General features: G+C 68.6%; 200 protein-coding genes, 5 tRNA genes, 1 other RNA gene and 2 pseudogenes (1 of these 208 cut by a window edge). 123 read left to right on the top strand and 85 right to left on the bottom strand.

Annotation, left to right across the window (positions count from 1 at the left end; all coding sequences use genetic code 11):
- The 3 genes from LL239_RS10945 to typA all read left to right on the top strand — a co-directional run.
- Positions 1–801: the final stretch of an ABC transporter ATP-binding protein gene (locus tag LL239_RS10945; RefSeq protein ID WP_228163471.1), read on the top strand. The gene continues 1383 nt to the left of window position 1, outside the view; only the last 801 of its 2184 coding nucleotides appear in the window; the start codon falls outside the window, past its left edge; its stop codon occupies positions 799–801.
- A gap of 13 nt (positions 802–814) precedes the next feature.
- Complete coding sequence (locus tag LL239_RS10940; protein WP_228163470.1) at positions 815–2494, top strand: ABC transporter family substrate-binding protein; 1680 nt, start codon at positions 815–817, stop codon at positions 2492–2494.
- 149 nt (positions 2495–2643) lie between these two features.
- On the top strand, positions 2644–4557 hold the full coding sequence (gene typA / locus LL239_RS10935; RefSeq protein WP_228163469.1) for a translational GTPase TypA: 1914 nt from the start codon (positions 2644–2646) through the stop codon (positions 4555–4557).
- 75 nt (positions 4558–4632) lie between these two features.
- On the opposite strand, the gene LL239_RS10930 is transcribed toward typA, so the two are convergent.
- A complete protein-coding gene (locus LL239_RS10930; RefSeq protein WP_228163468.1) occupies positions 4633–4986 on the bottom strand; it encodes a DUF2200 domain-containing protein in 354 nt (117 codons plus the stop codon).
- A gap of 166 nt (positions 4987–5152) precedes the next feature.
- Entirely contained in the window at positions 5153–5704 is a 552-nt protein-coding gene (locus LL239_RS10925; protein ID WP_228163467.1) for a helix-turn-helix domain-containing protein, read from the bottom strand.
- 64 nt (positions 5705–5768) lie between these two features.
- Between LL239_RS10925 and LL239_RS10920 the strand changes: the two genes are divergently transcribed.
- The 6 genes from LL239_RS10920 (at position 5769) to LL239_RS10895 (ending at position 10207) form a co-directional block, all read left to right on the top strand.
- Positions 5769–6482, top strand: a complete 714-nt coding sequence (locus LL239_RS10920) for an AzlC family ABC transporter permease (RefSeq protein ID WP_228163466.1) — start codon at positions 5769–5771, stop codon at positions 6480–6482.
- A complete protein-coding gene (locus LL239_RS10915) occupies positions 6479–6793 on the top strand; it encodes an AzlD domain-containing protein (RefSeq protein ID WP_228163465.1) in 315 nt (104 codons plus the stop codon). Before LL239_RS10920 ends, LL239_RS10915 begins: the two co-directional genes overlap by 4 nt.
- Positions 6794–6814: 21 nt before the next feature.
- The gene (locus LL239_RS10910) at positions 6815–7210 is read left to right on the top strand and encodes a histidinol dehydrogenase (RefSeq protein ID WP_228163464.1); all 396 of its coding nucleotides are present in this window, start codon (positions 6815–6817) and stop codon (positions 7208–7210) included.
- 51 nt (positions 7211–7261) lie between these two features.
- Complete coding sequence (gene fdxA, locus LL239_RS10905; RefSeq protein ID WP_134127594.1) at positions 7262–7582, top strand: ferredoxin; 321 nt, start codon at positions 7262–7264, stop codon at positions 7580–7582.
- Positions 7583–7585: 3 nt separating this feature from the next.
- Positions 7586–8689 (top strand): succinyldiaminopimelate transaminase, encoded by a 1104-nt coding sequence (gene dapC / locus LL239_RS10900; RefSeq protein ID WP_228163463.1) that lies wholly within the window; start codon positions 7586–7588, stop codon positions 8687–8689.
- 219 nt (positions 8690–8908) lie between these two features.
- Entirely contained in the window at positions 8909–10207 is a 1299-nt protein-coding gene (locus LL239_RS10895) for a citrate synthase (protein WP_228163462.1), read from the top strand.
- 344 nt (positions 10208–10551) lie between these two features.
- Here LL239_RS10895 and dapD read toward each other — a convergent pair whose 3' ends face one another.
- A complete protein-coding gene (gene dapD / locus LL239_RS10890; protein ID WP_228163461.1) occupies positions 10552–11466 on the bottom strand; it encodes a 2,3,4,5-tetrahydropyridine-2,6-dicarboxylate N-succinyltransferase in 915 nt (304 codons plus the stop codon).
- Between the two features lie 40 nt (positions 11467–11506).
- Here dapD and dapE point away from each other — a divergent pair, with 40 nt between their 5' ends.
- From dapE to LL239_RS10875, 3 genes are all read left to right on the top strand, one after another.
- On the top strand, positions 11507–12583 hold the full coding sequence (dapE, locus tag LL239_RS10885) for a succinyl-diaminopimelate desuccinylase (RefSeq protein WP_228163460.1): 1077 nt from the start codon (positions 11507–11509) through the stop codon (positions 12581–12583).
- The gene (locus LL239_RS10880; RefSeq protein ID WP_228163459.1) at positions 12580–13803 is read left to right on the top strand and encodes a hypothetical protein; all 1224 of its coding nucleotides are present in this window, start codon (positions 12580–12582) and stop codon (positions 13801–13803) included. Before dapE ends, LL239_RS10880 begins: the two co-directional genes overlap by 4 nt.
- Before the next feature lie 95 nt (positions 13804–13898).
- Positions 13899–14072, top strand: coding sequence for a DUF3117 domain-containing protein (locus tag LL239_RS10875; RefSeq protein ID WP_076490128.1), 174 nt, complete (start codon positions 13899–13901; stop codon positions 14070–14072).
- A 76-nt stretch (positions 14073–14148) separates the two neighbouring features.
- Here the strand turns inward: LL239_RS10875 and LL239_RS10870 are convergent, their stop codons facing one another.
- Positions 14149–14787: an O-methyltransferase gene (locus LL239_RS10870; protein ID WP_228163458.1), complete on the bottom strand. Its 639-nt coding sequence runs from the start codon at positions 14785–14787 to the stop codon at positions 14149–14151.
- Between the two features lie 71 nt (positions 14788–14858).
- Between LL239_RS10870 and LL239_RS10865 the strand changes: the two genes are divergently transcribed.
- Positions 14859–15230, top strand: a complete 372-nt coding sequence (locus LL239_RS10865; RefSeq protein WP_228163457.1) for a twin-arginine translocase TatA/TatE family subunit — start codon at positions 14859–14861, stop codon at positions 15228–15230.
- A gap of 2 nt (positions 15231–15232) precedes the next feature.
- Here the strand turns inward: LL239_RS10865 and LL239_RS10860 are convergent, their stop codons facing one another.
- The 3 genes from LL239_RS10860 to LL239_RS10850 are packed head-to-tail and all read right to left on the bottom strand — an operon-like array spanning position 15233 to position 18233.
- The gene (locus LL239_RS10860; RefSeq protein WP_228163456.1) at positions 15233–16384 is read right to left on the bottom strand and encodes an Mrp/NBP35 family ATP-binding protein; all 1152 of its coding nucleotides are present in this window, start codon (positions 16382–16384) and stop codon (positions 15233–15235) included.
- The gene (locus LL239_RS10855; protein WP_228163455.1) at positions 16381–16914 is read right to left on the bottom strand and encodes a DUF1003 domain-containing protein; all 534 of its coding nucleotides are present in this window, start codon (positions 16912–16914) and stop codon (positions 16381–16383) included. Before LL239_RS10855 ends, LL239_RS10860 begins: the two co-directional genes overlap by 4 nt.
- Complete coding sequence (locus tag LL239_RS10850) at positions 16914–18233, bottom strand: magnesium transporter MgtE N-terminal domain-containing protein (RefSeq protein ID WP_228163454.1); 1320 nt, start codon at positions 18231–18233, stop codon at positions 16914–16916. Before LL239_RS10850 ends, LL239_RS10855 begins: the two co-directional genes overlap by 1 nt.
- 71 nt (positions 18234–18304) lie before the next feature.
- Here LL239_RS10850 and LL239_RS10845 point away from each other — a divergent pair, with 71 nt between their 5' ends.
- Positions 18305–19129, top strand: a complete 825-nt coding sequence (locus tag LL239_RS10845) for a general stress protein (protein ID WP_228163453.1) — start codon at positions 18305–18307, stop codon at positions 19127–19129.
- Positions 19126–19794 carry an alpha/beta hydrolase family protein gene (locus LL239_RS10840; RefSeq protein ID WP_228163452.1) on the top strand — a complete coding sequence of 223 codons (669 nt, stop codon included), beginning with the start codon at positions 19126–19128 and terminating at the stop codon, positions 19792–19794. The genes LL239_RS10845 and LL239_RS10840 overlap by 4 nt, the downstream gene beginning before the upstream one ends.
- Here the strand turns inward: LL239_RS10840 and LL239_RS10835 are convergent.
- Genes LL239_RS10835 through LL239_RS10810 form a run of 6 tightly spaced genes read right to left on the bottom strand, consistent with a single transcriptional unit; the run spans position 19701 to position 26699 of the window.
- Positions 19701–20279, bottom strand: a complete 579-nt coding sequence (locus LL239_RS10835) for a hypothetical protein (RefSeq protein ID WP_228163451.1) — start codon at positions 20277–20279, stop codon at positions 19701–19703. The two genes, LL239_RS10840 and LL239_RS10835, sit on opposite strands and share 94 nt — an antisense overlap.
- A gap of 20 nt (positions 20280–20299) precedes the next feature.
- Positions 20300–22024 carry a hypothetical protein gene (locus LL239_RS10830; protein WP_228163450.1) on the bottom strand — a complete coding sequence of 575 codons (1725 nt, stop codon included), beginning with the start codon at positions 22022–22024 and terminating at the stop codon, positions 20300–20302.
- On the bottom strand, positions 22021–22377 hold the full coding sequence (locus tag LL239_RS10825) for a DUF6507 family protein (protein WP_228163449.1): 357 nt from the start codon (positions 22375–22377) through the stop codon (positions 22021–22023). Before LL239_RS10825 ends, LL239_RS10830 begins: the two co-directional genes overlap by 4 nt.
- Positions 22378–22433: 56 nt before the next feature.
- Positions 22434–24215, bottom strand: a complete 1782-nt coding sequence (locus LL239_RS10820) for a gamma-glutamyltransferase family protein (RefSeq protein ID WP_228163448.1) — start codon at positions 24213–24215, stop codon at positions 22434–22436.
- The gene (locus LL239_RS10815; RefSeq protein WP_228163447.1) at positions 24212–25630 is read right to left on the bottom strand and encodes an aminopeptidase P family protein; all 1419 of its coding nucleotides are present in this window, start codon (positions 25628–25630) and stop codon (positions 24212–24214) included. The genes LL239_RS10820 and LL239_RS10815 overlap by 4 nt, the downstream gene beginning before the upstream one ends.
- Positions 25631–25667: 37 nt before the next feature.
- Positions 25668–26699 (bottom strand): endonuclease/exonuclease/phosphatase family protein, encoded by a 1032-nt coding sequence (locus tag LL239_RS10810; RefSeq protein WP_228163446.1) that lies wholly within the window; start codon positions 26697–26699, stop codon positions 25668–25670.
- A 103-nt stretch (positions 26700–26802) separates the two neighbouring features.
- On the opposite strand from LL239_RS10810, the gene LL239_RS10805 reads away from it, so the two are divergent.
- The gene (locus tag LL239_RS10805) at positions 26803–27663 is read left to right on the top strand and encodes a PHP domain-containing protein (RefSeq protein WP_228163445.1); all 861 of its coding nucleotides are present in this window, start codon (positions 26803–26805) and stop codon (positions 27661–27663) included.
- Positions 27664–27767: 104 nt separating this feature from the next.
- Here LL239_RS10805 and LL239_RS10800 read toward each other — a convergent pair whose 3' ends face one another.
- Positions 27768–29225, bottom strand: coding sequence for a DEAD/DEAH box helicase (locus tag LL239_RS10800; protein WP_228163444.1), 1458 nt, complete (start codon positions 29223–29225; stop codon positions 27768–27770).
- Between the two features lie 150 nt (positions 29226–29375).
- On the opposite strand from LL239_RS10800, the gene LL239_RS10795 reads away from it, so the two are divergent.
- Complete coding sequence (locus LL239_RS10795) at positions 29376–30089, top strand: ferritin-like fold-containing protein (protein ID WP_228163443.1); 714 nt, start codon at positions 29376–29378, stop codon at positions 30087–30089.
- A gap of 33 nt (positions 30090–30122) precedes the next feature.
- On the opposite strand, the gene LL239_RS10790 is transcribed toward LL239_RS10795, so the two are convergent.
- Positions 30123–30410, bottom strand: coding sequence for a hypothetical protein (locus LL239_RS10790; RefSeq protein ID WP_228163442.1), 288 nt, complete (start codon positions 30408–30410; stop codon positions 30123–30125).
- A gap of 10 nt (positions 30411–30420) precedes the next feature.
- Positions 30421–30645 carry a DUF3107 domain-containing protein gene (locus LL239_RS18040; RefSeq protein WP_228163441.1) on the bottom strand — a complete coding sequence of 75 codons (225 nt, stop codon included), beginning with the start codon at positions 30643–30645 and terminating at the stop codon, positions 30421–30423.
- Positions 30646–30805: 160 nt separating this feature from the next.
- Between LL239_RS18040 and LL239_RS10780 the strand changes: the two genes are divergently transcribed.
- Positions 30806–34021, top strand: coding sequence for an ATP-dependent helicase (locus LL239_RS10780; RefSeq protein ID WP_228163440.1), 3216 nt, complete (start codon positions 30806–30808; stop codon positions 34019–34021).
- Entirely contained in the window at positions 34018–37305 is a 3288-nt protein-coding gene (locus tag LL239_RS10775) for an ATP-dependent DNA helicase (RefSeq protein WP_228163439.1), read from the top strand. Before LL239_RS10780 ends, LL239_RS10775 begins: the two co-directional genes overlap by 4 nt.
- Before the next feature lie 45 nt (positions 37306–37350).
- On the opposite strand, the gene LL239_RS10770 is transcribed toward LL239_RS10775, so the two are convergent.
- Complete coding sequence (locus LL239_RS10770) at positions 37351–38757, bottom strand: phosphotransferase (RefSeq protein WP_228163438.1); 1407 nt, start codon at positions 38755–38757, stop codon at positions 37351–37353.
- A 64-nt stretch (positions 38758–38821) separates the two neighbouring features.
- On the opposite strand from LL239_RS10770, the gene nudC reads away from it, so the two are divergent.
- Positions 38822–39733 (top strand): NAD(+) diphosphatase, encoded by a 912-nt coding sequence (nudC, locus tag LL239_RS10765; protein ID WP_228163437.1) that lies wholly within the window; start codon positions 38822–38824, stop codon positions 39731–39733.
- Positions 39730–41484, top strand: coding sequence for an ATP-dependent helicase (locus LL239_RS10760; protein WP_228163436.1), 1755 nt, complete (start codon positions 39730–39732; stop codon positions 41482–41484). Before nudC ends, LL239_RS10760 begins: the two co-directional genes overlap by 4 nt.
- Positions 41485–42224: 740 nt before the next feature.
- On the opposite strand, the gene LL239_RS10755 is transcribed toward LL239_RS10760, so the two are convergent.
- Positions 42225–43613, bottom strand: a complete 1389-nt coding sequence (locus tag LL239_RS10755) for a zinc-dependent metalloprotease (RefSeq protein ID WP_267189168.1) — start codon at positions 43611–43613, stop codon at positions 42225–42227.
- Between the two features lie 170 nt (positions 43614–43783).
- On the opposite strand from LL239_RS10755, the gene LL239_RS10750 reads away from it, so the two are divergent.
- Positions 43784–44923 carry a YlbL family protein gene (locus LL239_RS10750; protein WP_228163434.1) on the top strand — a complete coding sequence of 380 codons (1140 nt, stop codon included), beginning with the start codon at positions 43784–43786 and terminating at the stop codon, positions 44921–44923.
- 43 nt (positions 44924–44966) lie between these two features.
- Positions 44967–47888, top strand: a complete 2922-nt coding sequence (locus LL239_RS10745; protein WP_228163433.1) for a UPF0182 family membrane protein — start codon at positions 44967–44969, stop codon at positions 47886–47888.
- Between the two features lie 238 nt (positions 47889–48126).
- Here LL239_RS10745 and LL239_RS10740 read toward each other — a convergent pair whose 3' ends face one another.
- The 12 genes from LL239_RS10740 to LL239_RS10685 all read right to left on the bottom strand — a co-directional run bounded on the left by LL239_RS10740 (position 48127) and on the right by LL239_RS10685 (position 59815).
- Positions 48127–49017, bottom strand: a complete 891-nt coding sequence (locus LL239_RS10740; RefSeq protein ID WP_228163432.1) for a prenyltransferase — start codon at positions 49015–49017, stop codon at positions 48127–48129.
- On the bottom strand, positions 49014–49322 hold the full coding sequence (locus LL239_RS10735; RefSeq protein ID WP_228163431.1) for a lycopene cyclase domain-containing protein: 309 nt from the start codon (positions 49320–49322) through the stop codon (positions 49014–49016). The genes LL239_RS10740 and LL239_RS10735 overlap by 4 nt, the downstream gene beginning before the upstream one ends.
- Complete coding sequence (locus tag LL239_RS10730; protein ID WP_228163430.1) at positions 49319–49678, bottom strand: lycopene cyclase domain-containing protein; 360 nt, start codon at positions 49676–49678, stop codon at positions 49319–49321. The genes LL239_RS10735 and LL239_RS10730 overlap by 4 nt, the downstream gene beginning before the upstream one ends.
- 1 nt (position 49679) lies before the next feature.
- Entirely contained in the window at positions 49680–51236 is a 1557-nt protein-coding gene (gene crtI, locus LL239_RS10725; RefSeq protein WP_228163429.1) for a phytoene desaturase family protein, read from the bottom strand.
- Positions 51233–52102: a phytoene/squalene synthase family protein gene (locus LL239_RS10720; RefSeq protein ID WP_228163428.1), complete on the bottom strand. Its 870-nt coding sequence runs from the start codon at positions 52100–52102 to the stop codon at positions 51233–51235. The genes crtI and LL239_RS10720 overlap by 4 nt, the downstream gene beginning before the upstream one ends.
- Positions 52099–53166 (bottom strand): polyprenyl synthetase family protein, encoded by a 1068-nt coding sequence (locus LL239_RS10715; protein ID WP_228163427.1) that lies wholly within the window; start codon positions 53164–53166, stop codon positions 52099–52101. Before LL239_RS10715 ends, LL239_RS10720 begins: the two co-directional genes overlap by 4 nt.
- Complete coding sequence (gene idi, locus LL239_RS10710; RefSeq protein WP_228163426.1) at positions 53163–53714, bottom strand: isopentenyl-diphosphate Delta-isomerase; 552 nt, start codon at positions 53712–53714, stop codon at positions 53163–53165. The genes LL239_RS10715 and idi overlap by 4 nt, the downstream gene beginning before the upstream one ends.
- Positions 53715–53918: 204 nt before the next feature.
- Positions 53919–54575 (bottom strand): formylglycine-generating enzyme family protein, encoded by a 657-nt coding sequence (locus LL239_RS10705; protein WP_228163425.1) that lies wholly within the window; start codon positions 54573–54575, stop codon positions 53919–53921.
- Positions 54572–55495, bottom strand: coding sequence for an SMP-30/gluconolactonase/LRE family protein (locus tag LL239_RS10700; protein WP_228163424.1), 924 nt, complete (start codon positions 55493–55495; stop codon positions 54572–54574). Before LL239_RS10700 ends, LL239_RS10705 begins: the two co-directional genes overlap by 4 nt.
- Before the next feature lie 168 nt (positions 55496–55663).
- Positions 55664–56197 (bottom strand): LPXTG cell wall anchor domain-containing protein, encoded by a 534-nt coding sequence (locus LL239_RS10695; protein WP_228163423.1) that lies wholly within the window; start codon positions 56195–56197, stop codon positions 55664–55666.
- Between the two features lie 222 nt (positions 56198–56419).
- On the bottom strand, positions 56420–58195 hold the full coding sequence (locus LL239_RS10690) for a DUF4012 domain-containing protein (protein ID WP_228163422.1): 1776 nt from the start codon (positions 58193–58195) through the stop codon (positions 56420–56422).
- A 114-nt stretch (positions 58196–58309) separates the two neighbouring features.
- A complete protein-coding gene (locus LL239_RS10685) occupies positions 58310–59815 on the bottom strand; it encodes a polysaccharide biosynthesis tyrosine autokinase (RefSeq protein WP_228163421.1) in 1506 nt (501 codons plus the stop codon).
- Positions 59816–60152: 337 nt separating this feature from the next.
- On the opposite strand from LL239_RS10685, the gene LL239_RS10680 reads away from it, so the two are divergent.
- From LL239_RS10680 to LL239_RS10665, 5 genes are all read left to right on the top strand, one after another.
- Positions 60153–60788 (top strand): CPBP family intramembrane glutamic endopeptidase, encoded by a 636-nt coding sequence (locus LL239_RS10680; protein WP_228163420.1) that lies wholly within the window; start codon positions 60153–60155, stop codon positions 60786–60788.
- A 438-nt stretch (positions 60789–61226) separates the two neighbouring features.
- The gene (locus LL239_RS18200; RefSeq protein ID WP_445241963.1) at positions 61227–61505 is read left to right on the top strand and encodes a transposase; all 279 of its coding nucleotides are present in this window, start codon (positions 61227–61229) and stop codon (positions 61503–61505) included.
- A gap of 69 nt (positions 61506–61574) precedes the next feature.
- A complete protein-coding gene (locus tag LL239_RS18195) occupies positions 61575–62219 on the top strand; it encodes an IS3 family transposase (protein ID WP_445241962.1) in 645 nt (214 codons plus the stop codon).
- Positions 62220–63625: 1406 nt separating this feature from the next.
- Entirely contained in the window at positions 63626–64741 is a 1116-nt protein-coding gene (locus LL239_RS10670; RefSeq protein WP_228163419.1) for a polysaccharide pyruvyl transferase family protein, read from the top strand.
- Positions 64738–66174, top strand: a complete 1437-nt coding sequence (locus tag LL239_RS10665) for a Coenzyme F420 hydrogenase/dehydrogenase, beta subunit C-terminal domain (RefSeq protein ID WP_228163418.1) — start codon at positions 64738–64740, stop codon at positions 66172–66174. Before LL239_RS10670 ends, LL239_RS10665 begins: the two co-directional genes overlap by 4 nt.
- Positions 66175–67243: 1069 nt before the next feature.
- Here LL239_RS10665 and LL239_RS18140 read toward each other — a convergent pair.
- The 9 genes from LL239_RS18140 to LL239_RS10625 form a co-directional block, all read right to left on the bottom strand.
- Positions 67244–67705, bottom strand: coding sequence for a glycosyltransferase family 4 protein (locus LL239_RS18140; RefSeq protein WP_374197627.1), 462 nt, complete (start codon positions 67703–67705; stop codon positions 67244–67246).
- 521 nt (positions 67706–68226) lie between these two features.
- Entirely contained in the window at positions 68227–69717 is a 1491-nt protein-coding gene (locus LL239_RS10660) for an oligosaccharide flippase family protein (protein ID WP_228163417.1), read from the bottom strand.
- The gene (locus LL239_RS10655; protein ID WP_228163416.1) at positions 69695–70615 is read right to left on the bottom strand and encodes a glycosyltransferase; all 921 of its coding nucleotides are present in this window, start codon (positions 70613–70615) and stop codon (positions 69695–69697) included. The genes LL239_RS10660 and LL239_RS10655 overlap by 23 nt, the downstream gene beginning before the upstream one ends.
- The gene (locus LL239_RS10650) at positions 70612–71469 is read right to left on the bottom strand and encodes a glycosyltransferase family 4 protein (protein WP_228163415.1); all 858 of its coding nucleotides are present in this window, start codon (positions 71467–71469) and stop codon (positions 70612–70614) included. Before LL239_RS10650 ends, LL239_RS10655 begins: the two co-directional genes overlap by 4 nt.
- A gap of 378 nt (positions 71470–71847) precedes the next feature.
- Positions 71848–73074 (bottom strand): O-antigen polysaccharide polymerase Wzy, encoded by a 1227-nt coding sequence (wzy, locus tag LL239_RS10645; protein WP_228163414.1) that lies wholly within the window; start codon positions 73072–73074, stop codon positions 71848–71850.
- 1368 nt (positions 73075–74442) lie between these two features.
- A complete protein-coding gene (locus tag LL239_RS10640) occupies positions 74443–75624 on the bottom strand; it encodes a glycosyltransferase family 4 protein (RefSeq protein ID WP_228163413.1) in 1182 nt (393 codons plus the stop codon).
- 80 nt (positions 75625–75704) lie between these two features.
- On the bottom strand, positions 75705–76361 hold the full coding sequence (locus tag LL239_RS10635; RefSeq protein ID WP_228163412.1) for a glycosyltransferase: 657 nt from the start codon (positions 76359–76361) through the stop codon (positions 75705–75707).
- A 442-nt stretch (positions 76362–76803) separates the two neighbouring features.
- Positions 76804–78063 carry a glycosyltransferase gene (locus tag LL239_RS10630; RefSeq protein WP_228163411.1) on the bottom strand — a complete coding sequence of 420 codons (1260 nt, stop codon included), beginning with the start codon at positions 78061–78063 and terminating at the stop codon, positions 76804–76806.
- Entirely contained in the window at positions 78060–78629 is a 570-nt protein-coding gene (locus LL239_RS10625; RefSeq protein WP_228163410.1) for an acetyltransferase, read from the bottom strand. The genes LL239_RS10630 and LL239_RS10625 overlap by 4 nt, the downstream gene beginning before the upstream one ends.
- Before the next feature lie 41 nt (positions 78630–78670).
- Between LL239_RS10625 and LL239_RS10620 the strand changes: the two genes are divergently transcribed.
- Genes LL239_RS10620 through LL239_RS10605 form a run of 4 tightly spaced genes read left to right on the top strand, consistent with a single transcriptional unit; the run spans position 78671 to position 82283 of the window.
- Positions 78671–79969: a glycosyltransferase gene (locus LL239_RS10620; protein ID WP_228163409.1), complete on the top strand. Its 1299-nt coding sequence runs from the start codon at positions 78671–78673 to the stop codon at positions 79967–79969.
- Between the two features lie 2 nt (positions 79970–79971).
- Positions 79972–81021: a GDP-mannose 4,6-dehydratase gene (gene gmd / locus LL239_RS10615; protein WP_228163408.1), complete on the top strand. Its 1050-nt coding sequence runs from the start codon at positions 79972–79974 to the stop codon at positions 81019–81021.
- Positions 81018–82001, top strand: coding sequence for a GDP-L-fucose synthase family protein (locus LL239_RS10610; protein ID WP_228163407.1), 984 nt, complete (start codon positions 81018–81020; stop codon positions 81999–82001). The genes gmd and LL239_RS10610 overlap by 4 nt, the downstream gene beginning before the upstream one ends.
- The gene (locus tag LL239_RS10605; RefSeq protein WP_228163406.1) at positions 82002–82283 is read left to right on the top strand and encodes a Dabb family protein; all 282 of its coding nucleotides are present in this window, start codon (positions 82002–82004) and stop codon (positions 82281–82283) included. It begins immediately after the preceding gene.
- Between the two features lie 74 nt (positions 82284–82357).
- On the opposite strand, the gene LL239_RS10600 is transcribed toward LL239_RS10605, so the two are convergent.
- Together LL239_RS10600 and LL239_RS10595 are read right to left on the bottom strand one after the other, a co-directional pair.
- Positions 82358–82537 carry a hypothetical protein gene (locus LL239_RS10600; RefSeq protein WP_228163405.1) on the bottom strand — a complete coding sequence of 60 codons (180 nt, stop codon included), beginning with the start codon at positions 82535–82537 and terminating at the stop codon, positions 82358–82360.
- A gap of 307 nt (positions 82538–82844) precedes the next feature.
- Positions 82845–82918: transfer RNA gene (locus tag LL239_RS10595), tRNA-Met, on the bottom strand.
- Positions 82919–82999: 81 nt separating this feature from the next.
- Here LL239_RS10595 and LL239_RS10590 point away from each other — a divergent pair.
- Together LL239_RS10590 and LL239_RS10585 are read left to right on the top strand one after the other, a co-directional pair.
- The gene (locus tag LL239_RS10590) at positions 83000–83515 is read left to right on the top strand and encodes a DUF6328 family protein (RefSeq protein ID WP_374197626.1); all 516 of its coding nucleotides are present in this window, start codon (positions 83000–83002) and stop codon (positions 83513–83515) included.
- On the top strand, positions 83512–84318 hold the full coding sequence (locus tag LL239_RS10585; RefSeq protein ID WP_228163403.1) for a carbon-nitrogen hydrolase family protein: 807 nt from the start codon (positions 83512–83514) through the stop codon (positions 84316–84318). Before LL239_RS10590 ends, LL239_RS10585 begins: the two co-directional genes overlap by 4 nt.
- 175 nt (positions 84319–84493) lie before the next feature.
- Here LL239_RS10585 and LL239_RS10580 read toward each other — a convergent pair whose 3' ends face one another.
- Positions 84494–85699 (bottom strand): aminotransferase class I/II-fold pyridoxal phosphate-dependent enzyme, encoded by a 1206-nt coding sequence (locus tag LL239_RS10580; RefSeq protein WP_228163402.1) that lies wholly within the window; start codon positions 85697–85699, stop codon positions 84494–84496.
- Positions 85700–85898: 199 nt separating this feature from the next.
- Between LL239_RS10580 and LL239_RS10575 the strand changes: the two genes are divergently transcribed.
- Genes LL239_RS10575 through LL239_RS10565 form a run of 3 tightly spaced genes read left to right on the top strand, consistent with a single transcriptional unit; the run spans position 85899 to position 90296 of the window.
- Positions 85899–87530, top strand: a complete 1632-nt coding sequence (locus tag LL239_RS10575) for a S1C family serine protease (protein ID WP_267189141.1) — start codon at positions 85899–85901, stop codon at positions 87528–87530.
- A 40-nt stretch (positions 87531–87570) separates the two neighbouring features.
- Complete coding sequence (locus tag LL239_RS10570) at positions 87571–88842, top strand: CDP-glycerol glycerophosphotransferase family protein (protein ID WP_228163401.1); 1272 nt, start codon at positions 87571–87573, stop codon at positions 88840–88842.
- Positions 88839–90296, top strand: a complete 1458-nt coding sequence (locus LL239_RS10565) for a CDP-glycerol glycerophosphotransferase family protein (protein WP_228163400.1) — start codon at positions 88839–88841, stop codon at positions 90294–90296. The genes LL239_RS10570 and LL239_RS10565 overlap by 4 nt, the downstream gene beginning before the upstream one ends.
- A gap of 16 nt (positions 90297–90312) precedes the next feature.
- Here LL239_RS10565 and LL239_RS10560 read toward each other — a convergent pair whose 3' ends face one another.
- Positions 90313–91398 (bottom strand): glycosyltransferase family 2 protein, encoded by a 1086-nt coding sequence (locus tag LL239_RS10560; RefSeq protein ID WP_228163399.1) that lies wholly within the window; start codon positions 91396–91398, stop codon positions 90313–90315.
- A 42-nt stretch (positions 91399–91440) separates the two neighbouring features.
- Between LL239_RS10560 and LL239_RS10555 the strand changes: the two genes are divergently transcribed.
- A complete protein-coding gene (locus LL239_RS10555) occupies positions 91441–92670 on the top strand; it encodes a CDP-glycerol glycerophosphotransferase family protein (RefSeq protein ID WP_228163398.1) in 1230 nt (409 codons plus the stop codon).
- 36 nt (positions 92671–92706) lie between these two features.
- Here LL239_RS10555 and LL239_RS10550 read toward each other — a convergent pair whose 3' ends face one another.
- The 4 genes from LL239_RS10550 to LL239_RS10535 form a co-directional block, all read right to left on the bottom strand.
- The gene (locus tag LL239_RS10550) at positions 92707–94038 is read right to left on the bottom strand and encodes a maltokinase N-terminal cap-like domain-containing protein (protein ID WP_228163397.1); all 1332 of its coding nucleotides are present in this window, start codon (positions 94036–94038) and stop codon (positions 92707–92709) included.
- A gap of 70 nt (positions 94039–94108) precedes the next feature.
- On the bottom strand, positions 94109–95035 hold the full coding sequence (locus tag LL239_RS10545; RefSeq protein WP_228163396.1) for a hypothetical protein: 927 nt from the start codon (positions 95033–95035) through the stop codon (positions 94109–94111).
- A 56-nt stretch (positions 95036–95091) separates the two neighbouring features.
- A complete protein-coding gene (locus LL239_RS10540) occupies positions 95092–95784 on the bottom strand; it encodes a phosphocholine cytidylyltransferase family protein (RefSeq protein WP_228163395.1) in 693 nt (230 codons plus the stop codon).
- 65 nt (positions 95785–95849) lie between these two features.
- Positions 95850–96485 (bottom strand): hypothetical protein, encoded by a 636-nt coding sequence (locus LL239_RS10535; RefSeq protein ID WP_228163394.1) that lies wholly within the window; start codon positions 96483–96485, stop codon positions 95850–95852.
- 130 nt (positions 96486–96615) lie between these two features.
- Here LL239_RS10535 and LL239_RS10530 point away from each other — a divergent pair, with 130 nt between their 5' ends.
- The 3 genes from LL239_RS10530 to LL239_RS10520 all read left to right on the top strand — a co-directional run bounded on the left by LL239_RS10530 (position 96616) and on the right by LL239_RS10520 (position 99914).
- Positions 96616–98028, top strand: coding sequence for an ABC transporter ATP-binding protein (locus tag LL239_RS10530; protein WP_228163393.1), 1413 nt, complete (start codon positions 96616–96618; stop codon positions 98026–98028).
- Entirely contained in the window at positions 98004–99566 is a 1563-nt protein-coding gene (locus LL239_RS10525) for a hypothetical protein (RefSeq protein WP_228163392.1), read from the top strand. The genes LL239_RS10530 and LL239_RS10525 overlap by 25 nt, the downstream gene beginning before the upstream one ends.
- A gap of 81 nt (positions 99567–99647) precedes the next feature.
- Positions 99648–99914 (top strand): DUF3039 domain-containing protein, encoded by a 267-nt coding sequence (locus LL239_RS10520; RefSeq protein WP_026095843.1) that lies wholly within the window; start codon positions 99648–99650, stop codon positions 99912–99914.
- Between the two features lie 12 nt (positions 99915–99926).
- Here the strand turns inward: LL239_RS10520 and LL239_RS10515 are convergent, their stop codons facing one another.
- Both LL239_RS10515 and LL239_RS10510 read right to left on the bottom strand, forming a co-directional pair.
- Positions 99927–100430: a hypothetical protein gene (locus LL239_RS10515; RefSeq protein WP_228163391.1), complete on the bottom strand. Its 504-nt coding sequence runs from the start codon at positions 100428–100430 to the stop codon at positions 99927–99929.
- A gap of 186 nt (positions 100431–100616) precedes the next feature.
- Positions 100617–101939: a nicotinate phosphoribosyltransferase gene (locus LL239_RS10510; protein ID WP_228163390.1), complete on the bottom strand. Its 1323-nt coding sequence runs from the start codon at positions 101937–101939 to the stop codon at positions 100617–100619.
- Between the two features lie 88 nt (positions 101940–102027).
- Between LL239_RS10510 and murI the strand changes: the two genes are divergently transcribed.
- The 4 genes from murI to LL239_RS10490 all read left to right on the top strand — a co-directional run bounded on the left by murI (position 102028) and on the right by LL239_RS10490 (position 105212).
- A complete protein-coding gene (gene murI / locus LL239_RS10505) occupies positions 102028–102846 on the top strand; it encodes a glutamate racemase (RefSeq protein ID WP_228163389.1) in 819 nt (272 codons plus the stop codon).
- A gap of 32 nt (positions 102847–102878) precedes the next feature.
- A complete protein-coding gene (gene rph, locus LL239_RS10500; RefSeq protein WP_228163388.1) occupies positions 102879–103610 on the top strand; it encodes a ribonuclease PH in 732 nt (243 codons plus the stop codon).
- Between the two features lies 1 nt (position 103611).
- On the top strand, positions 103612–104208 hold the full coding sequence (rdgB, locus tag LL239_RS10495) for an RdgB/HAM1 family non-canonical purine NTP pyrophosphatase (protein WP_228163387.1): 597 nt from the start codon (positions 103612–103614) through the stop codon (positions 104206–104208).
- An 86-nt stretch (positions 104209–104294) separates the two neighbouring features.
- Positions 104295–105212, top strand: coding sequence for a cation diffusion facilitator family transporter (locus LL239_RS10490; RefSeq protein WP_228163386.1), 918 nt, complete (start codon positions 104295–104297; stop codon positions 105210–105212).
- A gap of 3 nt (positions 105213–105215) precedes the next feature.
- Here LL239_RS10490 and LL239_RS10485 read toward each other — a convergent pair whose 3' ends face one another.
- Positions 105216–107651 (bottom strand): ATP-dependent DNA ligase, encoded by a 2436-nt coding sequence (locus tag LL239_RS10485; protein WP_228163385.1) that lies wholly within the window; start codon positions 107649–107651, stop codon positions 105216–105218.
- Positions 107652–107860: 209 nt separating this feature from the next.
- On the opposite strand from LL239_RS10485, the gene ku reads away from it, so the two are divergent.
- Complete coding sequence (ku, locus tag LL239_RS10480) at positions 107861–108724, top strand: non-homologous end joining protein Ku (protein ID WP_228163384.1); 864 nt, start codon at positions 107861–107863, stop codon at positions 108722–108724.
- A 9-nt stretch (positions 108725–108733) separates the two neighbouring features.
- On the opposite strand, the gene LL239_RS10475 is transcribed toward ku, so the two are convergent.
- Complete coding sequence (locus LL239_RS10475; RefSeq protein WP_228163507.1) at positions 108734–109492, bottom strand: DedA family protein; 759 nt, start codon at positions 109490–109492, stop codon at positions 108734–108736.
- 49 nt (positions 109493–109541) lie between these two features.
- Positions 109542–109623 (bottom strand) — tRNA-Leu (locus tag LL239_RS10470).
- A gap of 127 nt (positions 109624–109750) precedes the next feature.
- On the opposite strand from LL239_RS10470, the gene LL239_RS10465 reads away from it, so the two are divergent.
- Together LL239_RS10465 and LL239_RS10460 are read left to right on the top strand one after the other, a co-directional pair.
- A complete protein-coding gene (locus LL239_RS10465) occupies positions 109751–110782 on the top strand; it encodes an NADPH:quinone reductase (RefSeq protein ID WP_228163383.1) in 1032 nt (343 codons plus the stop codon).
- A 156-nt stretch (positions 110783–110938) separates the two neighbouring features.
- Positions 110939–112099: a PP2C family protein-serine/threonine phosphatase gene (locus LL239_RS10460; RefSeq protein WP_228163382.1), complete on the top strand. Its 1161-nt coding sequence runs from the start codon at positions 110939–110941 to the stop codon at positions 112097–112099.
- 67 nt (positions 112100–112166) lie between these two features.
- On the opposite strand, the gene opgC is transcribed toward LL239_RS10460, so the two are convergent.
- From opgC to LL239_RS10430, 6 genes are all read right to left on the bottom strand, one after another.
- A complete protein-coding gene (opgC, locus tag LL239_RS18035) occupies positions 112167–114602 on the bottom strand; it encodes an OpgC domain-containing protein (protein ID WP_228163381.1) in 2436 nt (811 codons plus the stop codon).
- The gene (locus LL239_RS10450) at positions 114599–115015 is read right to left on the bottom strand and encodes an ATP-binding protein (protein WP_228163380.1); all 417 of its coding nucleotides are present in this window, start codon (positions 115013–115015) and stop codon (positions 114599–114601) included. Before LL239_RS10450 ends, opgC begins: the two co-directional genes overlap by 4 nt.
- On the bottom strand, positions 115008–115343 hold the full coding sequence (locus LL239_RS10445) for an STAS domain-containing protein (RefSeq protein WP_228163379.1): 336 nt from the start codon (positions 115341–115343) through the stop codon (positions 115008–115010). The genes LL239_RS10450 and LL239_RS10445 overlap by 8 nt, the downstream gene beginning before the upstream one ends.
- Before the next feature lies 1 nt (position 115344).
- A complete protein-coding gene (locus tag LL239_RS10440) occupies positions 115345–117351 on the bottom strand; it encodes a glycosyltransferase family 2 protein (RefSeq protein WP_228163378.1) in 2007 nt (668 codons plus the stop codon).
- 142 nt (positions 117352–117493) lie between these two features.
- On the bottom strand, positions 117494–118138 hold the full coding sequence (locus LL239_RS10435; RefSeq protein ID WP_228163377.1) for a YoaK family protein: 645 nt from the start codon (positions 118136–118138) through the stop codon (positions 117494–117496).
- A gap of 188 nt (positions 118139–118326) precedes the next feature.
- Complete coding sequence (locus LL239_RS10430) at positions 118327–119622, bottom strand: MFS transporter (protein ID WP_228163376.1); 1296 nt, start codon at positions 119620–119622, stop codon at positions 118327–118329.
- Here LL239_RS10430 and prfB point away from each other — a divergent pair.
- From prfB to smpB, 4 genes are all read left to right on the top strand, one after another.
- The gene (gene prfB, locus LL239_RS10425) at positions 119621–120733 is read left to right on the top strand and encodes a peptide chain release factor 2 (RefSeq protein WP_228163375.1); all 1113 of its coding nucleotides are present in this window, start codon (positions 119621–119623) and stop codon (positions 120731–120733) included. The genes LL239_RS10430 and prfB overlap by 2 nt on opposite strands.
- Positions 120734–120835: 102 nt before the next feature.
- On the top strand, positions 120836–121894 hold the full coding sequence (ftsE, locus tag LL239_RS10420; RefSeq protein WP_228163374.1) for a cell division ATP-binding protein FtsE: 1059 nt from the start codon (positions 120836–120838) through the stop codon (positions 121892–121894).
- On the top strand, positions 121891–122808 hold the full coding sequence (gene ftsX / locus LL239_RS10415) for a permease-like cell division protein FtsX (RefSeq protein WP_228163373.1): 918 nt from the start codon (positions 121891–121893) through the stop codon (positions 122806–122808). The genes ftsE and ftsX overlap by 4 nt, the downstream gene beginning before the upstream one ends.
- Before the next feature lie 51 nt (positions 122809–122859).
- A complete protein-coding gene (smpB, locus tag LL239_RS10410; RefSeq protein WP_228163372.1) occupies positions 122860–123336 on the top strand; it encodes an SsrA-binding protein SmpB in 477 nt (158 codons plus the stop codon).
- Positions 123337–123388: 52 nt separating this feature from the next.
- On the opposite strand, the gene LL239_RS10405 is transcribed toward smpB, so the two are convergent.
- Complete coding sequence (locus LL239_RS10405) at positions 123389–124036, bottom strand: SIMPL domain-containing protein (RefSeq protein WP_228163371.1); 648 nt, start codon at positions 124034–124036, stop codon at positions 123389–123391.
- Between the two features lie 132 nt (positions 124037–124168).
- Here LL239_RS10405 and ssrA point away from each other — a divergent pair.
- Positions 124169–124538: a transfer-messenger RNA gene (ssrA, locus tag LL239_RS10400) on the top strand.
- A gap of 51 nt (positions 124539–124589) precedes the next feature.
- Here ssrA and LL239_RS10395 read toward each other — a convergent pair.
- Entirely contained in the window at positions 124590–125129 is a 540-nt protein-coding gene (locus LL239_RS10395) for a YaeQ family protein (RefSeq protein ID WP_228163370.1), read from the bottom strand.
- Positions 125130–125189: 60 nt separating this feature from the next.
- On the opposite strand from LL239_RS10395, the gene LL239_RS10390 reads away from it, so the two are divergent.
- Positions 125190–125444: a hypothetical protein gene (locus tag LL239_RS10390; RefSeq protein ID WP_228163369.1), complete on the top strand. Its 255-nt coding sequence runs from the start codon at positions 125190–125192 to the stop codon at positions 125442–125444.
- On the opposite strand, the gene LL239_RS10385 is transcribed toward LL239_RS10390, so the two are convergent.
- Positions 125441–126013, bottom strand: coding sequence for a hypothetical protein (locus LL239_RS10385; RefSeq protein WP_228163368.1), 573 nt, complete (start codon positions 126011–126013; stop codon positions 125441–125443). The two genes, LL239_RS10390 and LL239_RS10385, sit on opposite strands and share 4 nt — an antisense overlap.
- A complete protein-coding gene (locus LL239_RS10380; protein ID WP_228163367.1) occupies positions 126010–126825 on the bottom strand; it encodes an inositol monophosphatase family protein in 816 nt (271 codons plus the stop codon). The genes LL239_RS10385 and LL239_RS10380 overlap by 4 nt, the downstream gene beginning before the upstream one ends.
- Positions 126826–126927: 102 nt before the next feature.
- Here LL239_RS10380 and LL239_RS10375 point away from each other — a divergent pair.
- From LL239_RS10375 to LL239_RS10350, 6 genes are all read left to right on the top strand, one after another.
- Positions 126928–127000, top strand: a tRNA-Lys gene (locus LL239_RS10375).
- A 389-nt stretch (positions 127001–127389) separates the two neighbouring features.
- Positions 127390–127728 (top strand): SH3 domain-containing protein, encoded by a 339-nt coding sequence (locus LL239_RS10370; RefSeq protein ID WP_228163366.1) that lies wholly within the window; start codon positions 127390–127392, stop codon positions 127726–127728.
- A 171-nt stretch (positions 127729–127899) separates the two neighbouring features.
- A complete protein-coding gene (locus LL239_RS10365) occupies positions 127900–128961 on the top strand; it encodes a YihY/virulence factor BrkB family protein (protein WP_228163365.1) in 1062 nt (353 codons plus the stop codon).
- 97 nt (positions 128962–129058) lie between these two features.
- Positions 129059–129580 (top strand): NUDIX hydrolase, encoded by a 522-nt coding sequence (locus LL239_RS10360; protein WP_228163364.1) that lies wholly within the window; start codon positions 129059–129061, stop codon positions 129578–129580.
- Positions 129577–130458 carry an alpha/beta fold hydrolase gene (locus LL239_RS10355; protein ID WP_228163363.1) on the top strand — a complete coding sequence of 294 codons (882 nt, stop codon included), beginning with the start codon at positions 129577–129579 and terminating at the stop codon, positions 130456–130458. Before LL239_RS10360 ends, LL239_RS10355 begins: the two co-directional genes overlap by 4 nt.
- A gap of 106 nt (positions 130459–130564) precedes the next feature.
- Positions 130565–132025 carry an SGNH/GDSL hydrolase family protein gene (locus tag LL239_RS10350; protein WP_228163362.1) on the top strand — a complete coding sequence of 487 codons (1461 nt, stop codon included), beginning with the start codon at positions 130565–130567 and terminating at the stop codon, positions 132023–132025.
- Between the two features lie 161 nt (positions 132026–132186).
- Here LL239_RS10350 and LL239_RS10345 read toward each other — a convergent pair whose 3' ends face one another.
- From LL239_RS10345 to LL239_RS10335, 3 genes are read right to left on the bottom strand one after another with little or no spacing between them, the layout of a single operon-like run.
- A complete protein-coding gene (locus LL239_RS10345) occupies positions 132187–133407 on the bottom strand; it encodes an MFS transporter (protein ID WP_228163361.1) in 1221 nt (406 codons plus the stop codon).
- Positions 133404–133838, bottom strand: coding sequence for a MarR family winged helix-turn-helix transcriptional regulator (locus LL239_RS10340; RefSeq protein WP_228163360.1), 435 nt, complete (start codon positions 133836–133838; stop codon positions 133404–133406). The genes LL239_RS10345 and LL239_RS10340 overlap by 4 nt, the downstream gene beginning before the upstream one ends.
- A 39-nt stretch (positions 133839–133877) precedes the next feature.
- Entirely contained in the window at positions 133878–134672 is a 795-nt protein-coding gene (locus LL239_RS10335; RefSeq protein WP_228163359.1) for an IclR family transcriptional regulator, read from the bottom strand.
- A 107-nt stretch (positions 134673–134779) separates the two neighbouring features.
- Here LL239_RS10335 and LL239_RS10330 point away from each other — a divergent pair, with 107 nt between their 5' ends.
- From LL239_RS10330 to LL239_RS10320, 3 genes are read left to right on the top strand one after another with little or no spacing between them, the layout of a single operon-like run.
- A complete protein-coding gene (locus tag LL239_RS10330; RefSeq protein WP_228163358.1) occupies positions 134780–135553 on the top strand; it encodes a CoA transferase subunit A in 774 nt (257 codons plus the stop codon).
- 1 nt (position 135554) lies between these two features.
- Positions 135555–136208, top strand: a complete 654-nt coding sequence (locus LL239_RS10325) for a CoA transferase subunit B (RefSeq protein ID WP_228163357.1) — start codon at positions 135555–135557, stop codon at positions 136206–136208.
- Complete coding sequence (locus LL239_RS10320; protein ID WP_228163356.1) at positions 136205–137392, top strand: acetyl-CoA C-acyltransferase; 1188 nt, start codon at positions 136205–136207, stop codon at positions 137390–137392. The genes LL239_RS10325 and LL239_RS10320 overlap by 4 nt, the downstream gene beginning before the upstream one ends.
- 40 nt (positions 137393–137432) lie before the next feature.
- Here the strand turns inward: LL239_RS10320 and LL239_RS10315 are convergent, their stop codons facing one another.
- Positions 137433–137687, bottom strand: a complete 255-nt coding sequence (locus LL239_RS10315) for a cytochrome c-type biogenesis protein CcmH (RefSeq protein WP_228163355.1) — start codon at positions 137685–137687, stop codon at positions 137433–137435.
- A gap of 191 nt (positions 137688–137878) precedes the next feature.
- On the opposite strand from LL239_RS10315, the gene otsA reads away from it, so the two are divergent.
- From otsA to serA, 9 genes are all read left to right on the top strand, one after another.
- The gene (gene otsA / locus LL239_RS10310; RefSeq protein WP_228163354.1) at positions 137879–139342 is read left to right on the top strand and encodes an alpha,alpha-trehalose-phosphate synthase (UDP-forming); all 1464 of its coding nucleotides are present in this window, start codon (positions 137879–137881) and stop codon (positions 139340–139342) included.
- On the top strand, positions 139339–140118 hold the full coding sequence (gene otsB, locus LL239_RS10305; protein WP_228163353.1) for a trehalose-phosphatase: 780 nt from the start codon (positions 139339–139341) through the stop codon (positions 140116–140118). The genes otsA and otsB overlap by 4 nt, the downstream gene beginning before the upstream one ends.
- Before the next feature lie 9 nt (positions 140119–140127).
- Positions 140128–141849, top strand: coding sequence for a dihydroxy-acid dehydratase (gene ilvD, locus LL239_RS10300; RefSeq protein WP_228163352.1), 1722 nt, complete (start codon positions 140128–140130; stop codon positions 141847–141849).
- Between the two features lie 44 nt (positions 141850–141893).
- Entirely contained in the window at positions 141894–143699 is a 1806-nt protein-coding gene (locus LL239_RS10295; protein WP_228163351.1) for an acetolactate synthase large subunit, read from the top strand.
- 1 nt (position 143700) lies between these two features.
- On the top strand, positions 143701–144210 hold the full coding sequence (gene ilvN / locus LL239_RS10290) for an acetolactate synthase small subunit (protein ID WP_228163350.1): 510 nt from the start codon (positions 143701–143703) through the stop codon (positions 144208–144210).
- Between the two features lie 65 nt (positions 144211–144275).
- A complete protein-coding gene (ilvC, locus tag LL239_RS10285; protein WP_228163349.1) occupies positions 144276–145301 on the top strand; it encodes a ketol-acid reductoisomerase in 1026 nt (341 codons plus the stop codon).
- A 98-nt stretch (positions 145302–145399) separates the two neighbouring features.
- Positions 145400–145954: a DNA polymerase III subunit gamma/tau gene (locus tag LL239_RS10280; protein ID WP_228163348.1), complete on the top strand. Its 555-nt coding sequence runs from the start codon at positions 145400–145402 to the stop codon at positions 145952–145954.
- On the top strand, positions 145951–146289 hold the full coding sequence (locus tag LL239_RS10275) for a bacitracin resistance protein (protein ID WP_228163347.1): 339 nt from the start codon (positions 145951–145953) through the stop codon (positions 146287–146289). Before LL239_RS10280 ends, LL239_RS10275 begins: the two co-directional genes overlap by 4 nt.
- Before the next feature lie 134 nt (positions 146290–146423).
- Positions 146424–148028 carry a phosphoglycerate dehydrogenase gene (serA, locus tag LL239_RS10270; RefSeq protein WP_228163346.1) on the top strand — a complete coding sequence of 535 codons (1605 nt, stop codon included), beginning with the start codon at positions 146424–146426 and terminating at the stop codon, positions 148026–148028.
- A 212-nt stretch (positions 148029–148240) separates the two neighbouring features.
- Here the strand turns inward: serA and LL239_RS10265 are convergent, their stop codons facing one another.
- Complete coding sequence (locus tag LL239_RS10265; RefSeq protein WP_228163345.1) at positions 148241–148783, bottom strand: TetR/AcrR family transcriptional regulator; 543 nt, start codon at positions 148781–148783, stop codon at positions 148241–148243.
- Positions 148784–148862: 79 nt separating this feature from the next.
- Between LL239_RS10265 and LL239_RS10260 the strand changes: the two genes are divergently transcribed.
- From LL239_RS10260 to LL239_RS10240, 5 genes are all read left to right on the top strand, one after another.
- On the top strand, positions 148863–150401 hold the full coding sequence (locus tag LL239_RS10260; RefSeq protein WP_228163344.1) for an MFS transporter: 1539 nt from the start codon (positions 148863–148865) through the stop codon (positions 150399–150401).
- A 25-nt stretch (positions 150402–150426) separates the two neighbouring features.
- Positions 150427–151479 (top strand): 3-isopropylmalate dehydrogenase, encoded by a 1053-nt coding sequence (locus LL239_RS10255; protein ID WP_228163343.1) that lies wholly within the window; start codon positions 150427–150429, stop codon positions 151477–151479.
- 57 nt (positions 151480–151536) lie between these two features.
- Positions 151537–152643 carry a branched-chain amino acid aminotransferase gene (locus LL239_RS10250; RefSeq protein WP_228163342.1) on the top strand — a complete coding sequence of 369 codons (1107 nt, stop codon included), beginning with the start codon at positions 151537–151539 and terminating at the stop codon, positions 152641–152643.
- A gap of 193 nt (positions 152644–152836) precedes the next feature.
- The gene (locus tag LL239_RS10245) at positions 152837–153604 is read left to right on the top strand and encodes a fumarylacetoacetate hydrolase family protein (protein ID WP_228163341.1); all 768 of its coding nucleotides are present in this window, start codon (positions 152837–152839) and stop codon (positions 153602–153604) included.
- The gene (locus LL239_RS10240; RefSeq protein ID WP_228163340.1) at positions 153597–154871 is read left to right on the top strand and encodes an MFS transporter; all 1275 of its coding nucleotides are present in this window, start codon (positions 153597–153599) and stop codon (positions 154869–154871) included. The genes LL239_RS10245 and LL239_RS10240 overlap by 8 nt, the downstream gene beginning before the upstream one ends.
- Here the strand turns inward: LL239_RS10240 and LL239_RS10235 are convergent.
- Positions 154855–155916 (bottom strand): aminotransferase class V-fold PLP-dependent enzyme, encoded by a 1062-nt coding sequence (locus LL239_RS10235; protein ID WP_228163339.1) that lies wholly within the window; start codon positions 155914–155916, stop codon positions 154855–154857. The genes LL239_RS10240 and LL239_RS10235 overlap by 17 nt on opposite strands.
- A gap of 80 nt (positions 155917–155996) precedes the next feature.
- On the opposite strand from LL239_RS10235, the gene LL239_RS10230 reads away from it, so the two are divergent.
- The 8 genes from LL239_RS10230 (at position 155997) to LL239_RS10195 (ending at position 171849) form a co-directional block, all read left to right on the top strand.
- Positions 155997–156977, top strand: a complete 981-nt coding sequence (locus LL239_RS10230; protein ID WP_228163338.1) for a LysR family transcriptional regulator — start codon at positions 155997–155999, stop codon at positions 156975–156977.
- Between the two features lie 10 nt (positions 156978–156987).
- Positions 156988–158502 carry a glutamate--tRNA ligase gene (gltX, locus tag LL239_RS10225; protein ID WP_228163337.1) on the top strand — a complete coding sequence of 505 codons (1515 nt, stop codon included), beginning with the start codon at positions 156988–156990 and terminating at the stop codon, positions 158500–158502.
- 171 nt (positions 158503–158673) lie between these two features.
- Positions 158674–158745, top strand: a tRNA-Gln gene (locus tag LL239_RS10220).
- Between the two features lie 190 nt (positions 158746–158935).
- Positions 158936–159136: a helix-turn-helix domain-containing protein gene (locus LL239_RS10215; RefSeq protein WP_228163336.1), complete on the top strand. Its 201-nt coding sequence runs from the start codon at positions 158936–158938 to the stop codon at positions 159134–159136.
- On the top strand, positions 159129–160334 hold the full coding sequence (locus LL239_RS10210; protein ID WP_228163335.1) for a tyrosine-type recombinase/integrase: 1206 nt from the start codon (positions 159129–159131) through the stop codon (positions 160332–160334). Before LL239_RS10215 ends, LL239_RS10210 begins: the two co-directional genes overlap by 8 nt.
- Positions 160335–161129: 795 nt before the next feature.
- A complete protein-coding gene (mobF, locus tag LL239_RS10205; protein ID WP_228163334.1) occupies positions 161130–164567 on the top strand; it encodes a MobF family relaxase in 3438 nt (1145 codons plus the stop codon).
- A 98-nt stretch (positions 164568–164665) separates the two neighbouring features.
- Entirely contained in the window at positions 164666–167791 is a 3126-nt protein-coding gene (drmD, locus tag LL239_RS10200) for a DISARM system SNF2-like helicase DrmD (RefSeq protein ID WP_228163333.1), read from the top strand.
- On the top strand, positions 167791–171849 hold the full coding sequence (locus LL239_RS10195) for an Eco57I restriction-modification methylase domain-containing protein (protein WP_228163332.1): 4059 nt from the start codon (positions 167791–167793) through the stop codon (positions 171847–171849). Before drmD ends, LL239_RS10195 begins: the two co-directional genes overlap by 1 nt.
- Positions 171850–171870: 21 nt before the next feature.
- Here the strand turns inward: LL239_RS10195 and LL239_RS10190 are convergent.
- A pseudogene (locus tag LL239_RS10190) lies at positions 171871–172776 on the bottom strand (type IIL restriction-modification enzyme MmeI); the annotation flags it as partial.
- Positions 172777–172863: 87 nt separating this feature from the next.
- Here LL239_RS10190 and LL239_RS10185 point away from each other — a divergent pair.
- The 6 genes from LL239_RS10185 (at position 172864) to LL239_RS10160 (ending at position 182334) form a co-directional block, all read left to right on the top strand.
- On the top strand, positions 172864–174135 hold the full coding sequence (locus tag LL239_RS10185; RefSeq protein WP_228163330.1) for a recombinase family protein: 1272 nt from the start codon (positions 172864–172866) through the stop codon (positions 174133–174135).
- A 51-nt stretch (positions 174136–174186) separates the two neighbouring features.
- The gene (gene drmA / locus LL239_RS10180; protein WP_228163329.1) at positions 174187–177900 is read left to right on the top strand and encodes a DISARM system helicase DrmA; all 3714 of its coding nucleotides are present in this window, start codon (positions 174187–174189) and stop codon (positions 177898–177900) included.
- The gene (gene drmB / locus LL239_RS10175; RefSeq protein ID WP_228163328.1) at positions 177900–179930 is read left to right on the top strand and encodes a DUF1998 domain-containing protein; all 2031 of its coding nucleotides are present in this window, start codon (positions 177900–177902) and stop codon (positions 179928–179930) included. Before drmA ends, drmB begins: the two co-directional genes overlap by 1 nt.
- Positions 179920–180627 carry a DISARM system phospholipase D-like protein DrmC gene (drmC, locus tag LL239_RS10170; RefSeq protein ID WP_228163327.1) on the top strand — a complete coding sequence of 236 codons (708 nt, stop codon included), beginning with the start codon at positions 179920–179922 and terminating at the stop codon, positions 180625–180627. Before drmB ends, drmC begins: the two co-directional genes overlap by 11 nt.
- A 160-nt stretch (positions 180628–180787) precedes the next feature.
- The gene (locus tag LL239_RS10165; RefSeq protein WP_228163326.1) at positions 180788–181378 is read left to right on the top strand and encodes a type IV toxin-antitoxin system AbiEi family antitoxin domain-containing protein; all 591 of its coding nucleotides are present in this window, start codon (positions 180788–180790) and stop codon (positions 181376–181378) included.
- Positions 181375–182334 carry a nucleotidyl transferase AbiEii/AbiGii toxin family protein gene (locus LL239_RS10160; RefSeq protein WP_228163325.1) on the top strand — a complete coding sequence of 320 codons (960 nt, stop codon included), beginning with the start codon at positions 181375–181377 and terminating at the stop codon, positions 182332–182334. The genes LL239_RS10165 and LL239_RS10160 overlap by 4 nt, the downstream gene beginning before the upstream one ends.
- Before the next feature lie 80 nt (positions 182335–182414).
- On the opposite strand, the gene LL239_RS10155 is transcribed toward LL239_RS10160, so the two are convergent.
- Positions 182415–183827 (bottom strand): plasmid pRiA4b ORF-3 family protein, encoded by a 1413-nt coding sequence (locus LL239_RS10155; protein ID WP_228163324.1) that lies wholly within the window; start codon positions 183825–183827, stop codon positions 182415–182417.
- Between the two features lie 186 nt (positions 183828–184013).
- Between LL239_RS10155 and LL239_RS10150 the strand changes: the two genes are divergently transcribed.
- The 5 genes from LL239_RS10150 (at position 184014) to LL239_RS10130 (ending at position 189776) form a co-directional block, all read left to right on the top strand.
- A complete protein-coding gene (locus LL239_RS10150) occupies positions 184014–184169 on the top strand; it encodes a hypothetical protein (protein ID WP_228163323.1) in 156 nt (51 codons plus the stop codon).
- 216 nt (positions 184170–184385) lie between these two features.
- Complete coding sequence (locus tag LL239_RS10145; protein WP_228163322.1) at positions 184386–184793, top strand: Fic family protein; 408 nt, start codon at positions 184386–184388, stop codon at positions 184791–184793.
- Between the two features lie 89 nt (positions 184794–184882).
- Entirely contained in the window at positions 184883–185578 is a 696-nt protein-coding gene (locus LL239_RS10140; RefSeq protein WP_228163321.1) for a hypothetical protein, read from the top strand.
- 480 nt (positions 185579–186058) lie between these two features.
- A complete protein-coding gene (locus LL239_RS10135) occupies positions 186059–189196 on the top strand; it encodes an LPXTG cell wall anchor domain-containing protein (RefSeq protein ID WP_228163320.1) in 3138 nt (1045 codons plus the stop codon).
- A 160-nt stretch (positions 189197–189356) separates the two neighbouring features.
- Complete coding sequence (locus tag LL239_RS10130) at positions 189357–189776, top strand: hypothetical protein (protein ID WP_228163319.1); 420 nt, start codon at positions 189357–189359, stop codon at positions 189774–189776.
- Positions 189777–189882: 106 nt separating this feature from the next.
- On the opposite strand, the gene LL239_RS10125 is transcribed toward LL239_RS10130, so the two are convergent.
- From LL239_RS10125 to LL239_RS10105, 5 genes are read right to left on the bottom strand one after another with little or no spacing between them, the layout of a single operon-like run.
- Positions 189883–191256, bottom strand: a complete 1374-nt coding sequence (locus LL239_RS10125) for an amidohydrolase family protein (protein ID WP_228163318.1) — start codon at positions 191254–191256, stop codon at positions 189883–189885.
- 22 nt (positions 191257–191278) lie between these two features.
- A complete protein-coding gene (locus LL239_RS10120; protein ID WP_228163317.1) occupies positions 191279–192886 on the bottom strand; it encodes an ABC transporter permease in 1608 nt (535 codons plus the stop codon).
- Entirely contained in the window at positions 192883–193671 is a 789-nt protein-coding gene (locus LL239_RS10115; protein ID WP_228163316.1) for an ABC transporter ATP-binding protein, read from the bottom strand. Before LL239_RS10115 ends, LL239_RS10120 begins: the two co-directional genes overlap by 4 nt.
- Positions 193671–194672 (bottom strand): ABC transporter substrate-binding protein, encoded by a 1002-nt coding sequence (locus LL239_RS10110; protein ID WP_228163315.1) that lies wholly within the window; start codon positions 194670–194672, stop codon positions 193671–193673. The genes LL239_RS10115 and LL239_RS10110 overlap by 1 nt, the downstream gene beginning before the upstream one ends.
- A gap of 32 nt (positions 194673–194704) precedes the next feature.
- Complete coding sequence (locus tag LL239_RS10105; RefSeq protein WP_228163314.1) at positions 194705–195613, bottom strand: nucleoside hydrolase; 909 nt, start codon at positions 195611–195613, stop codon at positions 194705–194707.
- Positions 195614–195714: 101 nt separating this feature from the next.
- Between LL239_RS10105 and LL239_RS18135 the strand changes: the two are divergent.
- The 3 genes and pseudogenes from LL239_RS18135 to LL239_RS10095 form a co-directional block, all read left to right on the top strand.
- Positions 195715–195894, top strand: a pseudogene (locus LL239_RS18135) (LacI family DNA-binding transcriptional regulator); the annotation flags it as partial.
- Between the two features lie 60 nt (positions 195895–195954).
- Positions 195955–196773 carry a substrate-binding domain-containing protein gene (locus LL239_RS10100; RefSeq protein WP_228163313.1) on the top strand — a complete coding sequence of 273 codons (819 nt, stop codon included), beginning with the start codon at positions 195955–195957 and terminating at the stop codon, positions 196771–196773.
- Entirely contained in the window at positions 196770–197348 is a 579-nt protein-coding gene (locus LL239_RS10095; RefSeq protein WP_228163312.1) for a nucleoside 2-deoxyribosyltransferase, read from the top strand. Before LL239_RS10100 ends, LL239_RS10095 begins: the two co-directional genes overlap by 4 nt.
- 105 nt (positions 197349–197453) lie before the next feature.
- Here LL239_RS10095 and LL239_RS10090 read toward each other — a convergent pair whose 3' ends face one another.
- Positions 197454–198821, bottom strand: coding sequence for an APC family permease (locus LL239_RS10090; protein WP_228163311.1), 1368 nt, complete (start codon positions 198819–198821; stop codon positions 197454–197456).
- A 205-nt stretch (positions 198822–199026) separates the two neighbouring features.
- Positions 199027–199728, bottom strand: coding sequence for a GntR family transcriptional regulator (locus LL239_RS10085; protein ID WP_228163310.1), 702 nt, complete (start codon positions 199726–199728; stop codon positions 199027–199029).
- A 137-nt stretch (positions 199729–199865) separates the two neighbouring features.
- Between LL239_RS10085 and LL239_RS10080 the strand changes: the two genes are divergently transcribed.
- From LL239_RS10080 to LL239_RS10050, 7 genes are all read left to right on the top strand, one after another.
- Positions 199866–200954 carry a DUF1989 domain-containing protein gene (locus LL239_RS10080; protein WP_228163309.1) on the top strand — a complete coding sequence of 363 codons (1089 nt, stop codon included), beginning with the start codon at positions 199866–199868 and terminating at the stop codon, positions 200952–200954.
- Positions 200947–201573, top strand: a complete 627-nt coding sequence (locus tag LL239_RS10075; protein WP_228163308.1) for a flavin reductase family protein — start codon at positions 200947–200949, stop codon at positions 201571–201573. The genes LL239_RS10080 and LL239_RS10075 overlap by 8 nt, the downstream gene beginning before the upstream one ends.
- Positions 201574–201606: 33 nt before the next feature.
- Positions 201607–202776: an ABC transporter substrate-binding protein gene (locus LL239_RS10070; protein ID WP_228163307.1), complete on the top strand. Its 1170-nt coding sequence runs from the start codon at positions 201607–201609 to the stop codon at positions 202774–202776.
- 125 nt (positions 202777–202901) lie between these two features.
- Complete coding sequence (locus LL239_RS10065; RefSeq protein ID WP_228163306.1) at positions 202902–203687, top strand: DeoR/GlpR family DNA-binding transcription regulator; 786 nt, start codon at positions 202902–202904, stop codon at positions 203685–203687.
- A complete protein-coding gene (locus LL239_RS10060; protein WP_228163305.1) occupies positions 203684–204649 on the top strand; it encodes a 1-phosphofructokinase family hexose kinase in 966 nt (321 codons plus the stop codon). The genes LL239_RS10065 and LL239_RS10060 overlap by 4 nt, the downstream gene beginning before the upstream one ends.
- A gap of 20 nt (positions 204650–204669) precedes the next feature.
- A complete protein-coding gene (locus tag LL239_RS10055; RefSeq protein ID WP_228163304.1) occupies positions 204670–206742 on the top strand; it encodes a PTS fructose transporter subunit IIABC in 2073 nt (690 codons plus the stop codon).
- Between the two features lie 27 nt (positions 206743–206769).
- A complete protein-coding gene (locus LL239_RS10050) occupies positions 206770–207039 on the top strand; it encodes an HPr family phosphocarrier protein (RefSeq protein ID WP_063257512.1) in 270 nt (89 codons plus the stop codon).
- Positions 207040–207215: 176 nt separating this feature from the next.
- On the opposite strand, the gene LL239_RS10045 is transcribed toward LL239_RS10050, so the two are convergent.
- Positions 207216–207854 carry an MBL fold metallo-hydrolase gene (locus tag LL239_RS10045; RefSeq protein WP_228163303.1) on the bottom strand — a complete coding sequence of 213 codons (639 nt, stop codon included), beginning with the start codon at positions 207852–207854 and terminating at the stop codon, positions 207216–207218.
- A 211-nt stretch (positions 207855–208065) separates the two neighbouring features.
- On the opposite strand from LL239_RS10045, the gene LL239_RS10040 reads away from it, so the two are divergent.
- Positions 208066–208141, top strand: a tRNA-Glu gene (locus LL239_RS10040).
- Positions 208142–208240: 99 nt separating this feature from the next.
- Here LL239_RS10040 and LL239_RS10035 read toward each other — a convergent pair.
- Together LL239_RS10035 and LL239_RS10030 are read right to left on the bottom strand one after the other, a co-directional pair.
- Positions 208241–209302, bottom strand: coding sequence for a DUF4349 domain-containing protein (locus LL239_RS10035; protein WP_228163302.1), 1062 nt, complete (start codon positions 209300–209302; stop codon positions 208241–208243).
- Positions 209299–209853 carry an RNA polymerase sigma factor gene (locus LL239_RS10030; protein WP_228163301.1) on the bottom strand — a complete coding sequence of 185 codons (555 nt, stop codon included), beginning with the start codon at positions 209851–209853 and terminating at the stop codon, positions 209299–209301. Before LL239_RS10030 ends, LL239_RS10035 begins: the two co-directional genes overlap by 4 nt.
- A 154-nt stretch (positions 209854–210007) precedes the next feature.
- On the opposite strand from LL239_RS10030, the gene LL239_RS10025 reads away from it, so the two are divergent.
- The gene (locus LL239_RS10025) at positions 210008–211072 is read left to right on the top strand and encodes a TerC family protein (RefSeq protein ID WP_228163300.1); all 1065 of its coding nucleotides are present in this window, start codon (positions 210008–210010) and stop codon (positions 211070–211072) included.
- Positions 211073–211079: 7 nt separating this feature from the next.
- Here LL239_RS10025 and LL239_RS10020 read toward each other — a convergent pair whose 3' ends face one another.
- Positions 211080–212393, bottom strand: coding sequence for an LLM class flavin-dependent oxidoreductase (locus LL239_RS10020; protein ID WP_228163299.1), 1314 nt, complete (start codon positions 212391–212393; stop codon positions 211080–211082).
- Positions 212390–213742 carry an O-acetylhomoserine aminocarboxypropyltransferase/cysteine synthase family protein gene (locus LL239_RS10015; protein ID WP_228163298.1) on the bottom strand — a complete coding sequence of 451 codons (1353 nt, stop codon included), beginning with the start codon at positions 213740–213742 and terminating at the stop codon, positions 212390–212392. The genes LL239_RS10020 and LL239_RS10015 overlap by 4 nt, the downstream gene beginning before the upstream one ends.
- Positions 213743–213972: 230 nt before the next feature.
- On the opposite strand from LL239_RS10015, the gene leuC reads away from it, so the two are divergent.
- The 6 genes from leuC (at position 213973) to LL239_RS09985 (ending at position 220344) form a co-directional block, all read left to right on the top strand.
- Positions 213973–215454: a 3-isopropylmalate dehydratase large subunit gene (leuC, locus tag LL239_RS10010; RefSeq protein WP_228163297.1), complete on the top strand. Its 1482-nt coding sequence runs from the start codon at positions 213973–213975 to the stop codon at positions 215452–215454.
- A gap of 1 nt (position 215455) precedes the next feature.
- Positions 215456–216052, top strand: a complete 597-nt coding sequence (gene leuD / locus LL239_RS10005; RefSeq protein WP_228163296.1) for a 3-isopropylmalate dehydratase small subunit — start codon at positions 215456–215458, stop codon at positions 216050–216052.
- A gap of 63 nt (positions 216053–216115) precedes the next feature.
- Positions 216116–217489 carry a UDP-N-acetylglucosamine 1-carboxyvinyltransferase gene (gene murA, locus LL239_RS10000; RefSeq protein ID WP_228163295.1) on the top strand — a complete coding sequence of 458 codons (1374 nt, stop codon included), beginning with the start codon at positions 216116–216118 and terminating at the stop codon, positions 217487–217489.
- A 3-nt stretch (positions 217490–217492) separates the two neighbouring features.
- On the top strand, positions 217493–218233 hold the full coding sequence (locus LL239_RS09995; protein WP_228163294.1) for a lysophospholipid acyltransferase family protein: 741 nt from the start codon (positions 217493–217495) through the stop codon (positions 218231–218233).
- The gene (locus tag LL239_RS09990; RefSeq protein ID WP_228163293.1) at positions 218223–219359 is read left to right on the top strand and encodes an NAD(P)H-dependent glycerol-3-phosphate dehydrogenase; all 1137 of its coding nucleotides are present in this window, start codon (positions 218223–218225) and stop codon (positions 219357–219359) included. The genes LL239_RS09995 and LL239_RS09990 overlap by 11 nt, the downstream gene beginning before the upstream one ends.
- The gene (locus LL239_RS09985; RefSeq protein WP_228163292.1) at positions 219259–220344 is read left to right on the top strand and encodes a D-alanine--D-alanine ligase family protein; all 1086 of its coding nucleotides are present in this window, start codon (positions 219259–219261) and stop codon (positions 220342–220344) included. The genes LL239_RS09990 and LL239_RS09985 overlap by 101 nt, the downstream gene beginning before the upstream one ends.
- Positions 220345–220377: 33 nt before the next feature.
- On the opposite strand, the gene LL239_RS09980 is transcribed toward LL239_RS09985, so the two are convergent.
- Entirely contained in the window at positions 220378–220881 is a 504-nt protein-coding gene (locus LL239_RS09980) for a DUF3515 family protein (protein WP_228163291.1), read from the bottom strand.
- Between the two features lie 25 nt (positions 220882–220906).
- Between LL239_RS09980 and thiL the strand changes: the two genes are divergently transcribed.
- The gene (gene thiL / locus LL239_RS09975; RefSeq protein WP_228163290.1) at positions 220907–221899 is read left to right on the top strand and encodes a thiamine-phosphate kinase; all 993 of its coding nucleotides are present in this window, start codon (positions 220907–220909) and stop codon (positions 221897–221899) included.
- Between the two features lie 4 nt (positions 221900–221903).
- On the opposite strand, the gene rsmD is transcribed toward thiL, so the two are convergent.
- Positions 221904–222476, bottom strand: coding sequence for a 16S rRNA (guanine(966)-N(2))-methyltransferase RsmD (gene rsmD, locus LL239_RS09970; protein ID WP_228163289.1), 573 nt, complete (start codon positions 222474–222476; stop codon positions 221904–221906).
- A gap of 50 nt (positions 222477–222526) precedes the next feature.
- Between rsmD and LL239_RS09965 the strand changes: the two genes are divergently transcribed.
- The 8 genes from LL239_RS09965 to LL239_RS09930 all read left to right on the top strand — a co-directional run bounded on the left by LL239_RS09965 (position 222527) and on the right by LL239_RS09930 (position 229141).
- Positions 222527–224689: an ATP-dependent DNA helicase RecG gene (locus LL239_RS09965; protein WP_228163288.1), complete on the top strand. Its 2163-nt coding sequence runs from the start codon at positions 222527–222529 to the stop codon at positions 224687–224689.
- Between the two features lie 16 nt (positions 224690–224705).
- Positions 224706–225203 (top strand): pantetheine-phosphate adenylyltransferase, encoded by a 498-nt coding sequence (coaD, locus tag LL239_RS09960; RefSeq protein WP_228163287.1) that lies wholly within the window; start codon positions 224706–224708, stop codon positions 225201–225203.
- 120 nt (positions 225204–225323) lie between these two features.
- Complete coding sequence (locus LL239_RS09955) at positions 225324–225818, top strand: YceD family protein (protein WP_228163506.1); 495 nt, start codon at positions 225324–225326, stop codon at positions 225816–225818.
- A gap of 2 nt (positions 225819–225820) precedes the next feature.
- Positions 225821–226030: a 50S ribosomal protein L32 gene (rpmF, locus tag LL239_RS09950; RefSeq protein WP_050721097.1), complete on the top strand. Its 210-nt coding sequence runs from the start codon at positions 225821–225823 to the stop codon at positions 226028–226030.
- Positions 226031–226040: 10 nt separating this feature from the next.
- Positions 226041–226721, top strand: coding sequence for a ribonuclease III (rnc, locus tag LL239_RS09945; RefSeq protein ID WP_228163286.1), 681 nt, complete (start codon positions 226041–226043; stop codon positions 226719–226721).
- Positions 226714–227604 carry a bifunctional DNA-formamidopyrimidine glycosylase/DNA-(apurinic or apyrimidinic site) lyase gene (gene mutM / locus LL239_RS09940; protein ID WP_228163285.1) on the top strand — a complete coding sequence of 297 codons (891 nt, stop codon included), beginning with the start codon at positions 226714–226716 and terminating at the stop codon, positions 227602–227604. The genes rnc and mutM overlap by 8 nt, the downstream gene beginning before the upstream one ends.
- Before the next feature lie 58 nt (positions 227605–227662).
- Positions 227663–228106: a MerR family transcriptional regulator gene (locus tag LL239_RS09935; RefSeq protein WP_228163284.1), complete on the top strand. Its 444-nt coding sequence runs from the start codon at positions 227663–227665 to the stop codon at positions 228104–228106.
- Positions 228107–228139: 33 nt separating this feature from the next.
- Positions 228140–229141, top strand: a complete 1002-nt coding sequence (locus tag LL239_RS09930; protein WP_228163283.1) for an NAD-dependent epimerase/dehydratase family protein — start codon at positions 228140–228142, stop codon at positions 229139–229141.
- Positions 229142–229195: 54 nt separating this feature from the next.
- Here LL239_RS09930 and LL239_RS09925 read toward each other — a convergent pair whose 3' ends face one another.
- A complete protein-coding gene (locus LL239_RS09925; RefSeq protein ID WP_228163281.1) occupies positions 229196–230278 on the bottom strand; it encodes a GNAT family N-acetyltransferase in 1083 nt (360 codons plus the stop codon).
- Between the last annotated feature and the right edge of the window lie 408 nt (positions 230279–230686).

Here is a 230686-nt window from a genome sequence, read left to right as displayed (position 1 = left end):
CAGATCGTGTTCCAAGACCCGATGGGCGCGATCGATCCGCGCCTCCCGGTCGGTGAGGTCATCACCGAGCCCCTTCTCGTGCAGGGCGTCTCGCGGGCGGAGCGAGACCGCAAGGTGACGGAGCTGCTCGAGCTCGTGGGGCTCGATCCCGCGATGTCCGACCGGTATCCGCACGAGTTCTCGGGTGGTCAGCGCCAACGCATCGGCATCGCCCGCGCGCTGGCGACCGACCCGGCCGTGGTCGTGCTGGACGAGCCGGTCTCGGCGCTGGACGTCTCGATCCAGGCCGGCGTCATCAACCTCCTGGAAGACCTGAAGGAGCGCCTCGGGCTGTCGTTCCTCTTCGTGGCGCACGACCTCGCTGTCGTACGTCAGATCGCGGACGACGTGTCGGTCATGTACCTCGGCCGCATCGTCGAGCAGGGCCCGGTCGACGCGGTCTTCGACGACCCGCGGCATCCGTACACGAAGGCGTTGATCTCGGCGGCGCCGATCCCCGATCCGCGCATCGAGCGATCGCGCACCCGCATCCTGCTCGACGGCGATCTGCCGAGCCCGACGCAGGAGATCTCGGGATGCCGTTTCCGCACGCGGTGCCCGCTGTACCGACTGCTGCCCGACGCCGACCGGCGCCGGTGCGACTCCGACGACCCGGGTCTGCGCCCCTCGGCGCGTTCTCGGGTGGCGTGTCACTACGCCGAACGGTCCGACCTCGTCCTGGTGACGGCGTCGGCCGAATTCCCCCCCAGGTCCCCGACCGATGGCACCACGTCGCCGGGGGCCCTCCCTGATCACCAATGAGAGGACTGATCACATGAAGATCCGCAAAGCGAAGGCTCTCGGCGCGCTCGCGCTGCTGAGCGCCGCCGCCCTGGCGATCGCGGGCTGCGCGCCGGGCAACACCGCCGCACCGTCGGCAGACCCCGAGGCGCAGAACTCCCTGCCCTCCACCGCGTGGACGCGCGCCGACGCCGCCGACGTGCAGGATGGCGGCGACCTCACGCTGGCCGTCAGCGCCATGCCCGTGAACTGGAACACCTTCCACATCGACGGCAATGAGTCGGACACCAACGACATCGCCGACACGATGCGCGGGGGCCCGATGAAGATCAACGAGACCGGTGAGCCCGTGCTCGACGAGAACTACGCCTCGTCGGTCGAACTCACCAGCGAGGATCCGCAGGTCGTCGACATCAAGCTGAACCCCGCCGCGGTCTGGGAGGACGGTACGCCGATCACCGTGGCCGACTACGTCGCGACCTGGCAGGCCAACAACGGCTCCAACGAGGAATACGTCCCCGTCTCGACGAGCGGATGGGACCAGATCTCCTCCATCGAGCAGGGTGAGGACGAGTTCAACGTCGTCATCACCTTCTCGTCGATCTACGCGGACTGGCAGTCGCTGCTTCTGTACATCCTTCCGGCCAGCGTCGCCAGCGACCCGACGACGTTCAACACCGGGTACACCTCGCAGGCGGTGCCGTCCTCGGGTCCCTTCCGTGTCGCGTCGCTCGACAACACGGCCGGCATCGTCACTCTGGAGCGCAACCCCAACTGGTGGGGCGAGACGCCCAAGCTCGACACCGTCGTCTTCCGGGCCGTGAGCCAGGACCAGCAGGGCTCGTCCTTCAGCAACGGCGAGATCGACGGACTCTACATCTCGGCGAACGCCGATCTGTACCAGACGGCTCAGAACGTCGAAGGTGCTCAGATCCAGGCGTCGAACGGTCTGACCTGGACCCACATCACGATGAACGCGGCCAACGGCCCGCTCGCCGACGTCAACGTGCGTAAGGCCGTGGCGTCCATCGTGAACCGTGAGCAGATCGCCAACACGGCGAACTCGCCTGTCGGTGTCCCTCCCATCACGCAGGGGAGCTACGTCTTCATGCCCGGTCAGGATGGCTACACCGACGAGGCGCTGCCCTACGACACCGAGGCCGGAGCGGCCTTCCTCGAGGACGCCGGGTACACCAAGGACGGCGACTCGTGGACGAAGGACGGAGAGGCTCTTTCGCTCACCGTCACGGTTCCCGCCGACACGGCGACGAACATCCAGCGCGCCGAGCAGATCCAGGCCGACCTCGGCGAGTTCGGCATCCCGGTCGAGCTCGTCTCGGTTCCCGTGGGCGGCTACTTCAGCGACTACATCATCCCGGGCGACTTCGAGATGGTGACCTTCTCGTGGGTCGGTACGGCGTTCCCGATCTCGTCGACCGAGTCGCTGTTCTCGCCGGTGGACTCGGCGCAGAACTTCACCGGCATCACCGATGACCGACTCGCCGATCTGTGGGAGCAGGCGAACAGCGAACTCGACCCCGAGGCGCGTCTGCAGACGGCGGAGGAGATCGACAAGGTGCTGTGGGAGTACGTCCCGATCATCCCGATCGCCCCGCTGCCCAACGTGTACGCCGTCAAGGAAGGTCTCGTGAACTGGGGTGCCACCCAGTTCGAGACCATCGACTGGACGATCGTGGGCTTCGCCAATAGCTGAGCCCAGGAGGGGCGGGATCCCGAGGGATCCCGCCCCTTTCGCGTGCCCGCGCGCTTCCTGAACGCCGCCTGCCGGGGGTGTCGCGTGCGCCCGGTAGACTGAACTGGCCCGATTCCGGGCGCCACCCCGAATTTTCCTGGAGACCCTCCATGGCGCACGCCCTTCGTCCTGACCTCCGAAACGTCGCGATCGTCGCGCACGTCGACCACGGCAAGACGACCCTCGTCGACGCCATGCTCCGCCAGACCAACTCGTTCGGCGACCACGCGCACGTCGAGGAGCGCGCGATGGACTCGAACGACCTCGAGCGCGAGAAGGGCATCACGATCCTCGCCAAGAACACGGCGATCACCTACAACGGTGCGCACACCGACGTGCCGGTGACGATCAACGTCATCGACACCCCCGGTCACGCCGACTTCGGTGGTGAGGTCGAGCGCGGTCTGTCGATGGTCGACGGCGTGGTGCTGCTCGTCGACGCGTCGGAGGGCCCGCTGCCGCAGACGCGCTTCGTGCTGCGCAAGGCGCTCGAGGCCAAGCTCCCCGTCATCCTGCTGGTCAACAAGACCGATCGTCCCGACGCGCGCATCGCCGAGGTCGAGGAAGAGGCGCACGACCTGCTGCTCGGTCTCGCCTCCGACCTCGTGGACGACGTGCCCGACCTCGACGTCGACGCGCTGCTGGACGTCCCGGTCGTGTACGCTTCCGGCCGTGCGGGCGCCGCGTCGCTGAACCGCCCTGACAACGGCTCCCTCCCCGACAACGACGACCTCGAGCCGCTGTTCGGCGCGATCCTCGAGCACGTCCCGGCTCCGTCGTACGACGACGAGGCGCCCCTGCAGGCGTGGGTCACCAACCTCGACTCCAGCCCCTTCCTCGGTCGTCTCGCGCTGCTGCGCATTTTCAACGGCACGCTGAAGAAGGGCCAGACGGTCGCCTGGGTGCGTCACGACGGCTCGCACTCGAACGCTCGCGTGACCGAACTGCTCATGACCAAGGCGCTGGAGCGCTTCCCCGCCGAGTCCGCCGGTCCCGGCGACATCGTCGCGATCGCCGGCTTCCCCGACATCACGATCGGCGAGACCATCGCCGACCCCGAGGACGTGCGTCCCCTGCCGGCCATCACGGTCGACGACCCCGCGATCTCGATGACCATCGGAACGAACACCTCGCCCCTCATGGGCAAGGTCAAGGGGCACAAGCTCACCGCCCGCATGGTCAAGGATCGCCTCGACCGCGAGCTCATCGGCAACGTCTCGCTCAAGGTCGTCGACATCGGACGCCCGGATGCCTGGGAGGTCCAGGGCCGCGGCGAGCTCGCCCTCGCCATTCTCGTCGAGAACATGCGCCGCGAGGGCTTCGAGCTCACCGTGGGCAAGCCCCAGGTCGTCACCAAGCGCGGCGAGGACGGCAAGCTCAAGGAGCCGTACGAGCACCTGACGATCGACGCGCCCGAGGAGCACCTCGGAGCGATCACGCAGCTCATGGCCGCCCGCAAGGGGCGCATGGACAACATGACCAACCACGGCACCGGCTGGGTCCGCATGGAGTTCGTCGTGCCCTCGCGCGGCCTCATCGGCTTCCGGAGCGAGTTCCTCACGATCACCCGCGGCACCGGTATCGCCAATGCCATCTCGCACGGCTACGACGACTGGGCCGGTTCGATCACGACCCGCCAGAACGGGTCGATCGTCGCCGACCGCCAGGGCGTCGTGACGCCGTTCGCGATGATCGCGCTGCAGGAGCGCATGAGCTTCTTCGTGCAGCCCACCGAGGAGGTCTACGAGGGCATGGTCATCGGCGAGAACTCGCGCGCCGACGACATGGACGTGAACATCACGAAGGAGAAGAAGCTGACGAACATGCGCTCGTCGACGTCGGACTCCTTCGAGTCGATGACCCCGCCGCGCTTCCTCACGCTCGAGGAGTCGCTGGAGTTCGCCCGCGACGACGAATGCGTCGAGGTCACGCCCGAGAAGGTGCGCATCCGCAAGGTCGTGCTAGACGCGACCGAGCGCGGCCGTGCCGCCTCGCGCGCCAAGCGCCAGGATGCCAACGCCTGAGGGCTCTCCCTCCACAACGGCCCCGTGCAGCTCACGCAGTGCGGGGCCGTTGCCGTGAACGGGAAGACCGTCGGGTCAGGCGCTCGACCCCTCCCGGAGCACTTTCGCGAGCGGACGACCCTTCGCCAGCTCGTCGACCATCTTGTCGAGCAGCCGGATGCGGTACATCAGCGGGTCGTCGATCTCCTCGACACGGATCCCGCAGACGACACCGGTCACATTCACCGACAGCGGGTTCAACCGGGCGGCCTCGAAGAACTCGCGGAACGTCACGGATGCCGCGATGTGGCGCGACAGTTCCTCGTCGTCGAACCCGGTGAGCCAGCGGATGACGGCATCCACTTCGTCACGCGTCCGGCCCTTGCGCTCGACCTTCTCCACGTAGAGCGGGTAGACCGCGGAGAACGCGGTGTCGAAGATTCGGCTCATGCGGGAACGCTACCCGTGCTCGCCCTCGTGGGCGAGCGCTGGGCGATTCGGCGCCGCGGATGATTCGGTGTCCAAGACACGCCGCCGACCCTGCCCCGCGAACGGCGTGTCCTGGACACCGGGAGCTGCGCGCCGCCCCGCTGCGGTGCGTGGACCCACGCCCCGGTCAGTGCGACTCGGACACCAGTACGGCGCTCGTCCCGGGGGTGAGCGCTTCGAAGATGTGCGGAGCGTCGCCGGGGTACGAGAGGTAGTCGCCGGGGTTCAGCTCGTACGGCGCATCGGCGGGGCCGACGCGGCCGCGTCCGCTCACGAGCACGCAGTGCTCGACGGTGCCGCGCGAGTGCGGATCCGAGACGCGCGCGCTTCCGGGCTCCACGCGCAGGAGGTAGATGTCGCGTCGGACGTGCGGCGGACTCGCCGAGAGCAGGATGGCGAGGTAGTCGGCGCCCGTGGCGGGCACGGCCGCCGTGCCCTCGCCCGCGCGGATGAGGGTGGGGGAGCGGACGCCTTCGTCCACCAGCACCGCGAACGGGACGTCCAGCGCCGTGGCCAGCGCCCACAACGTCTCCACGCTGGGATTGCCTCCGCCGTTCTCGAGTTGCGACACGGTCGCCTTGGCCACGCCCGCGCGGCGCGCCAGTTCGGAGACGCTGAGCTCGCGGCGCTCGCGTTCGCGCCGCAGGGTCGCCGCGATGCGGTCGCCGAGATCGGTCATGTGTTCATTATGCTCAGCGATCGTTCGATTTGACGAACGCACGCAATCGTTCGAGACTCTGTCCATGCGTTCGATAGATCGAACACCCCTCGATGCGGCGAGGCGCCAGGGACTCGCCGTCGCGCTGGCGACCAGCGCGTACGGCATCTCCTTCGGCGCACTCTCGGTGGCATCCGGTCTCGACGTGTGGCAGACGTGCGTGTTGAGTCTGCTGATGTTCACCGGCGGGTCGCAGTTCGCGTTCGTGGGCGTGATCGCCGCAGGGGGAGTGGCCGCGGCTCCCGCCGCCATCGCATCGGCGGGTCTCCTCGGCGTGCGGAACGCCGCCTACGCGATGCGCATGTCACCCGTGGTCGGCCCGGGCCGCGCGCGGCGCGCGCTCGCGACCCCGTTCACGATCGACGAGTCGGTCGCGGTGTCGCTCGCCCAGTCGACCCCGGACGGGCGGCGCGCGGGGTTCTGGGTCACCGGCGTCGCGATCTGGGTCGGATGGAACCTGACGACGCTCGCGGGCGCTCTGCTCGGCGACGTCCTGGGCGACCCCCGGGCATGGGGCCTGGATGCCGCGGCGGCGGCCGCTTTCCTCGCCCTGCTGTGGCCACGGCTTCGCGGTCGCCAGCCGCTCGCGGTCGCCGTCGGCGCAGCGGCGGTCGCTGCGCTGCTGACGCCGTGGGTCCTGCCCGGCATCCCGGTGATCGCGGCCGCCGGCGTCGCCCTCGCGCTCGGGTGGCTCGACCCCCGACCTGCAGCCGCCGACGACGAGGGAGGGATGCCATGAGCCTGTGGACCGCCGTGCTGGCGGCATCCGTTCTCTGCCTCGCGCTCAAGGCGATCGGGTACCTGCTGCCACAGCGCTGGGTGGACGCTCCCCGACCGGCGCGCATCGCCGATCTGCTGACGGTCGCCCTGCTCTCGGCGCTCGTCGTCGTGCAGGCCCTGGCCACGGGACCCGCGATCGTCGTCGATGCCCGCGTCCCTGCGGTCATCGTCGCGGCGCTGCTGCTGTGGATGCGGGCGCCGTTCCTCGTGGTGGTGGCGGCAGCCGCGGTCACGGCCGCGCTGCTGCGGGCGCTCGGCTGGGCCACATGAAGCCGTGCCTAGACTGACCGCGTGGGTTCAGGGATCGTTCGCGTCATCGGGTGGGTCGTCGCGTTCCTCGTCGGCGCCTTCTATGGAACGGCGGCGACCGTGGGGCACGCCTTCCGCCTGGGGGTGATCCCGGTCGGACTCATCCTGGCCACGGTCGGATGCGCCGCGCTGCTCATCGCGCTGCGCACGCTCACGCAGGACCGTGTCAACGCGATCGCCGGAGGACTGGGCATCATCGCCGCCACGTACCTGTTCTCCCAGGTCGGCCCCGGCGGTTCGGCCATCGTGGCGGCCGCCACGCCCGACACCGAGTGGATTGCGACCGCCTGGACGTTCGTCGGTCCGATCCTCCTCACGCTCGTGGCCTTCTGGCCGGACATGTCGAAGCTGCGCGCGCACACCGCCCCGGAAGCCTAGGACAGGGGTGTCCGGCCCGGGCCCCACCCCGGGCGCGCGTAGACTGACACGGTGACTTACGTGATCGCCCTCCCGTGTGTCGATGTCAAGGATCGCGCGTGCATCGATGAGTGTCCCGTCGACTGCATCTACGAGGGGGAGCGCTCGCTCTACATCCACCCCGACGAGTGCGTCGACTGCGGCGCGTGCGAGCCCGTGTGCCCCGTCGAGGCGATCTACTACGAGGACGACCTGCCGGAAGAGTGGTCGGACTACTACAAGGCCAACGTCGAGTTCTTCGACGACATCGGCTCGCCCGGTGGCGCCGCCAAGGTCGGCGTGATCGCGAAGGACCACCCGGTCGTCTCCGCGCTGCCCCCGCAGAGTCACTGACCCGTGGGCGTCGCCGACCTCGCCGACTACCCCTGGGACGCCGTCGCGCCGTATGCGGAGCGCGCCCGCCGTCACCCCGCGGGCATCGTCGACCTGTCGATCGGTTCGCCCGTCGACCCGACGCCCGGCGTCGTGGCCGATGCCCTGGCCGCGGCGACCGACGCGCACGCCTACCCGCAGACGATGGGGACGCCCGCGCTACGCGAGGCGATCGTCGACTGGTACGCCCGTCGTCGCGGCGTGCCCGGGCTCACGCCCGCCCACGTTCTCCCCACCGTCGGGTCGAAAGAACTCGTCGCGCTCCTTCCGTTGCTCCTCGGGTTGGGGGCCGGCGACGCGGTCGTGCACCCGCGCGCGGCCTACCCCACCTACGAGGTCGGGGCCAGACTCGTGGGCGCCGAGCCCGTGGCATCCGACGATCCGGCCGCATGGCCCGCGAACACCCGCCTGGTCTGGATCAATTCGCCAGGCAATCCCGACGGGCGCGTGCTGTCGACGCGGGAGCTGTCGGATGCCGTCGCGCGGGCGCGCGAAGTCGGTGCGGTGCTCGCCTCCGACGAGTGCTACGCCGAACTCGGGTGGGACGCGCCATGGGACGCCGTCGGCGTACCGAGCGTGCTGGATCCCACGGTCGTCGGTGACGACCTCAGCGGGGTGCTCTCGGTCTACTCGCTCAGCAAGCAATCGAACCTGGCCGGCTACCGCGCGGCGTTCCTCGCCGGGGATCCGGTTCTCGTGGACCGCCTGCTGACCGGTCGCAAGCACCTCGGGCTGATGCCGCCGGCACCGGTCCAGCGGGCGATGACGGTCGCGCTCGGGGACGACGAGCACGTGCGCGAACAGCGCGAGCGCTACGCTCGCCGCCGCGCCGTGCTCAAGCCCGCGGTCGAGGCCGCCGGCTTCCGCGTGGACCGCAGCGAGGGCGGCCTGTACCTCTGGGCCACGGAGGGGCGGGACGCATGGGAGAGCGTGGGGAGACTGGCCGATCTCGGCATCCTGGTCGGTCCGGGCCACTTCTATGGCGCCCATTTCCCGCAGCACGTCCGGTTCTCGCTCACCGCGGCCGACGAGCGGATAGCGGCGGCCGCGGAGCGCCTGACGCCCTGACCGGCACGGTCAGGAGGATCTCTCCATCGAGAAGGCCCATCCTTTGGCGATGTCGTCTGTACGCTCTCGCCCCTACTAGGCTGTAAAGGCACTGTGAGCGGGTGACCCTCCGCCGGGTGCCGAGTCGGGGGCCGTACGCGGACGCCGGCCGAAGGCCGCGGGCGCCGGGTGCTCCCACGGTTGATCCACACGGGCGACCAGAAATCGCAAGGAGGCGCGGTGAGCGACGCGGGCACGCAGCAGGACAAGGCCACCCTCTCGGTGGGGGGTACCACCGCCGAATTCCCGGTTCTGCGAGGTACCGACGGCGTTCCGAGCATCGACATCGCCTCGCTGACGAAGCAGACCGGTCACACCACGCTCGACTACGGTTTCGTCAACACCGCCTCGACCAAGTCGAACATCACCTACATCGATGGTGATCAAGGCATTCTGCGCTACCGCGGATACCCCATCGAGCAGTTGGCGAAGAACAGCACGTACCTCGAGGTCGCGTGGCTGCTCATCTACGGCGAGCTGCCCTCGGCATCCGAGCTGGCCGCCTTCGACGAGCGCATCCGCCGTCACACGCTTCTGCACGAAGACCTCAAGCGCTTCTTCTCGGCGCTTCCCCCGACCGCTCACCCCATGTCGGTGCTGTCGGCGGCCACCGCGGCCCTCTCCACCTACTACGAGTCCGAGTCCGACCCGCACAACCCCGAGCACGTCGAGCTCAACACGGTGCGCATGCTCGCGAAGCTCCCCGTCATCGCCGCCTACGCGCACAAGAAGAGCATCGGGCAGGCGTTCCTGTACCCCGACAACTCGCTGAGCTTCGTCGACAACTTCCTCAAGCTGAACTTCGGTGTGTTGAGCGAGATCTACGAGGTCAACCCCGTCATGACGAAGGCCCTCGATCTGCTGCTCATGCTGCACGCGGACCACGAGCAGAACGCCTCGACATCGACGGTGCGTTTGGTGGGCTCGACCGGAGCCAACCAGTTCGCCTCGATCTCGGCCGGCATCCAGGCTCTCTCGGGTCCGCTGCACGGCGGGGCGAACGAGGCGGTGCTGCAGATGCTCGGACGCATCCGCGACTCGGGCGAGAGCGTCGAGCGTTTCGTCGAGCGCGTGAAGAACAAGGAGCAGGGCGTCAAGCTCATGGGCTTCGGTCACCGGGTCTACAAGAACTACGACCCGCGCGCGAAGCTCGTCAAGGGCGCCGCCGACGAGGTGCTCGAGGCCCTGGGTGTGAGCGACCCGCTGCTCGACCTCGCCAAGGAGCTCGAGCAGATCGCGCTCGAGGACGACTACTTCAAGGAGCGTCGCCTCTACCCGAACGTCGACTTCTACACCGGCGTGATCTACAAGGCGATGGGCTTCCCGACCCGCATGTTCACGGTGCTGTTCGCCATCGGCCGCCTCCCCGGCTGGCTCGCCCAGTGGCGTGAGGCCATCACCGACCCGCAGACGAAGATCGGTCGCCCGCAGCAGCTGTACACGGGGGCCGCGCAGCGCGACTACCCCGGCGCGGTCTGACCCGACGCGACACGCCCCGCTCCTCTTCCGAGGGGCGGGGCGTTCCGGTGTGCGGCGCCGGCGCCGCTGTGGGGTTCCGCGGCGCCGGCGTTGCTGTGGGGTTCCGCGGCGCAGGCGTTGCTGTGGGGTTCCGCGGCGCAGGGCACGCATAAACGCGATTCCCGCGCAGAAACGCGCGGTGCTCGCGTTTCTGCGCGGGAGAAGCGTTTATGCCGGGGAAGGCGGGGCGCCGGCAGCCTCCGCGGCCGGGTCAGGCGTGCGCGGCCGGGTCAGCGTGCAGCGCCGCGTCAGGCGGGCAGCGCCGGGTCAGGCGTGCAGCGCCGCGTCAGGCGGGCAGCGCCGGATCAGGCGTGCAGCGCCGCGTTCAGCGTCACACCGACGCCGGCGCGGGCCGAGGCCTCGACGGCTCCCGTGAGGGAGTTGCGACGGAAGAGGATCCCGTCCCGACCCGACAGCTCGGCCGCCTTGACAGTCTCGTCGGAGCCGGCGATACGTACCTTCGTGCCCGCCGTGACGTAGAGCCCCGCCTCGACGACGCAGTCGTCGCCCAGAGAGATCCCGATGCCGGCGTTCGCCCCGAGGAGCGTGCGCGCGCCGATCGAGACGCGGTGGGTCCCCCCGCCCGACAGCGTGCCCATGATCGACGCGCCACCGCCGATGTCGGTGCCGTCGCCGATCACGACGCCCTGCGACACCCGGCCTTCGATCATGGAGGCGCCGAGTGTGCCTGCGTTGAAGTTCACGAACCCTTCGTGCATGACGGTGGTGCCGGGGGAGAGGTAGGCGCCCAGGCGCACGCGCGACGCGTCGGCGATGCGCACGCCGGCAGGCGTGACGTAGTCGAGGAGACGCGGGAACTTGTCCAGCCCCTGAACCTGGATGCCATGACGCAGCAGCGCGGGCCGCAGGCGCGTCGCGTCGTCGGGGTGCATCGGGCCCGCGTTGGTCCATGCGACGTTCGGGAGGTGCGCGAAGATGCCGTCGAGCGAGATCTCGTTGGGCCGAACGAGCCGGTGCGAGAGCGCGTGAAGGCGGAGGTAGGCATCGGTGGTCGAGGCCGGCGCGGCATCCGCATCGATGGTGAGGGTCACGACCTCGATCCGCACGGCACGGCGGTCGTCGGATCCGGCGAGGGACTCGAGATCGTGGCGGGTGTCGGCTGCGCCCATTGCGGGCGCGGGGAACCAGGCATCCAGAACCGTGCCATCGGCGGCGATCGTGGAGAGCCCTGTTCCGGTGATCAGTCGTTCATTCGTCACCCCGACAGGCTATCGGGGTGCCCTGGGTAGGATCGGACCCATGCCCCCGCTCGACCTGCACGCCTCCTCCGTCGAGATAACGCGCGCGATCTGCGACATCCCCAGCGTCTCCGACAGCGAGACCGCTCTGGCGGACGCGATCGAGGCTGCCGTCTCCGGCTACGCCCACCTCGAGGTCATCCGCGACGGCGACACCGTCGTCGCGCGCACATCGCTCGGTCGGTCCCGGCGCGTGGTCATCGCGGGCCACATCGACACGGTGCCGATCAACGACAACCTCCCCACGCGAGACACCGAGATCGACGGGGAGCCGTTCCTCTGGGGCCGTGGCACCGTCGACATGAAAGCCGGCGTAGCGGTCCAGCTCAAACTCGCGGTCGAACTGACCGAACCTCCGGTCGACATCACGTGGATGTGGTACGACCACGAAGAAGTCGACTCCGCGTTGAACGGCCTCGGCCGTCTCTCGCGCAACCGTCCCGACCTCTTCGCCGGCGACTTCGCCATCCTCGGCGAGCCGAGCAACGGCGAGGTCGAGGGCGGTTGCAACGGAACGCTCCGTGCCCTGGTCCGAACCACCGGTGTGCGCGCACACAGCGCCCGATCGTGGATCGGCGAGAACGCGATCCACAAGGCGGCCCCCGTCCTCGCCCGTCTGGCGGAGTACCGTGCGCGCGAGATCGAGGTGGAGGGGCTCGTCTACCGCGAGGGGTTGAACGCGGTGAAGATCACGGGCGGGGTCGCGGGCAACGTCATCCCCGACGCCTGCGAGGTCGAGGTCAACTACCGCTTCGCCCCGAGCCGCGACGCGGCCGCCGCCGAGCGGGTCGTGCGCGATGTGTTCGCCGGCTTCGACGTCGAGATCGTCGATGTCGCGGTGGGAGCGCGTCCGGGACTGGATGCCGCGCTGGCCCGGGAGTTCGTCGCCGCCGTGGGCGCAACGCCGAGGCCGAAGTACGGGTGGACGGACGTTGCGCGCTTCTCGGCCATGGGCATCCCGGCGGTCAACTACGGTCCCGGCGACCCCCACCTCGCCCACCATGACCAGGAGCGCGTCCCCCTCGCACAGATCGACGCCGTCGAGCGCGGCCTGCGGTCCTGGCTGACCGGGTCGTGAGCTCGGCGGCCGCGACCTCGACGCGGGCACGGTCCTGGCAGGGCTGGCCCGTCGTGGTGCGCATCGCGGTCGTCTACGTCGTGGCACGCCTGGTGACGACGACGTTCTTCCTGCTCGCCGCCGCCCTCTCCGGCCCGGCGTCGCGGTACGGGTTCGCCCCGTCGCTGAGCGAGCTGGCACTGGGCTGGGACGCGCAGTGGTACTGGCTGGTGGCGGTTTCGGGATACCCGGCCGATCTGCCGCTGACACCAGAGGGCGGCGTCGCCGAGAACGCCTGGGCTTTCCTGCCGGTCTACGCGTACCTGTCGGCCGGTCTCGGCACTGTGCTGGGGTCGTGGGGCGCCGGCGCGGTAGTGATCTCGCTGCTGTCCGGCTTCGGCGCGAGCGTCGCGCTGCACGCGGTGTTGCGGGACCGGATCGGAGACTCCGCGGCGCTGTGGGCGGTGACCTTCTTCGCCTGCGGTCCGCTGGCCGCGCTCTTCCAGGTCGGCTACGCGGAGTCGCTGTTCCTGTTCCTTCTCTTCCTCGCCCTGCGCTGCGTTCAGGTGCGCCGGTGGGGCTGGCTGTACGCGCTCGTCCCCGCCATGGGCTTCACTCGCCCCGGCATCCTGGCCTTCGCTCTCTTCCTCGGGCTCTACGGCGTGCATCGGTTCCTGCGGAGGCGTGTCGAGCCACTGCCCCTCACCGACGTCGCGCACGTGGTGGGCGTCGCCGCTGTGGCTGTCGTCGTGGGCTTCGCATGGCAGGTGATCGCTGGACTGGTGACGGGCGACCCTGGCGCCTACCTCGCGACCGAACTGGCGTGGCGACGCAACTGGATCGGTGATACGAGCGATCGCTTCGTCCCGGTCGAGGGGTGGATCCAGGCTGCGGGCTTCTGGTTCACACACTGGGGGCTCGGGGCGGTCGCCGGCTACGCGGCGCTCGTTCTGGTGGTGCTCGGAGCCGCCGCCGCGCTGTTGTTCGCCCCGCAGGTGAAGCGACTCGGCATCGAGGTGCGCCTGTGGTCGGCCAGCTACCTCATCTACCTGCTGTTGGTGTTCTTCCCGCAGTCGAGCCTGTTCCGGCTGCTCGTGCCGATTTCGCCGCTGTGGGGCGCACTCGCCGTGCCGTCCTCCCGCGGCTGGCGGTGGGCGGTCCTGGCGGCGGCGCTCCTCGGGCAGTGGTGGTGGATCTACAACATGTACGGCCTCGGCAACACGTTCTGGCAGATCCCGTGAGCGCGGGTGAGCGACGTTCGCGGGGCGCGGTACCTCGGTGCGCTGCGCGGACAGACTAAACTAGTGCGCAGACCAACGACGAAAAGGGGGCCGCGATGGCAGCCATGAAGCCGCGTACCGGTGACGGACCGATGGAGGCCGTGAAGGAGGGCCGGCTGATCATCGTGCGTGTTCCGCTCGAAGGCGGCGGTCGCCTGGTGGTGTCGGTCAACGACGCCGAGGCGAAGGAACTGTACGACGTTCTCGGCGGTGTCGTCGGCGCAGCCTGACGCATCTTGCACGAAGGCCGGTCCCCCTCGGGACCGGCCTTCGGTGCGTTCGGGGCGGGTGAGGCCCGCGCCGGGCTCAGGTGAGAGGGGTGACCGTCGTCAGCTGGAGCAGCCCCTCGCCGGTGGTGGAGAGGGCGCCGAAGACGGCGGGCGAGGTCTGCACTTCTTGAATGAGCGAGCGGTAGGCGGTTGTGACGACGTCGCGGCGCACGGGGTCGGCGACCGCGCCACCCGCGAGCACGCGAGGGACGAGCACGGTGCCGCCGGCGCGTACGAGCCGCAGGCCGTGCTCGACGTATTCGATGACGCCCTCGGCGTCCGCGTCGATGAGGACGATGTCGTAGGACGCCTCGTTCATGCGAGGCAGGACGTCGGCGGCGCGTCCGGTGATGAAGCGGGCGCGCGCCGCGGGAACACGCGCATCGGCGAACGCGGCTCGGGCGGCCCCCAGGTGCTCGGGCTCGCTGTCGATGGTCGTGAGCGTGGCGCGCGGCGAACCGTGCAGCAGCCACAGCCCGGAGACGCCACCGCCCGTGCCCACCTCGACGACGTTCAAGGCGCGTGAGGCTGCGGCCAGCACAGCGATCTGCGCGCCGACGGCCGGGCTGATCGGGGCCGCCCCGAGCTCGAGCGCGTGCGCGCGGGCGCGGGCGATGTGCTCCGGCTCGACCGTCGACTCCTGCACGAACCGCTCGTTCGCTTCGTAACCGCTCACCTGGACCTCCTCGCCCAGGCTAGACGTGACGCCGGTGCGGGCGGCCGAGGCGCGGCGGGTAATCTGAACTCATGTTCTTCGGCCTCACGATCGAGAAGCTTCTGCTGATCGGAGTGATCGCCGCGCTCATCATCGGACCGGAGCGTCTGCCGAGGTACGCCGAGAGTCTGGCACGGCTCACGAAGCGCGCCAAGGAGACGATGCAGGGCGCGAAGACCCGCATGCGCGACGAGATGGGCCCCGAGTTCGACGAGGTCGACTGGCGCAAGCTCGACCCGCGACAGTACGACCCTCGCCGCATCATCCGTGAGGCTCTCCTCGACGACACGCCCACCGCGACGATGCGCGCGGCCGGGGCGGCAGCTTTGGCGACGCAGGCGCCGGTCGACAAGCCGACGTTCGTCGCGGGCGAGAAGCCGCCGTTCGACGACGAAGCGACCTGACCTCAGCCGAGTTTCAGCGGCAGGGAGCGCCCCGACAGTCCGCGCGGGCGCGTCGCGAGGGCGGCCGCGGCCGCCTCGATGGCGAGGGACGCCGGGTCGTCCGGCTGTGCGATCACGACGGGACGCCCGTCGTCGCCTCCTGTCCGCAGCGCTGGGCTCAGCGGGACGGATGCCAGGAGCGGGACGTCGCGGCCGTCGCTCGAGAGCGCGTGTGCCACCGCTTCGCCGCCGCCCGAGCCGAACAGGTCGAGGACCGTTCCGTCCGGGAGCGCCATCGCGGACATGTTCTCGATGACGCCGATCGGTTTCTGGCCGGTCTGGCGGGCCACGAGGCCCGAGCGCACCGCGACATCGGCTGCGGCGGCCTGCGGGGTCGTGACGACAAGGACGTCGGCGTGCGGGAGCAGCTGGCCCACCGAGATCGCCACGTCACCCGTGCCCGGTGGCATGTCCAGCAGCAGCACGTCGAGGTCGCCGAAGTACACGTCGGTGAGGAATTGCTGCACGGTGCGGTGGAGCATGGGCCCGCGCCACGCGACGGCCCCGGCGGCAGCCTCGCCGGGACGGCGCAGGAACATGCCGATCGAGATGACCTTCACTCCGTAGGCGACCGGCGGGAGGATCAGGTCGTCCAGACGCGTCGGGGCAGGGGGCAGGCCGTCGTCGTCGACCAGGCCGAGCAGGCCCGGGATCGAGAAGCCGTGGACATCGGCATCCACCAGTCCCACGCGCAGGCCGCGCGCCGCGAGAGCCACCGCCAGGTTCGCCGTGAGGGTGGATTTGCCCACCCCGCCTTTGCCGCTGGTGACGGCGATGACGCGGGTCAGGGAGTCGGGACCGAACGGCATCTCGCGGGCCGCTCGTCCGCCGCGGAGGCGTTCGGTCAGCGCGCGGCGCTCGTCGGGCGACATGACGCCGACAGCGACGTCGACGCGGGAGACACCCTCGACGGATGCCGCCGCCGCCCGTACGTCGCGCTCGATGCGGTCGGCGGCGGGGCAGCCGACGATCGTGAGCGCGATGCCCACCTCGGCGACGCCGTCGGTGACGATGATGTCGCGCAGCATGTCGAGCTCACCCAGGGGGCGCCGCAGTTCCGGGTCTGTGACGGCGGCGACGGCGGCGCGCACGCGGTCGGCGAGCGCCGCGGTCACGGACCGATCGTCTTCGGCTCGGCGGTGTCGTGATCCTCCAGGCGCTCCAGCGCCGCCTTCAGCTCGGCGCGGAGGCTTTCCTTCGTGATCACCTCGTCGGTGAGGTCGCGCACCGCCATACGCAGGGCGACGATCTCGCGGGCGAGGTACTCGGTGTCGGCGAGGTTGCGCTCCGCGCGCTGACGATCTTGCTCGATCTGCACGCGGTCGCGGTCGTCCTGCCGGTTCTGCGCGAGCAGGATCAGGGGCGCCGCGTACGAGGCCTGCAGCGAGAGCACGAGGGTCAACGCCGTGAAGCCGATGGCGGCCGAATCGAAACGCCACTCGTCGGGTGCGATCGAGTTCCAGCCCATCCACAGCAGGCAGAACAGCGTGAGCGAGAGGAGGAACGTCGGGGTGCCCATGGCGCGCGCGACCCACTCGGTGAACCGGCCGAACCGGTCGCGCGAGGGCTGGGGCGCGCGGGGTGCGAGCATTCCCGAGCGGCCGCGGGGCGCATCGAGGGCGGTCTGTCGTTGTGCACGTGCCATCAGCGCCTCCTCGGTGTCTGGGTGGGAATCTGGGGGATGCTCGCGGTGGCGAGCGGTCTGATCGTCGTCTTCGGTCTCGGATCGTCGCTGTCGTGTGTTCGCCAGTCGTCGGGCAGCAGGTAGTCGAGCACGTCGTCGACGCTGACGCAGCCCACGAGACGGTGCGCCTGGTCGACCACCGGCAGCGACACGAGGTTGTAGCTCGCGAGCAGACGCGCCACCTCGGCCGCGGTGGCATCGGCGGGTACCGGCTCGAGGGTGTCGTCGATGATCGCGCCCAGCCGCTCGTGGGGCGGGTAGCGCAGCATGCGCTGGAAGTGCACCGTCCCCAGCAGACGCCCGGTCGGCGTCTCGTACGGCGGGAGGGTGATGAAGACGGATGCCGCGAGGGCGGGGTGCAGTTCGTGGCGACGGATGAGCGCGAGGGCCTCGGCGACGGTGGCATCCGCGGACAGGACGATCGGCTCGGGGGTCATGAGACCGCCGGCCGTGTCGGGACCGTACTGCAGCAGGGCGCGGACGTCGTCGGCCTCTTCCGGCTCCATGAGTTCGAGCAGCTGCTCGGAGCGGGACTCGGGCAGCTGACCCAGGAGGTCGGCCGCGTCGTCGGGCTCCATGGCATCCAGGATGTCGGCGGCACGCTCGTCGCCCAGTTGCTCGAGGATGTGGACCTGCTCGTCCTCGGGCATCTCTTCGAGGGCGTCGGCGAGGCGGTCGTCGCTGAGCTCTTCGGCGACCTCGATGAGACGTTCCTCGGGCAGGTCGAGGAGCGTGTTGGCAAGGTCGGCGGGCTTGAGGTCGGAGTATGTGGCCACCAGCTGCTCCGCCGACTGCGCCTGACCGGGGGTCTGCTGTTCGCGCACCTCGCTCCAGGCGGCGAAGGTCGTCGCGCCCTTGGCGAAGGGGGAGGCGCTCGTGCGGGGCCGGCGCAGGAAGAGCTGGCCCACGTGCCATTCCCCGAGGCGGTTGCGTTCGATCGCGACGTCTTCGATCACGGCATCGCCGGACCCGTCGACGAGGTGCACACGCCGGCCGAGCATCTCCGCCATGACGCGCACCTCGCCACCGCGCTGCTGGAAGCGGCGCACGTTGATGAGACCGGTGGTGATCACCTGGCCGGACTGGATGGAGGTGACGCGTCCGATCGACACGAACACATGTCGGCGACCAGGGATCTCGACCACGAGGCCCACGACGCGCGGTGCGCCCGTTGCGCGGTAGATCACCACGACGTCGCGCACCTTCCCCAGGCGGTCTCCCGCGGGATCGAACACCGTGCAGCCCGCCAAGCGGGCGACGAAAACCCTTTGCGTGCTCACCGTCCCAGCGTAGTCCGCGAACCCTCGGGGGAGCCGACCGCCCCGGCGGGGCCGCGTGACAAGATGGTGAAATGAGCATGTTCGCGGGACCTGTGGGCGCGGGTCGGGACGAGGTCGGCGAGAAGGTCGCTTCGTTCCCGACGTACGAGAAGGCGCAGAAAGCCGTGTCCTCGCTCATCGCGGGGGAGGTGCCCGCGCGCGACATCGCGATCGTGGGCAGCGGACTCCGCTCGATCGAGCGCATCACGGGGCGGTTGGGCTACGCCACGGCGGCGCGTTCCGGTGCGCTGAACGGCCTCATGCTGGGGCTGCTGTTCGCTTTCATCTTCGTCCTCGGGACACCCACCGTGCAGATCTCCGCCTTCATCGGCGTGCTGCTGGTGGGCATGGCGCTGGGCATGCTGCTGAGCCTGGGCACGTACTCGATCGTCCGCCGCCGTCGCGATTTCGCCTCGGTCATGCAGGTCACCGCCGACCACTACGACGTGTGCGTCGCCGCGCCGAGCCTGGCCAAGGCGCGCGGAGTGCTCGGGCCCGCGGGTGCGGCACGTACGGTGGTGGCGCGTCCTGCCGCACCGACTGATCCCACCCCGCCGCAGTACGGCGAGCGCGTACAGACGCCGGGCACGTCGTCGCCGGCTGTCCCGCCGCGTCCGCCGGTACCTCCTCGCCCCACCGACGACGAGCCTCCTCGTTACGGTGAGCGGATCGCGCCGCCCGCCGCTCCGGACGAGGACACGGTGCCGCCGGAAGCTCCCGGGCAGGGGCCGTCCGTGCCGGAGGGATCCGCGCCCGTGTCCGCTGCGCCGGATGCGGCGCAGCCGCGCGATGAGCACGGTTCGTCGACGTCGTCGGGTCCGGACTCGGAGTCCGACGCACCGCGCCAAGACCGGTGACACCTCTATCCGTCCGCATCCCGGTGGAGTTGCCGACGGGGGAGACCGAGGTGTCGGGCCTCTGGTCGAGCGTCCCGGGCGCCGAGGCAACCATCGCGCTGGCGCATGGCGCCGGCGCCGGCATGACCCACCCTTTTCTGGAGGGACTCGCCTCGGCGTTGTCCGAGTCAGGCTTCTCGGTGCTGAGGTTCGTCTTCCCGTATGTCGAGGACGGGCGAAGGATGCCGGGCCCCGCCGCCCACGCCGTCGCCACCTGGGCGGGTGTCCAGGCCTGGCTCGGGTCGCAGCGGAGCGGTGCGTTCGTCGCCGCGGGCAAGTCGTACGGTGGGCGCATGGCCTCGCTCGCCACCGCCGAGGGAGCGCTTTCGCCGCGGGCCCTGGTCTACCTCGGCTATCCGCTGCACGCGCCCGGCCGCCCCGACAAGCCGCGCGCCGAACACCTGCCGAGGATCACCGTCCCGCAGTTCTTCATCGAGGGCGAGAACGATCCGTTCATCGCCCCACGCGAACAATTCGACACCGTCGTCGCGACGTGTCACGACGCTCGCGTGCACTGGATCGAAGGGGCGAATCATTCGTTCGAGGTGAAGGGGAAGCGGAGACCGGCCGCGGAGATCGGCGCCGGGCTCGCGGGCGTCGTGGGGGAGTTCGTACGAGGGCTGTGAGTGAACGGCGCGTCACTCCGAGACAAACCGACCGGGGTGGGCGTGACGACGCCGCATCTCGACATGACCAGCAGATCGATACCTTTCTTGCCATTCCTTTCCCGCTCCTCCACGGTGAGGCTGAGCCTCGGGGACTCCTTCACGAGGTGGACCTGGGCGAACGGGACAGCGATTCCGAGATCCTCTGTTGTCCAGCCGTCGCCGAGCTTGTCGGGGAGCTCGGCGATGAAACCGGGTACGTCAAGCTCATTGCTGACCTCGACCTCCCAGTAGCCGGTATAGAAGGCGCTGTCGCTGCCCGCGCCGGATAGCGGGTCGGGGCCGCAACCGAAGGGCTTGAATTCCGGCCTCGGCCGTGCCGTCGTGACCCCCGGAATGAGAGACTCCACCTCCCTCAACGCTTCTATTCCTTCCGCGCGGACCTCGTCGTACCTCGGACGAGTGTTGCTGCAGCTGGCTAGCAGAGTTGCAAAGATGAGCAGCACGATGACGAGATGGCGGGCTCTCACTGGTCGTTGCCTCCCGACGCGAGGATGTCGCGCACGGTCCGAAGCACCGCGCCGTTGATGGATTCGTCGCTGCTCATCAGCGCCGTGTGGTGCTGGACGCTGTCGCGGACGATGCCGACGAGCGCGCCCGGATTCTGGGTGTACAGATACTCGAGCACGATCGGGACATCGGGACCGGGCAGGCCCGAGTCGACGATCTCCACGCCGGCGATGGTTTCCGGCGCGACGGTGAACCCGACCGGGCCGAGGCCGATGCCCGCGTAGTAGCGGTTGATGTCGTCCACGGCCTGTGTCGCGAAGTAGCGGGTCCCGGGGTGCGGTTCGTACGGTCCGATCGCCCCCACGCTCGCTGCCAGGAATCGCGCGTCCACGGTGCCTCCGTGCTTCTCGGCCTCGCTTCCGACCCCGCCGCCGTACGAGTGTTCGTAGCTCATCGTCCACAGACCGGGAGCGGAGGCATCCACGCCTTGGAGGAACCGGGCGTACTCGCCGCCGCGTTCCTCGGCGAACCGATTCCATTCCGGCCCGGCCGTGACGAAGTCGTCGAGCTGGGGCATCGGTCCGGTCAGGACGGTGAAAGCGACGACCGCCCCGCCACCGGACCCCACCTGCCACTGTGCGAAGTCCGTGACGGGACGATCCGACATGAACGCGTCCGGGTTCGCGTTCGTCCCCGGAAGCACGAACAGGGCCGCCTTCGCCGTGGAGGGGTCGCCGGCCATCTCGATCAGCGATCCGTGACCCGGGTCCCATGCGTACAGCTGCTTCGTGCCGTCCGTCACCTTCTCGAAGAAGGCGATCTCGCGGTCGAGCCGCGCACGTTCCGTCCTCCGGTCGAGGACCTCGAGGGCGTTGGCTCGCGAGCGGGGCGCGCGGAGCATCTCGAGCGCCTGACGTGCGCGACGCATATCCCGCAGGTGGATGCTCGCGCGACGGCGATTGGCGGCCACGCGGTCCGCGATGGGCACACCGTCGAGATTCCCGATGAGGGCCGGGACAGCCGTCGCGAGAGCCCCAGCGACCGTCGGGTCGAGACCCGCCCACCACCGCGCGACCTCGGCGGGTGCCGTGCGACCGAGGATCAGGGACCACTCGGGATGCGCCGCCAGCAGGGCAGCGGCATCCGCTGCGGCGGCGAGACGATCGAGGATCGCCCGCCCTGCCGTGTCGGTGGGCGACGCGGTCGAGTCCGCCGCCCGCGGACCGGCCCCATCGACGAGCGTGGTCCACTCCACGTCCGGGATGTCGCTCAGGGCTTCCGCGCAGCGTCGCGTCGCCTCGTCGTAACTCTCCGCGAGCGCTGCCGCGTCGCGCCTCATGTCGTCTTCCCACGCGCGATTAGCGAGGTCGTTCATCGCCTCCGCGCTGCCACCGGCGCTGTCATCCCACACGGGCGCGGGTGCGCCGCCGGCCCGCGCGTCCAGAAGCTGACGGCGGTCGAACGCGAGACCGTCGAGGTCGTCGGCGTACCGTTCGAGCGCGCGGCACGCGGCTTCCATCCCCGCCGCGATCTCTCGCCCGGCCGGTCGCGTGTCGCTCAGCGACCTGTGGAGGACGTCGGCCTCGGGTGCGCGGTAGAGCTGCGGAAGCAGGTTCCAGGTGAGGAGGGCTTCGTGCAGCGTGAACTCGAACCGGTCCGCGTGTCGTCGCAACGCCCGCGAGGCCGCGCGCAGCCGTTCGGCGTTCGCGGGTGGATCGGGCACCATCGTCGCGGCGGTCACCGTCGCCGCTCTCCGAAGACGGTCGGGTCGTACGGATTCACGTCGCCGACTGCCTCGGCCCCCGCGGCACTCACGGCGGCCATCTCCTCGTCGGCGGTCACATACGCGAGGACCGCGGACTGCAGGGCGGCGATCGCCGCGCGTCCGCGCCCCACGAGGCGATGAGCGAGGTCGGCGCGGGGGCCGGCAGCGTCGGCGAACCGGGCACGAGCCGGCATCGCTCGCGCGAGCGCGTGGGCCACGGCATCCATCGACCGGCGCAAGGACGTCGCGACCTCGTCGAGATCGTCGATGCAGCCGCGGAGACGTTCGGCCACGCTGAGGAGTTGCGGGGGATCCACCGAGTACGACATGCGCGGGATCGTAGGGAACCCGTGGGTGCCGTGATTTCACCCTGTGGACAGCGGTGTCAGCGTCCGGCGGCGTAGCCCTGCATTCCCCGGGGGTTCGCGGCAGCCCACAGCAGACCGTCGGCGGAACACCCCACGGCACTCACGCGGCCGAGCGCCCAGTCGCCCGCGCGGCGGACGAGGTGTCCGCGGCGTTCGAGCTGCTCGATCACGGCGGTGCCGATGCGATCCTCGACGACCGCGCCCGCCGGCATCCACGTGCGCGGCCAGAACGAGTCGAGCACCGCGGTCGTGTGCAACGACGGCGCATCGATGGCCTGCTGCGGCTCGTAGTCTCCGACGAGCATGCGCAGAAGGACCGGCAGTTGCCAGGCATCCTGCTGATCGCCGCCGGGAGACCCCATCGCGATGACTTCCTCGCCGCGCGTCAGCATCGTCGGCGTGAGCGTCGTGCGCGGCCGGCGGCCGGGGGTGAGGGATGCCGGGTGCCCGGGGATCAGCCACGTCGCCTGCAGGCGCGTCCCGAGGCAGAATCCCAGGTCGGGGACCGCGGGGGAGGATTGCAACCATCCGCCCGACGGGGTCGCCGACACGACGTTGCCCCAACGGTCCACGACGTCGAGGTGGCACGTGTCGCCGCGGGTCTGTCCGCGACGGTCCACCGTGGGCTCGCCCGTTCCGGCGGCAGCGATCCCGGCATCCGTCCGCAAAGGCGGCAGGACGGGAGGGCGACCGTCGGGAGAGCCGGGGCGCAGGACGGTGCTGGCCGCGTCGTCGATCAGCCCGAAACGCTCCGCCAGGTAGGAGTCGGCGAGCAGCGCGTCGATGTCGACCGCGGAGTCCGCATCGCCGAACCACGCGTCGCGATCGGCGTACGCCAGCTTCTGCACCTCCAGAATCGTGTGGGCGCCGAGCGCGCTCGACGGGTCCAGGCGGTCGTCGTCGAGAGGATCGAGCACTCGCAGTGTCTGCAGCAGCGCGGGACCCTGGGTCCACACACCGGCCTTGAACACGCGCCAGCCGCGGAACGTCGCCGACACCGCGGGCTCGAACGAGGCGCTCCACCCGGCGAGATCCGCGTCGTCGAGCACCCCCGGGTGCTCGCCGCCGTCGGAATGCCGGTGCGGGGTGCGCGCGAAGGCCGCGGCCCCGGGCAGCACCCCCGTCATCCACTCGCGTCGAGCCGCGTCGATTCGTGCCTCTCGTCCATCCGCGCTCGCGCCCGCGGCCACGAGACGCCCGAGCACGGCGGCATACGCCGGGTTCCGCACGATCGTGTTCGGCGCGGGCGGTAATCCCGCCGGCATCCACAGCTCGGCCGAAGTCGGCCAGTGATCGCGGAAGAGATCGGCCACGCGCCCGATGGTCATCGCGGCTCCGGCGACCAGCCGGTGCCCGTCGCGCGCGTAGCCGATGGCGTAGTCCAGGACGTCGGCGAGTTCCCACGTGCCGTGGTCGCGCAGCAGCAGCAGCCAGGCGTCGACCGCGCCCGGCACGGCAGCCGCGAGTCCGCCCGCGCCGGGGACGAGGTCGAGGCCCCGCGCCCGGAACGCGGCGATCGATGCGCCCGCCGGTGCCGGGCCCTGCCCCATCAGCACGAGGGGATCGTCCGTTCCCGCCGGGCGCACGAGGGCGACCAGATCGCCGCCCGGGCCGTTGAGGTGCGGCTCGACGACGTGCAGCACGAAGGCGGCGGCCACAGCGGCGTCGAACGCGTTACCGCCTCGCTCGAGCACCGACTGTGCGGTGGCTGTAGCGGTCCAGTGCGTGGATGCCGACATGCCGAACGTTCCGCGCAGCGTCGGACGCGTCGCGAACGGCGCCGGAGGGGTGAAGCTCACGTCGTGAGCCGCGCGATCCACTCCTCCACCTCGTCGGCCGTGCGGGGGATGCCCGCCGACAGATTCACGGGTCCGTCGGAGGTCATCACGATGTCGTCCTCGATGCGCACGCCGATCCCGCGGTACTCCTCGGGAACGGTGAGGTCATCGATCTGGAAGTACAGGCCCGGCTCGATCGTGAAGACCATGCCCGGCTCCAGCAGCCCGTCGTAGTACATCTCTCGACGCGCCTGCGCGCAGTCGTGGACGTCGATGCCCAGGTGGTGGCTGGTGCCGTGCACCATGTAGCGACGGTGCTGGCCGCCGCGGTCGGCATCCAGGGCATCCTCGGCCGTAACCGGCAGCAGGCCCCACTCGGCCACGCGCGCGGCGATGACCTCCATCGCGGCCTCGTGAACGCGGCGGAACGGCACGCCCGGCCGCGCCGCGGCGAACGCGGCGTCGGCGGCCTCGCGCACCGCCTCGTAGACGCGGCGCTGCACCTCGGTGAAACGCCCGGAGACCGGCAGCGTCCGGGTGATGTCGGCCGTGTACAGGCTGTCGACCTCGACACCGGCGTCGACGAGGATGAGGTCCCCTGGAACGACGGCGCCGTCGTTGCGTGTCCAGTGCAGATAACACGCGTGCGGCCCCGACGCGGCGATGGTGTCGTAGCCCACGGTGTTGCCGTCCGCGCGCGCCCGGCGGTGGAAGACACCCTCGACCACGCGCTCGCCGCGCGGGTGCTCGACGATGCGCGGAAGCTCGGCCACGATGTCGTCGAATCCGGATGCCGTGACCTCCACGGCCAGCGCGAGCTGGGCGAGCTCGTACTCATCCTTCACCAGACGCAGTTCGGACACGAAGCGCGTGAGCTCGTCGTCGACGCCCACGACGCGGTCGCCGTCGGTCGCCACGAAGTCGTCCACGTGGGCCGTGGAGAGCCCGAGGTCGGCGGCGACACCGGCGAGGGCGGGGCGGGGTCCGATCCAGAACTCGCCGATCGTGGCATCCGCGTAGAACTCCGCGGTGGTGCGGTCAGCGCGCTCCCGGAAGTAGAGCACCGCCTCGTGACCGCCGTCGCGCGGCTCGAACACCAGCACCGAGTCCGGCTCGGCGTCCGCCGCCCACGCCGTGAGGTGCGCGAAGGCGGAGTGGGCGCGGAACGGGTAGTCGGTGTCGTTGCTGCGCTGCTTGAGCGACCCCGCGGGCACCACGAGGCGGTCACCGGGAAACGCCGCCGACACGCGGTCGCGACGGCGGGCCGCCCACACGGACTGCTCTCGTGGCGACGGGAGCGTCTCGGGACGCTCGGCCCAGCCGGTAGAGATCGTGTCGAGGAACCCGCGGGGGAACGGTGCCTTGCGGTTCGTCGTGGTCTCGACGGGCTTCTGCTCTTCGTGCGCGATCGTGTCGCGGTCGGCGGGGGAGTCCATTCCTCCAGTCTCGCACCGTGAGCCGCCTCACGCACCGTCAGCCCGCGGTGCGCTCCAACTGCACCACGATGGGCCGGTGGTCGCTGCCCGAGCCGTCGAGCGTGCGCATGACCACGGAGCCGGTCACCGTCCAGTCCGGGGTCACCATGACGTGATCGATGGGCGCGCCCAGGAGCGCGGGGAAGTCGGTCGGCCACGTGCCGACCCCGCCGTTCCCGCTCGCCGACGCGGCATCACGGCAGCGGCCGAGCGTCCCGCCGTCGATGCCGAGTCCCGTCATGTGGTCGAGCGTCGCGTTGAAGTCGCCCGCCAGGATGACGTTGTCGGTCGCACACTGATCGGCCAGCCACTGCAGGTCGGAGCGCCACTGCGTCATGTATTCCTGGCGCGGTGCGACGGCGTGAGCTGCGACGATGATCGGGCCGTTCCCCGACACCGGCATCGCGACGGCGCTCGGCACGGTCGAGGTGTTGCTGGAGCCGTCGAGCGAGGACTGGATGACGCTGTAATCGCCGAGCTCCGGCCGGATCAGCACCGTCGTGGAGGTGGCATCCCACCCTGTGATGCCGTACTCGCCGTACTCGGCGTGATGCGCCCACATCGGTTGCCCCAGATCGCGCATCAGCTCGGCCACGCGCTCCCCGGTCTCGATCGTCGTCTCGGGCAGGGTGACGATGTCGGCCTTCATACCGACGGCGAATTGCGCGATCGACTCGGCCGACGTGGCCTCGCCCGCGGTGTTCCACGTCATGACCCGCACGCTCGTATCGGTCTTCTCCGGCAGGGCATCCGTGCCCACGCCCCGCTGCAGCACCAGGGCGCCGTTCACACCGGCCGCCGCGATGAAGATCACGGCAAGGGCGAGGGCGAGCGCGCGCACCGGACGGATGAAAGCGCACAGAAGAGCCAGTGCGGCAGCAGCCAGAAAGGCCGCCGCGAGCGGGACGCGGAACGAGATGACCTGGGCGAGCGGAAACGTCCGCTCGATCCCGAACGCGGTCGGCCAGGTCAGCGCCACGACCGCCGCAGCGCACGCGAGCGCGAACACGATCCCGATGAGCCGACGCACGCACCCGACCCTAGGCGAGGCGCCTGGGAGATCGGCGGATGCCGCCTCTCCGGGGCCTCCACGTGCGCCCCGGCCGATCGCGGGTGAACGGTACGCTCGACGGGTGGAGCGCGATCGACGATTCGAGGGACCGAGTGACCTTCACCTCCACTCGACGCACTCGGACGGCACCGAGTCTCCGGCCCTCGTGATGGCGGCGGCGCATCGCCACGGCGTGCGCACGGCAGCGCTCACCGACCATGACACGACGTCGGGCTGGGCGGAGGCGGCGGAGGCCGCCTCGTCGCTCGGGATGACCTTCGTCCCGGGCATGGAACTGTCGGCCCGGCACCAGTGGCGCAGTGTGCACCTGCTGGCGTATCTCATCGATCCCGACGACGACGGCCTGCGGGCCATGACCGATCGCATCCGATCGTCGCGCCTGGATCGGGCCCAGATGATGGCCGAGCGCATCTCGCGCGACTTCGACATCGGCTGGGACGACATCCTCGCCCAGACGACCGACGGAGCGACCGTCGGCCGCCCGCACATCGCGGACGCGCTCGTCGCGCGCGGCATCGTGGCCGATCGCACCGAGGCGTTCGCCGGCATCCTGCACCCGAGTAACGAGTACTACGTCGCGCTGTACGCCCCCGACCCCGTCACCGCCGTCGAGCTCGTCGTGGCGGCGGGCGGCGTGCCGATCATCGCGCATCCTGCCGGTCGAGCGCTGCTGCCTCGCCCGGTGCTGGAGGCCATGCTCGCGGCCGGCCTCGCCGGATTCGAGCTGCGTCACCGCGAGAATCTCCCGGATGCCACGGCGACGCTGGCGCGGCTGGCTGCGGAGCGCGATCTCATCGTCACCGGCTCCAGCGACTATCACGGCCTCGGAAAGCCGAACCTCCCGGGCGAGAACACCACGGATGACGAAATGGTCGCCCGGCTGCTCGCCGCCGGTACGGGATCAGCGCCCGTCTCGCCCTAGACCGGCGGCGATGCGCCGCACCGGGGAGAGCGGTGCGGTGTCGGGGCCGACGACGACGGCGCCGCCCCTGGATCGAGGGGCGGCGCCGGAAGAACGCTGTCGGATCAGGCGACCGGAGCGGTCGAGCCGCCACCCGATCCGCTGCTGCGGCGACGGCGACGGCGACGGGGGGCCGCGTTGCCGTCGTGGTGCTCGCTGCCCCCGCCGTCGTGCGTGCCTGCGCCCTCGCCGCGCGGCGCGGCGGTCGAGCCCTGCTCACCGCCGGACGCCGCGGCCGAGCCGCCGCGACGACGGCGGCGACGCCGCGCAGCGCCCTCGCCGCCGGCATCCGTGCCTTCGGACTTCTCCGCCTTGGGGGCCTGCGCCGCCTTGGGGGCGGTGACCAGGCGGCCCTTCGTGCCCTCGGGGATGTCGAGGTCGGTGTACAGGTGCGGGCTCGACGAGTACGTCTCGATCGGCTCGGGCTGGCCGAACTCCAGGGCGCGGTTGATGAGCGCCCACTTGTGCAGGTCGTCCCAGTCCACGAACGTCACCGCGATGCCCGTCTTGCCCGCGCGGCCGGTACGCCCGGCGCGGTGCAGGTAGGTCTTCTCGTCGTCGGGGATCGTGTGGTTGATGACGTGCGTGACGTCATTGACGTCGATGCCGCGCGCGGCGACATCGGTGGCGATCAGCACGTCGCGCTTGCCCGCCTTGAACGCGGCCATCGAGCGCTCGCGGGACTCCTGGCTCATATCGCCGTGCACGGCGGCGGCGTTGAAGCCGCGGTCGTTCAGCTCGTCGACGAGCTTCTGCGCGGCCCGCTTGGTGCGGGTGAAGATGACGGTCTTGCCGCGGCCCTCGGCCTGCAGGATGCGGGCGATGACCTCGTCCTTGTCGAGCGAGTGCGCGCGGTAGACGAGGTGCTTGATGTTGGCCTGCGTGAGGCCCTCGTCGGGGTCGTTCGCCCGCATGTGGATGGGGTTGGACATGAAGCGTCGGGCCAGCGCGACGATGGGCCCCGGCATGGTCGCCGAGAACAGCTGCGTATGGCGGATGGCGGGGACCTTCTGGAAGATCTTCTCGATGTCGGCGAGGAAGCCGAGGTCGAGCATCTTGTCCGCTTCGTCGAGCACGACCTCGACCGCGCCCGACAGATCGAGCAGTCGCTGGTTGTTCAGGTCGATCAGGCGTCCGGGCGTGCCGACGACGATCTGCGCGCCGGCCTTGAGCTGATCGATCTGGCCCTCATAGGCCTTGCCGCCGTAGATCGCCACGACGCTCGTCGCGCGGTTCTGGGTCAGCATGTCCATGTCCTCGTAGACCTGGACGGCCAGCTCGCGCGTGGGCACCACGATGAGCGCCTTCACACCCGGCTCGGGGGTGGGTCCGAGGCGCTGGACCACGGGGATGCCGAAGCCGAACGTCTTGCCCGTTCCGGTCTTGGCCTGGCCGATGATGTCCTGACCGGGCAGGCCCAGCGGGATGGTCTGCTCCTGGATCGGGAAGGCATCGACGATGCCCTTGGATGCCAGGGCATCGACGATGTCCTGATCGACGCCGAGCTCGGCGAAAGTCGTCATGAGCGTGCCTGTTCCGGCGGTGAGAGACCGCCTGGGGAGTCGGATCCACGCCCTCCACTCGTCCACAGGCGCGGGGCCCCGATCCGTCGCCGGGGCGAGTCCACTCTACCCGGCACGTGTTTCGGGGGTCCGACGCCTAGGCTGTACAGCGTGTTCGAGTGGTTCCGTCGTCGCAGGCCGGTCGGTCGCACGCTGCAGTTGCGTTCGCGCGGAGACCTCGGTGACGCGATGCGCGTGGACTTCGCCGAACTCGCCCCGGATATCGAGACGTTCCTCGGGCAGGCGGCGTATCTGCAGCTCGGATTCTTCGAGACGCTCAGCGAGCTGATCGCGTCCACGCCCGAACTCGCCGAGAAGGAGTCGCTCTCGCGCGCCGCGGGTGCCGCGCTCATCAAGCACCAGGAGATCGTGGCGGTCATCCGCGAGCGGGGGGCCGACCCGACGCAGCTCATGCTTCCGTTCCGCGAGTCGCTCGACGCGTTCCGCCGCAACACCCACGGTGTGCGGCCGCAGGAGACGATGCTGTCCGTGCACATCACGGCGGGCATGCTGGACGACTTCTACCTGGCGCTGTCGTCGAGCTACGGCGACACCGGTCGCCGTGTGGCGCGGATCCTCCAGGCCGACGACGATCGTCAAGCCATCGTCGAGATCCTCGGCGCCACGATCGCGAGCGACGAGGAGTGGCGATGGCTGCTCGCCCTGTGGGGCCGGCGGCTCGTCGGCGACACCCTGCTGGTGGCTCGGGCGGCGTTGGCGCACCCTCGCCTCGACCGCGACGAAGAGGCCAAGGTCGAGCCCGTGTTCACCGAGCTCATGGGCGCTCACGCGCGCCGAATGGATGCCATGGGGCTCGCGGCCTGACGCGAAGCCCTACGGCCCGTGAGGCGGCGTCGGTCAGATGCCCCGGCGGGCGCGCTCTTCGGCGTCGGCGCGCTGGCGTACGCGCGAGAGCAGCGGCACCAGAGCGAACGTGGTGGCAGCGGGCGCCAGAACGGCCACGATCCACAGGATCGGCGAGTCGACGCCGAGTCCGGCCCACGTCGCTGCCGTCCAGACGACCGCGGATGCCGCGGCCCCGGCCAACGGCGCGAGCGCGGCGCCGCGGAGGTCGCGGTGGCCGAGCGCGAAGTGCGCCGCGAGTCCGACGACCGCGCCGAGGATCAGTCCGAGGAGGATCTGCACGGCCGTGCCGTCAGGCGACGAAGCCGACGCGGCGGGCTTCCTCGGTGCCCAGCTCGACGAAGGCGAGGTTCGCCGTGGGGACGATGTAGGAGTTGCCCTTGACGTCGGTGAAGGTGACGTGACTGGCGGACTGGTCGAGCGCAGCGGCGATCGACGACTTCACGGCATCCGAGGCCTCGTTGGTCTCGAAGTTCAGCTCGCGGCCGGTGTTGGTGATGCCGATGCGGATCTCCACGATGCGTCCTTTCCGCCCGGGCTTCTCGGTCCACCCGGCGCGATGTTCCGACTCTACGACACCTCCGGAGGGGGGCTCCGCGCCCGCAGCCCCGCTTCGCGCACGGCGAACGGGGCGGGTCGTCGAGCCCGTGTCGGAGGCCGCGGCTAGCGTGGTGGGCATGGGAATTCCGGATGCCGTCACCGTCCCCCGCGGGGGCGGCTCGGTGCCGGGCATCGGCGCAGAATCCGTCCGTCCGGGCGTTGCCGACCGGTGGGCGGCGCGGCCCCTCGAGTCGGTCGAACTCGATGCCGAGCAGCGCATCGTGGTCGAGTGGGCCGCCGAGACCAGCGGGACCGTCGTGGGAGCGCCCGGGTCGGGGAAGACATCGACGTTGCTCGCGCGCGCGCGAGCGCTCGTCGCGGGTGGCGTCGACCCCGACCACGTTCTGGTGCTGACGCCGACGCGGCCGGCGGCGACCGCGTTGCGCGATCCCCTCGCGCTCGCGGTCGGTCGCGCCACGGCAGGGGCGTTGGCGCGGTCCGTGGCATCGTTCGCGTTCCAGATCGTTCGTGGTGCCGAGGTGCGGCGCGGCGCCGAGCCGCCGCAGCTGCTCACCGGGGGCGATGAAGACCAGATCATCCGGGAGCTCCTCGAGGGCGATGCGCTCGACGAGGTCGAGGGGCGGTCCCGGTGGCCCGAGTGGCTCGGGCCGTCCATCCGGGCGACGCGCGGCTTCCGGGGCGACCTCCGCGCCTTCCTCGCCGAGTGCACCGACCTCGGGATCGCGCCCGACGACCTCGCCGCTCTGGCGGAGCGGCACGGTGTCCCGGTCTGGGCCGCGGTCGGCTCGTTCGCCGCCGAGTACCGCGCCGTTCGCGCCGAGATGCGCGGCGCCCACCGCGACGCGGCCGACCTCGTGCGCGAGGCCGTGGCGGTGCTCGACGAGGCGGCGGTCGATCGCGAACTGCTCGGCCGCTTCGCCTCGATCCGTTGCATCCTCGTGGACGACGCGCAAGAGCTCACGTCGGGCGGAATCGATCTGCTGCGCGCGTGTCGGGAGCGGGGGATCGGCGTGGTCGCGTTCGGCGATCCCGACGTGGGCTCGGGTGCGTTCCGCGGCGCCACCCCCGAGAACTTCGCGCGCCTCGCCGCCGAACTCGGCGGCCCGGTGGCGCTCGGCGATCCGCATCGGGGGACGGCCGAGCAGATCGATCTCGTGCGCTCCGTCGCGGCGAGGATCGGCGCTGCCGGCGTCGTGGCGCACCGCCGCGCCCCGGTCGGCGCCGCTCCCGAAGGGTCGGTGCGTACGTTCCTTCTGCGTTCCCCCGCCGAAGAGGCCGACGCCATCGCCCGCCTGCTGCGCGAGCGCCACGTGCTCGACGGCGTGCCGTGGAGCTCCTGCGCCGTGATCGCACACGATTCCCGCCAGGTGGCCTCGCTCGAGGCCGAGCTGGCGGCCCGCGAGGTGCCGGCGCGCGCCAGCGGCCCCGGCCTTGCGCTCGGTGTACAGCGCCCCGTCCGCGATCTCGTCGCCCTGGTCGAACTCGGCATGCGCGATCCCGACACCTGGACGCCGGATGCCGTCCTCGATGCACTCCTCGGCACCTACGGCGGACTCGACCCCATCGAGTTGCGACGCCTGCGCGCGGCGCTGCGTCAGGAGGAGCTCGCCGCGGGCGGGACCCGATCGGCCGCCGAGCTGCTGGCCTCGGGCCTGCGGCATCCGCTCGAATTCGAGACGATCGACACGCGCGAGGCCCGGCGGGCGACGCGGCTGGGTGAGACCCTCGCGGCGCTGCGGGCGCAGGCCGATCGGCGCGCGACGGCCCACGAACTGCTGTGGACCGCATGGGAACGCAGCGGGCTGTCCCGGCCGTGGCGTGAGGCTTCGCGCGGACACGGTCCGCTGGCGGAGCAGGCCGACCGCGACCTCGACGCGATCGTGGCGCTGTTCCAGGCCGCGAAACGGTTCACCGAGCGCGAGCCCGACGGCGAGGCCGCCGTCTTCCTTCGGTCGGTCGTCGACAGCGATGTCGCCGAAGACCGCATCGAGCAGCCCGCCGTCGTCGACACCGTTCGGGTGTTGACCCCGGCGGCCGCGGCCGGTACGGCTTTCGACACCGTGGTCGTGGCCGGCGTGCAAGAGGGGGTCTGGCCGAACACGCGTCTGCGCGGAGGGCTCCTCGAGACGTGGCGACTCGCCGATGCGCTGCAGTTCCCCGACCTTCCCGCCGCGGGCACGCTCGACCGGCGTCGCGCCGCGATGCACGACGAGCTGCGGCTCTTCGTGCGGGCCGTCTCGCGCGCGCATGCGCGGCTGATCGTCACGGCCGTCGATGACGACGACACCGGACCGAGCGTCCTCTTCGAGATGCTGCCCACACCCGAGCCGGCGTCGTCGGTGCCCGAGCACCCGCTGTCGTTGCGCGGTCTCGTGGCGCGTCACCGCCGAACGCTCACGTCGCCCCGCACCCCGGCCCGAGAGCGTCGCCACGCCGCCGGACAGCTCGCTCTGCTCGCGGCCGCCGACGTCGCCGGTGCCGCGCCCGAGCAGTGGTACGGCGTGGCAGCGCCGAGCTCCACAGCGCCGCTGCGCGACCTCGAGCGCGAAGACGTCCGGGTGTCCCCCTCGCGTCTGCACGCGCTCGAGCAGTGCGAACTGGACTGGGTCATCGGCGACCTGGGCGGTGATCGCAGCGGGACCACGGCGGGTATCGGGACGATCATCCACGCAGCGCTCGAGACAGCCTCCACCGGGACCGAGGACGCCCTGTGGGCGGTCGTCGAGGAGCGCTGGGGCGAGCTCGTCTTCGACGCCGCCTGGCGTGAGCGCGCAGAACGCGTGCGTGCGCGGGAGCTGGTCCGTCGACTCGCCGCCTATCTGCGCCGTTTCGACGACGCCGGCGGGCGACTCGTGGGGGCCGAGCGGCACTTCGAGGTCGCGATCGCCGTCGACGACGCGGTGGAGCACGGTGCCGTCCTGAGCGGCGACATCGACCGGGTCGAGGTCACCGCGAGCGGCGAGGTGGTCATCGTCGACCTCAAGACGGGGAAGAACGAGCCGCAGACCGACGCCAAGGTCGCCGACAATCCGCAGCTCGCGGCCTACCAGCTGGCTTTCGCCTCCGGCGCGATCGAGCAGGTCGCCGGGATGCCGCCGGGTGGGGCGAAACTGCTGGTCCTGCGCCCGACCGCCGCGACCAAAGACTACGCCGAGCCGCACCAGGCGCCGTTCGACGACGAGGCGCGTGCGCTGTTCGTCGAGCGTGTGCAGCGCGCCGTCGGCGTGATGCGAGGGCACCGGTTCGCGGCGCCCTACGAAGTGCACTGCCGCGACGAGTTCTCGTTCGGGCTCTGCCGGATCCACACGATCTCGGCGGTGAGCGCGTCGTGACGGCGACGCTGTCGGCCGCCACGATCGCGGCCGCCCTCGGCCAGTTCCCGCCCACGCCCGAACAGACGGCGGTCATCGAGGCCCCGCTCTCGCCCGCTCTCGTCGTGGCCGGGGCCGGGAGCGGCAAGACCGAGACGATGGCAGGCCGCGTCGTGTGGCTCGTGGGAAATGGGATCGTCCGTCGCGACGAGGTCCTCGGGCTCACCTTCACGCGGAAGGCCGCGGGGGAGTTGGCCGAACGCATCCACCGCCGCCTGCACCGGCTGTCGGAGTTCGAGGTCCGCGGTCTGCTCCCGGTGCTCCCCGAGCTGCACGCGGCGGGGCGTCTCGCCGTGTTCGCCGACCTCGCGCAGCTCGAGGCAGCCCGCAGCGACGCGGAGCGTCGACGGGTCCTGGACGCCCTGGCCCTCGAATACGCGGTCTCACCCGACGGGGCGGGCGACGACGATCAGCTTCTGCACCGCCCCACGGTGTCGACCTACAACAGCTTCGCCGACGCCATCGTGCGCGAGCATGGTCTGCGCATCGGGCGGGACTCGGAGTCCGCCGTGCTGTCGGAGTCAGCGGCATGGCTGCTCATGCGACGCGTCGTGTTCACCTCCGACGACCCGCGCTTGGAGGAGCGGCAGGAATCGCCGCGGACGCTGATCGACGCGGCGCTGCGCATCGCTCGCGACAGCGTCGACAACCTCGTCGACCTCGATCGTCTCGCCGCGTTCCCCGACGAGTTCGGCCGCATCGTGGAGCGCCCGTCGACCTCGGCGCGCGTGAGCGTCTACAAGGACGTGTCCGAGGCGGCATCCCGCGTCTCGGCCCTCGGAATGCTCGCCGCGCTGGCGGCGGACTATGACCGCGAGAAGGCGCGGCTGGGGGTGATGGACTTCGCCGACCAGGTCGCCGGGGCCCTGCGGATCGTGCGTGAGCATCCCGCGGTGGTCGAGGAACTGCGGTCGCGCTATCGCGTCGTGCTGCTCGACGAGTACCAGGACACCTCCGTCGTGCAGACCGATCTGCTCTCGACACTGTTCGCCCGGACCGGCGTCATGGCCGTCGGCGACCCGCACCAGGCGATCTACGCCTGGCGCGGTGCGAGCGCCGGCAATCTCGGCGGGTTCCCGGCTGCCTTCGCGCCCGACGGCGGATGCCAGAGGTTCTCGCTCCTGACGAGCTGGCGCAACAGTGGGAGCGTGCTGGCGGCCGCGAACGCGGTGCTCGCGCCGCTCGCACCTCGCTCGCCCGTCGCGGTGGAGGAACTGCGATCACGCCCCGGCGCGCCCGCGGGGGTCGTCGAGGCGTTCTTCGAGCGCGACCTCGACACGGAGGCCGACCGCGTCGCCGCGTGGTTCGCCGGTGTGCGGGCGACCCGCGCGGCGGAGGGTAAGGCAACGACCGGTGCGGTGCTCTTCCGCAGCAAGAAGCACATGGTGCGGTTCGGCGACGCGCTCGGACGCCGTGGCATCCCGCACCGCATCCTCGGACTCGGTGGGCTGCTGACCACCCCCGAGGTGGTCGACGTCGTGTCCGCCCTGCGTGTGATCAGCGATCCGGAGGCGGGATCGGCGCTCATCCGTCTGCTCTCGGGACCGCGGTGGTCGATCGGGCTCGCGGATCTGCGCGCCCTCGCCCAGCTCGCCCGACGGCTCGCCACCCACGACGCAGCGCTGCAGCCGCTCGCGCCGGACGTCGTCGACCGGCTGCGGTCCACCCCCGGTGCCGACCGGGCGTCCCTCGTCGACGCGCTCGACTTCGTCGCGCGCCAGACGGACGGACACGGCTGGCTCACCGACATCACCCCCGAGGGACGTGCGCGTCTGCGCGAGGCGGGGGCCGTCTTCGCCGGGCTGCGACGCAACATCGGTGCGCCGATCCCCGAACTCATCCGGCTCATCGAGACCGAGCTGCGGCTCGACATCGAGCTCGCCGCGAACGAATCGCGCGGACCGGCTCGCATCGCCTCTGCGCAGTTGCGTGCGTTCGTCGACGAGATCCGAGGGTTCCTCGCCGCGGACGAGTCGGGTTCGGTGACGAGCCTGCTCGCGTGGCTCGATCACGCGGAGCAGGCCGACGAGTTCGCCCCGCGCACGGAACCGCCCGAAGACGACGTCGTCCAGCTGCTGACGATCCACGGGTCGAAGGGTCTCGAATGGGATGCCGTGGCGGTCGTGCGTCTCGTCACCGACGAGCTGCCCTCGATCGCCCGGGACACCAAGGGGTGGCTCGGTTTCGGCATCCTCCCGTCCGACTTCCGCGGGGACTCGGCGTGGTTGCCGGTCTTCGGCTGGCGCGGCGCGGAGACGCAGCAAGAGCTCAAGGCCGCGATCGACGCGTTCGTCGAGGCGAACCGAGCTCGGCAGCTCGACGAGGATCGTCGCCTGGCGTACGTCGCCTTCACCCGGGCGCGCGACCACCTGTTGTTGTCGGGCTCGAGCTGGTCGGGGACGAAGCGTCCGCGGCGTCCGAGCGTCTTCCTCGACGAGGCGACCGAGGCGCTCGGCATCGACCTCGGCATCGACGATCCCGGCGACGATCCGTACGACGGCGAGCGACGCGTGCTGCACTGGCCGCTCGACCCGCTCGGCGCCCGCCGCACGGCCGTGAGCGCCGCTGCCGACGAGGTCGCCGAGGCACGACGGCTGCCGCCCGCCGATCCGGATGCCGATCTCGACCTGCTGCTGGCCGAGCGCGCGGCGCGCCTGCGCCCGACGCACACGCCCGCCCCGACCCGCATCCCCGCCTCGAAGTTCAAGGACTTCGTCGCCGACTACGGCGGGGCGGTGGAAGAGTTGCGGCGGCCGCTTCCGGAACGCCCGTACCGGCAGACCCGGCTGGGAACGTTGTTCCACGCGTGGGTCGAGAAGCGGTCGGGCATCGTCGGCTCGGGAACAGGGCTCGACGATGCGGGGCTGTGGGACGACGAGGACGACGGCGCCTCGGCTGCGGACTCGGCCGAACTCGCGCGGCTGCGCGAGATCTTCGAGCGGTCCGAGTGGGCAGGTCTGCAGCCGCTCGAGGTCGAGACCGAGATCGACTTCGTCACCACCCGCCTGGACGGTCGCCCGCACGTCGTCATCTGCAAGCTGGATGCCGTCTACCGCCGCGGCGACCGGTACGAGATCGTCGACTGGAAGACCGGTCGTCCGCCGACGACGGATGCCGAGCGCCGCTCACGGATGCTGCAGCTCGAGCTCTATCGCGACGCATACCACGCCAAGCACGGGATACCGTTCGACCTCATCGACGTGACGTTGTTCTACGTCGGCGACGAGGTCGTTGTCCGGGGGTGAGGTCCGGTCCAGACGCGGCGGGCGAGAGCCGGCGACCCGCGCAGATCAGGCGCCGTCGCGCGCGACACCCCACCGACGGAGCGCCGCGCGGGTGGCGCGTGCGGCGTCCTCTTCGTCGTCGATCGCCTCATGGAGCGTCGCGGCGTCGATGACCTCGCCGGTCTGAGACGCGTCTCTGCGCGCGGGGCCGTCGCCCGTTCCATCGGTCGCGGCCTCGGCCGCTTCGCGCGAGGCTGTTGCGGGCGTCCAGCCCTCCAGGTCGATGGGAGCGGTGGGGCCGGGTTCGGCGTCGTCGACGTCGCTCACGCCGAAGTCGGTGGTCGCGCCCTGCGCAGTGTTCGCCTGCGCCTCGGCGAGGGCGGCGGCGGCCGCCTCGCGGTCCCGCTCGACCGAAAGGTAGAGCGACAGGGCCTCGGGGTCGTAGGCGTCGGTCTGCATCGACGTGTCGATCGTCGACGCCGCGGCGGGAGGCACGCGCTCGACCAGTGCCAGGGCGTCGTCGATGTCGGAACGCGTCGTCGGGACGATGTGGTCTCCCCGCACACCCTCGGCGAGAGCCTCTAGGAGCGCGACGGCGTCCGCGACGACCTCGGATTCCCCCGCGTCGTGACCGTGCACGAGCCACTTGGCGAACTCCAGCTCGGCGTACAGGCGCGCCCGCTCGCGCAGGAGCGGATCGGGGGAGCGCTCACCGGATGCCGCGTACCCCTCGTAGACATCGTCGATCGCGGTCGGCGCGGACGCGAGCCACCGCAGGTCGACGGCCGGGTCCCCGACACTGAGTCCCGCCCAGTCCAGGATGCCGCTGACCCGAGGAACACCGTCCGCGTCGTCGACGAGCAGGATCGAGGCGCTGGTCGCACCGCCGAGCACGACCGCCGACTCGAACCGCCACAGGTCCGCCTCGTGCAGGGCGCGTCGCCAGCGCATCATCAGGCCGTCGGGCACGCGTCCGGTGGCATCGGCGCGGTCGAGAAGGCGGGCGACGTCGTCGCGCACCTGTTCCGGTGCACGGACCGGCAGCCCATCGGTGCGCACGATCGAGACCGGGAGGGCGTGGACGGCGGCGAGGGCTCCACCGATGGCCGGTGCGTACCCCGGCCCCTTGGGCAGCTCGGCCGGATCGATGCGGTAGCCGTCGATGACGTCGACCACGAGCACACGATTCGCGCCGCTGCCGCTCTCGCCCACCACCTGCGGCGCGGCGAACGGCAACAGGGCGCGCACCCCGGACGTCAAGGCGTGCAGAGCGCGAGACTCGGCGGCGAGGTCGGCAGCGGTGTCCTCGCTCGTCGGCATCCGGACGACCACCGTGCGTCCGTCCTCGAGCGAGATGAGCGCGGAGTCGAATCGCCCGCCGGCGTTCTCGGTGAGCGGGGCGGCGCTCGTCACACCGATGCGGGGCAGGGCCGCTGTCGCGGACGCGGCTAGAGTGAGGGGCGAGCGTGCCATGCCCCCAGGGTAGGTCGGTCGCTCGCCCGATCCCCCCGCGCCACGCCCTTGAGAGAGGTGTTCGATGCCGCTGTCCGTTCCCACGGTCCCCGGTTCCTGGCCGGGCGGAGCGCTCGATCGAGCCGGGGCGGAGCGTGACGTCGACGGACTGCTCGACGCACTGAGGGAAGTCTCTGACACGGCCGTCCTGGTGATCCACGGCGACGCTGCTCCGGTGGTGGACGCGCGTCTCGTCCTGGTTCCGGTGTCTGCCGTCACCGACGCCCGCGAATGGGCCTTCCTCGGCCGGGCCTCGAACGGGTCGGCACTGCTTCTCGCGGTGGTCGACGAGGGGGCGGCCGTCGAGGTGCCCGGCGGGGCCCGGTGGGCACCGCTGCGCGCCGTGGGAGGCGACCTCTCGGCGGATGAAGCCGAGATCCTCGGGACGGCGGTCGCGCTCGCGGGCTGGTTACGTGATGCGGCTTTCTGCCCGGCGTGCGGGACGGCTACGGTCCTTCGCCAGGGCGGATGGTCGCGACACTGCCCGCGGTGCGGACGGGAACACTTCCCGCGCACGGATCCCGCGGTCATCGTGCTCGTGTCGTCGGCGGACGATCCTGATCGCATCCTCCTCGGCGCGAACGCGGCCTGGGGCGGCAGCCGGTACTCGTGCTTCGCGGGATTCGCCGAGGCCGGGGAGTCGCTCGAGGACACCGTCGCGCGTGAGATCTGCGAAGAGGCCGGTGTGCGCCTGGGCGACATCCGGTACCGCGGGTCGCAGGTGTGGCCGTACCCGCGATCGTTGATGCTGGGCTTCCGGGCGACGGCGCTCAGCGACGACGAGGCCCGCGCCGACGGCGAGGAGATCGTCGAGGTGCGCTGGTTCGACAGAGCCGAGATCGGGGCCGCACTGCGCGGCGAGAGTGCGATACAGCTTCCCGGTACGGCATCCATCGCCCACCGGTTGATCGACGACTGGTACCGGGGCCTGATGTGAGCGCGGATCCACTGAGCGGTCTCGACGAGCATCAGCTCGAGGCGGCCCGGGCGCTCCGCGGTCCGGTGTGCGTGCTCGCGGGCGCGGGGACCGGGAAGACCCGCGTCATCACTCGGCGAATTGCCCACGGTGTCGACACGGGGGCGTACTCGCCCCAGCGGGTGATGGCGGTGACGTTCACGGCGAAGGCGGCCGGGGAGATGCGCGGTCGACTGCGGGCCCTTGGGGTCACGGGGGTGTCGGCGCGGACGTTCCATGCCGCGGCGCTGGCGCAGGTGAACTTCTTCTGGCCGACCCTCGCGGGCGACCAGGCGCCGACGATCATCGACAACAAGGTGCGGATGCTCGCCCACGCCGCCGACGGCGTGGGCCTCGCCCCGGACACGGCGACCCTGCGGGACGTGGCGGGCGAGATCGAGTGGCGGAAGGTCACGATGCGCTCGATCGAGCAATACGCGTCCGATCGCCCCGGCGGCATCGGGCGCTTGAACGTCGATCAGGTCGTCGCCCTGCAGCACGCGTACGAGAAGCTCAAGGACGAGCGCCGGCAGATGGACTTCGAGGACGTCCTGCTCACGTGCGCGGGCATGATCGAGGCGGAGCCCCGCGTGGCCGCAGCGGTGCGCGAGCAGTATCGGCACTTCACGGTGGACGAGTACCAGGATGTCTCGCCGTTGCAGAACCGCCTGCTGGAGCTGTGGCTGGGGGACCGTCGCGATCTGTGCGTCGTCGGCGACGCGAGCCAAACGATCTACTCGTTCACCGGTGCGGACTCTCGGTACCTGCTCGAATTCGACCACGTCCACGAAGACGCGCGGGTCGTGCGTCTCGAGCGAAACTATCGCTCCTCCGCCGCCGTTCTCGCCGTCGCCAACGACCTCATGCGCGGGCGCGCGGGTGCCCTGGAGCTCGTCGCCGCGGCGCCGGAGGACGCTCCGATCCCGACCGTGCGCGCCTACGACGACGAGGAAGCCGAGGCCGAGGGCGTCGCCGCGGCGATCGCTGAGGCCGTCCGCGCGGGGACCGACCCACGGGCGATCGCCGTCCTCTATCGCTCGCACGCGCAGTCCGCCGTCCTGCTGAGCGCTCTGGCGAAGCAGTCGATCGCCGCGACGGTGCTCGGCGGCCGGAAGTTCTTCGACCTCCCCGAGGTGCGGCAGGCGCTCATGGCGCTGCGCGCCGCGTCGGTGGCGCCCGTCGAGACCGGATTCCTCGCCACCGTCCGCGATGTGCTTCGCAGCGTCGGTCTCACCGACGAACCGCCCGCCGCGGGCGGAGCGCTGCGCGACGCGTGGGAAGCCCGCGCCGCTCTTCTCCGGCTCGCCGAGGAAGCTCCGGCGGGCACCGACCTGCGCTCGTTCACCGACGATCTGCAGGCCCGCGCGAAGGATCAGCACGAGCCGGCGACCCGCACGGTCACGCTCGCGACACTGCACGCGGCGAAGGGCCTGGAGTGGGATCACGTCCACCTCATCGGGGTGAGCGAGGGCCTGCTGCCGATCTCGTACGCCCAGACGTTCGAGGCGGTGGACGAGGAGCGACGGCTCGCGTACGTCGGCATCACGCGGGCCGCGCGAACGCTGTCGGTGAGCTGGTCACGCGGGCGAGGTCGAACGGAGCGGATCCCGTCGCGTTTTCTTCGAGAGATCGGCAGCGGCAGTCTGCGCTCGGCCGATGCGTTCGCCAGACCCGCTGGAGCGAGTCGACGCGCAGGTGCAGGGAGCGGGTCACGGAGTCGATCCGACCGCTGAGGAGGTGCCGGGCCGCGCGTGCCGCTTCCACGGACAGCGCGACATCGACGTCGGGTTTGGGCCGTGCGAGCAGCTGCGCGGCGATGAGCGGCCAGGCCGGATCTTCCCGTCGGCGACCGGCATCCAAGCAGCTGAGGCACGCCGTCAGCCCGGGAGCGATGACCGGGCCGACGGTCGCTGTCGAGCCGCTGAGCACGAGCGGCAGGTGGACCACGTCGTGGCGCGCCAGATCGACCGCCCGCCTCGGATCGAGACGGTGGGCGGCCAACAGCACCACCCGGCTGCCCTCGGGTGCGGCGTGCGTCGCTGGACCCGCCCAGTCGATGACGGGGGTGCGGGCGGGCAGGGTGGCGAGCACGACACGGACCGCCGCGGACGGCAGATCGTCGGAGACCTGCAGCACGAGGGGAGAGGTGCGCCGTCTTCGCAGCAGCGCCGGAGAGAGCTGTCCGATCAGGTCGTCGGCGTCGCGGTCGGCGCCGCCGTGCACGCGGACGAGGGCGCGGAGGGCGGCGCGCGACGTCCCGGCCTCGAGCGCGCTCAGCGCGGCGTCGGTCCAGGGGAACCGGTGCGAGAGGTGGGCCCGTGACGGGGAACCGAACTGCACGGTTCCGTCGTGCCGCCAGAGGGGTGGAGCGGAGGGGTCGAGTCGGAGCATGCCCCGATGATGACGCGCCCGGTGGCGTCGGCCCCGGTTCTCCCCAGGGCCCGATCGGGGAAGGGCCCCTGGGGAGGAGCGATCAGACCGGCCGCTGGTCGCCGGGCGTCGGGTCGTCGTCGTCGCGCGGTGCGTCGTCCGCCGAGCGATCCGGCCCCGCCGGGGACGCGTCGCCGGGGGCGGACCCTCCCGCCGTCTCCTCGGCGATCAGCTGTGCGAGAGCGTCGTCCATGGCATCCGACGGCGCCGCCTCTCCGCGCGAGGCGGCGGTGAGCCGGGCGACCAGGCCCGCGTGGTCGTCGATGTCCTCGGCCGAGGGCATGAGGTCGGGGTAGTCCCACAGCCCGTCGCGCCCGCTGACGCCGACGGCGTCGGTGACCGCGCGCCACATCGCCGCGGCCTCGCGCATGCGCCGCGGTCGCAACTCCAGGCCGACGAGCGAGCCGAGCGCCTGTTCGGCGGGTCCGCCGACGGCGCGGCGGCGCCGCACGGCCTCGGCGATACGTGCGGCCGACGGGAGCCGTGAGGTGGCGTCCTCGGTGACGACGTCGACCCAGCCCTCGATGGTGGCGAGCAGATTCTCCAGGCGCGTGAGCGCCGCCGTCTGCTCTTCGGACCGCTGGGGCAGGAGCGCACCGCTTTCGAGGGCGCTGCGCAATTCGTCGGGCTGGGAGGGGTCGAAGCGCGAGGCGAGCTCCTCGAGGGCGTCGGTGTCGACGCGGATGCCGTGCGCGAACTCCCGTACCTGCGAGATCACGTGCAGTCGCAGCCAGCGGGCGTGCCGGAACAGTCGCGCGTGCGCCAGCTCCCGCGTTGCGAGGTAGAGCGCCAGCTGATCGTCGGGGATCTCGAGGTCGCGGCCGAAGTCGGCGAAGTTCTGCGGAAGGATGGCGGCGTCGCCGTCGGGCATCACGGGGATGCCGACGTCGCCTCCGCCGACCACCTCGGTCGATAGCCGTCCGACGACGTGGCCGAGCTGGGTTGCGAAGAGCGAGCCGCCGACGGTGCGCATGAGCCGACCCGCGCCGGCGATCATCTCCTGCATGTCCTCAGGGGCCTGCTGTCCGAGCGCGTCGGTGAGAGCGTCCGCGATGCTCGTGGCGACGGGCTCGGCCAGCTCCTGCCACACGGGCAGGGTCGCGCTGACCCAGGCGCCGCGCGTCACGGCTTTCGCCGGTCGGGGGAGGTCGCTGATCGTCGTCGCCTCGCCGAGCCACAGGGCGGCGAGCGCGAACGCCTGATCGATGTCGGTGCGCTGCCCCGCGGAGACGCCGAGTCCGTCCTGGTTGGCGATATGCAGGGCCTGACGTTCGGCGAGGCTCCAGTCGATACCGTCCTGCGCGCCGGAGAAAGCGCCTTGCAACTGATTCATGACCGCCTGCATCATGGCCGGGTCGATCTGCATCCCGGACAGGCGCGAGAGCTGCTCGGGGTCGAGACCCGACATGTCGCCCGACATCAGGCGCCGCATGAGCTCCTGGAACTCCTCCTCGGGGTTCCGGTCGTCGTCTGCCACTTCAGCCGCCTTTCAGCCGGGTCAAGGGGAACGGCATCTACGCTAGTCGCACGTTTCCCCGCTTCCCTCGGCTCGGCCCCTCGCCGCTTACGCCGCGCGCGAACGACCCGGCAAAGGTAGGACCCGTGACCCTCTTCGACGAGAACGTCTCCGTCGTGCCCGCCCCGCGGCGCCGTTGGAGCCGGTCGACCGTCTTCGGAGCGTGGTCGCTGGTGGTGGCCACGCTGATCCTGTTCGTGTTCACGTTCGTGCCGTCGCCGTACGTCATCCAGCAGCCGGGGCCCGTTCTCAACACGCTCGGCACGTCCCCGGACGCCGACGGCAACGAGGTGCCGCTGATCACGGTCCCGGGTGAGCAGGACACCCCTTCGGAGGGACAGCTCGATCTGCTCACCGTGCAGGTCAACGGCAATCGCGAGCGCACGCCGAGCTGGATCGAACTCGCGCAGGCGTGGTTCGATCCGTCGCGCGCCGTGGTGCCGCTGGAACGCATCTTCCCCTCGGGGCAGTCGACGGAGCAGCGCAACACCGAGAACGCCGCGCTGATGAGCGACTCTCAGCTGGAGGCCTCCGCCGCGGCGCTGCGCGAGCTGGGCTATGACGTTCCCCAGGACATTGTGGTCGGGACGGTCGACGACGCCGGCGCCTCGGCCGGCGTGCTCGATCTCGGCGACGTGATCACTTCGCTCAACGGCGCACCGGTCGCCAACGTGGAGGAGATGCGCGCGGCCGTCCAGACCGGGGCGGGTGCTCCCGTGACGCTGGGCATCGATCGCGACGGCACCGAGAGCTCCGTCTCCGTCACGCCGCGGCTGACCGACGTGAACGGTGAGCAGCAGTGGTTGCTCGGCGTGGGTCTCACCCTGGGTTTCGACCTTCCGGTCGACGTGCAGATCCGGCTCAACAACGTCGGGGGCCCGAGCGCCGGCATGATGTTCGCGCTGGGCATCATCGACAAGATGTCGCCCGGCGACCTGACCGGCGGCGAGCACATCGCTGGTACGGGAACCATCGATGCGGACGGCAACGTCGGCGGCATCGGCGGCATCCGTCAGAAGTTGTACGGAGCGCGGGATGCCGGTGCCGACTGGTTCCTCGCACCTCAGGCGAACTGCAACGAGGTCGTGGGCCATGTGCCCGATGGCATCCGGGTCTTCTCCGTCTCGACCCTGCAGGACTCCCTGACGGTGCTGGAGACGATCCGCGACGGGGGCGACCTCGATGCCCTCCCGACCTGCGTCGGGACCAGTGCTGCGGGATCGTAGTATCCACGGCGTTCCCCCAGAGGGCGACGCCTAGGATGGACGCGTGACCACGACCTCAGCGCCGAACCAGGCCACGCCCCCGAACCGTTCACGACGGATCATCTCGATCTCGCTGGCGGTCATCGCCGCCCTGGTCGTGGCGTTCTTCGTCTTCGCGAACCTCTACGCCGATTGGATGTGGTTCTCGCAGCTCGGCTTCACCGAGGTGCTGACCACGCAGTGGATCGCGCGGACCGTGATGTTCGTCATCGGGTTCCTCGCGATGGCCGTGCCGGTGTGGGGCGTCATCCAGCTCGCGTACCGGCTCCGCCCGGTGTACGCACGGCTGAGCTCGCAGCTCGACCGCTACCAGGAGGTCGTCGAGCCCCTTCGCCGCCTCGCGATGTGGGGCATCCCGATCTTCTTCGGCTTCTTCGCCGGGTTCGCCGCCTCCGCACAGTGGGAGACCACGTGGCTGTGGTTCAACGGAGTCGCCACCGCGACGACCGACCCGCAGTTCGGTCTCGACACGGGCTTCTACCTGTTCGCCCTGCCGTTCTACACGACCGTCCTCGGGTTCGCCTCGGCCGTGGTCCTGGTCTGCCTGCTGCTCACCGCCGTGGTCTCCTACCTCTACGGCTCCGTGCGGGTCGGTCAGCGCGAGCTGCGCATCTCCAAGGCCGCGCGCATCCAGCTCGCGGTGCTCGCCGGCCTGTACCTGCTGCTGCAGGGCGGCAGCCTGTGGCTCGACCGCTACTCGACCCTGATCACTCAGGAAGACCGCATCACCGGTCCCGGATATGTCGGGGTCAACGCCGTCATCCCCGGCCAGACGATCCTCGCGATCGCGGCGGTCATCGTGGCGGTCGCCTTCTTCGTGACGGCCGTCATCGGTCGCTGGCGCTACCCCCTGATCGCGACCGCCCTGCTCGTGGTGTCGGCGGTCGTGGTCGGAGCGGCGATCCCGTGGGCGGTCACGACCTTCCAGGTGCGCCCGAACCAGCTGGCCCTCGAGAGCCAGTACTACCAGCGCAACATCGACAGCACGAAGGCCGCGTACGGCATCGACGACGTCGAGAAGGAGAACTTCGAGGCGACGACCACGGCGCAGGCCGGCCAGCTCCGCAACGACGCCGCCTCGACGGCCCAGCTGCGCATCATGGACCCGGCCATCATCGGCCCCACCGTGCGTCAGCTCGAGCAGTATCGCGCCTACTACCAGTTCGGCAACCCGCTCGATGTCGACCGTTACCAGATCAACGGGCAGACTCAGGATGCCGTCGTGGCCCTGCGCGAGCTGAACATCGGCCAGCTCGGCGACGCCGCCACGTGGCAGAACACCACGCTGGTCTACACCCACGGATACGGAATGGTCGCCGCGGCCGGTAACGAGCGGACCGACGACGGCGATCCCGTCTTCCTCGAGCAGGCGATCCCGGGCACCGGGTTCCTGACCGACCTGAACTACGAGCCGCGGATCTATTTCGGCGAGCAGTCGCCGCCGTACTCGATCGTCGGCGGACCCGAGGGCGGCGAGGACATCGAGCTGGACTACCCGATCGGCGCCGACGGCGGCACCGAGACCCGCACTACCTTCCGCGGCGATGGTGGCCCGAGCGTGGGCAACGTCTTCAGCCGCCTCATCTACGCGCTGAAGTTCCAGTCCGAGCAGATCCTCTTCTCTGACTACGTCAACGCCGACTCGCAGATCCTGTACGACCGCAATCCCAAGGACCGCGTCCAGAAGGTCGCCCCGTACCTGACGCTCGACAGCGACCCCTACCCGACGGTGGTGGACGGACGCATCAAGTGGGTCATCGACGGCTACACGACGAGTGCGAACTACCCCTACTCGTCGAGCGTGTCGCTCTCGCGGGCGATCGCGGACTCCAACACCCCGTCGCCGACCTACTCGCTCGACAACATCAACTACATCCGCAACTCGGTGAAGGCGACCGTCGACGCCTACGACGGCAGCGTCACGCTCTACGCCTGGGACGGTGAGGACCCGATCCTCCAGGCGTGGCAGAAGATCTACCCGTCGAGTCTTCAGCCGTGGAGCGAGATGTCGGCCGACCTGATGAGCCACGTTCGCTACCCGACCGACCTGATGAAGGTGCAGCGTTCCATGCTCGGCGTCTACCACGTCGACGATGCCCGTTCGTTCTTCCAGCAGGACAACCGCTGGACCACCCCGAACGATCCGCAGGACCCGAACACCCTGCAGCCCCCGTACTACCTGACGATGAAGATGCCCAGTCAGGAAGCCCCGACCTATTCGATGTTCACGAGCTTCATCCCGGCATCCCAGGGGGGCCAGGCGCGCAACGTGCTGACGGGCTATCTCGCGGTCGATTCGAATGCGGGCGATCAGCAGGGCGCCAAACGCGAGGACTACGGTCGCTTGCGCATGCTCGTGATCGATGCGGCCACGACGGTGCCGGGGCCCGGCCAGGTCCAGAACACCTTCGACTCCGACACGGCTGTGTCGTCGCAGATCAACATCCTGCAGCAGGGGCAGTCACAGGTGCTCAACGGAAACCTGCTGACCCTGCCGGTCGGAGGTGGCCTGCTGTACGTCCAGCCGGTGTTCGTGCAGTCGTCGGGCGGCACGCAGCTGCCGCAGCTGCGGCGTGTGCTGGTGGCCTTCGGCGACAAGATCGCGTTCGAGAACACCCTGAGCGAGGCGTTGGACAGCCTGTTCGGCGGTGATTCGGGTGCCGACACCGGTGACGAAGCGGTGACGCCGACCGACCCGGCGGACGAGGGCGGCGAGGGGACCACGCCCGAGGTTCCCGCCGGCGATTACGCTGCGGCCCTCGCCGAGGCGCAGGCCGCGCTGACCGCCCGCCAGGCGGCGCTCACCGCGGGTGACCTCGCCGAGTTCGCGACGCAGGACGCGCGCCTGACGGCCGCGGTGCAGCGTCTGATCGACCTGCAGGCGGAAGGCCAGGGCTCGACCTCCACCGAGACACCGGCGGGCTGACCCCCGTTCCCCGCCGAGACGCCGGCGTCCGCCGGGACGCCGGCGTCTCGCCGTTCCCCACGTCTTCACGGGTACCGACGAGGTCGAGTGTCCAAGACACGCCGATGGCACGGTCCAGGGATCGGCGTGTCCTGGACACTCGACGTTCGTGCGGCGCTCGCGCCGCGCCCGCGCCCGCGCCGCGCCCGCGCCGCGCGCGTGCGGCACCGGCGCGCGCCCGCCGCGCCCGACCGTGCGGCTACGCGCTCAGGAACCACCACCAGATCAGCAGCATGGTCGTGCCGAAGCCGGCGATCTGGTTCAGCCACAGGAAGCGGTTCCAGCCGACCGTGGCGGTGTCCGAGGTGGCATCCGTCACGTTCCGGTACGGCCAGCACACGACGAGGTAGGGGATGACCAGGAGCGCCGCGAGCGGGCCGGGCCACGCTGTGACGAGCATGGCGACGCCGGCGAGGGCATAGGCGACGAGGGCGAAGCGCACCGTCCAACGCGCACCGCGGGCTGTGGCGATGGAGGAGATGTCGGCGGCGCGGTCGGCTTCGACGTCCTGGACGGCGCCGAAGGCGTGAGACGCGATGCCCCACAGTGCGAACGCGACGAGGACGGCGACGAGCTGCCAGGTCCAGGTCGCACCTGCGAGCACCAGGCCGTACACCGCGGGGGAGAAGAAGTGGATGCTGCTGGTGACCGAGTCCGCGAACGGCCGCTCCTTCAGCCGCAGCGGCGGTGCGGAGTAGAACACGACGAAGAACAGGCTCAGAGCGAGCACGAGCCAGGATAGCGGTGAGCCGACGACGACCAGGAACACCACGAACGGCAGACACGACAACGCCGACGCCCACAGGGTGATCGGGTGCATCCGCTTGGCGAGCACGGCACCGTGGGTGCCGCCTTTGCGGGGGTTCCGCAGATCGGACTCGTAGTCGAAGACGTCGTTCACGCCGTACATCGCGAGGTTGTACGGCACGAGGAAGAACAGGATGCCGACGATCAGCGCGGCATCGATCTGGCGCGCGGTGAGCAGGTAGGCGGCGGCGAAGGGGAACGCCGTGTTGATCCAGCTCACGGGACGCGATGAGACGAACAGCTCGCGCAGCACGTGTCCGGGGGTGAGGGCGGGGGTGCTCATGCGGTGTCCCTCCGAGCGGCGACGAGTGAGAAGATCGCGGGGACGAGGAACGCCGCGCAGACCGGGTAGGCGAAGTCCTCGAGCGGTGCGAGTCCGACCTTGATCCCGCTGAGGTGGGCCGCGGGGTACGAGAACAGGTCGACGGCGATCATGATGTTGTCGAACACGGCGGTCAACACGACCAGTACCAGGGCGGTCCACGCCGAGGCGCGCATGCGGCGTGCGAAACCGGGCCGCCGGGCACTCGACAGTGTGACGGCCACGGTCAGGGCGACGAACGGCAGAACGATGAGCGGGTACGTCACGGTGCCGACTCCTCGACGTCCTCGCGGGCGGGATCACCGGCATCCCGCGATCCGCGCGTCCGCTCGAAGACGCTCCACAGCACGAGCGCGAGGTAGCTGAGGAAGAGGAGGAAGAACACCTCTTCCAGAGGCAGGTGCGGGGCCAGGTCGATGCCGACGAAGAGCGGGCTGTCGCCCTTGACGAAGATCCCCGTGACGATGCCGACCGCGTCCCACGCTAGAAAGAACGCGGTGCCCAGACCCACCGCGAGCGCGGCGCGTCCCGGAGCCCTGCGCAGAGCGAGGCCGAACTTCAGATCGATCGCGATCATGCCGGCCAGGGAGAACAGGATCGCGCCCAGGTAGACCCCGGGCACCTCAGACCGCCGCGCGAGCAGGCTCGTTCAGGGGCCCGGCGGTTCGGTCGCCGGTCAGGCGCTTGACCACGAGCTCGGCCGAGATCAGACACATCGGAAGCCCGATGCCCGGTAGCACGGAGGTGCCGGCGTAGTAGAGGTTCGACACCTTGCGCGAGCGGTTCTTCGGACGGAAGATCGCGCTCTGGCCGAGCGTGTGCGCGAGACCGAGCGAGTTCCCGTGCCACGCGTGCAGGTCGTGAGCGAAGTCCTCTGGCGCGATGGTCTTACGCACCACGATGCGGTCGGCGAAGTCCGGGATGCCGGCCCACTCGCCGATCTGCGCGATGACGCGGTCGGCCGCGGCCTCGATGCGTGGGTCGCCGGCGCCGTCGACACCGCCACGACCGCTGACGGGATCGGCGGGGACGGGGACGAGGACGAACAGGTTCTCGTACCCCTCCGGGGCGACGGTGTCGTCCGAGGCGCTGGGACGGCAGACGTAGATGGATGCCGGATCGGGGATGCGCTTGTTCTCCCCGAAGATGGCCTCGAAGTTCGTGTGCCAGTCGTCGGTGAAGAGCAGCGTGTGATGGGTGAGCTGCGGCAACTCCCCCTTCACGCCGAGCAGCAGCAGCAGCGCGCCGGGGCTCGGAACGCGGTCCTTCCACCACTTCTCGGGGTACTGGCGGTCGTCCTCTTCCAGCAACTGCGTCTCGGTGTGGTGCAGATCGGCGCCCGAGACCACGGCATCCGCTGAGACCACCCGGCCGTCGGCCAGCCGGATGCCACGGGCGATCCCGCCGTCGGTGATGATCGCCTCGACCGGGACGCCCGTCTCGATTTGGACGCCGCGCTTGAGGGCGAGGCGTTCGATGGCGCGGATGATCTCGGTGAAACCGCCCCGCGGGTAGAGCACCCCGTCGCCGAGGTCGAGGTGGCTCATGAGGTGGTAGAGGCTCGGAACCTCGAACGGGGAGCCCCCCAGGAACACGGAGGGGTAGGCGAGGATCTGCTGTAGCCGCGGGTTGGCGAAGTCCCGGGTGACGCGCTTCCACAGGGTCTGCGTGAGCAACGGGATGAGCGTCGGGAGCCGCTTGATGAGAGCGGGGTCGCGCAGACCCTGCGTGGAGGAGTACGTGTCGTAGAGGAACTTCGAGGTCGACAGCTCGTAAGCGTCTTTCGCCGAGTCCAGGTAGGCCTCGACCTTGTCGCCCGAACCCGGCTCGTGCGCCTCGAACAGCGCGCGCACCGCTTCACGGCCAGATACGACGTCGATCGGCTCTCCCTTGCCGGGAGGGCCGTAGACCCGGTACGCCGGGTCGAGGCGGACGAGGTCGAGCTGCTCGGCGGCGCTGGTGCCGAGCAGTCGGAAGAAGTGGTCGAACACCTCCGGCATGAGATACCAGCTGGGGCCGGTGTCGAACCGGAATCCGTCGCTCTCCCACGAGCCGGCGCGGCCGCCCAGCTGGTCGCGGCCCTCGAACAGCTGCACCTCGTGCCCCTGGTCAGCCAGAAGGGCGGCGGTGCCGAGACCGGCGATCCCTCCTCCGACGACGACGATGCGCTGGGAGGTCATACGTGGGCCCCTTTCGGTGGGCGTCCGAGGAAAGCACGTGCGGCGAGCGTCGCCTTCACGCGGTCGGGGACGCGGACGCGGGGCGCGCCCGCTCGGGTGCGGCGCAGGCGCCGCGACAGTTCGGCGAACAGGTCGTGCGCGGCGGTCACGGCACGACGGCAATCCGGTGGCAGCAGGGGCACGGTGGCCGCCGCGGCGGCGAGGTCGGCGTCGATCCGGTCGAGCACCGCCGTGCGGCGTTCGTCTCCCGCGGCGCCGTCGAGGTAGTCCCGGCCCAGGCGCACGGCATCGTCGTCGAGGTCGCGGAGGAAGTTGACGTCCTGGAACGCCGCGCCCAAGCGGCGCGCGCCGTTCACGAGATCCGCGGCGGGTTGCGCCGGGGCCGTCATCCCGGCGTTCAGAAAGACCTGGAGGCACATCAGGCCGACGACCTCGGCGGACCCGTAGACATAAGCGTCGTGCGACGCGTCGTCGTGGGCGGCCGTGTCCAGGTCGGTCCGCATCGATGCGAAGAACGGGGCGATGAGGTCGTCGCCGATGCCGCACTCACGCGCGGTGCGCGCGAAGGCGTGCACGACGAGGTTCGCGCTGAAGCCCGAGGCGATGGCATCCCGCACCTCGTTCTCGAGCGCGTCGAGCGCCGACCGTTCCTGCGCGGGGGAGAGACCGGCGTCGTGCGCAGGTCCGTCGACGATCTCGTCGGCCACGCGCACGAGGGCGTAGATGTTCCGTACGTGCGGTCGCGGTCGCGGACCCAGCAGCCGGCACGCCAGCGCGAACGAGGTCGAGTATCTGTTGATGACGGCGGCGGCGGCGTCCTCGGCCGTTCGCGAGTACAGCGCGAGACCCGTGGCCTGTGCGCTCACGGCACGCGTCCCTGCACGGCGTCGACCAGATCGTGCAGCATGGTGCGGCAGTCCTCGGGCAGCGTGGATGCCGTCACGATCGCGCGTGCCTCCTCGAGCGTCTCCCGGACGAGGTCTTCGAGCCGTGCTCGTGCCCCTGAGTCGCTCAGCGCACGCTGTGCGGCGCGGATGGCGACGGGACCGGTGTGCGCCTGTGCCAGCGCCTCGCTGACCTCCGGCCATGCCTCCGTCTCGCGCGCGAGGACGATGAGGTGCGTCTTCTTCGCCTCGCGGAGGTCGCAGCCCTCGTCCTTGCCCGACACCTCGGACGAGCCGAAGGCGCCGATGAGGTCGTCGACGAGCTGGTAGGCCAGTCCGAGCCGCTGACCGAAGCGCTCGAGCGCGGCGCGTGCGGGTCGGTCCGCCCCGGCGAGCACCGCGCCCGCCTCCAGGGGGGCCGAGAACGAGTACACGGCCGTCTTGTCGTGCGTGGTGCGCAGGATCGTCTCGGCGTCGACCTCGTGGGCCGACACCGCGTTCTCGACGTCGGCGAGCTCGCCCGCGGCCGAGACGAGGACGGCGTCCTCGACGAGGCGCAGCAGTTCGCCGCGGACACCCGTCGGTAGGTCGGCGAGGGCGACGAGACGCCCGGCCTCGTGCAGCAGGAGGTCGCCGGCGAGGATTCCGGCCGCATCTCCGAGGAGCGCCGCGCCGGTGTCATCCGCCCCGCGCTCGCGACCGCGGGCGCGGAACTCCCCGCCCACGTTCGCCACGCCGCGGCGCTCGATGTCATGGTCGATGACGTCGTCGTGCACGACGAAAGCGGTGTGCAACAGCTCGAACGCGGCGGCGACCTGGTAGAGCGCGTCACGGTCTGCGTCCTTGCCGCGCAGCGTGTCGAACGCGGCGACGACGAGCAGCGGGCGGAACCGTTTGCCTCCCTCGGTGGAGCGGGCGACGGCGGATGCCAGGGCCCGGGCGCCTTCGCCGTGCCCGCGCAGGCGTCGGGCGAGGCGTGCGACGACCACCTCGATCGCGTCATCGATCGCGGCCCGTGCCGTGGGGGTGGTCGAGAGGGCGATCATGAGGCCGCCCGGATGGCCGGTGAGCGCGAGAACAGGTGAAGCTGTTGGGCTTGGAGAACGAGCCACGGGCTGAATGCCCACGGGGTCGACTCCAGCGCCGCGGCGAGATCCGCCGGATCGACCCACCGCGATTCGGCCACTTCGGCGGGGTTCAGCCGCGGCTCCTCATCGGTGCGGGCGACGTACACGGGGCAGATCTCGTGCTCGACGATGCCGCTGGAGTCGACGGCCCGGTAGCGGAAGAGGGGGAGGGCGAGCTCGACGTCGCGGATCGTGAGTCCGACCTCGAACGCGGCGCGCCGGTGGACAGCCTGCAGGACCGGTTCGGCGGGAGAGGGGTGGCCGCAGAACGAATTCGTCCAGACGCCGGGCCAGGTCTTCTTCTCCAGCGCACGTCGGGTCACGAGGACCTGGCCGTCCGCGTTGACGACGTGGCAGGAGAAAGCGAGGTGCAACGCGGTATCCGTGCCGTGGACGCTGGACTTGGGCGCGGTGCCGATCTCGTTGCCCCAGTCGTCCAGGAGGACGACATACTCGGTCTCGCTCACCGTTCCTCCTTTTTGCTAGTTTAACTAGCTATGTGGCCCGACTATACCTAGGGCGCAACCGGGGTGTCCACCGGGCCAGCCAGCGTTTCGTTCCGTGCTACACGGCCGGGGGCGTGACCGACCGCCCATCGTCGCCGTGGCCGAAACGTGTGTCCACTGCCGGGCGACGACCATCACGATCTCTTCCAGGGGCGGGTGACGGCCTCAGCGCTGCCGGTCGGGGGAGGTGCGCGCCACGCGTAGGCCGACGTCGTCGAAGGCGGCACGCGGGTTTCCGCCGCGGCGTGCCGACGCACGGACGACGGCTCGGGCATCGCTCCACCCGCCGCCGCGGAAGACCCGGGCGTCGCTGGTCTCGGGGGCGAAGAGGTCCCAGCACCACTGCGAAACGTTTCCGAGCGTGTCGAACAGCCCGTGCAGATTGGGCAGGCGTCCGCCGACCTCCACCGGTCCCCTCAGACCGTCGGCGGCGGTCCACGCGATCTCCGCGATCGGGCCGTAGGTCGACCCCGTAGAGCCGGCCCGGCACGCGTACTCCCATTCGTCCTCTGTCGGGAGCCGGAAGCCGTCGGCCTCGATGTCCCAGTCGACGTGCTCGCCGTCGTAGGCGTAGACGGGGTCGAGCCCCTCCCATTCGGAGAGGGCGTTGCAGAACCGCACGGCGCGCAGCCAGCTGACCTGGACCGCGGGTCGTCGGGGATTCTGCGCGGTGATGCCGAGGATCTCGGCCATCTGCTCCTCCGTCACGGGATAGACGCCGAGGTCGAATCCTTGGACGGTGATCTCGCGCCGGTCCGCGCCGCGCTGGTCGCCACGAAGGACGCTGCCCGCGGGGATCCGGGCCATCTCGACGTCGGTCATCGCAGCTCCAGCATCCAGAGGTCGGCGTCGCCGGTGAGGAAGAGGCGCCGCTGCCCGCTGTCGAACGCGAGATTGCTCACGACGTGCGGGGTGGGAATGACCCCCATTCGCGCGCCGGTGTCGTCGACGATCACGACACCGGCATCGCTGCTGATCCACAGCCACCCTCGGCGGTCGACGGCGAGTCCGTCCGGGATGCCGGCATCCACGGTCACGAACGTACGTGGGGCGCCGAGGGTCTCGCCGTCCCAGCGGCACGCGACGACGCGGGGGAGACCGTTGGGGTTGGATTCCGCGATGTAGAGGGTCGTCTCGTCGGGGCTGAAGCCCAGGCCGTTGGGCGCGTCGAGGTCGATCATGCGCTCGAGGGGGTGTCCTTCGCGCCAGCGGTACACGCTCTGGTGGCCAAGCGCCGATTCGGCGGGATAGCCTTCGCGCGGGTCGGTGATGCCGTACGTCGGGTCGGTGAACCATACGGCGCCTGTCGAGTCGATGACGAGGTCGTTCGGCGAGTTCAGCGGTGTGCCGTCGAACGCGTCCACCAGGAGACGCGTGCCGGTTTCGTCGGTGCGGCTGATGGCGCGTCGGCCCTGCTCGGCGTGAACGAGCCGACCGTCGGCATCCACGGCATTCCCGTTCGCGAACGCCGACGGGTCGATGATCGCGATGACGCTGCCGTCCTCTCGCCATCCCAAGGTGCGACGCCCGACGACATCACTGAACACGAGCATCCGCTCACGCTCCCACCACACCGGGCCTTCGGCCCAGGATGCGCCGGAGTACAGCGAGCGCAGCCTGGCTTCGGAGGCGATGACGGCTCGCAGGCGGTCGTCGTAGACGCGCGGCGGGGCGACGTCGACGGCGGAGGAGTCCCGGGGCGGCTGGAGGATGCGGCCGTCGATCATCGGGGGAGTGGGCATACCTTCAGTGAATCGATCGGCGTGGTCCGCCGCAGCCGGGTTGACGCATGCGGCGGAGATTCCATATGGATGCCGGGTCCTGCGCCCAAGGGGCGGCGGCATACAGTGCGGATCGAAAAGGAAGGGCGTCGCCGACCGTAGTCGACGACGCCCTCCTCTGTAGTGGGGTTACGAGTTGGTCTCGGCGCGGTTGCGACGCACCTTCGCCGCGACGGCGACGGTTGCACCGGCGGCCAGAAGGGCGCCGCCGCCGATCCAGATGCCCATCATCGACTGGCTGTCGACACCGGTGGCGGGGAGCGCCGTGCCGCCCGCACCGCCCGCGTTGACGCCCGAGCCGCCGCCGGCCGAGGCGCGGGGGCCCGTGGCGGACACCGTGTAGCTGCCGCTCGGGTTGGCGGGCAGGGTGACGACGGCGGTCGCTACGCCCGAGGAATCGGCGGTCTTGATCACCGAAGCCGAGGTGACGGGCAGGTTCGCGGTGGCGATGTTGGCTCCCGTGACTCCGCGGCCGACGAGCGTGAACGTCACGCTCGCGCCGGGAGTGAAGCCGTCGATCGGAACGGGACCGTTAGCTGTAACGGTGACGGTGACGGTGTCGGGGCTGGTCGGCACATACGCCTGCGCGACCGCCGGGGCTGCCAAGAGCAGCGCGCCCGCGATGGTCGCCGAGGCCGCCGCCTTGGTGAGCTTGTGCTTCATGACTGCCTGCTTTCGAATCCGGGCTGCGGTGCTGTGGTGGTCCGCTCTTTCCTGTATCTGTTTGCTGCTCAGATTGGGATGAGAATGAAGCGGGTTTACGTGTTGAGAGACACTCTGAGTATCCCTTAGGTATCTCCCCTGTTGCAAACCGACGCGGTTTCCTTTTCGTAAACACTCGCTGAGGTCGCTGTGGCGGTCTTCCTTGGAATCTTTGAAGGGGTGTCAGTTCACACTGCCACCCAGCGCAGGTGACGGTACGCTGCAAGTCGTGCGGATGACCGGATTCACGGCACTGTCGGCCGTGGGTGTCACCAGGGCTTCCGCAGTGGTGGCGCTGGACGTCCCCTTCACCACAATGGTCACGTTCACGGCCGTCTGCGGAGGCAAATCGGCACCATAAGTTAGCACTGACCGTCCCGCGAGTTCCGTTGCGGTGAAGGTCGCGCCATTTGACGCTTGCGCGGACACAAGCTCGAATCCCTCCGGGAGATAAACGTTCGTCACGACCCTTGCGGTGCCCGGAGCCACGCCATAGACACCTCCCCCAGTGATGTACCAGGGGAGGCTCGTCCCGGCATCTTCGGGCGCGGTGTTCCCGAGGTTCGCGCGAAGGGTCAGTTGACGGAAACCCCTCTCGCCCGAGGCCTGGCAAGAGTCCCACACCAAACTGACGTCGGGTTTCACGTAGTAGCTCATCTTCGAACCGGTGCCGTCGTTGAGGAACACCCCGAAGCGTGGCATTTGAGCGTCCGTCGAGGGGAGCTGGCCCGCCATCGACGAACCCTCAACGATGATTTGCTCTTCGGTACGAGCGTTCCATAACGAGACTCTGCGCTCGTCGACCGCCCGAGCGAAAGCCGCGATCAGCCCCGCGCTTGAGCCCCGGCCATCTAGGAAGGCGTTGAAGATCGCCGCCGAGGATGCGGCGAAGAAGGCATCCTGTTCGGCGGGGTCGGAGTATCGCTTGTAAACATCGCTGAGGAAGAGGGAAACGGCGTTGTCGGCGTCGACAGCAGTACCGTCTGGCAGCAAAACTCCTCCCGTTGCTTCGAGGAGATACGAAAGCATGACGGGATCGATTGCAATCACGCCGTCGACCTCGCGGCCCGTTTGCCTGCGGTACATTTCGCGAGCGAGCGGCCCGTCGACGGTGAAATCAGGGATCTGCGTCAGGTTGTGGAAATAACGCGCCGGTCGCGTGCCGTAAATGGATTGCACGTCTTCTGGGAGGGCGACTACCGGGTCGGAGATGCCGCGCGACAGTGCCGTGGCCGATTCGGAGCCCGCGAGGGTCACTCGGCCATTCTCGGTCTGGAGGAGCAGGGCGGTGCCAGTGATTCCCCCGAGGGAGCGGAACTCGGCGTTGTTCTGAACCAGAATCAAATATGAGCGCGCTCCGGCCCCCCCCAACATGTCGGGCAGCAGTTGGCTCGCGCGGGACACCGCATCGAAGGCGCCGACGGACTGCGCGAAGACTTGCTCGACCTGATCTGTGAGATAGGCGAGTCGGCCCATGAGCGGCGTTCGGTCGATGGACCGGACGTGCGTCAGTGCCTTAGTCGCTTGCGCCGCCGCGTCGGTCGCGGGCCCCTCGAGTATGGTCAGCGAGCTCACGTCGATTCTGCCGTCCACTGGCTTCAATGCATCGAGTGCACCGGCCGGTATCGCTTCGACGAGCGGCAGCGCGCTGAGTCGTACCAGGTCGTCGGAGGAGGCCGTCACCACGCGGACGGCTTCCAACTGTGGTCCGATCCAGGGAGCACGCTCGAGGAGCCTCCACACGGCATCGGATGTGAGACTCCGAGCGGCTCCGGTGTCATCGGCGAGTAGGCGAAGCTGTTCCGTCGCCTCGGACGGATCGCTCGTGAAGGATGAGACCAGCTCGGGAGCGCTCATGCGAACGTCGTTCAGGTGCCCGACGGCAAGAGCTCCGCGAATTCCGACCCATGCCAGAGCGAACACGGTGAAAGCGATGAAGGCTCCCAGGGTGTAGAACACGATCGTTCCGGCCAGATGCGGCGCATCGCGGCGCGCCTTCGCCCTCATCCTTTGCGGGCCTCATTCCAAGAGGTCGATGAGGACAAACGAAAGCGCGGCGCAGTGCTGCAGAGGTCAGCTATCACGTCGTGTCTCGCGTGAGTTCCGCCGGGCGCCGAGACCGGACTCTTCGAAACCTCTGACATCGGTCGAGACCGTAACCGCGGTTTTCCGCGACCGCTGGCGGCGCTGCGCGCCTCGGGTCCCCTTGACAGGCGCTTCGCGATAGCCGTGGCCGTAGCCACAACCGTAGCCTGCGTGATACGAGTCGGGACCCCGCGTCGGCACCATACACATGATGAACCCCGCGAGCTTGGCGCCGGCGGTCGCCAGCGCCTCCGAGGCGCCGGTCAGCTGGTGCTTCGTGGTACGTCCCGCGGCGACGACCATGAGGGCCCCGCTGGTGGTTCGCGCGAGAACCGCTGCGTCGGTGACCGGGAGCAATGGAGGGGCGTCGCAGAGCACGACATCGAAATCACGCTCGAGCATCTCGAGCAGAGCATTCATGCGGGCTGATCCCAGCAATTCGCTCGGGTTGGGCGGAATCTTGCCTGCGGGGAGCACGTAGAAGCTGCGTCCGCCCCACGGCAACATCACCTCGTTGACCTGAGCCCGGCCGATGAGGACGTCGGTCAGTCCTGCTCCACCCTCAATGCCGAGGTATTCGGCGACCTTGGGTTTGCGCAGATCCGTATCCACGAGGGCAACGCGCTTGCCGGCATCGGCGAGCGCGATTGCCAGATTGATGGCGGTTGTGGACTTGCCTTCGGTCGGGATAGAGCTGGTTACGACAAAACTGGAGCGTTCGCCGACATCGAGGAACTGAAGATTGGTTCGCAGCGCTCTAAACGACTCGGCGCGCGTACTCAGTGGGTCCGCGTGCACGATGAGAGGGCGTTCCTTCGCTCTTTTGTCGAAGGCGATGGCTCCGATTCCGGGTGCCCCGGTGACTCGTTCGACGTCACGAGGAGTTCGAACCCGGTTGTCTAGGGCCGTGCGGAGGACAGCGGTGCCGATCCCCGCGGCTAGGCCGATCAGCGTGCCGAGAGTGAGGTTCAGAGGCATGTTCGGACTGGAAGGGCGATCCGCTGCTTGAGCGTCGCGGACGCGGCTCAGGCGGACGGGGCTGGAGCCGTCGTCAGCTTCCGGCTCGAGTTGGGGGACGACCGCGGCCAGGCTCTGAGCTACTGCGTTCGCGATTTCGGCTGCTAGCGCGGCGTCTGCATCTTCGACGACGATCGTGATCAGTGTGGAGTTCAGCGCGGCGGAAGCCTTCACCCTGCTGGAAAGCTGTGCACCCGTCTCCTGAAGTCCCAGCTCCCTGGCCACGGGATCGAGCACGACCGGGGTGTTCACGAGCCCGACGTAGGTATTGATCCGCGCTTGCGTGAAACTCGAACCCTGTTGCAACTCGGCGGTCGTGCTCCCGCCCTGGGTAGAGACGAAGACTGTGCTGGAGGATTGGTAGATGGGGGTCCTAGTCGAGGTGTAGGCGAGCATGCCACCTATACCCAGGATGGTCAAAGCGACTATAACAAGCCAATTTTTCCGCAGGATACGGATGTTGTCGCTGAGCTCCATGGTGCCTCTCGAAGGTGCGCGGGCCGAAGGCCGTTGCGCTCGGAAATCCTGACTAGTCTGTCACATGAAATGTTTCCATTCGGTTTTCATCAGGCAACCGATTCGCTCTCGTCCGGGGAGACGGACCTGAGCGGCAGCAGTGCGCGTTGAGAGACGACGTTGCCGTAATGTTCTTACCGTGCGAAGCGACTCGTCGATGCCTCTGACTCGTCGCGCACTGCGGGCGGCGGAAGAAGCGCCTGATTTCTCCCTGTCGCCTACGGGTTCGCCACCTTCCCGGCGACGGGTCGACTTGTGCGCGTCAGAAGCCGGCGGCCGACCTCATACGGGCACGCCCTTGTTTGTTCCGCTGCTCATCGGCGGAGTAGGCACGTTCCTCTCGGCCGCACTGGGCCAGACGTTCGTGCAGCCCGGGGGAGTGCTTGCGCTTATGACTTTGTGGACGTTTCTACTCGCTGGCTTCGTCTATTTCGCCCGCAGGGTGCCGATCCGCTCGCTCTTCGCCTTCCGCGCTTCGGACGTTGTTTGGGGCGTCGGGCTAGCCGCGGTTCTCCGGCAGTTCGAAGGCATACTCAACGGGGTAGCCTCCGCTCCATTCCCTGTCGCAACCTCGCCGAGTGTCGTCGCATGGTTTGGGGAGGTTGTTGTTCCAATCGGCGTGATCGGTCCTGTCGTTGAAGAGCTCTATTTCCGGGCGTTTCTTACTGTGGCCGTCTTCAGGCTGCTGGCACCGCGGATGGGGAGGGTGATCGCCGGTGTGGCGGCTACGGGATTCTCCGCGGGAGCGTTCGTGCTTCTTCACACATGCTTCGCGCCGCTGGGGCTGATCGATGCCATCGTTCTCCTCGCCGTGGGCGCGACCTGCGCGGTTCTCGTTACCCTCACCGGGAGAATCTGGGGCGCAGTGCTCTTGCATGCGAGCTATAACATCCTCTATGTCACGGTGGCGGCGCTGGGTGCGATCGCCGCATGACGGTCTCGGCCCGACTTCGCTTTCGTTCTTCAATCAAGGATGAAACTCGACGAACGGGAAGTATTCGCCAAAGATGCGCGAGCTGGCGCACCGGATGCTCGAGTCCCCGGGCGTTGCGGTGGGGGGCGGCGGCAGGCGGAGGTCGGCGGGGGCTCCAGGCCCCGGCGTTACGACCGATGCGGCGCAGCGGATCAGACAGCTAGAGACGGAGGACACCGGGCTTCGCAGGCGAACAGAATTCCGCGGCCGCGAGTGCGTTCTGCGAAGTGGGTCGACTCGGCCTGATGGTGACGACCCGGTTCATCAACGAGTACAGAGATCGTCACGGGGTCGCGCTCATCTGTCGGGTCCCCAGACCGGCAGTGCGGGGGCCGTGCCGAACGGCTTGGTGACAACTGTTCGTTAGCGCCGGGAGGTGCTGGCGGGGCGGACGTCATCATGCCTGGCCCCTATCCCAGAGCGTTTCGTGAGGACGTGATCGCGGTCCCTCGTCGCGGCGAGAGCGGCGTCACCATCAAGCAGATGGCGACTGATTTCGGTGTCAGCGAAGCGGCGCTACAGAACTGGCTCCACCAAGCCGATATCGAGGAAGGTAACCGTCCCGGTCAGACCGCGGCGGATGCGGCCGAAGCGCGGGAGTTGAAGAAGCGGATGGAGAGGCGACCCAGTCCGGGACGCCGACGTGCTCCGCGCGTATCAGATCAACGCGCTGCGTGACGCTCACCACGACGACCCGACGTTTGGGTACAGCTACCTCGCTGACGAGGCGCGGGGGCGGGGTGGCGGATGAGTCGGCGCACGGCGTGGAAGCTGTGTTCGCAAGCCGGGATTCTCTCGTCCGCTCAACGTCGGCGACGCGCTAAGGGCAAAAAGGCTGGGCCATTCGTGTTCGACGATCATGTCCAGCGCGTGTTCCGTGCCTATGCGCCGAACCGGCTCTGGCTCACCGATACCACGAAGCATTGGACGCGCGAAGGCAAGCTGTATTGTTGCGCGACCAAGGACGTGTGCTCGAACCGCATCGTCGGGTACTCCATCAGCGATCGAATGACCGCGAACCTCACGGTCGACGCTGTCCACAACCCCGTCGCTCGCCGGGACGAGGTCGCCGGGTGCATTCTGCATGCCGAGCTCGGCAGTCAATTTCGCAGCAGAGCGGTGGCTGGGGAGCTGCGCCGTCATGACATGGTCGGCTCGATGGACAGAGTCGGCGCCGTCGGCGACAACGCGGCCATGGAATCGTTCTGCTCGCTGCTGCAGACCAACGTGCCCAACCAGCAACGGTGGGCGACGCGTCAGGAGCCGCGGATGGCCGGCGTGGCGTGGATCGAGCGGAAGTATCACCGCCAACGCGCGCAAGACGCCCTCGGGTGGTTGACGCCCATCGAGTCCGAAGCGAAGCTAACCGAGCCGCTCACACTCGCGGCCTAAACCGAAACAGTCACCAGTTCGTTCCTCACGCCCCGGCGTGCTGGAACGAGTCTCGCCCCACGGTTAACTCGACATGAGTACCCCCACCGAACTTGAGCAGGCCTACTACGCTGACCTCCAATCAGCTAACGCGGCAGCTGCCGGACAAGGTCCCCTATAGGAACGAAAATCGGGCCGATTTACTTGAACCGATACGAACCAGATACCAGCGTGAAATATCGCGTGTGCGAGGATGGTCTTCGGAACCCCAACCGAGAGGCGCCATGGAGCTTCGTGACGACATGCACATTCTGCGCATGAACCGGCTCATCATCTCATCGATGTTACAAACCCGCTTTGCATCGGCCTGGCTGTTGCTTTCTAACTCACACTCGACTCCACAGTGACCATATTCTCGCCGGTCAAGACCAAAGCGATCAACCGCTCCGGCATCGCCGCCACTCCTGACTCGGGGGATGATTGCTCATGCCGCGCCAGCTACCCTCGGCGATGCGTTCGAAGACGTCGAAGTGCGCGAGGCCTCCGCATCCGTTGCGTCAAGATCTACGTAGTTCGCTCGGCGCTCTCCTCTACAACGTCCGATAGCTAGGATGTGCCCCAAGCCCACGCTCGGAGGTCTCGTTGGTAATGCCCCGGGGCGTCTTCGCCGACACCAAAGTGCGGGGCCCTTCGCGATGTCGCCCAGATCACCCCCAACCACTCATCGGCATCATTCAGTTCGATCCAAAGGCAGTCGGCCAGCCCGTCATTCTTGAATGCGATCCTTACGAATGAGTGCGCCGATATTTTAGAGCACTACCCGCCGGTCCGCGGCTTATAAGAATGAGTGGCGGCACAAGCTTCATGATCGCCGTGAGCATCTCCAGCGAAGGTAAGCCAAGCGGGACGGCAAACCTCGCGATCACGCCAGACGGTGCCAGGGAGGGGACAGTCATGTAGCACCTGCTGCCGAGGATAGAGAGTCGGATACGAATGCCGTCTATGTCGTCAGTGCCGGCAGGGCATTCAGGCCTCGCCCCAGTGGCTGCGCATCCATCGCAGCAACCTGGTGTCCCTCGCACCGAGTTGACGACAGCGCGTTCCGGCGAGAGCCAGAACTTTGACAAATATGCAGGCAGGAGAGATCCTGCCCGTTCTTGCGTACCTACCACCTGGGGGAAGTTCGAGAGGAACCGTTCATGCGAGTAGGCAGTCGACTGTGGCCTTCAGAGCCGCGAGCGACACTGTCATCCGGTTTGTCAGGCGAGGGTTCCAGAGAGGCGCTCTGCTTCAAGTCGAAGACCTGGGCCCGAGGGAGGACCGATGTTGCGTCGCAACCCGACCATGGCTGGATATTTCATCGAACAGCAACGCGTTATGCAGTAGTCTAGAAACCTGCGCAGAGAGTGCCCACTAAGGAACCAGTAATGAACTTCAGCCATCTCTTGGCAGTGATTCGCCACAAACGCGATCGGCTCTCTTTCTATCTCGCTGCACTCACCTCCATGCGGCGCAAGAGGGGGAGATCGCTCGCTTTTGTAGTAGGGTCCCCGTTTCACGAAAACCTCGGCGACCACGCCCAAAGTCTGTGCGCCGCCGAGTGGATACGGTCGAGCTATCCCCAGCATGACGTCGTCTTAATCGACACCATGTCCGCTCTAGTATATAACGCCTGGCTCATTCGGTGGGTTCAGCGGATATTCCTCGAGGGCGATCTGCTGTTCGCGCATAGCGGCTACCACATGACCGATCTCTACCCGCGGGAGATCGAATTACAGCGACTGCTATTGCGTCAGTTCTCCGGAATTCCAATAGTGTTCCTCCCGCAGACCGTAAACTTTGCGAACGACGCAGACCTTGCGGATTTCTCCGCAGAGATTGAGAATCACGGTGCTGTAACCATAGTGAGTCGCGACGTTCGATCACATGAAGTGGCTCGAGAAAATTTCCCCTCCGCGCAACATCTGCTCTTCCCTGATATTGTGACCCGCGAAATTGGCCGTCGTAGTTATGGAGCATGGTCCGAACGTGCAGGCATACAACTTTGTCTTCGACGCGATCGGGAGTCAGTCTATGTTGCTTCCGGGGAAGCAGACCGCCTCGAGCGATATCTCTCCGCGATTGCGCCAACAACATTGTCGGATACTGAGTCGGAACTCCGTCCCACCTATATCCGCAAGAATCTGAAGAGCGTTTTGGAGCGGACCTGGCGGGTATTCTCCCGATACAAAGTCACTGTGACCGACCGCTACCACGGTGTCATCTTCTCGCTCATTGCGGGAACCCCCGTTGTGGTCCTGGGCACGACTGATCACAAGCTACGTTCCGGTGTCGCATGGTTCCCAAGCCACATCTTCGAGCGTTATGTGTTTTTTGCAGAGACGGTCGACCAAGCGGTGGAGCTAGCGGCGAAGGCGTACGGAACTCCTCCGGTCAAAGCGCTGCCTCCGTACTTCGAGACTGAGTACTACTCACAGTTGCGCGCAAAGATTGAGGTATTGCGACGAGACCACGCCACAGACACGGAGTCGAGGTCTCTATGACAAAGTCTCCAAACCGTAACGACGGCGAGTATCTGGCTTCCTTGCGTGCTCTGATTGCTGCGGATCTCGAAGTAGGTAGTGGTGTCCTCGCCGCCCGCTCCGAGCGCGTAACAATGGAGCTGGACGATCGCGGCTTCTACCGCTCGGTGCTCGCTGAGGATATTACGGACGAGGACGCGCGGCAAATTCTTGATGTGTGCGCAATGTCGGATTTCAAGGTCGCCGACGAGTCGCAGTTAGCCAAAAAACTGTACGGCGGTCGAGCCGACGCACACTTCGATCCAATTCTCGGGTATTTCCATTCGCTTCATGTAGGTTACGTCGAAGAGGGATCATTCCGATCAGCTGGTAGTTCCGGCGGAATGGCCTCTTGGTTACTGTCGGAGCTCCTGCGCCTCGATCTGGTCGATTACGTGGTTCATGTGGCAGAGTCTATCGACGAAGGGCGCCTGTTCACCTATCGAGTCTCGTCCACTCCAGACGAAGTGCTCGCGGGTTCGAAGTCTCGGTATTATCCGGTCGAGCTCTCGAGGGTCCTCGCGATCATGCGGCGTAAGCCGGGACGCTATGCCGTGGTCGGTATCCCGACCGTAATTTTCGAGTTGCGCCTGCTCGCTGAAGTGGACGATGAGATTGGCAGATGTGTCGCATACACCATTGGACTCATTTGCGGTCACCAGAAATCAACTCGTTATGCGGAGAGTTTCGCCTGGCAGTCCGGGATAGCTCCATCTAGCTTGGATAGTTTCGACTTCCGCGTAAAGAATGGTGAGGGAAAGTCTTGGGACTACCGCATGTCCATGACTGGGGAAATCGATGGCCGGCGACAGACTTTAATGCGTCGGCAGTCGGACCTGTTCGGGAGCGACTGGGCTTGGTGCTTCTTCAAAGCGAAATTCTCCGACTACACTGATGATGCATTCAATGAGACTGCGGACATTGTTGTGGGAGACGCGTGGCTCCCGGGTCACGAGGACGACCCATTCGGTTCCAATGTCGTGATTACGCGGCGGCCGGATCTTGCGCGTTTGATCCAGGCAGGGATTGGCGAGCGCCGACTTCGCTTTTCCGAAGCAGAAGTGGATGAGGTACTTCGCTCGCAACGGGGGCTGGTGCGTCATACCCGAGACGAGATCGGCTACCGTCTTGCCCAGGATGATCGCGCTCGGCGTGTACGCCCGCAGAAGCGGTTTGGCGCTGACCCGACACTTCCGTATCTAAGGAGGCTCGTCCAGAGGCAGCGAGTTCTCATAGCCCAGGCTAGCCATGTCCACTACCTGCGCGCCGTGGAGCTCGGAGATTGGAATCACTTCTATCGACGCATGCGTCCTCATATTTGGCGCTATAGGCTGCTCTATCGTGTTATCGACCTCACCTCTGCGCTTCAACGCAACGGGCTAATAGGCTCCGTAAAGAAGCTGTTTCGTCTATGAGTTTCGTTTATGAGTAGTCCGGTACGTTCGGCTAGGGGTGCTGCAAGAGTTAATAGTTCAGTCTTAATGAAGGCTAAGCAACGGAGGCTCAAGTTTAAGCTATTAGCTGCGACTTCTTTCGTGTGGATATTGGTGCTCGTATTAGTCGACATCGGCCTTGTCGCCTTTCCGTGGGCGGAATCGTTGCCGAAAAGTGATGTGATATTTGTACTCGGCCCCCCGACGCCAAATCGCATCGCGTATGCAGAAGAGCTTTACTCGCGCGGCCAAGCTTCGCGAATCCTCATATCCGTGTCGCCGTCGGGTGAACCTCTGTCAGCGGCTAAGATCGAAGCTTGCGGTCATTCCTACGTCGATTGCGTCACGCCCGTTCCGTTTACGACTAAGGGTGAAGCGAGAATGCTCAATGCGTATCTCTCAAAACGCGCGGTAAGCTCCGCTATCGTAATCACAATCGTGCCCCACGTTTCCAGGAGTCGTTTCATATTCGCCAAGTGTTCTGGTGTATCCACAGCATTATTCGGCGTTAGAGAGGGTTGGCAGCTTTCGGATTGGCTTCATCATCTTGCCTACCAGTCTGCAGCCTTCGTGAAGGCGGCGATAACTGAGTGCTAGCTGCGGCGCGTATCGGCTCCTCGGACATCTGGCGTGGGTCACAGGGCGAGTTGTCCGGTGCGGGGAGGGCGAGGAGCCGGTTGTTCGATGACGTGCACGCTTGTATCTGAGCTCGCCGGTGGCGGGATCTTTGGGAAGGTGTCGTGCCTGTGTCTGCGCGATCAAGGACGTGTTCTCGAACCGCATCATCGTTTGGTTCCTGACCGCGAACTCAAGAACGCTCACGGCGGCTGACGCGGATCGAGTTCGGTGCGCAGATGACCGACCCGCTCATTCCTCGCAGCCTATACCGAACCTATCAGCCGTTCGGTCCTCACACCGGGCGAATCGATTCAATGCCCACGCTCTCCTGGTGGCGAATCAAGTTGTAAGCATGTCTCAGGACGCATGAACGATGACCGCTGCCGCGGAAACACCGTTCATCCGGCAGGCACTTCTGAAAACTGGAGGCGAATCATTGTCCGTTTACGTCGACCTCACTAGCCAGAATTATCGGCCTATCGAAGGCGGGGAGCGGCTCACGTACGAAAGCGAGAATTGCTTCTTTCAGGCTTCGCGCATCGTGGTACCAGCGCACAAGTGGGTGAGCACTCAACGACGTCCGGAAGCTTTCATGCACGATGATTGGACGCTGTGCGGCTACGGCCTCCACGATCTTATTGGGAACGCCGCTTTTTGCGCGGTTCAGCACAACAACCACTGTATTACCGCGGTATAGATCTCCGATATCATCGACAAAACCGTGGACTCGGGAGCCCGGTATGTCGGAAAGTAGACACGCGTTCGGCCCATAGATGTCTATACGGGCATCGCCTTCGACCCGGCGTACATGTGGCCAACATTCTCTCAAGCACTGGATGCCCTCCCGTAAGTGCGAGGACGCAAAGTCACCGCTCACGGTGAGCCGCTCAGCCATTCCGGGATACACGGCGGCGAGAGTGAGTAGGCTAGCAGGTGCGCTCGGCGGAACAATCAGCGCTCGCCGCGTACGATTGATCGGTAAGTCAGCCTGGCTGTCCCTTTGGCTAATGTACGAGACGGCGACCCTTCTCGGAAGAGTCCGAGTGTAGCGGACGCCGTCCTCAATCGTGCGTCTTTGTCGGGCTTCGGTTGCTTCTTCGGCGAGAAGGAGCCAGCTGTCGCATACGTCAACGACTACATCCAGGCCACAGCGAGTCAGATAGCCGCCGATTCGCACCATGTTGGGCTGGAAGAACGCTGCTACGTGCACGATCGAGCCACGACGCAATAGCTCGCCGAGCAAGTACAACGTATGACCGACGGTATTTCTCGCACGACTAGGGCGAATCGCTGTAACCACGACCGTGGCGCCGCGCTTCGAATAGTAGTCGCGAAGGTGGTCCACTCGACGTCTGACTCCGCTTGGAAGCTCCTTCTGATCGCGACTTGTCAACACTACTATTCGGTCGGCACTGCTCACAAGCTACCCTCCCTAGGCCTCAATTTCATCGCTAGCGAGACTGAATCGAGAATCGCTCTACGTGTGAGGGGAATAGCAAGAAGCGCGATCAGGTAAACGCATACCGCGATGAGTAGGCCGCTAAGAAGGCCGCCCCAGAGGCTGGCGTCGCTATAAACGGAAAACCATAGACGTACGATTGCGTAGGCGAAGCAGCCTGACACTATTGTCGCCGAGCCATGCCAAAAGAACGGCCAAGATGAAGTCCGCGTAACCCGCGAAATCCAGACGAGAGCCAACGGCCAGCTCAACAACATCCCTATTGAGTAGGCCCAAGCCACGGCAGTTGGGCTATAAAGTGAGCATGTGACAATTGCGACCACCACGACTGGTTTCGAAATCATGTTATAGCGGAGCAACGCTCGCGTCTGGCCGCTGAGAACAAATCTCCAGTAATTCACCTGAGATAGTGCTTGAACGGCGCCGGCTATTGACAAGATCTGGAAGAACGGAACCGACGCCTGCCACTGGTTACCGATGAGGACCGGTATAAGGTGCTCCGCGGTACTGGCGGCAATTACAAAATAGCCTACAGTAAGCGTCGCAAGCGCGTACTGGATTCGAAGAAGCATAGCCGCGATAGCATCACCAGAATCCCCTCTCACTACCGAGACAACCACATTCGAAAGCGGGCCGAGTACCGCATTGGTCGGTAAGGTTAGGAGTTGAAAGGCGCGACTATAATACCCTGTAACCGTCGGCCCGTACTGAACGCCAAGCGTCACAGTATCTGCGTTGCCTTGCAAGAAGGCGAGAACGTTGGCCAGACCCAGATGCGCTCCTATGCGAAAAAGCAGAGAGGAGCCGTGGCCGCGGCGCGGGCGCTGCGGCAGCCAACGCGCACACAAAACCCGGAGGAGTGTCAGGCTTATTGCGCCGACCACTGACTGAGCAATGAGGGCCCAGTACCCGCCTCCCGCGTACGCAACCGCCAGTGCGCTCCCTAGCCCGAGTACAGCTGAGGCGATCTCTGTCGAAGCAAGCGAGCGGTACTTTTGGTCGCGTGTGAGTTGAACCTGGAACTGAGTCTGCAGACCCCCGAGCAGAAGCGCAAGCCCGGTCGTTGGGAGAATGACCCACATCCTCTGCTCGTCATAGACCAGCGCCGCGAGGGGAGTTAGAACGACGACGACCACGTAGAGAGCTAGACCCAGGCCCGCATTAGCCCAGAAAAGGTTTGACGCCTGTTGCGACGACAACGAGCGGGCTTGAAGGCCGGCAGTTGAGAGACCAAAGTCGCGCACGAGGTCCGCGAAAATCAGCAGAACTGTGGCCATAGCCATAAGGCCAAAGTCCGCCGGGGTGAGTAGGCGAGAGAGCAGCAGCGCGCCGAGCAGTTGAACGACTGTTCGAACAAGCTGGCTGGCGATGACTACACCTCCGCCGCGAACGCCGCGAGTACCTCTTGAGTGATTGTCAACCATCTCAGTCCCCACCAGCATACGCATGCGTGCGCATCTCGCCGGTTTTACCGTACGAGAACGAAGCAGCTAGTGCGCCCACAGCAAAGGCGCCTCGCTCAACGTAAATGCGCCTCTCCATACCCCGCACGCGAAAGAAGCAGCATGCGAGAGCCGCGAGGGCATCCTTCACTTGCCCAATTCTAAATTGCACGTTGATTTCTTTATTTCGATGTCGGTGCTTGCGGAGAAGTCGCACAAATCCTCGACCGTACCGCCAGTGCTGTTTGGCCACCCGCGAGAGATCGTCGCGCTGGAAATAGGTTATCACCGCGTCGGGCACGCACACCAGCGTGTATCCCTGGTCGGATGCACGCCAGAAGAAATCGATCTCATCGCTTCCCCCAAAAATTAATTCGTCGAAACCACCAATCCGGTCGAAGACGTCCCTGCGAAAACCACAGTTGGCACCTATCGCATACGGAGGCAGATCGTTTTCAACTTGATACAGGCGGCGTTCTCGCGCGACGACTCCGCTGCCCTCAATGAAACGGTTGATCCCGCCCCCCACGCAGGCAGCTCCACGTTGGAACGCGCGCCAGTAGGACTCGATCCAGTCAGCATGTGTAAGGTCGTCGGCGTCGCAGAGTAGAACTAGATCACCGACCGACGCGCGTATTCCCTCGTTTCTCGCGACATTGATACCCGCAGCTCTCGAGGCGTCGACTGCCCGAATAGGAAGACCCCGGCTCACATACTCTTTTACGACCATCACGGTACTGTCCGTCGATCCGTTGTCCGCTACCACGACCTCAAAGCCGACGGTCGTTTGTTGCTCGAAAATCGAGTCCAGCTGGCGGCGCAGGGTCGCTGCGCCGTTCCGACACGGTATAACTATGCTTAACCGCACGTCTCCGATCGGACCCTCGTCGCGGAGCGGGATCACCGTACGACTCCAATAGCTGACATAGCGCGGCTACCGTACTCATCCCATGAGAAACGATGCGAAGTAGCTACAGCTGCATCGGAGACGCGAGCTAGCTGCTCCCGATCCGACGCCACACTTGCCAGGAGTCTGGCCAAATCCTCCGACTGACCGACCGGTGTGGTCCATCCATCGATTCCGTCAGTGATGACGTCGCCGCCGAACGTGTGAGGTGTCACGATGGCGGGGGTTCCCACTGACATTGCTTCAAGCGCCACCAAGCCGAATCCTTCAGCAAGACTCGGCATCACAAGCACATCAGCCTCTGCCATAGCGAGCTTCAATTTCCATCGCGGCCGGGTACCCTGTATGTCAACGTGTGGATAGTTGCGACGTATGTGGGTTCGGATATCCTCACCGGCTCCGCCGATGAGGACGAGCCGAGCTTCTGGGATTTGGGCCCTATCGAACGCGTCCAGCAAGTAGCTGATGCCTTTTCTTTGATTAAGCTGGCCGGCAAACATTACCGTGAACCTGTCAGTTCGAGTCGCTTGAGGGATCGTCGAGATATCAGTGCCGAGTGGTACCACCCTGATCCGAGAACCAGCCACCCCTGCCTGGATGAAGGTGTCTCGAGCAAAAGAGCTCGGAACAATAATCAAGTCCGCGAGTTCGATCTCAGAATCTAGATCGGCTTCATCCTCACCGAGGATATCGTGGCCTTGGAGGAATGGTGCCCAATCTGGGTTCCGCTCGGCCTCCTGCCCTAGAAAATCGCGCATCCAACGGTGATGCGCGATTGGGTATAGCAGGACCCGCTTCGCCGCCCCCGCCGATCGGAAAGCATCGAGGGCTGAGGTGTACTGTGCGATCACGAACTCAAGCTCCCCTTTGTGCTCGGCTACGAAATGACCTGCCGCGCGACGGAAGCTCAGGGTGCGTGCCCGCACCATCTCCCGAGTACGCTTAGGCGACAATCGCATACCAGACTGAAGAAGGAGTTCACCGAACGCTGCGCGCCGACGTGTGTTCGACATCTCAAGTCCCAGAGGTAGTTCGCGACGAAGAATTTCGTGCTTGAATCGCTGGGGCACCAATGACGATCCACGGACCAAGTTCATCAGCGGGTGATCACTTGGCCACAGCGCCGATGACACGAACATCGTCGAAAACCCTGCGCGTGATGCCCCCGCAGCAAGGAATGCTGGCTCTGGGTGGGTTCCAGCGCTAAGGACGACTATGCGAGACATCCGCTATGAGCCTTTCCTGGGCTGCCCGCCTGAGTATTTGGTTCGGCTGGCGACGCGTAATGCGAAGAACATAACGAGCATCGCTGGAAGTGCCGCAATTAGAAGTCTCTGAATGTCGAAAGAGAGACTTCCGCGCATTATCGGGAATATGAAGGCTGTCGCCATGATAAAGACGAACGCGGTGAAGGGGGAGCGGCGTACCCAAGAAGCCTTGGTTATCGCACCCAAGAACAGCCCGAACATACTAGCGACGATCAGGACGCCAACCACGCCAAAGTTGAAGTATGGCTCGCTGTAGAACCCGAAGGAGAACCCGATTCCTTGAGCGTCCAGAGCCGGAAACAGTGCTGCATTAAGGACCTGATCAACCGAATCGGGCTTTCCAGCCCATAAATCACGCGGAATTGCCGCGCCGGCCGCGCCCACGTACGTCATGCCGTACTGCATTTCCAATGCGCCAGACTGCTGCGCCGCGAGTTGAACCTCGAAGCTGTCGACCATAGCCGTATCGAGGCCCCCGACGAATCCTTCTATCGCAACCGATGGGTTGAACGCAGCGATCAACGAAGCTTCCAGTGATCCACCTTGCGCCAGCTGATCTCGCCATAGACGCGGAGCGACGATACCGAGGAAAAAGAGCGCGGGACCGCCGAGGGCGACTCGCAAAGGCGACAGTACGCGGGGATTCGTGGTATAAAGCGCCAAAACTAGAGCGACGAGTATCGGTATGAACACTGACCTATTTCCGCCAGCGATCTCGGGGTACATAGCGACGATAAGGACAGTCAGGCAGAGCCATCCAGCCGTGTAGTTTGCTCGCAATCGAAATCCGAGAATCAACATTAGTAGTGCACCCGTCGAGAATTGCAACCCTGAAGTCAGGTATCCAGATGCGGCCACCACCGACCTGCGTGAGAGTTCCGAGCGTCCAGCGTTGATTCCTGTGAAAAAGCTTCCGACTCCATTTTGGAGTATGTACATCGAGTAGAGGAGGAAACCGACTGCCACGACGATGATTAGTGCGCGTCGGACTGACGGCCAGGTCAGCTCGTCAAAAGGTGAGATTCGTTCCAAAGGCATCGTTGACGGAGCCCGCCCCTTTCCGATTGCATAGCCGACGCAAATAGAGACAAAACCCAATCCGCAAATCATAGAAGCCGTCAAGAATGCGTCTCCGTATGCAGACCCGGTGAAGGCATTCATGCTCTCGGCTTCCAGCAGCTGATACATGGGACGCGCCATGAAAAGGAGGAACTGGCAATACATGACGACCGCCAAAGAGGAAAGCGCGTGTATTGGCCCTCCAAGTAGGCGCGCGAGGAGAAGCCCCACGAGAATGAAGACGCCGGAAACAAGCACGCCAGTACGACTCGGCGCATTTGTTGCGGTCTCAGGGACAACCCGCACAGTCAGGATAAGTACACCAATAACCGACGAGACGAGAGCGAACCAGCCATCTGAGACCCGCCGTTCACCGCCGAGAGTTTCCGCGCGGTATGCCGCGTGTGCCGTTGCTGTATTCATGCGCTATTGACCAAAAGTCGAGCGAATGAAGTATCACTGTGCTCGAACCCAGACGTTCTTCCCTGGCGAATTGCGGCATCTATTGCCGCACCAATCGAGTCGGCTTCTAAAGGCACCCAATTTACGCGCTCTGGCATTCTCGACGCGTCGGCGCGAAGGGAGAGGGCTCCGGCTGTGACCGCTCTCGCGCCGCTAATCAGCGCTCTTGCAAGGATTCCACTCGGGCCTTCATTAGAATGTGCGAGCACGACGCAGTCAAGCGCGAGGATCACGGAGTCTAGCTCACCATCAGTCATGTGCCGCGCGATTCGAACCACTCGACGCGATTTCCGGAGCGGCAGGATCCAGTCCTCGACCTCGCTCTCGTTCAGCTCTGGTGGCCCAGCCAGGACCAACCCCACACGGCCATCAAGGTTGGAAATTGCACGGGCAACAAGTTCGACATTCTTTCGCTTGCCGATGGCGCCGAGAATCCCCGCCCATGACTCAACCCCCGGAGCAGCCGAAGCAGTCCACTCCTTACGCAGCTCGCAAGCTTGAGCGGGGTCACCCGCAAACGATACAGGGTCGCGGATCTCAAAGGGTCTCAGTGAGCCAGTCGTGAAGCTCATCAGCTTCCACGGGCGATGATCGGTGAAAGTGCGAGCCCATAAGCGGAGCGCAGGCTTCAACGCACCCGTAATCCTGGCGGTGATGCTGGTTCCGGATGCCCCTGGCCGCATGATCACGAGATTGGTACCGCCGGGCCACCGAGGTGCCCCCAGTATGAGCGGGAGCAACCAGGTGTCTGCCTCGATGAAGACCGTTGGAAACGCAGAGTCATCTGGAACTCGCGACCTCAGCTTAGCAACGGAGAACTCGGGCACTTCCTCGACTAGGATGGATGTACCGAATCGCGCAATGTGTAGGCGAAACTCATCGGACTCTACTGCGCCATGAGGCAGGAGAAGCACGGGGCTCCGCCCAAGTTGCAATGACTCATCTACCGCCAGCGCCGCATACATGAGTCTATGTCCATGGTAGCCGGGTGAGACTATGAACTGTACGTGCGCTCGAAACCCATCAGTGGCGCACTCACTGCTGGACATAGTATTCCTCCAGGCCGGTCTTGACTCGTTCGACATACTCGGGCCAACTTAGGATGGCGCTGTTCTCTCCACGGGCACGTTCAGCGCGTTCGGCACGTTCGTGCAAGGACTGCGGATGAACACTTTCCATCGCCGCACGGAGGCTTGAAGCGTCGCCAGCAGGGACAATCGTGACGTCCTGCATCGGAATGACTTCCACGGCACCAATGTCGGCGGTAGCGATGACGGGTAGCCCAGAGGCAACGGCCTCGGCAACGGCCAGTCCGAAGTTGTCCTCAATACTTGGGAATACGAAAGCATCTGCAGCGGCGAGGCGATCGCGCAGGGCATCATGCGGAAGCGTCCCAAGATAGCGTGCTTCTGACGGCAAACGAGCCAGCAGTCCCGGTTCCACAATCGGGCCGACGAGATCCAGCTTCAGACCAGTCCCCTCGATGGCGTCGAGGAGGAACGGGATCCCCTTCCTTCGGCTAATCTGTCCCACATATATCAACGTCGGACGGCTGCGCTCGGCAGCCGTGGGCGAATCTTTCACCCGGACAGGACGGAACTTGTCGAAGTCCACTCCGTATGGCACCTGGAGTACCCGCACGTTCGCGTGAAATTCCCTGAGCTGCGCCGTCACCAGACTGGAGGGAGAGAGCACAACATCGGACTCCGCAATTTCTTGCTCAATGTACTTCGCAACGCGCTCGGGAAGCAGCTCTCGTGACAGGTCTGCGGCGCGATAGTGCTGCAGAAGTGCCCGGTTGTGTGCGTGTGGCGGAGCATCGACCTCGTGCAACACCCGAAGAGTTCCTGGTGCAGTCGCGCGGAACGACTGGAGCGATGCGCCCGGCATTCCTATGAAGATCCCAGAGGCAGCGCTGTGTGAAGCGGCGACGCGACGATCAAATTCTTGCTTCAAGAGGTCGAATGAAATGGCCTGACCCCAACCTTGACGAGTGGCGACGAGACCCACGAGGCGACGCGCCTCCAGCGCTCCGGTGACCGGTACGACTTCAACGCCGGTGGGCGCCTTTCCACGGGACAGGCGCGTCGCAACGCTCTTCGCTCTCTTGCCAGGAGAGTCTCTCAGCAGGCGCGCAATAGCGTCATTCAGCTTCCGCGATGGCGCAAACAATGCGACATCAGAGCCCGCGGCGCCCAAGTGCTCAACTATCTTCATGATCGCACCCTCCGCATAGGGTGCGGAAACAGTGTAGCTGACTGGCACCGAGCTCCCGCGAGTCTTATGCGTGGAACTCATCAGTCGCAGATGGCCTTCTGAAACACTGACGCAAATGCCTCCGGTGAATGACGAAGTATCTCGGGTTTTGGGACTCGCCCTATGTATCGCGATCGAGCGAGTCCAATTCCTTTGATAATCCCATCGACGGTCGGGCTCACAATGTACACGCCCCGCATTCCCTGAACCGACGGAGCAACCCCTGCACGCTCACTAACGATAACCTGGCACCCAGACGCCAGCGCCTCGTTTACCACGAGCCCCCACACCTCTTCCAAGGACGGCAAGATAAGTGTGTCAACGGTAACGAGCACTGAGGGAAGTTCCTCATTGGCGACCTGCCCCACAAACCGGACTCTTTCCTCAAGTCCCAACGCCAGGGTGAGGTCCTTGAGCATCGGCAACTGGTCTCCTGACCCCACGATCGTGAGCGTATCGTGCACGCCTCGAGCTTTCGAGAACGCGCGGATCATCCCAGCGACGTTCTTCCGCTCGATGAGCTGCCCGACGTAGGCGAACGCATGACCGGCATGAGTTGGACTCACGACTCGCGCCGAAGCCGCGGCGAAGGAAGAAACATCGACAGCGTTGAACCCCTCAAGAATGCGGGCGGCAGGCACACCCATTGAACGAATGGCGTCTCCGGCGGCAACTCCTGGTACCACGACGACATCCATGGATCGATAGAACCGAGCACGCGCCGCCGCAATCGGCCCCGCCGAGTAGCGGCTGCTCCACAATGTTGACTCATAGAAACCGACTCGTCGCGTGCTTCGACCTACGGCCGCGAGTATCTGCCAGTACGCAGGGGACTCCCACCCCCCGAACACCACCGCGTCTCGTCCTCGCGCAAGACGCCTCGCCGACTCGCGGAGGAGGAAGTAGCTGCTCTCTCCCCGTTCAAACCGAGACGAACGGGCAAACCTATGCTTGTACGCCGGCTCACTTCCGAGGTTGGCACCCATCCAATCTTCTCCGCGCCTACGCTCGTTTGCCAACCCTTCGTCGCTGGCAAGAAGCAGCACCTCGAGCGTAGTTGCGGCCGAAAGGGCACGCCACACGGGGCGCCGATAAGGCGGTGCATTGTTGGTGATCCACAGGACACGAGGAGCTGTTTGTTCAATCACTAGATTGCTCCGCTGACCTAGTTGGCGAATCACTCAGGAGTGGTCCGTCATTCGTTGAGGGAGCCGCCGAGCCGCTCGACGAATCAGACCCGTTATCTTGTCGCATAAGCCTGAACGACGCAGATCCCCGTTGTGAAATGGCAGCCACTTGATCGACGTACAGCGCCTCGAGTGTTTCGGCAACGCGAGCGATGTCGAGCTTCTCACGAAGGAAGCTCTGCCCACCCGCGCGCAGACGGGATGACTCTGCGTCGGCAAGCAACACCCGCGTGACCGCCTCGGCTAATTCTTCGGGTGATCCGTCAGTAATAACCGCTGCCCCGAATCGCTCGCACTCGCTGGCAATGTCGAGCGAGTGCGTCGTCACGACGGGAGTTCCGACACGGAGTGACTCGAGGATCGTCATCGGGAACACCTCGCCGACCGCGGGCAACACATAGGCCTGGACGGACGCCAGGAGCGCCTCCGTATCGTCGGGAGACACCGCGCCGATCCACTTGAGGCGGTCCCCCATGCCAGCATCCGCAATCGCGGCGCGAACAGCGGCTCCCTCGCCGCCATCGGGGCCGGCTAGTACAAACCGTGTGGCAGGAAGTGCGTCTTTCAAGCCTTTCGCCATTTCAACGAATGCCAGTGGACGCTTGCGAGGGTGGAGCCGGGCGAGAAATAGCACCACATTCTCTCTACCCTCATAAGGTGCAGGCTCATCAATGCGGATACCGTTCGAGATCGGCGCCGTTCGTGCAGCGGCCTCAATCGCCGTGATGTCATTGACCTCGCGGTCAGTGAGTGTCAAGACCATCTGTGCATCGCGGAGCAAGGTCCTGGTCACGATGGCATCGAGCGGCTTCGCCAGGGGGTTGTCGGAGACGTTGATCATGCCATGCGGCTGTGCGAAATATGGTACGCGCGCCAGCCAGAACTGGCGCGCAGCCGGGAGCGTCACAAGGTCGCGCGCGAGATGTATATGAGCGACATCGAAGCTCGCGGCCTCCGCGCTCAAGGCTCTCGTTAGTTGCGGCGCCGCCATCGCTGCAAATCCCCTCCCGGGGGCGAGGCGCCGGGCCGGAAATGTTTTGAGCGTGTAGCCATCGACCGACGATGTGCCTGCGAGCGCCGGGGGCGCCGCGGCATAGACCGTGACATCATGCCCTCTCTCCGCGAGCGCTCCTGCCTGACCCAGCGCAACCCGCACCGGGCCGCCGAAGGCCCCGTCTGGAGAGACATAGGTCACAACGTGCGCGATCTTCACGCAGGAACCTCCGAAGTGAATCGCGCGCCTACCACCGATGCGGTTGCGTCAGCGATGACGGCGTTCGCGGGTACGTTTCCGGAGATGACGGTCAGAGGCCGTGCGAGAGCCGATCGCCCCATCCGCGTGCCGCCGAGGACCACGCAGCGTGAGGTAATCCACGCCCCCTCTTCGATGTGGATCGGGCGTGTAATGAGCGCCATGTCACGACGGTGCGCATGGCTTCCCGTCGTCAGGAATGTCTCCTGTGAGATCACGACATCGTGGCCGACGTAGATGTGGTCTTGGTTGTGAAACCACACCCCTTCGCCGATCCAGGACCGGTCGCCGACACGTAGCTTCCACGGGAATTTCACGCGGGTTCGAGGTCGAAATATTACACCCTCGCCGATCTGTGCGCCGAAGGCCCTAAGAACGCGCACGCGCAGCCCCGAACTGATTTGCCATGGATTTGTGACAAACAAGAGTTCACAGATCGCCCAAAGATACACCTTCCAGGAAGGCTGATCCCACGCCGCCCGTTCGCCCGGCGCATTCGAGAGATCGATCACGGGAATATCGCTCACAGCGTCCCTTTTCGTAACTGGATTGTAATCATTTCGGTTGTATGGTCTGCATCGTGCAGCACGACTCGCGACCGCTCTTCTTCGGGATCAACTACCCTCCGGAGACTACTGGAATCTCGCCCTATACCGGCGCCATGGCTTCCGGCCTCGCTCGGCGTGGCCACCAGGTTCGGGCTGTGGTCGCGCACCCTCATTATCCAGACTGGAAGATCGCGCCAGGTTACGGGCAATGGTCGCGCCGCGAACAGATCGACGGCGTCGCCGTCACGCGGGTTTGGCATCATGTTCCCCGCCGTCCGGCGCCTCTCGTGCGTGCGTTATCGGAAGTCATCTTCGGAGTTCGTCAGGCCTGCGCCCGCTGGGGACGGCCGACGGCGATCATCGCTGTTTCGCCAGCGCTCATCTCCTCGGCACTGGTGCGTACACGTGCCCTGTTGATGAACCGGAAGACGCCGTTTATCGTCTGGGTTCAAGACCTTTACAACCTGGGCATGGCTGAGACGGGGCAGGGGCGGGGCATGGCCGCTCGTGTCATTCGCTCGATCGAGAGTTGGCTGTTGCGATCGGCCTCGGCGGTCGTCGTCATCCACGATCGCTTCGCGGATCGCATTCACGACGACTACGGCGTGCCGCGTGAACGTATCGCGGTGATTCGAAACTGGACCCATCTCGGGGCATTTCCCGTCACCGATGTCGAGGCTGTTCGTGCGGCTTACGGGTGGAGCGACGATGACGTCGTCGTGGTGCATACGGGCAACATGGGGGTCAAACAGGGCTTGCACCACGTCGTGGATGCCGGCCGTTCGGCGCACGAGAAGGGCGAGAGCGTCCGTTTTGTACTCGTCGGCAATGGCGCGCAGCGGGATGACCTCGTCGACCGCATCAACAGTCAGCCGACGACGACGACGATTCTCCCGCCTCTCGACGACCGCGCGTTCGCGGACATCCTCCAGTCAGCCGACGTGCTCCTGGTCAATGAATTGCCCGGGGTCGCCGAGATGTGTGTGCCCAGCAAGCTGACGTCCTATTTCGCATCAGGCCGTCCGGTTCTGGCTGCTACGGACGAACTGGGCATCACTGCGCAGGAAGTTCGGAATGCCGAGGCTGGGTTGACCGTCCCGCCCGGCGACGCGACCGCTCTCCTGGAGGGTGCGAAAGCTTTAGTGGGCGATCGCGACGAGGCGCGCCGGCTTGGAGAAAACGGTAAACGTTACAAAGAGACCGTCCTCGATGAAACATTTGCGCTTGATCGCTTCGCTAGTCTTCTCGCGGATCTGACTGCCGCCGCCGCAGGCAAGCACTCCGCAAAACCCGAAACCATGATCAAGATCGGTAGATAACCTTGACCAAACGCGCTCTCATCACTGGCATCACTGGCCAGGACGGCTCTTACCTGGCGGAGCTCCTGCTCTCGAAGGGATATGAAGTACACGGCCTCATCCGCCGCGCGTCGACCTTCAACACGCACCGTATCGACCATCTCTATGTCGACCCGCATGACCCAAACGCGAAGCTGTTTCTGCATTACGGTGACCTGTCCGACGGAGCGCGCATGGTCACGCTGCTGAGCGAGATCGATCCGGACGAGGTCTATAACCTCGCCGCACAATCGCACGTGCGCGTGTCGTTCGACGAGCCCGAGCACACCGCCGATACCACCGGAACGGGCGCTATTCGACTTCTCGAGGCCGTGCGGCTTTCGGGCATTGACACGAAGTATTACCAGGCGTCGACGTCGGAGCTGTACGGTGCGACGCCGCCGCCGCAGAACGAGGAGACGCCGTTCTACCCGCGCTCGCCTTATGCGGCGGCCAAGCTGTACAGCTACTGGATCACCAAGAACTACCGCGAGGCGTACGACATGTTCGCGGTCAATGGCATCCTGTTCAACCACGAATCGCCTCGCCGCGGCGAGACGTTCGTCACGCGCAAGATCACGCGCGCGGTCGCCCGCATCAAGGCCGGCGTGCAGAAAGACCTCTACCTCGGCAACCTCGAATCGATCCGCGACTGGGGATACGCCGCGGAGTACGTCGAGGGCATGTGGCGCATGCTCCAGGCGGATACGCCGGAGGACTTCGTGCTCGCGACGGGTGTCGGTTACACGATCAAGGACTTTCTCGAGACGTCGTTCGGGCACGTGGGACTCGACTGGATGGAGTTCGTCAAGTTTGACGAGCGTTATCTGCGTCCGACGGAGGTGGACGCGCTGATCGGCGACCCGACGAAGGCTGCCGACAAGCTCGGATGGGTTCCCTCAATCAAGGGGGACCAGCTGGCGAAGCTCATGGTCGACGCCGATGTGACGGCACTCGAGCAGGGTCCGGAGTGGATCGACGCGGTCGACCTGCCGACGTGGAGCAACACTGAGCTTCTCGGAGCCCGCGCGTGACCACCGCCGTCGACGGTGTCAGCTACACCCCTCACGAGTTGGATCGCGACGCGACCATTTACGTCGCGGGCCATCGTGGGCTCGTGGGATCGGCGATCGTCCGCAAGCTCGAATCATCGGGCTTCGACAACATCGTCGGAAAAACCTCAGCCGAGCTCGACCTCAAGAATCGCGACGCGGTTTTCGCGTATATGGGGGAAATCAAGCCGAAGTACGTCGTCCTCGCCGCGGCGAAGGTCGGTGGCATCCTGGCGAATTCGACGTACCCCGTCGATTTCCTGAGCGACAACATGCGTATCCAGGTGAACGTGCTGGATGCCGCCCTCGCCAACGACGTGGAACGAGTGCTGTTCCTCGGTTCGTCGTGCATCTACCCGAAGTTCGCCGAGCAGCCGATCCGCGAGGACTCGCTGCTGACGGGTCACCTCGAGCCGACCAACGACGCGTACGCGATCGCCAAGATCGCCGGCATTCTGCAGACGCAGGCCGTGCGGCGTCAGTACGGCCTTCCGTGGATCAGCGCGATGCCGACCAACCTCTATGGGCCCAACGACAACTTCTCGCCCCAGGGGTCGCACGTGCTTCCGGCGCTCATCCGCCGATATGACGAGGCGGCGACCTCGGGCGCGACGAGTGTGACGAACTGGGGGACGGGGACGCCGCGGCGCGAGTTCCTCCACGCCGACGACATGGCCGACGCGTGCCTCCACCTCATGGAGCACTACGACGGGCCCGATCAAGTCAATGTCGGTACCGGAACCGATGTGACGATCCGCGAGATCGCCGAAACGATCGCCCGCGTGACCGGCTATACCGGGGAGACGGAGTGGGACACGTCCAAGCCCGACGGAACGCCCCAGAAGCTTCTCGACGTATCGAAGCTGGCCGAGGCCGGGTGGACGGCCAAGATCTCGCTCGAGGAGGGCATGGAGCGCACCGTCGCCTGGTACCGCGACCACATCGGAGCGCTGCGGCAGTAGATGTTTCGACACGTCGTGCTGTTCCGGGTCCGTGACGAGGTCACGGACCCGGACGTCTCTGCGGCGATCGACGAACTGCGCACGCTGGGCGCCTCACCGGGCGTGCTCGCATGGACCGTTGCGCTCTCGCTCGATACGCGCAAAGGGCGGGTCATCGTCGAGGACGGGACGCTCCGCGACCGCGCAGCATTCGAGAAGTGGCGGTCCAGCGAGTCTCATCGAAAGGTCGCGGAGCGGATGGCCGGTCTCGCGGACTGGTGGGTGGCGGACTGGGAGACGTGAGGGGGAACACGGCCCCTGCAGGGTGACCCTTCTTCGCGTGCGGGCGACGACGACTGTCGCCGGCGAAGCAATCGTCAGGTGATGAGTCCGTCTTCGACGCGAGAGCCGAACCGCTCGAGGTACCTGATCAGGGAGAGCCGATGGGTCTTCCACCATCCTGTCTTCACCAGGACCATCGAGTAGCCCTCCCGTCGCATCTCGCATGCGACCTCGGGCGTGAGCCGGACATGCGGCACGATTTTCGTCCAACGCAACGAGGGCCCATATGCCTCGACGATTCGGGCACGGGAGGGATCGTAATTCCTATTCTTCCGGGACATCGGCTCCAGCTATCGCGGTACGAGAAACGATCAACGAGAACGCAGGTATATGACACCTGACGCAAAATTACCACGCACACATGGTGCGTGTGAGCAGGTGCCCACCGGGACCGCCGCGTGCGTCGATTCCGCATTGGGGCGGGCCTCCTCGCCGGCAGAGGAAGCCGCGCTCGAGGCTCGTCCGAAAGCGCGGAGGAAATGCCGAAGGCCCCGGATCCGAGGATCCGGGGCCTTCTCTTTGTTGCGGGGACAGGATTTGAACCTGCGACCTCTGGGTTATGAGCCCAGCGAGCTACCGAGCTGCTCCACCCCGCGGCACAAGAGATAAACCTAGCACGGGTTCCGGGGCGTGTCCAATCGGCGTTGATTCGCGCATCCCGAACCCGCCATGATTCGATGATGCTGACCCCCACCGATGACCCTCATGACGACCTCGCCGACGGCCGCCCCGAGAGCGCCGCGCAGCGCGCCGACCGCAACTGGGCGGACGTGCTGCAGGAGCTGCGGGTGCTGCAGACCGGCACGCAGATCCTCACCGGCTTCCTTCTGGCCCTCGCCTTTCAGCCGGCGTTCGCCGACCTCAGTCAGGCGCAGCGCATCGGCTACCTCGTCCTCGTGTCGCTCTCGGCGGTGACGGCGATTCTGGCGCTGGCCCCCGTGGCGCTGCACCGTGCGGTGTTCCAGAAGGGGGTGAAGCCGTCGACCGTGCGATTCGGTCACCGTGCTCTCATCGCGGCACTCGCTGCGGTCGCGCTTCTGCTCGGCGGTGTGGTCGCCTTCGTCTTCGATGTCGTCGTGGGGCTGGACGCGGCGATAGCCGCCGCGGTCGTGCTCGGTGTCGTCATCCTCGTACTGTGGGTCGTGGGCCCGGCGTTCCTCCGCCGGTTCGGCAGCGGGAAGGGGCGCAGATGACGCACGACACGGTGGGCGTGGCGGTGGCGCAGTTCGCCCCGTCCGCGGCGAAGCAGTCCAACCTCGACGCACTGGCCGACTTGGCCCGCACGGCCGCCGCGCGGGGAGCTCGCGTGATCGTGTTTCCCGAATACTCGAGCTACTTCGTCGACCCGTTCGACCTCTCGCTCGCCGAGAACGCCGAAGACCTCGACGGCCCCTTCGCGACCGCCCTTCGGACTCTCGCCGGCGACCTGGACGTCGTGCTTGTCGCGGGGCTGGTCGAGCGGGCCGACGACGGCCGTCGCGTGCGCAACGCGGTCATCGCCGTCGGGGGCGATGGCATCCGGGCCGTGTATCGCAAGCTGCACCTGTACGACGCGTTCGGTCAGCGCGAATCGGACTGGGTGGCCCCCGGCGAGATCGCCCCGCCCGAGACGTTCGAGGTCGAGGGCCTGCGCTTCGGGCTGATGACCTGCTACGACCTGCGTTTCCCGGAGGTCGCGCGCACGCTCGCCGACGCGCGTGTGGACGTCGCCCTGGTGCCGGCGGAGTGGGTGCGCGGGCCCCTCAAGGAGCACCATTGGACGACGCTCCTCACGGCGCGGGCGATCGAGAACACGTTCTTCGTCGCGGGTGCCGACCACCCGCCGCCTCTCGGCGTCGGTCATTCGATGGTCGTCGACCCTCAGGGCGTCCCTCTCGCCACCGTGGGCACGGCGACGGACGTCTCCGTCGCGCACATCGATCCCGGCGCCATCGCCCGCGTGCGCCGCGTGAACCCCGCCCTGGACCTGCGCCGCTTCCGCGTCACCCCGCGCTGACGCCGGCATCACGGCGGCGACCTGCCCGGCGCCGCGCCGCCGCCGGCTTCGCGGCCGCGCCGTCGTGCGGAGTCGGCGGTCGACAAGCCGTGTCCGCACGGACCGTGGCGGGTGTCGGCCGCAAGGTCCTCGGGACGGTACGCGCGCGGGGGGAACCTCCCGCCGTGAACCGTGGCTACGCGGGGGAGAGGACGCTCAGGCGCTCCACCGCGTCGGTGAGCACTCCCACGCGCTTGCACGCGGCGAATCGCACGAGCGTCGCATAATCGCCGCGGTGCTCCGCGGAGACGAACGCGGTGAGCGGGATGCCGACGACGCCCGCCCGGAGCGGGAGTTCGCGGCAGAACGCGTCGGCGTCGACGGCGCCGAGCGGGGCGGCATCCACGACCGTGAAGTACGAGCCCCCGGGAGTGCTGACGTCGAAGCCCGCGGCGCGGAGCCCCGTGCCCAGCAGGTCCGCCTTGGCCTTCATCTCCGCGGCGACCGACGCGAAGAACGTGTCGGGGAGGCGAAGTCCCGCGGCGATGGCCGGCTGGAACGGCGACCCACCCACGTAGGTCAGGAACTGTTTCACCGCCAGCACGGCCGACACCAACTCGGCGGGACCGGTCACCCAGCCCGTCTTCCAGCCGGTGAGCGAGAACGTCTTCCCGGCCGACGAGATCGACAGCGTGCGCTCGACCGCCCCGGGGAGCGTCGCGATCGGGACGTGCGGACCGTCGAAGACGAGGTGCTCGTACACCTCGTCGGTCACGATGATCGCGTCGTGGCGGTGCGCGAGGCGCACGACTTCCTCGAGCACCTCACGCGAGAACACCGTGCCGGTCGGGTTGTGCGGGTCGTTGACGAGGATCACGCGCGTACGGTCCGTGATCGCGGATGCCAGGACCTCGAGGTCGGGCTGGAAGTCCGGCCACCGCAGCGGGACGGGAACCAGACGAGCGCCGGCCAACGCGACGCACGCGGCGTACGAGTCGTAGTACGGCTCGAAGACGACGACCTCGTCGTCGGGACCGTCGATGAGGGCCAGGAGGGTCGCCGCGAGCGCCTCGGTGGCGCCGACCGTCACCAGCACCTGCCGAGCGGGATCGAGCTCGACGCCGTAGAACCGCCGCTGGTGCTCGGCGATCGCCGCGAGGAGGTCGGGGAAGCCCCGGCCCGGCGCGTACTGGTTCACCCCATCGGCGATCGCCTGGCGTGCCGCCTCGAGAACGATCTCGGGACCGTCCTCGTCGGGGAAGCCCTGCCCGAGGTTGAGCGCGCCCGTCGAGGCGGCCAGCGCTGTCATCTCGGCGAAGATCGTGGGAACCGAGGTGCCGTCGGGGGCGATGAGCCCCGCGCCGAGGGCGGTGCGGCGCCAGGCGCCGGGGAGGTCGTGCATGATGCGGATGCCTTCGGGGAGAGGGGGCGGCCGGAGCCGGGCCGAAACCCTCTCACCGTAGCGGAGCGTGAATCGTCCGCCGCCGAAGATGACCTCGCATTCCGTTCCTGCGACACCCATAACCCGGACTCACCCGTGTCATAGGAAGCGCACAGCATCCGGGGTCATGGTTGATCTCGCCTGGAAGAAGGAGCATCCCATGAGCGACACCACGGACGACCGTCCCGAGGGTACCGAGCACCGCCCCACCACCGACGCGGCCGCGCAGGGCGCGGTCCCCACGTCGCACGAGACCACCCCCGCCGCGGGCGAGAACGTCGCCGCGGCGCCGGAATCGGCCCCGGCCGCCGCGCAGTCCGCCCCGGCCGTACCTCCGGTGCCGACCCGATCGCCCTCGGACGCCGCTGCCGCGTGGCCTCCGCCCGCGCAGGGCGCCCCGGTCGCGCCGCAGCAGCCCGCGACGCCGCACCAGGGCACGCCGCAGCATCCCGCGCCGCCCTCCCACGGATACGCCTCCGCTCCGGCGGGAGCGACCGCCCCGACCGGGCAGGCGTTCGGCCCCGCCGCCGGCGGGACCTTCGGTACGCACCCCACCCTGACCCTCCCCGAGTCCGACGACGCGAGGCCCCGCAAGAAGGGGTCGGGCACGAAGATCGCCGCTCTGCTGGTTGCTGCAGCCCTCGTCGGCGGTGGCGCGGGTCTCGGCGGCACGTACGCGGGTCTGGCCCTCTGGGGCGGCTCGGACGCTGCCACGGCATCCGGTCCCACCGCGGTCACGGTGAACGACCCGGACGACGTCAACGCCACCGCTGCGGTCGCCGCCAAGGTGGTTCCCAGCGTGGTGACGATCACCGCGCGCGGCGGGCAGTCCGGGGGGAGCGGCTCGGGTGTCGTGCTCAGCGAGGACGGCTACGTCCTGACGAACACGCACGTGGTCACCCTCGACGGACAGACGGGCGACGCCCAGCTGTCGGTCACCACGTCCGACGGCCGGGTCTACGCGGCGCAGGTCGTGGGCACCGACCCGACATACGATCTGGCCGTCATCAAGCTCGAGGACGCGTCGAACCTGACGCCCATCGAGTGGGCCGACTCGTCGAAGCTCAACGTCGGTGACAACACCGTCGCGATCGGCGCTCCGCTGGGCCTTCCCAACACCGTCACCACCGGCATCGTCAGCGCCCTGAACCGGTCGATCCAAGTCGCCTCGTCCGCGGCGCCGGAGGATGGATCGGAGTCCGGCGAAGGCAGCGAACCCGGCGGCGAGAGCCCGTTCTTCTTCGACTTCGGTCAGGGGCAGCAGAGCCCGCAGACCAGTCAGACCATCAAGATCGCCGTGATCCAGACCGACGCCGCGATCAACCCCGGCAACTCCGGCGGCGCACTCGTCGACGACGAGGGCAAGCTCATCGGCATCAACGTCGCCATCGCGAGCGCCGGGGGCTCGTCGTCGGGCGGACAGTCCGGCAACATCGGCGTCGGGTTCTCGATCCCCTCGGACATCGCCAAGCGCGTCTCGCAGGAGATCATCGACAACGGTTCGGCGACGCACGGTCTGCTCGGAGCGAGCGTCCAGGATGCCGCCTCGATCGAGGGAGCGACCACGACCGGTGCCTACGTCGCCGACGTGACCGCGGGAGGCGCTGCCCAGGCCGGCGGCCTGAGGAAGGGCGATGTCATCACCGAGTTCAACGGCATCCCCATCACCAACTCCGTCGACCTCACCGCCCAGGTGCGCGCGCTCGCCGCGGGCTCGCAGGCGGAGGTGACCTACGTGCGCAACGGCACCGAGAACACCGCCGAGGTGACGCTGGGCGCCATGCAGAACTGACGCTTCGGCTCCGGACGCCACCCCGCGATAGGCTCGCGGGGTGGCGTCTTTCTCGTTCGGTGCGGGAAATGCGCGAAAGCTCCGGCGCATCCCGCTCTATCTGGCGGGGCGACTGCTGACGGCGGTGGTCCCGCGGTCGCGCGAGCGCTGGGTGTTCGGCTGCGCGGTCGGGGTGGCCGACGGCGCGCTCGCGCTGTGGCGGGTCGCCGAGGCCGCGGGGGAGCGGTCGACCTGGCTCGTCGCGGACGCCGATCAGGCTCGGGATGCCGAGGGTCTCGGCATCCACGCGATCCGCCGCGACTCGCTGCGCGGACTGTGGGAGACGGCCCGCGCGCGCGTGGTCGTCGTGACGCACGGCTTCGGCGACGTCAATCGCTACGCGGTCACGGGCGCGTTCGTGGTCCAGCTGTGGCACGGCATCCCGCTCAAGCGCATCGGTCTGGACTCGCCCGAGACCACCAGGAGCGCGCTGTTTCCGCGGTCGCGCACCATGAACCGTCTTCTCGCGCTGCTGTACCGCCGCACGATGCGCCAGATCGCCGTGCTCCCCGCGGCCTCCCACCTTGTCCGCGGTCGGCTCGAGACGGCGTTCGGTCTCGACGACGCCCGCGTGCCCGTGACCGGCGAACCGCGGGTCGACGTGCTCTCCCGGGGGTCGGTGGACGACCGCCGGCGGACGGCCCGTGACGGGATCGCGACGGCTCTGGGCGTCGACCTCGGGGACCGTCCCGTGATCCTCTACGCGCCGACGTGGCGGGACGGTGCGCCCGACCCGGCGATCCCGACCTCGGCGGACTGGGCGGGCATCGACGACGTGCTCGCGCGCCACGAGGCCCTGCTCCTGGTGCGTCCTCACCCGCTCGGCGCGGGGGAATACCGTGGATCCGGGGAGCGTGTGCGGATGCTCGGCAGCGACCTCGTCGCCGATGTGACGCCCCTGCTCCCGGGAGTGGACGTCCTCATCACCGACTACTCCTCCCTCGCGTTCGACGCCGGCCTCGTGCCCCTGCCGGTGGTGTTCTTCGCGCCCGACCTCCAGGCCTACTCCGCCCGGCGCGGCCTGTACGGCCGCTACCGCGACGTCGCAGGCGACGACCCCGCGACGACGTGGGGAGCCGCGCTCGCCCGGGTCGATGGCATCCTGAACGATCCGACCGCGGCGATCGACGCTTCGCGCCGCTTGAGCGACGCCGTGCACGCGCACCGCGACGGCCGTAATGCCGAACGCGTCCACGCGGCGATCCGCGCACGGCTGGACGCATCCCCCCGTCGACCGACCCGCGCCGCCGTGCGCCGAAGGAAGAACCCATGACCGACGCACGCTTCCTTCGCGACGACGGGAACGCCGCCCTGGAGATCTCCGGGTCCGGCCCGCGGCCCGCGGCCGTGACACTCATCGGACCGCGCGCGCGGGTCGAGGCGCGCCTGCACGGCCGTGGCCGAACCTGGCGGGCTGTCCTGCCCCTCCGGGCTGCGCGCTGGGGCGGGCCCGAGCTGCCGCTGCCCACCGGCGAGTACCGGGTGCGGATCGAGCCGGGGGAGGCGACGGATGCCGCCCCGCCCGCGGCATCCCTCCCGCTGACGCAGCTGCCCGGCCTTCGCGCCGGCTGGAGCGACGGCATCCTGCACGTCGGACCGCCGGTCGATCCCGCCTACGACTCGGGCGAGGGGCAGGCCGCGCTGGAGCGCCGTTACGCGACTTCCCGTCAGCCGCTCGAGAACGCCGTCTTCTTCGAGAGCTTCTACGGGCGTACGGCCGGGTGCAATCCGCTCGCGATCGACAGGGAGATCGCGCGGGTCGCGCCCGGGGTGACCCGGTACTGGAGCGTCGTGGACCTCTCGGTTCGTGTGCCCGACGGTGCGGTCGCGGTCGTCGAGGGCAGCCCCGAGTGGTGGCGCGCTCGAGCCGCGGCGCGCCTGCTCGTCGTCAACGACTGGCTGCGGCGGAAGTTCGTCCGCAAGCCCGGGCAGACGGTGCTGCAGACGTGGCACGGAACGCCCCTCAAGCGACTCGCGCTCCACCGCCCCGGGTTCGATCCCCGCCGCGCGATCGCGGTCTTCCGGGAGAGCCGGCGCTGGAACGTCCTCCTCGCGCAGAGCCCGTACGCCGCGCGCGTGCTCTCCCGCGCCTACGCCTTCCGTCGCCGGCCGATCTGGGTCGAGGGGTATCCCCGGAACGACTCGCTGCAGACGGACGACGGGGCCGCCACCCGTCGCGCGCTGGGGATCGGCGACGAGGAACGTGTTTTGTTGTACGCACCCACGTGGCGCGACGACCGCGAGGCGATCGTCGACTTCGTCGACGCCCCCGCCCTGGCCCGCGCGGCGAACGCGGTGGTGCTCGTACGCGGGCACACGCGCACGCTGCTGCCGGGCGAGGACGCTCGCGGCCCGCGGGTCATCGACGTCACCGGCTACCCCGACACGGCCAGGCTCCTCGCGGCGTCGGACGCCCTGATCACCGACTACTCGTCCGTCATGTTCGACTTCGCGATCACCGGGAAACCGATGTACTTCCTCGTTCCGGATCTCGAGCACTACCGTGGGGAACTGCGCGGCTTCTACTTCGACCTGCTCGAGGCCGCTCCCGGACCGGTCGTGCGCTCGCAGAAGGATCTCGAGCGGGCGATCGCCGAGGTCGACCCCGAGATCTTCCGCGAACGCTACGAGCGTTTCCGGCGGGTGTTCGTCGCCCGAGAGGACGGACGCGCGAGCGAGCGCGTGGTCGCCCGCATCCTCGACCAGGGATTCGTCGACCGAGACTGAGCCGGATGCCACCCGCTCACGGCAGCGGCGTGTTGCGCCCCTCGAGTCTCGAGGTGTCGACGGTGTCGCGTGCCCCGCGCAGAAGGGCCCACAGGAACCCCGTTCCCCACGGCAGGTGCATCGACGGCAGGACAGCGGCCGTCCACGCCTTGTCCCGCCACCCGCGACCTCCGCCGGGTCCGAGGGCGACGGCCCCGACGAGCGCCGCATAGGCGGCGACCGGCGCATGCACCGCGCCGGCCGCGGGGGCGCGAACGACACCGGCCACCTGCAAGGCTCCGACGACGAGGGAGACCGCGGCCGCGATGACCAACACCGGCGGCGCGAAGAACCTCACGGAGTTGCGACGCCCGTAGCGACGGACGAGCTCGCCCCGCCAGGCTCCGGTCGCGCGGAACTGGCGCACCAGTCGCGGCCAGCTCTCGCGCGGCCAGTAGACCACCGACAGGGCCGGGTCGAACCAGACGCGGTAACCGGCTTGCCGGATCCGCAGGTTCAGCTCCCAGTCCTCGCCGCGGCGGATCGACTCGTCGAACCCGCCGACCTCCTCGAGGACCGCGCGCCGGAACACCCCGAGGTAGGCCGACTCGGCCGGTCCTTCCTCCGTGCCCCCGTGGTACGCGCCGCCCCCGAGGCCGACCGGGGAGTTGTAGGCCCGGGCGACAGCCCGCTGGAACGGGGAACGCCCATCGGCCCGCATGACGCCGCCGACGTTCGCCGCGCGGGTGCGCGCCAACGTTGCCAGGGCACGGCGCGTGTAGCCGGGGAGGAGTTCGGAATGCGCGTCGACGCGGACGATGGTCGGGAATCTGCTGGCGCGGATCGCGCGGTTCAACCCGACCGGGATGTCGGCGGCGGGGTTCTCGACCAGCACCACGCGGGGGTCGGCGGCGGCGATCTCACGCGCGATCGCGCCGGAGGCATCCGTGGACGGTCCCATCGCCAGCACCAGTTCGACGGGGCCCGGGACCTCCTGCGCGAGCGTCGAGGCCACCGCACGCCGCAGGTAGCGCTCCTCGTTCAGCACGGGCATGACGAAGCTCACGCCGGCGTCGTCGGGGGGAACGGGCGCGTCTCTGCGGCCGGGGGTCGCGAGGTGCATCCGTCGATCCTTTCACGCCGACCTGGCCGGTACCCTGGAACGATGCCCCTCGTCCGCGATGCCCTGCTCGCCGTCGGGCTGCTGCGCAAGGCGCTCGCGACCCGACGTGCCCGGATCCACCTGCGGCGTTCCCTCGCCGATCGCGGGCCCCTGCCGGAGAACCGCTACCGGATCGCGGTGTACTTCGCCGACGGCCCCGTCAACATGTACCAGATCCGGCAGTGGTACGCCCCCCTGCGCGAGCTGGCACGCGAATGGCCCGTCGTCATCATCTCGCGATCGATCCGCGGCGCCGACGCCCTCCTTCGCGACGACGCCCTCCCCGTCGCCTACGCTCCCACCGTGCGCGACGTCGAGCAGGTGCTCGCCGAGCAGGACGTGCGCATCGTCCTGTACGTCAACCAGAACGCCCGTAACTTCCAGATGTTCCGGTACGGGCACCGCTGGCACGTGTTCATCAACCACGGCGAGTCCGACAAGATGTACATGACCACGAACCAGTTCAAGGCGTACGACTACGCGTTCATCGCCGGGGACGCCGCCCGCGCCCGGCTCTCGCGCACTCTGTGGGACTTCGACCTGGACCGGCGCACCTTCTCCATCGGACGCCCCCAGGCCGATCACTACTCGGGGACCCTGCCGTTCACACCCGACGACCGCCGAGTCGTCCTCTATGCGCCGACGTGGGAGGGCGACCGGCCCTCCGCCCATTACGGTTCTGTCCTCACGCACGGCGAGGCGCTGGTGTCGGCGTTGCTGAAGACGGGGCGCCATCGCGTCATCTACCGTCCCCATCCTCGCTCCGGAGTCGTCGACCCGGCGTACGGCGCGGCCAACGCCCGGATCATCGCGGCGCTCGCGGCCGCCAATGCCGCCGATCCCGCGGCGCAGCACGTGCACGACACCGGACCCGAGCTCGGCTGGCAGCTCGCCGCCGCCGACCTCGCGGTCGTCGACATCTCGGCGATGGTCTACGACCGCCTCGCCGCCGGCAGGCCGCTCCTGATCACACGTCCGGTCGATCCGGAGGCCCTCGTGGACGACAGCGGCTACCTGTCGGATTGCGAGTGGCTGGATGCCGGGTCCGCCGGTGACATCGTCGGCGTCGCCGACCGTGTGCTCGCCGATCCGGATGCCGTCGCACGGCTGGACCACTGGGTGCGGTACTACTTCGGCGACACCTCACCCGGCGCTTCCACGCGGCGTTTCCACGACGCCGTGCGCACGCTCATGGAGCGCTGGGACCAGTGGAACGCACACGAGCGGGCATGACGCGACGCTTCCGCCGGTGATCGCCGAGGGCGTTCGTCAGGGAAGAGGCGCAAGGCGTCCGATCGCGGCGAGCGGGATGCCGACCCAATCGGGGCGGTTGCGCGTCTCGTAGATCGCCTCGTACACGGCCTTGTCGAGCTCGAAGGCGGCGAGAAGGGCGTCGGGCGCCGTGTGCGCGGCTCCGACAGTCTCGGCGTACCCGGAGAGGAACGCCTGCTGCGCGGCGATGACCCACGCCCGGACGGCCGCACCGTCATCGTCCGCCACGGCGCCGGAGACGTAGTCGAACGAGCGCAGCATGCCCGCGACGTCGCGCGCCGCGAGGTCGGGACTGCGCCGTTCGGCGATCGGACGCAGCGGCTCTCCCTCGAAGTCGAGCAGCACCCACCCGTTGGTCGGCGTGTGCAGCACCTGGCCGAGATGCAGGTCGCCGTGCACGCGCTGGAGCGGCGGCCAGGGCGCCGCGACGGCTTCGGCGTAGACGTCCCGGATGCGATCGGCATAGGGGGCGAGCCCCGGCACCTCGGACACCGCGATCCCCAGGCGACGCTCCCACGCTGCGGCCACGGCCGCCCGGACGTCGGCGTCCGGGGCGACGGTGGGAAACACCTCGGCCAGCGCCACGTGCATGCGGGCCACGCTCGCGCCGAGCGCGCGGGCGGGACCGGAGAAGTCGCTACCGGAGGTGGCGGCCTGGAGCGCGACCCGCCAGGCATCCTCCACGCCCTCGAAGAACTCCTGAGCGAACGCGAGCGAACCCGTGACCGTCTCGCCGTCGGCTGCCGTCCACGTGCCGCGGATCTCGCCGATCGCCGCCGGAACGAACGTCGCTCCACCGGCGGCCAGCGCCGACTGCAGCTCGACGTCCGGGTTGATGCCGGCGTTGACCTGGCGGAAGAGCTTGCAGATCACCGGGGGAGCGCCTTCGGGACGGAAGATGATCGAGGTGTTCGACTGCTCGCCGCTGAGCACGCGGGCGGGGACGCCCTCGGGCGCCGTCACCGGCGCGGCGGAGAGGGGCACGCCGACGAACTCGTCCCCGAGTGCGGCGCCTGCGCCGCCGAGCGACACCAGCCGGAACAGAAGGTCCGTGAAGGCGGGGTCGGTGGCCGCATCCGACCACACCCGCCCGTCGTCAGCGGGTCCGATGAGGCTTCCCGGAAGCACGACCTCGGCGTCGCGTTGCGACACGGGCACCTGATACACCGCCGCCGGGGTCACGGCCTCGTCGCGCACGAGCAGCACCCGCGTCCCCGGGACCACGAGCTCCCACTCGGCGATCAGGGTCAGCTGCGGGTCACGGCCCTTCGTGCCGTACCAGCGCTGTCGCGGCATCCACACGGCCAGGAGATCGAGGAGGTCACCCATGCGGCGAGGCTAACGTGAAGCGCGAACTCGTGCCCGGGTCTTGCGCACGGACCGCGTCGATGAGAAGGCGTCAGGATGCCTCGGACCCGGGGACCTCGTCGCGGTCCTTGCGCCGGGGCAGGGCCTTGCGGGCGACCGCGCCCGTGCGGCGTCCCGCCGATCCGACGGCGTCCGCGATGGCGCCGCCCACCCGCTGCACACCGCCGGCGGCCCGACGCTCGAGGCGCTCGGCCCCGGGCCGGGGCTCGACGTCAGGCGGCAGGATCAGCGGCGGGGCTCCGAAGGCGCGACGGGAGTTCACCAGGACCCGCCGACCGAGGATGTTGTTGCCGGCACCGCCGACGACGGCGCCGACGCCGAACGGGAGAGCCTTGCCGAGCCAGGATGCGCCGCCGCGCGCAGCGAACTGACGCACGAACGTGGTCTTCAGGCGGTCGACGAGCGGGCCGACCGCGGCCCGCGGAAGCGTCTTCGTGACGAGTTCGCCCCAGTAGCTCGACCGACTGGCGCCGCGCCCGGCGGCCTGCGCGGCGAGCTGGGAGACGAGGTCGATGCCCTCCTTGCCGAGTATGAGCGTCAGCACCAGCGCTCGCGCGCGGTCGGGGTCGTCGACCGCGACGCCGTGCACCTCGGCGATCGACTGAGCGAAGAGCGCGGTCGCCTCCAGGAAGCCGACCGTCTCGACGCCGCTCAGCGCAAGGGTGACACCGGTTCCGACGCCCGGGACGACAGCTGTCGCTCCCACCGCCGCGCCGCCCGTGGTGACGGCCGCGAGATACCGGCGCTCGAGGATGCGGATGATCTCCTGAGGGGAGGCGTCCGGATGCCGAAGACGGATGCTGCGCAGATGCGCGAGCACCGCGGGGCGCTGCACCGACAGCACGCGGTCGAGCATGCGGATCGTGCGGGGGTGCTCCTCCGACCCGGCCGGTGGCAGTCCGCCCTTCCACGGCGAGTCGTCGGACAGGGAATGGATGCGGTGCACCTTCTCGGCCATGGCTCCATCCTGCCTCGCTCGAGCGCGCCCGACGGGGCCTTGACGTGCCGTTCGGATCAGACGAACAGGTTCGCGCGCTCGAGGTCTTCGGCGAAGTCGACCTCGACGGCGTACAGGTCGGAGATGTCGAGCGGCTCGACGCGCATGCCGTCGTCGGCGATGGCGAGCTCGATGCCGCGTTCGAAGTAGTCCTGGTCGTCGACGCGCTGGAGCTGGCGCTGCAGGGCCTTCTTGTCGCGGGAGCTGACGTAGTTGATGCCGACCGCTTCACCGAGTCCGCCGCGGACGATCTTGGACAGATCTTTCACGAAGCCTTCGGCATCGACGGTGTATTTGACCTCTTCGTCGCTGACCGTGGCCGTGTTGACGGTCACGAACGAGCGGTCCGCCTCGATGAGCTCGACGGCGCGGCCGAGCACACGAGGATCGAACACGACGTCGCCGTTCATCCACAGGACGCCGCCGCGGCCGGTCGCTGACAGCGCGCGCAGCAGGCTCTTGGACGTGTTGGTCTGGTCGTAGCGGTCGTTGTACACGTAGTCGACCCGGGGGAAAGCGTCGACGACGGTCTCGGCGCGGTAGCCGACGACGGTGGTGATGCGCGCGTCGCGGCCGAACGCCGCTCGGATGTTGTCGTGCTGCTGCTGCATGATGCTGCGTCCATCGGCCAGCACGGTCAGCGGCTTGGGCAGGCTTCTGCCCAGTCGCGAGCCCATGCCCGCAGCGAGGATGACGATCTGAACTGTCAAGGCAGGCTCCAGGGGGATGAGTTGTCATATCCGGTTCACCGGAATGTCACGCCTTCGTGTCGGATTCATGCTAGCGAAATGGCCTGAGAAGGTGCAGAATCCGCCCTGGTCGTTGTGCTTTCGTGATGACCGGCGATTTCCCCGCTCGCCGCTCCCGACCTCGTCGGTGTCGGAGGTGGTTGATAGTTTGGAGCGATGACAGCGTCGCTGCCGCAGCCCCCTGAGTCCGCCTCCGCAGGGTCGGAGGACGATGCGGCGAGCGTCGACGCCTCTTCTGCGCCGCGACCGCGTCCGAAGACGCCGCGACCCGCCGTCGGAGACTCTGTTCCGTCGACCGAAGGCTCCGAGGCGGGGTCCTCCGACGAGACGCCGCAGGCGAAGAAGGCGACGCCGCGTGCGACCGCGCCGCGGAACGCCTCCACGGCTTCGGCTCCCCGCAGTCCGCGCGTGCCGGCGGCGAAGAAGCCGGCGACGCCCAGAACGACCGCCGCGAAAAAGCCCGCCGCGCCGCGCGCCGCACACGATCCGACCTCGGCCGACCCGGCCGCCGCGGCCGAGAAGAAGCCCGCCACGCCGCGTGCCGCGTCGAAGAAGCCTGCGTCGCCGCGGACCCCGTCCGCGAAGAAGCCCGCGACACCCCGTGCATCGTCGTCGAAGAATCCCGCCACACCGCGTGCATCGTCGTCGAAGAAGCCCGCCACACCGCGGACCACTCCGCCGGAGGTGGCTGGAGCGGGCGCTTCGCCGGCGAATCCCGGGCCGCCGCCGCCGCTGCCGACAGACCTGATCGTTCCGCCGCGTCCACCGCTTCCCTCCGCCGACGGGTCGCGGATGGCCGACGACGACCCGACTCCGCCGGATGTCGCCGTGGAGGAGCCACAGGTGGGAGAGCCCACGACCGAGCCGCGTGCCGGAGGACCGACGTCCGGGGAGTCCGCGGTCGAGGAGCCTGTGGTCGAGGAGCCTGTGGTCGAGGAGCCGGCGGCGGAACAGCCCCCGTCGGATGAGCCGGGCGCGGAAGGACCGGCATCTGGCGAGCCCGCCGACGCGGAACCTCGTGCGGCGGATCCTGGTGTCGAGGAGCCGCAGGCGGAGGGGCACGTTCTCGCGGAGCCCGCGGGGGAGGATTCCGCGACGCATCCGTCGCCCGCTGCGGAAGCGGTCGCAGAGGACACGGCCGTGGACCGGTCGCCATCCGAGCAGACCGACTCCGAAACGTCGCCCGCCGCGGAAGCGCCGGAAGGCGCCACCTCGACGGAGGAGGAGCTCGCGGACCGGTCTCGCGCCGAGGATCCGACTCCCGCCGATGTGGCCGTGGAGACGGCGACGGAGGAGGCGCCCGAACACGAGGCGGCGTCCTCCGACGTCCCAATGGACATCGACATCGACGGTCCGGACGGCGGGGACTCCGCCGCGTCCGCCGCGGAGGTCGCGGGTGCCGCCATCGGCGCAGCGTCCGTCGAGGCGGGCGAGAGCTCCGAGGATGTGCCGGCCCTGCGACTGCGCAACGTCACCAAGACCTTCGGCGAGTTGCGCGCCGTCGACGGCGTCGACCTCACCGTGCCCGCCGGATCCTTCTACGGTCTCGTCGGGCCCAACGGCGCGGGCAAGACCACGACCCTGTCGATCATCGCCGGCCTTCTGCGCTCCGATGGCGGAACCGTCGAGATCAACGGCGTCGATGCCGGGCGCCGATCGCGTGCGGCCAAGAAGATGATCGGCGTGCTGCCCGATCGCCTGCGCACGTTCGACCGGCTCACCGGTCGACAGCTTCTGTCCTACTACGGGGCGCTGCGCGGCCTGCCGTCGCCGGTGGTCGAGAGCCGCGCCGCAGATCTGGCGCGGGCGTTCGACCTGGTCGAGGCGCTCGGGCGCCCCGTCTCCGACTACTCGGCGGGCATGACGAAGAAGGTCATGTTGGCCGGCGCGATGATCCATTCACCGCGCCTGCTGGTGCTCGACGAGCCCTTCGATGCCGTCGATCCGACCTCGAGCACGGTGATCCTCGACATCCTGCGCGGGTACGTCGACCACGGCGGAACCGTCATCCTCTCCAGCCACGGTATGGAGCTCGTGGAGCGCGTCTGCTCCCGAGTCGCCGTGATCGTGTCGGGGCAGGTCCTGGCCGAGGGCACCGTCGACGAGGTTCGCGGCGGGTCCACTCTCGAGCAGCGGTTCCTGGAGCTCTCCGGCGGACTCGGAGACGTGGAGGGGCTCGAGTGGTTGCACACGTTCTCCGCCTGAGGCTCGCGATGATGCTCGGCGCCCTGCGGGGTGACCGGGATCACGTGCTGCGCCGGGCCGTCGGTCTGTTCGTGCTCGTCGCCGGGACCGTCTTCGCTGCGATCAATGTCACCGCTCTCGCCGATTCGGATCGTCTGCCGACGGCGGTCGTCACGGTGCTCGCCGGTTCCGCGGTCACACTGGGCTTCGCGATCGCGCCCCCCGTGACGGCATCCGTCGATCCGCTCGACCCGCGCCGCTTCGCCGTCGTCGGGCCGGAGCCTCGACCGCTCGCCGCCGCCCTGCTGCTCGCGGGCTTCCTCAGCGTGCCCGCGTTCGTCGTGGTGGTCCTCGCGATCAGCCTCGCGACGGCGTGGACCGCACACGGCGGTTCTGTCGTGGCGAGCATCGTCGCGATCCTCCTCGGGGTCGCGACCTGTGTGCTGCTCGCGCGGGTCAGTATGGCCTTGGGGGCCCTCGTCCGTCGTCCGCGTCAGTCGCGGGAACTCCTCGGCGTGTACCTCGTCGCCGTGCTCGTGGTCGTCGTCCCGGTCGGTATCTTCCTGGGCTCGCTCGAGTGGCGCGGTGCCGTTCCCTCCCAGCTCGTCTCAGCGGCGGAGATCTTGGCCTGGACACCGTTGGGGGCGGCCTGGAGCATCGCCGTGGCGCCCAGCGCCGGCGCCGCGTTCGGAAGCGTCATCGTCGCCCTGGCGACGGTCGGGGTGCTCACGGTGGTGTGGTTCGTGCTCGTTCGGGTGCTGCTCACCACGACGCCGCGCCCCGTCACCGTGCGCGAACGCGCCGGCCTCGGCTGGTTCGCGTTGCTGCCGGGCACCCCGGGCGGTGCCGTCGCGGCGCGAAGCCTGTCGTATTGGTTGCGCGATCGCCGCCACGTCGTGAACGTCATCGTCGTCCCGATCGCCGCGGTGCTGTCCACCCTGCCTCTCGTGGTCGCCGGTGTGCCCATCGAACTCGCGGTGCTGTTGCCCGCGCCGATCATGGCGCTGTTCTTCGGGTGGTTGCCGCACAACGACCTGGCCTACGACTCGACCGCACTCTGGATGCACATCGCCAGTGGCGTGCGCGGCCTCTCCGACCGCGTGGGCCGGCTGGTGCCCGTCGTGCTCATCGCCGTGCCGCTTCTCGCCGTGGCGATCCCGCTCGCCGTCGCCATGCACGGACGCTGGGCTTTCGCTCCCGCCCTCGTGGGCGTGTGCGCGGCGCTGTTCCTGTCGGGCCTGGGGTTGTCGAGCATCGCGTCGGTCGTCTCGCCGTACGCGGTCTCCCGTCCCGGTGACAGCCCGTTCCAGCAGCCCCAGCGCACCGGCTCCGGCGGCGTCGTCGCTCAGGGTGCGGTGATGATCGGCGCCCTCGCCGCAGCGTCCCCCGCGATCTGGTTCGCCTGGCAGGCTTTGGCATCCGACACCGCGGATGCATTCCTCGCGCTCTGGGCCGGGCTGGCGGCCGGCGTGGTGGTGTTGCTCGCGGGCATCGCGATCGGTGCCGCCCAGTTCGAGCGCCGCGGCACCCGGTTGATGGAGTTCGCTGAGGCCACCTGAGCGGGGGCCAGGGTGCCGTGTCGTGTCGCGGATTCGGGCGAACCGTCCACGGGCTGCGGTCCGCGGCTACACTGGCAGACCATGAGCACGCCTCTCGACCGACCGGACAGCGGGGGTCTTGCCACCCTCGATCGTGAGCTCGAGGAGCTCATCCGCGAGGAGAACATCGAGCCGGGTGACCACGAGCGTTTCTCGCACTACGTGAAGAAGGACAAGATCCTCGAGTCGGCGCTCACGGGCAAGCCGGTCCGCGCGTTGTGCGGCAAGAAATGGACCCCGGGACGCGACCCCGAGAAGTTCCCCGTGTGCCCTCAGTGCAAAGAGATCTACGAGTCGCTCAACAGCTGAGCGCGGTGACGCTCACCCCACCGTGAGCGAGATCGTCTTCGATGTCGATCCGTCACTGCCGTAGAGGGTCATCGTGAAGGTGTACACGCCGGCGGGGATCGGGAAATCGTTCTCGCCCGGGTACCAGCGCACGTTCTGTCCGTACCCGCCGATCGGGATGGTCAAGGTGCCGACGAGGGAGCTGGAGCCCAGCGGTCCCGCCACCTGGACGACGTAGGGAAGGACCGCCACGCCCGGATCGCGCGTGGGCCACCACGTGATGTTCTGGTCGTAGAGCGCCGTGACGTACACCACGATCGGACCGCGATTCGAATCGGTCGCGGGGTCGTACTTGCGGGCGTTGATGGCGGAGTAGTCGGTCCCGATGCGCAGCTTCGAGACCGGGACGCTGCCGCCGGACTGGGCGGCGGCGGGGACGAAGGTCGAAGCGACCGCCGGTGCGATCCAGGCGGCGGTCGTCAGTACCGCGCGGCGCGAGGGGTGGACGCGGCGGGGCGCCGGTGCATCGTCGGCCATGGAGCTCTCCGTTCGATCCGCTGGTCGCCCCCTCGCCGTCGGCGGGGATCGGCACGCGCGACGGAGCGAGTACCCACGGTAGGCACCCGCGCATGTGCGCTTGCCTCGATCCGAGCAGTACCTCGCCCCGGATGTCGCGGGTTTCACCCGCCGGCGAGACGAGGCCGGGTCTCGCGCATCGACAGGTCAGGCTTCGACGTACTCCGTGGGCAGAGCCGGCTCGGAGCGGCTCAGTGCAAGAGCCTGAAGCGGCAGCTCCTCCCGCACGCGGGCGTGATGGACACGTGCGGCCACGACACCTTCGCGACCGAGATGAGCGGGATCCTGCTCGCCGGCCACGACGAGGGGCACCTGAAGCGCTCGCGCATCGGGGTGCTCGGCGGAGGTCGCGAGTTCCTCGAACCCGTCGCTGACGACGATCAGCTCGGACGTGGCCGTGCCGGCGTCGAGCATGCGGAAGGCCGCCTTCCGGCCGCCGTGCGACGCTTTCTGCGCCGAGGCTTTCGCGACGGGCACCCACGAGCCGTCGGCGTCGGCGCGGGCGACCAGCTTGAACACGAGACCGGCGGTGGGTGCGCCCGAGCCGGTGACGACCGAAGTGCCCACCCCGTAGCTGTCGACGGGGGACGCGGCGAGGGCCGCGATGGCGTACTCGTCGAGGTCGCTCGTGACGGTGATGCGTGTGCCGGTGGCGCCGAGCTCGTCCAGGAGGGCTCGCACCTCACCGGCGACGATCGGAAGGTCACCCGAGTCGATGCGCACGCCGCCCAGTCCGGTTCCCGCCACCCGCACCGCGGTGCGGACGCCCTCGGCGATGTCGTATGTGTCGATGAGCAGCGTCGTGTCGGGCCCGAGCGCCTCGATCTGTGAGCGGAACGCGTCCTCCTCGGTGTCGTGCAGAAGGGTCCACGCGTGGGCGGCCGTACCCATCGTCGGCACGCCCCACCGGCGTCCCGCCTCGAGGTTGCTCGTCGCGGCGAAGCCGGCGATGTACGCGGCGCGGGCAGCGGCGACCGCCGACTCCTCACCCGCGCGGCGCGACCCCATCTCCGCCAGCGGCCGGTCGCCCGCGGCGACGCTCATCCGAGCTGCCGCCGTAGCCACGGCCGAGTCGTAGTTGAGCACGCTGAGCGCGAGCGTCTCGAGCACGACCGCCTCGGCGAAGGTCCCCTCGATGGTCAGCAGCGGTGAGCCGGGGAAGTAGATCTCGCCCTCGCGGTAGCCGGTGATCGAGCCGGTGAAGCGATAGTCGGCGAGGAAGTCGAGGGTCGCGGCATCCACGATCCGGTTGTCGCGAAGGAACTTCAGCTCTTCATCGCCGAAGCGGAAGTCGCGGATCGCCTCGAGCAGGCGCCCCGTGCCCGCCACCACGCCGAAACGTCTGCCGCCCGACAGGCGCCGACCGAACACCTCGAACACGCAGCGGCGGTGCGCGGTGCCGTCACGCAGGCCCGCGTCCAGCATCGTCAATTCGTAGCGGTCGGTGTGCAGAGCGGTGCTGCGGGTCATGGCGTCAGCCTATTGCGCGGGCGTCGACACCCCGGCGCACCCTTGACAGCAGGGGCCGTGTGCAACGCGGCGGGTAGGCTGGATGCCTATGAACGACGCGCCGATCGGCATCTTCGACTCCGGGGTCGGTGGTCTCACCGTCGCCCGCGCGGTCTCGGCGCAGCTGCCACGCGAATCGATCCTGTACATCGGCGACACGGCACGATCGCCCTACGGGCCGAAGCCGATCGCCGACGTCCGGCGGTACGCGCTCGAGGTGCTCGACACCCTCGTCGATCAGGGCGTGAAGATGCTCGTGATCGCCTGCAACACGGCATCCGCGGCCATGCTCCGCGACGCCCGCGAGCGCTACGACGTCCCGGTCGTGGAGGTGATCGGACCCGCGGTCCGCACCGCGATGTCGACCACGCGCAACGGCCGGATCGGGGTCATCGGCACCGTCGGCACGATCGGCTCGCGCGCCTACCAGGACATGCTCGAGGTCAACGAGCGCCTGACGGTGTTCGCACAGGCCTGCCCGCGGTTCGTCGAGTTCGTCGAGGCCGGTGTCACCGACTCGCCCGAGGTGCTCGCGGTGGCGGAGGAGTACCTCGCGCCCCTGCGCGACGCCGCGGTCGACACGCTCGTCCTGGGGTGCACGCACTATCCGTTCCTCGAGGGCGCGATCAGCTACGTGATGGGACCCGAGGTGAGCTTGGTCTCCAGCGACAGCGAGACCGCGAAGGACGTCTACCGACAGTTGGTCTCGCGTGACCTGCTCGCCGGACCGGGAGCCGTCACCACCCACCGCTACGAGGCCACGGGCGACTCCGCCGACGATTTCCTGCGCCTGGCCCACCGTCTGATGGGCCGCGAGGTCCGCGAGGTCCAGCTCGTGCAGACCGGCGCCATCGACCTGCCGCGCTGACGCGCGGCATCCGTTCCGTCCCGAGGAGGACCATGACCGACACCCGCAAGGACGGCCGCGCCGTCGACGACCTGCGCCCCGTCACGATCGAGCGGGGCTGGTCGGCCCACGCCGAAGGCTCGGCGCTCATCACCTTCGGCGGCACCAAGGTGCTGTGCACCGCGTCGTTCACCAACGGCGTGCCGCGCTGGCTCACCGGCAAGGGCAAGGGCTGGGTCACGGCCGAGTACGCGATGCTGCCGCGCGCGACGAACAGCCGTAACGACCGCGAGAGCATCAAGGGCAAGGTCGGCGGGCGCACGCACGAGATCTCGCGCCTCATCGGCCGTGCGCTGCGCGCGGTCGTCGACACCAAGGCGCTCGGCGAGAACACCATCGTCATCGACTGCGACGTCCTGCAGGCCGACGGTGGCACGCGCACCGCGGCCATCACGGGCGCATACGTCGCCCTCGCGGATGCCATCGCCTGGGGCCGCGAGAAGAAGTTCATCGCGCAGCGCTCCGAGGTGCTCGTGGACTCGGTGTCGGCCGTGTCGGTCGGCATCATCGACGGCACCCCGATGCTCGACCTCGCCTATGTCGAGGATGTCCGGGCCGAGACCGACATGAACGTCGTGGTCACCGGCCGCGGGCTGTTCGTGGAGGTGCAGGGCACGGCCGAGGGCGCTCCCTTCGACAAGCGCGAGCTGGATCAGCTGCTGGAGCTGGGCGTGAGCGGCTGCGCGCGGCTGCGCGACCTGCAGATCGCGGCGTTGAACGGCTGACATGGCGCGCATCGTCCTCGCCACGCACAATCCTCACAAGGTCGAGGAGTTCCAGGCGATCGTGGCCGCCACGCGCCCCGACCTGGAGGTCGTCGGGTACGACGGTCCCGAGCCCGTCGAGGACGGCGTGACGTTCGCCGCGAACGCGCTGATCAAGGCGCGCGCGGCCGCGGCGCACACGGGGCTTCCCGCCCTGGCCGATGATTCGGGTGTCGCGGTCGACGTCCTCGGGGGTTCGCCCGGCGTCTTCTCGGCGTACTGGGCGGGGCACAAGAAGGACGCCACGGCCAACCTCGAGCTCCTGCTCGACCAGCTCTCCGACGTCGCCGACCCGCACCGCACCGCGCAGTTCGTGTCGGTGATCGCGCTCGTGCGGCCCGACGGCACCGAGGACACGGTCGAGGGACGCTGGCCCGGCCGCCTCGCGACGGCCCCGGCGGGTCCCGGCGGATTCGGGTACGACCCGATCTTCGTGCCGGACGGCCAGGATGCCGGCGCCGAGCGCACGGTCGGGGAGTGGACGGCCGAGGAGAAGAACGCGCACTCCCACCGCGCGCGGGCCTTCCGGCGCCTCGTGCCGCTCCTGCAGACGCTCTGACGAGCGCGCCGAGAGCGAGAACCGCTCTCATTCCCGACTAGCCGGAAAGGCTGCTGCGCTCCCGGGACCGGCTCTAGCCTGGGTCCATGCACGATCATGCACCCGCCGGCGGCATCCGCGATGCGGGGAACCGACGCCTGCTCGCGGTCGCTCTGACCCTCACCCTGGCGGTGATGGTCGTGCAGGTCGTGGGTGCGATCCTCACGGGTTCGCTCGCGCTCCTGGCCGATGCGGCGCACATGTTCACGGATGCCGCGGCCCTCGTGGTCGCGCTCATCGCGACGGCGATCGCGGCGCGCCCCGCCGACGACCGCCGCACGTTCGGCTACCAGCGCGCCGAGGTGCTCGGGGCGCTCGTCAACGGCATCGTCCTCATCGTGCTCAGCCTGTGGGTCGCGGTCGAGGCGGTGCAGCGGCTGCTGTCGCCCGGCGAGGCTGAGGTGCAGGGCGGCCTCATGCTCGTCGTGGCGGTGGTGGGCCTGCTCGCGAACGCCGTGTCGATGTGGCTGCTCGGTCGCGCCCAGAAGCGCAGCATCAACGTGCGCGGCGCATACCTCGAGGTGCTCGGCGACCTGATCGGTTCGGCGGCCGTCATCGTGGCGGCGGTCGTCATCGTCACGACCGGGTTCGTCCCGGCGGATGCCATCGCCTCGCTGTTCATCGCGGTGATGATCGTGCCCCGTGCGATCGGGCTCTTGCGCGAGGTCATGGCGGTGCTCACCGAGTCCGCCCCGACCGGAGTCCAGGTGGCGGAGATCCGGCGGCACCTGCGCGAAGCCGACGGGGTCGTCGATGTCCACGACGTGCACGTGTGGCAGCTCACGCGCGGAGCGCCGGTCTTCAGCGCCCACGTCGTCGTCGAGGAGGCGGCACTGTCGGACGGCCGGGCCGCTCGTATCCTCGGTTCGCTCCAGACGTGTCTGGCTGATCACTTCGACGTCGAGCACTCCACGTTCCAGCTCGAACCGGCCGGTCACGTCGAGCACGACGCGCAGCACGCGTAGCGCTCAGTCCCCGCGGACGACGTCGGCCGGGTCCTTGTCGGGCCGTAGCCCGCGCCATCGCGCCTGACGCAGGATGCCGCCGGGCGTGAACTCCGCGAACTCCACTTCTGCCACGAGTTCGGGGCGCACCCATAGAGCGTCCCGGGCATCGGCGGCCGGCACGCCGACGAAGGGATCGGCATCCGACCGGAGCGGCTCGAGCAGACCGGAGAGCCGCGCGAGCGTCTGCTCGCCGAAGCCCGAACCCACACGCCCGGCGTACCGCAGTCCCTCGTCGGAGGGGACGCCGACCAGGAGAGAGCCGATGGTGCCCGAGCGGTTCCCCTTCCCCGGACGGATGCCGCCGATGACGACCTCCTGGGTGCGCGAGTGCTTCACCTTCAGCCACCGGTCGGTGCGCTGACCGCGGCGATACGGGGCGCCCGGATCCTTGACGACGATGCCTTCGAGCCCGAAGCGGGCGCTGGCGGACAGCGCCGCCTCGACGTCGTCGAACACGGGCGGGACGACCACGACCGTCGCGGCCGAGTGCGCGAGGTTCTCGAGCACCCCGCGGCGCTCGGCGAGGGGGAGCCCGCCGAGGTCGCGACCGTCGGCCTCCAGGATGTCGAACAGGTACAGGTGCACCGGTGTCCGCGCGGCCTCGTGGGCGATCTCGCGCGCCTGGGCGAGGTTCATGCGCTTCTGCAGCAGCGGGAAGCTCGGGCGTCCCTGCGCGTCGAGGGCGACGATCTCGCCGTCGACCACGGCGGGCGCGGAACCGAGCCCCAGGTCCACCGAGGTCAGTTCGGGGTAGGTCGCCGTCAGATCGTTGCCGTTGCGCGAGCGCAGGCGCAGACGCCGTCCGTCCCAGATCCCGATCCCCCGGATGCCGTCCCACTTCATCTCGACCCACTCGCGGCCCCACCGCTCGGCGGCGGCGCGGGCGATCCCGGAGGTCGAGGCGGTGGCCAGCATCGGACGAAGGTCCGCGGCCGAAGCGAGGGCGGCGGGCGGAGCCGCGGCGGCGACCAGGGACGACGGCGGGTCGGTGTCGGCGCGGGGGACGACGACCTCTCCGTCGCCCTGTGGGTGGCCGTCGGCATCCGTCTTCATGCGGTGCAGCAGCCACTGCGACTTATCGCCCGCGCCCTCGGTACGGATGAGCGCGAGACGGACTCGACCGAGCGGGCCGTCGGGTCGGCCCGTCAGCGTGGCGATGACTTCATCGTCGCGCCACTTCTCCAGCTCGTAGGTGCCGGTGTCCCATACGGTCATCGTGCCGGCGCCGTACTGCCCGCGGGGGATCTCACCGGCGAAGTCGAGGTACTGCATAGGGTGGTCCTCGGTCATGACGGCGAGGCTGTTCTTGTGCGAGGTGGGTGGCACACCTTTCGGCACGGCCCAGCTGACGAGCACGCCGTCGCGTTCGAGTCGCAGGTCCCAATGCAGGCGCGTGGCGTGGTGCTCCTGGATCACGAAACGGGGGAGACCGTCGCCCGCGGTCTCGGCGTGCGGGGCGTCGGGCACCGGCTCGGGCGTGCGGCCGGCGGTGCGCTTGGCGATGTAGGCGCGCAGCGGGCCGTCGTCACGGTCGATCGCGGCGAGGGGATCGTCCGCTCGGTCGAGCACCTCATGGAACAGCAGATGGCGCAGGTCCGGGTCGTCGAGCTCCTCCCAGGTGCGCGGAGCCGCCACCGTGGGCGTGGTGCGACCACGCAGCGAGTATGGCGCGATGGTCGTCTTCGAGCCGTTGTTCTGGCTCCAGTCGATGAACACCTTGCCGGGGCGTGCGGCCTTGGACATCTGACTCACCACGAGTTCGGGGTGATCGGCCTCGATCGCCCGCGCCAGCTCTTTCGCCACGGCGCTGACGGCGTCGCTCGACTGCCGGCCATCCAGATGCGCGTACAGGTGGATGCCCTTGCTGCCGCTGGTGACCGGCATCGGATCGAGCCCGATGTCGAGCAGGATCGTGCGCGCCCAGCGCGCGACCTCGGCGCACTCGACGAGCCCGACGCCAGGGCCCGGGTCGAGGTCCAGCACGAGCCGATCCGGATCGAGCCGTGTGCCGACCGCGTCGAACCGCCACTGCGGCACGTGCAGCTCCAGGCTCGCCACTTGGGCGAGGTAGACCAGGGTGGGGAGATCCTCGACGAGGGGGTAGTCCTTCGCGCCGGAGGAGTGATCGATCGGATGCCGCGGCACCCACACCGGAGCGCCCGGCTCGAGCGCCTTCGCGAAGAACGGCTCCGCCGGGTCGGCCTCGGTGCCGACTCCGTCGGGCCAGCGTTTGCGGGTGACGGGTCGACCGTGGACGTGGGGGAGGAGCCGCGGCGCGATACGCGTGTAGTAGTCGATCACCTCGCCCTTCGTGGTGCCCGTCTCGGGGTACAGCACCTTGTCGAGGTTCGACAGCCGTAGCCGGCGGCCGTCGATGCGCACCGTCTGCTCCGCCATCGCCCCAGCGTAGAGCGGCGGAGGTGACGGATGCCGCGGGGTTGCGCCGCGCGCTCGTGCCGGGTTCCGGAGTAGCGGGGTGTCCCGGTGCCGATGGGTGGCGCGGACCGGGGATCACGTCCGATAGTCCGGAGCGCGGGACAAGGACGCGGGGTCGGCGCGACGCAAGGGTCTCGGCATCCACCCCTCTTCCGGTGTTCACTGGTGGCATGCGATCGATCTGGAAAGGCGCGCTGACCTTCGGCCTGGTCAACGTGCCCGTCAAGGTGTACTCGGCCACCGAGGATCACGACGTGCCGCTGCACCAGGTGCACAACAAGGACGGCGGACGCATCCGCTACCAACGCATCTGCGAGGTCGACGGCGAGGTCGTGCCCTACCAGGACATCGACCGCGCATACGACGACGGTGAGCAGACCGTTGTGCTGACCAAGGACGATCTCGCCTCGCTGCCCAGCGAACGCAGCCGCGAGATCGAGGTCGTGGAGTTCGTGCCGAGCGACCAGGTGGATCTGCTCACGCTCGACAAGGCGTACTACCTCGAGCCCGACTCCTCGTCGCCGAAGGCCTACGTGCTCCTGCGCAAGACGCTGGAGCAGACCGACCGCACCGCGATCGTCCGCTTCTCGCTGCGCCAGAAGACACGGCTGGCCGCGCTGCGCACGCGCGGCGACGTCCTCGTGCTCCAGACGCTGCTGTGGGCCGACGAGGTCCGCGCGGCGGAGTTCCCCGCTCTCGACGAGGATGTGCGCATCTCGGCGAAGGAGCTGGAGATGTCGGCGTCGCTCGTCGAGAGCTTCTCGAAGGACTTCGACCCCGAGGAGTTCGGCGACGAGTATCAGCGCGAGCTGCGGACGCTCATCGACGCCAAGCTGGAGCAGGGCGACGCGATCGACACCGCCGCGACCTTCGGAGAGCAGGATGCCGACGACGACGGCGGGGAGGTCATTGACCTGATGGAGGCGCTGCGCGCGAGCGTCGAGCGCAGCCGGGCCGCCCGGTCGGGAAAGCCTGAGCAGCCGGCAGGGAAGAAGAAGGCGGAGACGAAGAAGAAAGCGTCGAAGGCGTCGTAGTCGCCGCGCTCACGGCGTGCGGTGGTCGCCGTCCTCGAGCGTCTCCGGATCCAGCACGAGGGCCTGCGAATCGGCCTTCGACAGTTCGTCGCGACCGGCTGCCGCGTCGCGTTTGGCGGCGGCGCGCTCGCGGAAGTAGTGCACGGCGATGAAGATCGCGGTCCCTGCGACGGCCGCGAGCAGGATCACGTCGATGTACTCGGTGACGATGTCGCGCACGAAGGGGATGTATCCGACGGCGTAGCCGAGCATCGTCAGACCGATGCCCCACACGATGGCGCCGATGAGGTTGTAGAGCGTGTAGCGGCGCCAGGGCATGTGTCCGACGCCGGCGGCGATCGGCGCGAAGGTGCGCACGACCGGCACGAAGCGGGCGAGGATGACGGTGATCCCCCCGAACCGCTCGAAGAAGGCGTTGGTGCGCTCGACGTTCTTCCGGCTGAAGATGCCGGACTCCTTGCGCTCGAAGATGGACGGTCCGGCCTTGTGGCCGATGAAGTATCCGACTTCTCCGCCGATGAAGGCGGCGATGCCGATCGCGAGCGCCACGAACCACGCGTTGAGGCCGAAGACGCCGTTCGGGGCCGCGGGCGTCGAGTGCGAGAGCAGCCCGGCCATGATCAGCAGGGTGTCCCCCGGGAGGAGGAACCCGATCAGCAGACCCGTCTCGGCGAAGATGATGAAGCACACGACCAGCAGAGCCCACGGCTGAGAGTTGGTGATGATGGTCGCCGGGTCGAGCCACGGGAGCAGGGCGGTGGGATGGATCACGTCGGTCCCGTCGGGTGTGAGAGTCGAGGCAATGGAGAGGTATCCGTGCGGAAGGGGGGACTTGAACCCCCACGCCCGAAGGCACAGGAACCTAAATCCTGCGTGTCTGCCGGTTTCACCACTCCCGCGAGTGCCCTCATTCTAGGGCCGCGCGGCCGCCGCTCGATGTGAACCGCCCGTCAACCGGTGAGCGGTCACTCGGCGGTGGGGGCGTGTCGCGGGAATGCCCGCGAGAGTCGCCGGCTTGGCACCGGTATGAAGGCCATCGTCTACTCCGCTCCCGGCGACTCGTCCGTCCTCTCGCTCGTGGAGCGCGGCATCCCCGAACCGGCCCCGGGTGAGGTGCGCGTGCGCGTCGTCGCGTCGGGCGTCAACCCGACCGACTGGAAAGCCCGCGCCTCGGTCGGGCGTGCGCTCGTCGCCGACGAGGTGACCCCCGACCAGGACGGGGCTGGAATCGTGGATGCCCTCGGCGAAGGCGTGGAGGGTTTGGCGGTCGGTGACCGCGTGTGGGTCTATCTCGCGGCTCACCAGCGTCCGACCGGTACCGCCGCAGAGTACGCGGTCGTGCCCGCGGCTCGAGCGGTACCGCTGGACGACGCCGCGTCGTTCGCGCTCGGTGCGAGCCTCGGCGTCCCCGCGATGACGGCACATCGCGCACTCACCGTCCACGAGTTCGGTCCCGCGCGTCTCTCGCCCGGGGCATTGAGCGGACGCGTCGTCCTGGTGCAGGGCGGGGCCGGTGCGGTGGGCCACGCCGCGATCCAGCTCGCCGTGTGGGCGGGGGCCACCGTGATCGCCACCGTCAGCAGCGCCGAGAAGGAGGAGCTCGCCCGCGCGGCCGGTGCCCACCACGTGGTGCGCTACCCGGATGCGGGTCTCGCCGATGGCATCCGCTCGATCGCGCCCGACGGCGTCGACCACATCGTCGAGGTCGCGATCGCCGAGAACGCCGGCCTCGACGTCGAGGTCATCGCCAACCACGGGTCCATCGGGTACTACGCCGACAACGGCGGCGACGCGTTCACCGCCGCGGTGCGAGAGAGTTTCGCCAAGAACGTGCGGTGGCAGGGGCTCCTGCTCTACACCGTGGGCGACGAGGCGCTCCACGCGGCGGCGGAGGACGTGTCCGCGGCGGTCGCAGACGGCGCGCTGCCGGTGGGCGAGGACGCGGGGCTTCCGCTGACGTGGTTCCGCCTGGAGGAGACCGCCGCCGCGCACGACGCGGTAGAGGCCGGCGTGACCGGCAAGGTGCTCATCCGTGTCGGCGAGGACGCCGCGGAGTGATCGCAGCGGCGTGAACTGGCCGCCGCGCGCAGTCGACCCGTTCCGGGCTGGCGCGCTGCGGCCGTACCCGCCCTCGCCCTGTCCGGCGTCGGTACGCTCGAAGTGTCGCCCCGCCGGGACGTGGCGGGGGCTGCAGCGAGACGGAGGCCGAACGCCATGACTCCATCCCCCACTTCCGGACGCGAGGTCGTCGATCGCACGGGGCTGTGGGGATCTGCCCCTGACGAGCGCTTCGACCGCATCACCCGGGTGGCGCAGGAGATGTTCGACGTCGATTACGCCCTCGTCAACGTCGTCGGCAGCGACGAGATCTACACCAAAGGGCAGCCGGGCGGTCCGAGGTTCGGGTACTCGGGGACGAGCGACGTGTTCTGCGGCGAGACCATCGCCCAGGACGGCATCCTCGAGATCGACGACGCGGCGGCGGATCCCCGCTATCGCGATATCGGCGCCGTGACGCACTACGGCATGCGCTTCTACGCGGGAATCCCGCTGCGTTCCTCCGACGGGGCAGCCGTCGCGACCCTGTGTCTGCTGGACGGAGACGCCCGTCACCTGGATGCCGCCCAGCGTGTCGCCCTCGAGCGACTCGGGCAGTGGGCTCAGGCCGAGGTGCGGGAGGCCGAGCCGGTCGTCGAGGACGCGGCATCGGCGGTGCCCCTCTCCCCGCGGGGTGACAGTCTGATCGGCGACGAGTTGCGGCTGGCCGCCCTGGCGATCCCGCACGGCGTGGTCAGCGGAGACCGCAGCGGCTGGCAGCGGTTCGGCGGCCGGGTCGTGGTGACCCTGGCCGATGTGATGGGCAAGGGCGAGCACGCGGGAGCCGTCGCCGACGAGCTCCTCGCGGCGCTGCAGTCGCGTCGCGATCTCGACCCGCTCGAGGCGGTGCGCTCGGTCGAGGAGGAGGCGAGGGACGCCGGGGGGTACCGCGACACGTTCGCCACGCTCTTCCACGCGGTGATCGACACCGCTACGGGCCGAGTGGACTTCGTCGACGCCGGTCATGGACTGACGCTGCTCCTGCGCGCCGACGGCACCAGCGAGCGGTTGCGTTCGCGGAACCTGCCTTTGGGCCTTCGGCCGGCGGACCTGCCGTGGGAGGCGGGGTCCGTCGAGGTCGGCCGCGGCGATCTCATCGTGAGTGTGTCGGATGGGGCGCTGGATGCCTATGACTCCACGCTCGAGAGCCTTCGGCTGATCGGCGAGGAGGTGCGTCGGGCCGCGGACGCGGACGGGTTCTTCCGTGAGCTGTCGGTCCGGGTCTCCCGGCATCCGGTCGAGGACGACGTCACGGCCGTCGTCGTGTCGATGCACTGACCCCGTGTCCGGCCGGCCGTCCCGCCGAGGCGGTGCGTAGTCGGCGGAGTTGCGCCCGTGGGAGGGGCTAGCGCCCCTGCGCCCGCGGAGGGCGCAGCCGGACGGCGATTCTCGCCCCCGCCCACAGCGCGAGGACACCGGCCGCGGCCGCGATGAGGCGTACCGCCGGGTCGTCGGTCGCGAGCGCCGGCACACTGGCGAACGCGATGAGCACGAACACCTGTGCGCAGAACACGCCCAGGCTGGCCTGGCCGAACGGCAGCCACACCGGACTCAGCGCGCGCGCGAGCGGTCGCCACGCCCAGGTGAGGACGGCGAAGCCGACCCCGAGCAGTGCCGCCGAGTCGAGCAGCCGCAGCGCGCTGAGACCACCCGGGCCGACACCGAGCCACGGAGCCGCGCCGGGAAGCACGGTCGCCGCCGAGCCCAGCACCGCCGCCCATACGAGCACGGCGATGAGCAGCACTGCTCCGGCCCCACGCCTCCGGCTGAAGCGCGAGAGCACGTCGCGATGGAATCCGACGACGAGCCCGAGGACGAACGGCAGCTGCCACGCCAGCAGAGGGTAGACGGCGTCGAACTGCGTGGGCAGTCGGGCCACCTCCGGCAGGACGGCGGAGACGGCTAATCCGGCGAGGCTGAGCGCGACCATGAGCCACCACAGACGCCGACGCAGCAGCCACAGGAGGAGCGGGGCGATGACGCTGAGGGCGATGAACACTCCCAGCACGATCAGCGGCCACGGGCCCATCCGCAGCAGAAGCAGGTCCCACACGGCGTAGGCCGGGGGCGGATAGTCCAGCAGCCTTTCGGCGTTCGGGTACAGGTCGTAGACCCGGCCGGACGTCGTGTCGGCGAGGGTCGCGACCCCCGTCGTGTTCACGAACGGAACGAACCCCAGCGCGAAGACCGCGATCACGACCACCAGTGTGGTCGCGTACAGCCGACCGGCGCGGCGCCACCCGCGCGAGAGGGCATCGCCCACCCCGAGCGCGTCCAGCCGTCGGCGGTAGCCCATGGCGAGGACGATGCCGCTGATGGCAAGGAACACCTCCGCGCCGGTGACCCCGCCGGCCCCGCCCGTGGTCGCTGACAGGGGGTCGAGGGTGGTCAGCAGCAGCGCGGCTCCCACGATGATGCCGATGCCGCGGAGAGCGTCCCAGCGCAGGTCGCGGCCCTCGTCCGTCTCCGGATACCGCCAGCGCGGTGCCCGTCGCCGGGCGATGAGCGCCGCGATGAGCAGCGCCGCGGCCCCGGCCATCGTCCAGGCCGCGGGCACGACGGCGTCGGCGCCGTCCTGTCGCGCGGCGTCCGTGAGTGCGCCCAGCCCTTGTTCGGGGGTGACGGGGGGAGTGATCGGCGCCCAGACGAAGCGGCCCGTGGCATCCAGATCCGAGCGGAAGGCGGCCGCCATCCCGGCATCGGCGGTGACTCGCCAGTCCACCTCGGCGGCGCCGGCCTCCGCCTCGCTGCGCTCCGCCTCCAGCCAGGTCACGGTGTCGACCGCCGGAAGCGCGGCGACCTCGGTCAGCACCTGCTGCCACCAGCCGCGCTTGACGGCGAGTTCGTCGTCGCCCTCGCGCGCGGGGTCGAACAGGGCGCCCGTGTCGATCTCCATCCGGCGGTCCGGGGCGGCGAAGCGATCCACGAACGCACGCGTCTGCTGCACGGTGTATCCCCACCGTTCGTCGAGGCGTGCGGCGAATTCGCCCGCCTCGGGTGCGTCGTTGCGGACGAGGGGGACGTCGCGACCGGCCGCGGCCGCCGCCTCACCCTTGCCGAAGTAGTAGAGCGTCAGACCGACGCGGTCCACGGCATCCGGGTCGGGGAAGTACGGCCCGTAAGGGTCATCGGCTTCGGTGAGCCGACCGTCGTCGTCGGTGTCGAGCTCGTCCTCGTCGCTGGGGGAGAGGGCGTCGAGGCGACCGTCGGCACGATCGAAGGGGTAGCCGGCGCCGTACGACGGGACCCACACCATCTGGGCTCCTGACGTTCCGGCGTGCACGGCGGACGCGACGCTTTCGAAGGCGGCCACGTAGGAGGTCGGCTGCTGACCCCACGCGACCCAGGAACCGTTCATCTCGGGGGCGAATCGCACGCGCTGTCGGATGCCGTAGGCTGCGCGGACGCTGTCCAGCCGCTCCGCGAGCTCGGCGGCATCCTGGGTCGTCAGGGCGTCCAGCGGCCGGGTCGGCTCGAAGGTGAGAATGAGTCCCGCGCCCTGTGCCGCGGCCGCCGTGGCCGCCCGTTGCCAGCGGTCCGTCGTCTCGCTGTCGACCGGATACGACAGACGGATGCCGTACGCCGCCGGCGTCTCGCCCAGCCGGCGTGCGTAGCCCTCGGGCGCGTCGGTCGACCAGTCCAGTTCGGGGGCGAACCACGCGTCCGCCGCCGTCGCCGAAGCCGCATCGGCTCGCTCGATCGGCAGCCCACCCGCGGTGAGTCCGACCGTCGCCAGCAGAGTCAGGACCGCAGCACGGGCGAGTGTTCTCGCTCGGCTCACGGGCGTTCGCTCTCCAGCTCCCACACGTTGCGCGCGCCGTCACGGCGGTAGTCGACGTGATCGACGCCGGCGATGGCAAGGGCGAGTCCGCGGCCGGCTTCTTCGTTGATGGGGGCCATGCGCACGGCATCCGGATCGAAGGAGGTCGGACGTCCGTCGTCGCCGAATGTCGCCCGCAGGCGGTCGGGCGATGCGCGGAGCTCGACGGTGAACTCCCCGCGTTCGCCCTCCGGTGCCGAGTGCTCGACGATGTTCCCCGCGATCTCGATCACGGCCGTTTCGAACCCGAACCGTATGCGCGGGGGGATGTCGCCGACCGCCTCCCACCATTCGGCGAGGAGGTCTCCGACGGCGTCGAGGCTGGCGACGGCGACCGGCGCGGAAAGGCGGCGGACCACCGGCTGCTCAGTCACGCAGCGCCTCCTCCACGCTCGCGCGCGGGCGCAGCACCCGGTCCAGGTTCGTCAGTTCGAGCACCATCGTCACCTGATCGGTGGGAGCGGCGAGGCGGAGGTCTCCGCCGGACTGCCGTGCGCTGCTCAGGCACGACACCAGCGCGCCGATCCCGGACGAGTCCACGAACTCCGTCTGCGACAGGTCGATCACCACGATCGGTGAGGTTCCCCGCGCGATCACCTCACCGACCGTTTCGCGGAAGTCACGAGCCGAGACCATGGTGAGCCTCCCGTGCGGGATGACGACGGTGGCGCCGTCGCGAGCGTCGATGTCGACCTTGAGCATGTCAGTACCCCTTCGGTTCGTGGTCGGATGCCGAGTACCGCACGGCGCGGATGATGATGCTGAAGACGGCCAGGTCGTAAAGCACCCAGACGATGTTGACGAGCGGGGCGATGCCCTCGGCCTGCCCGACCGCGTAGCGGATGGCCACGACCACCAGCGACAGCACGAGCGCGGCCATGACGATCATCTGCGGTCGGACGAGATCCCAGCGCGGCCGGTTCTCTGTGGACCGCGTCTTGGGTGTGACCGAGAACGCGAGCGAACGACCGCCGTAGACGTTTCCCGCCGCGCTCGTGACGGCCCGGATCCACGTCGGGAAGAGCGCGAGGGAGTACTGCGCTCCGCGCCACGTCGGCCGGCCGTTCGCGACCACCAGGAACAGGACCTGGTTCAGCACGAAGAACGGGATGAAACGCGCGAAGAAGTCGACGCTCCACGCCTGCACGGGCATGACGCCGAAGGTGAGGTAGAGCACCGGCGCGGTGACGTACACGATCGCGGCGAACCCCGACAGGTAGCTCCACATCGTGCCGAAGTACATCAGGCGCTGCCCCCAGCTGAGCCCCTTCTGCACGAGCGGGTTCTCGCGGAACAGCACCTGCATCGTGCCCTGTGCCCATCGGAGGCGCTGCGTGAGCATCGTCGGGAGGTCGTCGGGCGCCAGCCCTCGGGCGAGCACCTGGTCGTGGTACACCGACTTCCACCCGAGGCCGTGGAGGCGCATGGACGTCGCCATGTCCTCGGTGACCGAGATCGTCGCGAGGGGCATGATCGCCTGAGCCTCTTCGTCGCGGCCGACATCGAACGCGTTCACGAGCAGGCTCACCGACTCGACCGCGGCCAGCGGCGAGAGACTCTTCTCCGTCAGCGCCTCCAACGCCAGATCGTCGACGGATGCCAGGGTCTCCGGGTCGCCGGTCAGCTCGGCGAGGGCGGCGAGCTCGGCGCGCAGGGCGGTCACGTCCTCGCCGCTCAACCGCATCCGGACGTCGTCGATCCTGCGCTGGAAACGGTATGTCAGGTCGGCCAGCGGCTCTCCCGTCGCCAGTCCGGACTTCAGCTGGTCGAGAGCGTCGGCGACCTCGTCGAGGGCGGCGATGACGCGCGGCTCTCGGGCGTGCGCTCGCCGGGCCCGGGCCAGCACGCGGCGCGAGGCGCGGACACCGCGGTCCACCGCGCGCTCGACGTCCCCGACGTACCGCGAGACGCCGAGTTGCATCAGCGCCTCCCGTCGCAGGATGGCGTTGGAGCCGCAGAAGAACGCGGCGTTCCATCCGTCCTTGGACTGCTGGATGGGCCCGTAGAACAGGGGCGCCTGGCTGCCGAGCGGGTCCGACGGCGGCACATTGACGAACCATTGCGGGGTTTGGACGAGCGCGACACGTTCGTCGGCGTCGAACCAGCCGAGCGTGCGATGGAGGATGTCGGGGGAGGGGATCTGGTCCGCGTCCAGGATGAGCAGGAACTCCCCCTCGGTGACCATGAGCGCATTGTTGAGGTTGCCCGCCTTCGCGTGGCGCGGGCGGTCCCGCCAGGCGTCGGAACGCGTGATGACGCCGATGCCCTCGGCCTCTGCGAGCTCCCGCAGCTCGGCTCGGGCCCCGTCGTCGAGGATCCACGTGCGGTGCGGATACCGGATGGCGCGGGCGGCGCGCGCCGTCTCCATCACGAGCTCGAGGGGCTCGTTGTACGTGGTGACGAGGACGTCGACGCTCATCTCGCGCGTGATCGGCGGGGCATCGTGCCTCTCCCTCAGCTTCCAGGCGCCGAGTCCGAACAGGACGCAGTCGATGAGGCTGTAGGTCTCGGCGAGCACGAGCGGCACCGCGATCCACCAGTGTTCCCAGTTGATGGATGCCAGCCAACGCCAGGCCAGATAGTTCACGCCGCTCGCGATCGAGAGGACGACGATCACGCGCACGAGCGCGAGACGCCGGACGCGCTGGCTCTCGCGACGACGGGCGTCGTTGCGCGACTCCTGGCGGGGGAGGGTGGATTCGACGATCATGCTGCTGCTCCGGGGGTGTGCTCCCACCCTCGCACGGCCCGCGAATTCGGCCCTCTACCGTAGCGACGCCCTACCGACGTCTGGTATCGCCCGTTCGCCGGGCTCGCGAGGGTCTGATGGTCCGAGAGGGGTGTCGATGTCCTCAGCGCACGCGACGCGAGCCGCGCCGGAGGACGACAGCGCACAGGACGAGGGCGGCGGCTGCGACGGTCAGTGCCGGGGCGCTTCCGGCACGGTGCGCAACGGCGCCGACGACGGCCCCGGAGGCCAGAGCTGCCCAGAGCAGCAGCGGCCGCCGCCACCCCGTACGTGACGTGCCGGTGACGAGGGAGGCCAGCGCGAGGCCGAGGCTGACGAGCGTGCCGGTGGAGTAGGTGATCGCGACACGGGCGCGACCGTCGGCGAGGAAGAGAGTGTTGACCGATCCCATCGCCACCGCGAGCAGACCGGCTCGCCACAGGGTCGCGTCACCGGCGAGGGCCAGTCCGGCCGCGCCGCCGACGATGATCGCGGCACCCCCGACGATCCACGGCCTCGGCCGCGCCACCAGAGCATTCGCCACACCTCCGAGCGCGACGCCGAAGACGAACGCGGCGATGATTCCCGCGGATGCCAGCGCCACCGTCGCGCCGGGACCGAGGACCTCCACGGCCGCCTGCGTCGAGTTGCCGCTCATGAACGACACGAACAACCCGCCCGTGTCGAGGAAGCCGATGGCGTCCACGAAACCCGCGATGGCGGCGAGGGCAGCGGAGACGCCGAGGGAGCCGCGATCGACGTCCTTCATCCGGCTCCCTCTCCTGGGTGGCTTTGTGCTTCATCGTCGTGTGCCGGGGCGCTTCCGGGCAAATGCGGGAAGGGCTCCGCCATCGCGAGGACGACCCCGCTGAACGAGGCGCGGGGCGTCGCCGTGAATGCGGCCTAGGACAACGAATGCCGGAATGTTTACGGACCGGAAACACGCTCCGCCGTGATTCACCGCGCTCGCGGCACGTAGCGCGGGACCCAGCGCACGAACCCGGCGGCCCCGGCGACGGCGATGACGCCCATCGCCGCGACGGCGACCGGCAGCGAGATCGCCGCGGTCAGCACGGACACGATCACCGGGGCGATCGCGCCGCCCCCGTCCGTGAGGGTGCGCCACGATCCCAGGAACGCCGCCGGATCGGCAGGGGGCGCGATATCCGCGCCGAGGGTCAGCAGGATGCCGCTGGAGAGGCCGTTGCCCACACCGAGCACCGCGGCGAACATCGCGAACCACATCGCCGCGCTGCTCAGTTCGTGCGTGACCGACAGGGCGAAGAAGCCGGCACCCATGAGCACCATCGCCGGCAGCGCCGCCCACAGTCGCCCGAAACGGTCCATGACCTGCCCGCTGGCGTAGAAGAGCGCGAAGTCGATCGCGCCGGAGACGCCGACGACCACCGCGATCGTCGAGGCATCCAGCCCCAGCGACACCCCCCACAGCGGGAGCACGACCTGCCGCGCCGATCGCACCGCCGACAACGAGGCGGCGGCGATCCCCAGGCGCCCGAGCACGCCGCGGAAGCGCCACATCGTGCGGAACACGCCGGCCCGTTCGACCGTGGGGATCGAGCCGGTGACGGGCTCGCCGGTGTCCTCGGCATCCGGTCCCGTCCGAGGCGCCGCCGACGGGGCGGCGATCGCGCGTTCCGGGTCCGGCCCGAAGAACACCAGCAGGATCGTCGCGACCTGGCACACGGCGAAGAACGCGATCGAGGCCGACTCGTCGCCGAAGATCCCGAGAAGCGCGGCGGAGACGAACGGCCCGACGAACATGCCGAGTCGGAAGGTGCCACCCAACAGCGACAGCGCCCGAGCACGGAAGTGCAACGGCACGCGCGTCGTCATGAACGAGTGCCGGGCCAGAGCGAAGGATGCCGCGCAGAAACCGATGAGGAACACCGCCGCCGCGAAGATAGCCAGCGAACCGGCGAAGACGACGCCGACGAGCCCGCCGAGGATGACGATGCCCGCCACGCCCATCGTGATCCGCTCCCCGAAACGCGCCACCGCCCATCCCGCGGGGATGTTGCCGCACAGCTGCCCGACGACGAGGGCGGCGGCGATGAGCGCCGCGAGGGCCACGTCGGCGCCGAGGCGGCTCGCGATGACCGGGATCAGAGGGATCACCGCGCCCTCGCCGAGCGCGAAGAGGAGAGTGGGGCCGTAGATCATCGGCGCGAACCGCGCCAGCACGTTCCGGGGGGAGTCGGTGGTCACCGTCTCCACGATAGGCTGGAGTGTCATGCTCGAACTGGACCTTGCCGCCGACATCCAGGCGCTGCGCTCGACCTTCGCCGATATTCAGGCCGTGGTCGACGTCGACGCACTCACCGCCGATATCGAACGCCTGAGCGAAGAGGCCGGTGCGCCCGACCTGTGGGACGACGTCGACAACGCCCAGAAGGTCACCAGCCGTCTCAGCCACCGTCAGGCCGAGCTCAAGCGCATCACCGAGATCGAGCAGCGTCTCGACGACCTCGAGGTGCTCGTCGAACTCGCCAACGAGATGGAGGACGAGGACTCCGCGGACGAAGCGCGGAGAGAGCTCGCGTCGCTGCGCGAGGTCATCGGTCAGCTCGAGGTGCAGACGCTCCTCGACGGAGAGTACGACGCGCGCTCCGCCGTGGTCACGATCCGCTCGGGTGCCGGCGGCGACGACGCCACCGACTTCGCCGAGATGCTCCTGCGCATGTACCTGCGCTGGGCCGAGCGTCACAAGTACCCCGTGAAGGTCATGGACACGTCCTACGCCGAGGGCGCGGGCATCAAGTCGGCGACGTTCGAGGTCGACGTCCCATATGCCTACGGCACCCTGTCGGTCGAAGCGGGCACCCACCGCCTGGCGCGCATCAGTCCTTTCGGCGGAGCAGACAAGCGCCAGACGAGCTTCGCCGCGGTGGAGGTCATCCCCGTCATGGAAGAGGCCGTCGAGGTCGACGTCCCCGAGGGCGACATCCGTGTCGACGTGTTCCGTTCGTCCGGCCCCGGCGGACAGTCCGTCAACACCACGGACTCGGCCGTCCGCATCACGCACATCCCCACCGGCATCGTCGTGTCGATGCAGAACGAGAAGTCTCAGATCCAGAACCGCGCGGCGGCCATGCGCGTGCTCCAGACGCGACTTCTGCTGCTCAAGCGCGAAGAGGAAGCCGCGAAGAAGAAGGAGCTCGCCGGCACGATCACCGCGAGCTGGGGAGACCAGATGCGGTCGTACTTCCTGTACGGCCAGCAACTCGTGAAGGATCTGCGCACCGGTTACGAGGTCGGCAACCCCGCCGTCGTGTTCGACGGTGATCTCGACGGTCTGATCGCCGCCGGAATCCGCTGGCGCAAGCGCAAGGACGACGACGACTGACCCGTGGATGCCAGAGCCCACGGCATCCATAGGATTCTCCCGGTCCACGACCCGGCGCGTCCTCTCGGGCGGGACCGGTCGCGCGCTTAGGCTCGTCGAGCCATGATCCGGTTCGAGAACGTCACCAAGCGGTATCGCGGCACCACGAGACCGGCGTTGAACGCCGTCGACTTCGAGGTGCAGCGCGGAGAATTCGTCTTCCTCGTCGGGGCCTCGGGGTCCGGCAAGTCGTCGTGTCTGCAGCTCATCCTGCGGGCGGAAACGCCCAGCGAGGGAAGGGTCGTCGTGCTGGGTCGCGACCTGCGGACCCTTTCGAACCGGAAGGTGCCGTACTTCCGGCGCCACATCGGGTCGGTGTTCCAGGACTTCCGTCTGCTGCCGAACAAGACCGTGCATCAGAACGTCGCGTTCACGCTTCAGGTGACCGGAGCCTCGCGCGGGTTCATCCAGCAGGCGGTCCCCGAGGTGCTCGCGCTGGTGGGCCTCGACGGCAAGGAGAAGCGTCTTCCGCACGAGCTCTCCGGCGGTGAGCAGCAGCGGGTCGCGATCGCCCGCGCCCTCGTCAACCGCCCCCAGGTGCTCCTGGCGGACGAACCGACGGGAAACCTCGATCCGGGGACCTCCGTCGACATCATGCAGCTACTGGCTCGCATCAACGCCGGCGGCACCACGGTGGTCATGGCCACGCACGAGGCGGGCTTCGTCGACCAGATGCAGCGACGCGTGATCGAGTTGCGCAACGGCGAGATGGTCCGCGACGAGCGGCGCGGCGGGTACGGCGACACGTCGGGCATTCCCCGACTCGCCCCCGAGGTCGAGCGGGGCGCGGCCGCGGTGGCCGCCCTCACGGCGGTGCTCGAGGTGCAGCGCGAGGTCGCGCACATCACCGGACCGGTGGAACCGTTGAACCTTTCCGAGGCCGTGCGCGCCGCGACCGCGACGCCTCAGGCCGCGACGTCTCCGGCCGCGACGCCTCCGGCCGCGACGCCTCAGGCCGCGACGCCTCAGGCCGCGGGGGCGGCCGATGCCTCGCGCGAGCCCGGCACGAACACGCGCTCGGTCCCCGTGACCACCCCGGACGTCGACGCCCTCGGCCTCGCCGACCGCCTGGGCCTCGCCGACAAGAAAGACCGCGACGACGAAGTGGGGCCCACCACATGAGACTCGGGCTCATCCTCTCGGAGGCCTTCACCGGTCTCCGCCGCAACGCGTCGATGGTCATCTCGGTCATCCTCGTCACCTTCGTCTCGCTGACCTTCGTCGGCGCGGCGATGCTCATGCAGATGCAGATCGGCAAGATGCAGTCCTACTGGGCCGATCGTGCACAGGTCGCGGTGTTCATGTGCGCCACGGTGTCGGACGCGCCGTCCTGCACCGCGGGACAGGCCGCGACGCAGGAGCAGATCGATCAGGTCCGCGCCACGCTCGACAGCCCCGCGCTCGCACCGCTCATCCGCAACTACACCTTCTCGACGAGCGACGAGGTGTTCGAGGATGCGAAGGCGCAGCTGCCCGAGGACATCGCGGGCGTCGTCACCGCGGACCAGTTCAACGCGACGTTCAGCATCAATCTCGTCGACCAGGGGCAGTCGGATGTGATCTCCGAGGCGTTCAGCAACCAAGCCGGCGTCGAAGAGGTCACGGATCAGATGCAGTACCTGGAGCCTCTGTTCCAGACACTGACCGTCGCCACGTACGTGGCCGTCGGCATCGCCGGACTGATGCTGATCGCCGCCGTCCTGCTGATCGCCACGACGATCCGCCTCTCGGCCTTCGCCCGCCGCCGGGAGCTCGGCATCATGCGATTGGTCGGGGCGTCGAACAGGTTCATCCAGACGCCCTTCGTCCTCGAGGGAGTGCTGGCAGCGCTCATCGGGTCCGCTCTCGCGAGCGTCGCGGTGTGGGCCATCGTCGGCGTCGGCGTGAACGAGTACCTCCGCGATCGCATCGCCTTCATCACCTCCTGGGTCGGGTTCAGCGACGTCGCGATCGTGGTGCCGGTGATCATCGTGATCGGAGTGCTGCTGGCAGCGCTGAGCGCGAGCTTCGCGATCCGCCGCTGGCTGCGTGCCTGATCGCGTAGACTGAGGGGCTCTGTGTGCCCGACATCATGAGGAGGTGGCACCATGCCTCGTGAGCAGGGTGAGAAGCTCATCGCGTCGAACAAGAAGGCGCGACACGACTACGCGATCGAGAAGACGTACGAAGCCGGGCTCGTGTTGACCGGCACCGAAGTGAAGTCGCTCCGGCAGGGGCGGGCGAATCTCACGGACGGTTACGCCTACATCGACGGCGGACAGGCCTACCTCGACGCCGTGCACATCCCCGAGTACTCGCAAGGTCACTGGACCAACCACTCGGCCAAGCGCACCCGAAAGCTGCTCCTGCACAAAGACGAGATCATCAAGCTCTCGCACGCGGTCGCGGCGGGCGGATACACGCTCGTGCCCCTGCGGCTGTATTTCCTCGACGGTCGCGCGAAGGTCGAGATCGCCGTGGCGAAGGGCAAGCGCGAGTTCGAGAAGCGCCAGACGATCCGCGAGCGCGAGGACAAGCGCGAAGCAGAACGCGCGATGCGCACCCGCAATCGCCTGGGGGAGTGACCCGGAACCCGCTGACTCCGGGTCTCGGAGGTGCCCCACGGGGCAGGGACTCTCACTCGGCGCGGAAGCGGCCCTCGACGGTCGCGCTCACGACGATCTCCGGCGGCTGCAGGCTGAACGACGGGCCCGCGTCGGCCCGAGCGGCCATCAGGCGGGGTGTCGGGACCTCCGGGCGGGAATCCAGCAGTCCGGCATCCGCGATCTCGACGGCGGTGACGGAGGCGAGCCCCAGGGCCTCCGCGTACGCGGCGGCGCGCTCCACCGCCACCTGAACCGCAGACGCGGCGACCTTCCGTTCGACGTGCACCCGCGTCTCGGGGGCGAGGCGCCAATCGACCGCCGTGACCTGCACATCATCGGACTCGGTGACGTCGCCCAGCCACCACGAGAGGGCACCCGCGTCGGTGAACGTCGCCGACAGTTCCACGCTCGCGTGGTGGACCAACGGCAGTTGTGCGCCCTCGTTGTTCCAAGGACGGTCCGACCAGACCGACACGCGTGCGCTCGACCATTCGGACACCTCGCCGGAGCGCAGGTGCGCGACGAGACCGTCTTGAACGGATGCCGCCCGCTCCTGCGCCCGTTCGACGACGGGACCGCGCGCGGGGCCGTCGGTCGAGACGGTGACGCGCACCGCTGCTTCCTCGGCGCGCACGCGCGTCTCGCTCTCGCCCCGGACGGTGATGATGACCTCGCTCATGCGGCGAGCTTAGGCGAGAGGGTGGGAATGGCCGAGGATCCTGATCCGTTATAGACTGTGACGCTCGGTGCTTCGGCATCCGAGGCTGATAAATCAACAGTGTGACGATGGTCGCTCCTTCACGGAGTTCCCGGGGCTGATCGGTTTCGACAGCGCCTGCGAACCCGCGAGAAGCGGGCCGAGGATGTGGGGTTATCTCGTAAACGCTCCCTGCAAAACAATAAGTGCCGATGCTAAGCGCACTGACTTCGCCCTCGCTGCCTAAGCGAGCCCGATAGTCCGTCAGACCGTGTGTGACCCCGCCACGGATCCTGGCGTCATTTAGGGGTCTTGCTGCGTGACGGCGTCCGGACGTCACGCGGGACTTTTCCCGGACTGGGCCTGTCGACTTAGGTGTCTGTGACAAAGGTCGGGGCCGAGCAGAACGTCTGCACAGACTGCGCCCGGAGAAAACGCGGAGACCCAGCGTTGGACGGGGGTTCGATTCCCCCCAGCTCCACGAACCATCGTCACCGGAGGAACCCTCGTCCGCATCTCGCGGGCGGGGGTTTCTTCATCCCGCCGTGCGCGTGTGCAGGTCGCTCTCGCCCGACGCGTCGTTGAGCTCGAGATACAAACGGCCTTCGGTCCGCGTGAGCGTGGCGGTGTTGCGGCGCTCGATCGCGCCGGCCATCCGCTCGACGAAGCCGGCATCGAACGAGTGCAGCAGCACGTCGTCTGCGCGATGGATGCGCTTGCCCGCCCACGGCGCCGCGACCTTCTCCGGGTCCCGGTGGGTGTACACGGCGACCCGTTCGGCTTTCATGCTGCCGGTGTGGAGGCGAGCGGCATCCGGTGCCCCGACTTCGATCCACGCGACCAGCGCACCCGTGAGGTCGCGGACCATCACGGCCGGTTCGTCGGTGGCCGAGACTCCCTCGCTGAACGCAATTCCCTCCTCGTATTCGAGGCAATACGCCAGCACGCGCGTGAGCATGTACGGGGCGGTTTCCGAGGGATGCCGGGCGACGCGGAGCTGCAGCTCGTCATAGACGCCCCGGTCGACGTCGGAGAGCTGCACCGTGAACGTATGAATGGTCGCGCCGATAGCCACGACGGTCGAGCCTACGCGAACGCCTTGCCGGGCACGGCGCTCGCGACCTAGCGTCGGAGCATGCCCGATCCCCGCGCGCAGCTCATCGACGTCGGCCCCTTCCAACTCGGTCCGGATGCCGGCTCTCCGGCGTGGCGTGCCGTGGCGTCGGACGGCGTCTCGACCCCGACCGCCGCGTGGGCCGACTGGGTCGCCTTCGCACAGCGCGTGCTGCAGGTCGACGCGATCTGGCGCGAGCGCGAGGCGCGAGGCGATGCGTGGGATCAGGGGCACGCGGCATCCGGATCCGTGGACGCGGTGAATCCGTACCGCTAGGCCGCCGGCCAGTCGATCAGGACGAGGCTCTGCTTGGTGTCGGCGACCTTCACGAACCCGTCGCCGAACAGGTAGGTGATGCCGTAGCCGTCGACGCCCCGCCCGCCGAGCCAGTCGGGGTTCTCCGTCACGTACACCTCCCCGTTCGCGCCTTCTTCACGTTTCCAGCCCGAGCTCACGAGCTCGCGCTCGACCTTCTCGGCCATCGACGCCTCGATCGGGGCCCACCCGAACATCTGCACGCGATCGGCGGTCGCCGACCCGTCGCTCCACTTGCACAGGATGCCGTCGGGCACCTCTGTCGCACCCGCGCGGAAGACCTCTGTCTGGGGGGCCCATCCGATACTGCGGAAGTCTGCCGCCGTGGTGCGGGGGATGATCGTCTCGCACGTCGGGTCCGCGTCGTCGGCGGGAATCTCGGTCGGTGTCGGCTCCGGCGTCTCGGCGGGGGCCGCCTCGGTCGGTGCGGCGGTGGGAGCAGGCTGCGGCGCCGCGTTCGGTGCGCACGCACTGAGGACCGCCGCCACCAGAAGCGCAGCGGTCGTGGCAGCGGCCACCCGTCGCCTCATGTCGCGCTCCTGGCATGCAGGAAGGCGAGGAACGCGTCGTGCAGCACACCATTGGTCGCGAGGGACGATTCGGCATCGATCCGGTCGGATCCGTCGAACGCCGAGAACCGTCCGCCGGCTTCCCGCACGATCGGCGCGATGGCCGCGATGTCGTACTCCTTCACGCCGAACTCGGCGACGAGTTCGAGACGGCCCTCGGCGAGCCACATGTAGGGCAGAGCATCGCCGTAGCCGCGATCGCGCCACACGGCGCGGGCGAGACGCTCGAGGGTGGGCACGAGACCGACGTCGTCCCACTGCTCGATGCTCTGGAAGCTGATGCTCGACTGCGCGATGTCGTCGATGTCCGAGACGTGGATGCGACGGGGCTCGCCGTCTCGTCCGTTGGTCCATGCGCCTCCGCCGGTCGCGGCCCACCACCGCCGACCGAGCGCCGGCTGGCTCACGACCCCCACTTCGGGCACACCGTCGACGGTGAGAGCGATCAGCGTCGCCCAGACCGGGATGCCGCGCATGTAGTTGTGCGTCCCGTCGATCGGGTCGATCACCCAGCGTCGAGTGGTGTCGCCCGACGTGCCGTACTCCTCGCCGAGGATCGCATCGCCCGGGCGTTCGGCATCCAGGATCGCGCGGATCGCGCGCTCGGTCGCCAAGTCGGCCTCGGTGACGTGGGTGCGGTCGGGCTTCGTGTCGATGCGCAGGTCGGCCGCATCGAAGCGGCCCATGGCGACCGCATCAGCGGCGTCGGCCAGGCGCAACGCGAGCGCGAGGTCTTCACTCAGGGACGAGGGGGTCTCATCGATGGGGGACACGGCTCCAGGATAAAGGGCGGAGCCGGGTCGATTTGGTGAGCCCGTGTCACGCCTGGTAATGTAATCCCTCGGTTCGGAACGAGAAATCCGGGCCGACAGAACGCACCTCTAGCTCAATCGGCAGAGCAACTGACTCTTAATCAGTGGGTTCTGGGTTCGAGTCCCAGGGGGTGCACCGCAAGAAAAGCCCCTCATCCGGATCCGTCCGGTGAGGGGCTTTTCGGGCCCGATGAGCGATCACCGCCATGGAAGCGTCGGGGGAGTCGGCATCCATCGGTCCCACCGCCTCATGCGCGACAGCACGAGCTCGTCCGGGATCACCGTCGTGATGTGGGTGCACATCTCGAGACGTCCGCCCCTCATCCGCCCACCGCATCGCTGTCGCGGTCGCGCTGACCGCCGGGTGTCTCGGCTCGGAGAAATCGGGACCGGTCGCCGCATGGACGGGTCCGGAGCCACCGGCGACGTTGCGCCGGCCCACCCGCGGTAGTGCAGAGGGATCGGCACCGGGATACACCGTGACAGTCGGGTGTTCGGCGCGTGTCCCGGGAGCATCATAGGAGCATGCGTCGGGTGTTGATCGATGACCACGAGGCGCCTGAGCGGGCGCCCTTGACGATCGTGCCAGGGCAGATCGTCTCCGTGCAGGGCTGGGACACGGAGTGGCCCGCGTTCGTGTTCGTGACTGCGGAGGTCGGGTCGGGCTGGGTCCCTGGCCGGCACCTCTCGATCTCCGGGACCACCGCCACGGTGGTGACCGGTTACGACACGACGGAACTCACCCTGGCGACGGGAGCCGAGGTCGAGGTGCTCATCGACGACGTCGAGAGCGGATGGTCGTGGTGTCGCTCCGACGCGGGGGCCGAGGGGTGGGTGCCGAACCGGGTCCTCGGCGACGTCTGACGCACGGTCGCGGCCGTCTGTTGTGGCATCGTCGTCTCAACCGTGAGACCCGGCGGAAGTTCTGTGTCTCGTGGGAACGGGTGACGAGCCTCAGGCTGCCACCCGCAGCACACCGACCACGCGCTTGGCAAGGGTGTTCTGGCATCGCCGTTGTCCGCCTCCACTGTGGCGATGAGTTCCGACACCACACGTCGCCCCACCTCCAAACGCGACGCTCCCGCATCTGAGCACCCCGCCAAGCCGGATTCGCCCGACGACCTCGACCGGCGCTCGTGGAAGTACGTCCTGCGCAAGACGCTGCGCGAGTTCCGGTCCGATGGATGCATCGACATCGCGGCGGCGCTGACGTACTTCGCGGTCCTGTCGATCTTCCCGGCGCTGATCGCGCTGTTCTCGCTGCTCGGGGTCTTCGGGCAGGGCCAGTCGGCCGCCGATGCCATCCTCGGAATCATCGAACAGGCGGCTCCCGGCGAGACGGCGAGCACCATCCGCGGGCCGATCGAGCAGATCGCCTCCTCGCCCGGGGCGGGCTTCGCACTCATCGCCGGAGTCGTGCTCGCCGTGTGGTCGGCATCCGGGTACGTGAGTGCGTTCAGCCGTGCCATGAATCGCATCTACGAGATCGAGGAGGGGAGACCGTTCTGGAAGCTCAAGCCGGTCCAGCTTCTGGTCACCGTGATCGGCATCGTGCTCCTCTTCATCGCCGCGACGATCCTGGTGGTGTCGGGTCCGGTCACCGCGGCGGTCGGTGACGCGCTCGGCGTCGGAGACGTCGCGCAGACGCTGTGGTCCATCCTCAAGTGGCCGGTCCTCGCCGTCATCGTCGTGCTGATGGTGGCGATCCTCTACTACGCCACCCCCAACGCGAAGCAGCCGAAGTTCCGCTGGATCAGCATCGGCGCCCTCATCGCGATCGGCGTGCTGGCCCTTGCGACCCTCGCCTTCGGCCTCTACGTCGGCAACTTCTCCAACTACGACCGCACGTACGGCTCCCTCGCGGGCATCGTCATCTTCCTGCTGTGGCTGTGGATCGCCAACCTCGCGCTCCTTTTCGGCGCCGAGTTCGACGCGGAGATGGAGCGCGCGCGCCAGCTCGAGGCCGGTATCGTCGCCGAGGCCGACATTCAGCTGCCGCCGCGCGATGACCGCAATCTGAGGAAGGCGGACGCGAAAGAGGCAGAGGATGTCGCTGAGGGGCGCCGCATACGCGAAGACCACGACCCGGCGACGTGACCTGAGGCGCGCCGCGTCGCGACAGCACCGATGCTGATTCGGGGTTGTCCGGGTGTCGGCCCTCGCGTCGCCGCCGATGCGGCGCGAGGATGGCGGCATGGCCGACGACGAGATGTGGGACGTCACCGACGTCCAGGGCACGCCCACGGGAACATTGCATCGCCGAGGGGATGGTCCCGTGCCGGCCGGGTCGTTCCACATCGTGGCATCCGTGTGCGTCGTGGCATCCACGGGTCGGGTTCTCGTGAGCAGGCGGGCCGCGGGGAAGGAGTACCCGCTCGCGTGGGAGTTCCCGGCGGGCAGTGCACTGCGGCGGGAGTCCAGCCGCCGAGGTGCGATCCGCGAGCTCGACGAGGAGGTGGGGATCTCGGTCCTGCCGGACGACCTCGTACTCGTGGGGCGCGTCGTCGAGGAGCGCGCGCTGTTCGATCTATGGTGCGCGCACGTCGAGGGCGAGCCGGATGTCGTTGTCGACCCGGAGGAGGTGCTCGAGGCCGAGTGGGTCGATCTCGCCGAGGTGCGCCGACGCTGGCAGACGGGGCTCTTCGCAACGCCGTGGAACGCCCGCTTCACCCAGCTGTGGGAGACGCTCGACGACACCGTCCGGGGCGAGCGGTGACGGACCGGACGCACGCCGTCGCGGTTGCGGGCGGGACGCTGCACGTGGGGGAGTGGCATCCGGATGCCGAGGGCCTGCCGTGGCTGCTCGTGCATGGGGTCACCGCCTCGCACCTCGCGTGGTCGTGGGTCGCCGTCGAGGCGGCCGATGTGAGACTGATCGCCCCGGATCTCCGGGGGCGGGGACGCAGCGCCGACGTGTCCGGCCCGATCGGCATGGCCGCCCACGCCGACGACCTCGCGGCTGTTCTGGATGCCGCGGGGATACAGCGGGCGCTCGTCGTGGGGCACTCGATGGGGGCGTTCGTCTCGGCGGTCTTCGCCGACCGGCATCCGGACCGAACGACGGCCGTCGTGCTCGTCGACGGGGGTCTGCCCCTCGACCTTCCGGAGGGGATGCCGCCCCACGAGGCGGTGCGACACGTCCTCGGACCCACCGCCGCACGGCTGGAGATGCGCTTCCCGGATGCCGCGTCCTACCGCGACTTCTGGCGCGCTCATCCCGCGTTCGTCGGGCGGGAAGACCCGCTGCTCGACGCGTACTTCGCGTACGACCTCGCCGGCTCGGAACCCGAGCTGCGGCCCTCGACCTCGCTCGCGACGGTCGAGGGGGATTCGATCGATCAGAACACCGGAGCCGACATCGCTCGAGCCCTGGACCGGATGCCGCGACCCACGGTGCTGCTTGCCGCCGAGCGAGGACTGCAGGGCGAGGTTCCGCCGCTGTACGTCGACCTTGCGCGTGTACGTGCCGATGTTCCCCGCCTGGGGGAGGCGCGGCGCATTCCGGGGGCCGATCACTACTCGATCGTGATGACGCGTGAAGGCGCCCGGGAGGTCGTCGCCGCGGCGCGGATCGTCGCCGACACCGCGGACTGACGCAGGGCGACCTGGGTTTCACGCGGCGGTCGCTCGAGGGTGAATTCGAGCCGCTCTCGCGTCGTATCGGAGACCGCTCGCGCGTGAAGACCCTAGCGTCGGCGGGGTGCGTCGTCTGCTTGCCTCCAGTGCCGGACTGGCCGTCCTCGCGTCCGCGGCGTTCGCGGTCGCGGGTTCCGCCGCCTCGGCTGCCGTCCCCGACCTCACCGGCCGTTCCTACGTCGCGCTCGGCGATTCTTACGCGGCCGGCTGGGGCCTGCCGCTCGCGTCCAGCCAACCCGCGCAAGGCTGCGACCAGTCCGACCAGAACTACCCGCACCTGCTCGCGGAGGAGTTCGGACTCGTGCTCGACGACCGCACGTGCGGCGGCGCGGTGATCGCCAATGTGGTGGACACCCCGCAGGCCGTCAGCGGTACGGCCCCGGTCCAGGCGGATTCGCTGGATGCCACCACCGACCTCGTCACCCTCACGATCGGGGGCAATGACCTCGGGGTCTGGGACATCGGTCAGATGTGCGTCGCCCTGTCGTCCGCCGGCCCCGTCCTCGGCAGCCTGGACGGGCAGATCCACCAGACCTGTCGAGAGCAGTTCATCGTCGACACGCCGTCCGGACCGATCAATACGCTCGAGACGCAGATCGACCAGACCGTGGCCCCCGCGCTCGAGGCAGCCATCCACACGATCCGGACGCGCGCACCGCACGCGAAGATCCTCGTGGTCGGGTACCCGGCTCTAGCCCCGGATGCCGCTCACACGCCGAGCTCGGGGTGCTACACGTCGCTCACGCAAGGGTTCTTCGGCTTCCGCTCGAACGCGTTCCCCTACCTGGATGTCGACGTCGCTCTGCTGCACGACACCCAGGCGTACATGGATGCCGCAATGGCGGCGGCCACGACCGCGGCGGGGGCCACGTACGTGTCGCTGCTGGCCGACTCGCTCGCGCATAGCCCGTGCAATCCGTCCGACGCGTACGTCAACGGCATCACTCTCACCCTGTCGCCGGACAGCATCCCGGTCGGCGGCCTTCCGATCGGTGGGATCCAGCGTGGTGCGCTGCATCCCAACGCTGCGGGTGCAGCCTTTGCCGGAGACGCGGCCGCCGTCGCCGTGCGCGAACTCTTCGACGACCCGACGCCGACGCCAACCCCGACCGCGACGCCGACGCCGACCGCGACGCCGACGCCGACCGCGACGCCAACGCCGACCGCGACGCCAAGCCCGACGCCGACGCCGACGCCGACCCCGACCGCGACGCCGACGCCGACCGCAACCCCGACGCCGACGCCGACGCCGACCGCAACCCCGACGCCGACGCCGACTCCGACCGCGACGCCGACCCCGAGCCCGAGCCCGACGCCGACGCCGGTGCCCACCGCGACGCCGACCTCGATGCCCGCCGCCCCACCGGCGCCGAGTTCGAGCGCGTCGTCCGTCGCAGCATCCACCGCGCCGCTGGCGTCCACGGGCACGCCGCCGGTCGAAACCGCCGTCGCCATCGGCGCCGTCGCGCTGCTGATCGGCGTGGTGGTCACGCTGGTTGTGAGACGTCGGACCGCGCGACGCTGACCCTCCTGGAGCGCGCAGCCGGTCACGTAGTCTCCGACGTTCGGCGTGTGGGGAGGTCGCCGGACGGTCGTGGGCGCTTTTGCGATCTGTCGATCGGCAGCAGGCGAACGCGCCCGAGGTTCGACGGCGTGTCGGCTCGGGCGCGTTCGCTCCGGTCGGTCTTATGCCGCGTCGCCGACCAGGACGGCAGCGCCCTCGTCGGCCGCGGTCGGATGCGCGTCGTCGATGTGCGCGAGTGCGCGGCGACCGAACAGGACGCAGCCAGCCGCGATCACGACCGCGACGGTGGCCATGATGTACGGCGCTCCCGCGCTCGCCGCGTGCCAGAGGAAAGCGGCGAGCGGTGGGGCCACGGCGCCGCCGAGGAAGCGAACCGCCGAATACGCCGACGACGCGACTGAGCGCGGCAGGTCCGTCGCCTCCATGACGGCCTCGGTGAGCGCGGTGTTGATGACTCCGAGCACGAGACCGCCGACGACGATGCACACCACGAGCGCGGCGGCCGAGTCCACGACGAATGCGGCGACGAGAAGGTCCACCGCGAGCAGCGGAAGGGCGATCAGCAGAACGCTGGTCAGTCGCATCCGTCGCAGGAGCAGCGGAGCGACCCACACGCTGGTGACGGCGAGCGCGACGCCCCACCCGAAGAACGTCAGGCCGATGCCCATGGCGCCGAAGCCGAGCGGGAAGGGCGAGAAGGCCAGCAGCGTGAAGAAGCCGATGTTGTAGAACAGCGCGGTAGCGGCCAGGATCGCCAGCGCCGGGCGCCCGAGCGCACGCAAGGGTGCGCTGAACGGGATCGGCGTGCGCGCCGGCGACGGCCCGCGCAGGAGCACCGCGACCGCGACGAAGGCGATCGCCATGAGGACGACGACGCCGAAGAACGGTCCGCGCCAGCTCGCCTCGCCCAAGACGCCGCCGAGCAGCGGTCCCACAGCGATACCGAGACCCAGCGCGGCCTCGTACAGCACGATCGCGGCGGAACTCCCGCCGGATGCGGCACCGACGATCGTCGCCAGGGCGGTGGAGATGAACAGCGCGTTGCCCAGGCCCCAGCCCGCGCGGAAGCCGATCACCGCGTCGACACTCCCGCTCAGGGCGCAGAACAGCGCGAACACGACGATCAATCCGAGGCCGACGAGCAGCGTCGCCTTCGCCCCGATCCGGCTCGAGATCCAGCTCGTCACGAGCATCGCGAGACCGGTGACCACGAGGTAGCTGGTGAACAGCAGCTCAGTCTCGACCGGGCTCGCCTGCAGCGATTCGGCGATCGCGGGAAGGATGGGGTCCACCAGGCCGATGCCCATGAACGCCACGACGCAGGCGAACGCGACGGCCCAGACCTGGGCGGGCTGCTTCCAGACGTTCGGTGCGGCGCTCATCGGGCGAGCTCCGGCTGACGGCGGACGCGGGCACCCAGGGCGTCGGCGGTGACGCGCAGAGCCTCCCACTGCGCATCCGTGAGGTGGGCGACGTGCGGGGTGAGGGCGGCGCTCAAGACCTCGAACCATCGGTCGAGCTCCTGCAGCCCCTCGTCGGTCGCGGACACGACGCTCACACGCGAGTCCTCCGGATGGATGCCGCGGGCCACGAGGCCGGCATCCTCCATCTGGCGCACGAGCCGTGTCATGCCGGGCTGTGAGACGCGGCTGAGCGTGGCGAGGTCGCCGAGGCGCTGCGGGCCGTGATCGCGGAGGAGGGTGAGGGTGCGCCACTGCGCGCCAGGGGCGTCGTTCTTGGTGTCGATGGCCGCGATGCGCGTCAGGGCGTGCACCGCGAGGATCAGTCTCTGGAGATCGTCGTCGCGGGTCATTCCCCCGACTATACCCCTGTTATATAACCTGGATATGCATCATCGACCGGCGATGCGCGTCGACAGTTGGTGCGCATGCGCGAGAAGGATGCGACCGAGTTCGGCGAGCCGGTCGCCGGTGAATCGGAACTCCACTCCGGTCAGACTCAGCGCCCACTGCGGTTCGCCGGTGCGGGTGAACACCGCGGCGCCGATACCCCAGCTGCCCTCGACGATGAGTCCCGGGTTCACGGCGTACCCACGCGCCTTCGTGTCGGCCACGCGGGTCCGCAGGCGCGCGGGCGAATGTGCGACGCCCCAGCGCTCGGCGAGCTCGTCGTGGCGGTCGAGGTACGCATCCACCTCCTCGGGCGGCAGGAACGCCAGGATCGCCAGGCCGGCGGATGCCACCCCCAGCGGGAAGCGCACGCCCTCGGACAGCACGAAGGATCGGATGGGGAAGCTGCCGTCCTCCCGAACGAGGCAGACGGTCTCGTCGCCTCGCCGCACGGAGAGGAACGCGCTCTCCTCCGTCCGCACCGCGAGCGAGCGGACGATGTCGCGGGCGAGGGTCGTCACGTCGAACCGGGATGCCGCGACGGTCCCCATCAAGTAGAGCTCGGGTCCGGGAAGCCATCGGCCGCTGGCTTCGTCGCGGTCCACGAGACCTTCTTGTCGCAAGGCGGACAGCAGGCGGTGTGCGGTCGGGCGGGTGAGCTCCGCTTGGGAGGCCAGGTGGCCTACGGGGACGCCGTCCGTGCCGGCCGCGGTCACCAGGCGGAGGAGGTGCGCGGCCCGTGCGATCGCCTGCGTGCCGGGAACGCCGCTGCGCGGCGTCGGTGTCTTCGTGTCCACGATGTGGACGGTACGCGCGCTGGCATCCACATCGCAAGAACGACCGCGGCGCGGGGTGGAAGACGGGCGCACGATGAGACGACCGATCCCAGCACGAAGGAGTCCGCGTGATCGACAAGACCTGGCCGTCGGCGGCCGACGCCGTCGCCGACATCCCCGATGGAGCATCGCTCGCAGTGGGCGGCTTCGGCCTCTCGGGCAATCCCATCGCCCTGATCGAGGCGCTGCTCGCCCAAGGCACGGGCGACCTGTCCGTCGTCTCGAACAACTGCGGAGTGGACGACTGGGGGCTCGGCATCCTGCTGGGCGCCGGTCGCATCCGGAAGATGACATCGTCCTACGTCGGCGAGAACAAGGAGTTCGAGCGGCAGTTCCTCTCGGGTGAGCTCGAGCTCGAACTCACGCCGCAGGGCACGCTCGCCGAGAAGCTGCGTGCGGGCGGGTCCGGGATCGCTGCCTTCTACACGCAGACCGGTGTCGGGACGCAGGTCGCGGAGGGCGGGCTGCCGCAGCGATACGACGGCGCCGGCGGCGTGGCCGTGGCATCCCCTGCGAAGGACGTGCGCACTTTCGACGTTCACGGTGAAGCCCGCGAGTTCGTGCTCGAGGAGGCGATCACCACCGACTTCTCGCTCGTGCACGCGTGGAAGGGCGACCGCCACGGGAACCTCGTCTTCCGCAAGGCGGCACGCAGCTTCAACCCTCTCGCGGCGATGGCGGGTCGCGTCTGCATCGTGCAGGTGGAACACCTCGTGGAGCCGGGCGAGATCGACCCCGACGACGTGCACCTGCCCGGCGTCTTCGTCCACCGCATCGTCGAGGTGGGCCCCGACATCGAGAAGCGCATCGAGAAGCGCACCGTCACCGAAGGAGTCCGCTGACATGGCCCTCACCCGCATCGAGATGGCCGCCCGCGCGGCGCAGGAACTCGCCGACGGTTCGTACGTGAACCTCGGTATCGGCCTCCCCACGCTCGTGCCCAACCACGTCCCCGAGGGGGTCACCGTGGTGCTGCAGTCCGAGAACGGGATCCTGGGTGTCGGTCCCTACCCGACCGAGGATGCCGTGGATGCCGACCTCATCAACGCCGGCAAGGAGACCGTCACGACGCTGCCCGGAGCGGCGTTCTTCGACTCGGCGACGAGCTTCGGCATGATCCGCGGGGGCAAGATCGACGCCGCGATCCTGGGGGCCATGCAGGTGTCGGCAACCGGCGACCTGGCGAACTGGATGATCCCGGGCAAGATGGTGAAGGGCCCCGGCGGCGCGATGGACCTCGTCCACGGTGCCGAACGCGTCATCGTCCTCATGGAGCACGTCGCCCGTGACGGCTCCCCGAAGATCGTGGACGCCTGCTCCCTTCCGCTGACCGGACGCGGGGTGGTCGATCGCATCATCACCGATCTCGCCGTGATCGACGTCACGCCCGAGGGGCTGGTCCTCGTCGAGGTCGCGCCGGGCGTCTCCGTCGACGACGTGGTCGCAGCCACCGAACCCCCGCTCACCGTCCGCATCCCCGAGGAGCAGATCGCATGACCTCCGCCACCGACGTCGTCATCGTCGCCGCCGCCCGTACACCCCAGGGCCGCCTGAAGGGCCAGCTCGCGCCGCTGACCGCGGTGCAGCTCGGGGCGGCCGCGATCACGGGTGCCCTCGAGCGCGGCGGCATCCCCGCCGATGCCGTCGACGCCGTCCTGGTCGGGCAGGTGCTCCAGGCCGGCGCCGGCCAGAACGCCGCGCGGCAGGCGGCGCTCGCCGCGGGCATCGGCTGGGACGTCCACGCCGCGACGATCAACAAGGTGTGTCTTTCGGGCCTCACCGCCGTGATCGACGCCGCCCGCATGCTGCGGCTCGGCGACGCGACGGTGGTCGTGGCCGCCGGCATGGAGTCGATGACACGCGCCCCGCATCTGCTGATGAACTCGCGCGAGGGCTACGCGTACGGCTCCGTCGAGGTGCTCGACCACATGGCGCACGACGGCCTGACGGACGCGTACGACCGCGAGAGCATGGGGGCGTCCACAGAGCGCGCGAACGCCCGGTACGAGGTCACGCGAGAGGCACAGGATGCCGTGGCCGCGAGGTCGCACCAGCGCGCGGCCGCCGCGCAGCGGGCGGGCGTGTTCGAGGCGGAGATCGTGCCCGTGTCGATTCCGCAGCGCAAGGGGGACCCCGTCGTCGTCACGGCCGACGAAGGCATCCGGCCGGACACCACGGTCGACACCCTGAGAAGGCTGCGCCCGGCTTTCGCGGACGGCGGGTCGATCACCGCCGGCAATGCCTCGCAGATCTCGGACGGAGCCTCGGCGGTGGTCGTGACCACCCGAGCCGTCGCCGACGAGCGCGGGTGGGACGTGCTCGCGGTCGTCGGGGCGGCCGGCCAGGTCGCCGGACCCGACAATTCGTTGCACGCCCAGCCCGCCCGCGCGATCGCCCGCGCTCTGGAGAAGCAGGGGATCGCGGCATCCGATCTCGATCTGGTCGAGATCAACGAGGCCTTCGGGGCCGTGGTGGCTCGGTCGCAGGCGGAGCTCGGTCTCGCCGACGAGATCGTCAACCCGCACGGCGGGGGCATTGCGATCGGTCACCCCATCGGGGCGTCCGGCAACCGGCTCGTCGTCCACGTCGTGCACGAGCTGGTCCGACGCGGTGGCGGCACCGCGGCCGTGGCCCTGTGCGGTGGGGGCGGGCAGGGCGACGCGCTGATCCTCACCCGCTGAGCGGATGCCGGGCTCGCAGGCCCGGCATCCGGCATCCGTCTCAGCGCGACAGGCGCTTTTTCAGGAGCTTCTTCTGGCGGCTCGCAACGGGGGAGTCGCCGGCGACCTGACGTCCGCGGCGGGCTCGGCGGGTGTCGACGACGGCGCCGACGGCGAGGGCCAGCGTGATGCCCCAGCTCAGCCAGGCCAGGGCGGTCCGCCATGTGAACGGCTCGTCGTTGCGCAACCCTCGCAGCAGCGTGATTCCGCCGGTGACGGCGCTGAGGAGTCCGGTTCCGAAGATGTACTGGCGCATGCCCCCAACCTATCGATGGGCGGCGGCCCGTCGCGTGTGCCTTGACAGACCGCGCGCGTCGATGGACGGCGTCCACGGGAGGAGACCTCCTCGCGTCGGTGTGCTCGCGTATGGCGTTATCGCATTATCCGGGCACCGGGAACCCGCATCAGCCCACTGTTAGCCTGGGATCAAGCTACCGAGGAGGACCTGTGCCACAGGCCGATTTCGTCGTCGTCGCCAATCGTCTGCCGGTGGACCGCACCCCCGACGGGGAAGGCTGGCGCCGTTCGCCGGGCGGTCTGGTCACCGCGCTGGAACCGGTCATGCGCCGCGCGGAGGGGGCGTGGGTCGGATGGGCCGGTCAGCCCGACGTGACGCTGGACCCGTTCGAGTTCGAGGGGACGCACCTCGTCCCGGTCGAGCTTTCTGCCGCCGACGTGCAGCACTACTACGAGGGCTTCTCCAACGACACGATCTGGCCGCTGTACCACGACGTCATCGCCGAGCCGACGTACAAGCGCGCCTGGTGGGACGCGTACGTGCGGGTGAACCGTCGGTTCGCCGAAGCGGCGGCCGAGGTGTCCGCCGACAACGCGATCGTCTGGGTCCAGGACTACCAGTTGCAGCTCGTGCCGAAGATGCTGCGCGAGCTGCGTCCCGATCTGACGATCGGCTACTTCCACCACATCCCGTTCCCCGCCTACGGTCTGTACGCGCAGCTGCCGTGGCGCAAGCAGGTGCTCGAGGGGCTACTCGGTGCCGACGTCATCGGGTTCCAGCGCGTCGCCGACGCGGGCAACTTCGCCCGTGCGGTGCGTCGGCAGCTGCGCTACGAGACGAAGGCGAGCGGAATCTCGGTTCCCGACGGTCAGGGCGGCACGCGCATCGCCCTGGCGAAAGCGTTCCCGATCTCGATCGACGCCGAGTCGTACATCGAGCTCGCCCAGCGCCCCGACATCCAGCAGCGGGCCCGTGAGATCCGCGAGGGCCTCGGCAATCCGCGCAAGATCCTGCTCGGCGTCGATCGGCTCGACTACACGAAGGGCATCCGCCACCGGCTGAAGGCGTGGGGCGAGCTCCTCGAGGACGGTCGCGCGACGGTCGATGACGCCACACTGGTCCAGGTGGCGAGCCCGAGCCGCGAGCGCGTCGACGCCTATGTGCAGTTGCGCGACGAGATCGAGATGACGGTCGGACGCATCAACGGCGACCACGACACCACGACGCACACCGCGATCCGTTACCTGCATCAGTCGTACCCGCGGGAAGAGATGGTGGCGCTGTTCCTCGCCGCCGATGTCATGCTCGTCACGGCCCTGCGCGACGGTATGAACCTCGTCGCGAAGGAGTACGTGGCCAGCCGCACCGACAACCGGGGCGTGCTCGTGCTCAGCGAGTTCGCCGGCGCTGCCGATGAGATGGGCAGCGCGCTGCTGATCAATCCGCATGACATCGACGGATTGAAGGACACGATCATCCGTGCCATCGACATGCCCGCGGCCGAACAGGGTCGCCGCATGCGGGCGCTGCGCAAGCGCGTACGCGATCACGACGTGGAGGACTGGTCGCGGGAGTTCCTCGAGGCGCTTTCGGTGTTCCACGACCGCGCCTCGAGCGTGGCGGCGGCGGCCGAGGTCGATGCCGCCGGCGGCGACGAGGGGAGCTCGGCATGACCGCCGCCGATGCCGCGATCGAGGCGGTCTCGACGTCGCCCGTCCTCCTCGTCGCCCTCGACTTCGACGGAACCCTCGCGCCGCTGGTGGATCACCCGATGACCGCGCGGATGACCCCGCGAGCCCGGGCCGCCGTCGACGCCCTGGCCGACCTGCCGGACACGGTGGTCGCGCTGGTGTCGGGACGTTCGCTGGGGCACCTGCGCGAGATCGCCGAGCACCTCGACGTCTCGCCGGTGTGGTTGGCCGCCTCGCACGGTGTGCAGTATTGGGTGCCGGGCGCGGGGGAGCAGCCCGGTCCCGACGACGCGGCCGACCTCGCCCTCCGCGACCGTCTGCGCGAGGCGATCACGACGTCGGTCGCGCACCTGGACGGCGTGTGGATCGAGCCGAAGGAGTTCGGTGTCGGCGTCCACACGCGGGTGGCGGATGCCGACACGGCGCGCGAGGCGCGGGAGATCGCCGACCGGCTGGTCGCGGCGGACGCTCCCGGTTGGCGCCGCCGCACCGGGCACGACATCCTCGAGTTCGCGTTCCGCCACGAGGGCAAGGACACCGCCGTGGCGCACCTGCGCGAGCGCACCGGGGCGACGGCGGTGCTCTTCGCGGGAGACGACGTCACCGACGAGGACGCTCTGCGCGCTCTGCAGCCCGGGGATCTCGGCATCCACGTGGGGGACGGAGACACGGCGGCGACCCTGAAGGTCGCCGACATCGATGCTCTGGTGGACGTCCTCGAGGCCGTCGCGCGTCAGCGCGTCGCCCACGCGCAATAGACTGCGAGAATGCCCGCACCGCACAACTCCACTCCCGCCGGCGAGATCGACATCAAGCCCCGCAGCCGTGTCATCACCGATGGCATCGAGGCCACCACGTCGCGAGGAATGCTCCGCGGCGTCGGCATGGGTGACGACGACTGGGACAAGCCCCAGATCGGTATCGCGTCGAGCTGGAACGAGATCACCCCCTGCAACCTGAGCCTCGACCGCCTCGCGCAGGGCGCGAAGGAGGGCGTGCACGCCGGCGGCGGCTACCCGCTGCAGTTCGGCACCATCTCCGTCTCGGACGGCATCTCGATGGGCCACGAGGGCATGCACTTCTCCCTCGTCTCGCGCGAGGTCATCGCAGACTCCGTCGAGACCGTCATGATGGCCGAGCGCCTCGACGGGTCCGTGCTCCTGGCCGGTTGCGACAAGTCGATCCCCGGAATGCTCATGGCATCCGCGCGTCTGGACCTCTCGAGTGTCTTCCTCTACGCCGGTTCGATCGCACCCGGATGGGTCAAGCTCTCGGACGGCACCGAGAAGGAGATCACGATCATCGACTCGTTCGAGGGCGTCGGGGCGTGTCTTGCCGGTCGCATGAGCGAGGCCGACCTCAAGCGCATCGAGTGCGCGTTCGCTCCCGGCGAGGGCGCGTGCGGCGGCATGTACACCGCCAACACCATGGCCTCCGTCGCCGAGGCGCTGGGCCTGAGCCTCCCGGGTTCGGCTGCTCCGCCGTCGGCCGACCGCCGCCGCGACTACTTCGCCCACCGCTCGGGCGAAGCCGTCGTGAACCTGCTGCGACAGGGCATCACCACGCGCGACATCCTCACGAAGGAGGCGTTCGAGAACGCCATCGCCCTCGCGATGGCCCTCGGCGGCTCGACGAACGTGGTGCTGCACCTTCTCGCCATCGCACGCGAGGCCGAGGTCGACCTCACGCTCCACGACTTCAACCGCATCGGCGACAAGACGCCTCACGTGGCCGACATGAAGCCCTTCGGCAAGTACGTCATGAACGACGTCGACCGTCACGGCGGCATCCCGGTCGTGCTCAAGGCCATGCTCGACGAGGGCCTCCTGCACGGTGATGCGCTGACGGTCACCGGTAAGACGCTGGCGGAGAACCTGCGCGACCTCGAGCCCGACCCCGTCGACGGCGACGTCATCCACCGCTTCGACGACCCGATCCACGCCACCGGCGGCATCACGATCCTCCACGGCTCGTTGGCCCCCGAGGGAGCCGTCGTCAAGACGGCCGGTTTCGACGCGGCCGTCTTCGAAGGGCCCGCTCGCGTCTTCGAGCGCGAGCGCGCGGCCATGGATGCGCTCGAAGCGGGCGAGATCCACGCCGGCGACGTCGTCGTGATCCGCTACGAGGGCCCCAAGGGCGGTCCCGGCATGCGCGAGATGCTGGCCATCACGGCCGCCATCAAGGGCGCGGGGCTCGGAAAAGATGTACTACTCTTGACGGACGGTCGATTCTCAGGCGGCACAACCGGCCTCTGCATCGGCCACATAGCTCCCGAAGCGGTGGACGCAGGTCCGATCGCCTTCGTGCGCGATGGTGATCTGATACGGGTCGATATCGCCGCTCGCACTCTCGACTTGATCGTCGATGACGCCGAGCTGAGTTCCCGCCGCGAAGGCTGGGAACCGCTTCCCCCGCGCTATACCCGTGGCGTTCTGGCCAAGTACTCCAAGCTCGTGCACTCCGCCGCGGAGGGCGCGGTCACGGGCTGACGGCCGTCCCCCTTCTCACCCCCACCTGGTTCCGAGGTACCACCATGTCCGCCGAATCCGCCACGGCCGTTCCCCGGCCTCCCGCTCGCACCGCTCCGGCGCCCGTGCTCTCGGGCGCTCAGGCGGTCGTCCGTTCGCTCGACCTGCTCGGCGTCACCGACGTGTTCGGTCTGCCGGGCGGCGCGATCATGCCCGTCTACGACCCGCTCATGGACGACGAGAACGTCCGCCACATCCTTGTCCGGCACGAACAGGGCGCCGGCCACGCGGCCGAGGGCTACGCCGCCGCGTCGGGCCGCACCGGTGTCGCGATCGCGACGTCCGGTCCCGGTGCGACGAACCTCGTCACCGCGATCGCCGACGCCTACATGGACTCGGTGCCGTTGGTGTGCATCACGGGGCAGGTCTTCTCGACCCTCATGGGGACGGATGCCTTCCAGGAGGCCGACATCGTCGGCATCACGATGCCCATCACGAAGCACTCCTTCCTGGTGAAGTCCGCCGAGGAGATCCCCGGCGCGATCGCGGCGGCGTTCGAGATCGCGTCGACCGGGCGTCCCGGCCCCGTGCTCGTCGACATCACCAAGGACGCGCAGCAGAACGAGGCGCCGTTCATCTGGCCGCCCAAGATCGACCTGCCCGGGTACCGTCCGGTGACCAAGGCGCACGGCAAGCAGATCCAGGCCGCGGCTCACCTCATCGCGAACGCCAAGAAGCCCGTCCTCTACGTCGGCGGCGGCGTCATCCGCGCCAAGGCGTCGGCCGAGCTGAAGACGTTCGCCGAGGCCACCGGAGCGCCCCTGGTGACGACGCTCATGGCTCGTGGTGCGTTCCCCGACTCGCACGACCAGCACCTCGGCATGCCGGGAATGCACGGCACGGTCCCCGCCGTGCTCGCGCTGCAGGACAGCGACCTGATCGTCTCGCTCGGCGCGCGCTTCGACGACCGGGTCACGGGCAAGGCGTCGCTGTTCGCGCCGAACGCGCAGGTCGTGCACGTCGACATCGATCCGGCCGAGATCTCCAAGATCCGCACGGCCGACGTGCCGATCGTGGGTGACCTCAAAGAGGTGCTGGTCGACCTGGATGCCGCCTTCCGCCAGGCGGCATCCGAGACCGAGGTCGATTACTCCGAGTGGTGGTCGTTCCTCAACGGCCTGCGGGAGGAGTTCCCCCTCGGCTACACCCCGACGACCGACGGGCTGCTCTCGCCGCAGCACGTGATCCAGCGGATCGGCGAGCTGACCGGTCCGGAGGCGATCTACGCCGCGGGCGTCGGACAGCACCAGATGTGGGCCGCCCAGTTCATCAAGTACGAGCGCCCGAACGCGTGGTTGAACTCCGGGGGCGCCGGCACGATGGGCTACTCCGTTCCTGCGGCGATGGGCGCCAAGGTCGCCGAGCCCGACCGGGTCGTGTGGGCGATCGACGGCGACGGCTGCTTCCAGATGACGAACCAGGAGCTCGCCACCTGCGTCATCAACAACATCCCCATCAAGGTCGCCGTCATCAACAACTCCTCCTTGGGCATGGTGCGCCAGTGGCAGACGCTGTTCTTCGACGGCCGTCACTCGAACACCGATCTCAACACGGGGCACGGGACGCGTCGCATCCCCGACTTCGTCAAGCTCGCGGAGGCCTACGGGTGCCTCGCGATCCGGGTCGAGAAGGAGGACGAGATCGACGCGGCCATCCAGCTCGCGCTGGACACGAACGACCGCCCCGTGGTGATCGACTTCGTCGTGAGCGCCGACGCGATGGTCTGGCCCATGGTTCCGCAGGGCGTCAGCAACAGCTACGTCCAGTACGCCCGCGATCACTCGCCCGCCTTCGCCGAGCAGGAGGACTGACATGTCGAGGCACGTTCTCAGCCTCCTCGTGGAGGACAAGCCGGGTCTGCTGACCCGCGTCGCCGGCCTGTTCGCCCGCCGCGGCTTCAACATCGAGTCGCTCGCCGTGGGCGTGACCGAGGTGCCGGGTCTGTCGCGCATCACGGTCGTCGTCGATGTCGAGGGCCTTCCGCTCGAGCAGGTGACGAAGCAGCTGAACAAGCTGATCAACGTCATAAAGATCGTCGAGCTCGACCCGGCCAGCTCGGTGCAGCGCGAACACGTGCTGGTGAAGGTCCGCGCCGACAACGCCAGCCGATCCAACGTGCTCGAGGTCGTGAACCTCTTCCGCGCGTCGGTGGTCGACTACGCCCCGGACGCCATCGTGATCGAGATCACGGGCGACAAGGGCAAGGTCGACGCGTTCCTCAGGGCCATCGAGCCGTTCGGTGTGAAAGAGCTCGCGCAGTCGGGCCTGCTGGCCGTCGGTCGCGGCAGCAAGAGCATCACCGAGCGCGTGCTGCGCGGCTGACCTCCCACCCTTTCCACACACCCCGGTCCCGTCGCGGGACCTGTATCCAAGGAGAAAGCATCCCCATGGCAGAGATCTTCTACGACGACGACGCCGACCTCTCGATCATCCAGGGCAAGAAGGTCGCGATCGTCGGCTACGGTTCGCAGGGTCACGCGCACGCGCAGAACCTCCGCGACTCCGGCGTCCAGGTCGTCATCGCGCTTAAGGACGGCTCCAAGTCCGCGGCCAAGGCGCAGGAAGAGGGCTTCGAGGTCAAGAGCGTCGCCGACGCCACCGAGTGGGCCGACCTCATCATGATCCTGGCCCCCGACCAGCACCAGCGCTCGATCTACGCCGACTCCATCAAGGACAAGCTCACCGAGGGCAAGACGCTCGCGTTCGCGCACGGCTTCAACATCCGGTTCGGCTACATCGACGCCCCCGAGGGCGTGGACGTCATCCTCGTCGCCCCCAAGGCCCCCGGCCACACCGTCCGTCGCGAGTACGTCGCCGGCCGTGGCATCCCGGACATCATCGCCGTCGAGCGCGACGCCTCGGGTTCGGCCTGGGACACCGCCCTGTCGTATGCCAAGGCCATCGGCGGTACGCGTGCCGGTGTCATCAAGACCACCTTCACCGAGGAGACCGAGACCGACCTGTTCGGTGAGCAGGCCGTCCTGTGCGGCGGCATGAGCCACCTCGTCCAGTACGGCTTCGAGACGCTGACCGAGGCCGGCTACCAGCCCGAGATCGCGTACTTCGAGGTGCTGCACGAGCTCAAGCTCATCGTCGACCTGATGTGGGAGGGCGGCATCGCCAAGCAGCGCTGGTCGATCTCGGACACCGCCGAGTACGGCGACTACGTCTCGGGCCCCCGTGTGATCTCTCCCGATGTCAAGGAGAACATGAAGGCCGTTCTCGCCGACATCCAGTCGGGCGCGTTCGCACAGCGCTTCATCGCCGACCAAGACAACGGCGCTCCCGAGTTCCTCGCTCTCCGCGAGAAGGAGCAGGGTCACCCGATCGAGGCCACCGGCAAGGAGTTGCGTGGCCTGTTCGCCTGGAAGCAGCAGGACAGCGACTACACGGAGGGCAGCGCGGCGCGCTGATCCTCGTCTCGGACGCCCCGGAACCCTCGTGGTCCGGGGCGTCCGCCATTGCGGCGGGGCGTCGCCATGGTGTCGGAGGGCGACGCTACCGTGGAACCGTGAGCACACCGCGCGACGACGACGCCCTCTCCTGGGGCGGTGACGACGATCCGACGCTCGACGTCGGTGAGAAGCGGGTACCCGACCCTGCCACCGAGCCCGAGCCCGAGCCGCTGGCGGCCGAGGCGGAGCCGCTCGCGGGCGAGCCCGAGCCGCTCGCGGCCGGAGCAGCGTCGTCGTCGGCCGAGGGCCGGCCGGTCGCGCAGCATCCAGGGTCCGAGTCCGACGCGGGCGACGCTGAGGCGGATGCCGATCGCTCGGCACCGCTCGGAAACGTCGGGCTCGTGGGCATCGGCATGATCGCGGCGACGTTCGTGCTCTTCGCGGTCGGCTGGCTCGTCGCCGGCCTGCGCCTGCGCGGCCTCGGACTGCCGATCCCCGACGTGACCGTGCTGTCCCTGACCATCGGTGCTGCTCTGGCGCCGCTCGTGTGGTTCGTCGCCGTGCTCGCGCTCACCCGCCGTTGGCGCACGTGGCAGCGGTTCCTCGTGCTGATCCTCGGCATCGTGCTGCTCGTTCCGTGGCCGTTCCTGTCGTTGGGAGCCTTCGCATGAGTACCGCTGCGCGCGAGCGTCACCTGCCCACGTTCGTCGTGGTCACCATCGCCGGCCTCTTCGGTCTCTTCTACGCCTTCGTCGTCTGGAGTTCGGTCGCGCTGCTGATCCAGCAGGTGAACGGTCCTCTCGGGCTGAACGGCCTGGGCTGGTTCGTGTACATCCTCCCGATCGTGTTCCCCCTGGTGGCCTTCGGTGTGGCGTTCGCGATCGGTGCGCGTCGGCGCGCGGGGGAGTTCTCGCTCGCGCTGCTCACGGGCCTGACCGTCTCGGCAGCGTTCTGGCTCGCGATCGTCGGCTACGGCACGACGTCGTACGGGTTGTACGGGGGTTGAGCGTCACAGTGTCCGGCGTCGCTCGGACGCCGCGCTAGGCTGGCAGACGGCCCGCACGGGTCGCGCGCCCGGTTCGCGCCGGCGGTGCGCGGCGGTGCGCGCCGGTCCCGTGCACCGTTTCGAAGGACTCATCCGTGACCAAGCCCGTCGTGCTGATCGCCGAAGAACTCTCTCCCGCCACGATCGACGCGCTCGGCCCCGACTTCGACGTGCGCAACGTCGACGGGACCGACCGCCCCGCCCTGCTCTCGGCCCTGGCCGACGCGAACGCGGTGCTCGTGCGTTCGGCGACCAAGATCGATGCCGAGGCGATCGCCGCGGCGCCGGTCCTCAAGGTCGTCGCCCGCGCCGGCGTCGGGCTCGACAACGTCGACATCAAGGCCGCTACCGCGGCCGGGGTGATGGTCGTCAACGCTCCGACGTCGAACATCATCTCCGCGGCCGAGCTGACCGTCGGTCATGTCCTGAGCCTCGCGCGTCGCATCCCGGCCGCCCACGCCTCGCTGGCACAGGGACTGTGGAAGCGCAGCTCCTTCACCGGCACCGAACTGTTCGAGAAGACGATCGGCATCGTCGGGCTCGGCCGGATCGGTGCCCTCATCGCCGCGCGGCTGCAGGCGTTCGACATGCGGGTCATCGCGTACGACCCGTACGTCACGGCGACGCGCGCGCAGCAGCTGGGCGTGCAGCTCGTCTCGCTCGACGAACTCCTCGAGCAGAGCGACTTCGTCACGATCCACATGCCGAAGACGCCCGAGACCACCGGCATGATCGGCGCCGAGCAGCTGCGTCGCATGAAGAAGACGGCGTACGTCATCAACGTCGCGCGCGGCGGACTGATCGACGAGGACGCGCTGTACGACGCGCTCACCTCGGGCGAGATCGCCGGGGCCGGTCTCGACGTCTTCTCGACCGAGCCTCCGGCCGAGGGCGGTCCGGCACGCAGGCTCCTCGATCTGCCCAACGTCGTGGTCACCCCCCACCTCGGTGCGAGCACCGAGGAGGCGCAGGAGAAGGCGGGCGTCTCGGTCGCACGCTCGGTCAAGCTCGCGCTCGAGGGCGATCTGGTCCCCGATGCCGTCAACGTCGCCGGCGGCGCGATCGACCCGTTCGTCCGCCCCGGCATCGCCCTCGTCGAGATGCTCGGCCAGTTCTTCAGCGGCCTGGCCGACAGCGCCCTTTCGAGCCTCGACATCGAGGTGCGCGGCGAGCTCGCGGAGTACGACGTCAGCGTCTACCGCCTCGCCGCGCTCAAGGGCATCTTCAGCCGCATCGTCAGTGAGACGGTCTCGTACGTCAACGCCCCGCTCTTCGCCGAGCAGCGCGGAGTCGAGACACGTCTGATCGTCGAGGCCGACAGCCCGCTGTACCGCAACATCACGATCCTGCGGGGCACCCTCGCGGACGGTTCCACCCTCGAGGTCGCCGGCACGCTCGCGGGCACCCGCATGGTGCCCAAGGTCGTCGGCATCAACGGGTACGAGATCGAGGTCCCGATCGAGACGCACCACCTCGTGATGCGCTACGCGGACCGTCCCGGAATCGTCGCGATCTACGGTCAGAAGCTCGGCGAAGCAGGGATCAACATCGCGGGGCTCCAGGTCGCCCGACCGGATGCCACGGGCCGCGCGCTCTCCGTGCTCACGGTCGACTCGCCCGTGCCGGACGAGATCCTCGCCGCGATGCGCGAAGCCGTCAACGCCGATCTGTTCCGGCAGATCGAGATCGTCGAGAGCTGACGCTCGGAGGACGTGAAGAGGGGGTCGCGGGTGCGGCCCCCTCCGTCGTTGCTGGGCGCGACCGCGGACCTCAGCGATCCGCACAAGGTCAGTGGCATCCCGGCGCGGCGAACGGAGGTTGTGCGGATCGCTGAGGTTGCGCTCCCGCGCACCGGGCAGATGAAGCGCCGTCGGAGGCGTCGCAAGGCCGGAGTGCGGCGGACGACGGGGCGTCAGGTGGTGGCGGAGACCACGGCCGCGATGAGCGCGTCGAGGTCGGGGCCCTCCACCGCGGTGCCTGCCACCGCATTGAGATCGAGCACGGCGTTGAAGTAGAGGCCGTCGCTGACCAGGAGAACGATCTGCAGGGCTGTCTCGTCACGCGTGTGCGGGCGCAGGCTCTCTTCCCACAGTTCGCGAACGCGCCTCAGGCTCGCGGATGCCGCGTCGTTACCGTTCTGAGCGAGGCGCGAGACGGCCAGGATCGTGACGTCGAGCGGTGAGCCGGTGTTCTGAGAGGAACGCAGGTGCGCCGCCACGACGCCTTCGTCCGACTTCTCGATCTCGTCGACGTCCTGCTGAGCCAGCGCCTCGAGGCGCTTCACCAGGGCCTCTTCGAGGGCACTCTTCGAATTGAAGTGGTACAAGAGGCCGCCCTTGGAGACGCCCGCGGCGCGAGCCGTGGCATCCATCGTCGCCGCGCGTTCTCCGTCGTCGACGAGGATGCGAGTGAAGGCATCGAGGACGGCTTCGCGGGCGAGGGGAGGGCGGCTCATGGCTCCTCGATCGTAGTGGCGTGACAGCGCTCCTGTGATACTATACCGGCTGGACGGTTTAGAAACGGAACTCGGAAGAATGCTCACCTCGTCGTTGCCCACACAAGAGATCAACGCACCCCGCGCCGGCTGGCACGGGTGGTTCGCGCTGGCCGTGCTGATGCTGCCGGTGCTGCTCGTCTCAGTCGACAACACGGTGCTCAGCTTCGCCCTCCCCGAGATCGCCCTGTCCCTGCAGCCCTCCAGCATCGAGCAACTGTGGATCATCGACGTCTACCCGCTCGTCCTCGCCGGGCTCCTCGTGACGATGGGTACCCTCGGCGACCGCTTCGGTCGCCGGCGCCTCCTGCTGATCGGCGCCACCGGGTTCGCCGCGGTCTCCGCGCTGTCGGCGTTCGCCCCCACGGCGGGGGTGTTGATCCTCGGCCGTGCGCTCATGGGTGTGTTCGGCGCGATGCTGATGCCGTCCACGCTGTCGCTGCTGCGGAGCATCTTCCGCGACCGCGACGAACGGCGCCTCGCCATCGCGGTCTGGGCATCGGGGTTCTCCGCGGGCGCCGCTCTCGGCCCGATCGTCGGGGGATTCCTGCTCGAGCACTTCACCTGGGGTTCCGTCTTCCTCATGGCGGTGCCCGTGCTGGTCCCGCTCCTGGTCCTCGCCCCGTTCTTCGTTCCCGAGAGCCGTGACCCGGCACCCGGCCGCTTCGATCCCCTGAGCGTGCTGCTGTCGCTCGCGACGATGGTGCCGATCGTTTACGGCATCAAGAAGCTCGCGGTCGACGGGCCGACGTCGCTCGCCCCCGCGCTGTTCGTCATCGGTATCGTCTTCGGCTGGCTGTTCGTCCGGCGCCAGCGCACCTTGGCCACGCCGATGCTCGACATGTCGCTCTTCCGCCGGGGGACGTTCTCCGGCGCGATCCTGGTCAACCTGCTCAGCGTCGTGGGTCTGGTGGGGTTCCTCTACTTCGTGGCGCAGCACCTCCAGCTCGTCGTCGGGCTCACGCCGATGGTGGCGGGCCTCGCGCTGCTTCCCGGCCTCGTCCTGATGATCGTCGCGGGACTGGCCGTCGTCCCCGTGGCGCGGCGGTTCGCGCCGCGGCGCGTGGTGCCGGCCGCGCTCGGCTTCTCGGTGGTCGCCTACGTGCTCGTGGCGTCCTCCACGGCAGACCTGTTCCTCCTCATCGTGGCGTTCGGTCTCCTCGGCGTCGGTATCGGTGCGGCCGAGACCGTCTCCAACGAGCTCATCCTCTCCAGTGCGCCGCCGGCCAAGGCGGGAGCCGCCAGCGCCGTCTCCGAGACGGCGTACGAGGTGGGCGCCGTGCTCGGGACGGCGGTGCTGGGCGGCATCCTGGCCGCGTTCTACCGGGCGCAGCTCGTGCTCCCGGCGGGTCTTCCTGACGCCGCGGCGCAGGCGGCGCGTGAAACCCTGGCCGGAGCCGTCGCCGTCTCGAACACGCTCGACGATGCGGCGCTGGCGGAGTCCCTGCGTCTCGCCGCCGCACACGCCTTCGATTCCGGTGTCGTGGTCACGGCGCTCATCGGCGCGGGTCTGATCGTCGTGGCGGCCGCCATCGCTGCCACTACCCTGGGAGGAACCCGCGGCGCGTCGACGAAGTGATGCGCCCTGAGCGCTGAGGAGTGCGATGTCGCGCGTCGTGAAACTGGCCGTCATCCCCGGTGACGGCATCGGTCCCGAGGTCGTCAGCGAGGCCGTGAAGGTTCTCGATGCGGTCACCGCCGAGTCCGGCGTGACGTTCGAGAAGACGCCGTTCTCGCTGGGCGCGGGGCGCTATCTCGACACCGGCGACACCCTCACCGACGACGACCTGGCCGCGATCGCCGAGCACGATGCGATCCTCCTCGGTGCCGTGGGCGGCGTTCCGGGCGACCCGAGGCTCAAGGACGCGAACATCGAGCGCGGGCTGCTGCTGAAGCTGCGCTTCGAGCTCGACCACTACGTGAATCTGCGTCCCTCCAAGCTCTACCCCGGAGCCGTGGGTCCGCTCGCGAACCCCGGCGACATCGACTTCGTGGTCGTCCGCGAGGGCACCGAAGGTCCGTACGTCGGCAACGGCGGGTCCATCCGTCGCGGCACGCCCCACGAGGTGGCGAACGAGACCTCGGTCAACACCGCCTTCGGGATCGAACGCGTCGTCCGTTACGCCTTCGACCTCGCCGAGCGACGCCGCAAGAAGCTCACACTCGTGCACAAGACCAACGTGCTCGTGCACGCGGGCGGCATGTGGAAGCGCATCGTCGACGCTGTGGCATCCGAACACCCCGGGGTCGACGTAGACTACCTGCACGTCGACGCGGCCACGATCTTCCTGGTCACGAACCCCAGCCGCTTCGACGTGATCGTCACCGACAACCTCTTCGGCGACATCCTGACCGACCTGGCCGGCGCCGTCACCGGTGGCATCGGCCTCGCCGCTTCGGGCAACATCAACCCCGACGGCGCGTTCCCCTCGATGTTCGAGCCCGTCCACGGATCGGCGCCCGACATCGCGGGCACCCAGAAGGCCGATCCCACGGCCGCGATCCTCTCCGTCGCCCTCCTGCTCGACCACCTCGGGCTCGAAGACGAGGCCTCCCGCGTCACCCGTGCGGTGGAAGACGACATCGCGGCACGGGATGCCACGACGCGAACCACCGCGCAGATCGGCGACGCCATCGCCGAGCGCGTCCGGGCGTAACCTGGACCGATCGGCCCGCGCCGCCACCCGCGCCCCCGACACCGTGCGAAAGAGACCATGACGACCATCGACACCGACCCCGACACCGGACTCGACCCGCTCGAGTTCGCCGTCACCCGCAACCTCGCCGCGAAGAGCCCCGCTCAGCGCGATGAGATCCTCGCCAACCCGGGCTTCGGGCAGACCTTCACCGACCACATGGTCGACGTCTGCTGGTCCGTCCGCGGGGGCTGGCATCGCCCGCGCGTCTCGCCCTACGGTCCGATCTCGCTGGACCCGGCCGCAGCGGTTCTGCACTACGGCCAGGAGATCTTCGAGGGCATCAAGGCCTACCGCCACGCGGACGGGTCGATCCACACCTTCCGCCCCGATCAGAACGGCCGGCGTCTGCAGCGTTCGGCGCGCCGCCTCGCGCTCCCGGAGCTTCCGGTCCCGTACTTCCTGCAGTCGCTGCGCGAGCTGATCGCGGTCGACGGCGCGTGGGTGCCCTCGGGCGCCGATCAGAGCCTCTATCTGCGTCCGTTCATGTTCGCCAAGGAGGCGTTCCTCGGCGTGCGTCCCGCGCACAAGGTCGCGTACTACCTCATCGCGAGCCCCGCGGGAGCGTACTTCAAGGGCGGCGTGCAGCCGGTGTCGATCTGGCTCAGCGAGGACTACTCGCGCGCCGGCAAGGGAGGCACGGGAGCGGCCAAGACGGGCGGCAACTACGCCGCCAGCCTGCTTCCGCAGTCCGAGGCGTACGAGAACGAGTGCGACCAGGTCGTGTTCCTCGACCAGGACCGCAACGTCGAAGAACTCGGGGGCATGAACGTCGTGTTCGTCTACAAAGACGGCACGATCGTGACGCCCCAGTCCGATTCGATCCTCGAGGGCATCACGCGCGACTCGCTCCTGCAGCTCGCGCGCGATCGCGGGCACCACGTCGTCGGACGCAACGTCTCGCTCACCGAGTGGCGCGAGGGCGTGGCATCCGGTGATATCGTCGAGGTGTTCGCGTGCGGGACCGCCGCCGTCGTCACCCCGATCGGGACGCTCAAGGGTCGCGACTTCATCGACGAGCAGCCCACGGGCACGCTCGCGCTGGAGTTGCGTCAGGAACTCACCGACATCCAGTACGGCCGCGCCGAAGACAGGCACGGCTGGCTGTACCGTCTCGACGCCTGACCGCGTCCTCCTCGAAGGGGTCCCCGCCAGGGGGCCCCTTCGGCGTCCTCCGGCGCGCAGCACGGTCTACACGTATCCCTCGGCAGCGACGCCCGAGCGGGGCGTTCGTGTCGTGTCCACGTGTCATCACGGCGAGGCGGGACGGGATCGGACTCCCGGATGCCATGTCCGGGGGCCCGGATAGGCTGGGAGCGTGAAGATCGCTCGGTTCAGCCACCAAGACACCCTCCGTTACGGAATCGTCGACGACGCGGAGCTCGTCGTGCTCGCGGGCGACCCGCTGTTTGCCGGCTTCGACACCACGGGGGAGCGGATCCCGGTGTCCGAGGTGACTCTCCTCGCGCCGGTCATCCCGCGCTCGAAGGTCGTGTGCATCGGCAAGAACTACCACGACCACGCCGCTGAGATGGGGGGCGAGGCGCCCGCCGAACCGCTGATGTTCCTCAAGCCGAACACCGCGGTCATCGGCCCCGACGACGTCATCGTGCGTCCGACCGCTCTCAGCTCCCGTACCGACTACGAGGGCGAGGTCGCCGTGGTGATCGGGCGGATCGCCAAGAACGTCCCGGCCGAGCGCGCCGCGGAGTACGTCTTCGGCTACACCGTGGCCAACGACGTCACGGCGCGTGACCTCCAGAAGCGTGACGGTCAGTGGACCCGTGCCAAGGGATTCGACACGTTCTGCCCGGTCGGTCCCGTCATCGAGACCGAACTCGACACGGATGCCGCGATCATCACGACCCGCGTCAACGGCGAGGTGCGGCAGAACGGGCCGATGTCCGACATGATCCACTCCGTGCCCGACCTCATCGCTTACGCCTCGTCGGTGTTCACACTGCTGCCGGGCGATCTGATCCTGACCGGGACGCCCGCCGGTATCGGTCCTTTCGAGGCGGGCGACACCGTCGAGATCGAGGTGAGTGGTATCGGGGTTCTGCGCAACACCGTGCGCGATGCCTGACATCCCGGGCGGTGCCACCCCGCCGGGTGCTGCGGCCTCGGGCGCTGCCGCGGCGATCGATGTCGCGGCCGTGCAGCGCAGGACCGTCCGGGTGCTCGCGGCAGGCCAGGTGCTCTCAGGTGTGGCGTTCGGCTCGACGCTGTCGCTCGGGGCGCTCCTCGCGGCCGACCTGTCGGGCCAGGAGGCGTTGTCCGGCTTCGCGACGGCGGCCGTGACGCTCGGTGCCGCGCTGACCGCGATCCCGCTGGCGCGGCTGGCGTCGGCCCGCGGCCGTCGGTTCGCACTGAGCACCGGTAACATCGCTGCTCTCGTCGGCATCGCCGTGGTGATCCTCGCCGCCGCCACGCGGGTGTTCCCGCTGCTGCTGGTGGGCATCGCGCTGATCGGTGCGGGCAACGCCGGCACCCTCCAGGCCCGTTTCGCCGCCACGGACCTGGCGAGCACCGCACGCCGGGGCCGTGATCTCGCGACGGTCGTGTGGGCCACGACGGTCGGCGGCGTCGTCGGGCCCCTGCTGCTGGCGCCGGGGGAGGTGCTCGGCGCGGGCATCGGGATGCCGCGACTCACGGGCGCCTACCTGTTCTCGTTCGCGGCGCAGGCGTGCGCTCTCGCGCTGTACGTCCTCGTTCTCCGGCCCGATCCACTTCTGCTCGCGCAGCGTCGAGAGCGTGAGAACGCCGCCGCCGCGATCGCCGGCGCGGTCGCGGACCGGCCCGCGCTGGCCCGCTACGCGATGTTCGCCGTGGCCGCTTCGCACGTGACCATGGCATCCGTCATGGCCATGACGCCCGTGCATCTGTCGCACATCGTCGCTCCCGATGCCGTGACGCTCGCGGTCGGAGTGACCATCGCGCTGCACGTGTTCGGCATGTACGGGCTCTCGCCGGTGTTCGGCATTCTCGCCGACCGCGCCGGCCGTATACCCGTGGTGCTTCTCGGGCAGGTGCTCCTCGCGGCGGCACTGGCCGTGGCATCGACGCTGTCGTGGTCGCAGGCGGGAGTCCTCGTGGCCCTGATCCTGCTGGGCCTGGGCTGGAGCGCATCGACGGTCGCCGGTTCGGCGTTGCTCACCGAGGCGACCCCGCTGGCGTCCCGCCCGCGACGTCAGGGTCGCAGTGACACGCTCATGACGGCGTGCGCGGCGGTCGGATCGATCCTCGCCGGGGTGATCCTGGGCGCCGCGGGCTACGGCGGGCTGGCACTGTGGGCGCTCGTCCCCGTCGCGGCGGTCAGCCTGGGCGCGATCTGGGTCAGCTCACGACGCTGACCGGGCGCCGCTCCTGCAGTGCCGAGATCGCCCGGTCGAGGTCGTCCTCGTCGTTGAAGACGTGGAACGCGACGCGCGCGCGTCCCGCGCGTCCAGAGGCGACGATCCCGGATGCCGTCAGCCGAGCGAGCGCGGAACCCTCGGTGTCGGGCCACGTCACGATCGCCGAGGGGCGCACCGGCTCCTCCAGGCCCAGCGCGCCGCGGAACCGCGCCGCCAGGCCCGTGGCGTGGGCATGGATCGCGGTCCCCTCGGCGGAGGCGAAGAGGTCGAGGGCCGGCGCTGCGCCGACGAACGCCTGCCACGCGGGGGAGACGTCGAAGCGTCGCGCATCCGCGGCGAGTCTCGCCTCGGCCCCGTAGCAGGACGCCCACGGGTCGTGGCCGGAGTACCACCCGGCCTGCACGGGTCGTAGCTGCCTGGCGAAGTCGGGGGAGAGTGTGAGGAAAGCGACTCCGCGCGGGGCGCACAGCCACTTGTAGGCGTGGCACACCGTCGCGTCGAACAGGGTGGCATCCACCGGCAGCCATCCCGCTGCCTGCGTGAGGTCGCAGAGGGTGCGTGCCCCGCTCCGCGCGGCGGCGGCGGCGATGGTGGCGGCATCCGCGACCTCGCCGGTGGCGGACTGCACCATCGAGAACGCCACGAGCCACGTGTCGGCCGTGATCTCGTCGGCCAGATGTCCCAGGGGCACGCTGCGGAGCCGGACGCCGCGGCCGGCGTGGGCGAACGGCGCGACGAGAGAGGCGAAGTCGCCTTCGGGGCAGAGGACCTCGGCTCCGTCGGGCACGTTCGCGGCGATGAGCGAGACGGCGACCGAGGTCTGCGCGGCGATCGCGACACTGGACGCCGGGGCGTGGACGAGGCGGGCGTACGCGTGCCGGGAGTCCTCGACGGCACGGCCGGCGGCGGCGAGATCGGGTCGACCGGAAGCCGCCGCATCGAGATCGGCCTTCAGCGCGGCGACCGTTGCCCGCGGTGGCAGGCCCAGCGTGCAGGCCGCGAGGTAGTCGCGGCCACCGGTGAAGTGGGAGGCGAGTGTCATGCGTCCAGGGTGCCCGGGAGTCGTGTATTGCACTACCGGAGGTTTTGCATGGGAAACATTCCGCGTGCTTATGTAAGAAGATGGCTGACGCGCTCCCCGACGACGCGCTCGACGCGCATTCCCTGCGCGTGGTGAAGGCGATCGCTGACACCGGATCGATCACCGGCGCCGCACACGCGCTCGGTTACAGTCAGCCCGCGATCAGCCAGCAGTTGCGACGGCTGGAGCGGCGGGCCGGCCTGCCGATCGTCGAACGGGTGGGGCGCGGTGTGCGCCTGACCGAGGCCGGGTGGGTGCTGGCCAGGCACGCGGCGGCCGTGACGACCGCGCTCGATGCAGCGGCGGGGGACCTCGCCGAATTGCGGGGGATGCGCGCGGGACGCGTTCGCATCGCCGCGTTCCCGTCGGCGTCGTCGACCGTCGTTCCTCGAGTGATCGCGACCCTGTCCGTGCGGCGGCCGGGGGTCGCGCTGAGCTTCGTCGAAGCCGAACCGCCCGAAGCGATCGCTGCGGTGCGCGAGGATCGAGCCGACATCGCGCTGGTCTACAGCTTCCCGGGGGACCGGCGGGCGCAGGGGGAGACCGCCGCCACGGGCCTGACGGTGCGAACCGTGGGAGCCGATGACACGGTCGTCGTCGTCCCCGCCGATCACCCGGCCGCCGCCGACGAGCCTTTCGACTTGTCGCTCCTGGCGGGGGAGCGGTGGATCGCGGGCTGTCCGCAGTGCCGCGGGCACCTGCTCGAGGCGTGCGGCCGCGCCGGATTCACCCCTGACATCGCATTCGAGACCGACAACTACGTCGCCGTCGAGAATCTCGTCGCCCAGGGGGTCGGCGTGGCGATTCTGCCAGGGATGGCCGTGGCATCCCTTCCGCTCGTCGCGGGGATCGCCGTGCCGCGGCTTCCCGCGGCGGAGGCGCGCACGCTGCACGTCGTCACCGCCCGCGGAGCCCATCGCGTACCCGCGGTCGGCGCAGCCCTGCGCGTCGTCGACGAGGTGCTCGGCGACCACCCTCAGCGCGGCTCCCGGCGCCCCGGACGGAAGAGCGTCGCCGAGTAGGATCGAGGTGATGTCTGCCACGCCCGATCCCCGCACCACGACCGCTACCGGCGCCGATGTCCGCGTCCGGTTCTGCCCGTCCCCGACGGGCCTGCCGCACGTCGGTCTCATCCGCACCGCCCTGTTCAACTGGGCGTACGCGCGCCACAACGGCGGCAAGCTCGTCTTCCGCATCGAGGACACCGACGCTGCGCGCGACAGCGAGGAGAGCTACCAGCAGTTGCTGGCGGCCCTGCGCTGGATGAACATCGACTGGGACGAGGGCGTCGAGGTCGGCGGCCCGCACGCACCGTACCGGCAGTCGCAGCGGCACGAGATCTACCGCGACGTGCTCGCGAAGCTCGTCGCCGCTGGCGCCGTCTACGAGAGTTACTCCACGGCTGAGGAGATCGACGCCCGCAACGAGGCCAACGGCCGCGCCAAGCAGCTCGGCTACGACAACTTCGACCGTGACCTGACCGACGAGCAGAAGGCGGCGTTCCGCGCCGAGGGTCGCGAACCCGCGTGGCGTCTGCGCGTGCCCGACGAAGTCCTCACGTTCGTCGACCTCATCCGCGGGGAGGTGACCTTCCCGGCGGGGTCGTTCCCCGACTTCGTCATCGTGCGCGCGGGCGGTGTTCCGCTCTACACGTTCGTGAACCCGGTGGACGACGCGCTCATGGGCATCACCCATGTCATCCGGGGTGAAGACCTCATGCCGTCGACGGCCCGCCAGCTCGCGCTCTACCGCGCATTGATCGACGCGGGCGTCACGTCGTACGTGCCGCGATTCGGTCACATGCCACTGGTGCTGGGCGAGACCGGCAACAAGAAGCTGTCCAAGCGCGACCCTCAGGCCGACCTGTTCCTGCAGCGCGAGAAGGGCTTCGTCCACGAAGGCCTGCTGAACTATCTCGCGCTGCTGGGATGGTCGATCGCGCCCGACCGCGACGTGTTCTCGCTCGACGAACTCATTGCCGCGTTCGACATCGCCGACGTCAACCCCAACCCGGCCCGCTTCGACCAGAAGAAGGCCGAGGCGATCAACGGCGACCACATCCGCATGCTGGATGCCGAAGACTTCGCCGCCCGTATCGTGCCGTACCTGGCGGCCGCCGGCTATATCGCCGAGGAACCGTCCGACGAGCATCGTGCGCTCATCGCCGCGGCGGCGCCCCTCGTCCAGGAGCGCGTGCAGCTGCTGGGCGAAGTGCCCGGGATGCTCGGCTTCCTCTTCGTCGACGACGTCTCGTACGCCGAGGATGCTCTGAAGGGTTTGCCGGCGAACGCGGGGGAGGTGCTCGTGGCGTCCGTCGGAGCACTGGAACTCGTGCCCGAGTCCGAGTTCACCGCTGCTGCCGTGCAGGACGCGCTCTCCCGCGCGCTCGTGGACGACCTGGGCCTCAAGCCCCGTGTCGCGTACGGTCCGCCGCGCGTCGCGCTCACCGGCCGCCGCGTGTCTCCGCCGCTGTTCGAGTCGATGGAGCTGCTCGGCAAGGCCGCGACGCTCCGCCGCCTCGACACCCTCGTCCAGCACCTCGGCTGACCGGCGCTTCGCGGCGAGCCCGCGCCCACGCGCTCGGTTGTCTCGCTCTGGACGTCGAAGCGTCGGGATGCCGGGCACCTCCGCCGCGACGCGCGCGGGCGGTCCTCGGTTTGGCGCTGGGCCACGCGTCACGTAAGCTTGCTCCTCGGCACGAACTCCGGTTCTGCGCCTTGGGGTATGGTGTAATTGGCAACACGGCTGATTCTGGTTCAGTTGTTCTTGGTTCGAGTCCAGGTACCCCAGCAACGAATCGCTAGAGTTCTCTAGGAAGTCCGGCTCCCTCCTCACTCCGTCGAGTGGCCCGATCTGGCGTCTGGTGACCAGATTGGTGACCAGAAACCCCCACCGGGTGCGGTTCGCGGTGGTCTCTGCCGATGAGGTACGCACTCGGCCCCGCTCGTTCGCGTGGGTACCTACTCCGCACCTGTCTGGCATGGAAGCTCATGCACGCATCGAGGTCGAGCCCGCGTTCCTGACCCAGGCCGAGGTCGCCGTGCTGCTGGGCGTGCCCGAGCGCACGCTCGAAGGCTGGCGGCTCACGAAGTCCGGGCCGCCGTGGCTGAAGCTCGGCCGGCACGTCAAGTACGACCGCGACGACGTGCTCGCCTGGGCTCGGGAGCAGCGTCATGGCTAGGCCGAAGATCGCCGCGGGCGAGGTCGGCCAGGTGCAGGTGACCCAGCTCGCGAACGGCAAATGGCGGGCACGCGCCCGGATGCGCATCGACTCCGGCGAGTTGGTGCAGCTCCGCGCTGAGGGCGCCACCGAAGCTGCGGCCCGCGAGGAGCTAATGTCTCGCGCGAAGGCACAGACGACGCATACGAAGGCCATCGTCACCGCCGGATCGACCATCGCGGAGGCGGCGGAGGCGTGGCTGCCGACGGTGAAAGTGCGCGCCGAAAATGGCACGCTGTCGTGGTCGACGTACGAGAACTACGAGGCCACCGTCCGTCTCACGCTCGTCCCCGTCTGTGGCGGGGTCACGCTGGAGGCGCTCACGGTCGGTCGCTGCTCCCGGATCATCCAGAATCTCCTCGCCGACCGGGGCGTGTCCGCTGCGCGGAAGGCGCGCTCGGTGCTCTCGCTCATTTGCGGGTTCGCCGTGCGCGACGATGCGATCCCGACCAACCCGGTGCGCGACGTCACCCGACTGCCGACACCGGAGAAGAAGACCGCGATGCTCACTCCGCAGCAGATCGAGGCGATCCGCGACCTCATGACCCGCTGGCGCGAGACGGAGGGCATGGGGCCGCGCCCGAACTGGCGGGCGCTCGTGGACGGCATGGACATCATGCTCGGCACCTCCGCCCGCGTGGGGGAGTGCATCGGCCTGCGCCGCTGCGACGTTGATATGACCGCCGCCCCGCCGACGATCCTGATCGACGGCACCGTGATCCAGAACAAGGTGCAGGGCGTCCAGCGCAAGAACGCCCCGAAGCGCACCCGCCAACGTCGTCGCGTCGCCCTCCCTGCTCTTGCGGCCGACGCGGTGCGACGCCGACTCGCGCTTGCGGAGAAAGGATCGGAGGCGCTGCTGTTCCCGACGAAGACCGGCAAGCCGATGAGCGTGTCGAACTACGAGCGTCTACTGCGCTCGTTCATCGACGATAACCGCGACGAACTCGTGCGCCTCGGTGTCGAGGTCGACGAGTACTCGACACACATCTACCGGCGCACCACCGCGACGCTCGTGGAGCGCGCGGCCGGACTCACGATCGCGTCACGACTGCTCGGGCACGCGAACGAGATGGTCACCCGCAACAGCTACGTCATCACGGCCGAGCAGGTCGATGTCGTCACCGCCGACATCCTCGACACGATTCTTGGGACGTGAGTCATGCGGCTCGCCGGTCGCGCGGGACCGGCCGCGTACCTTCTCACTGAAGCCTTGCGCGTCTGCGAGTGGAGAGGTAACGTACCTGCATCACAAATCCACGAGCGTGCGGTGGCGGTGTGGAATCTCAACCACCGTAGGTCGGCCGGGGCCGGGTCGAGGCTCGGCGACGGGGGTGTCGATTCGGCACCCCCCGTGAAAAGAACGCCGGTTGTGCCGAGTCGACACCACCGTGGTGGCGCAAATCTTGCACCACCACGAACCCCGGGATTGCAGGCGGTGTCAATTTGCCACCACCGCGCGAGGACTCGGCCATCTGAACTTTGGGAGGCCGGACGGTTCCGTCAATTTGGCGGCACCGTGGACGACGCGGATAAACGTGTTGGACGGCGCGCACGCCCTTCGCTGACGGTCCCGGAAAATTGCCGGGACCGTCGCATCGGACCCTGAAGCGGTCGCCTCCGCACCTCGTGGAGCTATGAACGACCGCTTCGCGCTGTCCGGCCGTGCTGCCGGTTCGCGTCCGCAAACAGATGAGCCCCTGAGGTCGTCATAGAGCCGCTCGGCTGCATCGTTCGGCTCAACGATGCCCGCGCGTCACCAGCGCGCCGCGACCATGTACGGCGCTCCAGGAACCATCGTCGCCACTCTGCCCCAACCGTCTCGACCGCTCATCTGCGCCCCGGCGCAGACGCTCGCGCCACGCGCATCTCCTCAGATTCATTCATGGACGTATGCCACCGCGGGTGGGGCGTGCGCACCTCCCTCATGAGACGACTCGTGAGGAGGCCCGGGGTGAAGGGCGGTGTGATTCTGTTCCGCGGTATCGGCGCGGCCGCGCGCCGATACCTGGAGGCGGACAGGTCGACCGCGGACGAGTATTACCTGGAGGGCGGCACCACGCTCGCGGAGTTCGCTGTCACCGACTCCGCGGGCGAGGTCATCGAGGCACGGATGCTCGACCCGGTGCAGTACGCCGCGTGGGTGGACTGGACGGACCCGATCAGCGGCACATCGATGGGAACCCCGCGCGGCGCGGGCGAGGGGATGCGGGGTTCGCCGCGGTTCGCGGAGATGGTGATCAACGCGCCGAAGTCCCTCTCCATCGCCGCCGCCCTGCACCAGGAGGTCTCTGACGTGCTCGACGTCGCGCAGCAGGATGCGGCGGCGGAGATCCGACGCTGGCTCGCCCAGCACTCGGTTACCCGGATCGGGCCTCGGCACGCGCGAGAGATTGTGTCGGTGCAGCAGTTGCAGACCGTCGCGGTCGCGCACAAGACCAGCCGTGCGGGTGATCCGCATCGGCACATCCACTTCCAGATCGGCACCCGCATCTACGCCGCCGGGAAGTGGCGCGGTCTGGACACCGCGGCGCTGTTCAAGCAGCAGGGTGCGATTCGCGCTCTCGGCACCGCGATCATCGCCGCGCACCCGCAGCTTGCGGCCGTGCTCGGGAAGCACGGGCTCACGCTCGATCCCGTGACGGGAGAGGTCGCGGAGCTGGAGCCGTTCAACGCGGCCCTGTCGAAGCGCGGTGCGCAGGTCGAACGCAATCTCGCCACCTTCGAGGCCGAGTGGGAAGCTGCGCATCCCGGCGAGGAACCGGGGCCGGTGGTGCGGGCGCGGCTGAAAGCGAAGGCGTGGGAGCACGAACGCCCGGGGAAGAAGCCCACGGTGCTCGGCAGCGAGGCCGGCTGGCGCGTGGAGCTCGAAGACGCCGGCTACAGCCCGGATGCACCACGGGCGCACAGGCCTGTACCGGTCGCGCTCGACGAGCTGCGGATCGAGGAAGTCGCCTCTCGTGCACTCGACCGTGCGGCGGCGGGCGCATCGGCGTGGACGGTGCACACGCTGCGCGAGCACGTCACCCGCATCACCACCGAGCACGGCGTCCAAGCCACACCCGAGGAGCTACGAGAGTTCCTGCAACTGGCGACGCAGCTCGCAGCATCGGATTGCCTCTCCGTCCTCCCACCCGGTGTGCCGAAGCCGGAGCACGTCGCGCATCTGACATCGCTGCGCGTCGTCGCTGTCGAGATGGAACTGCGCGACCTGCTCACCGCACGCGCGGAGAAGTCCAACCAGCGCATCCCGGACGTACACAAGCTCGCGGTGCAGGCGGGCCTGGACGATGAACAGGAGCGGGCGGCCTCCGTCGTCGCATCCGCCAACCCGCTCGTCGTGGTCGAAGGCGCCGCGGGGTCGGGTAAGACGACGATGCTCAAGACGGCCATCGAAGCCGCAGCAGCCGAGGGCCGTGGGATGCGGGTCGTCACGCCGACGAAGAAGGCCGCCGACGTCGCTGCCCAGGACCTCGGCATCCCGACCGACTCCGTGGCCGCGCTCGTCTACGCACACGGATTCCGGTGGAACAGCGACGGCGTGTGGACACGCCTCAAGCTCGGTGACGCCGATCCCGAGACCCGGAGCATCTACCGTGGCCCGGCGCACAATGCGCGGCTCGCACTTGGTGACCGGATCGTTGTCGACGAGGCAGGGATGCTCGACCAGGACTCCGCCCTCGCCCTGTTGCAAGTCGCGGACGAGGCCGGGGCGACTGTCGCGCTCGTCGGAGACCGGGCGCAACTCCCCGCCGTCGGACGCGGAGGCGTGCTCGACATCGCCACCAAACTCACCCCAGCAGTCGTCGACATGACGAGCCTGCACCGCTTCACCGACCCCGCGTATGCGGCGCTCACGCTCGAGCTGCGGCATGCCCGGAACCCCACCACGATCTTCGAGCGGCTGAACGAGCGCGGACTGATCGTCCTGCACGAGACCGATGAGGACCTGCAGGCGGTCATCGCCACGACGACGAGTACAGCGGATGCGATCACCGCGGCGACGAACGACGAGGCCCGGGCATTGAACGAACGCATCCGCGCCGAGCGCGTCGACCGCGGCAAGGTTGACGACGCGCGGACGGTGTGCGGCAGCGATGGCCTGCCGATCGGTGCCGGGGACGTGATCCAGACCCGCCGCAACGAGCCCGCACTCGGCGTTGCCAACCGGCAGACCTGGACCGTGCAGCACGTCGGCGAAGACGGCTCGCTGAGCATCGTCGAGACCAGCAACGGCCGTAAGCAGCAGCGCACCATGACCTTGCCCGCGGAGTACGTGACCGAGGACGCGCACCTGGCCTACGCGGTCACCGCGTACGGCGTCCAGGGCGCGACCGTGAACGCTGCACACACGTTGCTCTCCGACGCTATCGATGCGGCAGGCGTCTACGTCGGCATGACCCGCGGACGCGAGACCAACAGACTGCATATCGTCGCCAGCGATCTCGCAGACGCGAAGCAGCAGTTCGTCGATGCGCTCTCCCGAGACCGCGCAGACCGCGGCCTGGAAGACGCCACCGAACGCGCCCGTGAGGCCGTCTCGGACCTCGTCGCGGACGGGCCCATGTCCATGGTTGGCGCGGAGCGCGACCGGGTTGTCGAGCGGATCTCGAAGGCTGACGCGGAGCGAGAGCGCTGGCTCTCGGCAGCCGCCAGATTGCACGACCAGTCCCAGCGACACAAAGCCGAATATGAGCCGCAGCGTGAGCTGGCGGAAGCCGCCGACGCGAAGGCTGCTGCCGTGATCGCGGACGTTGTGGAGTCGCTGACACAGGAGGCAGTCGCGGATGGCGCCAAGTTCCTGGCTGCGCAGCAGAACGCCATCGCGGCACGCCGGGCCAAGGAGAGCGCGTCTCGGTTCCGCAAGCGGTCTTCCACCCGCATCGCGAATAACGCAGACGCTCGCAGCGCGGAGACCGAGCAGGCCATGCGTGACCGGTGGCAGAGCGTCCCCCGCAGCGAGAGCAATCTGCCCGCGTGGTCCGAGTCAGTCGCCCAGCACGAAGCCGGCCGCGTGCCCGCGGTCGTCGAAGCACGCGCGGAAGCCACGCAGGCGCGCCAGATCGTCAGGGAGATCATCGCGAGGCAGTCGCGGGAGCACACGGCGCTGTACGAGCGCGTCCTCGGGAACCGGCGTCCGAGCGCGGTTGCCGTGCGGGTGAAGGCCCTGCGCGAGCAGGCGGCGCAGGACCGCCGCTACCTCACCCAGCTTGATGCGCTTCCACCAGATGAAGCGGTCAAGCTCGTCCACGAGCGTGCTACCCAGGCCGAGGCACAGCGCTCGGCTAAGGAAGAGGCGCGGAAGGCAGCAGAAGCCCGTGCAGCTCGACTCCGTGACGACCACCAGCGGCGGCAGCGAGGGACGAGCCGCGACGTTGGGCGACGCCTGTAGAGCAACCGGAAATTGTGCGGTTAGGGGCGCAGGGCGGCGCTTCCTCGTCGGAATGTCATATGTCTACGCCAGAATGTGACGTGTGGCTGGAATGATCGGTGCTGCCCGAACCGGGTCAGGTCGTGGAAGTTCGTGGCTCCACCTGGGCGGTGTCGAACGTCCAGGCGCAGGGGTTGCCGCGCAGCCCCGCTGACGAGGCGGTCGCGCAGCTCAGCCATGTCGTCGATCTTCAGTCGCTCGATGAGGGCAGCCTCGGCGCACAGCTCAGCGTTGTGTGGGAACTCGAAGTCGGGCACACAGTGACACCCGCTCAGGGGCTCCCCGACGTGATCCACGCGGACGGCTTCGACCAGCCCGAGACACTCGCGGGCTTCATCGACGCGATGCGGTGGGGAGCCGTGACAAGCGCCGACCCGAACCGCTACCAGGCCCCGTTCTGGTCGGGAGTGAATGTCGAGGCGTATCAACTCGAACCGCTCCGCCGCGCGCTCGGAGCGCCGCGTGCGAACCTGCTGCTCGCCGACGACGTGGGCCTAGGCAAGACGATCGAAGCGGGCTTGGTCATCCAGGAGTTGTTCCTGCGACACCGCGCCCGCACAGCTGTCATCGTGTGCCCGCCGAGCCTGTCACTGAAGTGGCAGGACGAGATGCGGGAGAAGTTCGGCCTGGAGTTCACCATCGTGAACTCCGAGCTGATGGCCGAGGTCCGCCGCACGCACGGGCTTCAGGCCAACCCGTTCCAGATCTTCCCGCGGGTGATCGTGAGCATGGCGTGGCTGCCCCAGGTGCGTGCGCAGCGATTGCTGCGGGACGTGTACGCGCAGGCGAGTAATCCCAAGACCGGCAGCCGGTACGCGTTCGACGTCCTGGTGGTCGACGAAGCACACCATGTCGCACCGTCGAGTCCGTCGGCGATCGCCGGCGGGCGAGGGTATGCCGTCGACACCCAGCGCACGCTCGCCGTGCGCCAGCTCGCCGAGAAGTGCGAGCACCGGCTGTTCCTGTCCGCGACGCCGCACAACGGCCACCCGGAGTCGTTCACCGCGCTAATGGAGATGATCGACCCCCGCCGCTTCGCCCGTGGCGCGAATCTCGACTCGACTGCGCTCAAGGACGTGACTGTCCGCCGCCTGAAGACCGACCTGGCCGGCAAGGGCTTCAAGAAGCGTAAGGTCAGCGTGATCCCGTTCGATCCCTTCGACGATGAGCAGAAGATGTTCACCCTGCTCGACGAGATCGTCACGAAGAGCGCGAAGCTCAACGGCACGAAGCCGACCGGCGACATCGTGACGATGCTGCTGAAAAAGCGCTTCCTTTCGAGTCCATTCGCGTTCGGGATGACGCTGAGCAACTACCTCGCCTCAAAGGCGGGGCGGGGGCTGTCCGAGGACGACTACGAAGACATCTTCGGCGAGGGGCAGTCAGACGAGGAAGAGGGCCTGTGGGAGCAGGACGAGTCGGAGAAGCTCCGCGAGTCTAAGGGGTCCGATCCGCTCAGCGCCGCCGAGCCGGGCCAGCTTGAGACCCTGGCGAACTGGGGCCTGGGCTATGAGAGCCGCGCCGACTCCCGCCTCGATCAGCTGATCCGGTTCCTCGATGCCGTCTGCCGCCCTGACGGCAAGCTCTGGTCGAACGAGCGCGTCGTGGTGTTCACCGAGTACGCACACACGGTCGAGTGGCTGACCCGCGTGCTGCGGCAGAAGGGCTACAGCGACGACCGCCTGGCCGTCATCCAGGGCTCCACCCCGCCCGAGGAGCGCGAATACATCCGCTCCCAGTTCACCGCCGACCCGTCCAAGGAACCTGTGCGGGTACTGCTCGCCACGGACGCGGCGGGCGAGGGCATCGACCTCCAGACCTACTGCCACCGGCTGGTGAACTTCGACATCCCGTTCAACCCGTCGCGCCTGGAGCAGCGCATCGGACGTGTCGATCGTTACGGCCAGACTCAGCAGCCCGAGGTCTACCACTTCGCGCCTGAGCGGGAGTCCTCGACCTACGGCTCGGACCTGCGGTTCATGGAGATCATCGCTCGCAAGATCGCCCAGGTGGAGTACGACCTCGGCTCGGCCAATCAGGTCGTCGGTGCTGAGATCCAGGGTCACTTCGGCAAGCGCGCCGTGACGAAGGCGAGGTCGAAGGGCGTGGACACCAACGAGGTGATCAACCAGGCGCTGGCCGGCGGCATGGAACTCAACGCCCGCCTGACGCAGCTGGAGCAGGGCTACGACGCGTCCCGGACGGAGATGCACCTCGATCCAGCGAACCTACGCCGCGTCGTCGATACCGCGCTGCGGATCAACCACCAGTCGCCGCTCGTCCCGAACTACGACTTCGCCCAGGACACCGACGCCGAGGTCTTCACCGTGCCGAGCCTCACCGCCGGATGGCGCGACACGCTGCGCGGCCTCGACACCCGGCTCGACCCGGGTGTGCTTCGACCGATCACGTTCGACCCGGACGCCGCCGACGGCCGCGCCGATCTCGTGTACGTGCACCTCGGGCACCCGATCGTCCAGAAGGCGCAGCGTCTGCTGCGGCGCTCGCTGTGGAGCATTGACTCCACACTGCGCCGTGTGACCGCGGTCGTCGTCGATGACCTTGACGAGTCCTTCGTCGCGGCAGTCACGCGCATGGTGCTCGTCGGACGCGGCGGCGTCCGCCTCCACGAAGAGGTGTTCCTCGCCGGTGTCCGCCTCCACGGTCGGCGCGCGATGGCCGAGGAACGAGCGGAGGCTGCACTCGATACCGCCCTCGACCAGGAAGACCTGGCCCTCGCCGAAGATCACGTGCGCGACCAGCTCTGCGACCTGTGGAATATGCCCGACGCGCCGCTCCGCCTCCGGTTGGAGGAGTCCATGCGGGCGCGTGCGGAACGCAAGCAGGCCCAGGTGACTGAGCAGCTCCAGCGCCGCGAGGCCGCCGACGTGCAACGCGCACGGGACATCTTCGCCGCGTTCCGGGCGAACCTCGGCGACTCCCTCGCGCGGTTGCGCGCTGAGGAGGCCGAATCACAGGGGCAGTTGTTCACCGACGTCGACCAGGCGCGCCAGTGGCGACGCGACCGTGAGGCGATGCAACGCCGCCTCGATGAGCTCGACGACGAAGAGGCACGCGAGATCACCGCGATCAAGGACAGGTACGCCGACGTGAAACCCCACACGACCGCCGCCGCCGTGGTCTTCGCGCTCACCGGCAACGACGCAGACGGGTGGCGCGACTGATGGCACGCCGACCCGTACGCAACCGCCCCGCCAAGAGCGCCGCGGACCTGCACCGCGCCTGGCTCGAACTCGTCGACACCGAAGGCCCGTTCCTGGCCATCCCAGCGCTCAAGCGCGTCTGGCCTGAAGGGATGCCGCAGCTCGCCGAGGCTCGCAAGGCCGCTCTTTCGGACGCCCGCAAAGACTTCGAGTCCGCCTGGGAGCGCTACGACCGCAGCGCCGGGTCCGACACCGCGCTGGACGCCTACCGCTCGGCCCGCGACAAGTGGGTCGAAACCGTGCTGCGCGACGTCGCAGGCTGGGCCGAGTCGCTCACCTGGGGCGAGGTTCCCGGTATCGCTGCGCAGTCGCCAAACCATGCGGTAACCGTCCGCGCGCAGGCTTCGCTCGACGGAGAGGATGGGGGCGGCGCGATCGTGCACGTCATCGACCCGGTCGACTCCCTCCGCGAAGTGCCGGGCGACCTGTGGGCGGCCAACCCCGTCGACCGCGTCGAGGCGATGCTGCGCGAGAGTAGTGTGCCGATCGGCATCGTCACCGACGGCCGCTGGTGGGGGCTCGTCTGCGCACGCGAGAACACGATGGCAGCCTCCGGCGTTGTCGACGCACTCACGTGGATCGAGGAACCCCGCACCCGCGATGCGTTCCTGGCCCTGATCGGACGCCAGCACCTCATCGGCGGTGACCCCGCTGAGCGGCTTCCGGTGCTCTTCGAGGAGTCCGTCGCCGCCGCCGAGGAGATCACCGAGGCGCTGGGTGCGCAGGTGCGCCGCGCGGTCGAGCTGCTCATCCAGTCCTTCTCCGAGTCCGCGGCCGACGCGAAGCGGCGCAATCTACCGGACCCGCTCCCGGCCCGCCCTCACAACAGCTACGAGGCCGCCGTCACCGTGATGATGCGCGTGGTCTTCCTGCTCTTCGCCGAAGAGCGCGGGCTGTTGCCCCAGGGTGAGCTGTTCGATCAGGGCTACGGCATCGCCGGCGAACTCGACCAGCTCATCGCCCGCGAGTCGGCAGAGAGCGAGGAAGCCCTCGACGCCACCTCCCTCACCTGGCACCGGCTGCTGGCCACCAGCAACGCCCTCTACCGCGGTGCGACCTTCGAGAACCTGCGCATGCCCGCGTACGGAGGCTCGCTGTTCGACCCGGCCCGTTTCCCGTTCCTGACCGCGACGAGCGACCTCGGCACGCTGGGCGTGACGGTTTCCGACCGGGTGATGCTGCACGTCCTCCGAGCCGTGCAGATCGCCGAGATCAAAGGTGAGGCCAGGCGCATCTCGTTCCGCGACATCGACGTCGAGCAGATCGGCTACATGTACGAGGGCCTGCTCGGCTACACCGCGACCGTCACCCCGGAAGTGGTGCTCGGTATCCTCGGCACCCGCGGAGAAGAGCCCGAGATCCCGCTGGTGAAGCTGGAGGAACTGGGCAGCACGAACAGCGACCGCAGGAAGCTCGCCAAGGCTATCCGCGCTTGGATCGAGACTGATCAACCCTCCGCGAAACCCTCCTCCGAGGCCGCCATCGCCAAGGCTATCGACGCTGCGGTCGACCCGGGCATCGTCAGCGCCCTCACCCAGGCCGTCGGCGACGACCTCGACCTGCGCGAACGCGTCAAGCCCTGGCTCGGGCTCGTGCGACTCGACCTGCGCAATCGACCGTTCGTCGTCCTCGAGGGCGGGCTCCTGGTCAAGGAGACGCCGTCACGGAAGAACGCCGGAGCGCATTACACGCCAAAATCCCTCGCTGAAGACGTCGTCAAACACGCTCTCGAACCCCTCGTGTACGCGCCCGGCCCGCACCAGACGGCCAACCGTGATGAGTGGAAGCTGAAGTCGCCCTCGGACATCCTCAACCTCAAGGTGGCGGACATCGCCTGCGGTTCGGGCGCGTTCCTCGTGGCAGCGGCGCGCTTTCTCGCCGACCGGCTCGTCGAGGCGTGGGTCGTTGACAACCCCGCGTGGGCGGGCCGCAAGGACCTGCGGACTCTCGCTATCCGCGAGGTCGTCGCCAAGTGCCTCTACGGGGCAGACATCAACGACATGGCCATCGAAATGTGCAAGCTCTCGCTCTGGCTCGTCTCCCTCGATCGCGACCTGCCGTTCTCCTTCGTTGACGACAAGGTGTTCCTCGGCAACTCACTGCTCGGGCTCAGCGACCTCAAGCAACTCCGAGCTATGCATATCGACCCGTCCAAGGCGAACCGCCAGCAGGGCATGCTCGACATCTTCGAGCTCGACATCGACTCGATCATCAAGCGCGCGGTCGAGCTGCGAGAAAGCCTCGCGTCTCCGGTCGAGCCTGACGACAGCCCGGCCCGATCAGCGGCCGCCAAGCGACGGCAGCTTGCGCAGCTCCACGCGGTCACTGCAGACCTTCGCAAGCTCGCCGACGGAGTCGTAGCCACCGGACTCTCTCTCGGCGGCAAGCCCGGCCGCGCACTCGACGCCGCATACGAAGACCTGCGCGAAGCAGCGCGTAAGGCATACCCCGCTGCTCGTGAGGAAGCCGACTCCACCTGGCTCGACTCCAAGATCGACCACGGCCTCACCCCGACTGTCGAGACCGACTACACCCGCTGGCAGCCGCTTCACTGGATCATCGAGGCCGCCGACGTCATGGTCGACCACGGAGGCTTCGACGCCATCATCGGCAACCCGCCGTTCCTCGGTGGACAGAAGCTCACCGGCGCGATGGGGACAAATGTTCGCGACTGCTTCGTCAATGTGCTTGCTGGCGGACGCCGCGGCAGCGCCGACCTCGTCGCCTATTTCTTCCTGCGTGCCACTTCCCTGCTACACGCGAACGGGACGCTCGGGCTCATCGCGACGAACACGGTCGCGCAGGGCGACTCACGCGAGGTCGGACTCGACGCAATGGTTGCTGGCGGGTTCACGATCACGCGCGCGATCCAGAGCCGGTCGTGGCCGGCATCAAGCGCCAATCTTGAGTTTGCTGCGGTCTGGGGCACTCGGGGACGTGTTTCTGACGAAGTGCCCCGGGTTGCCGACGATGTTGAAGTTCGGCGCGTGAGTACGCTGCTCGAGGCGCAAGGGCGAGCCGAGGGCAACCCTGCGCGGCTCTCAGAGAATGCGGGAATCGGATTCCAAGGCTGCATTGTTCTTGGGATGGGCTTCGTGTTGGAGCCGGACGAAGCGCAAGAGTGGATTGCCGCGGATGCCCGCAACGCTGAGGTTCTGTTCCCGTACCTCAACGGCGAGGATCTCAACCAGCGACCCGACGCCTCGGCATCCCGCTGGGTGATCGACTTCAACGACCGTTCCGAGGCCGAGGCGGCGAACTACCGGCTGCCCTTCGCGCGAGTTTCTGAACGTGTGATGCCCGAGCGAATGCAGAACAAGCGGAAGCCCCGTCGCGACTACTGGTGGCTCTTCGCGGAACGGGCCACTGGGATGCGCAAGGCGATCGCCGACTTGTCGGAGGTCTTGGTCATCGCGCTTGTCAGTAAGACCGTGATGCCCCTTCGGGTCAGCGCGGGGCAGGTGTTCAGCCACGCGCTGGGGGTCTTTGCGACCGACAGCTACGGCGACCAGGCAGTCTTGTCATCAAGCCTGCACCAGTTGTGGGCGATCACCTACGGGTCGGGAATGAGAAATGACCCGCGTTACACACCTTCCGATGTGTTCGAGACGTTTCCGCGTCCAGCTATGAGCGCGAACCTTGAGGAAATCGGACGCGCGCTTGATAAGGAGCGTCGGGACGTCATGCGCCGCCGCGAACTTGGGCTGACTCGCCTCTACAACCTCGTGAACGACTCAGAGCTGTCTTCATCCATGGATGAGGATGTCGCCCGGCTCCGATTGCTACACGCCGAGCTGGACCAGCAAGTCCTCGACGCCTACGGCTGGTCCGATATGGATCTCAACCACGGGTTCCACACCCACCGGCGAATGGAGCGATGGACCGTGAACCCTTCCGCAAGGGTTGAGATCCTGGATCGCTTGCTGGAGGAGAACCATCGTCGTGCGGCCTCAACCTCTGATAGCACCGGTCCGCTTTTCGCGAGGGTGCTCCAGCACGAGGATACCCTCTTCGACTGACGTCGCCAGGGGCGCGGGGCCTCAGCCGAAGAGGGTGTCTGGCTCGAGAGGCCGGGGTTTGCTGGATGACTGCTGACCGTGGTCAGCGGCCTGGCTGCCAGCACGGCGATGGTTCTCAAGCAGGAGTCTGTCGAGCGCCTCGACGCGTGCTAGCGGTGACGGCGACCACCGGACCATCTGCCGGAACTCATGAAACCCATGGTCGAGTTCGACGTCATCCCACCCGTATGCCGCCATTGCAGCGGCGTCGACCTCGACGTGAATCTGACGCAAGAGATTCACATCCTTGTCGCCTTGGACCGCACCGTCATTGACCAGGTTGTACAGCTTCGTGAGCCCGATGTCGCGTTGGCGCATGATTGTGCGACGTTCGACGTCAAGCGCGCGACCAGCCGCATCGAGCCTGGAAGTCGCTAGTGGTCGTGGGAAGGTTTCGAACACGTCCGACGGTGTGTACCGAACCCGGGTTTCGAGCGTTGAGCCATAGGTGATCGCCCACAACTGGTGCAGGCTTGATGACAAGACTGCCTGGTCGCCGTAGCTGTCGGTGGCGAACACAACGCACGCCTCACTCGGCACCTGACCCGTCGCCACTCTGAGGGGCATCACGGTCTTGCTGACACGAGCGATGACCAGCACTTCCGACAAGTCAGCGATCGCCGCGCGCATCACCGGTCGAGCGTTCCAGAACTTCCACCACTCGTAGACCATCCGCGGGTACTTGGCCGCGTCCTTTGAGCTTCTCTCCGGCCGGACTGCGTCATAAACGCGGCTCCATGGGAGGGAGTAGGACGCTGCCTCGACCTCGGGCATTTCACGGAAGTCGACGACCCAACGGGATGCGGAGGCGTCGGGCCGGGAGTTGAGGTCCTCTCCGTTGAGGTAGGGAAAGAGCACCTCAGCGTTGCGGGCATCCGCGGCAATCCACTCTTGCGCCTCAGCCGGGTTCTAGGTCGGTGCCTGTCTCAAGGAGCAAAGTCGCACGACGTCGACAAGAGCCGATGGACTGGCCTGATGAACCTCAAACAAGTACGTCGATGTGTCCTCTACGCCCGCCTCAGCGTTACCAAGGAAGAGTCCGTTTCTATTGCGCGGCAGCTTCAGTCATGTCGTCGCTACGCCGAGGCCCGCGGTTGGGAGGTTGTCGGTGAGTTCGTCGATGACGGTGTCTCGGCGACGGCCAACCGCCCAGAGGAGCGTCTCGGATGGAAATCGCTGCTCGCAGCTCGCGACTTCGACGCGGTGATCATCTGGAAAGTTGATCGGCTGGCGCGTCGAGTACTCGACTTCCTCCACGCGGACGAGACGCTCCAGAAACGGGGTGCGGGTCTCGTCGCCGTCGAGGACCCGATCGACATGACCAGCCCACAGGGGCGTGCGTTTGCTGTCATGCTCGCCGTCTTCGGTGAGATGGAGGCCGAGGCCATCCGCGCTCGAGTTCGGGCTGCGCGCGCGCAGATCCTCAAGGACGGACGGTGGCCCGGTGGCGGTATCCCGTATGGGTACCAGTCGATGCCGAACCCCGACGGCCCAGGCCGAGTGCTGACGAAGGACGTTGAGCGCATTGGTTGGCTCTCGAAGGCTGTCGCCAAGGCGCTTCGAGGCGAGACAGTGAACTCAGTGGCCACGTGGCTCACCGATAGTGGCGCACCGTTACCCTTGCGTCGCATCGAGCGCACATCGGGGAGCACATCTTGGAACCGTCAGACGATCGACGGTCTGCTGCGCAACCCAGTGCTCGCCGGGATGACGCCGCACAACCCTGGCCGCGCCAAGAGCGCAAAGCGGGTCGACCCGTTCGCGGTACTGCGGGACGAGCAGGGCTGCCCGATCGTCAACGAGGCGCTCGCCATCATCTCCTATGAGGAGTTCGAGACTCTGCAACGACTCCTTGACGCCCGAACTGTGCCACAAGCCCGGAAGCGATCCGAGCGCCGATCGACGAGCGCCTTTCTTGCACGCGTCGCCCGCTGTGACGAGTGCGCCGTTTTCCTCTGCCGCGGCACAAACCAGAAGCGCCCCATCCTCTACTGTCCAAGGTGCCGCCAGACCATCGGCCGCACAGCGCTCGACGCCTACCTGATTGACCGGCTCCTCTCCGAACGCACCGAAGAGCTGGTGGGCGACCTCGATGTAGCGGAGGCCTGGGGACGCGCCGGTAGCGATGACAAGGCCCGGCGGATGGTGCTCGTGTCCCAGCTCGACACTCTTGTCATCCGCCGTGGAGTCGTCGGTCGCTACTTCGACGAGGATCGCGTGTTGTTGGCATGGTCATCGTCGCACTGACGCTCCCGTGTCCTGCTGATCGACGTCAGTCGCCTGCGGCAGACTGGTTCCATGGCAGAAGGCACGAACGCGCGTACCCCTATGGGCTCGGACTACGTGCTTGATTTTCCGACGGACGGCAGCTCGTTCGGTGTGCGCGAGAACCTCGTTGACATCCTGGAACGGGAGTTGCTCGGGCCGATCCATGGCGAGGAAGAGTTGCTGCCATTCAGCCCGAAGCAGATGTACCTCGTTGGGCTGGTCGCACCGGTGAAGCTCACGGGCATCGGCTCTTCGGTTCTGGACCAGGACGATGCCGACGACCTCGCGGAGGTGCGTCTCGACGAGAGTGGCGTTACGGAAGGCCGAGGGGTTCCGACGATCGCCGCCGACGAGAGCGAGGCTGACGCCGAAGAGGATGATGTCGAGGACCGTGCGCCTAAACAGGGCTTGATGATCCCTGCTTCGATGGGCTTGCGGTTTCAGGTGCCGAGCGACTTGGCATCGTTCGATGTCTCGGCGTCGTGGGGTACGTACGAGACGGTCGAGACCGATGAGGTGTCCAAGTCCGGCCGCCCGATCCGCAAGTATCAGCGCTCGCCGGTCGAGGAGACCCGGACGATCCTGCTGGCGACGCTCACCCCGGGCCGTACGGAGACGGTTGTGCTCCGTGACGCGGTTTGTCTGCGGATCGACCGCTACGACGACGCTGAGTACGGGCGGATGCTCGTGGAAATCGCGCTGTGCAACGACCGCGAGACTCCGATGCCAATCCCATCGAATATGTGGATGTTCCAGACGAAGCTCGTCGTCGACGCAGGCGGCGACGAGGTTTTCCTGCCGGTGAGAGATGTGATGGAGCAGGAATGGCCTGAGCATGACGACGAGGTGCGTCGTCTCGATCTCCAGTACAAGGATCGGCTGGAGTTCGCGATCGGTCGCACCTGCTCCGCCGACTGGGTCGTGCGCAAGGGCTCGCGCCGCGCTACCGCGGTGTCGACGACCTGGTTGCCCAAGGCCGAGACGCCCCAGACTCGGGCCGGCGAAGTCGAGGGTGCGTCCCTGGCAATGAGAGCCCTGGCGTCCGGCACCCCTGACGACCTTCGCGCTGGGCTCGCCCCGCTGGTGTCGGGGTACGGCGCATGGCTTGACCGGCAGGAGGGCGTCGCCGCGCAGCTCCCGGCGCATCTGCGTGAGACCGCCGATGTGGTGCTGTGGGAGGCGCGGCAGGCGCATCAGCGTCTCGTCAACGGTCTGGAGTTCGTCGCGTCGAATGCAACCGCGCTCCAGTGCTTCCAGTTCATGAATCACGTGATGCGTGATCAGCGTCTCGCCTCGCAGGTCGCCGAGGCTCGCAAGTCCGAGCCCGCGCTGTCAAGCAAGGACGTGCGGGCGACTCTCGAAGCGGCCGAGGCGGATGGGAGGCCGGTCGCCTCGTGGCGTCCGTTCCAGCTTGCATTTATTCTCATGCAACTCGGCGCGCTCGTCGACCCGACCGCGCCACTGCGCAGCGCGGAACATCAGGCACGCGTGGAGCTGCTGTTCTTCCCGACTGGTGGCGGCAAGACCGAGGCATATCTCGGCCTGGCTGCCTACACGTTCGCGATCCGTCGCCGCCAGGCGGTTGTGCAATCGAGTGACGGCCCTCTGAACGGCAGCGATGGGGTGTCGGTGCTGATGCGCTACACGCTGCGCCTCCTGACGGCCCAGCAGTTCCAGCGCGCGACTGCACTCGTCTGCGCCGCCGAACTCGCCCGCCGCGAGGATGAAGCGACCTGGGGGACCGAACCGTTCCGCATCGGCCTCTGGGTCGGCACCGACGTCAGCCCGAAGCGGTTCGAGGAAGCCGACGAGCAGCTCAAGAAGGTCAACGACGGTGCGTCGCACCGGCTGACGGTCCTTCAGATTCAGCGATGCCCGTGGTGCGGGACCGAGATCACCCCGGCGAACGTGAAGGGTGACGCGACCAGCCGCCGGGTGTTCGTGCACTGCGGCGACGAGCTGGGCCGGTGCCCGTTCTCCAAGGGAGGCGGCGTTCCCGAGGGACTTCCGGTTCTCACCGTCGACGAGGAGATCTACCGGCTCACTCCGGCGTTTGTCATCGCCACAGTCGACAAGTTCGCCCGGCTCGCACGCGAGGGCGAAGCGGCCTCACTGTTCGGGTACGTCAGCAAGCGCTGCGGGCGACACGGCTACGTCCACCCCGACTACACCGGCTGCACGGTGCAGTCGCATCCGGCGAATAACGGCCACCCGGCCGCGACCGTGATGCCGGTCAATCGCTTGCGCCCTCCGGACTTGATCATCCAGGACGAGCTACACCTCATCACCGGGGCGCTCGGCACGGCCGTCGGCCTGTTCGAGGTCGCCGTCGAGACGCTATGCTCGTGGGAGACGCTCGAGGGCAAGACGGTCAAGCCGCTGATCGTCGCCTCGACGGCCACCGTACGCAACGCGGTCGAGCAGGTACGGCAGCTCTACGGCCGCAAGGTGGAGATCTTCCCGCCGCAGGTGCTCGACGTGGCGGACACCTTCTTCTCGCGCGAGGTCGAAGTCTCCGAGCAGAACCCCGGCCGTCGTTACATCGGCGTTAGTGCGCCGGGCGTGCGCTTGTCGAGCGCCGAGATTCGCCTCGCCGAGGTGCTGCTGCTTGCAGGCCAGTTGCTGCTCGACCGCGCTGGCATCGAGGCAGACCCCTACATGACTCTCGTCGGGTACTTCAACGCCACGCGGGAACTCGCCGGCATGCGCCGGTACGTGGACGACGACGTGAGCACTCGAGTCGGCAACCCTCGGCGCGACTCCGGCTTCCCGCGCAGGTACGGCACTGCGTTCGGGAGCCTCAACGTGGCCGAGTTGACCTCGCGGATCTCCGGTGCCGACATCGGCAAGACCCTCGACAAGCTCGGGCTAGAGTTCGACCCGGGCTATGACACGACTGCGGCGTTCCAGGCGCGAATCGCGTTGCGCCGGGAAGACAAGGCCGCGCCCAAGCGGGACGGGGACGCTCCCTTCGACGTCGTCCTCGCCACGTCGATGCTCCAGGTGGGTGTCGACGTGCAGCGCCTCGGACTCATGCTCGTGGTCGGCCAGCCGAAGAACACCGCTGAGTACATCCAGGCGTCGTCGCGAGTTGGCCGCGACGCGGCACGCCCTGGCCTGGTCGTGTCGCTGGGGAACTGGGCGCGGCCACGTGACCTCGCCCACTTCGAGCAGTTCCGGCACTACCACGACACCTTCTATAAGCAGGTCGAGGCACTCTCCGTCACGCCGTTCTCGCCGACCTCGCTGGAGCGCGGTATCGACGGGCTGCTCGTTAGCGCCGCCCGTGTCGCCCAGGCAACGATTGCTGACGGGCTCTCGCCGGAGCGCGAGGCAGGGAAGATCGGCACACAGCATCCCGCCGTGACTGCAATCATCGACCGACTTAAGGCCCGCATCCTCGCCGCATCGCAGGACGATGACCTCGCCAAGAAGGCCGGCGACCTGCTTATTAACCGCGTCGACCGGTGGATGAGCCGCGCCGGATACGCGACCGAGCGGCACCAGGCTTTGGTCTACGAGCGCATCGGCGAGGGCGACAAGTACCTGCCGCTGATCATCAGTCCGGAGAACTACCGCGCCAACATCGGCAGCTCGACCGAAGCACCGTTTGTAATCGCGAACTCCATGCGCGAGGTGCAGCCGGAGATCAACATCCTGGTCTCACCGGTCCCGGACCGGCTCTTCGCCAGAACCCCCACAGGCGTTGATGACTGGGCCATGCCTACGGGGGAGGACGACTGATGACTGACACCACCGTCGCGGCAGTGGCCGATAATAATGACGCCCTCGACCCGCTCGGCGATGTCGACGACGGCTTGACGAAGAACCGGGCCAAGGTCGGCTCGGCGCGGCCTTCATCGCTGCTCTACACCTACGGCCCGGGCGCGATCATGGACCTACCGAACTTCTCGGTGATGCCCGCCGGATTGGATGACTGGGAGCCGATCTGGAAGCGCCGTGAGATCGTCCCGACGATCCTTGAACCGCGCCTACTCAACGTCGTCCGGCTGCACCTCGGGCCGCAGGCCGACGCACTGCGTCCGTTCCCGTGGCAGCCGAAGAAGGGGTCGATGTCTACCGAAGGCTCCGACCTCGGCCTGCCCGCGCGTGTGTTCCCGCAGTGGTTCCGCTGCACCGGTTGCGACTACCTCGGTCCGCTCACGCGGTTCACCTACACCAACACGCATCCGTTCCGCCCAGATCTGGCCCAATTCACTCATAAGCCGTGCCCTGGCCGGGGCGGACGTGGACGACGTGAGGGCAGCCCGGCTGTGCCAGCGCAGCACCTGCTGACCTGCACCAACGGACACCTTGACGAGTTCCCGTACGCGCTGTGGGTGCACAAGGGCGGGAAGTGCCCCGTCGCAGAGAACCCCGACCTGAAGATGCGCGACGCCAACGTTGGTAAGAGTGTCGGCTCCACGATCATCTGCCAGTCCTGCAACGCGACCCGTGGCATGGCCGAGGCCCAGGGCGTGAAGGGACGGGAAAAGCTTCCCCAGACCTGCCGTGGCCGCCACCCTCATCTCGGCGCCTTCTTCCCTGGCTGCAAGGCTCAGCCGGCTTTGATCATGATGGGTGCCTCGAACCTGTGGTTCCCTTCGACTCAGAGCATCATTGTTATGCCGCGCTCGGAGGCCGAGCAGAAGGAAGCGCTCGCCGACCAACTTCGCGTCGAGCTCGGCGTCGAGCAGATCCAGCAGTTCGCTGACCAGATCCCGGTCATCCGCGCACTCGCCGGGGCACGCGACATCGACGTGGCCAGCCTCTCCGACGCCGACCTCGCTACTGCCGTCGCCGACGTGCTCGCGCCCCCGGAGTCGGAAGAGGCCCGCGAAGAGCGCCGCGCCAGCTGGGACCCGATCGAGCTACTCATCCCCGAATGGCGCTATCTCCAGAAGCCGATTCTGTTCCCCGAACAGCAGAACGACACCGGGCTCATGGTCACGGAGAAGCAGCGCGGTGCTGACCTGCATCCACGCATCACCCGCGTCGTCGGCGTGGACAGGATGAAGAAGGTGAACGCTGTCCTCGGCTTCACCCGCCTCGACGAGATGGATCGCGTGAATGACGTCGCCTCGCGCCTGGTTGATCTCACCCGGACTGGCAAGCCCATCTGGGTACCTGCTACCGAGGACCGAGGAGAGGGAATCTTCATCCAGCTCGACCTTGACGCTGTCGCGCGGTGGGAGCGTGAGATAGAGGGAGCCCCGTTGTGGGACGCCCACGTCCAAGCGCACCGCCGCAACTTCGCCCGTCGCTTCTCCGAGACTGCCGAAGCGGTGGACCCCGATACTCGTATGCCCGCACCGCGCTACTGGCTCGTTCATACGCTGTCGCACATTCTTATCCGGGAGATGGCGATGTACTCGGGCTACGGCGCGGCCAGCCTCACCGAACGCATCTACGCCTGGCGTGACGAGCCCGGGCGCGAGGCCGCGGCAGGACTGCTCATCTGCACGACAGCGTCTGACAGCGAAGGAACGCTCGGCGGCCTCGTTGCTCTCTCAGAACCGACGAAGCTCCAGAACATCGTGCTGTCCGGATTACGTCGGGCCGCGCGATGCTCGTCCGACCCGGTTTGCGCTCAACGCACGCCGTCCGACCCCGAGGACTTCCTTCACGGCGCGGCCTGCCACACCTGCTCCTTCGCTTCGGAGACCTCGTGCGAGAAGGCCAACCGGTTCCTCGACCGTCGGTTCCTCCTCGACCTCCCGACCGCGAGCGGCCCAACCGTTCCGGGCTTCTTCGGCAGCGTTCATGGCCTCTGACCCGCTTGCGGAACTCGGCAGCTTCCTCACCGCGACCGAAGCGGAGCGGCTCGCAATGCAGTTCGGGACCGGCACGCCCATCAGCGTCGCCGTACGCGAGATCGCGATCAGCCGTCGCGAGCACGTTAGGGAGCTGCTTGCAGCATCGGGGATCGCTCCCAGCGACCGCGAGCGTGCTGTCAGCGTGCTGCGCGCGATCGCCGGTGCGAAGACCGTCCCACGTGAGCTGACGCCAGTGTGGACGATGCCCGGTAATGAGGCCAACATCGGCCACCTCACCAGCGAGTTCCACCGCATCGTCGGAGCAGCACGGCAGTCGGTGACAGCGGCGACATACAACTTCCAGGACACCTCGCAGATGTGGACGGCCCTGAAAGCGGCCTCCGATCAGCCCGGCGTTGTGGTCACCGTCTACGTTGACGCCGGGGTCGCCGACGCCGCGACGGTCAAGGTTCAGCTACCGGGAGCGACCGTCTACCGCTCTGCGCTTCTGCCCAACGGCAAGCAGGTGATCAGTCACGCCAAGTTCATCGTGGTCGATCACGAGCTGCTGCTCATCACCAGTGCCAACTTCAGTTTCTCGGCTGAGAATCGCAACATCGAGTTCGGCATCCTCATCCGCGATACCGCTCTTGCTGCATCCGTCGAGACCACCATGAGGAGCAAGCATGGGTCGCTCTATGAGCTGGTTCCTTAGCTCCATCAACTCGACGCGCTCGGCGAGTGTGTCGCCCACACAAGGGCATTCCGGCGGCAACAGTCCGGTGACTGTTGGACGAGACGCGACATCGGGGGTCGCCCAACAGATGTGGATAAAAACCACACATAGGTGATTGTTCTGTGCAAGGATTGTATCCGTGAAGGAGTTGGACGAGTCGCTCCCGTCGACGTTCACGACGGAGACCTCGCGGGCGCATGGTGTGCATCCGCGAGATCTGTATGCCTGGCGAGATGGCGGTCAGATCATCGAACTCTCGCGCGGGGTCTTCCGTCGAGCAGACGCGCCCCCGGCGTCGTACCCCGACATGATCGCAGTGGCGCACCGCGCTCCTCGCGCGATCGTGTGCTGCGTCTCGGCGGCAGCGATCCATGACCTGACGGACGAGATGCCGGCGTTGGTGCAGATCGCGGTTCCCAAACGGTCGCATACGCCGGCGATCACTTACCCGCCTGTGACGGTGTTTCGCTTCGATGAGGCCACGTTCGAACTTGGTTTGACCGCGTTCGAGGCAGGGCCGGGGGAGCCCGTGCGCATCTACGATGCGGCGAGGACGGTGGTGGATCTCATGAGATTTCGGAGACGCCTTGGTGAGCCGATTGCGCATGCCGCGCTTCACCGATATCTGGCAGCACCGAACTCGAAACCGGCACTGCTGCTGGAGTACGCGGAGGCGCTGGGGACGTTCGGGCCGATGCGTGCTGCGCTCGATGTTGCGAGTGCCCGATGAGTCGCCCCACGCGAGAGAGCGCCGCAGGGCGCGCGTACCTCGACCTGCAGAATCAGGCTCGTCGCCAGAAACGTGGCACGCAGGAACTGCTCACGATGTACGTCGTCGAGCGATGGCTGTCGCGGATGTCGCGCTCACCGTACGCCGAGGACTTCATCCTGAAGGGCGGGATGCTGCTGGCTTCCTTCGGCGCCCGCCGTCCTACGGTCGACGCCGACGCCCTCGCTCGTAACATGGCCTCTGATCAAGAGACCGTGGCCCGCCGCGTGGCCGAGATCGCCACGATCGAAGACCCAGACGACGGCGTCGAGTTCCTGCCCGAGACGGTCACCACCGCAGTGATCCGCGATGATGCGCTGTATTCCGGTGTGCGGGTGACGATGACGGCACAGCTCGCAACAGCGCAGGTCAAGTTGCGGCTTGACATCAACTTCGGCGACCCCGTCACTCCGGCCCCGCGAACAGTTGATCTGCCGTCGCTACGGCCGGACACTCCGCCGATCCGCATCCTGGGCTACCCGATCGAGACGGTGCTCGCAGAGAAACTCGTCACCGCGATCGAACTGCGACGGGCGAACACGCGCGTGCGTGATTTCGCGGACATCCACCTCTTGACCGGCACACAGGCTCTACAGTGCGGGGAACTGCGTGACGCGCTCACGGCCACCGCAGGTTTCCGCGGGACCACGTTGATTCCGTTGGCGCAGGCCGCCGAGGGGCTCGCAGTGCTACGCAACTCGACCTATGCCGCCTACCGGACGGCGCTCGGTGAGGCAGGCGCGAGTCTGCCGGAGAGGTTCTCCGACACCGTGGCCGCCGTTGCTGTCTTCGTCGACCCGGTGCTCGGGGGGCTCGACGCCGAGGCCGTGTGGAGCCCCGCCGAACGGAGCTGGAGCGCGACGCCCGTCACACCATTCGGGCCAACAGAAACCGCTATAGGTAGGACGGACCTGTGACGGTTTCTGCCGGACCTGACCGCAGCCGATCCGGTGACCAGATTGGTGACCAGAAACCCTGCTGCGGTGCCACCAGGCGGTCAGGCCCGTATCACGGCCCGGGCGATGGCTGCGACAGCCGTGTTCACCCCCTTGGGCCGCCCGTTCGTGCGCATCGAGCCCGCGAGCAGGCGGAGCGTCTCGAGAGTGAGACTCTCGGGTGAGGGGGCGCTGTAGGGGTCCTCGCGATCGCGCCAGCCGAGTTCGAACATGAGCTCACTGATGCTCTCCTCCCACAGTTCAGCGGGTGTCTCGTTCGCGACAACGGTGAGCGCCATCCAGCCGGCGTGCCGCTTGGCGGGGGTTGTTCCGAGTGGGATCCGGCCGATGATGTGCCCGAGGATCGCTTGCGGGTCGTCACGGCGTTTGGCGATGGTCTGAGTCGGAGCGATGCGGCCCTTGCGCACCGAGACGAGCCCCAGCGCTCGTGCTGTGGCGCGGAGTTCCGCGACGGGCCAGGTAAGGTCTTCGCGGTTGGCCTTGCCGATCCACCATTCGGTGATGCCCGTGCGGTGTGCGATCTGTTCGATGGCGGCGGGCTTCAGATACCCGGCGCCGGTGAGCGTCACGCCGTCCCCGACGACGTCGAGCAGCACACGGAACGGCTCGGTGAGGTCGGCAGCCTCGTCGGTGGTGACATCGGTCCCACCGGAAGCGGCCGGATGCGCAAGCGCGTTGCGCAGGCCGCGTGCGCCGCGGTTCCGTGCCAGCTCGAGCAGCGACGCGAGTTCCTCGACGACCGGGATCGGCTCCGCGGTGACGGCGGCGATGAGCTCGTTCGTCTCATCGATGTCGAAGGCGTCGGGATGCCAGCCGTCGGGCAGCCAGGCGCGTCCTTCCTCGGCGCTGTCGAACACCTCGGGTCTGAGTGCGTCGTCGTAGTCGTTGCGCACCCAATCGGCGAGTTCGCTGTAGCCCCAGACGCCGCCGCAGTCCTCTGGTGGGCAGGCGAGCTTCCCGCCGACGCATACCGGGACCGGGCGAGTGCTGTCGAGCACCTTCTCGACGCGCAGGATATGCGCCCAGCCATCGCCGAAGTCGTAGTCATACCAGAGCCGGTCGCCCTCATCAGCGATGACCTGGTCGAGGCGCACATCGTCTTCGAGCATCCCCTCGTCGCCCTCGTCGAGGTCGAACTGGGTGAGGAACTCGGGAGCGTTGCGGTCATTGCTCGTGCGGAAGCGGTGCAGGTGGCTGTCGGTCCATCCCATCGCCGCTTGGATCACCTCGTGCAGCCGCGGGAGGAGGATGTCGCCGGGAACCTCGATGCGTCGCCACACCGGCGGCTTCGTGCGCTGCAGGTCGATACGGATACGGAAGCCCCGCACCGTAGCGGGGATGGGGAGGAGCTGCGGCTCGGGACGACGCCAGAGATCGTCCAGATGATCGGCGTCGGGCCTCAGCGAGGCGATGAACTTCTGAAGATCCGGTGCCTCGAACTTCTCGGATGCCATCTTCCTTCTCCCGACCTTCGGGCACATCACTTCGGGATGCGCCATCGCGATCAATTCTCACGGAGCACGTCGGCGTCCGCCCAACTGCTGGTCAGGGAAGTGCCTGGCGGGGAGCGCACCGCACCCCGCCAGAAGGGAGCCGGCACGATAGAATGAAGCAGAGCCCTAGCTGCCGGAGGTGAGCATATGAAGCGCAAGGATGTCACTCGTGAGGCGCTTAATCGTGCCGCTCTGCGTTCCACGCGGGCGTCGGCGGCGTTGGAGAACAGGTCGGTGCCGGTCGGTGTTACTCGTTCTGAGCGGGTCGAGCGCTTCCTCGCCGCGCGCAAGCAGCGCATTTGATGGGTGTCGGGCCCGGATACGGCGAGACGCCGTTGGACCCGGAAGAAGCAGACGCCCTCACCCCACAGGCTCGTGAGATCTTCGGCGATGAGCCGAAGAAGATCGACCTCTACGAAGCTGAGCAGGCGATCAGCGATGACGTCAGCATCGCGTTGCTCGACGACATCGCCGACGGGCGACTCGTGCTCACCGACATCCTCACGGACGCGTTCCTCCGTGACCTGCATCAGAAGCTCTACGGAGACTTGTGGACGTGGGCAGGTCGGTACCGAACGCGTCGAACCCGAGCGCATCGCCGTCGAGCTCCGCGGATCGCTCGACAATATCCGGTACCGCTGGGAGCGCACCGACGACTGGACAGCACGCGAACTCGGCATCGCCGTACATGCCGAGTCCGTCCGCATCCACGGCTTCGTCGACGGGAACGGGCGAACGACGCGCCTGCTCGCCGACCTGGTGTTCCTCGCCGCGCAAGACGCGGAGGCGATCGCAGAGACGTACGACTGGGACATCGACAAGCGACGATACATCGCCTTGCTGCGTCAGTACGACGTCACCAGAGATCCCCAACCGCTCGCCGAGTTCGTCCCCGTCCAGAGGCTCGACGACGGAGAGAACCGGTGACCAGATTGGTGACCAGAAACCCTCCCGGGAGGCGCGAATCAGCACGAATCACTGCGTAGCTGTCGGTAGCCGGCGGTAGGCTCGACCCCATGAGATCCCTGAAATTACGGGGAACTCCATCGATTCGGGGCTTTGCCCGGGCGGGCCAGGCGGCTCTCAGTTGTTCTTGGTTCGAGTCCAGGTACCCCAGCCATATATTTCTTATTACAACCAGGCGAACGAGCGATCTCCTCGTGGCCTTTTCACCTCCTTCGGCCCTCGCGCCGGAGGAGGTTTTCGTTTCGGCGACCGTCGCTTCTGGGGGTTCCGTGCGATTCATACCGTTCGCACTCTTGGGCTACTGCTGCGGGATCCTGGCGATCGTGGCTGACATGGACGTCGATCAATCGCGCCTGCTCAGCGTGGCGTCCACCGTGCCTGAGGTGATGGTGATGAGACTGCCGGGCTTCGCCGCAGAGTCTGTAGTTCTTGCACTTGTCGTATGTGCGGTCCTGTACATCGTCGACAGGGTCGGTTCGGTGTCCTCATCTCGCGCCTTGTCTACCGCCGCAGCGTGTTGCGGGATCCTGTCGTGGAGTCCCTTTGTTCTGCAGATGTCCTTCATCGCAGGCGAGGTCGACCCACCGGACTTTCGCCCGACGTTCGAGTTCTATGGCTCGATCGCCGCTGTGCTCGTGCTTGTTGCGGCCGTGGACGACTCATCTACCTGTCCTCCGATCCGAGGACGACTCCGCGCGACGTCGGCGCCTGACCCGCTTACTCGGGCTGATTCACCAGTGACGTGATCGACCGCGGACGCAAGCCCGGGGCGCGGGCGGTTGCGGACGCAGCTGACCAGGACCGTGCGCCGCACCCACGCCAACTCCTGTGAAACCTGTGGCGCTCCGCGAGTGCCGGCGGAGTTGCGGTCCGGGCTCGTCGTCGCGCGCTCGAAGTGGCCCGCCGGCGACAGACCCGGAACCGGGAGCTATGGACCGCGCCGAGCGCGGAGCGCAATACACCAGCTGGCTCTTCGGTAACCGACTACGCCGAGCCGGGCTCATCGAGGATGTACCGCGGCCGGCGGAACCAGCGACCCCGAGGCTGATACCACGCGATCGCCGGACCATCCTCCTTCCAGCCGGGTACGAAGCAGCGTGATGGCGTGTCTTCGCGGCGATCCTCGCCGTCGGGGCGGGGATCTGCTTTACTTCGGGGAATCACGTGGCCTGGGGGGCTGTCGCGTCCTCGGGGTTGCTCGCCATCCGACAACGGAGTTCCCCCCGATGCCTGCACGTCCCTGGCGCCGTCACCTCGCGATCGCCTCGATCCTGGCCCTCTTTCTCACGGGAGCCATCGCGACTCCCGTCTCGGCTCGAACTCCGGACGACGCGGTCGTGGCGTCGGGAGAGGACTGGACGGTCGAGCGCGCGCCCGGCGGGTACACCGTGACGCTCCGGCTCGACGAGCCGCTGCCCATCGTGAGCGATGCGCCCACCATCGTCGTGGACGGCGAGCCCATCGGCATCGCACGCACGAGCGACCGGGGCCGCACCCTGACCGTGACCACGTTCGACGACCGCGCGGCGTCGGCGCGCGAGGTGGCGAAGGGCTGGGCGTCGAGCCCGGGTCCGAAGGCGGGGGAGGAGTCGGGCCGCTCGGGCCAGCGCCGCGCCCCCGAGACGGAGAACGACGAACTCCGGAAGCAGCTCGAAGCGCTCCCCGCGACCGAGCCGATCACGGATCCGTCAGAGCCCGGACCCTACGACGTGGTCGAAGTCGAGTACGACTTCGGGGACCGCTCGGTTGCGCTGGCGGGATACCAAGGCACTCGGGGTGAGGTGGCGGGCAAGCTCTACCTGAGCCGGGCCACCGGCCCGCGACCCGTCGTCGTCTTCCAGCACGGGCGCCACGCCACGTGCGGCGATGCGGCCACGGGGGAATCGGAGCTGAACTGGCCCTGCGCCGACGACCAGCTCGTGATCCGGTCCTACCTGGGATACGAGCAGACGGCGCGTGCGCTCGCCTCGCACGGGTACGACGTCGTCTCCGTCTCGGCCAACGCCATCAATGCGACGGATGCCGAGTTGACGCTCGATCAGGGCGCCCAGGCCCGGGGTCGCCTCGTCCTGGACACCCTCGACATGCTGGACGCCTTGAACCGGGGAGACGCCGTGGAGTTCGCGGACGTGACCGAGGGCGCCGATCCCATCGTGCGCAGCTTCGATGAGGCCCTGCAGCGCGCCGTGGTGCGCGCAGATCAGCCGGCACGCCCGTCGGGGCTGACCGCGTCCGATCTCGCGGGGCGTTTCGATCTCACCCGGGTCGGTCTCATGGGTCACTCCCGCGGGGGTGAAGGCGTCGTGACGGCCGCGCAGCTCAACGCCGCGTCGGACGACCCGTTCGGCATCCGGTCCGTCCTCCCGCTCGCGCCGACGGACTTCGCCCGCCGCACGGTGTCCGACGCGACGACGCTGGTGGTGCTGCCCTACTGCGACGGCGACGTCGCCGATCAGCAGGGACAGAAGTACATCGACGATTCGCGGCGTGCCTTCGACGACGATGTTCTCCGTTCCGCGATGTGGGTGATGGGGGCCAACCACAACTTCTTCAGCAGCGTATGGACACCGGGCGAGTACCCCGCGGGCGCGTCGGACGACTGGCCCGCCTTCGACGATGCCTCCGCATGCGCGACGACCTCCCCGACGCGATTGAGCGCCGCTGAGCAGTACCAGGTCGGAGTGTCCTACATGACGGGCTTCTTCCGCCTGACACTCGGCGGCGAGGACGAGTTCCGTCCCCTCTTCGACGGCTCACGTCGCCCATCGACGACGCTCACGCCCTTCGCGGACGTGCGCGTCATGGCGACGCAACCCGCCGCGTCGACCCGCCTGATCAGCGATTACGTCAGCGGAGTGGGAGAAGCGGTCGCCGAGGGGGTCGCGGTGGTGGAACCCTGCTACGGATCCGGCCCGTTCGTCTCCGGTCCTTCCTGCACCTACCGGTCCGAAGCGCAAGCGCCCCACTGGTCGGCGGCGCTCCTGGCCACCGCCGTTCCGGCGCTGACGGCGACGCTCTTCACCTGGGATGGCGCATCCGGACGGATGGTCGGGCCGGGCGCGGACGCGCGTCTGCGCTTCCTCGTGCCCGAATCCCAGCGGGACGTCAGCGATCTCGAGCAGCTGACCCTGAAGGCCGCACCCTCGGACGTGGTGAGCGCCGGGACCGACTTCTCGATCACCGTGATCGACGGATCCGGCGGGTCGTACTCCGTCGACGCGTCCGCGCTGAACCCGTACGCGGTGAACCGGATGCCGGGCGGGTTCTTCCTCCTCGACAAGGTCGTGCTGCAGCAGATCACTCTTCCCCTGGCGGAGGTGAGCGGTGTCGACCTCACCGATGTGCGGGAGGTCCGGCTCACCGCCGGCGTCGGTGCCGACGGCGTGGCCACGGGGGGCGTGTTCCTCAGTGACCTCGCGTTCGATTCGCCCTCGGCGGGAACGCCGATGCCGATGGCGCGACCCGGGGTCAACATGGCTCCGACCCGGGTCGACGAGGGGGCCGAGCCGTGGACGGCGCATGTCGCCGTATGGCTGGACCGCGCGTGGGACGTCCCGGTGTCGGCCTACGCCAATACGGTCGTCTCGCCGTGGCAGAGCGCCCCCACCGGTACCGGCTCCACACGCGTGACCTTCGCTCCCGGACAGACGTGCCTCGCGGTGCCCGTGCAGATCGCGGGTGACACACGGTCGTCGGCGCAATCCGCGGCGACCGTTCTGACGTCGTCGACGACCACGTCGTCGGCGGTATCGGGCACGCGTGATTTCTCGGAGCTGACCATCCGGGAGGACGACGGGGTCGAGGGGGAGGAGGAACCCGTGCCGGCGTTCGGGGTGCAGGGCGACGTCTGCGACGAGTGGGAGGCTTCACGGATCCCGGGGACCCTTGCGACGTCGGATGCCGAGCCCGCGCGCGGTGATCGGCTGCACTTCACCGCGACCGGCTTCCGAGCAGGAGAGGCGGTCACCGTGACCCTCGGCGGCACGGTCCTCCCGGCCGTCCTCGCCGACGCCGACGGGACGGCGGTCATCGACACGGTCATCGCCGCCGACGCCGCTCTCGGCGCGACGACAGCCCGGGCCGAAGGCGCCGGATCGGCTCGTGTCCAGGAGGCGACGCTGACGGTGCAGGCTCTCGCCCCGACGCCCACCCCCACTCCGACGCCCGAGCCGAGCGACATGCCCACACTCTCCCCGACATCCGAGCCCCGACCGTCCGAACTGCCCGCGGCGGTCGGTCGTGCGGACCTTCCGCAGACGGGCATGGACAGCGGGCTGTGGATGCTGGCCGCGATCGGCGGAGCGTTGTTCACGGCTCTCGGCGGAGGTGTCGTCCTGGTGAACCGGCGGCGAAGCGGCAGATGAGGGCTCTGCCGCACAGCGAGAGCGGCGACCTGCAGCGCGCGACGTGCGGTGATCGACACCGGGATGCCGAGCCCCGCCGACATTGCCGGGAGTCGGGCGCTTCTCGCGGTAGCATCCGAATCGGCATCCGGTTCCGGCTTCCTCCCGAAAGAAGGTCCCCGTGGCTCGTTCATCCTTCGCCGTGGCAGGACTCGTCGCGCTCGCCCTCGTCGCCACCGGCTGCGCCGCATCGACCGATCCCGCTCAGCCCGCCGGAGGGTCGCCTTCATCGAGCTCGGCGGCATCCGGTGGTCTGCATGCGCTGCCGCCCACGATCGTGTCACCCGGCGAGCTGGACGGTGAGGACGTGTCCGTCATCGTCGGGACCGCTTTGGTCATCGCGGTCGACGACGGCACCGAGGACCAGTGGCGCGGAACCACCGCCGACCCGTCGATCGCGGAGTTCTCGGCCGGGGGCTCGGATGAAGGCGCCACGTTCCGGCCCGGGTTCGAAGCGCGTGAGATGGGCATGACCGAGGCCACCCTCACGGCCCCGGATGGCAGCGAGATCGCCTTCACGATCTCGGTCGTCGCTCCCTGACGTCGCTGGCCGGGTCGGGATGCCGGCAGATCCTCGAAGGCGGTCCGCATGACGAGGCGCCGACGGCCTCGTCGAGTCTAGGCACGTGCCCTCGAGTCGGTCGGTGTCAGGCGATCAGCGAGGCAAGCTCGTGCTGGCGTCGACGGGCACGCGCGGCGACCTCAGCGGTGTCCACGGTCGTGACGACACCCTCATCGACGACCTGCACGCCCTCCACGTAGACCTCGGTGACATCGCGGCCACTGGCGCATTCGTAGAGGAACGCCTCCTCCGAGTCGTAGCCCCACGCGTCCGGACTGTCGAGTGAGACGACGACGATGTCGGCGCGCTTGCCGACCTCGAGCGAGCCGATGGCATGGCCCAGACCCATCGCCCGCGCGCCGCCGATCACGGCCATCTCGAGCGGCTCCTTCGGATCGATCTCGTTGCGATTGTGACGGGAGACGCCCTCGACGAGTTGCTGCCCGACGCGCGCGATCATGGCGACACGGAAGAGATCGAGCGTTCCGAGCGCTGCGACTCCGTCTGTTCCGAGACCGATGTCGACGCCGCGACGCCACATTCGTACGGCTGGGGCAGGCCCGATGCCGAAATTGCCCTTCGCGCAGTGGGCTGCAGAGACGCCGTGCTCGGCGTATGCGGAGATGTCGCCGTCGCCGACCATGACCGAGTGCGCACCGTGGAGGGTGTGGTCGAAGACGCCGATGGCCTGCAGGTATTCGACCGGGCGTGCACCGAAGTTCTCGAGGGCGTGGTCGATCTCGTAGCTGCCCTCGACCAGGTGGGTGTGCACCTTGACTCCGCGGGCCCGGGCTTCGCGGTGGATGTCCATGACGAGTCCGGTCGAGCACGCGACGATCTGACGCAGCGACATGCCGCCCGTGACCCTGATCGAGCCGTCGGATGCGGCCGGCAGCTTCTCGACCACGTCGATGTTGCGCTGGAGCGCCTCGTCGCTGCTCAGCTGCATGGACTCGACGATCCGGTTTCCGCCGTCCATCGTGTTCTGACTCACGATTCCTCGGATGCCGGTCTGCCATGCGGCATCGGCCATGGCGAGCGGGTGCGGCCCTCCCGACTCGAAGAAGGAGGTCGTGCCGGTGGCGAGCATGCTCGAGTAGGCAAGCTGACCGGAGAGCGCTACGTCGTCCTCCGACAGGTGGGATTCGAAAGGCACGAGGTACTCGCGCCACGTCGGAACGCGCAGGGCACTGCGCCGGCGCAACGCGGTGAGCAGGCCGCGCATCATCGTCTGCGCGGTGTGGATGTGGGCATCGACGAGACCGGGCATCAGGATGCGGCCGGCCATGTCGCGGCGCGTCGTCGCGACGACGCGCTGGCGCAGATCGACGACGGAACCGATGTCGACGATCGCGCCGCTCTCGATTGCGACGGCGCCGCCATGCACAACCGTCCGGTCGTCGTCGAAGGTGACGACGACGGCGTTCTCGAGCACGAGGTCAGCGGTGCGGGGTGTCATGTGTGTATCTCCGGTAGCGGGGTCAGACGGCGATGCCGAGTCGGCGCTGGACGAACCCGTCGAGCCAGCCGATGACGGCGTAGGCGACGAGGGCGACGATGACGACAAGAACGCCGGCTGCCCAGAGCGTGTAATAGTCGGCCGTGATGGAGGCGCGGGTGAGCATCTGGCCGATGCCCTTTCCGGTTGCGAGCCACTCGGACAGCAGCGCCCCGCCCAAGGCGTTCGGGACCGCGATCCGGGCGGCTGCCGTGATGGAGGGCAGGGCGTACTGCAGGCGCACGAGCAAGGCGGTCTGCAGGGTCGATCCGCCCGATGCCCGCACGACGTCGATGGCGCCCGCCGGCACCGTCTTGAGTCCCGTCATGACCGTGACGAGCGTCGGGAAGAAAGTCACGAGAGTCACCAGCACCGTCACCCCCAGAAGTCCGCGCCCGAACATGAGCATGAGCAACGGTGTCAGGGCGAGCAGGGGAACGGAGCGCAGGACGACGGCGACCGGCATGAACGCGCGTCCGATCGGGGGCGCCGCGACGAAGAGGATGGCGACGGCGATCGCGATCGTTGTTCCCGTGATGAAACCGACGGCCGCGTCGAGCAGCGTCTGCGAGAGTCCCCGGCCGAACTCCTCCCAGAACTTCACGGCAGGTGCTCCCGACAGCGGATTCCCGGCGAAGAGGAACGTCCAGATCTCGCCCGGTGTGCGCGTGAAGAACGCCGGCAGACCGAAGACGCTGCGCAGCGACTGCCAGAACCCGACGAGCAGGATGACACTCACGATGCCGGCGACGAGCGATGGTATGGGCCTCAGCGGAGAGGTCTCCGTTCCCGCGATCTGCGTGCCGACACCGGCACCCTGGCCGGCCCAGGGCACGAGCACGCGCGCCAGGAGCGTGACGATCCCATAGCCGACGGCCGCGAGAGCGCCGATGAAGATGGCGATGGCCCACGTGCGATCGATGAGGAACGATTGCTGCGCGGTGACGATGATGGCGCCGAGACCGCGGTCCGCACCGAAGAACTCGCTGATGACGGCACCCAGCACGGCAGCGGGTACCGCGATCTGGAGGCCCGCCACGAGCTGTGGCACAGCACTCGCGGCGCGCACATGGCGAAGACGCGCGAGGTTTCTTCCGCCCGATGCTGTCACGACATCGAGCGAGGCGGCATCCGCTGATCGAAGGCCCAGCAGCAATCCGACCAGGAGCGGGAAGTACACCTGCAGCGCCGCGATGACCGTACGCGACATGTCAGTGGGCAGGGAGACGAGCAAGATGGGCGCGATCGCCACAAAGGGAATGACATGGATCACCAGGGCGACCCGCATGATGATCGGCTCGCTCACCGGCAGCACGAGGCAGAGACAAGCCAGGGGCGCCATGACGGCCACGGCGGCGACGAGCCCCGACGCCGCGACGCGCATCGTCGACGCCGTGTTGATGGCGATCAGGTTCCAGTCCGCGACGATCTGCGACACCAAGGTCCAGGGGTAGGGCACGATGGCGGTGCTCGAGAACGCCAGGGCGACGAGGCACCACACCCCGAAGAACCCGACGACCGCCGTGACGGGGGCCACGATGGGTCTCACCGTTCGTTCGGGCCCGCCCCGCAAGACGACTGCGGTGGTCATGCGGCCTCGCCCTGCACTGTCTTCGCCGAGAACAGCAGCTCGCTCAGCATGTCGCGATAGCCGTGGAATTCCGGCGTGCGCTGGGTCTCGGGCAGACGCGGGCGCGGCAGGTCGATCTCGACCCGGCTGACGATGCGGCCGGGCCGCGCCGCCATGACGAAAACGCTGTCTGCGAGGAACACGGCTTCGTCGAGCGAGTGCGTCACCAACAGGGTCGTGGTCGGGCGTTCGGTCCAGATGCGCTGCAGCTCGATGTTCATGGTGCGACGGGTCATGTCGTCGAGCGCGCCGAATGGCTCATCGAGCAGAAGCACCTTCGGCTCGAGCACGAGCGACCGCGCGATAGCGACGCGCTGCCGCATGCCACCGGAGAGCTGGGCGGGCCGTGCCTGTTCGAATCCTTCGAGCCCCGTGAGGGCGATGAGGTCGGCGATGGCCTTCCTGTCGACCTTGCGCCCCGCGACCTGGAGGGGTAGCGCGATGTTCGCCTCGACGCTGCGCCAGGGCAACAGCGCCGCGTCCTGGAACGCCACGCCGATCTGATGGGCCGCCTGTACGCGGTGCGGGGCCGTCCCGAGCACCGCCAACTCGCCCTCGGTCGGATTGTCGAGTCCCGCGAACATCCGCAGCAGCGTCGACTTGCCGCATCCGGACGGTCCGATCAGGGCCGAGAACGAACCCGCGGTCGTGTCGAGGTTCACGTCGGCCAGTGCTTCGACCGCACCCCTTCGCGTGGGGAAGAGTTTGCGGACCCCGCGCGTCGTGAGGCCCGATGCCGGGTGCATCAGAGCACCTCTTCGCCGAGGCTCAGATCGAAGACGTCGACGGCACGCGTCGTGATCCCCACCGTCGTGTAGAACTGCTGGAGTCTCTCCAGGCCCGCCTCGTCGACCTTGATGAGTCCCTGCTCGCTGTTCGCCTGGGCCAGTTCGGCCCATACCTTCGCGCCCTCGACCTGCGTCTCCAGCTCGAGCCCGAGCTGCTCGCCGTATGCATCCCAAACGACCTGGCCGGCGCCCTCGGGATCTGCGACGGTGTCCTCGGCGCCGGCTTGGAGCGCGGTGAGCATCGAAGCGATGAGGGCGCGCTCGTCCGGATCTGCGAGCGACGACTCTCGGACGACGAGCAGTCCGCTCCAGCGGTTGTAGCCGTAGTCGGCGAGAGGGATGCTCCGCACGTCGTAGCCCTGCGCGGCGAGTACGACGGGTTGGTTTGCGAGGGTGCCGGTGATCGCGTCGACTTCGCCGGAGGCGAGGGATGCGGGGTCGGATCCGGTCATGACCTGTTCGATCTGGTCCGCGTCGACACCGACCAGGTCGAAGAAGGGGCCGTAGACGACCGCGTCTGTCTGCGACATGCCCAGCGAGCGCCCCTCGAGATCGGTGATGTCTTCGATCCCGGAATCGGCGAGGGTCACGACGGCCGACGACGTGGTCTGGTAGATGGCCCCGATCGCGACGAGCCCTGAGCCCGCCGCCGCAGAATTGGCGAGCACCTCCGCGGAAAGGATGCCCATGAGTGCGTTGCCTCCGGCGATCTGCGCGTCCGCCGTGACGTCCGGCCCGCCGGGGAGGATCTCGACGTCGATGCCCTCGTCTTCGAAGTAGCCCTTCTCGTCTGCGACGATCACGGCCATGTTCTCGACGTTGGGCAGCCATCCGAGCTGTATCGCTGCGGGGGACAGCCCGCCGTCGCCGGACGCGTCGGGGGCGGAGGAGCAGGACGTGACGATCAGGGTTGCGGCCAGAAGCAGGGAGCCTGCAGCGAGGGGGCGTGTGATTTTCATGCGGTGTCTCCTGTATGGGGTTGAGCGACGTGTCAGACGGCGAGGGCGTCGATGAGGATGTCGCGGTGGAAGGTTTGGGGAATGACGACCGGAGGGCGATCGCTCGTCGCGTCGAGGTGGTCGACCAGGGTCCCGCCGTGCGCGAGGCCGCCGTCGCGCACGACGTGGATCCTGTGCGCGACCGACGTCGCGACGCACTCGGGTCGGAGTGCGACCGCCATGGCGAGGGGGTCCGCGCGGCCGAAGGTCTCATTGGCGGCATAGGCGGCGTCGTTCGCCATTCGATGCTCGTGGAGTGCCCGCAGGGTGCGCGCCTCCACGGAGTCTCCCGACCACATCCGTGCGAGCTCGGAGGCGGTGAATCGCGTCTCCAGCGACGTGTCCCAGGTCAGTAGCGTCACGTCACGCATGCGTGACAGCGTCACTTCTGCGGCTTCTGCGTCGGCGAAGACGTTGAACTCGGCGTTGAGCGAGGCATTGCCGAATTGGGCGGGTGAGCCTCCCATGATCGTCACCGAGCGGACGAGGTCGGGAAGAGCCGGTTCAAGCAGCACCGCCAGCGCGAGATTTGTGAGCGGGCCGAGAGCGACGATGTCCAATTCACCGACATTGGCTCGCGCGGCATCGACGATGGCGCTCGCGGCGGGCGGCCCTTGGACCTGCGCTGTGGCCCGTTCGCGCGGGAAGCCGGCGAGACCATCGTCACCGTGTATGTGTGCCGCGTCGACGGTGGGTCCTACGAGCGGAGTCGCGGCTCCGCGGAAAAGCGGCACGGAAGGGGCCCACTGAGCCAGCAGCCATTCCGCGTTGTCGGTGACGCGGTCGAGCCCAACATTTCCGGCGATGGTCGTGACGATGAGCTGGTCGTGGGCGACCGAGCGCGTCGCCATCGCCAGGGCGTGGGCGTCGTCGATGCCGGGATCGGTGTCGATGAGAAGCACGGGCGGAGTAGTCCTTCACTGCAAGCGGGTGAGCCAAATCGATTTGTCATGACGGTACGCTTACCGGAGAACGCAAAGCAGCCACGAAACGGGAAAGTTACATGCCGGGAACGAGATCTTCACCGAGCGGCGACGGCACGCGCCCTGCGCGGGCGACGATCGCCGACGTCGCCCGGGAGGCGGGGGTCTCACGGACGACGGTTTCCCACGCCCTGTCCGGCAAGGGCCGCGTCGACCCGTCGACGCGCGCCCACGTGCGCGAGGTGGCGAATTCCCTCGGGTATCACCCGAGTCCGCGAGCGCAGAGCCTGCGGCGGGGCAGATCAGGAATGGTTGCGATCATGACGGCGTTGCCGCCGGAGATCGTCGGTGAGCACTCGGAGATGGGCTTCCTCCTCGACATGGCGATGCCCGCCGCACGCGCGCTCCTCGAGCACGGCGTCTCACTCGTCCTCGTCCCGCCCGGTGCGGCCCCCCGACATATCGACGAACTCGATATCGACGGCGCGATCGTCATCGATCCCCGGGTCGATGATGCGCACTGTCGGCGCCTCGCGGCGCGTGGTGTACGGGTCGTCACGGTCGGGATCGCCGAGGGAACGGGTGCGGATGCGGGCATCGACAGACGCATCCCCGACGGTGATCCCATGCTCGACCACCTGGAGGCTCAGGGGGCTCGCGAGATCGCGGTCATGCTGAGTTCGCAGGCGCACAGCATCGCCGTACATCTGGCCGGCATGCTCGACGAGAGGGACGGTCGATGGGGTTCCGCGCGTGTGCGCGTCATCCACGTGGACGCCGCGAGCGGTGAGGAGGGAGGCCGCGAGGCCGCGGCAAGACTCCTCCGCGAGCACCCGGAGACGGACGCGGTCTATGCGCCGCTCGACGCGTTCGCGGTCGGAGCCGTGGAGGCGGCGAAGGCGGCGGGTCTCGATGTCCCCGGCGACCTCATGGTCGCGACCAACTACGACGGCCCTCGCGCCGCTGCATCTCAGCCGCGGCTCACTGCCCTCGATCTGCGCCTTGCCGAGACGGCGCTCCTCGCCTCCGACCTTCTCGTCCGGACGCTGGCCGGGGAGGAGCCTGACATCGTGATGGCGCCGGCGCCCGCGCTCATCGCTCGTGCATCGACCCTCAAGAAGAAGGACAACGCCCCGTGACGCCGATCGTCTACCTCGCAGGCCCCGAGGTGTTTCTTCCCGCAGGTCTGGAGCTGATCGAGCGCAAGCGTGAGCTGGCGCGAGTCCATGGATTCGAGCCGACGCAGCTGCCGGCCGAGATGCTGCCGGTCGAGGCGGAGGACGCCTACGACCGCGGTGTGCAGATCAGCATGCTGAACGAGCGTCGCATGGACATGGCGACGGTGTGCATCGCCAATCTCACGCCGTTTCGCGGTATCAGTGCCGATGTCGGAACGGTGTATGAGCTCGGCTACATGGCGGCGCAGCGCAAAGCCGTCTTCGGCTACACGAACGACCCGCGCCCGTACCGTGACCGCGCCGCCGATCACTACGCCGCATCGGGTCCGGTCGAGCCCGACGGCGAGGGCGTGTTGAGAGCGCCGGATGGTCAGAAGGTCGAAGACCACAGGATGGCCGACAACCTCATGCTCGACGGAGGAATCTCCCTCAGAGGCGGACGATTCGTGCGCGCCGCCGTTCCGGCGGCGTGGGACGATCTCACGGCATTCGAGGCGTGCCTCGAGGTGGCGCGCGATGCCCTCGCGGGTGCGTGATTGCACCCTCCTGGAGCGAGCATCGATTCCGCGAAGGCTCCCTGCGACCTCGACCGATTGTCGCGCGCCCGCCCATCGCCGCACATGGCGGGTGCGGGCCTGAACTCACGCTCGCGGTTTCTGCTCCGCGGCCGACTTCCCGGCATCCGCTCGCTCTTCGCGTCGGCGCCCGGCGCGCGCGACGAGGAACAGCACCGAGCCGACGACGATGTACGCCAGCGCGCCGAGCCACACGACTCCCGTCTGCTGCGTGAGCAGGACGATGCTGGCGATGATCGCCAGCACCGGGACGACCCGCGGGACGCGGAAGTGGGGGTGGTCGACGACGTCCTTCTTCAGGACGAGCACACTGACGTTGGCGGCCAGGAAGACCAGGAGCAGCAGCAGAACGGTCGTCTCCGCGAGCGTGCCGACATCACCCACGAACGACAGGGCGATCGTCATGCCCGACACCACGAGAATCGACACCCACGGTGTACGGCGGCGGGGGAGCACCCGACCGAAGACGCGGGGCAAAAGCTCCGACTCGGCGAGGCCGTAGCCGACGCGACTGGCCATCACCATGAACAGCAGCGCGCCGTTGGCGATCGCGACGAGCGCGATCGTGCCGAACAGCCACGACGGCACGGCGAACCCGCTCGCGGCGACGACATCGAGGAGGGGTCCGCTGGACTCGGCGAGGTCGGCGGGTTCGACGACGATGACGGCGCCCAGGGCGATCAGCAGGTAGATCACGGCCGCCGTGCAGATCGCGCCGAAGAGTGCCCGCGGATACGTCCGTGACGGGTTCTTGACCTCCTCGGCCATGTTGGCCGCGGCTTCGAAGCCGAGGAAGGAGAAGAAGGCGATCACCGATGCGGCGAAGGCGCCCTGCAGGGGCGGCACATCGGGCGCGAACTCGAAGACGCGCCCGGGTTCACCGCCTCCGCTTCCGAACACCAGGGCGGCCACCACGATGACGATGACCAAGCCGGTGACCTCGATCATGGATGCCACGAGGTTGGCTCCGAGCGACTCTCGCACCCCGCGCAGGTTGATGAGGGTCAGGACGACGATGAAGGCGACCGCCGCGGGGATCGGGGGAACGTCGACCAGCGCGGCGAGATAGTCGCCCGCGAACGCGTTGGCGAGAGAGGCCGCCGTCGTGATGCCGGAGGCCATCATGAGGAATCCGACGAGGAACGACAGGTACGGGACACCGAACGCCCGATCCACGTATCGGGCCGCTCCGCCGGCGTGCGGGTACTTGGTGATCAACTCGGCGTAGGTGCCCGCCGTCAGCAGCGCGACGACGAGGGCGATGAGCAGCGGCAGCCAGATGACCCCGCCGACATCGGTGGCCATCGTCCCGACGAGGGTGTAGATGCCGGCACCGAGGGTGTCTCCGACGATGAAGGCGAACAGCAGGGGGCCGGTGACGACGCGCTTGAGCTTCCCCTCGGAGAAGGGGGGAGTGTCGATGTCCGTAGGCATCGTGACAGTTCACGCGTCGCGGGGCGCGTGCGCAAGTCGTTCCGTTCTCCGCGCGTATGTGCTTAGCGTTCTTCTGTCGGTGCTTCGTCGCGCGCGAAACCGCGGGAAGACGGCGATGCTCGCCGGCTCAGAGGGCCGCCTCATCGAGGTCACCTTCTCCGTGGTGCTGCCCTGAGATCGATCGACCTGACCCACCGCAACGGAGTCAGTAGCGCGCGAGCACCGACAGGAGGGGATCGCCCGCGGGCGCCTCCGGTCGCAGCGCCTGGGTCTCCACGCCGTCGAGGTGGGCGGCGACGTGATCGGCGGCCCCAGCGCCGTCGCCGGCGGCGAGGAGGGCGATGAGCTCGTCGTGTTCGTCGATCGAGGCGCCCTGGTCGATGTCGCGGCCGTAGATCGTCAGGATGAGGGCGGTCCGCGAGACCACCTCTGACATGTAGCGCTGCAGCAGCGCGTTTCCGCTCTCACGGGCCAGCAGGATGTGGAACTCGCCGCCCAATCGAGCGGATGCCGCGCTCTGGCGGGCCGTCCACGCTTCGCGTTCCGCGCGAGCGTGGGCGCGAAGCCGGTCGTGGATGCGATCGTCCCACCGCGCGGCGACGCGCAGCACCGCCTCCCGCTCGAGCGCCCGCCGGACGACGAAGGCGTCCCGGGCCTCCTCGATCGTGGGATGGGCGACCTCCGCCGACCGGCCGTGCGGGGAGTCCACGAGGCCGTCGCTCACGAGTCGCGCGAGAACGGTGCGCACGAGGGTCCGGCTGACACCGTAATGCGCCGCCAGGGTCTCCTCGCCGAGCTTCGTCCCCGGCGTCAGCGCCCCCTCGATGACGGCGGCGCGTACCGACGCGTACGCGCGCTCCGCGCGCTCCGTCGGCGTCTCGATGTCGTGAGCTGTCTTCTCTGCCACGGAAGAACTGTATACGGCAGCTGGCGGAATGCCCGTCGGTAGCGAGCTGGGAGGCAGAAACATCCCCGAATCATGAGCGAAACGCCCTCGACCTGTATACGCGATACAACCATGGCTGTATACAGAAAGGCGCACCGATGAACCTGACACTGACGGAGCAACAGCGCGAGCTTCTCGACCGTTCCGTTCTCGCCGGGGAGGCGAAGACGGTGAGCGACCTCGTGAGCATCGCCCTCCGTGAGACCGCGGAGGGCGTGGCATCCCGTCCCCTCCCCGGATCGCCGCGGATCGAGCGCGCCTGGCGCGACGACCTCGGCTTCACGGCCGGACCTGAGCGCGTCGTACGTGCCGAGCATCGGCTTCTCCCGGGCACGGGGAAAGCCTTCGAAGTCCGCGCCGGGCAGATCCTCCGCGTGGCACAGGTCGAGGGCGACCAGTGCGCCGACCTCAATGTCTTCTCGCTGCACGACTATCGCGAGGCGATGCACGTCGGCCGCACCCGCACGCTGCACGGCATCCACCCGGGGGAGGGGTCCTTCCTGTGGTCCGCGCCTCCACGTGAGCGGGCGATGATGTTCCTGCTCTCCGATGTGGCGGGCCTGAACGACACGCTCTTCCCGCGCTGCAGCGCGGCGATGTACGAGTCGATGTTCGGTTTCGCCGAGCACACCAATTGCGCCGACATGCAGGCGGAGGCGCAGCGGGAGTACGGGCTGACCCCGGACGATGTGCACGACTCGTTCAACCTCTTCATGGCCACGCGCGTGAACGCGGACGGATCGATCGAGGTGGTCCACCAGCACACCCCGGCGACGGCCTACGTCGAACTGCTCGCCGTGATGGATGTGCTCGCCGTGCCGAACGTCTGCGGAAACGACATCTTCCGCACGAGCAACTACTCCCTCCGGCCGCTGGATGTGACGGTGTTCGACGCCGCGGAGTCCGACCTCGACCGCGTGCCGCCGCTTCAGGTCCACCGCGCGCAACGCACCCCGGCCGACTTCGCGCAGCCCGAAATCCGCGTCGAGCGGCGCCTGAATCGCGATCCTTCCTACGAGCCCCGGTTCCCGCGTACCCCGGTGAAGGTCGAGAACGTGGCCGTGGAGTTGGCGGATGCCGACCTCGCTCGCTTGCGCGCGCACGCGCGCCGCGACCTATACGGCGACGACGACGAGGCTGCTCTCCGGGACATCGTCCTCAGCTGGTGGGTGCAGAGCCATGCATGACGTCGAGGACGTCGACGCCCTGACCCCGTACGAGCGCTACAAGCTCATGGCCTCCCTCATCGTCCCGCGCCCGATCGCGTGGGTGACGACCCTGAGCGCGGAGGGGATCCCCAACGCGGCTCCCTTCTCGATGTTCGCGATGGTCGGCGAAGACCCTCCGCTCGTGATGGTCAGCATCGACCGCCTCCCCGACGGTGCGCGCAAGGACACCGCGGCGAACATCGACGCCACCCGCGAGTTCGTCGTCCATCTCGTCGACCATCCTTTGGTGGAGTCGATGGATGCCACGAGCGTGCGGTATCCGCCCGAGGTGGACGAGCTCGCGCTCCGGGGGATCGCGACGGTGCCCGCGGCATCCGTCCGTCCGCCCGTCATCGCGGATGCGCCGGTCGCGCTCGAGTGCGTCCTCTGGTCGCGCATGGACATTCCGAGCCGCGAGATCTACTTCGGGCGAGTCCAGCTCCTCCGCACCCGCCCGGGTCTCGTGGACCGCTCGCGGATGCGGGTGCGGCTCACCGACTACGCCCCGGTCGCGCGGTTCGGGGCGAGCTTCTACACGACCACGCGCGATCGCTTCACCCTCACCGGCGACCCCGCCACCGACATCGACACTCTCTGACCCGCCCCGTCACCCACGTACCAGGAGAACCCCATGCGCAGACTCGCTCGTCCCCTGTCCGCCCTCGCTGCCGGCGCGATCGTCGCCGGCGTCCTCACCGGCTGCGCCTCGACCGGCAGCGCGGAAGCCCCGTCCGACGGCGCGGGCCTGTCCGTCGGCGCCGTCGACCTGTCCGAGGCGTGCCCGGCCACGGTCGTGATCCAGACCGATTGGAACCCCCAGGCCGAGCAGGGCGGCCTGTTCGGCCTCCTCGGCCCCGATGCCCGAATCGACGCCGGGAAGAAAAGCGTCTCCGGGCCGCTCATGGCGAAGGGGGAGTGGACGGGAGTGAACGTCGAGATCCGCGCCGGCGGACCCGCGATCGGCTTCTCGGGCGTGCCGGCACAGATGTACACCGACCCTGACATCCTGCTCGGATGGGTGAACACGGACGACGCCATCGCGGCATCCGACACCCTGCCGACGACCGCCGTCATGTCGACCTTCGAGAAGGCGCCCTGGGCGATCATGTGGGATCCGGAGACGTACCCCGACGTGCACTCCATCGCCGACCTCGGGAAGACGGATGCCACGGTGCGGTACTTCGACGGCACCACGTACATGGACTACCTCACCGGTTCGGGCCTGCTGCGCACGGACCAGCTCGACGGGTCCTACGACGGCACGCCCGCGGCGTTCATCGCCGCGGGCGGCACGGCCGCGCAGCAGGGGTTCGCGACGGTCGAACCGTGGGTTTACGAGAACGCGATTCCGGAGTGGGGCCGCCCCCTCGAGTATCAGCTCGTCGCCGACACCGGCTACCCGATCTACGCTGTCGCTCTCGCCGCGCGCAGCGCTGACATCGAAGCCCGCGCGGATTGCCTCTCGATGCTGGTGCCGGTGATCCAGCAGGCGAGCGTCGACTACTTCGCCGATCCGGCAGCGGCGAACGCGCTGATCGTGTCCGCGGTGGAGCAGTACGACAACGGCTGGGTGTATCCCGCGGCGGAGGCGGAGAACTCCACCACGCAGCAGCGCGCACTGGGACTGGCCGCGAACGGTCCCGACGGGACGTTCGGTTCCTTCGACGAGGATCGGGTTGCCCGGGTGCAGTCGATCGTGACGCCGATCCTCACGGAGAAGGGCGTGGCGGTGCCCGCGGGTCTCACCCCGGAGCAGCTGGCCACCAACCGGTTCCTCGACCCGGAGATCGCGCTTCCCTGATTCCTCCTCTCCCGCGCAGACCGCGGTGCGACCTCGATCGCACCGCGGTCTGCTTTTACGTCGGCGAATGTGTTGATTCATGTGGTTTCGTGTTGTACTGTGTGGGAATCTTCGAAGGGGATCCCGTGTACGCAATGGAGCGCCAGCAGCTCATCGAGCGCGAGTTGCGCGAGATCGGACGCGTCAGCGTCATCGACCTCGCCCGTCGTTTCGACGTCACCACTGAAACCGTTCGCCGCGACCTCGACCGTCTCGAGCAGACCGGCGCTCTTCGACGGGTCCATGGCGGTGCCGTCGGGATCGACCGGGCGAGCACGACCGAGATCTCACTGGCGGAGCGGCGCCTTCGTCAGGGCGACGCGAAGCGCGCGATCGGCGCGGAGGCCGCGCGGCTGCTGAGTTCGAGTTTCCGCGGGTCGATCTTCATCGATGCCGGCACGACTCCCGCGGCCGTCGCCGCCGAGCTCCCGCTCGTGCTCGGCGACAGCGCCGGCGAGGTCGAGATCGTGACGCACTCGCTCGAGGCGGCGCACCTTCTCGCAGGCGACGACCGCGTCTCGCTCACCGTGATCGGCGGGAAGGTCCGCGGAGTGACCGCGGCGGCGGTCGGCGCGCACACCGTCCGCTCGATCGGCGAGCTGCGCCCCGACATCGCCTTCGTGGGCACCAACGGGCTGAGCGCGGGCTTCGGTCTCAGCACGCCCGACCCGGAGGAGGCGGCCGTGAAGACGGCGATCATCCGCGCCGCGCGGCGCGTCGTGGTCGTCGCCGACACCGCCAAGTTCGGCGAGGAACTGCTCGTGCGTTTCGCGCGGCTGGATGAGATCGACGTTCTCGTGACGGACGGCGCGCCGCCCGCCCCGCTGGCCCAGGCCCTCGCCGACGCCGACGCGGAGGTGCGTGTCGCATGATCGTCACCCTCACTGCCAACCCGTCCGCCGACCGGGCCGTGCAGCTCATCGGGCCGCTCGTGCCCGGCGAGGTGCAGCGCGCCGAGTCCTCCCGGGAGGACGCCGGGGGCAAAGGCGTCAACGTCGCGCGGGTCGTGTCGGCCGCCGGTGCCCCCGCGCGCGCCGTCGTCCCCGTGAACGATCACGATCCGTATCGCCTGCTCCTCGACGACGCCGGTGTCGACCTCGACCTCGTGCCGGTCGCGGGCCGCGTGCGCGCGAACCTCACGATCACCGACCCGCGGGGCGAGACGACCAAGCTCAATCTTCCCGGTGCCGAACTGTCCGCCGCCGAAGCCGAAGCCGTCACCGCGGGGGTGGTCGCGGCCGCGGAGAACGCCACGTGGTTGGTGCTCGCCGGTTCCCTGCCGCCGGGTGTTCCGGTGACGTTCTACGCCGACCTCATCGCCGCGGTGCGCGATCGCTGGGGTGCGAACGCCCCCCGGATCGCGGTCGACGCGTCGGGCGAGGCCCTCGCGGCCGTTGTCGACGCCGCCCGGCCCGACCTCATCAAACCGAACCACGAAGAGCTCGCGGAGCTCGTGGGCGAGGATGCCGGGGCCGACGGCGACGTCATCGCCGAGGCCGCACGGCGCGCGGCGGCCCTCGTGCCCGAGCGCGTGGCATCCGCTCTCGTGACTCTGGGGGCCGACGGTGCGCTCCTCTTCGACGCCGAGGGTGCGTGGCGGGGAATCGCTCCGCGCATCCAGGTGGCCAGCACCGTGGGCGCGGGCGACAGCTCGCTCGCCGGCTACCTGCTCGCCGACCTCGAGGGGGCTACCGCCCCCGACCGACTCGCCCGCAGCATCGCGTACGGCGCGGCCGCGGCGACCCTGCCGGGGACACAAGCCCCGACACCGGCCGACCTGCCCGACGGGCCGATCGCCGTGACCGCTTTCACCACACCCACCGCAACACCCTGACCACGAAAGGTCACAAGACAATGTCCGACATCATCACACCGGAGCTCGTCAGCCTCGACGTGCCCCTGGGGGCCGACAAGCAGTCGGTCATCCGTGCTCTGGCCGAGCGCGTCGTCGCGCAGGGCCGCGCGACCAGCGCGCAGGAGCTCTTCGACGACGCATGGGCCCGCGAGCAGAAGGACGAGACGGGCCTGCCCGGCGGCATCGGCATTCCGCACGCGCGCAGCGCGTCGGTCACCGAACCCACGCTGGCCTTCGCCCGGCTCGCTCCCGGCGTCGACTTCGGGGCACCCGACGGCCCCGCCGACATCGTGTTCCTCATCGCCGCGCCCTCCGGTGCCGACGAGGCGCACCTCTCGGTGCTGTCGCAGCTCGCCCGCAGCCTCATGAAGCCGGAGTTCACCGGCGGTCTGCGCGAGGCAGCGACGCCGACCGGCGCCGTCCGCCTCATCACGGAAGCCGTCACCCCCGCAGCGGCTCCCGCAGAGGGCCCGACGGCCGCCGCGCCGGCGGCCACGCGTGCCGAGGCCCGCACCGCCACGGCGACGAAGACCACCAAGATCGTGGCGGTCACCGCGTGCGCCACCGGCATCGCCCACACCTTCATGGCTGCCGACGCCCTGACCGCCGCGGGTGCCGAGACCGACGGCGTCGAGCTCGTCGTTGAGCCGCAGGGCTCCAGCGGCTACAAGGCTCTGCCGCAGAGTGTCATCGACGACGCCGACGCCGTGATCTTCGCCGTCGACGTCGACGTGCGCGAACCGCAGCGGTTCGCCGGCAAGCCCGTCATCCGCGCCGGTGTCAAGCGCGGCATCGAGCAGCCGCAGCAGCTCATCGCCGAAGCGGTCGCCGCCGTCGACAACCCGAACGCCGCGCGCGTCGCAGGTTCGGCCGCGGGGGCCACCGGAGCCGGTTCCGCCGCGCCGGTCGCCCAGCAGTCGGTCGGGCGCCGCATCCAGCGCTGGTTGCTCACCGGTGTCAGCTACATGATCCCCTTCGTCGCCGGTGGCGGTCTGCTCATCGCGCTCGGCTTCCTGCTGGGCGGCTACCAGGTCACCCAGAACGCCGCGAACGTCATCATCCAGAACTCGCTGTGGGACCTCCCCACCGAGGACATCACGTCGCCGCTCGGACCGGTGGGCCAGTACCTCGGCTCCGTCGCGTTCATGATCGGCGCGACGTCGATGGGCTTCATCGTGGCGGTGCTCGCGGGGTTCATCGCCTACGCGATCGCCGATCGCCCCGGCATCGCCCCCGGGTTCGTCGCCGGTGCCGTCGCCGTGCTCATGAACGCCGGATTCATCGGCGGCATCATCGGCGGTCTGCTCGCCGGCTTCATCGCGTGGTGGCTCGGTCGCTTCGACGCCCCGCGCTGGCTGCGTGGGCTCATGCCGGTGGTGATCGTGCCGTTCCTGGGCTCGATCTTCGCCTCGGGCCTGATGATCCTCTTCCTCGGCCGCCCGATCGCCGCGCTCATGGCGGCGCTCACCGATGGGCTGACCTCGCTCGCCGCCTCGAGCGCCGGCGCGATCGTGCTGGGTGTGATCCTCGGCCTCATGATGTGCTTCGACCTCGGCGGACCGGTCAACAAGGTCGCGTACGTTTTCGCCACGACGGGTCTCGCCGCCGCGACACAGTCGAACACCGCGCCGTACCTGATCATGGCCGCCGTGATGGCCGCCGGCATGGTTCCGCCGCTGGCGATGGCCCTGGCATCCACCGTTCTGGCCCGGGGCAAGTTCACCCCGGTCGAGCGGGAGAACGGGGCGGCCGCGTGGCTGCTGGGGGCGTCGTTCATCTCCGAGGGTGCGATCCCGTTCGCCGCGGCCGACCCGCTGCGCGTGATCCCCGCCTCGATGGTGGGTGGGGCGATCACGGGCGGACTGAGCATGCTCATCGGCGTGCAGTCGTTCGCCCCCCACGGCGGTGTCTTCGTGTTCTTCGCGATCAACCCGTTCTGGGGTTTTGCCCTCGCAATCGCGGCGGGTACGGTCGTGACGGCGCTCATCGTCGTCGCTCTGAAGGGCATCGGCCGCAGCACCAAGGACGCCGTCGTCGCCGAGGCTGCGCCGGCAGCCACGGTCGCGGCCTAACACCCCGTCGAATCGGAAGGATTCACCATGGCAGAACGTCAGGCCACCATCGCCAGCAGCTCGGGTCTCCACGCCCGCCCCGCGAAGCTCTTCGTGCAGGCCGTGCAGGAGAAGAAGGTGCCCGTCACCATCTCGGCCGCGGGCGGCCCCGACCTCAACGCCGGCAGCATCCTGTCGCTCATGGGCCTCGGCGCCGGTCACGGCACCGTCGTGACGCTCAAGGCCGAGGGCGAGGGTGCCGAGCAGGCGCTGGATGAGCTCGTCGCGCTGCTCGAGACCGATCTCGACGCGCAGTAAGCGTCACTCTCAGAGAACACCGGATGCCACGGGCCGCAGGGCTCGTGGCATCCGGTGTTTCGTGCGCGAGCGTATGCGGCGTGCCGAACTCCGGAGGAAATGCGCATGCCGGGTGGCCGGGAGGCGGCTGGCCGGGCGGTGCGGCGAAAACTCCGGAGTCCGGCACGCCGATCGGGTCAGATCTCCGTCGAATCCCCGGGGCCGAGATCGACGAACGTGCCGCCGTTCTGCTCCACGGCCCAGGTCAGACGTGCGTCGCCCATCTGCTTCCCGGCCACCGAGAGGGTCATGTCATGGGTGGCGAACGCGCGTTCCGGCTTGACAGCCATCACGTAGTCCATCGCGTCGGCGATCTTCAGCCAGGGGGCTCCGACGGGTGCGGCCAGGAGCTTCACGGTGGTGTGCTTGGGGACGACGTACGAATCCCCGGGGTAGTAGAAGGCGTCATTGACCAGGACGCCGACGTTGTCGACGACGGGGATCGACTCGTGGATGACTTCGTGCGTGCCGCCGAAGAACTGCAGGTGGAACGGATCGAGGTCGAGGGTGTCACCGGGATGCACGACGGTGATGTCGAATCCCGCGGCGGCCTTCTGCACGCCCGCGGGGCCGTAGATCGGCACACCGGGGTGCGCCTTCTGCAGGCGGGTGAGGTGCTCGGGCGTCCAATGGTCGGGGTGCTCGTGCGTGATGACGACACCGACGAGACCGGTGAGGTCTTCGAGCGGCGAGGTGAAGACGCCGGGATCGATGACGAGGGTGTGACCGGCCTCGGTGAGCACGAGGGCCGCGTGTTCGCGTTTGGTGACCTGCATACCGCGAGTCAACTCCGCGGTGGAGGAGCCTGCAACCACTGGACGTCAGGCGTTCCGGGTGGCACGGGGCCTTGCCGCCGGTTTCGCGTTCGCTCTTCCACCCGGGGGCTGAGCGCGGTACCGTGGGCCTGACACGCCCGGGCTGCGAGTCATTCGCGGCCCGATTTGTCGTGCGCGGCATCCGTAGTGCATACTTGAACGGTTGCGACGCGGCCCCATCGTATAGCGGCCTAGTACGCCGCCCTCTCACGGCGGTAACGCGGGTTCGAATCCCGCTGGGGTCACCAACGAAAAGAAAGCCTCGACCAAGTGGTCGGGGCTTTCTTTTCGTCTCGCCGGTCTTTCCCTGGCCGGTCGCTGGACCGGAGCACGCCGGTCCAGCGGAATCAGGCGTCCCGGGACTCGCGGCGACGCCGAAGGGCCCGGCGCACGGTCCAGACGATCAGCACGACGACCCCGGCCACGGCGAGCCAGGGAAGCAGGAAGCCGAGGCCGATCACGACGCCGTTGAGCGTCGCGACCAAGCCGTTCCATCCGGCCACGAGTCCGTCGCCGAAGCCGGCCGGGTCCGCGGCCACGGTCTGCGCGCGCTCGTTCAGCTGAACGCTGAGCGACGACATGGCCACCTGCGACTCGATCGACTGCAGCACCTGCCGGTCGGAGTCCAGCTGCGCCTGACGGTCCGCGAGCGCGTTCTCGGCCGCGATGAGGTCGGCCACCGACCCGGCCTGCCCCATCAGCTCGGTGAGCCGGGCGACGGATGCCTCGCCTGCGGCGACGCGCGCCCGGAGATCGACCGTCTGCTCGGTGACATCGGATCGCGTGACGCTCGTCGCGGTGACCTCGCCGATGCCGGAGAGCCCGTCCATGACCGAGGTGAGGGCGTCCGCGGGGACGCGGACGGTGATCCAGGCCGACGACACCGCGGCGGTCTCGGGCAGGGCACCGTCCAGGGGAACGACGCCCGAGCCGCCGCCGACCTGCGAGGACTCGACGTAGCCGCCCGCCGCGGTCGCCGCATCCGACACGCGGTCGATCGCGGCGCGCACGTCGTCGACCGCCACCGTGCTGGAACCGGTGGCGACGATGTCGCGTCCGTCTTGCGCCGCGATGCTCGAGGAGTCCGCCGTACCGCCGGCGGATGCCTCGGGAAGCGCCTCGCCGCTGACGTCACGCAAGCCGTCGCCGCGGGAGCTGTCGAAGCTGAAACCGGGGTCGACGGCGCCGCCGGCTTCGCTGACAGACGAACCGGACATCGTCGGTGTCGTCAGCGAGGGACCGATGACGGCTGCGATCGCGAGTACGGCCGCTGCCGCACCGATCCCGCCCCACGTCAGCCGACGGCGTCGGCGGCGGCCGGCGCGCTCGTGGGCGATGCGAGCGAAGACGGCGGATTCGATGGCATCCACGCGGTCGTCGTGGAGCGGGGGGAGTGTCGGGGTGGTCATGGGGTCTCCGTCTCCATCGCGGTGGCGCGCACCCGGGAACGGATGCGGGAGAGGCGGTTGCGCACGGTGCCGTGGGAGACGCCGAGCGAGTCGGCGGCGGCCTGATAGCCGTACCCCTCGGCAGCGCACAGCCGGAAGATCTCGCGGTCGAGGTCGCCGAGCCCCTCGACCGCGCCCAGGATCGCGGCGACGGTCTCGGCCTCGACGACCTGATTCTCGACGTCGACGAGCGCAGGGATCCTCTCGTCCAGCTCGGCGGTCGTCCCGTGGCGGCGACGCGACCGCAGGCGGTTCTGCGCCTGCAACCGGCATACCGTCGCGAGCCACGGCAGCAGGGACGTCCCCTCGAGCGTCAGCTTCGGGATCTTGCGCCACGCGACGACGAAGGTCTCCTGCGCGACGTCCTCCGCATCGGCCTCGTCCTGGACGAGCCCGTACGCGATCCAGTACACCGGGCGTACGTACGCGCGGTAGAGCGAGCGGAACGCCGCCTCCGACCCGTCGGCGGCGCGCGCAACCAGCGCCCTGTCGTCGATCACGTCGTCGGTCATGGCATCCGTTCCCTCTGTCCGGCACGCTTGTGAGCACTCTCTCACTCAGGAGTGTCCGCGCGCGCGGGATCGTCTCACGCGCGATGCGGACCCCGGATGCCGCGACGGCGCGTGGGTCGATAGACTTCAGCGTTTCCCCCGACGAAAGGCCCTCATGGAGCTGCAGCTGGACCCGGTGTTCCAGACGGTGACGCTGGTGGTGCTGGTGCTGATCCTCGCCGCGGATCTGCTCATCATCCTCAAGCGTCCCCACATCCCCTCGCCCAAGGAATCGACCCTGTGGGTGGTCTTCTACGTCACGTTGGCGCTGATCTTCGCGGGTATCCTGTGGGCCGCTGCGGGGGGAGAGGTCGCGGGCCAGTTCGTCGCCGGATGGCTCACCGAGTACAGCCTGTCGATCGACAACCTGTTCGTCTTCGTCCTGATCATGGGGCAGTTCGCCGTGCCGCGCCGCTACCAGCAGGAGGTGCTGATGGTGGGCATCATCATCGCGCTCGTCCTGCGCGGCGCGTTCATCCTCGTGGGTGCGACGATCATCGAGAACTTCAGCCCGATCTTCTACGTCTTCGGCGCGTTCCTGATCTTCACGGCGGTCCGTCAGGCCTTCCCCGGCGATGACCATGACGACGACGTCCGCAGAGAGAACGTGATCGTCCGGATGCTGCGCCGCGTGCTCCCCATCAGCGAGTCCTACGACGGCAAGAAGGTGCTGACCCGCATCGACGGCAAGCGCGTGTTCACGCCCATGATCATCGTCTTCGCGGCGATCGGCGTGACCGATCTCCTCTTCGCGATCGACTCGATCCCGGCCATCTTCGGCATCACGCAGAGCCCGTTCATCGTGTTCACGGCCAACCTGTTCGCTCTCATGGGGTTGCGGCAGCTCTACTTCCTCCTCGGCGATCTGCTCGAGCGCCTGCGGTTCCTGCACTACGGCATCGCGTTCATCCTCGCCTTCATCGGCGTGAAGCTGATCCTGCACGCGATGCACGTCAACGAATTGCCGTTCCTCAACGGCGGCGAGCCGATCGAGTGGGCGCCCGAGATCTCCACGTGGGTCTCGCTCGCCGTCATCGTGCTGTCGATGGCCGTCGCGACGGTCGCGAGCCTCGTCGCGTCGCGACGCGAACCGTCCTCTGCCGGACCGCAGGATGCCGCCACACAGGTCGCAGACGAGAAGGGGACCCCGCCGACGGTCGATCGGCCCGGACGCGACTGACCCCTCGTCAGAACGCGCGGAGATTCGCGCCGAGACCCCCGTCGACGTACTCCTCGCGCAGGATGCCGCGGCGTCGCAGGATGGGCACGAGGTCGTCGAGCAGTCGGTGCACCGTGACCGGATGCAGGTCGCCCCACAGCAGCACGCCGTCGTTCCCCCACTCGCCGAGCTCTTCGATGCGGTCGGCGAACTCGTCGGCGGTGCCCACGAACCCCGATCCGTCGTTCAGGCGGCCGAGGCGCGCGTGCGCCGCGAGGATCGTCCGCAGGGGCACGTCGGGTTCATGCGAGCCGACCAGGCGGCGGATGCTGCCCTCCGAGACGTGTTCGCCGAAGATCGAGCGGTCCAGCGGACCGTCGAGGTCGAGATCGGTGAGGTCGGTCTCGAGGTCGCTCGACTGCTTGCGGGCGATGGCCCGGAGCGCTGCGTCGTCGGGGTGCGCGGATGCCGCGACGATCCGGTCGGCCTCCTCCGGCGACGAGACGAGCACGGGCTGGATCGCGAACAGGATCTTCACGTCGCCGGGCGCGCGGCCAGAGGCCTCGGCGGCGGCGTGGATGCGTGCGCGGTACGCCCGGATGCTCCGCTCGTCCAGCGGCGCGAGGGCCAGCTGCACGTCGGAGTTGCGTCCGGCGAACGCCAGGCCGCGGCCGGAACCGCCGGGAGAGACGATCGCCGGTTCCCCGTCGGTGAACGGCAGGGCGTTCAGGGGACCGTCGAAGCCGAAGTACTCGCCGCGGTGCTGCGTCGCGGCCAGCCGGGTGCCGTCCGCGTAGACGCCCGACTCCTCGTCCTCGACGAGGGCGCCGTCGCCCCAGCTGCGCCACAGGGACCGCAGGCCGTCGAGCCACTCCTCTGCTCTGTCGTAGGCGGCGTCGTGCCCGAGCTGCGGCGCCGTCGAGAAGTGTCGCGCGCTGCCGGTGTCGGTGACCACGTTCACGCCCAGGCGATGTCCGCTCAGGTGCTGCAGCGTGGCGAACTGTCGCGCGGCGGTGTACGGGAGGTACGCCGCCGGGTTGACCGTCGGGACGACGCCGAGGTGACGGGTCGCGGCGAACAGGTACGGCGCGAGCAGGAGCGGGTCGTGCTTGGGTCCGCCGAACGCGTGTCGAACGCGCAGATCGATCGTCTCCGCGGTGCCGAGCGAGGGGGCGTCCTCGATGATCAGCAGATCGAAGCCTGCGTGCTCGAGCGTGCGCGCCGAGTCCTGGTACAGGCCCGGCTCGGTCCAGCGGTGGTTCCACCGCAGGTACGGGTGCCCCCAGCCGTGCGGGCCGAATCCGCGGGCGAGAAACCAGCCGAAGTGCTGCAGGCGTGTCACAGCACGGCCACCTCTCGCACGGTGCCGCGGTCGGCGGCATCCGTCCGGTCTCCACCGCGGGCGAGGGATGCCAGCCCTTCGAGCGCCTGCGCGAGGTCTGCCACGATGTCGTCGACGTCCTCGATCCCGATGGAGAGACGCAGTGTGCCGGGGAAGACTCCGGCGCGCTCGCGCTCGGCGACGGTCCGTGCGGAGTGGCTCGTGCTCTGCGGGTGGAGGATCAGCGAACGGACGTCCCCGAGGTGGGTCATGTGGGTGATGAGGCGCACCGACTGCACGACGTGCCGCGCCGCCTCGAGGCCGCCGCGAAGCGTCACGGTGAACACCGACCCGCTGCCGCGTGCGAGATATCGGCGACCGAGGGCGTGATGCGGGTGCGAGGGGAGGCCGACGTAGTCGACGCGCTCGACCTCGGGTCGTGACTCGAGCCAGTGCGCGACGGCGAGCGCGTTGGCCGACTGCCGTTCGACGCGCAGGCTGAGCGTTTCGACGCCTTGCCCGATGAGGAACGCGTTGAGCGGTGAGGGGGAGGGGCCGAACCGGGGAGCGACGCTCTCGCGCAGGTACGCCCCGCGCGCGCGGCGGCCGTGCTTCTCGGCGTAGCTCGGGCCGCCGAGGCGGTCGGTTCCCACGAGGTGCGGGGAGAGATGTCCGGATGCCGCGGCGTCGAACCGTCCGTCGTCGACGATGACGCCACCCAGGACGGCGCCCTGGCCGGCGAGGAACTTGCTGGCCGAGTGCACGACGAGCGCCGCGCCGTGCTCGATCGGGCGGAGGAGGTACGGCGTGGTGAAGGTGCTGTCGACGACGAGCGGGATCCCGCGTTCGGCGCCGATCGCGGCGACCGCGGACACATCGAGCACGTCGTTGCGGGCGTTGGAGAGCGTCTCGGCGAAGAGCGCCTTGGTCCGGGGCCTGATGGCAGCGCGCCAGGCGTCGAGGTCCGCGGTCTCGACGAAGGTCACCGTGATGCCGAGGCGGGAGAGGTTGTCCAGGAGCAGGCCGCGCGTGCCCTCGTAGATGTGCTCCGACACGACGATGTGGTCGCCGGCATCCAGGAGTCCGAGGAGGGCGACGGTGACCGCGGCTTGACCGCTCGAGACGAGGATCGCCTGGTCTCCGCCCTCGAGCGACGCGATCCTCTCCTCGACCGCCTGCACCGTGGGGTTACCGGTGCGGCTGTAGCCGAACCCGCTGCCGGTGGAGAAGTGGGCGGCGGACTCGTCGAGGTCGGAGAACGTGAAGCCGGCCGTCAGGTAGATCGGCGTCGTCCGGGGCGACGCGGGCGCGGCCTGCGCGCCCGCATGCACCTGACGGGTCGAGAATCCGGTGTCTTCCTGCGCGCCCATACGGCCCTCTCCTTCCAGCGGGTGGCGACAGGGTCGCACGTCGGCCCGCACGGCACCGAAATGTGCGGCGCCGTGTTACGCGGAGGGGCGTCGTCGCCCGGTGGTATCGTGGCGACGTGCGGATCGTCGGCCTCCTCCTTAGCGGCCGCGACGAGACCTTGTTCTAGGCCTTTCTCGTCGCGGAGTTCGTCGCGGGCCTCACATCCCATCCGAGGAGAAACGCAAGTCTCATGAGCACGACATCGATCGACGGCATCCACGTTCCCGATCGCCCGCGCACCCTGGCCGAGAAGGTCTGGGACGACCACCTGGTCGTGAAGGGCGAGGACGGTCAGCCCGATCTCATCTACATCGACCTCCACTTGGTGCACGAGGTCACGAGCCCTCAGGCCTTCGACGGCCTGCGCGCCGAGGGTCGCCCCGTCCGACGGCTCGACCTCACCATCGCCACGGAAGACCACAACACCCCCACGCTCGACATCGACAAGCCGATCGCCGACCTGACCAGCCGCACGCAGATCGAGACGCTGCGCCGCAACGCCAAGGAGTTCGGTGTGCGCATCCACTCGCTCGGCGACAAGGAGCAGGGCATCGTCCACGTCGTGGGTCCGCAGCTGGGCCTGACGATGCCGGGTATCACCGTGGTCTGCGGCGACAGCCACACCTCGACGCACGGTGCCTTCGGGGCGATGGCGTTCGGCATCGGCACGAGCGAGGTCGAGCACGTCCTGGCGACGCAGACGCTGCCCCTCAAGCCCTTCAAGACGATGGCCATCACCGTCGAGGGCGAGCTGAAGCCCGGCGTCACGGCCAAGGACATCATCCTCGCCGTCATCGCCAAGATCGGCACCAACGGCGGTCAGGGCTACGTGCTCGAGTTCCGCGGCAGCGCCATCCGCTCCCTCTCGATGGAGGGACGCATGACGATGTGCAACATGTCGATCGAGGCCGGAGCCCGCGCGGGCATGGTCGCGCCCGACGACACGACCTTCGCCTATCTCGAGGGGCGTCCGCACGCGCCGCAGGGCCAGGACTGGGAGGACGCCGTCGCGTACTGGCGGACGCTGCCGAGCGACGAGGGAGCCGTCTACGACGCCGAGGTCTTCCTCGACGCGAACGAACTGGAGCCCTTCGTCACGTGGGGGACGAACCCCGGTCAGGGCGTCTCGCTCTCCGATGTCGTGCCGACTCCGGCCGAGATCGCCGACGCGAACGAGCGCGCCGCCGCCGAACGCGCGCTGGAGTACATGGCGCTCGAGCCGGGCACCCCGATGAAGGACATCCCGGTGGATGCCGTCTTCATGGGTTCGTGCACGAACAGCCGGATCGAGGACCTCCGGGCCTTCGCCTCGATCATCCGCGGTCGCACGAAGGCCGACAACGTCCGTGTCATGGTCGTCCCGGGCTCGGCGCGCGTGCGCCTGGAGGCCGAGGCCGAGGGCCTGGACAAGGTCTTCACCGAGTTCGGTGCCGAGTGGCGTTTCGCCGGCTGCTCGATGTGCCTGGGCATGAACCCCGACCAGCTCGCCCCGGGCGAGCGCTGCGCGTCGACGTCGAACCGGAACTTCGAGGGACGCCAGGGCAAGGGCGGACGCACGCATCTCGTCTCCCCGTTGGTGGCGGCGGCGACCGCGGTGCGCGGAACACTGTCGAGTCCCGCCGATCTCGATCCGCTGCCCGCGGAGACCGTCGCGACCGGGGCGGAGGCCTGACATGGAGAAGTTCACCACCCACACCGGGATCGTGGCCCCGCTGAAGCGTTCGGCCGTCGACACCGACCAGATCATCCCGGCCGTGTACCTCAAGCGCGTGACCAAGACGGGCTTCGAGGACGCGCTGTTCGCGAACTGGCGTCAGGATCCGGAGTTCATCCTGAACCAGGATGCCTTCCGCTCGGCATCCATTCTCGTCGCGGGTCCCGACTTCGGCACGGGATCCAGCCGTGAGCACGCCGTGTGGGCGCTGCGCGACTACGGCTTCCGTGTCGTCCTGAGCCCGAAGTTCGCGGACATCTTCCGCGGCAACTCCGGCAAGCAGGGGCTGGTCACGGGCGTGATCACCGAGGACGACGTCGAGCGGATCTGGGCCGCGGTCGAGGCGCAGCCCGGTGTCGAGATGACCGTGGATCTCGAGGCGCGAATCGCGACGCTCGGCGATCTCCGAGTCTCGTTCGACATCGACGATTACACTAGGTGGCGGCTTCTCGAAGGACTCGACGACATCGGGCTCACCCTGCGCAGCGAAGACAAGATCGCGCAGTTCGAGGCGCGCCGCGAGGCATGGCGGCCGCGGACCCTCCCGGTCCGCTAAGCCCGGCCGGCCCGATCGGGCCGGTCCGCCGCCCCTCGTCCACGAAGTGAGGTCCACCCCCCTATGAGCACACTCGTTTCCGATACCGGAGAACACCACATCGGACAGCCGAACTGGGAGGCGGCCGAGACCCTCACCATCCGCGGCGGTCGGCCGCTTCGCGGAACGGTCGAAGTCAAGGGGGCGAAGAACCTCGTCACCAAGGCGATGGTGGCCGCCCTCCTGGGCGACACCACCAGCACGCTCCGCGACGTGCCGGACATCAGCGATGTCAAGGTCGTCCGTTCCCTCCTCGAGGTGCACGGCGTGACCGTCACCCCGGGCGACGAAGAGGGCACGCTCCACCTCGACCCGTCGGGCGCGGTCGCCGCGCACTTCGAGGAGATCGACGCGCACGCCGGCGCCTCGCGCATCCCGATCCTGTTCTGCGGGCCGCTGCTGCACCTCCTGGGTGAAGCGTTGATCCCCGATCTCGGGGGATGCCGCATCGGCGACCGTCCGATCAACTTCCACATGGACGCGCTCCGCGCGTTCGGCGCCGTCGTCGACAAGAGCTACGAGGGCATCCGCATCACGGCCCCCAACGGCCTGCACGGCGCGAACATCACGCTGCCGTACCCGAGCGTGGGCGCGACGGAGCAGGTGCTCCTGACGGCCGTGCGCGCCAAGGGCGTCACGGAGCTGCGCAACGCGGCGATCGAGCCCGAGATCATGGACCTCATCGCCGTGCTCCAGAAGATGGGCGCCATCATCTCGTACGAGCCGAACCGCGTGATCTTCATCGAGGGCGTGGACCGTCTCGTCGGCTACGACCACCGCGCGATCTTCGATCGCAACGAGGCGGCGTCGTGGGCGTGCGCGGCGCTGGCCACGGACGGGGAGATCTTCGCCAAGGGCGCGCGCCAGCAGGACATGCTGACCTTCCTCAACGTCTTCCGCAAGGCCGGCGGCTGGTTCGACGTCCGCGAGGACGGCATCCTGTTCCGCCGCGGCGGCGACCTCAAGCCCGTCATGGTCGAGACCGACGTGCACCCGGGGTTCATGACCGACTGGCAGCAGCCGCTCATCGTCGCGCTGACGCAGGCGCACGGCACCTCGACGGTGCACGAGACGGTGTACGAGAACCGGCTCGGCTTCACGCAGGCGTTGAACAAGATGGGCGCCGACATCGTCGTGCACCCGAAGGGCATCGACAGCCCCGATCGGCGGGTTCCGCGTCGCGACCTCGAGCAGGCCGCCGTCATCAACGGACCGACGCCGTTGCACGGCGCCGACGTCGAGGTCCCCGACCTGCGCGGCGGCTACAGCTACGTCATCGCCGCTCTCGCGGCGGAGGGCGAGTCGACGGTGCGCAACATCGGGATCATCCGTCGCGGGTACGAGAAGTTCCTCGAGAAGCTCACCGCTCTCGACGCCGATTTCGACGTCGTGGGCTGAGCGGTGACGGCGTCTCCCGAGAAGAGCCGGCCGAGCGCCTTCTGGCCTCTCGCCGCGGTCGTGGTTCCGCTGGTAGGGGTGTTCGCACGTATCGAGATGCGCGGCGTGGAGAATCTGCCGCGCGAAGGCGCGTACGTGCTCGCCCCCAACCACAACTCGGAGTTCGACCCGCTGGTCGTGGCCGTGGCGGTGTGGCGCGCGGGTCGCGCCCCGCGGTTCCTGGCGAAGGAGAGCCTGTTCAAGGTTCCCGTCCTCGGCGCGGCGCTGCGTGCCACGGGCATGGTCCCCGTGCCGCGGACCTCCTCGAGTGCGAACCAGTCGATCAGGGCGGCGCAGGAGATCGCACGGGACGGGCGGGGTGTCATCGTCTACCCCGAGGGAACGCTGACGCGTGACCCCGAGCTGTGGCCCATGCGCGGCAAGACCGGGGCGGTCCGTCTCGCGCTGGGGGGCGATCTGCCGCTGATCCCGATGGCCCAGTGGGGTGTTCAGCAGATCCTTCCGCGCTACGGCAAGCTCCGCTTCCCCCGTCGCGCCCGAGTGGTCGTGGAGTTCGGTCCGGCGATCGACCTGTCGGAGTACAGCGCGACGGCCACTCAGCCGGCGACGCTGACGCGCGCGACGGACGAACTGATGGCTCGCCTCGCCGAGATGCTCTCGGGCCTGCGCGGTCTGCCCGCGCCCGCTGAGCGATGGAACCCGTCGCAGCACGGGCAGAACGAGACGGGTCGCCTTGAGTCGTAGGAGCGAGGCACCCGGACCCAAGGTCGCCGTCGTCGGCGCCGGCAGCTGGGGCACGACGTTCGGCAAGATCCTCGCCGACGGCGGCGCGTCGGTCGTCATGTGGGCGCGGCGGCCCGAGCTGGCGGCCGAGATCACCGAGTCCAAGCGCAACAGCCGGTACCTGTCGGGTATCAACCTGCCGCGCACGATGACGGCGACGACGAGCCTCGCCGAGGCCCTCGACGGTGCCGAGCAGGTCTACCTGTCGATCCCCAGCCAAGCGCTGCGCGAGAACCTCGCCGCGGTGAAACCGTTGGTCGAGCGCACCGACGCCCCGATCGTTTCGCTCATGAAGGGCGTCGAGAAGTCCACGGGCCTGCGCATGAGCCAGGTCATCGAGCAGGTGCTGCTGTGCGACCCCGCGCGCATCGCGGTGGCATCCGGTCCCAACCTCGCCCTCGAGATCGCCCGTGAGCAGCCCACCGCCGCCGTCATCAGCTCGCTCAGCCCAGAAACGGCGGAAGCCGTCGCCCGACGCGCGCGCAACCGCTACTTCCGGTCCTTCGTCAATACCGACGTGATCGGCACCGAGTTCGGCGGCGTGCTGAAGAACCTCATCGCCGTGGCGATCGGCATCGTCGACGGCGTCGGGTACGGCGAGAACACCAAGGCCTCGATCATCACGCGCGGCCTGGTCGAGATGACCGACTTCGCGGTGGCCCAGGGCGCGCAGCAGGAGACTCTCCAGGGGCTCGCGGGCCTCGGTGACCTCATCGCCACGTGCCAGTCGCCGCTCAGCCGCAACAACACCGCCGGGCGCCTTCTCGGACAGGGCTACTCCTACCAGGACGTGGTGAAGCAGATGCAGCAGACGGCCGAGGGCCTGGCATCCGTCGCTCCCGTCCTGCAGCTCGCACGCGAGGTCGGCGTCGACATGCCGATCGTGCGCCAGGTGAAGATGGTGCTCGACGGCACCATGGATCCGCGCGACATCGCGCCCCATCTCACGACCGACGACGACCAGCCGCAGGGCGAGAGGACGCAGAATGACCAGACCGGCGGTGGTGGTGCTCTTCGGCGGGCGCTCCAGCGAGCATTCGATCAGTTCCGCCACGGCGGGCGGGGTGCTGCGGGCGATCGACCGTGACCGCTTCCGGGTGATTCCGGTCGGGATCACCCGCGAGGGCGCCTTCGTGCTCGAGGACGACGATCCGGACAAGTTCGCGCTGCGACCGGAGGCGCTGCCTGAGGTGCGAGACAACGGCACGCGGGTGCGGCTGCCGGAGTCGGTGCGCTCGCGCGAGTGGAGCGTGACGGATGCCGACGGCGAGCGCTCCCTCGGCGAGGTCGACGTCGTTCTGCCGATCCTGCACGGCCGGTTCGGTGAGGACGGCACGGTCCAGGGACTGCTCGAGCTCCTGGGCATCCCGTACGCCGGTGGCGGCGTGCTGATGTCGGCGATCGGCATGAACAAGAACATGACCAAACGCGTGCTGCGCTCGGCCGGCGTGCCCGTCGTACCGTGGGTCGCCGTGACCCGGGACGACCTGGCGCGCGACCGCGCCCTGTGGGAGCGGCGCATCCGCGCCCTCGATCTCCCCGTGTTCGTCAAGCCGAACGAGGCCGGTTCGAGCGTCGGCGTGACGAAGGTCTCCCGCTGGGAAGACCTGGATGCCGCGCTCGAGACGGCATTCGCCGAGGACCGTCTGGCCCTCGTCGAGCAGGCGATCGTCGGTCGCGAGCTGGAGTGCGGCGTACTGCCCGGACGCGACGGGGGTCCGGTGCGCGTGAGCGTCGCCGGTGAGATCGTGGTGACGGGCCGCGAGTTCTACGACTTCGAGGCGAAGTACCTCGACGTCCCGGGGGTCGATCTCGTGTGCCCCGCCGAGCTGCGTGACGGTGAGCTGGCCGAGATGCAGCGGATCGCGGCGCAGGCCTTCGAGGCACTCGGCGGGGAGGGGCTGGCGCGTGTCGACTTCTTCTACACCGGGGCCGAGTTCTACGTGAACGAGGTCAACACGATGCCCGGTTTCACCCCGATCTCCATGTTCCCGACGTGCTGGATCGCGTCGGGGCTGTCGTACCCCGACCTGATCAGCGACCTGCTGGACGCGGCGCTCGCGCGCGGCTGACGCGGCGCCGGCGCGCGCGGCGGAACAGCGGTGTCAGGGCGTCGCGGTCGGGGCGGGCGTCGCATCATCGGGCGACGTGCAGACCTGGCCCGTCGCGGGCAGGTAGTCCCGGATGAGCGGCGCGAGCGCTTGCGCGACGTCGGCACTGCTGGCAGCGGCGTAGTCGAGGTACACCTGGACCGCGGGCTCGCGGCCGAACGTCGTGAGGGTGTAACGATTCTCGGCGGCCTGTGACTCGTCGACGAGCCAGTCGACGCCGTCGAACGGCCGGCAGGGAAGGGTCGAGGGTCCGGGTGCCTCCAACCCGCACGTGAGGAGGATGCTCGCGGGGTTCCCCCAGGCCCCCGTGGCCTGGGCGTCCGTCCAGCGACGCTCCTGACCGGAGATGCTCTCCGGCAGACGCGAGATGATCTGCGCGCACGCGGGGTCGTTCGCCTGTTCGGCCGGCTGCATCGACACCGTCGTGCTGCACGCGGCGAGTCCCGGCAGCAGGGCGAGGACGGCGATCAGCGCGAAGGCGCGAGGGGAGCGGGGCACCCCTCCAGGCTAATAGCGTGGGAGGGTGACCGACGCCGAGACCACCGTGGGGGAGCTGTCCGAGGGACAGGTGCTGCGCGGCATCCTGGACCGACTCCCCGCCTCGACCGCGACCGTCGGCCCCGGCGACGATGCCGCGGTGCTGGCGGTGCCGGACGGGCGGGTCGTCGCCACCACGGACACGCTCGTGCACGGCCCCGACTTCCGGCTGGCGTGGTCGTCGTCGGTCGACCTCGGGTACAAGTCGGCGGCGGTGAACCTCGCCGACGTCGCGGCCATGGGTGCGCGGCCGATCGCGCTGCTCGTGGCGCTGGCGATGCCCGACGAGACCCCGGTCTCGTTCGTGCGGGGTCTCGCCGACGGTCTCGCGCAGGCCTGCGCCGAGCTCGCGCCGGGCTGTGCCGTCGAGGGCGGTGACCTCACCGTCTCGGACACCCTGACGATCGCCGTGACGGCTCTGGGCACCCTCGACGGACGTGACCCGGTACGCCGTTCGGGCGCGCGGGCGGGGGATGCCGTGCACGTCATCGGCGAGCTCGGCGTGGCGGGACGCGGTCTGAACGTGCTGTTCACCCGCTTCGTGGACGCGAGCGGTGCGCCGCTTCCGGTGACGGAGGACGGGCGGGCGGCCCTCGGCCCCGAGGATTCGCAAGCCCTCGACCGGCAGCTGCGGCCGCGGCCGCCCATCATCGAGGCGCTCCGCGCGGCGGACGTCGGTGCCACGGCGATGATGGACATCTCGGACGGGCTGGCCCTGGATGCCGAGCGCCTCGCCGACGCGTCCGGGGTGACGATCGCCTTCGACGCGGCTGCGCTGGGCGACGATCTCGCGCTCGCGCTGAGCGGGGGAGAGGACCACGGGTTCCTGGTCACGTTCCCCGCGGGCACGGTCGGCCCAGGTCAGCGCGTGGGTACGGTCCAGCCCCGCGGCGAGGTCGCGGTGACCGTCGGCGGCCGCCCCTGGACGGGCCGCACCGGATGGGATCCGTATCGGGACTGGGACGCCCACCGCGGCTGAGCGGTCACGCGCGCGGAAGTGCGGGACGGCCCCACCACAGCGTGGTGTCGCCGTAGGTGCGGTCGCGTTCGGCTTCGAGTCCCGCGGTGGTCCAGTCCGGTGCTGCCGAACGTTTGGCGCGCTCGACGACCACCGCGGCATCCGGGCTCAGACGAGGAGTGAGGGCGGCGAGGACGCGGGCGACCTCGTCGTCGGAGACGTCGTAGGGCGGGTCGAGGAACACCAGGTCCCACTCGGCGGTCGAAGTCTCGACGAAGGTCGTCGCGTTCGCGCGGTGCACTCGGGCGACGCCGCGGACACCCGCGGAACGGAGTCGTTCGGCGTTCTTGCGGATCAGTGCGGCGGCCGGAGCCGACAGTTCGACCAGATCGGCGGAGGCGGCGCCGCGGCTGAGGCTCTCGAGCCCCAGCGCGCCGGAGCCGGCGTACAGGTCGAGCACGCGCGCACCGTCGATGAGATCCGCCGACTCCAGCGCACCGAAGAGCGACTCGCGCACGCGGTCGCTGGTGGGGCGCGTGCCCTTGGCGGGGACGTCGAGAACCGTGCCGCCCGCGCGGCCGGAGATGATGCGGGTCACCGTCTCACCCTACAAACCGCGGTGTCGGAGCCGATGCCTAGACTCGGTGCATGCCCGGTCTCTCGCTGTCGTCTCGACTCGACGGCGCCGTGGGCGGCAAGACCGCCGCGGCGTTCGAGCGCGCGTTCGGGATGAAGACCGTCGGCGAGCTGCTCGAGCACTACCCGCGCCGGTACGCCAAACGAGGGGAGCTCACGCCGATCTCATCGCTGCCGCTCGGCGAGCCGGTGACGATCGTCGCCGAGGTGGTCAGCGCGACCGAGCGGCGCATGCAGAACCGCCGCGGGTCGCTGCTCGAGGTCATCATCAGCGACGGTGACGGGCGCATGTCGCTGACCTTCTTCAACCAGGCGTGGCGTCTGAAGGATCTCACGCCCGGCCGACGCGGCATCTTCTCCGGCAAGGTGGGGGAGTATCGGCGCCAGACGCAGCTGACCCACCCCGACTACGCGCTGTTCGACGATCTCGAGGAGGCTCGCGCCGAGGCCGAGGTGAACTCGAAGCGGCCGATCCCGATCTACCCGGCGACGAGTACCGTGCCGAGCCCGCTCGTGCAGAAGACGATTGCGCTGGTCCTCGACGCGCTCGGCGCCATCGACGATCCGCTGCCCGACGAGCTGCGCGAGCGCCATGGTCTGGTCGCTGCCCGGACGGCGCTCGAGCACATCCATCGGCCGTACCACGACGACGAGATCCCGCCCGCGGTCGCGACCCTTCGGATGCAGGAGGCGTTCGTCCTGCAGACCGCGCTGCTGCAGCAGCGTCAGTTCGTCCGCGCGCTGTCGGCGACGAAGCGTCCTGCGGCCCCGGGTGGGCTCCTGGAGCGCTTCGATGCGGCTCTGCCGTTCGCCCTCACCCCGGATCAAGAGAGCGTGGGTGCCCGCATCGCCGACGACCTGGTGGGCGACTGGCCGATGAACCGCCTGGTGCAGGGCGAGGTCGGGTCCGGGAAGACGCTCGTCGCCCTCCGCGCCATGCTGCAGGTCGCCGAGTCGGGCGGACAGTCCGCTCTCATCGCGCCGACCGAGGTGCTCGCCGCGCAGCACGTGCGGTCGATCGCGAAGATGCTCGGTCCGCAGCTGGCCCCCGAGCTCATGCCCACGCTCCTCACCGGTCAACTTCCGGCCGCCGAGCGTCGCCGCGCCGCACTCCGGGTGGCATCCGGCCAGGCGCGGATCGTCGTGGGCACCCACGCGCTTCTCAGCTCCACCACGACCTTCGCCGATCTCGGCTTCGTCGTCGTCGACGAGCAGCACCGCTTCGGCGTCGACCAGCGCGAGGCGCTCCGCGCGAAGGGCGACTCGCCGCACACGCTGGTCCTGACCGCGACGCCGATCCCGCGCACCGTCGCCATGACGGTCTTCGGCGACCTCGATGTCTCCACCATCCGCACGATGCCCGCGGGGAGGGCCGGCATCCAGACCTTCGTCGCACCGCTCGCCGAGAAGCCCGGCTGGTTCGCCCGGGTGTGGGATCGGGTGGCGGAGGAAGTCTCCCAATCGCGCCAAGCGTTCGTCGTCTGCGCGGCGATCGATGCCGAGAAGTTGACCTCTGATGAGGTCGGTGACGAACCCGCGGACGACGCGGCCGACACACGCACCCGGTGGGGGGTGGTCCAGGTGCAGGCCCTGCTGGACACACTGCCGGCGTTCGCCGACATCCGCGTCGAGATCCTGCACGGCAAGATGCACGCCGACGAGAAGGATGCCGTGATGCAGGCCTTCGCGCGCGGCGACATCGATGTGCTGGTGGCGACGACCGTCATCGAGGTCGGCGTCGACGTGCCCAACGCCTCCACCATGGTGATCCTCGAGGCCGACCGCTTCGGCGTGTCGCAGCTGCATCAGCTGCGCGGTCGCGTCGGTCGCGGTGGCCTTCCCGGCCTGTGCCTCCTCGTGACCGAAGCCGCGCCCGGCACGTCGTCGCGATCGCGGGTCGAGGCCGTGGCCCGCACGCTCGACGGCTTCGAGCTCGCCGAGGTCGACCTGGAGCTGCGCGGCGAGGGCGACGTGCTCGGCGGTGCGCAGTCGGGGGTCCGATCGTCGCTGCGGCTCCTGCGGGTGGTCACCGACGCCGACCTCATCGTCGAGGCACGCGCCGCCGCCGAAACCGTGCTCGCCGATGACCCCGCGCTGGTCCGGCATCCTGGGCTCGCCGCCGCGCTGGAGCGCCGCGTGGGTGTGGAGGAGCGCGCGGCCCTGGCGAAGTCGTGATCGGTAGGCTGGCGGCATGAGTCCGCGGATCGCCGTCGTACCCGGTTCCTTCGACCCCCCGACGCGGGGCCACCTCGATGTCATCCGCCGCGCGGCGGGCCTGTTCGACCAACTCCACGTGCTCGTCGTCCACAACCCCGGCAAAGAGGCCATGCTGCCCATCGCGCAGCGCCAGGCCCTGCTCGAGCAGTCGATCCAGGAAGAGGGCATCGAGGGCGACGTCGTCGTCGCCGCGTGGAGCATGGGACTCCTGGTCGACTACGCCACCGACGTGGGCGCGCAGGTGCTCGTCAAAGGCATCCGTTCGCAGGTCGACGTGGCCTACGAGACCCCGATGGCGATCGTCAACCGCGATCTGGCGCACGTCGAGACGGTGTTCCTCCTGCCCGACCCCTCTCACGCGCTCGTGTCGAGTTCGCTCGTCCGGCAGGTCGCGGCACTCGGTGGAGACGTCTCGCCGTACGTGCCCGGGCCGGTGGCGCGGTTCCTCGACACCGGCTCACGGGGACTCTGACCTCCCTCGCCCGCCCGGCCCCCGTTCAGGGGCGCGCGGGTAGCATGGACGACCGTGAGAACCCACCGACCCGGCCCCTTCCAGCTCCCCGTGCGCGACATCGAGCGCAAGCCGGGGGAGATGCGTGAGCACGAACTGGACATCCCCGCGCCCGAGAAATGGGGCGAGGGTCTGGTGTCCGTCGCCGCCGACGAGCCGCTCGAGATCGATGTGCGGTTGGAGTCTGTGCACGAAGGCATCCTGGTGTCCGGAACGGTCGACACCACCGCCACCGGTGTGTGCGGTCGCTGCCTCATCGACATCACTGAGCCTGTCGAAGTCGAGTTCCAGGAACTTTTCGCGTATCCTGGGGAGGAAGCGAACGACTTCGAAGTTCAAGACGACCACGTGGATCTTGAAAATCTGGTCCGGGATGCCATCGTCCTCTCGCTTCCGTTCCAGCCGGTGTGTCAGCCGGATTGCCTCGGGCTCGACCCGGTCACGGGTGAGAAGCTGACGGAGAGCGCCGGCGACACGGAGCAGACGCCCGTCGATCCTCGGTGGGCCGCGCTCCAGCAGTACACCCCAGACGACGGCGATGCGCTCCGCGCCGCCCCCAAGACAGAGAAGAGCTAGTCATGGCAGGTAACCCCCCGAAGCGGAAGGTCTCCCGCTCCAACACCCGCTCGCGTCGCGCGCAGTGGAAGGCCGAAGCCCCCGCGCTGGTCAAGACCGTCGAGAACGGCAAGGTCGTCTACAGCCGCCCCCACCAGGCGAAGGTCGTCACCGACTCGCAGGGCACCGAGCTCTTCCTCGAGTACAAGGGCCGCAAGGTCGCCGACGTCTGATCAACGTCCGGTGACGCGTTTCTCTGCGCTCATCGAGAAGCTCGGGGTCGACATCGACCCCGAGCTTCTTTCTCTTGCGCTGACCCATCGCTCGTTCGCCTACGAGAACGGCGGCATTCCGCACAACGAGCGCCTCGAGTTCCTCGGCGATTCGGTGCTGGCCCAGGCCGTCACCGTGCGGCTGTACACCGGGCATCCGGATCTCGACGAGGGCAGCCTCGCCAAGCGCCGCGCCAGCGTCGTGTCGACGGTGGCGCTGGCCGAGGTGGCCCGAGGCATCGGTCTGGGTGATCACGTCCGGCTCGGGCGGGGAGAGATCCTCACCGGTGGACGCGACAAGGACTCGATCCTCGCCGACACGATGGAAGCGGTGATCGGCGCGACCTATCTGTCGGCCGGACCGGATGCCGCCACAGCACTGGTGCTGCGTCTGGTCGAGCCGCTTCTGGCCGATCCCGACCGCTACGGTGCGGCGATGGATCCGAAGACGAGCCTGCAGGAGATCTCCGCCCGCCTGGCGCTTCCGGCGCCGGTGTACTCGGTCGAGGCGACCGGTCCCGACCACGATCGCCGGTTCACCGCAACGGTCGTCGCCGGTGACGTCACCACACAGGGCACCGGTTCCAGCAAGAAGCAGGCCGAGATGGCGGCCGCGCTCACGGCGTGGCGCGAGCTCAACGCCCGTGCCTGAGCTGCCCGAGGTCGAAGTCGTCCGCGCCGGCCTCGAACCCGCCGTCAGCGGCGCACTCATCGCCTCGGTCGACGTCCGCGATGCGCGGGCGCTGACCCGTCACACCGGCACCGGCGAGCACTTCGAGGCGGAGCTCACCGGCCGTCGCATCGACGCGGCGGTGCGGCGGGGCAAATTCCTGTGGATGCCGGTCGGCGGCGAGGAGGCGATCGTCGCGCACCTGGGGATGAGCGGTCAGATGCTCCTACGTGCCCCGGGCGCGCCCCCGGAGCGTCACGAGCGCATCCGCATCGAGCTCGAGAACCCGCTGCACGGGTCTCTCTCGCTTGTCTTCGCCGACCAGCGGACGTTCGGCTCCCTCGCGATCGATCAGCTCGTCGACACTCCGGATGCCGCGGCCGGCGGCCGGGGCTCGTCGATTCCGCGCGTGCCGACGCAGGTCTCCCACATCGCTCGCGATCCGCTCGACCCCGCGTTCGACGAGGCGCGTTTCCGCGCGCGGCTCGCGCGTACGTCGTCGGGCATCAAGCGCGTGCTGCTCGATCAGACCGTTGCGAGCGGCATCGGCAACATCTACGCCGATGAATCACTGTGGGCCGCCCGGATCCACCCCGAGACCGCCGCATCCGCTCTCCCGACGCGCTCCGTGAACCGCCTGCTGTCCGAGGTGCGCGCGGTGCTCGAGAAGGCTCTCGCCGAGGGAGGTACGAGCTTCGATGCGCAGTACGTGAACGTCAATGGGCAGGCCGGCTACTTCGCGCACTCGCTGAACGCCTACGGGCGCACCGGTCAGCCGTGCCCGCGGTGCGGCCGGCCGATCGTGCGCGTATCGTTCATGAACCGCTCGAGCCACTTCTGCCCGCGCTGCCAGCGCGAACGATGATCGACGGACACGAGACGAGGCTTGACCTCAAGCGCATGAAGTGTGCTGGGCTGGTCCCATGTCTCTGCTCACCATCCAGCAGGCCGCGCGTCGGTCGGGCCTCAGCGAACCCACCCTCCGGTACTACGAGGAGGTCGGCCTCATCGGCCCGATCGCACGTGACGGCACGAGCGGTCACCGCCGTTACCGCGAGGCCGATCTCGACACTCTGCAGGTGCTCGCGTGCCTACGGGCGATGGGGGTCGGAATCGAGGACATGCGTACCTATCAGCGCAACCGTGCCCTCGGCAACGAAGCCGCTTCCGCGCAGCGTGACATCCTCCTCCGTCACGCGGAGCGGGTGGAGCTGGAGATCGCCACGCTCGGGGTGCACCTCGAGTACCTGCGCCGCAAGGCGGCGCTGTGGGATGCCCGTGACCGCGGAGACGCGGCGGACGAGGCAGAGGCGCAGATGCAGGTCCAGCGGATCCTCCCCGATCTGGAGAGAGTGGTTCGCGCTTGACTTCATGCGCTTGAGGTCTGTTCGACTCTCCCTATGAACAGTTCACATGACACCGTCCTCGTCACCGGGGCCTCCGGCTACCTGGGGTCCCGTATCGTCACCGACCTCCTCCAGCGCGGTACCGATGTCCGGGCCACGGTCCGCTCCCTCGACGCGGAGCCGGCGCTTCGCGAGGCCGTGCGTCGCGGGGGTGCCGACGACCGCGGCTTGGACGTCGTCGTCGCGTCGCTGACCGACGACGACGGATGGGATGCCGCGGTCGCCGGTACCGCGGGCGTCTACCACGTGGCATCCCCCATGACCCATCTCACCGAGGACCCGGAGATCGTGGTCACGCCGGCGCGCGACGGGGCGCTGCGCGTGCTCCGGGCAGCGCGGAACGCCGGGGTCGCGCGCGTCGTGCTGACCTCGTCGTTCGCAGCGGTCGGGTACTCGCAGAAGCCCCTCAACGCGCGCGGCGCGCGGGAGTTCGATGAGCACGACTGGACCGACCCCGACGCTCCCGGGCTGCCCGCCTACCCGCGGTCGAAGACCGTCGCCGAACGAGCCGCATGGGACTTCGTCCGGAGCGAGGGCGGTGGCCTCGAACTCGTCGTCCTGAACCCGACGTGGATCGCCGGCCCCGCGTTGACCTCCGACCCTCGCTCCTCCCTGCAGGCCCTCCTCGCGATGCTGAGCGGGGGGATGCCGGTCGCACCGCGGCAGCGCTTCGGCATCGCCGACGTGCGCGATGTGTCGACGGCCCACCTCTCGGCTATGCACGCCCCGGACGCCGCAGGCAAGCGCTACCTGCTGCTCGCGGACGGACCGACCACGACGTGGCTCGGTGTGGCGACCGTTCTCCGCGATCACTTCGGTGAACTCGCCGTGCGCACGCCCCGGGAAGAAGCGCCCGGTGAAGACCTGCCGCCGCTTGTGATCCACAACGAGCGCGCGAAGGCCGAGCTCGGGTTCGCTCCTCGATCCGCGGAAAGCACGATCGTCGAGACGGTCGAGGACATGCGCGAGCGCGGAATGCTGGACCGTTCGCTCTGACCCCCGTTCAGAGTCTGCCGGGGAGCGCGCCGCCGCGCGCGGCCGCCCCCGGCATCAGTCGAGCACCTTCTGCCACGCGCCCTCGTAGGAGGTCGGCGCGAACCCGATCGTCTCGTTGATCGAGAGCATGGGCCGGTTCTCCTCGGCGTTGTACGTCATGACGCGAGACGACTCGGGAACGGCGTCGTGCCATGCGAGGAGTCCGGCGCACTTCACGAGCATGCCGAGGCGGTGTCCGCGGTGGGCGGCGACGACCAGGGTGTCCTCTTGACTGGTCACTGCCGTGCGATCCTTGCCGATGGCCAGTTCGTTGAACGCTGCGAGCTCGCCGGTGTCGACATGCTGCGCGACCGTCACGAGAACGTGTCGCTCGGCGTCGGTGTAGACCCGTTCCCAATCGGCGACCCGCGCCGCGTCCCACTTCTCCTCGTCGTAATCCAGGCCCGCGGACGGGGCGTCCGTGATCATGCGTGACTTCATGGCGGCGTAGGCATCCACGAACTCCGGCGGAGTGGGGAGGGTCCATTGGATGACGCGGTAGCCGACGGCCGCCTCCTCCGCCTCGGCGAGGAGGCGCCGCAGATGGGGTTCGGAGTCGGTGAGCGTGAGATAGCTCTGTCGGACGATCTGCTCGAGCGTGTACCCCGCGGCGAGGAAGAATCGGGCGGCGTGATCGAGCGGGACGCGGCCGAACCCCGTGGGGGCGGCGAGGTGGGGACCATCGGCTGCCGGGTGCTCGGCCCAGGACTGCAGCACCGTGCGCCCGTGGTCGCGTGCGGTGCGCTCGATCAGGTCGAGGGCGGCACGGCCGATGCCACGGCCCCAGACGCGGCGCCGCAGTTCGATGAGCCAGAAGCCCGTCCGCGCCCCGTCCTCCTGCGGGAGGTCGAGGCCGACCCGACCGACCACCTCGCCGTCGAGGACGGCGAGCCACAGGAGGCGGATCTGAGAGGAGGTCGGGCGGTAGACGGGCAGCAGCTCGTCGGCGGGCATTGCATGGTCGTCGTGGCCGGCGATCTCGGCGTAGACGAGATTGCGCACGCGCGACATCTCACGGAAGTCGGCGGCGTCGGCGTCGTGGATCGAGGTCGGGATACGCAGGGGGCGCAGCTCGAGGCCGGCGGGAAGAGCAGTCATGTCGGATCTTTCGTGCGGGACAGTCGGGTGGGGCCGGGGGAGCGGCCCCACCCGATCAGAGCGGGGGACGGATGTGCAGCGCGAGCCGCTGCCAGTCGGCCTCGCGTTGTTGCCGCTCGAGGGCGTTGAGACGGGCGAGGTGGGCCATCTCGGCGGTGTGCGCGGCGCAGTGCGTCGCCGCGTCGGCGCGCGCGGCGGCTCGGACCAGCAGCCACAGGCCGAGCCGAAGGGAGAGACGGTCGATCGGACCGAGACGGCGCTGGGCCGAGGTCTCGACGACGGGGACGGAAAACGCGGATGCCGTGTGCTGCGGCGCGCGCGTGAGCGAAGTGGGCCGCGTCCGTTTGAGTGGTGGTCTTTCGCTTCGTTGCGATGATCAGCTGTCGTTAGTTTAGGCGGCGGTGATCT

Source organism: Microbacterium testaceum, assembly GCF_020781835.1.
Classification (GTDB): Bacteria; Actinomycetota; Actinomycetes; order Actinomycetales; family Microbacteriaceae; genus Microbacterium; species Microbacterium testaceum_H.
The sequence above is the reverse complement of the archived record's forward strand: the minus strand, read 5'-3'. Positions and strand labels throughout refer to the sequence as shown.

Bases quoted from the DNA above. Each gene is read 5' to 3' on its own strand.
- LL239_RS10940 (WP_228163470.1), top strand. From the start codon at position 815: ATGAAGATCCGCAAAGCGAAGGCTCTCGGCGCGCTCGCGCTGCTGAGC.
- typA (WP_228163469.1), top strand. From the start codon at position 2,644: ATGGCGCACGCCCTTCGTCCTGACCTCCGAAACGTCGCGATCGTCGCG.
- LL239_RS10930 (WP_228163468.1), bottom strand. From the start codon at position 4,986: ATGAGCCGAATCTTCGACACCGCGTTCTCCGCGGTCTACCCGCTCTAC.
- LL239_RS10925 (WP_228163467.1), bottom strand. From the start codon at position 5,704: ATGACCGATCTCGGCGACCGCATCGCGGCGACCCTGCGGCGCGAACGC.
- LL239_RS10920 (WP_228163466.1), top strand. From the start codon at position 5,769: ATGCGTTCGATAGATCGAACACCCCTCGATGCGGCGAGGCGCCAGGGA.
- LL239_RS10915 (WP_228163465.1), top strand. From the start codon at position 6,479: ATGAGCCTGTGGACCGCCGTGCTGGCGGCATCCGTTCTCTGCCTCGCG.
- dapE (WP_228163460.1), top strand. From the start codon at position 11,507: ATGCCCCCGCTCGACCTGCACGCCTCCTCCGTCGAGATAACGCGCGCG.
- LL239_RS10875 (WP_076490128.1), top strand. From the start codon at position 13,899: ATGGCAGCCATGAAGCCGCGTACCGGTGACGGACCGATGGAGGCCGTG.
- LL239_RS10865 (WP_228163457.1), top strand. From the start codon at position 14,859: ATGTTCTTCGGCCTCACGATCGAGAAGCTTCTGCTGATCGGAGTGATC.
- LL239_RS10855 (WP_228163455.1), bottom strand. From the start codon at position 16,914: ATGGCACGTGCACAACGACAGACCGCCCTCGATGCGCCCCGCGGCCGC.
- LL239_RS10845 (WP_228163453.1), top strand. From the start codon at position 18,305: ATGAGCATGTTCGCGGGACCTGTGGGCGCGGGTCGGGACGAGGTCGGC.
- LL239_RS10825 (WP_228163449.1), bottom strand. From the start codon at position 22,377: ATGTCGTACTCGGTGGATCCCCCGCAACTCCTCAGCGTGGCCGAACGT.
- LL239_RS10815 (WP_228163447.1), bottom strand. From the start codon at position 25,630: ATGGACTCCCCCGCCGACCGCGACACGATCGCGCACGAAGAGCAGAAG.
- LL239_RS10800 (WP_228163444.1), bottom strand. From the start codon at position 29,225: ATGACGACTTTCGCCGAGCTCGGCGTCGATCAGGACATCGTCGATGCC.
- LL239_RS10780 (WP_228163440.1), top strand. From the start codon at position 30,806: ATGGGAATTCCGGATGCCGTCACCGTCCCCCGCGGGGGCGGCTCGGTG.
- LL239_RS10770 (WP_228163438.1), bottom strand. From the start codon at position 38,757: ATGGCACGCTCGCCCCTCACTCTAGCCGCGTCCGCGACAGCGGCCCTG.
- nudC (WP_228163437.1), top strand. From the start codon at position 38,822: ATGCCGCTGTCCGTTCCCACGGTCCCCGGTTCCTGGCCGGGCGGAGCG.
- LL239_RS10755 (WP_267189168.1), bottom strand. From the start codon at position 43,613: ATGCGGCGCCTGATGTCGGGCGACATGTCGGGTCTCGACCCCGAGCAG.
- LL239_RS10740 (WP_228163432.1), bottom strand. From the start codon at position 49,017: ATGAGCACCCCCGCCCTCACCCCCGGACACGTGCTGCGCGAGCTGTTC.
- crtI (WP_228163429.1), bottom strand. From the start codon at position 51,236: ATGACCTCCCAGCGCATCGTCGTCGTCGGAGGAGGGATCGCCGGTCTC.
- LL239_RS10715 (WP_228163427.1), bottom strand. From the start codon at position 53,166: ATGATCGCCCTCTCGACCACCCCCACGGCACGGGCCGCGATCGATGAC.
- LL239_RS10705 (WP_228163425.1), bottom strand. From the start codon at position 54,575: ATGACCGACGTCGAGATGGCCCGGATCCCCGCGGGCAGCGTCCTTCGT.
- LL239_RS10700 (WP_228163424.1), bottom strand. From the start codon at position 55,495: ATGCCCACTCCCCCGATGATCGACGGCCGCATCCTCCAGCCGCCCCGG.
- LL239_RS10695 (WP_228163423.1), bottom strand. From the start codon at position 56,197: ATGAAGCACAAGCTCACCAAGGCGGCGGCCTCGGCGACCATCGCGGGC.
- LL239_RS10685 (WP_228163421.1), bottom strand. From the start codon at position 59,815: ATGGAGCTCAGCGACAACATCCGTATCCTGCGGAAAAATTGGCTTGTT.
- LL239_RS18200 (WP_445241963.1), top strand. From the start codon at position 61,227: ATGCCTGGCCCCTATCCCAGAGCGTTTCGTGAGGACGTGATCGCGGTC.
- LL239_RS18195 (WP_445241962.1), top strand. From the start codon at position 61,575: ATGAGTCGGCGCACGGCGTGGAAGCTGTGTTCGCAAGCCGGGATTCTC.
- LL239_RS10670 (WP_228163419.1), top strand. From the start codon at position 63,626: ATGAACTTCAGCCATCTCTTGGCAGTGATTCGCCACAAACGCGATCGG.
- LL239_RS10665 (WP_228163418.1), top strand. From the start codon at position 64,738: ATGACAAAGTCTCCAAACCGTAACGACGGCGAGTATCTGGCTTCCTTG.
- LL239_RS18140 (WP_374197627.1), bottom strand. From the start codon at position 67,705: ATGGCTGAGCGGCTCACCGTGAGCGGTGACTTTGCGTCCTCGCACTTA.
- LL239_RS10660 (WP_228163417.1), bottom strand. From the start codon at position 69,717: ATGCGTATGCTGGTGGGGACTGAGATGGTTGACAATCACTCAAGAGGT.
- wzy (WP_228163414.1), bottom strand. From the start codon at position 73,074: ATGTATCAGCTGCTGGAAGCCGAGAGCATGAATGCCTTCACCGGGTCT.
- LL239_RS10640 (WP_228163413.1), bottom strand. From the start codon at position 75,624: ATGAAGATAGTTGAGCACTTGGGCGCCGCGGGCTCTGATGTCGCATTG.
- LL239_RS10635 (WP_228163412.1), bottom strand. From the start codon at position 76,361: ATGGATGTCGTCGTGGTACCAGGAGTTGCCGCCGGAGACGCCATTCGT.
- LL239_RS10620 (WP_228163409.1), top strand. From the start codon at position 78,671: ATGGTCTGCATCGTGCAGCACGACTCGCGACCGCTCTTCTTCGGGATC.
- LL239_RS10605 (WP_228163406.1), top strand. From the start codon at position 82,002: ATGTTTCGACACGTCGTGCTGTTCCGGGTCCGTGACGAGGTCACGGAC.
- LL239_RS10590 (WP_374197626.1), top strand. From the start codon at position 83,000: ATGATGCTGACCCCCACCGATGACCCTCATGACGACCTCGCCGACGGC.
- LL239_RS10585 (WP_228163403.1), top strand. From the start codon at position 83,512: ATGACGCACGACACGGTGGGCGTGGCGGTGGCGCAGTTCGCCCCGTCC.
- LL239_RS10580 (WP_228163402.1), bottom strand. From the start codon at position 85,699: ATGCACGACCTCCCCGGCGCCTGGCGCCGCACCGCCCTCGGCGCGGGG.
- LL239_RS10575 (WP_267189141.1), top strand. From the start codon at position 85,899: ATGAGCGACACCACGGACGACCGTCCCGAGGGTACCGAGCACCGCCCC.
- LL239_RS10565 (WP_228163400.1), top strand. From the start codon at position 88,839: ATGACCGACGCACGCTTCCTTCGCGACGACGGGAACGCCGCCCTGGAG.
- LL239_RS10560 (WP_228163399.1), bottom strand. From the start codon at position 91,398: ATGCACCTCGCGACCCCCGGCCGCAGAGACGCGCCCGTTCCCCCCGAC.
- LL239_RS10555 (WP_228163398.1), top strand. From the start codon at position 91,441: ATGCCCCTCGTCCGCGATGCCCTGCTCGCCGTCGGGCTGCTGCGCAAG.
- LL239_RS10550 (WP_228163397.1), bottom strand. From the start codon at position 94,038: ATGGGTGACCTCCTCGATCTCCTGGCCGTGTGGATGCCGCGACAGCGC.
- LL239_RS10545 (WP_228163396.1), bottom strand. From the start codon at position 95,035: ATGGCCGAGAAGGTGCACCGCATCCATTCCCTGTCCGACGACTCGCCG.
- LL239_RS10530 (WP_228163393.1), top strand. From the start codon at position 96,616: ATGGCCGACGACGACCCGACTCCGCCGGATGTCGCCGTGGAGGAGCCA.
- LL239_RS10520 (WP_026095843.1), top strand. From the start codon at position 99,648: ATGAGCACGCCTCTCGACCGACCGGACAGCGGGGGTCTTGCCACCCTC.
- LL239_RS10515 (WP_228163391.1), bottom strand. From the start codon at position 100,430: ATGGCCGACGATGCACCGGCGCCCCGCCGCGTCCACCCCTCGCGCCGC.
- LL239_RS10510 (WP_228163390.1), bottom strand. From the start codon at position 101,939: ATGACCCGCAGCACCGCTCTGCACACCGACCGCTACGAATTGACGATG.
- murI (WP_228163389.1), top strand. From the start codon at position 102,028: ATGAACGACGCGCCGATCGGCATCTTCGACTCCGGGGTCGGTGGTCTC.
- rph (WP_228163388.1), top strand. From the start codon at position 102,879: ATGACCGACACCCGCAAGGACGGCCGCGCCGTCGACGACCTGCGCCCC.
- rdgB (WP_228163387.1), top strand. From the start codon at position 103,612: ATGGCGCGCATCGTCCTCGCCACGCACAATCCTCACAAGGTCGAGGAG.
- LL239_RS10490 (WP_228163386.1), top strand. From the start codon at position 104,295: ATGCACGATCATGCACCCGCCGGCGGCATCCGCGATGCGGGGAACCGA.
- LL239_RS10485 (WP_228163385.1), bottom strand. From the start codon at position 107,651: ATGGCGGAGCAGACGGTGCGCATCGACGGCCGCCGGCTACGGCTGTCG.
- ku (WP_228163384.1), top strand. From the start codon at position 107,861: ATGCGATCGATCTGGAAAGGCGCGCTGACCTTCGGCCTGGTCAACGTG.
- LL239_RS10465 (WP_228163383.1), top strand. From the start codon at position 109,751: ATGAAGGCCATCGTCTACTCCGCTCCCGGCGACTCGTCCGTCCTCTCG.
- LL239_RS10460 (WP_228163382.1), top strand. From the start codon at position 110,939: ATGACTCCATCCCCCACTTCCGGACGCGAGGTCGTCGATCGCACGGGG.
- LL239_RS10445 (WP_228163379.1), bottom strand. From the start codon at position 115,343: ATGCTCAAGGTCGACATCGACGCTCGCGACGGCGCCACCGTCGTCATC.
- LL239_RS10440 (WP_228163378.1), bottom strand. From the start codon at position 117,351: ATGATCGTCGAATCCACCCTCCCCCGCCAGGAGTCGCGCAACGACGCC.
- LL239_RS10435 (WP_228163377.1), bottom strand. From the start codon at position 118,138: ATGAAGGACGTCGATCGCGGCTCCCTCGGCGTCTCCGCTGCCCTCGCC.
- prfB (WP_228163375.1), top strand. From the start codon at position 119,621: ATGCTCGAACTGGACCTTGCCGCCGACATCCAGGCGCTGCGCTCGACC.
- LL239_RS10430 (WP_228163376.1), bottom strand. From the start codon at position 119,622: ATGACACTCCAGCCTATCGTGGAGACGGTGACCACCGACTCCCCCCGG.
- ftsE (WP_228163374.1), top strand. From the start codon at position 120,836: ATGATCCGGTTCGAGAACGTCACCAAGCGGTATCGCGGCACCACGAGA.
- ftsX (WP_228163373.1), top strand. From the start codon at position 121,891: ATGAGACTCGGGCTCATCCTCTCGGAGGCCTTCACCGGTCTCCGCCGC.
- smpB (WP_228163372.1), top strand. From the start codon at position 122,860: ATGCCTCGTGAGCAGGGTGAGAAGCTCATCGCGTCGAACAAGAAGGCG.
- LL239_RS10405 (WP_228163371.1), bottom strand. From the start codon at position 124,036: ATGAGCGAGGTCATCATCACCGTCCGGGGCGAGAGCGAGACGCGCGTG.
- LL239_RS10390 (WP_228163369.1), top strand. From the start codon at position 125,190: ATGCCCGATCCCCGCGCGCAGCTCATCGACGTCGGCCCCTTCCAACTC.
- LL239_RS10385 (WP_228163368.1), bottom strand. From the start codon at position 126,013: ATGAGGCGACGGGTGGCCGCTGCCACGACCGCTGCGCTTCTGGTGGCG.
- LL239_RS10370 (WP_228163366.1), top strand. From the start codon at position 127,390: ATGCGTCGGGTGTTGATCGATGACCACGAGGCGCCTGAGCGGGCGCCC.
- LL239_RS10365 (WP_228163365.1), top strand. From the start codon at position 127,900: ATGAGTTCCGACACCACACGTCGCCCCACCTCCAAACGCGACGCTCCC.
- LL239_RS10360 (WP_228163364.1), top strand. From the start codon at position 129,059: ATGGCCGACGACGAGATGTGGGACGTCACCGACGTCCAGGGCACGCCC.
- LL239_RS10345 (WP_228163361.1), bottom strand. From the start codon at position 133,407: ATGAGCGCCGCACCGAACGTCTGGAAGCAGCCCGCCCAGGTCTGGGCC.
- LL239_RS10340 (WP_228163360.1), bottom strand. From the start codon at position 133,838: ATGACCCGCGACGACGATCTCCAGAGACTGATCCTCGCGGTGCACGCC.
- LL239_RS10325 (WP_228163357.1), top strand. From the start codon at position 135,555: ATGGCCCTCACCCGCATCGAGATGGCCGCCCGCGCGGCGCAGGAACTC.
- LL239_RS10320 (WP_228163356.1), top strand. From the start codon at position 136,205: ATGACCTCCGCCACCGACGTCGTCATCGTCGCCGCCGCCCGTACACCC.
- LL239_RS10315 (WP_228163355.1), bottom strand. From the start codon at position 137,687: ATGCGCCAGTACATCTTCGGAACCGGACTCCTCAGCGCCGTCACCGGC.
- otsB (WP_228163353.1), top strand. From the start codon at position 139,339: ATGACCGCCGCCGATGCCGCGATCGAGGCGGTCTCGACGTCGCCCGTC.
- ilvD (WP_228163352.1), top strand. From the start codon at position 140,128: ATGCCCGCACCGCACAACTCCACTCCCGCCGGCGAGATCGACATCAAG.
- LL239_RS10295 (WP_228163351.1), top strand. From the start codon at position 141,894: ATGTCCGCCGAATCCGCCACGGCCGTTCCCCGGCCTCCCGCTCGCACC.
- ilvN (WP_228163350.1), top strand. From the start codon at position 143,701: ATGTCGAGGCACGTTCTCAGCCTCCTCGTGGAGGACAAGCCGGGTCTG.
- ilvC (WP_228163349.1), top strand. From the start codon at position 144,276: ATGGCAGAGATCTTCTACGACGACGACGCCGACCTCTCGATCATCCAG.
- LL239_RS10275 (WP_228163347.1), top strand. From the start codon at position 145,951: ATGAGTACCGCTGCGCGCGAGCGTCACCTGCCCACGTTCGTCGTGGTC.
- LL239_RS10265 (WP_228163345.1), bottom strand. From the start codon at position 148,783: ATGAGCCGCCCTCCCCTCGCCCGCGAAGCCGTCCTCGATGCCTTCACT.
- LL239_RS10260 (WP_228163344.1), top strand. From the start codon at position 148,863: ATGCTCACCTCGTCGTTGCCCACACAAGAGATCAACGCACCCCGCGCC.
- LL239_RS10255 (WP_228163343.1), top strand. From the start codon at position 150,427: ATGTCGCGCGTCGTGAAACTGGCCGTCATCCCCGGTGACGGCATCGGT.
- LL239_RS10250 (WP_228163342.1), top strand. From the start codon at position 151,537: ATGACGACCATCGACACCGACCCCGACACCGGACTCGACCCGCTCGAG.
- LL239_RS10240 (WP_228163340.1), top strand. From the start codon at position 153,597: ATGCCTGACATCCCGGGCGGTGCCACCCCGCCGGGTGCTGCGGCCTCG.
- LL239_RS10235 (WP_228163339.1), bottom strand. From the start codon at position 155,916: ATGACACTCGCCTCCCACTTCACCGGTGGCCGCGACTACCTCGCGGCC.
- LL239_RS10230 (WP_228163338.1), top strand. From the start codon at position 155,997: ATGGCTGACGCGCTCCCCGACGACGCGCTCGACGCGCATTCCCTGCGC.
- gltX (WP_228163337.1), top strand. From the start codon at position 156,988: ATGTCTGCCACGCCCGATCCCCGCACCACGACCGCTACCGGCGCCGAT.
- LL239_RS10215 (WP_228163336.1), top strand. From the start codon at position 158,936: ATGGAAGCTCATGCACGCATCGAGGTCGAGCCCGCGTTCCTGACCCAG.
- LL239_RS10210 (WP_228163335.1), top strand. From the start codon at position 159,129: ATGGCTAGGCCGAAGATCGCCGCGGGCGAGGTCGGCCAGGTGCAGGTG.
- LL239_RS10195 (WP_228163332.1), top strand. From the start codon at position 167,791: ATGGCACGCCGACCCGTACGCAACCGCCCCGCCAAGAGCGCCGCGGAC.
- LL239_RS10185 (WP_228163330.1), top strand. From the start codon at position 172,864: ATGAACCTCAAACAAGTACGTCGATGTGTCCTCTACGCCCGCCTCAGC.
- drmA (WP_228163329.1), top strand. From the start codon at position 174,187: ATGGCAGAAGGCACGAACGCGCGTACCCCTATGGGCTCGGACTACGTG.
- drmB (WP_228163328.1), top strand. From the start codon at position 177,900: ATGACTGACACCACCGTCGCGGCAGTGGCCGATAATAATGACGCCCTC.
- drmC (WP_228163327.1), top strand. From the start codon at position 179,920: ATGGCCTCTGACCCGCTTGCGGAACTCGGCAGCTTCCTCACCGCGACC.
- LL239_RS10160 (WP_228163325.1), top strand. From the start codon at position 181,375: ATGAGTCGCCCCACGCGAGAGAGCGCCGCAGGGCGCGCGTACCTCGAC.
- LL239_RS10155 (WP_228163324.1), bottom strand. From the start codon at position 183,827: ATGGCATCCGAGAAGTTCGAGGCACCGGATCTTCAGAAGTTCATCGCC.
- LL239_RS10150 (WP_228163323.1), top strand. From the start codon at position 184,014: ATGAAGCGCAAGGATGTCACTCGTGAGGCGCTTAATCGTGCCGCTCTG.
- LL239_RS10140 (WP_228163321.1), top strand. From the start codon at position 184,883: ATGAGATCCCTGAAATTACGGGGAACTCCATCGATTCGGGGCTTTGCC.
- LL239_RS10135 (WP_228163320.1), top strand. From the start codon at position 186,059: ATGCCTGCACGTCCCTGGCGCCGTCACCTCGCGATCGCCTCGATCCTG.
- LL239_RS10125 (WP_228163318.1), bottom strand. From the start codon at position 191,256: ATGACACCCCGCACCGCTGACCTCGTGCTCGAGAACGCCGTCGTCGTC.
- LL239_RS10120 (WP_228163317.1), bottom strand. From the start codon at position 192,886: ATGACCACCGCAGTCGTCTTGCGGGGCGGGCCCGAACGAACGGTGAGA.
- LL239_RS10115 (WP_228163316.1), bottom strand. From the start codon at position 193,671: ATGCACCCGGCATCGGGCCTCACGACGCGCGGGGTCCGCAAACTCTTC.
- LL239_RS10110 (WP_228163315.1), bottom strand. From the start codon at position 194,672: ATGAAAATCACACGCCCCCTCGCTGCAGGCTCCCTGCTTCTGGCCGCA.
- LL239_RS10100 (WP_228163313.1), top strand. From the start codon at position 195,955: ATGACGGCGTTGCCGCCGGAGATCGTCGGTGAGCACTCGGAGATGGGC.
- LL239_RS10090 (WP_228163311.1), bottom strand. From the start codon at position 198,821: ATGCCTACGGACATCGACACTCCCCCCTTCTCCGAGGGGAAGCTCAAG.
- LL239_RS10080 (WP_228163309.1), top strand. From the start codon at position 199,866: ATGAACCTGACACTGACGGAGCAACAGCGCGAGCTTCTCGACCGTTCC.
- LL239_RS10075 (WP_228163308.1), top strand. From the start codon at position 200,947: ATGCATGACGTCGAGGACGTCGACGCCCTGACCCCGTACGAGCGCTAC.
- LL239_RS10070 (WP_228163307.1), top strand. From the start codon at position 201,607: ATGCGCAGACTCGCTCGTCCCCTGTCCGCCCTCGCTGCCGGCGCGATC.
- LL239_RS10060 (WP_228163305.1), top strand. From the start codon at position 203,684: ATGATCGTCACCCTCACTGCCAACCCGTCCGCCGACCGGGCCGTGCAG.
- LL239_RS10055 (WP_228163304.1), top strand. From the start codon at position 204,670: ATGTCCGACATCATCACACCGGAGCTCGTCAGCCTCGACGTGCCCCTG.
- LL239_RS10050 (WP_063257512.1), top strand. From the start codon at position 206,770: ATGGCAGAACGTCAGGCCACCATCGCCAGCAGCTCGGGTCTCCACGCC.
- LL239_RS10045 (WP_228163303.1), bottom strand. From the start codon at position 207,854: ATGCAGGTCACCAAACGCGAACACGCGGCCCTCGTGCTCACCGAGGCC.
- LL239_RS10035 (WP_228163302.1), bottom strand. From the start codon at position 209,302: ATGACCACCCCGACACTCCCCCCGCTCCACGACGACCGCGTGGATGCC.
- LL239_RS10030 (WP_228163301.1), bottom strand. From the start codon at position 209,853: ATGACCGACGACGTGATCGACGACAGGGCGCTGGTTGCGCGCGCCGCC.
- LL239_RS10025 (WP_228163300.1), top strand. From the start codon at position 210,008: ATGGAGCTGCAGCTGGACCCGGTGTTCCAGACGGTGACGCTGGTGGTG.
- LL239_RS10015 (WP_228163298.1), bottom strand. From the start codon at position 213,742: ATGGGCGCGCAGGAAGACACCGGATTCTCGACCCGTCAGGTGCATGCG.
- leuC (WP_228163297.1), top strand. From the start codon at position 213,973: ATGAGCACGACATCGATCGACGGCATCCACGTTCCCGATCGCCCGCGC.
- leuD (WP_228163296.1), top strand. From the start codon at position 215,456: ATGGAGAAGTTCACCACCCACACCGGGATCGTGGCCCCGCTGAAGCGT.
- murA (WP_228163295.1), top strand. From the start codon at position 216,116: ATGAGCACACTCGTTTCCGATACCGGAGAACACCACATCGGACAGCCG.
- LL239_RS09985 (WP_228163292.1), top strand. From the start codon at position 219,259: ATGACCAGACCGGCGGTGGTGGTGCTCTTCGGCGGGCGCTCCAGCGAG.
- LL239_RS09965 (WP_228163288.1), top strand. From the start codon at position 222,527: ATGCCCGGTCTCTCGCTGTCGTCTCGACTCGACGGCGCCGTGGGCGGC.
- coaD (WP_228163287.1), top strand. From the start codon at position 224,706: ATGAGTCCGCGGATCGCCGTCGTACCCGGTTCCTTCGACCCCCCGACG.
- LL239_RS09955 (WP_228163506.1), top strand. From the start codon at position 225,324: ATGCGTGAGCACGAACTGGACATCCCCGCGCCCGAGAAATGGGGCGAG.
- rpmF (WP_050721097.1), top strand. From the start codon at position 225,821: ATGGCAGGTAACCCCCCGAAGCGGAAGGTCTCCCGCTCCAACACCCGC.
- LL239_RS09935 (WP_228163284.1), top strand. From the start codon at position 227,663: ATGTCTCTGCTCACCATCCAGCAGGCCGCGCGTCGGTCGGGCCTCAGC.
- LL239_RS09930 (WP_228163283.1), top strand. From the start codon at position 228,140: ATGAACAGTTCACATGACACCGTCCTCGTCACCGGGGCCTCCGGCTAC.
- LL239_RS09925 (WP_228163281.1), bottom strand. From the start codon at position 230,278: ATGACTGCTCTTCCCGCCGGCCTCGAGCTGCGCCCCCTGCGTATCCCG.